A 230686-nucleotide genomic window follows, 5' to 3' on the forward strand; every position below is an offset into this window, starting at 1 on the left:
CATCACGGGCATCGCCTGGATCGGTGCTTCCTTTTATTTCGTCTGGCTCGACAACTCGATACGCCCGCCGGCGCCCGGTTCGGCGCTGGCGAAAAAAGGCGTGTCGGGCGAACTGTGGGCCGTGCATGGCGGCGGCTTTTACAATCCGCAAAAATACCTGGTGGCCCCAAGCGAACTGCCGAAGGAACTGCACTGGTTCAAGTGGGAAGCATATTCCACCTGGTTGTCCGGCTTTGCGCTACTGACGATTGCCTATTACTTCAATGCCCAGGCCATGATGATCGACAAGTCCGTGGCGGACATTTCCAGTGGCCAGGCCGTCGGCATCGGCATTGCCACCCTGGTCATCGGCTGGACCGTGTACGACCTGCTGTGCCGCTCCAGGCTGGCCCAGTACGAATTGTGGTTCGGCGTGACGGTATTCGCGCTGATCGTCGGCGCCGCCTATGTGCTGACGCATTTGCTCAGTGGGCGCGCTGCATATATCCACGTCGGTGCCATGATCGGCACCATCATGGTGGCCAATGTGCTGATGCTGATCATTCCTGGCCAGCGCAAGATGGTCGAGGCCATGGCCGCCGGCAAAGTGCCCGACCCCAGGCATGGCCTGAAAGCCAAGCAGCGCAGCGTGCATAACAATTATTTCACCTTGCCCGTGCTGTTCATCATGATCAGCAACCACTACGCGATGACCTACCGCAACGACCATGCCTGGCTGGTGCTGGCGCTGATCATGGCGGCCGGCGTCTTCATTCGCCACTTCTTCAACCTGCGCCACAAGGGCAGGGTAGAGTGGCGTTATCCGGCCATCGGCGTGGCTTTGCTGGTCGCCGTGGCCGTGGCCATTGCGCCCAAGGCGCCGGTGGCTGCAGCGCCAGTGGCAGACCCCGCCGCCGAATTCACGGCCGTGCAGGCCATCATCACGCAACGCTGCGCCACCTGCCACTCGGCGCACCCGACGCAGCCGGGCTTTGCGACGGCGCCATCGGGCATCATGCTTGACAACGAGGTACTGATACGCCAGCACGGCGCGCAAATCTACAAGCAGGCCATCGAGCTGAAGGCCATGCCGATCGGTAACCTGACAAACATGACGGAAGCGGAGCGCACCCAGGTGGGAGCATGGCTGCAACATACAATGCAAGGAGCAAAATGACAACGCGCGCGGAACACATCACAGCCTGGATCGACGCCCATTTCGACGAGGAAGTCGCTTTCCTGCAAAAGGTGGTGCAGCAGCCGACGGATACGCCGCCCGGTAACAACGCGCCGCACGCGGAGCTGGTGGCGCAACTGCTGCAGGCGTATGGCTGGCAGGCCGAAAAACACGCCGTGCCGACGGACCAGGTGGTAGCGTATGGCATGCAGAGCATCACCAATCTGATCGTGCGCCGCGCATATGGGCCGGGCGGGCCGACCGTGGCCTTGAATGCGCATGGCGATGTGGTGCCACCGGGCGACAACTGGACGTATCCGCCGTATGGCGGCCAGATCGACGGCGGCTACATGTATGGCCGCGCGACGGCCGTATCGAAAGGCGATTTCGCCACCTATGTCTTTGCCGCGCGCGCATTGGAGGCGCTGGGCATACCGCTAAAGGGCCAGCTGGAACTGCACTTCACGTATGACGAGGAATTCGGCGGCTTGCTGGGGCCGGGCTGGCTGCTGGAGCAAAACCTGACGAAGCCCGACTTCGTCATCGCGGCCGGTTTCACCTATGGCATCGTCACTGCGCACAACGCCTGCCTACAGCTGGAAATCACCGTGCACGGCAAGTCGGGCCACGGCTCCATGCCCGAAACTGGCCATGACGCGCTGCAGGCGGCCAGCAAGATCCTCAACGCCATCTACGGCCAGTTGCCGGAACTGAAAAAGATCAAGTCCAAGGTGGCCGGTATCGACTCGCCTACCATGCTGGTGGGACGCATCGACGGCGGTACGAATACCAATGTGGTGCCGGGCAAGGTGGTCATGAAAATGGACCGGCGCATGATTCCGGAAGAAGATCCAGTGGCGGTGGAGGCACAGGTGCGCGCGCTGATCGAAGACGCCGTGCGGGGCGAGCCGGGCATCCGCATCGAGATCCGCCGCCTGCTGCTGTCGCATGCGCTGCGGCCCTTGCCAGGTTCCGAAAAGCTGGTCGACAGCCTGCAAAAGAATGCGCAAGCCATCCTGGGCGAAACCATCCCCGCCGTCGGCACGCCGCTGTATGCGGATGCGCGCCTGTATGGCGAACGGGGCATCCCGGCAGTGCTGTATGGCGCAGGCCCACGCACGGTACCCGAATCGAATGCGAAGAAGGCTGACGAGCGCCTGGCGCTGGACGACTTGCGCCGTGCCAGCAAGATCGTCGCCCTGACCTTGCTCGATTTTCTGACGGAGAAATAGGCGCCGTGCTTTGCCTTACAATGGGGTGAACACTCACAGTGAAGAAGAGCCCCATTGAATACCCGTTTTCTCGAAGCGTTTGTCTGGGCCGCGCGGCTGGGCAGCTTCCGCACGGCGGCCGACAAGCTGCACATCACGCAAGCGGCCATTTCCAACCGCATCGCCTCGCTGGAGCAGGATTTCGGTACGCGCCTGTTCGACCGCGAGGCGCGTGAAATCCGCCTGACTTTCGCCGGACGCAACCTGCTGGTATATGCCGAACGCATGCTCGAACTGTGCCGCGACATGTATGCGGCCAATTCCTCGCCCGCGCAGATCACGGGGGAAGTGCGCATTGGCGTCATCGAAACCATCGTGCATACCTGGCTGATTCCATTTTTGCAGCGTGTGCAGGAACGCTATCCGGGTATCGAAATTCAATTGACGTCCGAATCGACGCGCCGCCTGCACGAGCAGCTGCAGCAGGGCGAACTCGATATCGCACTGCAGACGGACATGCTGACGGGCGACCATATCCGCAGCACGGGCAGTGGCGCCATCGCCATGGGCTGGGCGGGTAGAAAGGCCGACTGGCCCGATACGGGCGTGCCGTTCACGGTGGCGCAGCTTGCCGAGCACCCCATCATCACCATGAACCGCGGCTCGCAACCACATTCGGCGCTGAAAGCGCTGTGCCAGGACGAGGGCGTGCAGCTGGGCCGCGTGCACTGCGTCAGCTCGATTTCCGCCATCGTGAGGCTGGTCAAGGCGGGCTTCGGCATCGCCGTGCTGCCCCTGGCGCCTCTGCGCGAGGAAATCGAACAGGGCAACATCGCCCTGATTGCCTGCACCAGTACCTTGGCGCCGCAGCGCATCGTCATCAGCTATAGCGAAGATATCACCACGGAAGCGATTCAACTGGTGGCCATGCTGGCCTGCGAGGAGGCGGCCAGGTTCACGCTGGGCCTGGATGAAGCCTATGGGGCCGGGACGCGGACATGACAATAAAGTGCTTGTTGTCGCCTCAACCCACAAGAAAAACTTATCAGTCGCGTTCAGAATAACCCGTTTGCCAAGCAGTTGGGCGCCACCTATCCTAGGTTTGCCCCCACTCATAACGTAAACGGATCCATCATGACGACGTCCCCTATCACCTTGCCCGGCATCCTGTTTGTCTGGACCAGCGCCGACCCGGAACACGAACTCGATTTCAACCGCTGGTATGACCGCGAACACGTGGAAGAACGCGTGCGCATTCCCGGCTTTGTCAGCGGTACGCGCTACCAGAGCGTGCGTGGTCCCCGCAAATACCTGGGCTTGTACCGCACCGTTTCGCTCGATGCCTTCCAGACGCCTGATTATTTCAAGGCATTTGGCCAGCAGACGCCGTGGTCGGTGACTAATCTGCAGCGCATGGTTGACCCGATGCGCCGCGTCTGCGCCATCGAGGCGGAAACGGGCATGGGCACGGGCGCTTGGCTGGCCGTGCTGCGCCTGGGCGCGCAAGCCATCGGCCAGGATGCCGAGGCGGTGGTCGGCATGGCGGCGCTGGGTACGACATTGCTGCAGATCGACGGCGTTATTTCCACGCGCTTGCTGACGCCCGACGCGAACCTGTCCGGCCCCCTGCAGGCGGAACAGAAGGAAGGCCGCGTGCTCGATCCGATTTTCCTTATCGACGCATCATCGGAAGCTGCAGCAGTGGCGGCGGTAAACGAAGCCAGCGCGCTGGGCCTCGATGCGGCAGAAGCGGCCATTTTGCAACTGTCCTGGCAACTGCGCGAGGCCGACCTGCAAGCCGCGTAAAGCTCCTGTTGCCGGAACGCCCATAACACGAGACACGGACCATGGCGCAGGGCACAGTATCGTGCGCCGGGTCTGCAATAAAACTGACGAGAGAGGTAGGCAATGACCACATATACAAAGGCAAGCACTGCGCGCCCGGCTGCACAGGCGCCGGGTGAAAAATCCAAGACGGGCCGCCTGGCCACGGCTAGCATGGTCGGCACGACCCTGGAATGGTATGACTTCACCGTCTATAACACCATGGCCGCGCTGATTTTCAACCATCTGTTCTTTCCTTCATTCGATCCGTTGACGGGGACCATCCTGGCCTTTTCCACGTATGCGGTGGGCTATATCTCGCGTCCCATCGGCGGCGTGATCTTCGGCCACCTGGGCGACAAGCTGGGACGCCGCTGGGTGCTGGTGGTGACCCTGATGCTGATGGGCGTGACGACCGGCTTGATGGGCCTTCTGCCCACCTACGCGACGGCCGGCATCTGGAGTCCGATCCTGCTGGTGGCGCTGCGCTTCGTGCAGGGCATTGCGCTTGGCGGCGAATGGGCGGGCGCCGTGCTGATCTCCGTCGAACACGGGGCTGCGGACAAGCGTGGCCGCAACGCCTCGTGGACGCAGGTGGGGCCGTCGTTCGGTACCTTGCTGGCGACGGGCTGCATCGGCCTGATCACGTATCTGCTGCCGCACGAAGCGTTCATGGACTGGGGCTGGCGCATGCCGTTCATCGCCAGCCTGCTGCTGGTGGCCTTCGGCATGTGGATACGCAGCGGCATCGAGGAAACGCCATTGTTCAAGGAACTCGACCAGCACGATGCGAAGGCCGAAGCACCGATCGGTGACGTGCTGCGCATTTACTGGCGCCGTTTGCTGATCGCTGGCGGCGTACGTATCGGTTCGGACGTGCTGTATGCGCTGGTGGTGGTGTTTACCCTGACGTATGTGACGACGGTGCTGCATTTGTCATCGACCCTGGCCCTGACGGCCATCATGATCGGCACGGCCTGCAATGCGCTGGCAGTGCCCCTCTTTGGCGCGCTGTCGGACAAGGTCGGCCGCCGCCCAGTGTATGCGCTGGGCGCCGTGCTGGGCCTGGTGTGGGCGTTTGCCTTCTTTACCTTGCTCGATACGGCCAGCCCGGCTGCCATCGTCACGGCCGTCGTGGTGGGTTTGATCATTCACGCCATCATGTATGGTCCGCAAGCAGCCTTCGTCATCGAGCAGTTCCCCACCAAGGTGCGCTATGCGGGTTCCTCGCTGGCCTATACCCTGGCCGGCGTCATCGGTGGTGGCTTCGCGCCCCTCATCATCGCCAGCCTGTACCGCTCATATAACAGCACCATGGCCGTCTCGCTGTACGTGGCGGCGGCCTTGCTGATCACGGGCGCTGCCGTTTTCGCGGCAAGAGAAACGGGCCGCAGCCCATTGGAAGAGTAAGAGGAAATCATGACAACACTGAGTTTTCAACTGGCCGGGCATGGCCCCGTCACTTTCGACATCGACAACCTGATCATCGCCGGCTGGACCGGCCGCGACATGGCGATGGTCGAACACCATATCGCCGAACTGGAAGCCATCGGCGTGGCGCGCCCCAAGAAAGTGCCGACGTTCTACCGCGTGGCAGCAAAGCTGCTCTCAAGCGACGCGGCCATCGAAGTACCGGGCATGGATTCGTCCGGCGAGGCTGAATTCGTGCTGTTCTCCACCGAATACGGCTTGCTGGTGGGGATCGGTTCGGACCACACGGAGCGCAAGGTGGAAAGCTATGGCGTGACGGTATCGAAGCAGATGTGCGGCAAACCAGTGGGCGATACCCTGTGGCGCTACGCCGACGTGGCCGGCCACTGGGATCAATTGCAGATGCGCTCCTGGCGTGAGCGCGATGGCGTACCGGCCCTGTACCAGGATGGTCCGGTGACGCGCATGCTGTCGCCCGAGGACCTGATGCAGCGCTACACGGGGCAGGCCAGCCTGCCCGTGGGTAGTGCCATGTTTTGCGGTACGCAGCCCATCATCGGTGAAATGGGCCATGGCGACGCCTTCGAGCTGGAGCTGTATGATCCAGCCTTGCAGCGCCGCCTGCAGCACCGCTATGCCGTGCAAACCCTGCCCGTGGAAGGATAACGCAATGACCAAGACCATTCGTGAACTGGCGGCCGACCTGGCCGCTGGCCGCATCACCAGCGTGGAACTGACGCAGCGCATGCTGGCGCGCGCCGAGGCGCACCGCGCACAGGGCGGTTTCGCCTACATCAGCCTCGATGGCGAACAGGCGCTGATGGAGGCGCGTGCCAGCGACGCGGCGCGCGCCGCCGGCTGGGTTCCTTCGCCACTGGCGGGTATCCCCCTTTCCATCAAGGACTTGTTCGACGTCAAGGGGCAAGTCAGCAGCGCCGCCTCGCAGGCGCTGGCCGACGCGCCGCCAGCGCCTGCCGATGCCGCTGCCGTGGCGCGCCTGCGGGCGGCCGGCGCCGTCTTGCTGGGCCGTACCAACATGAGCGAATTTGCATTCTCAGGCCTGGGCCTCAATCCCCATTACGGCACGCCGCGCAACCCGCAGGACCGCGCGCGCGTGGCCGGCGGTTCTACTTCGGGTGGCGCCGTGACGGTTGCGCTGGACATGGCAGCCGGCGCGCTGGGCACGGATACGGGCGGCTCGATCCGCATCCCGTCCGCCTTTTGCGGCTTGACTGGCTTCAAGCCGACGGCGGCGAGCGTGTCGCTGGCAGGCACGGTGCCCCTGTCGCGCTCTCTCGATTCGGCTGGTCCCATCGCGCGCAGCGTCGATTGCTGCGCGATTATGTATGCGGCACTGTCTGGCCAGGATATTGCCGATAACGCACCGGCCTTGAAAGGCCTGCGCTTCGGCTTTACCACCGATTTCGTGGGCGCCAATGTCGAGCCGCAGGTACAGCAGGCTTTTGACCGCGCGCTGGATAAATTGCGCGCGGCCGGCGCGCGGGTAGAGCAGTTCGATTTCCCCGAGTTGCTGGAACTGCCGGGTATCAATGGCGGCGGCGGCCTGGTGGCGGCCGAAGCCTGGCATTGGCACCGGACGCTGCTCGATGAAAAGGGTGCGCAGTACGACCAGCGCGTGGCGGCGCGCATCCGCCGCGGCCAGCAGCAGGGCGCGGCTGACTACATCGACCTGCTCGATGCGCGCGCACGCCTGATCGCCATCGCAGAGCAACGCCTGGCGCCGTTTGACGCCTGGCTGATGCCCAGCGTGGCCATCGTGGCGCCGCAGATCGCGCCCCTGGAGGCCGATGACGCCACCTTCTTCGCCACCAATGGACTGGTGCTGCGCAACGCCAGCGTGATCAACTTCCTCGACGGCTGCGCGCTGTCGCTGCCTTGCCACTCCGGGGGGCAATTGCCGGTGGGGCTGGGCATCTGCGGCCTGGCGGGCAAGGATGAACGGGTGCTGCAAATTGGCCGCGCGGTGGAGGCGCTATTGGGCACACGTGAATAAATAGTGCTGCAGTGCAGGAAAATGCCGAGTATGTAATATGATGGCTGGCATTGACATGGGATAGTCGCGCTTCCTCGCGCCGCCAAACTTCACACTGTGCACCGATACGACCTGATTAGCTGTCATGACTGCGGCGTGCTATACCGCAAACGTCCGCTGCGTCCACGCGAAAAGGCGCGCTGCATCCGTTGCCGCTCGGTGCTGTATCGCGCCGCGCCAGGCCGGGCCGCGCCAGGCCACGCCGCCTCCGCAGGCCTGGACAAGGTGGTGGCGCTCACCTTGGGCGCCGCCTTTGTCTTCCTGATTGCCCAGTTTTTTCCCATCGTCGAACTCGATGTCAATGGCCTGACGTCCAGCGCCACCTTGCTCGGCTCCATCCGCGTGCTGTGGTCCGAGCAGATGCAGGTGGTGGCGACGATGGTCTTCCTGTTTACCATCCTCTTTCCCGCCGTCGAACTCGGTTCCTTGCTGTATGTGGCGCTGGGCTTGCGTGGAGGCGTCAAGGTGCCCGGCTTTAACCGCGTGCTGCGCGCCGTGCAGACGGCGCGCGAGTGGGGCATGACGGAAGTGCTGATGATCGGCATCCTGATCACCGTCGTCAAGATGACCAGCATGGCCACCGTGGTGCCGCAACCGGGGCTGTTCGCGTTTGGCGCATTGACCCTGTTGCTGGCCATCGTCGTCTCGTTCGACCCGAAGGCACTGTGGAACCTGGGCGACGATCTGACGCGGCAAGCGATGCCAGGCATCCGCTACAAGGCTTTTTCGCCAGGCGAGCGGGTGGTGCCCTGCCATGCCTGCGGCCTGGTGGCGCCCCCACTGATCAAGGGCAAACAGTTTGGCGGCGCGCTTGATGCGGCTATGGGAACGGCCCCCCCACTGATCAAGGGCAAACACCTGCTGTGCGTGCGTTGCGGCACGGCGCTGCACGTGCGTAAACCAAACAGCATCAACCGTACCTGGGCCTTGCTGATCGCCGCCATGATCCTCTACATTCCGGCTAACCTGCTGCCCGTCATGGTCACGTATTCGCTGTTTGGCGCGCAAAATGACACCATCATGAGCGGCGTGGTGCTGTTCTGGACCAGCGGTTCGAAGGGCCTGGCCATCATCATTTTCATTGCCAGCGTGGTCGTGCCGATGCTCAAGCTGGGCGTGCTGGCGCTGCTGGCCTGGACGGCGCAGCGGCGCTCACGCTGGCGGCCGCGCCAGCGCACCATCTTGTACCGCATGGTCGAATTCATCGGCCGCTGGTCCATGCTCGATATCTTTGTCGTCACCCTGACGGTAGCGCTGGTGCGCTTCAAGTCGCTGGCGGTGATCACGGCAGGTCCTGGCGCGCTGGCCTTTGGTGCCGTGGTGGTGCTGACGATGCTGGCGGCGATGCAGTTCGACCCGCGCCTGATCTGGGACCCCGTCGACGAGCAGGCACCCGGCGAGGAAGAACCCGTGGTGATGGCAAATACCGGAAACAATACAGTGATTGGAGAACAGCATGTCTGACAAGGAAGCCGGTGATCTTGCCGAAACGGGCGCACGGCAATGGCCCGAACCCGATGTGGAACAGGGTAGCCGCTGGCTGCCGTCGCTGGTGTGGCTCATTCCGCTGCTGGCCGCGCTGATCGGCGCCGGCCTGGCCGCCAAGTCCATCCTCGACCAGGGGCCCACGGTGACGGTCAGCTTCAATAGTGCCGAAGGGCTGGAGCCGGGCAAGACCAAGGTCAAGTACAAGGATGTCGACATCGGCCAGGTGCGCGCCATCACCCTCGATGACGACTTGAGTAAGGTGCTGGTGACGATAGACATGAGCAAGGAAGCGCGCCGCTTCGCCACCGTGGATTCGCGTTTCTGGGTGGTACGCCCGCAGATCGGCGCCAGCGGCGTGACGGGCCTGGGCACTTTGCTGTCGGGCGCGTATATCGGCGCCGACACGGGCAAGTCTGAAGCCAAAAAAGACAATTTTCTCGGCATGGAGACGCCGCCTGCGATTGCCGGCGACCAGAAGGGCAGGCTGTACACCCTGCATGCGGAAAGCCTCGGTTCTGTCGATGTGGGCTCGCCCCTGTTCTTCCACCGCCTGCGCGTGGGCAAGGTAGTCAGCTTCGCGCTGGACAAGGACGGCAATGGCATCACCATGTCGGTCTTCGTGAATGCGCCGTATGATCAATTCGTTGGCAAGAATGCGCGCTGGTGGCATGCCAGTGGCGTTGACGTGCGCCTCGATTCCAATGGCTTTAAATTGAATACGCAATCCCTGGCCGCCATGCTGGTGGGCGGCATCGCTTTTGAGGCGGAAAACGGCCGCAAGCCGGAGGACCCGGCACCTGCCGGTACCAGCTACCGCCTGGCAGCCGACGAGGCTAGGGCCATGCGCGAACCCGATGGTGAAGCCATTACCAGCGTATTTTATTTCGACCAGTCGCTGCGCGGCCTGCAGCCCGGCGCCACGGTGGACTTCCGCGGCATCGTGCTGGGCGAGGTGCGCTCGGTGGGTATCGAATTCGATCCGGTGAAAAAGAATTTCCGCATGCCCGTCACCGTCAATCTGTATCCGGCCCGCCTGGGCATGCGCTTCAAGACGGCCGTCGATGACGCGGAAGGCTCGGCCGGCCATCAACTGCTCGAACGCATGGTCAGCCGCGGCTTGCGCGCCCAGCTGCGTACGGGTAATCTTCTCACCAGCCAGTTGTATATCGCGTTGGACTTCTTCCCGAAAGCGCCGAAGGTGGTGCTGGAGCTGAACAAGTATCCGCTGGAGGTGCCGACTGTGCCCAATACCCTCGATGAACTGCAGACGCAGATCGCCAGCATTGCCCGCAAGCTGGACCAGGTGCCCTTTGCCGAGATCGGCAACAACCTGAACGCCACCATCAAGCAGGCCAATACCCTCTTCAAGCAGCTAGATGGCCAGGTGGTGCCGGAAATGCGCGATACGCTGACGGCAGCGAAACAGACTTTTGGCACGGCTGAACAAGTGCTGCAAAAGGATTCGCCGCTGCAGTCCGATGTGCGCCAGGCTTTGCAGCAGCTGACGCAAACCCTGCAATCGCTGAACGCCCTGTCGGACTACCTGGAACGCCACCCTGAGTCCCTGATCCGCGGCAAAAAAGGAGATGAAAAATGATGAAGCCTATTTTTGCGGCGCTGATGGCGGCCGTCTTGCTGGGCGCTTGCTCCACGCCCCAGCCCGAGCATTTCTATACCCTCAGCGGCGGCGCCGACGCGCTGCCGGCCAAGCCCGTTAAATACTATGTCGAGGTGCTGGCCGTCAGCGTGCCGCAGCAGGTGAGCCGCAGCCAGTTCGTGGTGACGGCGCCGTCGGGCCGCATCGAACTGCTGGAGCAGCAGCGCTGGGCGGGGCCGCTGGCTGGCGAGATCGGCCAGGCACTGTCCACCGCCGTGACGAACGACCTGGGCGCCATCGATGTATTCCGCACGCCGCACCCCGACGATCTGCCCGTGTACCGCATCAGCACCAATGTGCAGCGCTTCGAATCGGTGATGGGACAGTACGCGCTGATCGACGCCGTCTGGAGCGTGCGCCAGCTGGCCGGCAACAAGGTGGTCACATGCCGCACGGTGGCCAATGAAAAAACCGGCGCCGGCTACGACGAACTGGTAACGGGCCACCGCCGCGCCGTCGGCCGTATCGCCGCCGACATGGCCACTGTCGTGCGCGGCTTCGACGGCGGCAACGCCGCCTGCCCGGCTGTCTGAGCCGCTTTCAGCTACCCAGCTCCGGCGGCCGCTGGTAAAATGCCACCATGGGAATGAACACACTCACACGCCGCTGCGCCGCCTGGATCGCCTGTTTCGCGATCCTGCTGGCGGCGCTTGCGCCGTCGATTTCCCAGGCCATCGCCAATGCCAAGCAGGAATCGGGCTCCGGCTGGGCGGAAATCTGCTCGGTGGCCGGCATCCGTTTTGTCCAGGTTGTCCAGGTCGATGACGTCGCCAAGGAAGGCAGCAAGTCCGGCGGCAAGTCCATGCAGATGGAGCATTGCGCCTTCTGTTCCACGCATGCGGGTTCAGTGGGCTTGCCGCCCAGCCCCGTGCTGCCGCTGCCCGTCGCCAGCGGCACGGCTATCTTGCCCGCGCTGTACTACCAGTCTCCCGCACCGCTGTTCATCTGGTCCACCGCGCAGTCGCGCGCTCCGCCCGCTCTCGTCTAGGTTTTTGCACTCTCCTGCTTGCGCTGTCCGCCTTCTGGCATGACGCGTCGCATCCGTACACTTACTTAGCCGAGAATCACATGAACGAACAATTTCAAGCCCGGCACCTGGCGCCGTGCATCGCTGCGGCCATCACTTTGGCTTTCCCTTGCGCGCAGGCGCAGCAATCCGACCACGAAATCGACACCGTCGTCGTCTCCGGCTCGCGCGCGCAATCGTGGCTGTCCGAGACGCCACAGGCGATCGGCGTCGTCAATGCCAAGACACTGGAACGCGACAAACCCAAGACCATGGGCGATATCCTCAACCGCATCGCCGGCGTGTACTGGAATGACCTGGGCAACGAGCAGCACAGCATGAGCATCCGCCAGCCCATAGGCACGAATGCCGTCTATCAGTACCTGGAAGACGGCATTCCCATCCGCCCGCTGGGCGTGTTCAACCACAACGCGCTCAACGAGATGAATATGGCGGGCGCCAGCGCGGTGGAAGTAGTGAAGGGCGCTGCTTCCTCGCTGTACGGCAGCAATGCCGTGGGCGGCGCTGTCAATTTCCTCACGGCCAGCGCCAGTACGGCACCAATGGCCAAGGTGGGCCTGCGGCGCGACAACGTGGCAGGCTTCACCCGTTACGACACCACTGCCAGCGATACCTGGGGACCGCTGGGATTGCGTTTTTCCCATTACAGTTCGCGCCGTGCGCGCGACAACTGGCAAGAGTACAGCTATGGCGACAAGGATTCGTTCTCGCTGCGCGCCGACTATGCGCTCAATCCCACCTCGCAGCTGCGCGCCACCCTCGTGCACACGGATCTCGATGCGGCCATGACGGGCAGCCTGTTTGAAAACGATTATCGAAATGATCCTGGCAAGAGCCTGAACACCTTCACCTACCGCAAGGACAAGACCACGCGCATGAATGTGGCGTGGGAGGGGGCGACAACAGCCAACGGCACGAGCACCGTCACCGTCTTCACGCGCAAGAACGACCATGGGCAAATTCCTGCCTATTCCATCGGCAGTTGCGCGGGCATGCTGTGCAAGGGCGTCAGCAACAACAACCACGTCGATTCGCTGGGCCTGGACGTCAAGCACCAGCACAATTTCGCCTGGATGGATGCGCGCCTGATCGCCGGCGTGTATGTGGACAAGAGCGACAATCTCTTCGTCAGCGACAACCTGTCCATCGTGCGCGATGCCGCCACCGGCAGATATCTGCGCTACACCCTGGCCAATGCCAGTAACCCGCTGGGCGTGCGCGACTACCAGACGGATATTCTCAACACGGCCGTCTTCGCGCAGTGGGAACTCACGCCGCTGGCGGGCACGCGCGTGGTGATGGGCGGCCGTTCGGACGCCATTCGCTACGATTATCACAACAAGCTGGCGCCGGGCGGCAGCGTCAACTACGGCGCTCCGGACGAGTCGCGCAGCTTTTCACACGTCAGCCCGAAGCTGGGCGCTACGCATGCTTTAGGGCGCGCGGGGAGCGTGTACGCGAACGTGAGCCAGGGCTTCACACCGCCCGAAGTGAGCCAACTATATGGCAAGACGGGCATCGCCGACCTGCAGCCATCCGTGTACAACAATTATGAGCTGGGCTTGCGCTGGGCCTTTCTGCAGGGCCGTTTGAAGCTTGATACGGCCGTGTACCGGCTCGACGGGCGCGACACCATCGTCAGCTATACGGTTTCGCCGGGTAACAGCGAAAACCGCAATGCGGGCCGCACGCGCAGCCAGGGGCTGGAGTTTGGCCTGAACTACGATAGCGGGCCGTTCGATGCGCGCTTCGCCACGGCCATCGCGCGCCACCGCTACCTGCGCTACCAGGTCTCCTCCAGCCTCGACTACAGCGGGCGCGACATGCCGCAGGCGCCGCGCGATATCACCTCGTTCGAGATCGGCTACCGTCCCGTAGCTGGCGCGCGCGTGGCGTTTGAGGCGGTGCACCAGGGCCGTTACTGGATGAACAATGCCAACACGGTGGAATATGGCGGCCACGCCTTGCTCAATCTGCGCGCCAGCTATCAACTGGCGCGCGGTCTGGAAGCGTGGGCACAGGTGCGCAACCTGGCCGACAAACGCTATGCCGATTCGGCCAGCAGCAGCTATTCTGGCGTGGGCAGCTACGCGGCCAATACCCAGAACCAGTACACGCCCGGCGCGCCGCGCAGTGTGATGCTGGGCCTGTCCTATACCTGCAACGCACTGTGAGCGCGCCATGGACGATATGACTTTTCTCATCGCGCGCCGTAAAAGCCTGTACTGGCGTATCCACTTCTGGGCCGCGCTGATCGCTACGCCATTCGCCTTGCTGGCCACGCTGACGGGCATCCTGTACATATTCACGCCGCAGATCGAAACGGCGCTGTATGGCCACCTCGATCACGTGGCACCGCAGCGCGCCATGCTGCCGCTGGACGCCGCGGTAGCCGCCGCGGAAAAGGCGGCACCGCGTGGCTGGGCCGTGCAGAACGTGGTGCCGCCGTTCCAGGCGAACGACGCGGTGCAGGTGGCGTTTGCGCCGCCCGGCGGTGCGGCCGATAAACATGCTGGTCATGGCATGCCCGTTAAAGCAAGGCCGGTATTCGGCCTGCCTGCGCAAGCCATTGTCGTGTATGTGAATCCCTACGATGCGCGCGCGCTGGGCACCCTGGCCAGCGGCGAGCGTTTTGGCAACTGGGCCAAGAAACTGCATTCGCGCCTGCTGCAGAACGATGGCTGGCGCTGGATGATCGAGCTGGCGGCCAGCTGGCTGATGGTGATGCTGGTGACGGGCGTGATGTTGTGGTGGCCGCGTGGTGCCCAGTCGGGCTGGCCGAAGCGGGGCGTGCGGGGCCGCAATGGCTGGCGCCAGTGGCATGCCTTCCTGGGCGTGGCGCTGGGCTTGATCAGCATTGTCATTCTGGCCACGGGGCTGACCTGGAGCCAGCAGGCGGGCGGACGTATCCGCACGCTGCGCGACATCAGCGGCCAGGCGCCACCGCCCGTGCCGCGCGGCCTGCATTCAAGCGAGGATGCGAATGGCGGACCGCTCGATTGGCAAGGCGCGTGGCAGGTGGCGCGCCGCCACGCGCCCGCCATTGCCCTGCAGTTGACGGCGCCGGCCAGCCAGGACGATGTATGGCGCGCCACCATGGCCGACCGCAGCCGGCCCACCTTGCGCTTCGACCTGCAATTTGACGCCTACAGCGGCAAGCCCCTGTACTACGCGGGCTGGGAGGCGCAGACGGCGTTCGGCAAGGCGACGGCCATCGGTATTCCATTTCACCGCGGCGAATTCGGCTGGTGGAACCAGGCCTTGCTGCTGCTGTTCGGTGCCAGCGTGCTGTTCTCGCTGGTGTCGGGCTGGGTGATGTTTTTCAAGCGGCGTACAGCGGGAACCCTGGGTTTACCCAAGCTGCTGCCAGGCGCCTGGCGTTCGCCATCGCCGCTGGCCTGGCTGACGGCAGCATGCATGTGCGCGTTGATGCCGCTGCTGCTCATTTCCGGCTGCATGCTGATGTTGCTGGAACTGGCGTTGGGTGCGCATGGCCGGTGGCGGTCAATGGCGCGATGAAGGGCGTGGATGCGCAGCGTATTGCTGCGCTAGAATAAGGGGCGCGGCCAGGCTCGTTGCCACGGGCCGCCCCTTGAATGGCTGAACCATGTTATTTATTGATTTCCCCACCTTGTCCGCGCTGGCCGCCGCATCGGCCCGGATCGCGAAAAAATGCAGCTGCTGCACCGTGCCGCTGGCCGCCTGGCAGCGCTTGCCCACTACACTGGAACTGGACCGCTTCGAGGAGCTGGGCGCCTTGCGCGAAGACCCGTACGAGGAGCCGACGTTTGCCGAATACCATCCGCAGGGCACGCGCTACGACAGCGAGGATGCACCTATCGCGCCGCGCTACTACCCCGCGAACCTGAGTCAGGTGGCCCGCTGCCTGGACTGCGGCCGCCACTACCTGCGCTACAACGAGGCGGGCGGCTACTTCACGGAATTGCGCATCCGCGCGCTGCGTCCTGAAATGCTGGTCGATGTGCCGTGATGCGCTGAGGTTCCTTATCCGGCACGCAGGAAGTCCAGCAGCAACCCTGTAAACGCCAGCTCCGCTTCGATGTTCGACAGGTGCGATGCGTCGATGGTGGCAACGTCGGCATGGAAGATGGCTTGCTGCATCTGCATGGCATCGGCCACCGTGGTGACGGGATCGTCCTTGCCGGCGATGATCAGGGTGGGGGCGGCGATGACGTGGATGGTGCCGCGCAGGTCACTGATGGCCAGGGCGTCGCAGCATGCAGCGTAGCCCTCAGCGTTCTGGTCGCGCAGCCTGCCCAGCATGGCGGCGACGGTGGCGGGACGTGCGGCGATGAATTCCGGGGTGAACCAGCGTTCAGCGGCGCCCGCTGCGATGGCATCGAGCCCATCTTGGCGCACGGCTTGTGCGCGATTGCTCCATCCTTCCTGTGTACCTACTCTGCCCGCCGTATTGGCCAGCACCAGCTTGAGCAGGCGCTGCGGCGCATTGATGCCCAGCCATTGGCCCGTCACGCCGCCCATCGACAGGCCGCAGAAATGCGCTTGTGCGATCTGCAGATGGTCGAGAAGAGCCACTACATCCTGTCCCAATATCTGCATGCTGTAGGGGCCGGGTGGGCTGGCAGATGCGCCATGGCCGCGCGTGTCGTAGCGCAGCACGTGGAAGTGCGGTGCCAGCGCTTCGGCCTGCGCATCCCACATGGAGAGGTCGGTGCCGAGGGAGTTCGACAGCACCACGCAGGGCAGGTGCGGGTCGCCATCGCTACGGTAATGGCATTGGCTGCCGTTGATATCTGCTACAGGCATGTCGTTTCCTTATCCCTGGTCGCCGCCACCGACGGGCAGCACGCTGCCTGTGATGTACGACGCTTCATCCGAGGCGAGAAACAGGATCGCGCCCACTTGTTCGGCGATGCTGCCATAACGGTGCATGGCGCTGCTGGCGATGGTCTGGTCGACGATGCCCTGGTACCAGTGCTGTTCCTGTTCGCTCAGGGGCTTGGCGTTGCGGGGAATCGCGCGCGGCGGCGCTTCCGTGCCGCCGGTGGCGATAGCGTTGACGCGAATGCCGTGTTGCGCATGTTCCAGTGCCAGGCTCGCCGTCAGGGCATTCACGCCGCCCTTGGCTGCTGCATAGGGCACGCGGTAGATGCTGCGCGTGGCAATCGACGAGACGTTGACGATGGCGCCGCGGCCCTGTGCCAGCATGGCTGGCAGGACGGCGCGGCAGCACCACAGCGTGGGGAACAGTGAGCGGCGGATCTCTGCCTCGATCTGCTCTTCTTCATAAGCCTCGAATGGCTGTGCCCAGATGGTGCCGCCCACATTATTGACCAGTATGTCGACGCGGCCGAAGTCGGCCAGGGCGCAGTCGACCAGCTGGCGCGCGCCCGCAAAGCGCTCCAGGTCGACCTTGCAGACGCTGACCCGTGCACCCAGGGCGACGGCCTCGGCAGCCACCTGCTCGACCAGGTCGGCGCGGTCGGCCAGCACCAGTTGCGCACCCTCGGCCGCAGCGGCCAGGGCCACGCCGCGGCCGATGCCTTGCGCCGCGCCGGTGACCAGCATGACTTTGTCATGGAATCGTTGACGATTGTTCATTGTTTATGCTCCGCTGCTTGCCGAGAATTTCTCGTAGTAGAAGTTGGCGGGCGTGACGCCCGTTTCGCTGAGCCAGCCGCGCACGGCGTCGACCATGGCGACGGGGCCGCACAGGTAGACATCGACATCGCCGCCGTTCATCCAGGTCGGTTCCACGTGGGCTGTCGCATAGCCCTTGCGCGCATGCGCGCTGTCGGCGGCCGCCACGCAGGTGACGTAGGAAAACTGCGGGTGGGTGGCGGCAATGCGTTCGAGCTGCTCCAGTTCCACCAGGTCGTGCTCATTGGTGACGGCATATACCATGCGCACGGGCTGGGCGAAACCGTGCGCCGCCAGCGCACCCAGCATGGACAGGAAGGGCGCGATGCCCGTGCCGCCGGCCAGCAGCAGCAAGGGGCGCTGCACGGGACGCAGGTAAAAGCTGCCGAAGGGACCCGTGAAGCTGGCCGCTGCGCCCGGCTGGGCGGTGTCCGACAGGTAGCCGCTCATGCGTCCGCCGGGCACATTGCGCACGACGAACTGCGCCTGCGCCGCCCCTGGCGTGGAGCTGAACGAGTACGAGCGCGTCAGCGTGGTGCCGGGAATGGCTACGTTAACATACTGGCCCGGCAGGAAATCGAGCGCTGCGGGGTCGGCCAGGTCGATGGCGAAGGCGATCGTCGACGGCGACAGATGCCGCACTGCCGCCACCGTGCCGGCGCAGCTGGAGACGGCCGTCTTGCAGGCCGCCGAGGTGGCGGGTATCTTCACCACGCAATCGGATGTGGGGCGCATCTGGCAAGCCAGGATATGGCCTTGCGCCGCTTCCTCAGGCGTCAGCGCATCCTCGATATAGCCCGATTCCGGCATGTCGTAACTACCCGATTCGCAATGGCCGCGGCAGGTGCCGCAGGCGCCGTCGCGGCAATCGAGCGGGATATTGATTTTTTGACGATAAGCCGCATCGGACAGCTTTTCATTGTCGTTACATGAAATGAAGCGGGTAATCCCGTCTTCGAATTGCAGGGCGATGTTATGGCTCATCGTCGGTCTCCTTACTCAGTGAAGCTTGTTAAATGTGGTACACGTCGATGACCTGGTTGATATAGTCGTTCTTCAGGACGATATACTTGTTCAGGATCAGCGGCTGCGCACCGGAAAAATCGATGACGTAGCGCGACATGCCGAAGTAGCTGTAGTCGCGTTTGTAGCGGTGGCTCAGCGTATGCCAGTTGAAGCGCACCGTGCAGATAGCGCCATCCTGGCTTTCCAGTTCGATATTGGCGATATTGTGGCTGGTACGCGTGTCCGGCATGGTGGCGCTGGAACGCTCCGTCTTGATGCGGAAGACGCGGTCTTCCAGGCCCTGGCGGGTCGGATAGAAGATCAGCGAAATCTCGCGTTGCGGATCGGTCACCAGGGTGTCGTCGTCATCCCAGGCAGGCATCCAGAATTGCGCATCGGGGTGATAGCATTCCAGCCATTCATCCCATTGTTCGTCGTCCAGCAGGCGGCTTTCGCGATACAGGAAGCTGGCGATCGTGTGTGGTGCGATGGGCATCATGGCTGTTCTCCTTCTGCTGCGAGGGCTTTTTTCATGATGTCGAGCCAGTAGCGGTGCTGTACCGTGTACAGTCCTTCATCCTCGGTGCGCGCGCCGCTCAGCACGGGTTCCAGGCCGATTTCCTTGGCTGCTTCGTCAGGTCCGGTGATCCAGTGCGCTGCGCCGCGCGACATGTCGTTCCATGGCATGGCGATGCCGGCATAGCCTTGCTGGCAGGCGCGGAATTCTTCCAGGTCGTCCGGCGTGGCCATGCCGCTGACATTGAAGAAGTCTTCGTACTGGCGGATGCGTTGTGCGCGTGCCTCGTCCGATTCGCCTTTCGGCGCGATGCAGTAGATCGTCACTTCGGTCTTGTCGACGGAGATGGGGCGCAGCAAGCGGATTTGCGAACCGAACTGATCCATCAGATACACATTCGGATACAGGCACAGATTGCGTGAGCGGCTGATCATCCAGTCCGCCGTCGGCTTGCCGAACTGGCGCGCATAGTCCGCATGGCGCGAGAAATTGGGACGGTCTTCCGGATTGGCCCATTGCGTCCACAGCAGCACGTGGCCCTGCTTGAAGGCATAGAAACCACCGCCCTGGCGGCCCCAGTTGCCCGCGTCCATGGCGCGTATCTTGTCTTCGCGCTGCGCCAGTTGTTCCTTGCGGCGGTTGGTGGTGGCCGCATAGTTCCAGTGCACGGCCGAGACGTGATAGCCGTCCGCGCCATTTTCCGCCTGCAGTTTCCAGTTGCCTTCGTAGGTATAGGTGGAGGCGCCGCGCAGCACTTCCAGGCCGTCTGGCGACTGGTTGACGATCATGTCGATGATCTTGCCGGCTTCGCCGAGGAATTCCTCGAGCGGCACCACGTCGTCATTCAGGCTGCCGAACAGGAAGCCTTTGTAGTTGGCGAAGCGCGCGACTTTTTTCAGGTCGTGCGAGCCTTCCTTGTTGAAGCATTCCGGATTGCCCGCGTTATCAGGGTCCTTCACCTTCAGCAGCTTGCCGCTGTTATTGAAAGTCCAGCCGTGGAAGGAGCAGGTGTAGGTGGCCTTGTTGCCCCGCTTGTGACGGCACAGCTGCGCGCCGCGATGGCTGCAGGCGTTGATGAAGGCATTCAGTTCGCCCTGGCGATTGCGCGCGATGAAGACGGGCTGGCGGCCGATATGCGTGGTGTAGTAATCGTTATTGTTGGCGATCTGGCTTTCGTGCGCCAGGTAGATCCAGTTGCCTTCGAAGATATGCTTCATCTCGAGTTCGAACAGGGCTTCATCGGTGAAAACGCTGCGGTGCAAACGATGGTCGCCCGTGGCCTGGTCTTCGATCAGCAAGGCGTCGAGATCAGGCGCAGTCGCGCCGGTGGCGGGCCGGTATGGATGGATGGGTATCATGGCGTGATCTCTCAGGCTTAGGCTGCTGCGCGGTTGCGTTCGATTTGCGATGTCGGTGCGGCTGCGGTTTCCGGGTACAGGTGGAAGTCGAAGTCGATCGAGGCAAACGGCTGCTGCAAGTCTTTTGCGGTGATTGCTGCGGCGTCGCTGACCTGCGTCACGGCCGGCACCAGGCCTTCGCGGCTGGCAAAGGCGAAGTCGTCCCACAGGTATTCATCGCCGTCGATATTGATCTGCGTGGTCAGCTGGCGCTGGCCGTCGGCGCTGATGAAAAAGTGAATGTGGGCGGGGCGCTGGCCGTGGCGGCCCAGCAGGTCGAGCAGGCGCTGCGTGCTGCCGCCCGGAGGGCAGCCGTAGCCCTTGGGCATGATGCTGCGGAACTGATAGCGTCCCTGCGCGTCGGCGTAGATAGTGCGGCGCAGATTGAAGGACGACTGGCTCTGGTCGAAGAAGGAGTAGTTGCCCATCAGGTTGGCATGCCAGACTTCGACCTTGGCGCCCGGCAGCGGCTTGCCCTGCTGGTCGTAGACGGTGCCCTGCATGAACAGCACTTCGGCCTGCGCGCTTTCGCTGCCGTCGTCGAGGCGGGCAAAGCCCTGGCTTTCTGGCGCGCCGGCGACATACAGCGGACCTTCGATGGTGCGCGGCGTGCCGCCATTCAGGCCGGCCTTCGCTTCGGCTTCGTCGGCGCGGATGTCCATGAAGCGCTCCAGGCCCAGTCCCGGCGCCAGCAGGCCCAATTCATGCGAGGCACCCGCGTTGGCCAGGAAATCGAGGCCGGTCCAGAATTCGGCGGGCTGGATATCGAGGTCTTCCATGGCTTTGCACAGATCGGTCACGAGGCGCAGCACAATCGCCTGCACGCGTGGATTGGCAGGGCGGATGGCGGCGTCGACGATCCAGCTTTTTACCAGGGTATCAATGTCATTGTGTGTCATTTTTGTCTCCTCTGTTGAGAATGAAATTTACTCGTTAAAGATCGTTTGCGCGGACCGAAGACGGGTGCCGGCACAATGGCATCACTTCGATCTGCATGTACGGATACAAGGGCAGCGACATCAGCAGCGCATGCAGCTCCTCGTTGCCGGCAACGTCGAAGATGCTGACGTTGGCGTACTGTCCGGCGATACGCCACAGGTGGCGCCATTTGCCTTCTTCCTGCAGGCGCTGCGCTAATGCTTTTTCTTCTTTTTTCAGCACGTCGGCCTGTTCGGTCGGCATGCCTGGTGGTATTTTTACATCCATTCTGACGTGAAATAACATGGGTTTCTCCTTGTTTAACGGCGCGCCAGGCGGCGCAGTTTGTCGGTGTCGACCTGCACCCCGAGGCCGGGACCGGTGGGTACTTGCAGCATGAAGTCGCGGTATACCAGCGGTTCGCGCAGGATTTCCTCGGTCAGCAGCAAGGGGCCGAACAATTCCGTGTCCCACGACAGGTCGGCGAAGGTGGCGCACAGGTGGGCGCTGGCAGCCGTGCCGATGCTGCCTTCGAGCATGGTGCCGCCATACAGGCCGATGCCGGCCAGCTGCGCCACGGTGGCTACCTGCTGGGCGGGAATCAGGCCGCCGGACTGGGTGATCTTCACGGCGTAGACATCGGCGCTGTTGGCGCGCGCCAGCCTGAATGCATCGATGGGGCCGTGCAGCGCTTCATCGGCCATGATGGCGACGTCAAAGCGTGCGGCCAGGCGCCCCAGAGCGGCCGTGTTGTCGGCGCGCACGGGCTGTTCGATCAGGTCCACGCCGCCGTCTTGCAGCGCAGAGATGCCGCGCACCGCTTCGAGCTCGCTCCAGGCCTGGTTGACGTCGACCCGCACGCTGGCCGCATCACCCAGGGCGCGCTTGATGGCCAGCACATGCGAGACATCGTCGGCCACGCTGCGCGAACCGATTTTCAGCTTGAAGATGCGGTGGCGGCGCAGTTCCAGCATCTGCTGCGCTTCGGCGATGTCTTGCGCCGTGTCGCCGCTGGCCAGGGTCCAGGCGACAGGCAGCGCATCGCGCACCCGGCCGCCCAGCAGTTCGCTGAGGGGCACGCCCAGGCGTTGGCCTTGCGCATCGAGCAGTGCCGTCTCGATCGCGCACTTGGCGAAGCGGTTGCCCTGGATGGTCTTGCGTACTTTCGCCATGGCCTTGGCCACGGCACTGGCGTCCATGCCGACCAGCAGCGGCGCGATATGCGTCTCGATATTGGTCTTGATGCTCTCGGGGCTCTCTTCGCCATAGTTCAAGCCGCCGATGGTGGTGGCCTCGCCCCAGCCTTCGATGCCGTCGGCGCAACGCACGCGCACCAGCACCAGGGTCTGCGACTTCATGGTGGCCACCGACATCTTGTGCGCCCGGATCGTCGGTACGTCGGCGAGAATGGTTTCTATGCTGAGTATCATATTTAATTTGTATAATGTGGGCAGGTATATGTACGATATTCCCCAATTTACCCCACGTCCAACACTGTTTTGGTATGGCTTCAATACTTAGAAGGTATATATGGAACTACGTCACTTACGCTACTTCGTCGCTGTTGCTGAAGAGAAAAATTTCACGCGGGCGGCCGAGCGTCTGCATATCGCGCAGCCACCCCTGAGCCGCCAGATCCAGCAGCTGGAAGAGGAACTGGGGGTGCAGCTGATCGAAAAAGGTTCGCGGCCCCTGCGCCTGACCGAGGCGGGGCGCTTTTTTTATGCCCATGCGCAGGAGCTGCTGGCCAAGGCGGCCGACCTGAAGACCATGACCCAGCGCGTCGGCAAGATCGACCGCACCTTGTCGATCGGCTTCGTCGCGTCCACGCTGTACGGCCTGCTGCCCGAGATCGTGCGGCGCTTCCGCGAACGCTATCAGGCCGTGGAGATCAGTTTCCATGAGATGACGACCATGGAGCAGTTGACGGCCTTGAAGGAAGGGCGCATCGATGTGGGTTTCGGCCGGCTGAGAAAAGAAGATGCCGCGATTCGCCGCATCGTGCTGCGCGAGGAGCCGCTGATCGTGGCGCTGCCCATGGGCCACCGCCTGGCGGCGCAGGAGGGACCGTTGAAAATGAACGACCTGCTGCACGATCCGCTCATCGTGTACCCGAAGGCGCCCCGTCCCAGCTTTGCCGACCAGGTGCTGGCCATTTTCAGCGACCGCATGCTGGTGCCCGAACAGGTGATCGAGGTGCGCGAGCTGCAGATCGCCATCGGCCTGGTAGGCGCGGGCCAGGGCATCGCCATCGTGCCCAACAGCCTGCATGGCATGAAACGCAATGATGTCGTGTACCGCTCCATCGACGACCGGCAAGCCGTCTCGCCCATCATTTTCAGCGTGCGGCTGATGGACCGCTCGGAAGAGCTGGCCAATATGCTCAGCGTGATTTACGAAATTTACGATGCCAGCAAGCTGCCCCACGTGAAGGAAGTTCTGTAACCATCCCATGGGGCAGTCAAAGCGCGCTTAGAACGCGTGCTGCCGGCCGCGTTGGCGTTCGTCGTGTAGGCCACGCCCAGGTCGAGCGGGCCGTACAGCGTGACTTACTGGGCCTGTGCCCCCGTGCAGAGGCATCCCGCCGCGACGAGCGCCGCGCCGGCTGTGGTTTTTTTCATGCCTGCCTCCGTGTTGTGGTGTTGTGGGTGCTGTTTATTTGGCGGCTGCGGCGTTGTTTTTTGACACATTTGGCAGCCCCTGCACCGCCGGTGCGGCGTGCGCGGAGGCGGAGGCGGAGCGGCCATGGCGTATCAACGAGACGGCAATGACAGCAATCACGGCGGGAATGGCGATGGCCATGAAGTTTTGCTCCAGCGGCAGCGCCATGCCAACCAGGGTGCCAATGGCGATTGGTGCCAGGATGGCGCCGCTGCGGCCAACACCGGAAGCCCAGCCGATGCCGGTCGAGCGTATCGCCATCGGATAGAATTGGCCCGCATAGGCATAGGTGACGATTTGCGTGCCGATGGTTGACGCGCCGGCCAGGCCAACGAGCAGGAACAGGACTTCCGTCGATACCTTGAAACCCAGCAGGGTGATCGAGACGGCCGCCAGCGCGTACATCCCGATCAGCACGTATTTAATGTTGAAGCGGTCGGCCAGCCAGCCGCCACCCACCGCGCCGATGACCGCGCCGAAGTTCAGTACCAGCACGAATGTCAGCGCGGAACCCAGGCTGTAGCCGGCGCCGGCCATCAGCTTGGTGAGCCAGGAACTGAGCGCGTAGACCATGAACAGGCACATGAAAAAGGCGATCCAGAACATCGCCGTGCTGAAGCCCCGGCCATCCTGGAACAGCTTGCCGATGGGAGCGCCTTCTGCGCGGTCTTGCGAGGGCAGGGCGAAGCGGTCGCCCGCATCGGGGCGGTACGACGGTTCCATGCGCGCGACGATCTGCTTGAGTTCATCGAGGCGGTTTTCGCGGATCAGGAAGGGCATCGATTCAGGCATGCTTTTCAAGATGAAGGGTATCAGTACCACGGGCAGGCCGGCAGCGAGGAAGACGGATGACCAGCCATACGCTTCCAGCAAGCCCTTGCCCAGCAAAGCGGCAAGCATGCCGCCGACGGCGTAGCCGCTGAACATCAGGGTGACCATGGTGGCGCGGATTTTCTTTGGCGAGTATTCGGTCATCTGCGCCACCACGTTGGGCATCACGCCGCCGATGCCCAGGCCGGCCAGGAAGCGCATGGCGCTGAAGGTGTAGGGGTCGTGGGTGAAGCCCGCCGCCGCCGTGAAAATGCTGAACAGCGCGATGCAGATGGCGATCGCCTTGCGCCGCCCGATGCGGTCGGCGATGGTGCCCATGAAGATGGCGCCGAACATCATGCCAAACAGCGCGGAACTGATCATGAAGCCTGCGTTTTGCGCCGTCACGCCCATGTCCTTCATGATCGAAGGTAGGGCGATGCCGGCCACGGCAAGGTCGTAGCCGTCGCAGATGATGATGATGGCGCACCACAGCAGCACGCCGGCATGGAAGCGGTTGAAGCGTGCCCGGTCGGATAATTCGTGTACATCGATCTGTCGCATGATGATGGTCTCTTTCGTATTTTTATAGGTAGGCGTGATGCTGGGGTGCGACCCGGACGGCTGTCCGGGCATGGGAAAAAATAGTGTGGGGTATTCTCAGGTGGGCGGCGTGGCCTGCCGTCGTTTGCCATGCAGAACCCAGTAGGCAAGCATGCCGATGAGGATGCCCCAGAAGGCCGAACCCAGGCCCAGGAAACTCATGCCGGAAGCAGTCGCCAAAAAGGTGATGATGGCCGCCTCGCGGTGATCGTCGGCAGCTGCCACGCCGACGAGGTTGACGGTAATGGCGCCCAGCAGGGCCAGGCCGGCCAGCGTGGCTACCAATTCGCGCGGCAGGGCGGCGAACAGCATGACCAGCGAACCGCCGCACAATCCCGCGAGCAGGTAGAACAGGCCATTGGCCACGCCGGCGATGTAGCGGCGCGCCGGATCTTCATGCGCGTCGCGCCCCGTGCACATGGCGGCGGTGATGGCGGCGATGGCGATGGTGATGCCGCCGACGCAAGCCACGGCCAGCGAGGCGACGCTGCTTGCCGTAAGGATGGGGCGTACCTGGTTTGGGTAGCCGGCCCCCCTGAGGACGGCCATCCCGGGCAGGTATTGTCCCGTCAAGGTCGTCAGCACCAGTGGCAGCGCCAGGCTGAAGGTGCTGGCCCACGACCAGGCTGGCATGATGAGCTGCGGAGTCGCCAGTTCGAGTTTGACGCCCTCAAAATGTGTTTGTCCGCTGGCCCAGGCCAGCAGCGCGCCTGCGAGCAACAGCAGCACGATGCAATAACGTGGCAGCAGGCGCTTGAACACCAGGTAGGCGGCGATCATGCCGCAGCTCAGCACCGGCAGCGAGCCGATGGCCTTGAAGGCATTCAGGCCGAAGGGCAGCAGGATGCCCGCCATCATGCCGCTGGCCACGCCCTTGGGAATGGCCGCCATCAGCTTGTCGAATTGCCCGGACAGGCCGATGGCCAGCAGGATGGCCGCCGCCGTGATGTAGGCCCCCACTGCTTCCTGGATCGGCATGGCCGGGAACAGGGTGATGAGCAATGCGGTGCCGGGCGCCGACCAGGCCGTGATGACGGGGATGCGCAGTGTCCAGCTGAGGACGATGCCTGACAGTGCGGCGCCGATGGAGATACCCCATACCCACGACGCAAACATCGCGTTCGACATCTGTCCCGCTTGCGCCGCCTGGTAGAAAATCGCCAGCGGCCCCGCGTACGAGATGAGCACGGCGAGGAAGCCGGCGGCGACCGCCGAGAGCGACCAGTCGCGCAGGCGCAGGCCCGTGCTTGGCGCGATGGCCTGTTGCACCTGGCAAGGCGGCAGGCAGGACTGGCGCTGTTTAATGCTGTGCGGCAAGATATCACCTTTGCTGTTATCTGATATTTTGAGAGTAGATAACATCGCATGTGACGTCCAACACCGATTGGGTATCCAGTCGATACTTAAAAGGTATGCCTCTTGCTGTGTATGGGGAAAGAGTCGCAGACTGGCCGGGAGTGGCGTGGATGTTGCTGCCCTGCGCGTGCATGCTTGTGGCCGGACGACCACGTAAAAATGCACTTTCCAAGGCCGCCGGGAAATGAGCAGGCAGGGAGTCGGCAAGGAGCCGGCAACGAGCAGAGAATGGCCGGGGTGTGTGGATGCCAGGCACCGGCCTTTGCATCAAGGCTGCGCACGCTTATTTCTTTTGCTGTTGCGCCTTCTTGATGTCCGCTTCGCTGACTTTTTTCGCTGGCGCGTGCGTCGCCGGCGAGGTGGGTGCCTTGCGCGTGGCGGTGGCTTGTGCCATGACGGCGGCGCAGTCCGTATCGGGCGCCTTGTCGACGTTGATCAATGGCAAGAGTGCTGCGAGCGGCGTGACGATGGCGGCCAGGGCGACGGCGGCGCCTGCTTTCAGGGCCAGCGGTCCCTTGTAGGGGCCGACGTCCGGATCCTTGAACGTGCCTTTCGCATACAGCGGCGTGCGCAGCGAGATGATGCGGGCGCCCTTGGTGCGCGGGCGTACGTCCAGGTCGAGAGTCTCGTGCGCCAGGTTGACGTTGCCCGTCACATTCACGACGGCCGTGTCCGTGTCGAGCACGAAACGGCGCACATTGGCTTGGCCGTTCGTGACGGCGAAATCGCTGGCCAGGCAGTTCAGGTGCACCTGCTTGTCGCCGAAAACTTTCACGAAGACGGCGTTGGCCAGGTTCAGGCCGGCCAGTTCCAGCATGAACTGGCTGACGGAGCCTTCGCTGACGGTGGCCGCCAGTTCGCCATTCGCGCTGGCCAGCATGGCCGAGATGGAATTGCCGTGGCCCGTCAGCGCTGCATCGCCATATACTTCGCCGAAGCTGGCCTGCATCGATTGCAGCTTGGGAAACAGTTCGCGTATCTTCAAATGGCGCGCCGCCACCTTCGCTTGCGCGGCGATGGTTTTCTGGCGCCCGTCGAGTGTAATGTTCGAGGTGATGTCGCCACCGGCCATGCCGAAGTTGAGCGGCGTCAAGCTCAGCACCTTATCCTTCATGTGCACATTGGCGACGATGTCGGTCAGGGGAATATCGTGCGTGCGCACCAGTTTCTTGCCGGTAAATTTCACGTCTGCATCGAGTGCATCCCATTTGGCCGTATTGAACTGCTCCACGGGCAAGGCTTTATTGTCTGGCTGCACGGGTGCCTTGCCGCGCGCCTGTTTTTGCGCGTTGCTGTCGGCCCCGATAGTGGGGCCCAGGTCTTCCAGACGTAATTGCTGCGACGTCACTTCGCCGCGCAGCAGCGGACGCGGCTGGCGCGGCAAATATTGCAAGGTGCCGGCCAGGTCGCTCTTGCCCACGCTGCCCTTGAAGTTTTGATAGGTCCAGTTCCAGATGGCGCCGTCTTTCTTGCCCAGCAGCCGGCCCTTGGTGGCGTATTCCGGCGTTTCCGGCAGCAGCACGCCCGTCAGCGGGTACAGGTCGGCCATGCTGGCGCCGGCCAGGCTCAGCTGCAGATCGATGCCGGACAGTGAGCGCGGGTCCGTCAGGGTGCCGCTTATGCCGGCCTTGTTCTTGCCCAATACGGCATGGGCCTGCACGGGATACACCGTCTTGTCGCCGGTTAATGACAGCACGGCGCCCGCCTTGCCGCCGCCCGTCACGGGCGCCTTGCGGTAGCTGCCGCCCAGGGTGAATGCGATGCCGTATTTTTCCACCGGGGTGCTGCTTTGCGCGTCGCCCGGCGTGGCGTCGGGCACCGTCGAGCTGACCTTGGCGCGCACGTCCAGCGCGATGCCCTCGTCGAGGTAGCGGATGGCGCCGTCGCCGAAGGCCATGCGCTGGACTTCCACCTCCCATTGTGAGGGGCCATTGTCTTTGAAGGTCCAGCTATTGCTGCCATCGGCGCGCCGCTGCAGGGCGATGTTTGGTGTATCGAGTGCCAGGTCCGTCAGTACCAGGCGGTGCTGCAGCAGGGGCAGGGGATGGATGAGCACGTCGATGCGCTTTGCGCTGGCCAGTTGCGGACCGGCCGTGACCCAGTCGGGATTGCTCATGCGCACGTCCTGGGCGCTGATGAGTGGGCGCGGCACATAGCGGCGCCAGCCTGGCTCGGTTTTCAAGCCTTGCTTCCATTGCACCTGCAAGTCACCGGCGATGACGAAGGTGCGTCCCGTGCTTTCGGACACCGTGCGATTGATGTAGGGCCGCGCGCGGTTCCAGTCAAAGGTCAGCACAAGGATGACAAGCGTGACGAGGATGACGAGTACGGCGGCCAGGCTCCAGCCGAGGATTTTGAGCGGGGTTGCGCGTGTCATGGGAAGCCAATCTCGATGATTTTTTCTTCAATCTAGTCCGATTATCCATGCCGGTCGGTGCGCTGGGTTACGTAAGAACCTGACGCAAAAATTCAGGTGGCTGACATTGATTCCATAATTCAATTATTATTGAATTATGGAAAATGAACACACAGTGATGACGCAGGCGGCGCCGTTGACGAGCGCGGCCGCCATTGCCTCCCTGGCCGCGCTGGCGCAGGAATCGCGGCTGGCCGTGTTCCGCCTGCTGGTGCAGACGGGGCCGCAAGGCATGGCCGCCACGAAAATCGCCGAAGCGCTGGCCATTGCGCCATCGTCTCTGTCGTTTCACCTGAAGGAATTGGCACATGCCAATCTGGTGACGGCGAGCAAGGCGGGGCGCTCTATCATCTACGCCGCCAATTACGCGGGCATGAATGGGTTGCTGGCCTTTTTGACCGAGAACTGCTGCGCCGGTGCGCCTTGCTGTATTGGCAGCCTTGGCGAACCCACATTACCGAAGGAGAATATTGGATGAGCATCACGCATAGCACGCATATCACGATCTATCACAACACGGCGTGCGGCACCTCGCGCAATACCCTGGCCCTGATCCGCAACACGGGCGTGGAACCGGTCATCATCGATTACGTCGCGAATCCTTTCACGCGCGAGGAACTGGTGGACTTGATTTCCCGCGCGGGTATCTCCGTGCGCGCAGCCATGCGCGACAAGGGTGCCCTGTACGAAGAGCTGGGCCTGGCCAATGCCGAGCTGAGCGATGCGGTCCTGCTGGACGCCATGCAGGCCCATCCGATCCTGATCAACCGCCCCATCGTCGTCACGGAGCTGGGCGTGCGCTTGTGCCGGCCGTCTGAAAAGGTGCTGGACATCCTGCCGCAGCCGCAGCAAGGGGCGTTCAGCAAGGAAGACGGCCAGGCCGTGGTGGGCGCCGATGGCAAGCCGGTGCCCTGAGATGGAGGATTTGCCCAATATCAGTGCCGCGCACCTGGACCTGCCCAGCCTGGACAAGCTGGCGCCGCCGACGCTGTCGATGCACGCGCGGCGCATCTTGCTGCTATACGGTTCGCTGCGTGAACGTTCGTACAGCAAGCTGCTGACCCTGGAAGCGGAACGCATCCTGCGCCACTTTGGCGCCGAGACGCGCGTATTTGACCCGCACGGCCTGCCCATGGTTGACAGCGTCTCGCCCGAGCATCCGAAAGTGCAGGAGCTGCGCGACCTGTCGCTGTGGTCGGAAGGGCAGGTGTGGTGTAGTCCCGAGCGCCATGGCGCCGTCACGGGCGTATTCAAATCGCAGATCGACTGGCTGCCGCTGGAAACGGGCAGCGTGCGTCCTACGCAGGGGCGCACGCTTGCCGTGATGCAAGTGTCCGGTGGCTCGCAATCGTTCAACGCCGTCAATGGACTGCGCGTGCTGGGGCGCTGGATGCGGATGGTGACTATTCCGAATCAGTTTTCGGTAGCCAAGGCCTATCAGGAATTCGACGATGCTGGGCGCATGAAACCCTCGCCGTACTACGCGCGCCTGGTCGACGTCATGGAGGAGTTGTATAAATTCACCCTGCTGGTGCGCGACCGCCGCGATTACCTGGGCAGCCGCTACAGCGAGCGGCTGGAGGGTGCGTGAATTGGCGGGCGCCGCCATGGAGCATGAGGGCAAGTAATAACCCGTCAGTAATTAAGTAAAAAGTAGTTGCAGGCAGTAAAAAACGGCGCCATCGGCGCCGTTGTGCTATGCAAACCGCGATCAGTGATTGCGGTCCACGGCAAACGTACACAGTTGCAGCAAGGATTGCTTGTAGGCGCTGTCCGGCCAGCCGGAAATGGCATTGGCGGCGCGCTGGCCAGCGATTTCTGCCTGTTTGCGCGTGTAGTCGAGGGCGCCACTGCTGGTGATGGCGGCCAGGATGGCATCGAAATGCTGCTCGTCGCCCTGCTCGATGCAGCTGCGCACCAGGTCGCGCTGTTCCGGCGTACCGTTTTCCATCAGCCAGATCAGCGGCATGGTTGGTTTGCCTTCGCGCAAGTCGTCGCCAATATTCTTGCCGATTTCGGCGGCGTCGCCTGCGTAGTCGAGCACGTCGTCGATCAGCTGGAAGGCCGTACCCAGCGAACGGCCGTATTCGGCAGCCGCATCGATATCGTCTTCGCTGGCGCCGGCGATCAGGGCGCCCAGTTGCGCCGAGGCTTCAAACAGCTTGGCCGTTTTCGAGCGGATGACGTTCAGATAGCTTTCCTGCGATACATCCGGATCGTGCATATTGAGCAACTGCAGCACTTCGCCTTCGGCGATCACATTGGTGGCATCGGACAGGATTTGCATGACGCGCATATTATTCAGCGACACCATCAGCTGGAACGAGCGCGAGTGCAGGAAGTCGCCCACCAGCACCGAGGCGGCATTGCCGAACAGGGCATTGGCCGTCTGGCGTCCACGGCGCATCGACGACTCATCGACGACGTCATCGTGCAGCAAGGTGGCGGTGTGGATGAATTCAACTACCGCAGCGAGCTCATGGTGCGCCGTGCCGCGATACGCGTGGGCATTGGCCACCAGCAAGATCAGCACGGGGCGGATGCGTTTACCACCTGCGCTGATGATATATTCAGCGATCTGGTTGATCAGAATTACATCGGAGTGCAGTTTTTGGCGGATCACCGTGTTGACTGCGTCCATATCGGCGGCAATCGTTTGTACGATGGTGTTTTGGTTAACGTGTTTGTTAGCGTCAGACAAGGCGAACCTGCAATAGATTGTGGGTGCCGCGATTATACGACATGGCTTGCGTGCGCGTGACGTTTGCCTATGGCTGTAGAGCAATTGATTGCTCATTGGCGCGCGTTGTCCTGTCCGCCGTGCGCAAGCCTGACATTGTGTCCAGGTTGTCGACATACCACGATCATCGGGCTTTGTGAATAGTTTTTGACGCCATTTCGCAGGCCATGTATAATTGCAGGTTCCCCCTGTTGTGTACGGCTTGCTTTACGTGGCAGGGTGACAAATTCTTTCAACATTTGATGAGGTTTCAAATCATGTACGCGGTCATAAAAACCGGTGGCAAACAATACAAAGTTGTCGCTGGCGAAAAACTTAAAGTAGAACAGATACCGGCAGACATTGGTTCCGAAATCACCATCGATCAAGTTCTCGCAGTAGGCGCGGGCGACACCATTAAATTTGGTGCGCCATTGGTCGAAGGTGCAACGGTACTGGTTACGGTTGTGGCGCATGGTCGCCATGATAAGGTCAAAATTTTCAAGATGCGTCGTCGTAAGCATTACCAAAAGCATCAAGGCCATCGCCAGAATTTTACCGAAATCCAAATCGTTTCGATCAACGGCTAATCGCCGCTGTTTGAATTAATCAGCTATCAAGGAGTCTTAAATGGCACATAAAAAAGGCGGCGGCACAACGCGAAACGGCCGTGATTCAGAATCAAAGCGTCTGGGCGTTAAAGTCTACGGCGGCCAAGCTATCAATGCTGGCGGCATCATCATTCGTCAACGCGGCACCCCAGTGCGCGCCGGCGAAGGCGTAGGCATGGGCAAGGACCACACTCTGTTCGCGTTGATCGCAGGCAAAGTCAAGTTCGTGATCAAAGGTGCTGGCTCGAAGCAATTCGTGACCGTTGTACCAAACGAAGCAGTACCAGCGTAATTCATCGCGGAGCGCGTGTTCCGCTGTGATCGCATGATGTAAGGCGCAAGCCTTCAATCGAAAGGCTCTGCCCAAGGTAGAGCCTTTTTAGTTTTATGGCGGCAAAATTATGAAGTTTATCGACGAAGCAAAAATCGAAGTCATCGCGGGCGATGGCGGCAACGGCTGCGCATCTTTCTGCCGTGAAAAATTCCGGCCTTTCGGCGGCCCCGATGGCGGCGATGGCGGTAAGGGCGGGTCCATCTGGGCCGTGGCCGACCGCAATATCAACACGCTCGTCGATTTCCGTTTCTCCAAAATGCACAAGGCTCGCAATGGCGAGCCTGGCCGTGGCGCGGATTGCTATGGTAAGGGCGCTGATGATATTCACATGCGCATGCCTGTGGGCACCTTGATCATCGACAACGCGAGCGGCGAAATCCTGGCCGATTTGACCGAGCACGGCCAGATCGAATTGCTGGCCAAGGGCGGCGAAGGCGGCTGGGGTAATATCCACTTCAAGTCCTCGACCAACCGCGCACCACGCCAAAAAGGCGAGGGCAAGGAAGGCGAACGCCGCGAACTGCGCCTGGAACTGAAAGTGCTGGCTGATGTGGGCCTGCTGGGCATGCCGAACGCCGGCAAGTCGACTTTCATTTCGGCCGTATCGAACGCGCGTCCCAAAATTGCTGATTACCCATTTACCACCCTGCACCCGAATCTGGGTGTGGTGCGCGTGTCGCACGAGAAAAGCTTTGTGATCGCCGATATTCCCGGCTTGATCGAAGGCGCTTCCGAAGGCGCGGGCCTGGGCCATCAATTCCTGCGCCACTTGCAGCGCACGGGCCTGCTGTTGCACATCGTCGACCTGGCGCCGTTTGAAACCAATGTCGATCCTGTCAAGGAAGCCAAGGCGCTGGTCAAGGAATTGAAGAAATATGACGAGTCGCTGGTCGACAAGCCGCGCTGGCTGGTGTTGAACAAGCTCGACATGGTGCCGGAAGAAGACCGCAAGAAACTGGTCAAGGACTTCATCAAGCGTTTCGCCTGGAAAGGTCCCGTCTTCGAGATCTCCGCGCTGAACCATCAGGGTTGCCCGGAACTGGTGAATGCAATTTATCAACATCTGGAAGCGAAGAAACACAGCGAAAGCCGTGCCGAAGAAACGCAGATGACCGAAGAAGCACGCGGTATCTCGTCGATCGACCCGGATGATCCACGTTTCAAGATTCTCGATTAAGGCTTTATCCTGATGTCGGTACAGGCGGTCGCTGTCGCGCCATCGCGCAAGCAAGCGTGGCAGCACCGTGTATTGCATCTGATCGCGACTGCTTACGGGCTGAGCGCGGTCGCCTGTTTGCTGTTCGCCGACGAGATGGCGGCCGGCATGGGCATCTTTCTCAACGGCGTCAACGGCTACAGCCAGTTCTACGCCTCCCATGTCGGTGTCTGGGGTGCTACCGCGCTCCTGGCGCTGTTCGCAGCACGGCAGGGCGAACCGCCCGTCTTCAGCGATATCACTGCAATGTTGGTCCTGGCGCAGCCCGCCGGCCGTTTGTTTGCGGCCATCAGCTTCGGCTTGCCCCAGGGTTTTGTGTTGTTCATGTGCGTAATGGAGCTGCTGGCGGGGCTGGCCTTGCTGCTGCTGCGTCCTGCACGCTGACGTCTATCAAAAGTGAAGAGCGCCGCCCCATGGATTCCGTGATTCAAAAAGCAACCCGCATCATCATCAAAGTCGGCTCCTCGCTGGTCACCAACGATGGCCGTGGACTCGACCATGCCGCCATCGCGCGCTGGGCCGCGCAGATTTCCGGCTTGCGCGCGCTGGGCAAGGAAGTCGTGCTGGTCAGTTCCGGCGCCATCGCCGAAGGCATGCTGCGCCTCGGTTTCGAGCGGCGCCCCACCGATATCCACGAATTGCAGGCCTGCGCCGCCGTGGGCCAGATGGGCCTGGCGCAAATCTATGAAAGCAGCTTTCGCGCCCACCAGCTGGGCACGGCGCAAGTGCTGCTGACGCACGCCGACCTGGCCGACCGCGAACGCTACCTGAACGCCCGCTCTACCCTGACGACCCTGTTGCGCCTGGGCGTGGTGCCAATCATCAATGAAAATGATACCGTCGTCACCGATGAAATCAAGTTCGGCGACAACGATACCCTGGGGGCGCTGGTCGCCAACCTGATCGAGGCCGATGCGCTGGTCATCCTGACGGACCAGCACGGTTTGTTCTCGGCCGATCCGCGCAAGGATCCGGACGCATACCTGATTACGCAAGGCATCGCCGGCGATCCGGCCCTGGAAGCGATGGCCGGCGGCGCCGGCAGCAGCCTGGGCCGTGGTGGCATGCTGACAAAAATCCTGGCCGCCAAGCGCGCCGCCAAGTCCGGCGCCCACACGATCATCGCCTGGGGCCGCGACAGCGACGTACTCAGCCGTCTTGCCCAAGGCGAAGCGATCGGCACGGAGTTGCGCGCACAAATGGGGCAATTGACGGCGCGTAAGCAATGGATGGCCGATCATTTGCATACGGCAGGCGCCGTCGTGCTCGATGCGGGCGCCGTGCAAAAGCTGCGCCAGGAAGGTAAGTCGCTGCTGCCGATCGGCGTGACGGGCGTCGATGGCGAGTTCGGCCGTGGTGCCGTGATCACCTGCGTCGATGCAGACGGTGCGCCGGTAGCGCGCGGCCTGTCCAACTACACGAGCGGCGAAGCGCGCCGCATCATGCGCAAGCCTTCTGCCGAGATCGAAGCGATCCTCGGTTATATGGAAGGCCACGAGCTGATCCATCGCGACAATATGGTCTTGCTGTAAGCGTCAGCTTGCACAGTGTGACATGTCAAAACGGCCCTTGCGGGCCGTTTTTTGCTTTACACCACCGCCGGCATGGCCGACTTGCTCTTGAAATCGCACAAATCGGCGATCATGCAGTTCCAGCATTGTGGCTTGCGCGCCGTGCACGTGTAGCGGCCGTGCAGGATCAGCCAGTGGTGGGCGTCGAGCAGGAACTCTTTTGGCACGAACTTGAGCAACTTTTGCTCGACGATATCGACATTCTTGCCCGGCGCGAGGCCGGTGCGGTTCGACACGCGGAAGATATGCGTGTCGACGGCCATCGTCAGTTCGCCAAAGGCCGTGTTCATGACTACATTGGCCGTCTTGCGGCCCACGCCGGGCAAGGCTTCCAGCGAAGCGCGGTCGCGCGGCACTTCGCCGCCGTGCTGGTCGAGCAGGATCTGGCAGGTGGCGATGACGTTCCTGGCCTTGGTGCGGAACAGGCCGATGGTGCGGATGTAGCTGGTCAGCTCATCGACGCCCAGCGCCAGCAGCTTGGCGGGGGTGTTGGCCACCGGATACAGCAAGCGCGTGGCTTTGTTGACGGACACGTCCGTCGCCTGTGCCGACAGCAGGACGGCGATCAGCAGTTCGAACGGCGTCGTGTATTCGAGCTCTGTTTTTGGCGAAGGATTGGCGGCGCGAAAGCGCGTAAAGATTTCCAGGCGTTTGGCAGCGTTCATGCGTCTTTTTTCGGGGCATTGGGGGCGAGCGCTTCGGACTTGGCTTCGGCGCTGGCGGCGGCCTTGGCGCGCGCGCGCTCCATGGCGGCAGCGATGATGGCGCGCTTGCGTTCCTTTTCCGCCTGTTCGTCGGGCGTGGCCGGCACTTCCTGCGTCACTTCCTGCATCTTGGCGACGGCCTTGGCGGCCAGGCGCGCCTCGTTTTCTTCGGTTTCGCGGCGCAAGCGCTGCGTGCGCGCATCGTGGCGCGCGCGCGCAGCGTCGGCTTCGGCCTGGCTCCAGGCATTCCAGCCGGTGGCGTCGCCGCTGACGGGATACATCACGATGCAGTCGACGGGGCAGGGCGCCACGCACAGGTCGCAACCCGTGCACAGGTCGGTCACTACCGTATGCATCTGCTTGGCGGCACCGACGATGGCGTCCACGGGGCAAGCCTGGATGCACAGGGTACAGCCGATACACAGCGATTCGTCGATGTAGGCGACAGATCGGGGGCGTTCGAGGCCGTTGACGGGGTTGAGCGGAATGACTTTTTTACCCAGCAAGTTGGCCAGGCGCATGATGCCTTGCGCGCCACCTGGTGGGCACTGGTTGATGTCGGCGCTGCCTGCGGCAATCGCCTCGGCATAGGGGCGGCAGCCGCTGTAGCCGCATTTGGTGCATTGCGTTTGCGGCAGCAAGTCTTCGATCTGGTCGGCAAGTGAGGGAGGGGCAGGAAGCGGCACGGTCATCTTCAATACGCTAAAACGTCATTATCGGCCATCTGGGCCGCGCACAAGGAAAAACCTGTCTCCCACGAGGCGATAGCGTGCTGGGCGGCGGCTTGTTGCAGGCGCGCCGCAAGCGTATTTTATTTCTCGTGGGAACATCAAAGTGCAAATAAACAACTTTGAAAATTCACTATTTTGTGGGAGCATGATTTTTATCAAGTAAGTTATCAAGAAAGCCGATCGCCAGTCCTGCATGTGTCCGCCAAGTCAGGTGCGCCAGGCCATAGGAGCAAAGCATGCGTTTCCTCCGGGCAGTTGGTTTGCCCTTCTGTTTATTCGTACAGTCTGCCGTTGCGCACGGTCAGGCGAGTTCCCCCATTGTGGCGCCCGGCGCCTCTGTCTCGCGCATCGTCCGCTTCGCCGCAGAAGACTGGCCGCCCTTCATTTCCGCCAGTCAGCCTGCCGATGGCATGTCCGGCGCCATGGTCAGCGCCATCTTCGAGCGCCTCGGCTATGCCGTCAAATATGAATATTTCCCCTGGAAGCGCGCCATGCAGTTTGGCGTGGCGAGTCCCCGTTACGCCGGTTTCCTGGCCGTCTGGCGTACGCCTGAGCGCGAAAAGCTGTGCCACTTCTCTGTGCCTGTGGGTAACACACAAGGCGTGCTGGCGTACTTGAAGGAAGATGGGGCGCCTGGCGCCACCCTGGCCGAGCTGGGCAAGCTGCGCATCGGCACCGTGGCCGGTTACTCGAACGGCGAGCAGTTCGATGGCATGGTGGCGCGCGGCGAGCTGAAGACGGAAGAGGGATTGAACGATGCTACCAATGTCAAAAAATTATTGATCAAGCGCTACCGCGTGATCGTCATCGAACGCCATGTGCTCCAGCATTTGCTGATGGGGCGTGGCTTCAGCAAGGCCGAGCGCGAGCGCATCGCCGTTATCGATACGCTCTTCAGGGAGCGCCCCGTGCATGTCTGCTTCCAGCGCACGGCGGACGGCGCGGCGCAGCAGATGCGCTTCAACGAGGCGGCGCGCGACATGGATATTGCCAGGCTGGAGCGCGATTACTGGAAGCGCCTCGACCAGAGCCTGGGCACTGCCCTAGTCAGCCCCTGAAGCGTCGCGTGCGGCACAGCTGACACGTCGCCGCATGAAAAAAGGCACGCCAGCTTGAAGCTGGCGTGCCTTTTTTGTGGGAACGAGGCGTATCAGGCGTGTTTCTGGATGAATTCGCCGATTTTTGGGCAAATGACTTCGCGCCAGCGGCGGCCCGAGAATATGCCGTAGTGGCCGCATTTCGGCGCCACGAAGTCTTGCTGCATGTCGGCCGGTATGCCGGAACACAAGTCGTGCGCCGCCTGCGTCTGGCCGGCGCCGGAAATGTCATCCAGCTCGCCTTCCACCGTGAACAGCGCCACATTCGTGATGTCTTGCGGACGCACCAGCTGGCCGCCCACTTTCCAGGTACCCATCGGCAGGCTGAATTCCTGGAACACGGTCTTGATCGTGTCCAGGTAGTACTCGGCCGGCATATCCAGCACGGCGTTGTACTCGTTGTAGAACTGGCGATGGCCTTCCGCCGGCTCGTCGTCGCCCGTCACCAGGTGCATATAGAACTCGCGGTGGCTTTGCGCATGGCGACCCGGGTTCATGGCGATGAAACCGGCATGCTGCAGGAAGCCGGGATAGACCTTGCGGCCAAAGCCCGGGTAGTTCGGCGGCACCGCGTAGATCACGGTGTTTTCGAACCACGAGAATTTCTTTTCCGTCGCCAGGTTGTTGACCTGCGTGGGCGAGCGGCGCGGGTCGATCGGGCCGCCCATCATGGTCATGGTTTTCGGCATGTGCGGATCTTTTGCCGTCGCCATCAGCGAGATGGCGGCCAGGACGGGCACGGTCGGTTGACAGACGGAGATCACGTGCAGGTCCGGCGCCAGCAGGCGGATGAATTCCTGCACATAATAAATGTAATCGTCCAGGTGGAACGGGCCTTCCGTCAGCGGTACCATGCGCGCGTCCGTCCAGTCGGTGATGTAGACATCATGTTCGGCCAGCAAGCCGCGCACGGTATCGCGCAGCAGGGTCGAGTGGTGACCGGACAGGGGGGCAACCAACAAAACTTTGGGCTGTTGCAAGCCAGTGGCTTCTTTTTTGAAATGAATCAGGCGGCAAAACGGTTTTGTCACCACAACGTGTTCGAGAATGTCGACGCTCTCGCCATTGACGAGAACGGACTGGATATCGAATTGTGGCTTTTCGTAGTCTTTGCCAAGGCGGTACATCAGCTCGTAGCCGGCTGCGATGCGTTGCGAAAACGGGGTGTGGGCTAGTGGAGAAACCGGATTGGTAAATAACTTGGAGGACATGTCAGCCCATTGCATCACCGGAGTGAGGAAGGAGCGTTGCAGTTCGTGCAGTTGGTAAAGCATATAGAGTCCTTGTTCAATTCCAAGCGCCAATATCGGCTCAAATATCATAATCCAATTTTACGATGTTTGTTGAGGACAAAATGTGCTTTAACGCGCATAGCGCGACCATTTGCGTATGTATTTGACAACCCACCTGAATAATATGGACAGACTTGCAATCATGTTTTAAAAGTAAAAAAGCAGCGTTTCCGCTGCTTTTTTGCCTAGCATGCTGCCAGTCGCGTCGTTAGCGCACCAGCATGTCGAGCTTGTCCTTGACGTCCTTGTATTGCTCAGCTTCCGGCAATGCCGCCTTGGTCTTGGTGATCGAAGGCCAGTTGCGGGCAAGATCGACGTTGATCTTGATGAAGGCTTGCTGGTCGCCCGGCACGTCTTCTTCCGCGAAAATCGCGTTCACCGGGCACTCTGCCACGCACACTGCGCAGTCAATACATTCGTCCGGATCGATCGTCAGGAAGTTCGGGCCTTCCCGGAAACAATCTACCGGGCAGACATCGACGCAGTCGGTATAGCGACAGGCGATGCAGGATTCGGTGACAACGTGGGTCATAACAGTCCTATCAATATTGGGGAGGTGCTGTAGCGCCTGCAGGAACCGCAGCGGCGCATACTAAAGCAAAGCATTGTATTTTAAGGCAATTCGCTATTTCTCACAAATCCCGCTTATATACAATACATATAAGCAAATTCATTTTTTGATGGGGCGCAGCCGTACGGAGTGGGCAATTCAGCGACTATCCGGGACGTTGCCATGGAGAACGCGGCAAGAAAGCGACAGTCGCCTGTCGCCGCCGGATGCAAGGCAGACACGACAGTGTCTTGTCGTGTGGTGTTTTTGCTTTACTCAAATCAATATCTGCACGCTAAGCACGCAAAATCAGGCGCTGGCGCGTATTTGTGCCAGCAAGTGTTGCCAGCGGGCACTTTCAGTGCTGCCATCTTCGGCAAAGGTGAGCGTGCGGCGCGCGGTGGGTGCGTCGACCGTGATATGCCATTGGGCAATGTCGGCGCCCACTTGTTCGCCTGTGGTCAGGTCGTGCGTGAAAAAGCCGCTGCTGGCCAGTGCCGCTTCCAGGCTGGGACCAGCCGGATGGGCTTGCGTATCGATGTCATACTGTTCGCTCAGGCCGGCAAAGCCGCCGCTGCTGCGGGCTGAAATTTTCATCAGATGTTGCTCCCTGCTGTGGATGGTGGTGTGGGGGGGGGGGCGATGCGGCGTGCCAGGAGCTGTGGCTGTGGCTGTGGCTGGCTCAGGCGGCCGCTGGCGTCTATCGGGGGGCGTAACTGCGGCACCAGTGGGCCAGGGCTGCACGCTCCATTTCGAGCAAGTGATCCGATTCGCTGTATTCGGCATGGTTCATGGTACCGCAGCAGGCGCGCCGGTCTTGCACGGCGCCCTCTTCATCGACGACATCGGCGGCAAACGTCATCTGGCTATCTTCCGTCATGGCATTGCTCTTGAACACTTCGCGCACGGTGAAACTATTGCGGATGAAGTCCAGGTAGGCGTCATTGCCGTCGCTCTGGGCAATGCTCAGCATCTGGCTGGCCACGTCGGCATACGTGGCGGCTTGATCGGGCGATGCCAGCAGTGCGCGCAAGACCAGGCTGCGCAGGTAGTCGCCGCAGCGGTGCAGCACGGCCGCGTCGTCTTCCAGCTGGGGCTCGCGTTCGTGGGCGAAGATGTCGGCCAGGATGTCGTAGATGGCGCCCGTAAATACTTGCGAGATGGCATGCACTTCCGTGCCCGCTTCCGATAATTTGATGTCGTTGTCGGCATTGCGCAAGCCGTTCGGCCGCCCCAGCGCCAGGCCGAACTGTTCGGCCAGGTCGGCCAGGAAGGTCTTGTCGTGCAGGTCGGACTTGGTCTGGGTGATCACGGCTTCTACCTGGTCCAGCTGCGACAGGGCCAGGAAGATGGCCGTCAGGTCGCCGAACGATTCGTGCAAGCCGCCCGTTTGCGGCGGATTGTTGCTGAGCAGCCAATTCGGCTTCAAGCCATCGAGCACGGCGTGGCCTGTTTCATGCGAGACGATGTCGAGCGAACGGCAGGTGTAGACGCGCTCGGCAGCGCCGCTGGGGATGAAGTCGCCGAACTTGAGGGCCTTGTCGCTGCGGCTGTAATAGGCGTTCATGACATTGGGCAAGCCGTGCGGATACACGCGCAAGGGCGCCGTATTGCTGGCGCTATTCCACTGCCATGGCAGGGGCGGCGCCGTGTCGTTGCTGGCCAGCGCGCGCTGATACATGGTGAGCGTCATGCGCACGATGGCAAAAGTGTGGACGGCATCGAACTGGTCGGTATTGGGCGAGACGATGAAGTCGCCGAAGGCGTTCGGGCTGACCTGGGCGATGCCCGGTTCGCCAAACGTGATGCGCGCGTCGCGCGGGCCTTGCAGGGTCAGTCCCGGCAGGAAGGCCTTGCGCGTGCCCAGGTCGCTGACGGATGGGTCCTGCTTCCAGATCAGTACGCGCGAACCCACGGGCACGGCAGCCAGGCCACGTTCGCCGGCCCGGGCCAGGCGAGGCCGGCCCGGCTGCAAGGTCAGTTGCGCATTCTTGCGGTGCTGGCGATAGGGCGCCGACGGCGTGGGGACATAGCCGACGGGCAGGGACATGCATTTGGTCAGCACGGCTTCGACCGGCACGATGACTTTCTGGTCCATGGTAGTTCTCCAAAACACAGGCGACTGGAACTGGAATAGTCGGCCTGCCTGGCCAGTGACGGTTTGATGCAGCGCAAGCGGTGTGCGGGAAAGTGCACTTTTTTCGACGGCCCGGCGCCTGCCATGGCCGCGCTTGCTGCTGGGTGGGCTGGTATGATGCTGGCCGTGTTGCCCCCGTTTTTAATAAAAGGATAGTTTGATGGCGGATATAAATATAGTTCAGCAACATAAGCTGACAGCGGTAAAGGCGCGTGAAGCGGCGCAGCAAGTGGCCGACAAGCTGGTCCAGGAATATGACCTGGCCTGCGCCTGGGATGGCGATGTGCTGCGTTTCGAGCGCAGTGGCGTCGATGGTTCGCTGACCCTTGAAAAAGAGCAGGCGCAACTGCACATCAAGCTGGGATTCATGCTCAGCGCCTTTGCCTCCACGATTGAAGGCAAGATCGCGGAAAAGATGCGCAAGGTGTTTGCCGAGCAAGTTTGATTGCGCGCCGCCAGCTTGTCTGGCACCCCTTGTCTGGCACCCCGTCTGGTGCTAGGAATGGCGCCACGGCGGCGGGCGAGAGAGGCTGGAAAGCAGCCTCTCTCACTGCCATACCCCATGGTTTTGCGCTTCACCGTGCGCTAGCGAACATTGCTAGCACATTTCTATTTGGAAAGCTATTGGACTTTTGTGGCTTTTTGCGTTATAGTTGAGTCATATTTACAACAGCTACACCGCGTTTCACCTTCTGCTTCGCAGTACTCCCACTCGCTGAGTGGTGAATAATTCTTTGGGTTTTACACCCGCATCCAGTTAAAAGTACGTTGATCGTTTTTTCGGTCAAATACATTTGGTGCCATGTATTTGCATGGCGCTAGCGTTGTTAAAAGTCCTGAACCACAGCCTCTTTTAGCACGCACCCGGCACCCCGGCATCGGCTTTTGCCATCCGCTGGTCACACGCGTGTCACCCCCTTTTTCTGTCGCTCCCGTGCGCTTTGCGCCGTGGCATAGCCGACGGAACGGGGTTTGCTGATTCCCGCCGCAAGCTAGCAGCTTGCTGGGTTTCATTCCATTCGTCCAATCGAGGGAGAACCACATCGTGGCAAAACAAATCATTATCGACCATGTGTTCAAAGTGTTCGGCGACCAGCCAGAAGAAGCGCTTGAACTCGTCCGCCAAGGTGCCAGCAAGCAAGACATTCTGGCCAAGACCGACTGCACCATCGGCGTCTTCGACGCCACCTTTACCATTGAAGCGGGCGAGATCTTCGTCATCATGGGCCTGTCCGGTTCGGGCAAGTCGACCCTGGTGCGCATGCTGAACCGCCTGATCGAGCCGACCGCCGGGCGCATCCTGATCGACGGCAACGATATCAATACCTTGCCGGACGCCAAGTTGCGCGCCCTGCGCCGCAAGGACATCAGCATGGTGTTCCAGTCGTTCGCGCTGCTGCCGCAAATTACCGTGCTCGACAACACAGCATTCGGCATGGAACTGGCCGGCATGCCAAAAGCCGAGCGCCATGCGCTGGCCCAGCAAGCTTTGGCGCAAGTGGGCCTGGATGGCTACGGCGCCAGCTATCCTGACGAATTGTCGGGCGGCATGCAGCAGCGCGTGGGCCTGGCCCGTGCGCTGGCCTGCGATCCATCGATTTTGCTGATGGATGAAGCGTTTTCCGCGCTCGACCCGATTATCCGCACGGAAATGCAATCGGAACTGCTGCGTTTGCAGCAGATCAAGCGCCGCACCATCGTCTTCATTTCGCATGACCTCGACGAAGCCATGCGCATCGGCGACCGTGTTGCCATCATGAAAGACGGCCACGTGGTGCAAGTGGGCACGCCGGAGGAAATCCTGCGCAAGCCTGCCAATGATTATGTGCGCAACTTCGTGCGCGGCGTCGATGCGGCGGCCGTCTTCAAGGCCAGCGATATTGCCCGCAAGAGCCAGATCGTGGTGTCGGAGTCGCCTAGCCGCGGTTCGCGCGCCGCGCTGTCGATGCTCGAAGAGCAGGATCGGGCCTATGCGTATGTCGTCAATCCGCAGCGCAAGTTCCTCGGCGTCGTCTCGGCCGATTCGCTGCGCAGCGCTCTCGACGGCCATGTCGGCCCGCTGGGCCTGGCGCATGCCTATCTGCCCGAGGTGCAGACCATCAATGCAGATGAGCCCGTGGCTGGTCTGTTCGGCCAGGTGGCGCAAACGCCTTACGCCGTCCCGGTGGTGGCTAATGACGGCAGCTTCCGCGGCGCCATCAGCAAGACCACCTTGCTGAAGTTCCTCGACCGCGATACGCCAGCCATTGCCGAGCCACAACAACAGAAAGGACAAGCATGAATCCAAGTACCGTTTCCACAGTAGAACCTGTTGTTGAACAGGCCGCCCAGATCAATCCGTGGGCGCTGACGCCACCGACCGACGCCAGCACCGCCTGGCTCGATGCTGCTGCGCTTGCCGTGCAGCCGGAACACGCGTCCGGTTTTCATATGACGCAGCTTTTCGACGGCTCGCTGCCGCTGGAAAGCTGGATCAACCAGGGCCTGGGCTGGGTCGTCACGCATTTCCGTCCCTTCTTCCAGGCCGTGCGCGCACCGATCGACAGCGTGTTATCCGGCGTGGAAGGCGTGCTGATGGCGGCCCCGTCGCTGACGGTGATCGCCATCATCGGCTTGCTGGCATGGCAATTTACCAGCCGCACCCTGGCCATCGGCACCGTGCTGGCGCTGCTGCTCGTGTCTATGCTGGGCATCTGGCCGGAAGCCATGATCACCCTGTCGCTGGTATTGACGTCGCTGGCTTTCTGTCTGGCCATTGGCTTGCCGTTAGGCATTTTCCTGGCCAGCAGCGACCGCGCACAAAACATCCTGCGCCCCTTGCTCGACGCCATGCAGACCACGCCCGCCTTCGTCTACCTGGTGCCGGTGGTGATGCTGTTTGGTATCGGTAATGCGCCGGGCGTGATCGTGACGATCATCTTTGCCCTTCCACCGCTGGTACGCTTGACCAACCTGGGTATCCGCCAGGTGCGTCCGGACCTGATCGAAGCGGCCCGCGCGTATGGCGCCTCGCCATGGCAGTTGCTGACCCGCGTACAGTTTCCGCTGGCCATGCCTTCCATCATGGCAGGCATCAACCAGTCGCTGATGCTGTCGCTGTCGATGGTGGTGATTGCATCGATGATCGCCGTCGGTGGCCTGGGCCAGATGGTACTGCGCGGCATTGGCCGCCTGGACATGGGCCTGGCAACGGTGGGCGGCCTGGGCATCGTGCTGCTGGCCATCACCCTGGATCGCCTGACGCAAGCCATGGGCCAGCCGCGCCGCGGCGTGCGCCACTGGTATCAGACGGGGCCGGCTGGTTTCGTGCTGCGCATGGTGCGCGGCAATGCTGAGAAAAATCAAGCCCGTGGCAATGCCGAACAGCAAGCCACGCTGGCCAACGCACAATAATAACGATAAGAGAAAGGATTTACATGCATCAAACTGAGCATTTTAAAGCGACGCAAAAATCGCAACGCAAGTTCCAGTGGTTCTCGGTCCTGGCGCTTGCCGCCCTGGCGCTGACCACCAGCCTGGCCATGGCGCAAACGCCGGCCGCCGACGCGCTGCCCGGCAAGGGCATCAAGGTGCAGGCGCTGCAAAGCTCGATCGCCGAAGAAACCTTCCAGACCATGCTGGTCGACAAGGCCCTGGAAAAGCTGGGCTACGAGGTGCAGCCGATCAAGGAAGTGGAGTATCCGACCGCGCATATCGCCGTCGCGAACGGCGACGCCACCTTCATGGCCGTGCACTGGGACCCCATGCACAAGGATTTTTATAACAATGCGGGCGGCGACGCCAAGCTGCTGCGCACGGGCCAGTATGCCGGTCCGGCCGCGCAGGGTTATCTGATCGATAAGGCTACGGCGGAAAAGTACAACATCACGCATATCGACCAGTTGCGCGACCCGACCCTGGCCAAGCTGTTCGACCACGATGGCGATGGCAAGGCCGACTTGACCGGTTGCAACCCCGGCTGGGGCTGCGAAGCGCTGATCGAGAACCACATGGATGCGTATAAACTGCGCGACACGGTGACCCACGTGCAGGGCAGCTATGCGGCGCTGATCGCCGACACCCTGGGCCGCTACAAGCGCGGCGAACCGATCCTGTACTTCACCTGGACGCCGTACTGGGTCAGCGGTGTGCTGGTGCCAGGCAAGGATGTAGTGTGGCTGAAAGTGCCGTTCTCGGCCAATCCGGACAAGGTCAATACCCGATTGGACGATGGCAGCGATTATGGCTTTGCCGTCAACACGGCGCGCATCGTGGCCAATAAAGCGTGGGCGGAACAAAACCCGGCCGCAGCCAGGCTGTTTGAAGTGATGCAATTGCCGGTGGCCGACATCAATGCGCAGAACGAGCGCATGCGCAGCGGTGAAAGCACCCAGGCCGATATCGCCCGCCATACGGCCGGCTGGATCAAGTACCATCAGCAGACCTTTGACGGCTGGATCGCGCAAGCGCTGGCGGCAGCGAAGAAATAAGTCTTTATCGCTGTTTCAGCATAAAAAAGTGGCTACCAATTCGGTAGCCACTTTTTCGTTAACCAGCTGTTTTCGTGGTTTTCGGTGAGTTTCCAGGCCTTTTTTGCCTGTTTAAGCACTAAAACGGCGTATCGTGCGTTATCGCACCTTTTCCGCGCACTTACTCCTGCGACTTAATCCTTCGACTTAATCCTTCAAGTCTTCGATCAGGTCGATGTATTGCTGCTGCGCCTCTTCTTTCGAGGTGCCGGCCAGGGCCGCCCAGGCGTCAAACTTGGCGCGGTTGACGAAATCGGTCATGCCAGGACGCTCGCCCGTGGCGTCGCCGCTCGCGGCTTGCTTGAACAAGGCGTAGATTTTCAACAGGGTCATATTGTCCGGACGCTCGGACAGGGTCTTGGAATCGAGCTGCGCTTGTTCGAATTGCTCTTGTATACTCATGATGGCTCCTGTGTGCTGGGGGAATCGCTGTGGTGGGAAATGCGGCAGGCCTGGCGGAGTGGCCACCGTGCATGCTGCAGTACCTGACATCATAGTGAAAAAAGCGCGCCATGCATTAGAGGGCATACTCAAAAGATGCTTAAAAAAAGCGCCGCCGCTCAGCGTGAGGGGCGGCGCCTGGCGCGGTCATTCGAACGCTGCCTTGTCGGTTCTTATACGCCCAGCAGTTCGACGTCGAAGATCAGGGTGGCGTTCGGTGGAATCGCACCGCCGGCGCCGCGTGAGCCATAGCCCAGTGCTGCCGGGATGATCAGCTGGCGCTTGCCGCCCACTTTCATGCCTTGCACGCCTTCGTCCCAACCCTGGATGACGCGACCGGCGCCCAGTGGGAATTCGAATGGATCGTTGCGGTCCTTGCTGGAGTCAAATTTCGAACCGGCGCTGCCGTCGTCGTTTTGCAGCCAGCCCGTGTAATGCACGACAACATTGTTGCCGGCTTGCGCTTCAGCGCCTTCGCCAACAACCGTGTCGATGTATTGCAGGCCAGAAGCGGTGGTAGTGGTGGTCATGATAATCCTTGTGTAGGCGATGAAAGCTTCAGATTGTAGAGCAACGGGTTCCAAAGCGCCATTCCAGGCAAAGCGCCATGCCGGGCCCGGCAGCACGAAAAACCGGAAATTACCGTCCAATGTGGCCATTGGTCTCATTTAACAGGCATTTAGTTCAGAAAATACAGTGTTTCCACGTAAAATACATGTTTTGTATTTAACAGTGATTTCCGCCATGTTCCGCAGTCTACGCCGCCTTCTTGTTTCCTCGCTGTGCCTGGTTTCCGCAATGTCCACGGCGCAAGCCGAAGTGGTGGTGGTGCTCAATTCCCGTGATGCCACTGTGCAACTGCTGGACCAGAAAACCTATGCGCCGGTGTTCACCTTTGCCGTCGGCAAGGAACCCCATCATTTGATGGAGACGCCGGACGGCAAATCGCTGATCGTCGCCAGCTCGGTGGGCAATGAATTGATTTTTCTTGATCCTGTGACGGGCCAGATCCAGCGCCGCATCAGCAATATCCTCGACCCCTACCAGATCGGCTTCTCGCCCGACCAGAAGTGGTTCATTTCCAATTCGCTGCGCCTGGACCGCATCGACCTGTACCGCTACGATGGCAAGAACCTGACCCTGGCCAAGCGTATCGCGCTGCCAAAATTGCCCAGCCACATGGCGTTTACGGCCGACAGCAGCATGGCCTTCATTACCCAGCAGGGCAGCAACCAGGTCAGCGCCATCGACCTGGCCACGCAGACGGTGAAGTGGACCATGCCCGTCGGCCCCGCGCCGGCCGGCATCAGCATGACGCCCGATGGCAAGCACTTGCTGGTCGGCATCATGGGCAGCGATTACGTGGAAGTGATCGACTGGCGCACGCAGAAAACCGTCAAGCGCATCAAGGCTGGTGCGGGCACGCATAACTTCCGCGCGCTGGGCGACAACCGCATGACGTTTGTCTCGAACCGCGTCTCGAATACCATCAACATCATCGACCAGACGACCCTGGAAAACGTGGGCACCATCAATGTGCCAGGCGGCCCGGACTGCATGGAAATCACGCCCGATGGCAAGACCATGTGGGTGACCCTGCGCTGGATCAAGAAGGTGGCCGTGATCGACCTGAGCACGCGCAAGGTGATCAAGATGATACCCGTGGGCCGCTCGCCCCATGGCGTGTATTTCGCCTCGCACTCGCCGCGCATGTGATGAAGGGCCACTTGACCATGCGCCGCCTGACTCTCCGTGGCGGCATGCCCGCCATGCTGCTGTGCGCGGCTGCACAGCTGTTGCCTGCGCACGCGGCCGCGCCGGCCGTGCCTGCCGCCTGCAAGGGCACCATCTACATGACGTTTGACACGGGCAGCCAGTCGCAAGCCGCACTGATTGCCGACGTGCTCAACAAGCGCCATATCAAGGCCACGTTTTTCCTGGCCAACGAAAAGACCACGCGCGGCGACTATTCGCTCGATCCATCCTGGGCGCCATACTGGAAGGCCCGCGTCACCGAAGGCCATGCGTTCGGCACGCATACGTTTGACCACGTGTACTGGAAAAAGGATCTGGCCAACGGCTTGATCCAGGTCAAACCCCAGTTTGGCAAGGATGGCGGCAAGCTGGCCTCCTTCACGGACAAGCAGTTCTGTGAAGAGTTGCGCCGGGTCGACACGCGCTTCGAGGAATTGACCGGGCACAAGCTCGACCCGTTCTGGCGCGCGCCGGGCGGCTACACCTCGCCGCGCACCTTGGCCGCCGGCAGCGCCTGCGGCTACGAGCATGCGGGCTGGGCGCCGGGCGGCTACTCGGGCGATGAGCTGCCCAGCGACAAGTATCCGAATGCCATGCTGCTGAGGAAAGCCCTGGCGAACTTGCGCAGCGGCGATATTTTCATTTCGCACATGGGCATCTGGTCGCGCAAGGATCCCTGGGCGCCCGCCAACCTCGATGCCTTGATAGTCGGCTTGCAAGACAAGGGGTTTTGTTTTGCCACCCTGCGCGAGCATCCTGCCTACGCGGGCAAGAAGGGCCAGCCATGATGGACGCCGCCATCACCCCCGTCATCGACGCCATCGTCGATACCTTTGGCGAAGCGCAAGGCTGGCTGTTCCAGACGCTCGTCAATCCTCTCGTGTACCACCTGGGCTTCGGTGAATTCACCGAAGAGGCGTTCGAAGGCACGGAGTGGCTGCTGATCGGCCTGTGCGAGCTGGTGCTGCTGTTCCTCGTGCTGCGTCCGCTCGAAGCCGTGCTTCCCGCGCAAAAGATGAGCGACCCGCGCGCCCGCTGGAACGATTTTTTGTATACGGTGCTGCACCGCATCGGCCTGTTCCCGCTGCTGATCTTCTTCACGCTCGATCCGCTGATGGATGGTCTGGCTGGCGCGTTGCGTTTCGATAATATTCATCCATTGAACCTGGAGTCGCTGTTGCCCGGCATCAGTGCGCTCCTGAGTTTTATCATTTACTTTGTGATATTGGACTTGGTTGACTATTGCTATCACCGCGCTTCGCACCATGTTGGCTGGTGGTGGGGCTTGCACAGCCTGCATCACAGCCAGCAAAACATGAACTTGTGGAGCGACGACCGCAACCACCTGCTCGACGATTTCCTGCGCGATGTGGTCATGGCCCTGGTGGCGCTGGGCATCGGCGTGCCGCCCGGACAATATGTGCTGCTGGTATCGATTTCGCGCATTTTGCAAAGCTTGCAGCATGCGAATGTGAGAATACACTTCGGCCGCATCGGCGAGCGGCTGCTGGTGTCGCCCCGTTTCCACCGCACGCACCATGCCATCGGCGTGGGGCATGAGTCAAAAGGCAAGGGCAGCATGGGCGGTTGCAACTTCGGCGTGGTGCTGCCAATTTGGGATATGCTGCTGGGCACCGCGAATTTTTCGACGGAGTTTGCCCGCACGGGCGTGCGCGACCAGCTGGCCCGCATCGACAGCCAGGGCGTCGGCCGGCCGGGGCGCAACTATGGACGCGGCTTCTGGCAACAGCAATGGCTGGGCCTGCGCCGCATGGTGGAATTTGCAAGAATAAAACGAAAAGGACGCCGTTGATGCGTAATGTGTTGAACGCGTATGGCCGCGCCTTGCTGTCGCAATTGCATGGCAAGATGCTATTGCTGAGTGTGCTGCCGTTCTTGTTGTCCGTTGTCCTGTGGGGCGGCTTGCTGTATGTCGGCCTGCAGCCGCTGATCGACAGCCTGCATGCCATCTTCACGCAATACGACTTTTTCCGCACCAGCGGCCAGGTGCTGGCCACTTTCGGCCTGGGCGTGCTGAAAGCCGTCATCGTGCCATTGATCGCCATGTTCATGCTGTTGCCGCTGATGATACTGACGGCGCTGATCTTCATGGGCCTGTTTGCCATGCCGGCCATCGGCCGCCACATCGGCGGGCGGCACTTTGCGCAACTGGAAAAGAAACATGGCGGCAGCCTGTTGGGCAGCGTCGGCACCTCGCTGGCCACCTTTTTGCTGTTTATCGTGGCCTGGGTGGTCATGTTGCCCCTGTACGCGTTTCCGCCGGCTGCGCTGGCGGGGCAAGCCGTGCTGTGGGGCTGGCTGACGTACCGGGTCATGGCATATGACGCGATGGCCGACTACGCCAGCGTGGAAGAGCGCAAGGCCATCATGGGCGAACAGCGCTGGCCCCTGCTGGCCATCGGCATGGTCTCCGGCGCGGCCGGCGCCGTGCCGGGCTTGCTGTGGATGGGGGGCGTGATGTCGGTCGTCTTCTTCCCCTTCCTGGCGGCGTTCGCCATCTGGCTGTATGTGCTGATCTTTATCTTTACGGGCCTGTGGTTCCAGTATTACTGCCTGGAAGCGCTGGCGCGTTTGCGCGGTGTGCGCGGCATGACGGACGTGGCGCCGGCTGACGCCTGAGCTACATTCAACGAATCGAACGGGGAAGTATTATGGCTATCGGATTGATCATCATCGGCGACGAAATCCTGTCGGGCAAGCGCACGGACCAGCATTTCCCCAAAGTGGTGCAAATGCTCAAGCAGCGCGGCTTGCAGCTGAGCTGGGCGCAATATGTGGGCGACGAGCCTGCGCGCCTGGTGGCCTTGCTCAAACGCAGCTTTGCCAGCGGCGATATCGTCTTCAGCTTTGGCGGCATCGGCGCCACGCCGGACGACCATACGCGCCAGGCGGCGGCCGATGCGCTGGGGTTGCCGCTGGTGCTGCATCCGCAGGGCAAGCAAAATATCCAGCAGCGCATCACAGAAATGGGTGAAGAAGCCGGTGTGCCGGCGGACTTGAACTCGCCGGAAAACCTGCACCGCCTGAACATGGCGCAATTCGTGCAGGGCGCCGAGCTGATACCGAATCCGTACAACAAGATTGCCGGCTTTGCCGTGCGCGAGCATTACTTTGTGCCCGGTTTCCCCGTCATGTCCTGGCCCATGATCGAATGGGTGCTCGACACGCATTATGCGCACCTGTTCAACCAGGTGCCGCATGCGGAACATGCCTTGCTCGTGTATGAAACGGCGGAGTCCCTGCTGACGCCGCTGATGGTGCGCCTGGAGGCAGAGTTTCCGCTGATTAAGGTTTTCAGCCTGCCCAGCGTGGGCGATGCGCACACGCGCCAGCATATCGAACTGGGCGTCAAGGGCGAACCGGCGCAGGCGGCGGCTGCCTTTGCCGCGATGCGCGCCGAGCTCGACGCCATGCAGGCCGAATACACCACCATCTGATATGGTGCCAGCCCGGCGCCAGCGGCTTTCATGCTGGCGTCCGGTCCGCTTCGCTCCCATGTTTGCAAGCGGACAGTCCAAGACGTTGTTTTTTTGCGAAAATCTTCAATGAAGCAAGATTTTTGTGCGCGCTCGTCCGTCGTTCTTATGCCGATGTGGTGGAATGGTGAACAGGGGTCTGGCGTGCAAAACGCGGGGCCGCCTGCCTGTGCAGTAGAGCATATTTTTGATTCACCGGTCTGGACATCATGTTAAGCAAGCTTCGTTGTTACCGGCCCCGGCTGGCCTTGCCCCTGGCCATGGTCTCACCTTGCGCCGAATGCAGCCATTGCCGCACCAGCGTGTGGTGTCGCTACCGCATTTCCGCGCTGTCCAAACCCAACCTTACCCCAGCATCCCATGAATGACACAGGCGTCAACTTGGCCGCGCAAGAGCGGCCCGAAGCAGATCCAGTCCCGCCGGCGCCGCCGCCGGTGAGTCCGCCAAAGAAGCGCCGTTCGCGCATCTGGCCCATCTTTGCCATCATCGTGCTGGCGCTGATCGCCGGCGTGGCCTGGTTCGTCATGCGCGAAGTGCGCACCTCGGCCCTGCAGGCGGAATTTTTTACGCGCCTGGACCGCCAACTGACGTTCAAGGTCGAAGCCGGTCCGGCGCCGGCTAGCGCCATCCGCTACCCGCAGCATGGCCCGTATGACGAGCGCCTGGGTTACGCCAGCCTGCCGGACTTCATCACCAAGCTCAACGCACGCGACTACGCCGTCACGGCGCAGGCGCGCATGTCGCCGAAGATGGTGCAACTGGTCGACCGGGGCATCTTTGCCACCTATCACGAGAAAAGCCGCGCCGGCCTGACGATCCTCGATTGCCGCGCTGCGCCCCTGTTTGCCGCCAGCTATCCGGAACGCATGTTCGACGGTTTCGCCGCAGCGCCGCCAGCGCTGGTGCAAAGCCTGCTGTTCATCGAAAACCGCGAATTGCTCGATCCGGCCACGCCCGAGCGCAATCCGGCCGTGGAATGGGACCGCCTGAGCAAGGCCATCCTCGACAAGGCGTTGAACCTGTTTGGCGGCCACCGCGGCGGCGGCGGCAGCACCCTGGCCACGCAAATTGAAAAATACCGCCATTCGGAAGATGGCCGCACCAGTTCCATGCAGGACAAGCTGCTGCAAATGCTGTCGGCCAGCTTGCGCGCTTACCAGGATGGCGAAAACACCATGGAAGCGCGGCGCAAGACCGTCGTCAATTACTTGAATACCGTGCCGCTGTCGGCGAAAAGCGGTTTTGGCGAAGTCAACGGCATCGGCGATGGCATGTGGGTCTGGTATGGCCGTCCATTCGCCGAAGTGAAAACTTTGCTGAACGGCAATATGGACCAGCCGGGCAGCGCGCTGGCTTACAAGCAGGCGCTGAGCCTCCTGATCGCGCAGCGCCGTCCCTCGCATTACCTGGTGGCGGGCGGCGCCGACCTGGAAGAATTGACGAACAGCCATCTGCGCCTGCTGGCGCAGGCGGGCGTGATCTCGCCGCAGCTGCGCGATGCCGCCATCGCCGTAGCGCTGCGCCCGTCGACGGCCTCGGGCGTGCAGTCGGAAGCCTCGACGTCATTCGTCACGCGCAAGGCCTCGAATGCCGTGCGCAACCATCTGGCCAGCATGCTGGGCGATCCGCGCCTGTACAACCTCGACCGCCTGGACCTGAAAGTGGTCAGCACGCTCGATGCGCAGGCACAAAATGCCGTCACCAAGGTCTTGCGCGAGCTGCGCGATCCGGCCGTGGCGAAAGCGGCCGGCCTGACGGGCAAGGGCATGCTGGGCAATGGCGACCCTGCCAACGTGGTGTACAGCTTTACCTTGCTGCAAAAGGGCGAGCAGGCCAACTTGCTGCGCGTGCAGACGGATAATTACGACCAGCCGCTCGACATCAACGAAGGCGCCAAGCTGGACCTCGGTTCCACGGCCAAGCTGCGCACCCTGGTGACCTACCTGGACATCATCGACCAGTTGCAGCAGCGCTATAGCGGCATGAACGCGGCCGAGCTGGGCAAGATTGCCGTCGATCCGAAGGACATGCTGTCGCAATGGGCAATTGCCTATCTGAAACCATTGCCACTCGGCGAGGCGCGCAATCTGCCCGCCATGCTGGCCGCCGCCATGGAGCGCAAGTATTCGGGCAATCCGGGCGAAGGTTTCTTCACGGGCGGCGGCTTGCATCATTTCGGTAACTTCTCCAAGCTCGACGACAGCCGCATCATGACGCTGCAGCAGGCGCTGCGCCAGTCGACCAACCTGGTATTCGTGCGCCTGATGCGCGACGTGGCCCGCTACTACATGTTTTCGCGTCCCGATTCCTCGGCCTCCTTGCTGGCGGACGCCGATGATCCGCGCCGCGCGCAGTACCTGAGCCGTTTTGCCGACAAGGAAGGGCGCGAATTCCTGCACCGTTTCTATCAGAAGTACCGTGGCAAGAGCGTCGACGAGCAGGAAAAGATTCTGTTGGCGAGTATCCGCCCGACCCCCGTGCGCCTGGCGAACATTTTCCGTACCATCAATCCCAAGGGCACTGTTGCGGAATTCGGCGATTTCCTCAACGCCAACTTGACGTCGCAAAACGAAGTGCCGCCCGAGCGCGTGGCCAAGATGTACCAGCAGTACGCGATGGAAAACTGGTCGCTGGCCGACCGGGGCTATTTGGCCAATGTGCATCCGCTGGAACTGTGGATGGTGGCGTATTTGCGCCAGCACGAAGGTTCCACCCTGTCGCAGATGGTGGCAGCGAGCGAGAAGGAGCGCCAGGAAGTCTACAAATGGCTGTTCAATACGCACCGCAAGCATGCGCAGGACCGGCGCATCGCCAACTTGCTGGAAGTGGAAGGTTTCCTGGAAATCCACCGCCAGTGGAAGAAGATGGGTTACCCGTTCGATTCCCTGGTGCCGTCGTATGCCACCACCCTGGGGGCTTCGGCCGACCGGCCCGCCGCGCTGGCCGAGTTGATGGGCATCATCATCAACGATGGCGTGCGCAAGCCCAGCGTGCGCATCGATTCCATGCATTTTGCGGCCAATACGCCGTACGACACCATGGTCAAGCGGGGCGCCAAGGTTGAGGCAGAACAAGTCCTGTCGCCGGACGTGGCCAAGGCGGTCGCCAAGGCGATTCGCGAAGTGGTGTCGGACGGCACGGCCAAGCGGGCGAAGACGGCCTTTGTCGGCGCCGATGGCGTGCCCATTCCGATGGGCGGCAAGACGGGCACGGGCGACCAGCGCTTCGATGTGTATGGTGCCGGTGGCCGCCTGATCGAATCGCGCTATGTGAACCGCTCGGCCACCTTCGTGTTCAATATTGGCGAACGCTTCTATGGCAGCATGACGGCGTATGTGCGGGGGCCGGAATCGAAGAACTACGATTTCACCAGCGCCTTGCCGGTGCAATTGCTGGTCTCGCTGGCGCCCAGCCTGATGCCGCTGATCGAGCCGCCGGCGCCAGCCGATGGCGTGGCCAGGCAGTGCACGAATTAATCTGCGGTTTTAGCAAAACGCCGGCTTGCACGCCGGCGTTTTTTCTTGTTAGCCAGCAAACACGGCCGTCTTGTCCGCCAGGCGCGCATGGTAGCTGGCAATGGCGCGATATTCGGGGCGCGACAAGGCAGGCAAGGGCGCCATCAGCCAGCGCTTGACGGACAGGCCCAGCACGATATCGGCCACGGTGAATGCTTCGCCGCACACGAAGGCGCCCGTGCGCTGCAGTTGCAGCTCCAGCACGCCCATCATCTTGTTCCACCCAGCAATACCGGCCGCCAGCTGCGCCGCATCCTGGTGCGCGGGGCTGTGGCGCACCAGCGACATGAAGGCGTAGCGCCAGCTATTGTTCAAGTCGCCCATTTGCCAGTCCATCCATTTTTCCACTTCCGCGCGGGCGCGTGGATTGTTCGGCAGCAAGTCCTCGCGCCCCGCCTGGGCGCACAGGTAGCGGCAAATCGTGTTCGATTCCCACAGTACCAGGTCGCCATCGACCAGCACGGGCACCATGGCGTTCGGGTTCAAGGCCAGGAAGGCGGGGTCGTCCGTGGCGCGAAAGCCGCTGCCCCAGTCTTCGCGTTCATACGGCAAGTCCAGTTCATCGCAGGCCCACAAGACTTTGCGGACATTGATCGAGGCGGCTTTTCCAAGAATTTTCAGCATGCATGGCTCCAGGGGCGGGTGGTTTAAGCTGCACTGTAGCCGAATTGTCCACGCCGCGCCGGCGAAAGTGCCTTGCATAGTTGGGCTTTTCTTGGCATCGTAGCCACCCATGAAACCTATGCGCCACCACATGTCCAAAATCCTCGCGTTCAGCCGCTTTTCCGTGCGCGATTTCCTCGCCACGGCCGGCCCCACCCTGCTGCTGGTCGGCGCCTTTTGTGCGCTGGCGTACTGGCTGGTCGATCCGGCGCCGCCGCGCCAGGTGCGGCTGTCAACGGGGCAGGACAATAGCGCCTACGAAGAATTCGGCAAGAAGTACGCGGCCACGCTGGCCAAGCATGGCGTCAAGGTGGCCTTGCAGCCATCGCTGGGCTCGCAGGAAAACCTGCAGCGCCTGAATGGGGGTACGACCGATATTGCTTTCGTGCAAAGTGGCTCGACCGAACACGCGGACGCCGAACGGCATGGCTTGATTTCCCTGGGCAGCTTGTTTACGGAACCCGTCTGGCTCTTCATGCGCGAAGACAAGATGGTGACGGAATTGACGCAATTGAAGGGCATGAAGATCAACCTGGGGCCGGAAGGCACGGGCGTGCCCAGCCTGTTCCGGCAGTTGCTGTCCGTCAATGGCGTGGAAGCGAATGAACTGACGGTGAGCGATTTGCAAAACACGCCCGCCACGGTGGAACTGCTGGAAGGGCGCATCGATGGCCTGGTGTTCAGCTCGGCGCCGGAAGCGCCGCTGATCCAGATGCTGCTGCAAACGCCGGGCATCAAATTGTTTGATTTTTCGCAAGCCGAGGCTTATACGCGGCGCCTGCCTTTCCTCACGCATGTAGTCTTGCCGCGCGGTATCGTCGACCTGGGGCGCAACATCCCGGCGCAGGATTATCAGCTGATCGCGCCGACGGCCACCCTGGTGGCGCGCGAAGACTTGCATCCGGCCCTGATCGACCTGTTCGTGCAGGCTGCGGCCAGCATCCACGGCGGCACGGGCTGGTTCCAGCAGCAGGGGCAGTTTCCGTCCGCGCGCTACACGGAAATTCCCGTGGCGCCGGAAGCGCTGAAATTCTACAAGGATGGCGCGCCCGTGCTGCAGCGCTACATGAGTTTCTGGCTGGCCAATTTCTTTGACCGCATGTGGGTGCTGGTGGTGGCGCTGGGCGCGCTGATCCTGCCGCTGTCGCGCGTGGTGCCGCCCTTGTACGTGTGGCGCATCCGTTCGCGCGTGTACCGCTGGTACGGCCAGCTGCGCACCGTCGAGCAGGCGCTGGAAGACGTGCCGCAAGAGCAGCGCGCGCAAGTGTATGCGGAGCAATTGAAGCGCCTGGACCAGATCGAGGAAATGGTCAACCAGATCTCGATCCCCCTGTCGTTTGCGGACGGCCTGTATGGCTTGCGCAGCCACATCAATTTCGTGCGCAAGCGCATCTTGACCCTGATGGGCGAACACCCTGCGGCGCAGATGGGCGCGCAGGCCTGAGCGGCCAGGCTAGCCGTGTGGCGCGGTGCGGCCCCTCAGGCGCCCAGCCACGGCAAGCCCGCCTTGCACCAGCCGCCTACCTGCTTGCGGTGGCCGTCGGCATCCTTGTCGCCTTCGAAGCCTTCGAGGATGTCGAAGCAATGCGCGTAGCCGTGCTCGGTGGCCAGCTTGGCCGCATGGCGTGAACGCACGCCGGAGCGGCACAGGAACAGCAGCACCTGGTCCTTGCTTGCCAGGCTGTCCAGCTGCTGCATGAAATCAGGATTGGGCGCGCCGCCCGGATAAGTGGCCCACTGCACCGCACCATGCTGGGTATCGGCGAGGTCGGCCCGGCCGACCCAGTCGCGCTCGGCATTGGTGCGTACGTCGATCAGCTTGACTGCGCCATCAAGCTGCAGCAGTGCATACGCTTCCTGTGGCGTCACGGCGCCGGCATATGGCGTTCCCTCATTGGCGCGGCTGCGGGCGGTGTTCAGGATATCGGTGGCGGTGCTCATGGCGTCCTCGCGGAAAGTGGAAAGGTGTGGACGATTATAGTGCGCTGCTGGCGTCCTGCAAGCGCGAATGCAGGGCAGATTATGCATGCACCATAACAAGGCATTTTCTGGAAATTTCCCTTAAATGCACGATAATAGTGCGTTATTTGTTTTTTGCACTTGTATAGTGCATTCTTGATTGGGTGCAAACCGTGCGCGCAAATCGCGGGCACGAAAACTTTCACTGGGATGGACAGGCTTTTCCCCTTGCCACTGGGAGCCTTCTAAAGCTGGCATGGAATCTGCTATGATCCCTATGAGTTTTGGTGGCACGCAATGTTTGCTTCGCTTCATCAGCCCAGACGCACTAAGGTCGGCTCACCCCACATTCATTTAGGAGATACGCATGGCAATGACAGCCGCAGAAGTCTTGAAGATGGTAGAAGAGAACGAAGTCAAATTCGTTGATTTCCGCTTTGCCGATACCCGTGGTAAAGAGCAGCACGTGACGGTTCCCGTGTCGCACTTCGACATGGACAAATTTGAATCGGGCCATGCCTTTGATGGCTCCTCGATCGCTGGTTGGAAAGGTATTGAAGCCTCCGACATGATTTTGCTGCCGGATCCAAACACGGCCAATATCGACCCGTTCATGGAAGAAACGACCCTGTTCATGCAGTGCGACGTGATCGAACCGTCGGACGGCAAGGGCTACGACCGCGACCCGCGCTCGATCGCGAAACGCGCAGAAGCCTACCTGAAATCGTCGGGCATGGGCGACACCGCCTACTTCGGCCCAGAGCCAGAATTCTTCATCTTCGACAGCGTGCGCTGGAAGATCGACATGTCGGGCTGCTTCGTCAAGATCGGTTCGGACGAAGGTGCATGGTCGACCGGCAAGGACATCGAAGGCGGCAACAGCGGCCATCGTCCTACCGTCAAGGGCGGCTACTTCCCAGTGCCACCAGTGGACAGCTTCCAGGACATGCGTTCGGAAATGTGCCTGATTCTGGAATCGCTGGGCATCCCGGTTGAGGTACATCATCACGAAGTCGCTGGCGCAGGCCAGAATGAAATCGGCACCCGCTTCTCGACCCTGGTCGAGCGCGCCGACTGGACGCAAAACCTGAAATACGTGGTGTGGAACGTGGCGCACAGCTATGGCAAGACCGCTACCTTCATGCCAAAACCTATCGTTGGCGACAACGGTTCGGGCATGCACGTGCATCAATCCGTATGGAAAGATGGCAAAAACCTGTTCGCTGGCGACGGCTATGCCGGTTTGTCCGATTTCGCCCTGTACTACATCGGCGGCATCATCAAGCACGCCAAGGCACTGAACGCGATCACCAACCCGGGCACCAACTCGTACAAGCGTCTGGTACCAGGCTACGAAGCGCCAGTGAAACTGGCGTACTCGGCGAAAAACCGTTCCGCCTCGATCCGTATTCCGCACGTTGCCAATCCAAAAGGCCGCCGCGTGGAAGCGCGTTTCCCGGATCCACTGGCCAACCCGTACCTGTGCTTTGCTGCACTGCTGATGGCTGGCCTGGACGGCGTTGCCAACAAGATCCATCCGGGCGAAGCTGCCTCGAAAGATCTGTACCATCTGCCTCCAGAGGAAGATGCACTGATCCCTACCGTGTGCGCTTCGCTGGAAGAAGCACTCGACGCGCTGGACAAGGACCGCGAGTTCCTGACCCGTGGCGGCGTGTTCAGCGATTCGATGATCGATGCCTACCTGGAACTGAAAATGCAGGACGTACAGCGCATGCGCATGACCACGCATCCTGCCGAGTTCGACATGTACTACTCGCTGTAATGGCGCCATGCCGGCAACTTGCCGGTAGTAAATAAAAAACGCGGGTGAGGCGATGGTCTTGCCCGCGTTTTTTTATGCTGTACGCCAATGCGGCGCCAGTGCGCTGTTGTATAGTCGGCGCAGGATCGTTGCGGCAAGAGCCGGCAGGAGTTGAGATTGACCAAGCATTACAGAATGGCGCTGATGGCAGGATTGCTGGGCGCGGCAGCGCAGGCGCACGGGCAGCTGTATGTCTGCGCCGATGCACAGGGACACAAGACGTACACGGACAAGCGCGCCGGCAGCCATTGCCAGCTGCTCGACTTGCCCGGCGCCATGACGGAACCACCGCGCAAGACGGCGCCGCTGGCCGGTGCGCCCTTGCGTCCCGCCATGCAGGCGGCCACGGCGGCGCCTGCCGCAGGCGCGTTTCCCCGGGTCGATGGCGCCGAGCAGCGCGCGCGCGACCTGGACCGGCGCCAGATTTTGCAGGATGAATTACGCAGCGAAGAGCTGAAGCTGGCGGCGCAGCGCCTGGAATTGAATGCAGGCCAGCCTGAACGCCAGGGCAACGAACGCAACTACGCCAAGTACCAGGAACGCGTGGTGCAGTTGAAAGACAATATTAGCCGGACGCAGCAGAACGTCGAGGCCCTGAAACGCGAAATCGCGAATATTCGGTAATCATATGACCCCAGATAACCATTCCAGCCGTCCCGCCCACCTGGCCGGCCTTGATTTGCTGGCCTCGGCCGTGATCTTGCTCGACGGTGACGGGCGCATCAGCTATGCCAACGCGGCGGCGGAAAACCTGCTGGAAAGCTCGTTGAAAGCCTTGTCGCGGCAAAAGCTGACGGCCTTGTTCCTCAATCCCGAGGAATTGGCCGGCATCTGCGCGCAGGCGCTTGAACATAAATTTTCAGACTTGCGCCAGGACCTGAGCCTGGAACGGCCGGGGCGCGATCCGCTGCGCGTGCATAGCATCATCAGCGCCCTAGACGCGCCGCCCGACAGCGTGCTGATCGAGCTGCGCGAAAACGTGCAGCAATTAAAGCTCGACCGCGAGGAACGCATACTCGACCAGAGCCAGGTCAACAAGGAGCTGATCCGCAACCTGGCGCATGAAATCAAGAATCCGCTGGGCGGCATCCGTGGCGCGGCGCAGCTGCTGGAGCTGGAATTGCCGGCGCTGCACCTGAGCGAGCTGCGCGAATACACGCAAGTCATCATCAAGGAAGCGGACCGCCTGCAAACGCTGGTCGACCGCCTGCTGGCGCCGCACCGCCGGCCGCACATCGTCGGCGACGTGAATATCCACGAAGTGTGCGAACGCGTGCGCAGCCTGATCCTGGCCGAGTTTCCCAGCGGACTGACCATTTCGCGCGATTACGACGCCTCGATTCCTGAGTTTCGCGGCGACAAGGAGCAATTGATACAGACCGTCCTGAATATCGCGCACAACGCGGCGCAAGCCCTGGCCGAGCGCATCGAGGCGGGCGACGCCGAGCTGATTTTCAAGACGCGCGTGGCGCGCCAGGTGACTCTGGCCAAGGTGCGTTACAACCTGGCATTAGACTTGCATATCATTGACAATGGACCGGGCATCGCACCGCAGATCCGCGACCGAATTTTCTACCCGCTGGTGTCGGGCAGGGAAGGCGGCAGTGGTTTGGGGCTGACCTTGGCGCAAACCTTCGTGCAACAGCACCTGGGCGTGATCGAGTGCGAAAGCCGGCCTGGATACACCGATTTCAGGATCGTTTTACCCTTGCCATAAGCGAGGGAGTATCCCACCCATGAAATCCATTGCGGGACGCACACACAAATGAAGCCAATCTGGATAGTTGACGACGACGAATCAATCCGCTGGGTGCTGGAAAAAGCCCTGGCGCGGGAAAATCTCGCCACCAAGAGTTTTGCCAATGCGCGCGACGCCATCGCTGCGCTGGAGTTTGACACACCGCAAGTACTCGTGTCGGACATCCGCATGCCGGGCGCGTCCGGCCTGGAATTGTTGCAGACGGTTAAGTCACGCTTTCCCGGCTTGCCTGTCATCATCATCACGGCCTTTTCCGACCTCGATTCGGCCGTCGCGGCCTTCCAGGGCGGCGCCTTTGAATACCTGGCCAAGCCCTTCGATATCGACAAGGCCGTCGAGCTGATCCGCCGTGCGCTCGAAGAGAGCCTGCGCGAGACCAGCGTCGAGTCGGGCCCGTCCGAAACGCCGGAAATTCTCGGCCAGGCGCCGGCCATGCAGGAAGTCTTCCGCGCCATCGGCCGCCTGTCGCAATCGAACGTGACGGTGCTGATCACAGGCGAATCCGGTTCCGGCAAGGAACTGGTGGCGCGCGCGCTGCACAAGCACAGTCCGCGCGCGGCGCAGCCTTTCATCGCCTTGAATACGGCGGCCATTCCCAAGGATTTGCTCGAATCAGAATTGTTCGGCCACGAACGCGGTGCCTTTACGGGCGCGCAAACGACGCGCCGGGGCCGCTTCGAGCAAGCCGAGAACGGCACCCTGTTCCTCGATGAGATCGGCGACATGCCGTTCGACCTGCAGACGCGCTTGCTGCGCGTGTTGTCCGACGGCCATTTTTACCGGGTCGGCGGACACCAGCCCATCAAGGCGAACGTGCGCGTCATTACCGCCACGCACCAGAACCTGGAACAGCGCGTGCGCGACGGCCTGTTCCGTGAAGACTTGTATCACCGCTTGAACGTGATCCGCTTGCGCCTGCCCAGTTTACGGGAGCGGCGCGAGGATATCCCCATTCTGGTGCGCCACTTCCTGGTGCAAAGCGCGCGCCAGCTGGGCGTGGAAGCGAAACGCATGAGCGAGCCGACCATGCAGTTTCTCAGCAGCCTCGATTTGCCGGGCAATGTGCGCCAGCTGGAAAACCTGTGCAACTGGATCACCGTCATGGCGCCGGGCCAGACGGTGGAAATCAAGGATTTGCCGCTGGAATTGACGCAAGGGCAGGGCGATGGCGGGGCCATGGCCGTGCCCGATGTAGCGGCGCCGGTGGCCGTAGCCCATGCGCATGGCGGCCAGGTGTTCGAGGCGGCTGCGCCCGTCAATGGCGCGCCGCCGGGCTGGATCGGCTTGCTGGAACTGCAGGCGGCCGGCATGCTGGGTGCGGGGCAGCAGGAAGTCATGGCCGTGCTGGGGCGGCAATTCGAATCGGCCCTGATCAAGACGGCGCTCAAGCATACGCATGGACGCAAGAATGACGCGGCCGTGCGCCTGGGCATCGGCCGCAACACCATCACCCGCAAGATTTCCGAACTGGGCATCGACGGCGCCAAGGACGATTGATGCACTGCCGGACGGGGAGCCCGGACGGGGGCCTCTCCGTCCATTTCCCTCGCTGGCGTCTGTTGCACGCCACAATGCACAATGTAGGCGACCGATCAGGTAAGCTGGCGCTTGCCGGACTGTTTCGTCCGGTCTTAACTTTCATTGTGGAACTGTATGTTGATTAATTGCGTGGCCTACCAGGATGGTAAAAAACTGGCCGACTTGCCGGTCGAGGATATCAGCGATTACGTCGAGCGTCCCGATTGCTTCGTCTGGGTGGCCTTGCTCGACGCCACGCCTGCCGAGCTCAAGCAAATGCAGCACGAGTTTAGCCTGCACGAGCTGGCTGTCGAGGATGCACAGCGGGGACACCAGCGACCGAAGATCGAAGAATATGGCGACTCCCTGTTTGCCGTGGTGAAAACCGTGGAAATGGTCGAGAACGAACTGGTACTGGGCGAAGTCGATATCTTTGTCGGCGCCAATTACGTGCTCTCTTCGCGCAGCAACAGCTCGCAAGGCTTCCTGGGCGTGCGCGCGCGCGCCGAGCGCGAACCGCATCTGCTGCGCCAGGGCTCGGCCTTCGTGCTGTATGCATTGATGGACGCCGTCGTCGACCGTTATTTCCCCGTTCTCGACGCGCTGGAATCGGAGCTGGAACTGATCGAGGACCGCATCTTCGACCGCGGCACCGAGCGCGACAACATCGAACGCCTGTACCAGCTCAAGCGCAAGGTCATGGTCTTGCGCCATGTGGTGGCGCCCCTGATGGAAGCGGTGGGCAAGCTGCATGGCGGCCGGGTGCCGCCGCTGTGCCACGATACCCAGGAGTATTTCCGCGATGTCCACGATCACCTGGCCCGCATCAATGGCACGCTCGATACCATCCGCGATACGATCAGCACCGCCATCCAGGTCAACCTGTCGATGGTGGCCATCGATGAGAGCGAAGTGAACAAGCAGTTGGCGGCCTGGGCGGCAATCTTCGCCGTCTTCACGGCGTTTGCCGGCGTGTGGGGCATGAACTTCAAGTTCATGCCGGAACTGGACTGGCAATACGGCTATCCCGTTGCCGTGGGACTGATGAGTTGCGTCTGCGGTTATATGTATTACTTGTTCAAACGTTCTGGCTGGCTGTAAAATTTCCTGAAAATCTGTATTATTAAGCAATAGTCAGGGGTACAATCGCGGCAAGTCCGTTCGTTCGGGCCATGGCGAAAGGTTGCCGCGCCGGCAGGTTTGCTTGCGCTTCCAGTGCTGCGCAGGAGCATTCATGAGTATCCCCTTGTTTGATGTGAATTCGCAAGAACCCCTGTTCGATCCCGAGCAGCGGCGCACCTTGGCGGAAGCGGCCCTGCGCTCGATTACCACCTCGACGGCGCGCGCCCGTGGCGACGATTTCCTGCGCATCCTCGTCAAGGACCTGGCCATAGCACTCGACGTGCAGTATGTGATCGCCGGCCGGCTGATCCGCATGGACGACGGCAGCGAGGGCATTCGCACGCTGGCCCTGTGGGGCGGCGACGGCTATCGGCCGAATGTGGAATACAGCCTGCAGCACACGCCTTGCCAAAATGTCACCTGCCAGAGCATGTGCTTTCATGGCAGCGATATCCAGCGCCGTTTCCCACACGATACATTGCTGGTCGACATGCACGCGGAGAGCTATGTCGGCATGCCGCTGATCGATACGGATGGCAAGACGCTGGGCATCCTGTCGGCCATCGACACGCGTCCCATCGATGAAAACAAGCGCTTGCTGGCCTTGCTGCTGCTGTCGATCTTTTCGGCCCGCAGCGCGGCCGAGCTGCAGCACCAGGAGCGCACCTTGCAGCTGGAAGAAATCGTGCGCCAGCGCACCGAGTCGCTGTTGATGGTGCAGGCCAACCTGATCGAGCAAGAGCAGATGGCGGCCCTGGGTTCACTGGTGGCGGGTGTCTCGCATGAAGTCAATACGCCGATCGGCGTGGCGCTGACGGCAGCGTCGAGCATGGGCAGTTATGCCGACCAGCTGGTGCAGTTGCTGGGCGGCGCCAAGGTCAGCCGTGCCGAGCTGATCGATATTGCCGCAGTGCTGAAAGACGCGGCCGCCTTGATCGAACGCAACCTGGCGCGCGCCGCCGACCTGATCGGCAATTTCAAGCAGTTGGCGGTGGACCAGGTCAGCGAATACGTGGCCGACCTGGCGCTGCATGACTATGTGCACGGCCTGGTATCGGCGCACAGTCCGGAACTGCGCAAGGCCGCGCTGGGCGTGGAACTCGACATTGCGCCCGATTGCCATGTGCGCCTGGCGGCCGGCAAGCTGTCGCAAATCCTCTCGAACCTGTTGATGAACAGCGCCCGCCACGGCTATCCGCACGGTGGCCCGGGGCGCATCACCATCCGCGCACGCATCGAGGCGAATGCCGGGGCTGTGGATGCTGGCGCTGGCGCTGCCGCAGTGCCATGGCTGCTGCTGGAATTTTCCGACGACGGCATCGGCCTGGCGCCCGCCGTGCGCGAACACATGTTCGAACCGTTTTTCACCACCAAACGTGGCCAGGGCGGCTCCGGCCTGGGCATGCATATTGTGTATACCATCGTGCAGCAACTGGGTGGCCAGGTCAGCGCCGTCGATGGCACGCCCGGCTGCCACATTCATATCAGGCTGCCGCTGGCGTGACGCCTGCGGTGAAAATTCCGCACTGATATAGCGCAACAGCGCCAATTTTTTGGTGCATAAGCTACACCATCATTGTGCAAAACTGTATTACTGAATTGTAATTGTTGTTTTTGGTAACGTTGATCCAGTACATCGTTGACACTTTCCAATCCCGCGTGTTTTGATGAATCATTAAGGTTCAGTTAGCCAATGGCGACTGGATTTTTTACCGAGTAGTGGGATGGCGGCTATGCATTCTCCATTAAGTTCAGATAGCCATTTTCCAGTGGCCAGAATGCAGTTTTTATAACAATAAGAATTTAAATGGGCTGATAGCCGCAATTCACGGAGCGCCATCTCGACGTTCGATGGTGCCGAATTTACATGATGATCATGCAATAAAAAACTATCAAAGGGAGTTTGCAATGATGATGGAAACAGTCATATCTCGTTCTGTACGTTTGATGTTCACCGGTGGTGCGGTCATGGCAGGCCTTGCCATGCTGGCCCAGCCAGCCATGGCGCAGCAAGCCGATGCGCCAATCCAGCGCGTTGAAATTACTGGCTCGGCAATTAAACGTATCGATGGTGAAACATCCGTCCCGATTACCATTCTGAAAATGGATGATTTGAGGAAACAGGGCATTACCACTATCGAGCAAGTCATGTCGAACCTGAGCGCCTCGCAGGCATCGCAAGGTACCAGCCAGGTCGTCGGCCTGGGTACCGGTGGTGCGTCGTTCGCTGACTTGCGCGGTATCGGCGCCAACAAGACCCTGGTCTTGCTGAATGGCCGCCGCCTGGCCAACAATGCGCTCGACAGCTCCGCTCCCGACTTGAACATGATTCCGTTCGCCGCGCTCGAGCGCGTCGAGGTATTGCGCGATGGCGCATCGTCCCTATACGGCAGCGATGCGGTGGGTGGTGTGATCAACTTCATTACGCGCAAGGATTTCCAGGGCGGTATCGTCAGCGTAGGTGCCGATATGCCGGAGCAATCTGGCGGCTTCTCCAACAGCGCCAATATCGGCTTCGGCTATGGCGATCTGGAAAAGGACGGCTTCAACATCTTCGCCATGCTCGACCACCAGTCGCAGCGCGCCATCACGGGCACTCAGCGCCCTTACAACACGCGCTTTCCCGGCGGCCTGTCGCCAACCACCAGCCCGGCCAATTACTACCAGGACGGCAAGAGCGGTAATCCGTCTGCACCAAGTTGTGCCAGCGGCACTTTCCTGATACCGCTGGGCAGCGGCTGCCAGATGACGACGTCGAGCTTCGTCGATTACGTGCCGAAAAGCGAGCGTACGACGGGCCTGATCAAGGGTACGCTGAAAATCAACGCGAATCATGAACTGAGCCTGGAATATCTGGGCAGCGAAAGCAAGGTTTACAGCCACATTGCCCCCGTCCCATACGGTGGCCTGTATCAGAACCGTACCCGCCTCGACGGCTCGCTCAATCCATTCTTCCCAGGCAACGGCAATTTCACGCCGAATATTCCACTCAGCTCGACCTATACGGAAGACACGGCGCCGGCCGGCGCCAAGCCGGGCTTCGTGCATGTCAAATGGCGCGACTTGCCGAACGGTTCGCGTTCGGACGAGAACATCAACAAGCAGCAGCGCCTGGTGGCCGCCCTGACCGGCAATATTGCCGGCTGGGATTACAACGCCGCACTGACGTATAACGAAAACAAGGTCAAGGTCAACCTGAAGGGCTATAGCGACGGCAGTATCATCACCAACGGTGTGTTGAATGGCATCATCAATCCCTTTGGCGATCAGGATGCCGCCGGCATGGCTTTGATTCAGAGCGCCGCGCTCGATGGCAACGTACAGAACGCGAAGGGTTCGACCAAGGGTGCGGACTTCAATGCCAGCCGTGAATTGAGCGACTGGCTGGGCGCCGGACGTTCGGCCGCGCTGGCTATCGGTGGCCAGGCGACGCGTGAAAATTTCCTCAGCACGGCCAATTTCGATTACGCCAGCAAGGTTGTTGCCAGTACCGGCATCGACCCTGAGCTGCATAATGAAGGTTCGCGCAATACCCAGGCGCTGTATGCCGAATTGAACGTGCCTATCATCAAGACACTGGATGTGACAGCCGCCGTACGCTATGACCGTTATAGTGACTTCGGTAACACCACCAATCCGAAGGTGGCGTTCCGCTTCCAGCCTAGCAAGGAAGTCTTGCTGCGCGGTTCCTACTCGACGGGCTTCCGCGCGCCGTCGCTGTACGAAATCAACTCGGCCCAGACCTACACCAATACCAGCCAGCATGATGATCCCATCAACTGCCCGGGTGGCGCTGCGCAGCCAGGCAAGCCGGAAGCGGCGAACTGCAGTCAGCAATTCCAGGCTTTGTATGGCGGCAACAAGAATCTTCAGCCTGAAAAGTCGAAAAATGCCACTTTTGGCATCGTCATCGAACCGCTCAATAACCTGAGCGTGGGGATCGACCTGTGGGCCATCAAGCTCGATCATTCGATCGGCAGCCTGAGCGAAGATGATGTGTTTGCCGACCCTGCTACTTATGCCGCGGTATTTCATCGCACGGCATCGGGCAACCTGGCGACGGACGGCTCGCAATGTCCGAATCCGGCCACCTGCGGCTATGTCGACTTGCGTACCCAGAACCTGGGTGGCGTGAAGACCCGCGGTATCGACTTGAGCGTGAACTACCGCTTGCGCACGAATGACTTCGGTACGCTTGCCTTGGTGACCAACAGCACGTATGTCAACAAGTACGAGTACCAAAGTTCAGAAGGCGGTGAGTGGAAGCAAAACGTCGGCGTGTATTCGGGTACCGGTCCGGTCTTCCGCTGGCAGCATAATGTCACCTTGAACTGGAACAGCGGCATTTTCAGCGGTGGCATGTCTGGCCATTACAAGTCCGGCTATATCGACCAGGATCCGGAATTCAATGTGGCGTCGTACACGACCTTCGATGCTTTCGCCGGCGTCGCTGCGACCAAGAACGTGACCTTGACGGCTGGTGTGCGCAATCTGTTTGACCGCGCACCACCGCTGAGCTATCAAACGACGACGTTCCAGGCTGGCTATGATCCACGCTACGCCGATGCCATTGGCCGTACTGTCTATGTACGCGGCAGCTACAAGTTCTAACTAGTTGTAAGCTGAAAGTTGAAACGCCCGGGCATGCCCGGGCGTTTTTTTTCGTACATGGCGACAGATAGGGGCTTACTTGCCGCGCGCCGCCATCGACAGGGCCACAGCTTCAGCCACCTTGATGCCATCGACGGCCGCCGACAGGATGCCGCCCGCGTAGCCGGCGCCTTCGCCGGCGGGGAACAGGCCGCGCGTGTTCAGGCTTTGCAGGTCGTCGTCGCGGCGCTTGATGCGGATCGGCGACGACGTGCGCGTTTCCACGCCAGTCAGCACGGCGTCGGCCTTGTAGTAGCCCTTGATCTGCTTGTTAAACGCAGGAAATGCTTCGCGCATGGCCGTGATCGCATATTCGGGCAAGGAGGGCGCCAGGTCCGTCAGGTGCACGGCAGGCTTGTACGACGGCACCACGCTGCCGAACTCGGTGGAGGCGCGGCCCGCGACGAAGTCGCCCACCAATTGCCCAGGTGCATCGTAGTTGCTGCCGCCCAGGGCGAACGCACGTTCTTCCAGGTCGCGCTGCAGCGCAATGCCGGCCAGCGGGTCGCCCGGGTAGTCGGCCGGCGTGATGCCGACCACGATGGCGCTGTTGGCGTTGCGTTCATTGCGTGAGTACTGGCTCATGCCGTTCGTCACCAAACGGCCCGGTTCCGAGGCCGCCGCCACCACCGTGCCGCCCGGGCACATGCAGAAACTGTAGACGGAACGGCCATTGCTGGCGTGATGCACGAGCTTGTAGTCGGCCGCGCCGAGAATCGGATGCCCGGCGCTGGGGCCGAAGCGGCAGTTGTCGATCAACGATTGAGGGTGTTCCACGCGGAAACCGATCGAGAATGGCTTTGCCTCGATGTACACGCCCCGCTTGTGCAACATTTCAAAGGTATCGCGCGCGCTGTGGCCGATCGCCAGCACCACGTGGTTGCTGGCGATGGTTTCGCCATTGGCCAGCACCACGCCGCGCACCTGGCCGCCGTCGGCACCGGGTGCGATGTCGATATCGACGACTTTGCTGCTGAAGCGGTATTCGCCACCCAGCTGCTCGATATTGGCGCGCATTTCTTCCACCATCTTGACCAGGCGGAAGGTGCCGATGTGCGGCTTGCTCACATACATGATTTCTTCGGGAGCGCCAGCCTTGACGAATTCCGTCAGCACCTTGCGGCCGTAATGCTTGGGATCCTTGATCTGGCTGTACAGCTTGCCGTCCGAGAAAGTGCCGGCGCCGCCTTCGCCGAATTGCACGTTCGATTCCGGGTTCAGTTCGCGCTTGCGCCAGAAACCGAAGGTGTCGACGGTGCGTTCGCGCACCTGCTTGCCCCGTTCGAGAATGATGGGACGCAAGCCCATCTGCGCCAGGATCAGCGCCACGAACAGGCCGCATGGGCCTGTGCCGATGACGATGGGACGCGGCTCAGTGCTGTGGCCGGCCGGCCGTTCGCCACCGGCGACGAAGTTGTAGTCGGTGTCGGGTGCTGGCATCAAGTGGATATCGTGGCTCAGGCGGGCCAGGACCGCCGCTTCATTCTTGACTTCAACATGCAGCGAGTAAATCAACACCACGGCGCTGCGCTTGCGCGCGTCATAGCTGCGTTTGAAGACGCTAAAGCCGAGCAAATCGGCGGCGGCGATGCCCAGGCGCGCCAGGATGGCGGCGGGCAGGGCCGCTTTGTCGTGTTCGAGGGGGAGTTTTACTTCGTTGAGTCGCAACATGATGTGTATCTATAAAAATGGCTGGGCTCCGTATCTAGCGGAGAGTCTGTGAGGCGGCGCGCGCGGCGGCATCAAGGCGCTATTTTACCTGCTGCGAAGACTGTTGATGCAATGGTCGGGAGCCGGACGGCGCCGGCAATCGCATCGCTGTCGGGGACGCCAGGGGAGCGATGGCAGCGCACATATCGCGGGAATGCATAGATAGACACAGTCGCAATAAATACAGCACGGCGGCTCTGGGCGAAAGGCGAATGGAATTGAAGTAATGCTGGAAAAAATGAAGAAGCGGGCGCGAATTTATATTCGAAGTATATATCGATATATATCTTCCGAATATAAGCGGTGGTCTTGCGGTATTTTTAATTAAAAAATAACTCTGTATTGCGGGTTATTTGAATTTTAAAAATCGCGCACGTTTGTTTATGCGCCGTGAAAGTTGCGTTCTCAAGTGGATAGTAATGTAGTGTAAAAAGTGAGTTTTTGAAAGTATAAGTTCATTATGTTGCATTTTTACAACGATTAATTTTCCGTTAGCGCATGTCCTGCCGCACGCTCCGCCACCGTCTCAAGCCGCCTTGTGGCGTGCCGGCCGTGGGCAAAAGTAGCTGGTCAGATTGTGCCAAGTTGGTGCGCAATAGCTGCCGTAGCAGGAGGGTTGGAGGATTCAGGCAGATTTCTTTTGATGTCTGTGCCGTATCCGTGCGCCCTCGCCGTCCAGTCAGGCGCCGCACCAATAACTGCAGAGTAGAGCATCTGCAAAATGTGTCCGCACCAATCTGGTGCGCGCATGGTTGTTGTGAAGTGTAGCAATTTTTCTTATGAAGGGAAATTAAAACGGCCGCGTGGGAAAAAGTGTTGTTTCTTTGTTGAATCCGCTTTTGAGTATTGTTGACAGTGCTGCTTTGAAAATGGTTTGATGACGTAATGTCATAGTAACCTGGCTGGCTCGCTCATAAAGTGAGAAACGGTTTGACACAAGGCCGACAGTACGGATTCAGAAAGACATTAAACATAATTTTATGTTTACAAGAGCCTGACTAGATCAGTAGGTAGTATTTCAAATCGGAGAACTTATGCATCAACGCACCAAGATTGCCGTAGCAGTAGCGATGGCATTGAACTCGCTTACAGCATTTGCCCAAGAGCAAGCTGAAGCCCCGCAGCGCGTGGAAATTACCGGTTCCCGCATTCGCCAAGTAGACTTGGAAACCGCGCAACCTGTTCAAAAGATTACTGCTCAGCAGATTCAGGCTACTGGTCTGGTCACTGTCGGCGATATTCTGAATCAAATGACTTCGGCGGGTACGCCAGCCTTCAGCAAGGGCGCCGTCCTGACCTCGAACCGCGAACAAGGCGGTCAATACATCGACATGCGCAACCTGGGCGCCAACCGCCTGCTGGTGCTGGTCAATGGCAAGCGCTGGACGCAATCGGTTGACGGCTACACCGACATGTCGACCGTACCGTCGTCCATGATCGAACGCATTGACATCCTGAAAGATGGCGCATCGTCGATCTACGGCTCCGATGCAATCGCCGGCGTGGTCAACATCATTCTGAAAAAACGCCTTGAAGGCGCCGAGATCAGCGTCTACAAGGGCATCAACGAAAAAGGCGACGGCAAGACCGAAGACTATTCGCTGTCGTATGGCGCAAATGCCGAAAAAGCCTCGATGATGTTTGGCATTTCGCATAGCAAGACTGAGCCAGTATGGGCCAAGACGCGCGACATCACCTCGCAAAGCTACGGTACGGGCGACTTCTTCGGTCAGGGCTTTGGCGCCGCGCCATGGGGCCGCATCACGCCAGTTACTGCTGCCGGCACCAGCAATACCGTTGCTGCAAATGGCGGTTTCAATAAGATATTGAACCATACCGGCGGCTTTGATGGTAGTGGCGTTGGCGCGGACTCGCGCAACCCGGCGAACTATCATAATTTCGCCAACTCGAATGACGACAAATACAACTCGTCGCAGCAGATGATGTTCCAGTCGCCGACCAAGCTGACCTCGATCTTTACCAAGGGCACGATCGAACTGCCAGGCGACTTGCGTTTCACGACGACGGCCATGTACGCCGAGCGCAGCTCGACGCGCCAGGTCGCTGGCTATCCGATGAACAGCCTGTCGCAGCCTAATTTCCCTGTGTATATCGACAAGGATAGCTATTTCAACCCATACGGCAACCAAGTCGCCGGTGCTGGCAAAGGCCAGGACCTGTTCTTCGCCCGCCGCACGACCGAGCAGCCGCGTATCACCGAAAACAACAACCAGACCTTGCACATCGATGCAACGCTGGAAGGTGAATTCACGCTGCGTGGCCTGCCATGGAGCTGGAGCGCTGGCTACAACCACAATTCGCTCAAAGGCGAAAACTTGAGCACGGGTAACCTGAATCTGTTGAACCTGAAGAAAGCCCTGGGTCCATCGTTCCTGAATGGCGCTGGCCAAGTGCAGTGCGGTACCGCAGCGAGCCCGGTTCCATTCTCGCTGTGTACGCCTTTCAACATCCTGGGCGGCCCATCCGTGTCGAACCCGGAAGCCTGGAAATACGTTTCGGCTAATGGTCAAGGCACCTACGGCAGCACCGTCAACAGCATCACGGCGGACGTCTCCGGTGAACTGTTCACCTTGCCAGCTGGTGCGGTTGGCTTCGCTGGCGGTATCGAGAAGCGCGACGTGCGCGGCTACGACCGTCCGGGCCAATTCGATCAGGCCGGTTATTCGACCGATCTGGCTGCGAACACGACCAAAGGCCGCTACTCGGTAAAAGAAGTTTACCTGGAAGCGAACATCCCTCTGCTGAAAGGTCAGAGCTTTGCCAAGCTGCTGTCGCTGGATCTGGCTTCGCGCTACTCCGACTATGACAATTTTGGTTCGACGACCAACAGCAAAGCCAGCGTCATGTGGAAACCAGTTGACGACTTGCTGGTCCGTGGTACCTGGGCTGAAGGCTTCCGCGCACCTGCGCTGGGCGATACCTTCGGTGGCGGTGGTCAAAGCTTCGACTCCTACCTCGACCCATGCGACAGCCGTTGGGGTCTGGCCGCACGCAACCCAGCCGTTGCTCAACGTTGCACCGCCACCGGCGTACCGGCAGGCTACCGTCAGTTGGCACAATCCGGCGCTGCAGTACCAGCCGCTGGCGCACAATCGACCGTGCCTTTCCAAACCGGCGTGGGTAACGATACGCTGACGCCAGAAACGGCAAAAACCAAGACCTTGGGCTTCGTTTACAACCCATCGTTCGTGCCAGGCCTGTCGGCTAGCCTGGACTGGTTCAAGATCAACGTGAAAGACCAGATCTCTGGTTGGACCGCTGCTGAAGTCATCAGCAATTGCGTCGTTGAAGGTCTGCAGAAATACTGCGGCGATATTGTGCGTAACTCGACTGGCGCCATCACCGGCCTGTCGCGCGGCACGATCAACAAGGGTGAATTGTCGACGGAAGGTTTCGACATTGGCCTGGGCTACCGCCTGCCGCGTACGGCATACGGTAACTTCGCTATTCGTACTGAATCGACTGTCCTGCGTTCGTTCAAGCAAAAAGCTAGCGCTACTACCGACTGGCAAGAGTACGCAGGCGAGTTTACCTATGCCCGTCTGAAGTCGAACATCAGCCTGGATTGGATGATGGGGAACTGGAGCTCGACCCTGACCGCGCGTTACACCAGCGGCGTCAAGGATCTGTGCCTGGACTCCGAACTCCAATGCTCGAATCCTGATGATCAAGGCGTCAGCTATGACGGCGGCGGCTACAACAAGCGTGGTTCGACCACCTACATCGACCTGAACGTGGCGTACAAAACGCCTTGGAAAGGCCAGATCTCGGTCGGCGCGAACAACCTGTTTGACCGCGCTCCACGCCTGATGTATGCAGCAACGAGCCAAGGCGTTGGCGTTTCGTCCTCGTCGGCTGTTGATCCTAACGCGCCTATCGACCGTTTCGTCTACGTGCGTTATAACCAGTCCTTCTAATTCCACGCTCCGCAAGGAGCATGGGATGAACGTCTGAAAAAACCCGCCAGGTTCGCCTGGCGGGTTTTTTATGTGCGTAAGGTATCGACTTGCGGAAACTGGTGAAAGAGTGCGGCGCTGCAGGCGCGATCCTGCCGGTGGTGTGAAGGGGGATGCGGTGGCGCCGGCCTTGTCGCAACAGCTGGCGGCTGGCGTGTTCCTACATCCCGCCCCACAAGGCACCCAGCGTCGCCAGCGCCGTCAGGCCCGCCGTTTCGGTGCGCAGGATGCGCGGCCCCATCGACAGGCCGATGGCGCCGGCGGCCAGCGCGGCTTTTTCTTCCGTTTCCGAAAACCCGCCTTCCGGCCCCACCATCAGCGTGATCGCCTGCGGTGGCTGGTGACGGGCCCAGTCGGCCATTGATTGATCCGCCCGCGGCGTCAACAGGACGCGCTTATGCAGATCCTGCTGGCGACTCCAGTGACTGAAGTCCTGCAACGGCGCCAACTGCGCCAGGCGGTTGCGGCCACATTGTTCCGAGGCGGAGACGATGATGCCTTGCCAATGGGCCAGTTTCTTTTCCGCCCGTTCGGCCGACAAACGCACCACGCAGCGCTGCGCCGCCAGCGGCACGATGCCAGTCGCGCCCAGTTCGATGGCTTTTTCGATGATCCAGTCCATTTTCGACGCTTCCGGCAACGCTTGCGCCAGGGTCGCGCAATACGGCAGTTCCGCTTCGCGCGCCACCTGCGCCCTGATTTCAGCCGTCACGCTGCGCTTGGCGACCGACACCAGGCTGGCCTGCACTTCGCCGCCTTCGCCATTGAACAGGGTGATGAATTCGCCCGGCGCCAGGCGCACGACTAAGATATGGTGGGCGACGGCCTCCGGCAGGGAGATAGTGGTGCCGGCGACGAGCGGCTGGGGACAGTAAAAACGCGGCATGCAGATCCTAAATGGGGCTAATTGAGGTGGAAAGACATCAAAGTATAGCCAGTTGGCTGGCCAGTACGCCGCAATTCTAATTTGCGGCCCCCCAGTCTGGTAAAATAGTTGACTACATAAAGCAGCCGGCCTGGGTTCTTTCTTGTCCGTGCTGTTGCAAACGAATCCCAAACTCGCGACTGACCCACACCATCATGACAACTACGCTCCCGACTACCAAAATGGCCAATGCGATCCGCGCACTGGCAATGGACGCTGTACAAAAGGCCAATTCCGGCCATCCAGGCATGCCTATGGGCATGGCCGAGATCGCAGTTGCCCTGTGGAGTGGTCACTATCGCCATAATCCCGCCAATCCAAAATGGCAGAACCGCGACCGTTTCCTGTTGTCGAACGGCCATGGCTCGATGTTGCACTACGCGTTGCTGCACCTGACGGGCTACGACCTGTCGATGGACGACATCAAGGCCTTCCGCCAGATGCATTCGAAGACCCCCGGCCACCCGGAAGTCGATGTCACGCCAGGCATTGAAACGACCACCGGCCCCCTGGGCCAGGGTATCGCCAACGCCGTCGGCATGGCCCTGTCGGAGCAATTGCTGGCCGCTGAATTCAACAAGCCAGGTTACGACATCGTCAACCACTACACCTATGCTTTCGTCGGCGATGGTTGCCTGATGGAAGGTATTTCGCACGAAGTGTGCGCGCTGGCCGGCACCCTGGGCTTGAACAAGCTGATTGCCCTGTACGATGACAACGGCATTTCCATCGACGGTAAAGTGGAAGGCTGGTTCACCGACGACACCCCGGCGCGCTTCGAAGCGTATGGCTGGAACGTCATCCGCGCCGTCGACGGCCACGATGTTGCCGCCGTGGCTGCCGCCATCGCTAGCGCCAAGGCCGCCTCGAAACCAACCCTGATCTGCTGCAAGACCATCATTGGCAAGGGCTCGCCTAACCTGCAAGGCGGCGACAAGGTCCACGGCGCCGCGCTGGGCGACAAGGAAATCGCTGCCGTACGCGAATACATCGGCTGGGACGCCGCGCCATTCGACATGCCGGCTGACGTCTACGCGGCCTGGGATGCCAAGAAGCAAGGCGCCCTGCTGGAAGCGGACTGGAACGAGCGTTTTGGCGCCTACAGCCGCGAATTCCCGCAGCAAGCCGCCGAACTGAAGCGCCGCATGCAGGGCGAGCTGCCAGCCGCGTTTGAAACGGCATTGTCGGCCGCCATCGCTTCTTGCGTGGAAAAGAAGGAAAACATCGCCACCCGCAAGGCCAGCCAGAACGCCATCCAGGCACTGGCATCGTCACTGCCGGAATTTTTGGGCGGCTCGGCCGACCTGACCGGTTCGAACTTGACCAACTGGAAAGAGTGCGTGGCCGTGCGTTCGGGCCAGCCTGGCAACCACATCAACTATGGCGTGCGCGAATTCGGCATGAGCGCCATCATGAACGGCATCACCCTGCACGGCGGCTACATCCCGTTCGGCGCCACGTTCCTGACGTTCTCCGACTACAGCCGCAATGCGCTGCGCATGGCTGCCCTGATGAAACTGCGTTCGATCTTCGTGTTTACCCACGATTCGATCGGCCTGGGCGAAGACGGCCCGACGCACCAATCGGTCGAGCACGTCTCGTCGATGCGTTTGATCCCGAATCTGGACAACTGGCGTCCATGCGACACCGTCGAGTCGGCTGCTGCCTGGGGCGCTGCCGTGCGCCGCAAGGATGGCCCGTCGACCCTGATCTTCTCGCGCCAGAACCTGCCGTACCAGGAGCGTAGCAGCGAACAGATCGAGAACATCTACCGCGGCGGCTATGTGCTGAACGACGTGGCCGATGCCAAGGCGATCTTGATCGCCACCGGTTCCGAAGTGGAACTGGCCGTCGCTGCCGCCAGCGCGCTGGCTGCCGAAGGCATCAATGTGCGCGTGGTGTCGATGCCGTCGACCGACGTGTATGACCGCCAGGACGCCGCCTACAAGGCCAGCGTGCTGACGAAGGGCGTGCCGCGCGTGGCCATCGAAGCGGGCGTGACCAGCTACTGGTACAAATACGTGGGCCTGGAAGGCGCCGTGGTCGGTATCGACACGTTTGGCGAATCGGCGCCGGCCGGGGTGCTGTTCAAGCACTTCGGCTTTACGGTCGAGAACGTCGTAGCCAAGGTTAAAGCGGTTATCGCTGGCTAATATTGATTTTGAGCAGACCCCTGGCAAGCTAATGCCGGGGTGCTGTGCTGATACCTTTTTTTTAATCAGGAGCAGAGTATGACGATCAAAGTTGCAATCAATGGCTACGGCCGCATCGGGCGTAATGTGTTGCGTGCTTTCTACGAAGGCGGCAAGAAACAGGATATCCAGATCGTTGCCATCAACGACCTGGGCGATGCCAAATCGAACGCCCACCTGACCCGCTACGACACCGCGCACGGCAAGTTCCCGGGCACGGTTACCGTCGAAGGCGACAATATGATCGTGAACGGCGATCCGATCCGCGTGTTTGCACAGCGCAACCCGGCTGAAATTCCATGGGGCGAACTGGGCGTGGACGTGGTGCTGGAATGCACGGGCTTTTTCACCACCAAAGAGAAAGCTTCGGCTCACTTGAAGGGCGGCGCCAAGAAAGTCATCATCTCGGCACCAGGCGGCAAGGACGTCGATGCAACCGTCGTGTTCGGCGTGAACCATTCGGTACTGAAATCGACGGACACCGTCATTTCGAACGCTTCGTGCACCACCAACTGCCTGGCACCGCTGGTCAAGCCTTTGAACGACGCCATCGGCATCGAAACGGGCCTGATGACCACCGTGCACGCCTACACCAACGACCAGGTACTTTCCGACGTGATGCATGAAGACCTGCGCCGCGCCCGTTCGGCCACCATGAGCATGATCCCGACCAAGACCGGCGCTGCCGCTGCGGTGGGCCTGGTGCTGCCTGAGCTGAACGGCAAGCTGGACGGCTTCGCCATCCGCGTGCCGACCATCAACGTCTCGCTGGTCGACCTGACCTTCATCGCCAAGCGCGACACCACGGTGGAAGAAGTCAACGCGTTGATGAAGTCCGCTTCGGAAGGCGCCCTGGAAGGTATCCTGACGTACCAGACCGAGCCGCTGGTATCGATCGACTTCAACCACAACCCGGCGTCGTCGAATTTCGATTCGACCCTGACCAAAGTGTCGGGCCGCCTGGTGAAAGTATCGTCGTGGTACGACAACGAGTGGGGCTTCTCGAACCGCATGCTCGACACCACCGTCGCATTGATGTCGGCCAAGTAATTCCTGGCTACGCAAGAAAAACGTCCTCCGGGGCGTTTTTTTATTTATGGCTGTGCGACGCCTAACAAAACCGTAGCGAGCGGAAGTGAGTTGTGGCTAAGAAGCGCAGCTGTGCTTTAGCACAGTGAGCATCGCAGGCCGCAAATCGCGACGCGCAGTAGGTTTTGTTAGGTGTACTACAGGCGGCGCCGGTAGAATCGCCACAGCAGGCGCAAGTCGCGCAGCACGGGCACGCCGGACAGCAAGGTCAGCACGGCGGCGAGGATGATGGTGGCGGCGGGAAAGCCGATATGCTTGAACGCCAGTGCGCCGCTGACGCCGCCGATGAAGAAGCAGGCAATCAGCAGGCTGTGCGTTTTCAGCTTGCCGCGGTTGACCCTGACCACGCGGTCGGGCAAGGCGCGCCGGTTGTAATACGCCATCTTGCCCAGTTCGATGCCGATATCGGTCGACAGGCCCGTGACATGCGTGGTGCGGATGGCGGCGCCGGAAATCTTGGTGATGATGGCGTTCTGCAAGCCCATCACAAAGCACAGCAGCAAGATGGTGACGGGGCCCAGCACGCCCGGCATGGCGGCCAGGTAGTTGCCCGCCAGGCCAAACAGCAGCAATAAAGCCGCTTCCAGCAGCAGGCTGGCGGCAAACTGGCTGTGCAGCCGGCGCCGCTTGCCCCAGTTCACCATGATGGCGGTCACGGCCGCACCGCTGACGAAGGCCAGCCAGGCGCCCAGCGCGGCCAGCGCCAGCGTGATATTTCCCAGCGCCAAGTCGTCCGCCATGCCCGAGACGATGCCCGTCATGTGCGAGGTATAGCCGCCGATGGCGAGAAAACCGCCCGCATTCACGGCGCCAGCCACCAGCGCCAGCACGCAGCCCAGCTGCAGATTGGCTTGCGTATCGCGCGCCGCGCCACTCAGGCGGGACAGGTAGTGTAGCGGCATGCCTGGGCCGCCTCAGGCCGCAGCGCCGAAGATGGCTTGCCACAGCCGCGTCACATTGTCCGCATGCTCGCGCACCCGTTCCGGTTCGACGCGGGCCAGGTCTTGCCCCTGCAGGCGCAGCTGGTGCTGCAACTTGCGCAGCGCGCGGTAGGCGTCGGCTACCGAGGCGGCCAGCTGCGCGTCGATCAGATGCAATTCGCCGCACAGGCGCAAGAGGGCAATATTGCCGGCGTTGGCCGTCAGCTGGGGATACTGCGCCGCATGCTGCAGCACCAGGTATTGCACCATGAACTCGATGTCGATCATGCCGCCCGGATCCTGTTTCAAGTCAAAGTTGCCCGGGCGGGGCGGGTGGGCGTCCAGCATTTTCTTGCGCATGGCCAGCACTTCGCCCTTGAGCGGGCCATTTTCAGGCCGTTCCTTGCACAGTATCGTGTCGCGTATGCGTTCGAAGTGCTGGCCGATGGTGGTGTCTCCCGCGCAAAAGCGCGCGCGCGTCAGCGCCTGGTGTTCCCATACCCAGGCCGCGCTGCCCTGGTAGCGCTCGAATGCCTGCACGCTGGAGACCAGCATGCCCGAGGCGCCATCGGGGCGCAGGGCGATGTCGATGTCGAACAAGATGCCGGCCGACGTGTGCGAAGTCATCCAGGTAATGAAGCGCTGCGCCAGCTTGGCATACAGGCCGGGCGCTTCCTGGTCATCGTCGTCAAACAGGAAAATGACGTCCAGGTCGGAAACATAGCCCAGTTCCTTGCCGCCCAGCTTGCCATACGCGATGACGGCGAATTTCGGCACTTCGCGGTGGCGCGTGGGCAGCGTTTGCCAGACGGCTTGCACCGTGGCGGCGACGATGATGTCGGCCAGCTGCGACAGGTAATCGGCCAGCTTTTCCACGCTCAGGTCGCCCGCCAAGTCTTGCGCCAGGCACTGGAACAGCTGCGCATGGTGGGTTTCACGCAAGATATCCATCTGCCGCTCCGTGTCGCCGGGGGCGTCGTCGAGCTGGCGTTGCAAATCGAGTGCCAGCGCGGCCGGGTCCGGCACGCTGTGGCGGATGCGCTCATCGAGCAATTCGTCGAGCAAGATCGGGTGCTGCGTGAGGAAGGTGGCGGCCCAGCCGCTGGCGCACACCATGCGCACCACGCGCACCAAAGTATGTGGGTATTCTGTCAACAGCGACAGATAGGCCGAGCGGCGCGCAATCGCTTCCAGGAAATCGAGCAGCCGCCCCAGCGTGGCCAGCTGGCTGGCCTTGCCTGTGGTGATGGAACAGTCGGCGATCAGGGGCAGGGCGGAGTTGACGAGGGCCACCAGACGCGTGCGGCTTGCTTCGGGCAAGGATTGCAAACGCGGCGCTTGCCAGGTGGCCAGCAGGCGCCGCGCGCAGGCGGCCGGTTCGTCGAAGCCCAGCGCGGCAAAGCGCGCCTCGATGGCTTCCTGCTGGTCCGACGCGGCGCACTCGTTCGACGTTTGCGGATCGATGCCCGTGTCGGCCGGCGGTGTGCCGCTGCTCTTGTCGCTGAACATTTCGTCAAATTGACCGGCGACAAACACGCGCTGCGCTTCCAGCTGGGCCAGCAGGGTGGCTGTGTCGGGCATGCCCATCATTTGCGCCACGGTGAGGCGGTCGGCCTCGTTCGCGGGCAGGGTGTGGGTTTGCGCGTCGTCAAGGTATTGCAGCCGGTGTTCGAGGTTGCGCAGGAAAGTGTAGGAACCGAGCAGCTGTTCCACGATGGCCGGTTCCAGCAAGCCTTTTTCCGCCACCGTGCGCAAGGTGGCGCGCGTGGAGCGCTCGCGCAGCTCGGCGTCGCGCCCGCCGCGTATCAATTGAAACACTTGCGCCAGGAATTCGATTTCGCGGATGCCGCCACGGCCCAGCTTGACGTTGTTGCTGCGGTCCGGATGCAGCCGTTCCTGGCGGTTGACCTCGGCGCGGATCTGGCCGTGCATGGTGCGGATGGCATCGATGACGCCAAAATCGAGGTAGCGGCGGAAGACGAAGGGGCGCACGATGGCGTCGAGCGCGGCAATATCCTCGGCCTTGCCCGTCACGGCGCGCGCCTTGACCCAGGCGTAGCGCTCCCATTCGCGCCCTTGCACGATCAGGTATTGCTCGACCATGCCCAGGCTGGCGGCCAGTGGGCCCGAGTTGCCGTTCGGGCGCAGCGCCATATCCACACGGAAAGTAAAACCGTCTTGCGTGATTTCCGCCAGGGCGGCGATCAGTTTCTTGCCCATGCGAATGAAAAATTCGTGGTTGGACAGGCTGCGCTGGCCCGGTACGCTCACTTGCGTGTCGCCATCTTCCGGGTAAACAAAGATCAGGTCGATGTCCGACGAGACATTGAGCTCGCCGCCACCTTGCTTGCCCATCGCCAACACCATCAATTCCTGCTCCTGGCCCGACTCTTCGCCCACCGGCATGCCATGCTGGGCCACCATCTCGGCCATGATGGCATCGACATGCGTGCGGATGGCGAAATCGGCAAAACCCGTCATGGCCGTGACGACCTCGTTCAAGTCGGCCTGGCCGTCAAGGTCGCGCTCGATCAAGCCGCAGACCAACAGGTTGCGCAGGCGCCGCATGGCCCGCTCGGGGGGCAGCGGTGGCGTGGCCACGTTCGCCTGCTCGGCCAGCGCGGCGGCAAAGTCGAGCCCGTCGAGCGGTGCGCGCACCAACTGTGCCACTTGTGCAGCGCGTTCGGGGGCGGCACCCAGCCAGCGCTGGTAGAAACGGGAGGCGGAGATCAAAGGCATAGGGCTCATGGTATCGGTAGGTGCTTGGTGGATGCTGCGTGCATGGTTCTTGGTTTACTTGGCTGCGAACGGCGGGGGATGCGGTAAAATTGTGCCGCTGGCAAAGTTGCTGCCGGCAGTGCGCGGTCTCCCGGACGATGGTAAGGGAGGCTTTGTTCAGAAGCAAGCGCAAGGATGCAGGCGCGCGCCACGAATGCAGACGTTTTTTGCCATTATTTGACGCCAGGCCAGTTTATTAGCTTATTAATGCAAAAATCGCCAGAAGCAAGCGTGACAGAACATGTGCCGTTGGCCCTGCGCTGGCAGCGGCTGCGTGCCGCCTATCGTATGGCCAACCTGGCCACCCACCACGTGCTGGGTTTCGTCGTCAAAGTCGTGTTGCTGGCGTATTTCGCCTTCGCCGTGCTGTTTTTATTCCTGCGCTACGCCATCCTGCCCAATATTGATTACTATAAAGGTGATATCGAGCGGGCTGCCAGCCGCGCGCTGGGTAATCCCGTCAGTATCGCGCGTATTTATGCCTCCTGGCATGGCGTGCGGCCGAATCTGTTCCTCGGCGACGTCACTTTGCGCGACCAGGCGGGCCGCCAGGTGCTGAGCTTGCCGAGCGTGTCGGCCACCGTGTCGTGGTGGAGCGTGCTCGGTGCCGTGCGTTTCGAGACACTGGAAATCACGCGGCCCGACCTGGACGTGCGGCGCAGCAAGGATGGCCAGCTGTATGTGGCTGGCGTGCTGGTCGACAGCCGCCAGGGCGGCGATGGCAAGGGCGCCGACTGGCTGTTGTCGCAGTACGACATCGTCATTCGCGACGGCAAGGTGCGCTGGACGGACGAGCTGCGCGGCACGCCCGAGCTGGCGTTGGAACAGGTGAACTTGTTGCTGCGCAATCGCTGGCGCAGCCACCGCCTTGGCTTGCAGGCGACGCCGCCCGCCAGCTTGGCCGCGCCCATCGATGTGCGCGCTCACTTCACGCATCCGCCTTTCAGTACGCGCATCTCGGATGTGTCGATGTGGAAGGGCGAGCTGTACGCCGACCTGAAGAATGCCGACCTGGCCGCTTGGCGCCGCTATCTCGATTACCCGTTTGAACTGAGCCAGGGCAAAGGCGCCTTGCGCGCCTGGCTGAGCCTCGATCACGCGCGCCTGGCCGGCTTTACGGCCGATGTGGGCTTGACCGATGTGCAGGCCCAGCTGGGCGAGCGCATCGCCCCGCTCGACCTGCTGTCGGTGAGCGGACGCATTTCGGCCAAGGAAGACTTGTCGGCGCAGGTAGCGGACGGCAAGCCAACCTTTGGCGCCAACGGCCATCAGGTGGAGTTGACCAATTTCGCCTTGCTAACGCGCGATGGCCTCAGCCTGCCACCGACCACCCTCTCCGAGCGCTTCATTGCCGCCACCGGGCGCAAGCCGGCGCAGACGGAAATAACGGCCCAGTCCCTCGATTTGCAGACCCTGGCCGCGTTGGCAGACAAGTTGCCGCTGGGCCAGCAGCTGCGCCAGCGCCTGGACGCCCTGGCGCCACGGGGACGCCTGCAGGATTTTTCCGCGCAATGGCAGGGCGACATGGCCACGCCCGCCAGCTACCGCCTGCGCGGCAAGCTCATCGAACTGGGCTTGAACGCCCAGCCGGCCCGCCTGGCCGTGGCGAAGACGGCCAGCAGCCCCGCACAGGCAGCCGCCCCGGCCATTCCCGGCTTCGAGCATTTGAGCGGCACGATCGACGCCAGCGACAAGGGCGGCACGATCGCTATCGACGCGCAAGACATGGTGCTGCAATTGCCGTCCTATCTGAGCGAACCTGCCATGCCGTTCGAACAATTTTCCATGCAGGCGCGCTGGACGTTTGAAGCGGACAACATGCTGCAAGTGGCGCTCGACAAGCTTGACTTCAATCAACAAGGCTTGCGCGTCGCCCTGCACGGCTCGCACCGCATGCCGCTCGATGGCAAGAACCTGGGCCAGGTGGACTTGACGGGCACGCTCGACAATTTCCAGATCAATACCATCGGGCGCTACCTGCCGCTGCAAACGCCCGAGCACCTGCGCCACTGGCTGACCGGTGCGCTCGAAGGCGGCATGGCGCGCGGCATCAGCCTGCGCCTGCGCGGCGAACTCGCGCATTTCCCGTTCAAGGCCGACACGCCGGCGCAGCGGAGTGCCGCCCAGCGCAATGCCGCCCAGCGGAGTGCCGCCCAGCGGAGTGCCGCCCAGCGCAACCGCGGCGAATTCCGCATCGCCGGCAAGATCGAGAACGGCACCTTGAACTATGCACCGGGCGAATTTGCCGGCAGCGGCCCGTTAGCTGGCAAGGCGCCGCTGTGGCCGCAGGCGGAAAAGATCAAGGGCAGTTTTATTTTCGAGGGCGCGCGCATGGAAATTCGCGGCGACACGGCCACCACGGGCGGCGTGGCGTTGACGAATGTAAAAGCCGTGATTCCCGACCTGAGCGTGTTCGACACCTTGCTCGATATCGAAGGCAACGCGGCCGGTCCGATGCAGGAATTCCTCAAATACGTGACGGCCAGCCCCGTGCTGGGCTGGATCGAGCATTTCACGGATGAAACCACCGCCACCGGCAACGCCAAACTGGCGTTGAAGTTGCATCTGCCCATCGAACGCATGCTCGAATCGACGGTGCAGGGCAGCTTGCAGCTGGCGGGCAACGACGTGGTGCTGTTCCACGACATGCCGCCCGTGCTGGGCGCGCAGGGCAAGATCGAGTTCAACGAGAAGGGCGTCAACCTGAATGGCTTGAATGGCAACCTTCTGGGCGGACCGCTGGCCATCTCCGGCGGTACGCAGCCGGACAATTCCATCCAGGTGAAAATTGCCGGCAACATGACGATCGACGGCTTGCGCAAGACCTACCCTGCAGCCGTGCTGCAGCGCCTGGCGAAACACTTGAATGGCGGCGCCCGCTACAGCGGCCTGATCACGGCGCGCGAGCATCAGGTGGTGGTCAATGTAGAGTCGCCCTTGACGGGGCTGGGCCTGGATTTCCCCGCGCCCTTGAAAAAGGCGGCTGGCGACAGCCTGCCCATCAAATTCACCCTGACGGGCAATGCGGCCAACGCGGCCGGTTTGCGCACGGACGACATCCGCATCGCGCTCGGTTCCGGTATCGCTGCGCGCTACCAGCGCCAGAAGCAGGGCAAGGAGCCATGGCGTTTGATGCGCGGCGGCATCGGCGTGAACGTGCCGGCGCCCGAACCGGACAGTGGGATGATGCTCAACGTCAACATGAAGTCGCTCGACGTGGACAGCTGGATCGCCGTCGGCAGCGCCATCGCCGGCAGCAGCGCGGCCAGCGTGGCGGCCGACGCGGCCGATGGCGATGCGCCCGATATCGCGCAATACGTGGTGCCCGATATGATGGCGGCGCGCGCCGGCGAGCTGCTGCTGGGCGAGCGCAAGCTGGAAAACGTAGTGGTGGGCGCCACGCACCAGAAGGATGTGTGGCAAGCCAATATTGACGCAAAACAAGTGTCAGGCTATGTGACGTGGCTGGAAACGCCGTCCGGCCTGGGCAAGATGACGGCCCGGCTGTCGTCCCTGATCATTCCGGAATCGGCCGCCAACGACGTGAAAAATTTGCTGGAAGGCAAGAGCGGCGCCCAATCGATCCCCTCGCTCGATATCATCGCCGAGCAATTTGAATTGTTCAACAAGAAGATCGGCCGGCTGGAGTTGCAGGCTTATAACACCATGGCCGCTGGCGGGCGCGAGTGGCGCGTGGGCAAGCTGCAATTGTCCAATCCCGATGGCGCTCTGAGCGGCAATGGCAAATGGGTCATCAAGGATGGGCAAAGTACCACCAGTTTGCGTTTCGGCCTCGATATCGCCGACGCGGGCAAGTTGCTGGACCGTTTCGGCTTTGCCGATACGGTGCGCCGTGGCAAGGGACGCCTGAGCGGCGACATCGCCTGGAATGGCTTGCCGTATTCGCTCGACATTCCCACCCTGTCGGGGCAGATCGAGATGAATGTGGAGTCGGGCCAGTTCCTCAAGCAGGATCCGGGCGCGGCCAAGCTGCTGGGCGTGCTGAGCCTGCAAGCCTTGCCCCGCTTGCTGAAACTCGATTTCCACGACGTGTTTTCCGAGGGCCTGGCGTTCGATGGCATCACGGCCAATGCCAGCATCAAGCGCGGCGTGGTGAGCACCGATAACCTGAAAATGCACGGCGTGGCAGCGACCGTGCTGATGGATGGCACGGCCGATATTGCCAATGAAACGACGAATCTGCACGTGGTGGTGATCCCTGAATTCAACCTGGGCACGGGCCCGCTGGTGTACGCACTGGCCGTCAACCCGGTCATCGGCATTGGAAGCTTCCTGGCGCAATTGTTCCTGCGCGCGCCCGTGATGAAGGCCTTGACCTACCACATGCAGATCGCCGGCCCGTGGAAGTCGCCCGTGGTGACCAAGCTCGATGGTGGTAAATTGGAGCTTGTGGCCCCTGCGGCGGCGCAGGATGCCGTGGCGAAATAATCTGCCACGCAGTCAGTACTTACGTAAAACAGGTGAGTTATGCATAGAGTTGCAGCGATACAAATGATTTCCACCCCTTCCGTAGCGGAAAACCTGGCCACGGCGCGGCGCCTGGTGGCGCAGGCGGCCGCTGGCGGCGCCGAACTGGTGGTGTTGCCCGAATACTGGGCCATCATGGGCAAGCTGGAAACGGACAAGCTGGCCCACGCGGAACAGCCCGGTAGTGGCCCCATCCAGGACGGCATGGCGCAGATGGCGCGCCAGCACGGCATCTGGCTGATCGGCGGCACCTTGCCCCTGATCTCGGGCCAGGAAGGCAAGGTCTTGAACACGACGCTGGTGTACGACCCGCAGGGCGCACCAGCCGGGCGCTACGACAAGATCCATCTGTTCGGCTTTACGCGCGGCACCGAGTCCTACAATGAATCGCGCACCATCGTGCCGGGCGCACAGGTGCGCTCGATAGAGACGCCGTTCGGCCGGGTTGGCCTGTCCGTCTGCTATGACTTGCGCTTTCCGGAGCTGTACCGCGCCATGGGTGATTGCGCGCTGATCGTCGTGCCGGCCGCATTTACCCATACGACGGGCCGCGCCCACTGGGAAGTGCTGCTGCGCGCGCGCGCCATTGAAAACCAGTGCTATGTGCTGGCGTCGGCGCAGGGCGGCCTGCATCCGAACGGCCGCCGTACCTGGGGCCACAGCATGCTGATCGACCCGTGGGGCGAAGTCAAAGCCGTACTGCCCGAAGGCGAAGGCGTGGTGAGCGGCGCGCTCGACCCGCTGTTCCTGGCCGGCGTGCGCGAATCCCTGCCTGCCCTCGCGCATCGCACCATGTGAGAGTACCTGGCATAAGCTACTGCGCGTCGCGCTTTGCGGCCTGCGATGCTCACCGTGCTCTAGCACGGTTGCGCTTCTCAGCCACAAATCACTGCCGCTCGCTACGCTTCTGCCAGGCACTGCAGAAGAATTGAATTGTGAGAAAAGAGCCATGAATCCATTTGAACCTAATCTCTCCAGTCTGGCCGTGGCGCGCGAGATCCTGCTGACGCCGTTCGGCCTCGACGAAGACAAGCTGTTGAAAGCCCTGGGCACGATGTTTACCCACAAGGTCGATTATGCCGACCTGTATTTCCAGTCGACCAGGAGCGAAGGCTGGAGCCTGGAAGAGGGCATCGTCAAGACGGGCAGTTTTTCCATCGACCAGGGCGTGGGCGTGCGCGCCGTGTCCGGCGACAAGACGGCTTTTTCGTATTCCGACGAGATTTCCGAGCGGGCCCTGCTGGAAGCGGCAGCGGCCACGCGCACCATCGCGCGCGCTGGCGCCGGCAAGATCAAGATCGCGGGCCACACGCAACCGCAGGGGGGACGTTCGCTGTACCTGCCAAACGACCCGCTCGCTTCGCTCGATGCGACGGCCAAGGTGCAGCTGCTTGAACGCGTGGAAAAGATGGCGCGCGCGAAAGATCCCCGCGTGGTGCAGGTGATGGCGGGCCTGGCCGGCGAATACGACGTGGTGCTGGTGCTGCGCAGCGACGGCGTGCTGGCGGCCGATATCCGTCCGCTGGTGCGCGTCTCGCTCACCGTCATCGCCGAGCACAATGGGCGCCGCGAAACGGGTTCGGCCGGCGGCGGCGGGCGTTTCAGCTATGATTATTTCAGCGATGCCGTGCTGGAGCAATACGCCGCAGACGCCGTCAAATCGGCGCTGGTGAACCTGGAGGCGCGCCCCGCGCCGGCCGGCCCCATGACCATCGTGCTGGGGCCGGGCTGGCCCGGCATCTTGCTGCACGAAGCGATTGGCCATGGCCTGGAAGGCGATTTCAACCGCAAGGGTTCGTCCGCGTTTTCCGGGCGCATCGGCGAGCGCGTGGCCGCCAAGGGCGTCACCGTGGTCGATGACGGCACCTTGCAGGGCCGTCGCGGTTCCCTGAATATCGACGACGAGGGCAATCCCACGCAGTGCACGACCCTGATCGAGGACGGCATCTTGAAAGGCTATATCCAGGACACCATGAATGCGCGCCTGATGAAGATGGCCGTGACGGGCAACGCGCGCCGCGAATCGTTCGCCCACCTGCCCATGCCGCGCATGACCAATACGTATATGCTGGGCGGCGACAAAGACCCCGGTGAAATCCTTGCTTCCGTGAAAAATGGCTTGTACGCCGTCAACTTCGGCGGCGGCCAGGTCGACATTACCAACGGCAAGTTCGTCTTCTCGGCCAGCGAAGCGTACATGATAGAAAACGGCAAGCTCAGCTATCCGGTGAAGGGCGCCACCCTGATCGGCAATGGCCCGGACGTGCTTAACCGCGTCTCCATGATCGGCAACGACATGCAGCTCGACTCGGGCGTGGGCGTGTGCGGCAAGGAGGGGCAAAGCGTGCCCGTGGGCGTGGGGCAGCCAACCTTGCGCCTGGATGGCATCACGGTCGGCGGCACGGCCTGATTTTCTGCTGTCACTACTTGCCCCGGCGCACAAAGCCGGGGTAAGTAGCTTGTTTCTCCTCAGAACCTGTATTTCACATCCTCACTCAAAAACTGTCCTGCCGCGCCCGTGTGGCCTGGCTGGGATTCGATCTGGATCAGCAGTGTGTCGCTTGCCATCGCTAAAATGGACTTTGTGTGGCGTGTGCGCCACGACGGGCACAGCGGTGGCGTCTGGCCGATCCGCGTACGCCGTGCGCAACTTTTTATGCTTTTTTGCGCACTTTGCGGTGTAAAACGGCAGCGCCATGCGGCTTTGCCGACAATTATGCTTGCCAACCCTTGCAATTTGGGTTTATAGTCGATCATCACTTACGGAAGACTCGCATGTTCGCTCGCCACTTTTTTACCGCTTATTTTTATTTTAGCAATTCCAACCCAAAGGCGGTGGAGTAGCGGTCGGTTCACGTAGCAGCAAAAACGAGATCCCAGCAAATTCTAAAAAACCGCCACTGATGGCGGTTTTTTTTTACCCAGATGGTTTACCCCTGTTCAAATTTTGGAGAAAATGATGCCCCGCACCGATGATCTGCGTATTCGCGAAATGAAGGAATTGACCCCGCCGTCCCACCTGATCCGCGAATTTGCCTGCTCGGAGCAAGCCGAACAGACCGCTGCCGACGCCCGTATCGCCCTGCACCGCATCCTGCATGGCCAGGATGACCGCCTGATGGTGGTGATCGGGCCTTGCTCGATCCACGACACCAAGGCGGCCATGGAATATGCGCGCCTGCTGGTCAAGGAGCGCGCGCGCTTCGCCGGCGAACTGGAAATCGTCATGCGCGTGTACTTCGAAAAGCCGCGCACCACGGTGGGCTGGAAGGGCTTGATCAATGACCCGTACATGGACAACAGCTTCCGCATCAACGATGGCTTGCGCATGGCGCGCGAACTGTTGCGCGATATCAATGAGATGGGCTTGCCGGCCGGCACTGAGTTCCTCGACGTGATCAGCCCGCAATACATCGCCGACCTGATCAGCTGGGGCGCCATCGGCGCGCGCACCACGGAGTCGCAGGTGCACCGTGAACTGGCCTCGGGACTGTCCTGTCCGGTCGGCTTCAAGAATGGCACGGATGGCAATGTGAAAATCGCCGTGGAAGCCATCAAGGCCGCCTCGCAGCCGCACCATTTCCTGTCCGTCACGAAGGGCGGCCACTCGGCCATCGTCTCGACCAACGGCAACGAGGATTGCCACATCATCTTGCGCGGCGGCAAGACGCCAAACTATGACGCGGCCAGCGTGGACGACGCTTGCAAGGCCATCGCCGCACAGGGCCTGGCGGCGCGGCTGATGATCGACGCCTCGCATGCGAACAGCTCGAAGAAACCGGAAAACCAGATTCCCGTGTGCGCCGACATCGCCGCCCAAGTGGCGGCGGGCGATGGCCGCATCGTTGGCGTGATGGTGGAATCGCACCTGGTGGCAGGGCGCCAGGATTTGATCCCGGGCAAGGAATTGATCTATGGCCAGTCCGTCACGGACGGCTGCATCGACTGGAGCGCCAGCGTGGCCGTGCTGGAAAATCTGGCGGCAGCCGTGAAGCAGCGCCGTTTGCAGGGCGACAAGGAATAAAGTGGCTCGCAGCATGAAAAAAAGCCCGGAAAACTAAGCTTTCCGGGCTTTTTCAGTTGTTAGCTGGTATCAGTTGCGTATCAGCTTAGAACTTGTAGGTAGCACGCACGTAGAATGTACGGCCCAGCGGATCGGCGAAACGCGGATCGTAGCCGGACTGGAAGGTACCGAGCTGGTTACTGAACGGTGGATCTTCATTCAGCAGGTTTTTCACGCCCACGGTCAGTTCCGTGTTCTTGAAGCCCGAGTACGCGCCCGACAGCGACCAGACCGAGTAGGCTTTGACGCTTTGCTCGAATTGCGGGTCGACATAATTCTGGTCGCGGTAGCCGCTCATGTACTTGTTCGACAGCGTGGCGTTCCACTTGGCCAGATTCCATTGCAGGGAGGCATTATGTCTCCAGCGGAATACCGGTGCATTGTCGCCATACACGCCCACGTTTTGCACGAACTCGCCATCGCGTTCGTTCTGGTACTCATACTTCTGGACCCAGGTACCGTCGAAGTTGAACGTGAAGTTGCCGTACTGGCTACTTGGCAATTTCCAGTTCAGGCCCAGGTCGATGCCTGAGGTGTGCATTTCGCCCAGGTTGGCCAGGGTTGCCACCACGTATTCCAGCTTGGTGCCGCCGTTGGAATAGATGAAGTTGTCCTGGTACTTGCCGTAGTTGTCGAACAGGGTCTGTTCGGCGACAGTGCCGATCTTGTCGCGCAGCTTGATCTGGAAGTAATCGAGCGAGACGGTCAGCGATTTCGTCGGCTCGATGACGATACCGGCGCTCAAGGTTTTCGATTTTTCAGGGCCGATATCCGGATTGCCGCCAGAACGGATGTATTGCTGCGCGCCGCAGGCGACGTTGCTGTTAGCGCCAGGAATGGCTGTGCCGCCTGGGCACAGGCGCGGATCGTCATACTTGTTGGCGGTGAAGGTCTTGGTTTGCGGGCCATGCAGGTCATACAGCGTTGGCGCGCGGAAACCCGTGTTGTACGAGCTGCGCAGCAGCACCTGGCTGGTTGGCTGCCAGCGTACGCCGACTTTCGGGTTGAAGCTGCCGCCGACGTCGTTGTAATGGTCATAACGGGCTGCCAGCGACAGTTCCAGGTCTTTCACGACAGGAATGCTCAGTTCCGAGAAGATGGCGCTGATGTTGCGGCTACCCGATTGGTTTTGCGCTTCCGCATAGCCGGAGCTCGACGCTTGTCCCGCCAGGGCGGTGTCGATATTGTATTCCGCCTTTTCGTTGCGGAATTCCGTGCCGACGGCGAAACCGACGGCGCCTGCAGGCAGGTTGAACAGTTCACGGCTGATCTTGGCGTCGACCGCGGTGCTGGTCATCTTGGCGCTCAGGTATTCACCTTTCAGGACGGAGTCGTTCAGGTACGCTTGACCGGCGGCGCTCTGTTCGCCGAACGGGTTCAGCAGGCCGCTGCCGACACCATCGATGATGCGCTGGTCGTTCAGATAGCCGCCCGTGAAGGCGCTGGTGGCCTTGCTGACGGAGTAGCTCAGGCCTACATTGTAGTCCCAGGCGCCCAGGACGCCTTCGGACGCCAGTACCAGGCGGTCCGAGGTGCTGGTATCGAAGCCGGAACGCTGGCCCGATGCCACTGGACGCCAGCTGATGTCCAGATCTTCGCCCGACAGGCCAGGCACGGCAGGCACGCCGGCGCTGCCGCCTGGATAGTAAGGCGAGCTCGACGACATCAGGATGCCGATGTTCGACATTGGCGGCGGCGAGATGCGCGCTTCGTTGGTGCTGCGCGAATGCAGGTATTCGATGGTGGCCAGGTGATCCTGGTTCAGCTTGAAGCTGGCCTTGCCCAGGAAGGACTCTTGCTTGGTCTTCGGAATGGCCTGGATGAACGGCGTGACGTCCATGGCGCAGGTGCTCTTGCCCGAAGTGTTCTTGTATAGGTTCGCGCCCACGCAACCGGCGGCGAACGCCGGGTTGCCGGTCAGGTTATTGCCCGTGTCGTAGAAGTTGGCCGGGAAGGTGGTGCCGCTCAGGTTGTCCACGCCCTTGCTCGGGATGTAGCCGCTTTTCGAGAAGGAGCGGTCGGATGCGTTCAGCGCCGACTGGCGATGCACGTCGACCACGCCGAAGACATTGAAGCCATCTTTGTTCAGGTCGCCATAGCCGCCGGACAGGTTCAGGCGCGACTCGTCGCCGCCGCCCGATTTCTGTGGTTCGTAATGCTCGACGGTCACGGAACCGCCCTTGACCGAACGCTTGGTGATGAAGTTGATCACGCCGCCGATGGCATCGGTACCGTAGATGGCGGAGGCGCCGTCACGCAGCACTTCGACGCGTTCCAGGGCTGAAATCGGGATGATGTTCAGGTCGACAGACGAGCCGTTGAACGGGTGGCTGGCAATACGACGGCCGTTCAGCAAGACCAGGGTTTTGTCGCCGCCGATGCCGCGCAGGTCGGCAACGGATTGGCCGCCCGTACCGGAGCCGACGGATTGCGAGCTGCTTTGCGAGCTTTGATTCATGGAAATGGTGGACAGGACTTCCTGTGCCGTCGTCAAGCCTTGCTTGGCGAAATCGTCAGCCTTGATCGAGGTGATCGGCAATGCTGTTTCCGAAGCCAGGCGTTTGATGCTCGAACCCGTTACTTCCACACGCTGCATGGCACCATCTGTTGTTTCTTGAGCATATGCAGCATGCATGCCGAAGGCCAAACTGCCAGCAAACATGAGGCGCAGCGACCGCGATATTACACTTTCAATCATCATTCGTAATTCCTTGTTTTTGTGATAAAGGTAGCAATTATCTTGATATAAGTTGTTGCTTGCTAACAATTTATTTGTTTATTTTTAATTTTGCCAGTTTAAATTTGGTAAATTTTCCAGCCCGTCATCAAAACATTCACGATTCAGATTGTCAATTTCGAACGGAATTTTTGGACGAAATGCAACAAATTGCTAATATTTTTACATTACTTCAGTAATAAAATATCTCCAGCCCTTGTCAGGCGTACTCAGGCGGGTAAAATAAAACGGCGCACATCATCGCTGATGGCGCCGTCCTTGGCATGGCTGGCACACGCTTGCCAGCGCTGCCTGGTAGATCTCTTTCCCGCAAATCCCCGTTAAAACGTATAGCTGCCGCGCAAATAGTAGGCGCGCCCGATCGGGTCCGTGTAGCGTGGGTCATAGCCTTTCTGGAACAGCGTGCCCTGGTTCGAGAATGGCGGCTCTTTGTCGAGCAGGTTTTTCACGCCGGCCGTCAGCAGCAAGCCGTGCCAGGCATAGCTGCCCGACACGCTCAGCAGGCTGTACGAAGGCACCTCGTGCTTGTACTGCGCATCGACCTGGTTTTGGTCCGTATAGCCTGACTTGAACGATTGCGACACGGTGGCACCCCAGTTGCCCATGCGCCAGTTCAGCGCAGCCGTGTGTTTCCAGCGGAACACGGGGTTGTTATCCGCATAGCGGCCCACGTTGGCAATGAATTCGCCGCCGCGCTCGTTCTGGTAATCATACTTGTGGGTCCACGTGCCATCGACCGACACGCTGAAATCGCCATACGTGCTGCGTCCCAGGCGCGCGTTGAGGCTGACGTCGATACCGTCCGTCTTGACTTCGCCCAGGTTGTCGTTCAGGTCGAGAATGGCGAATGGCGAACCGTCGGGATTGCGCAGGAACAAGTCCTTGTATTTCTCATAATTGCCGTAGATCGATTGCTCGGGCAGCGAGGAAATCTTGTCCTTCAGGTGAATGTTCCAGTAATCGATGGCGAGCGTGATTTCCTTGACGGGTTCGAGCACCATGCCAAAGGCGAAGGTGGTGGATTTCTCCGGTTTCAGCTTCTCATTGCCGCCTTGCAACTTGAACTGCTGCAAGTCGCAATCGCGCAGGGGATTGGCGCCTGGCTGGGGCACGCCACCCGGGCACAGGATCGGGTCGTCATAAGAATCGTTGGTATCGTTCTTCGATGGCGGCGCATTCTTTTCAAATAGCGTCGGTGCGCGGAAACCCGTGCTGGCCGAACCGCGCAGCACCAGCGCGCTGCTGGCCTGGTAGCGCAGGGCCACCTTGGGATTGGTGGTGCTGCCCACATCGCTGTAATGGTCGAAGCGGGCCGCCAGTTGCACTTCCAGGTTCTTGATCAGGGGCAAGTTGACTTCGCCGAAGATGGCTTCGATATCGCGCGAACCGTCCTTCGATAGCGATCCTGACAGGCCGGAACTGCTGGCCTGGCTGGCGATGTCGCGGTTCACATTGAATTGCGCCTTTTCCCGCCGTAACTCGCCACCGAGAGCGATGGCCATCGGGCCGCCCGCCAGTTGCATCAGCTCGCGGCTGCCTTTGATGTCGAAGCCCGTGGTAGTGACCTTGGCGCTCTGCACTTCGCCGCGCAGGGCCGTGCTGTCCAGATAGGCTTTACCGGCCGCATCCTGCAAGCCGAAGGGATTCAGGATACCGTTCAGCACGCCTGCGGCGAACGAGGCATCCTGCACATAGCCCCCCGTGAATTTTTCCGCCGACTTGCTGATCGCATGGCTCAGTCCCGTTTTGTAATCCCAGCCCGCCAGTTCGCCTTCCAGCGCCACCACCAGGCGGTCGGCCTTGCCGTCCGAATCGATCTGCCGCTGGCCCGCTTCGACGGGACGCCAGTTGACGCTCAGCGGTTCACCGGACAAGCCTGGCTGGGCCGGCACGCCGCCCGCGTTGCCCGGATAGTATTTGCTGGTATTGGGCAAGATCAGCCCCGTTTGCGGCGGCGGCGCCGTGCGTGCCTTGACCTTGTTTTCCGAGTGCAAGTATTCCACGCTGGCCAGGTGGCCGCCACCGAGCTTGAAGGCGCCCTTGCCGAAGAAGGCCACTTGCTCCTGTGCCGGCAAGTTGTCGATCTGGCGCGTGTAATCCTGGCGGCAGGTGCCGTTCGCCGCGGCCACTGACAAGGGCGGGTTGCAGCCCGTGGCCGCGTAGGGATTGCCGGCCTGGCCATTGCCGCCATTGGCGGCAGCATCAAAATAATTGCCGGGGAACGTCGTGCCGCTGGTAACGGACAGGCCGCGCTCGGGAACGATGCCCGTCTGCGAGAAAGCGCGGTCTTGCGAGGTCAGCACATTTTGCTTGTGGTAATCGACGACGCCGAAGATATTGTAGCCATCGCTGTCGAGCTTGCCGAAGCCCGTCGACAGGTTGAGGCGGTGCTCGCCGCCGCCCTTGTGTTCGGGGGCTACCACCTCGGCGGTGATGTTGGTGACATTGATCGAGCGCTTGGTGATGAAGTTGATGACGCCGCCGATGGCATCCGTGCCGTAGATGGCCGAGGCGCCATCGCGCAGTACTTCGACACGTTCCAGGGCGGAAATGGGGATGATGTTCAGGTCGACGCTGGCGCCGTCATACGGATGGTTGGCGATGCGCCGGCCATTGAGTAGCACCAATGTCTTGTCGCCGCCCAGGCCGCGCAAGTCGGCGCTGGCCTGGCCGCCCGTGGGCAAGCCGCTGGTGTTGCCGCCGACGGCATTGCCGCTGCCCATGCTGGACGAGTTTGAGGGGATCTTGCTGAGCACTTCCTGCGCCGTGGTCAGGCCCTGCTTGGCGAAATCCTCGGCCTTGAAGATGGACAGGGGGGTGGCTGTTTCGGATACGAGGCGCTTGATGGAGGAACCCGTGACTTCGACACGTTGCATGCCGGGGGTATCGCCGCTGTCTTGCGCCAGTGCCGGCTGGCTGAGAAGGCCGGCGGCAAGCCCGCTGGCGCAGATCAAACGGATGGAGCGTGACAGGCGTATTTCTCTAATCATGTTCAAGACTCCTGATAAAGCGGTTGGCTAAAAGGTCAAGAACGGTCGCACTGGTAAGCGCGTCCGAGAATATTGAAAAATTGTTTATATCTTTTCAATTAAACGAATGTAATGATTGGTGAAACTCTTTGTCAACACTGCTTTGTGCTTTGTGTTTTTAAACAACGGCTCGCGCTCAATCAAGTTGATTTAAAACAAAGCACCTCCGTTTTGTGGTGTATTTCCCCACCGAAACTATTTCTTTTTGCTGCATAGCGCATGCCCCGGCATCGAATGCTGTGCTGCAGCGTAGATACGCTACGCCTATGCTCTTTTTTTATCGATGGAAATAGGGTGTGCTGCGTCGCAGCAAAATAGGGCGTGGCGCATTGCCGCAGCGGCAAGGATGGGATTTCTCTTTGTCCGTGAGGCGGAACTGCGTTATCGTTACGCGTTTTTCAGACAGTCGAAACGGCTGCTAACAAGGCATAGATCTTGCGAGGATGGACTGGTTTTGGTGGTGGAATCCTGTATCCCAGGGGCAAGCCAGTACAAGCGCACCAATACGGTGCGACAGATAATCGAAATGAAGGGTATTACATGAAGTCACCATGGATGCGGCGCGTGGCGCTGCTCGCCTGCCTGGCCACCTTGCCGCTGGCGGCCATTGCCGCGGATGCCACCCCTGCCCCTGCGGCTGCGCCGGTCAAAACCTTGCGCTATATCCTGCCGGCCGCCGAGACGGGCTTCGATCCGGCCACCGCGCGCGACCTGTATTCGAACCACATCACGCAGGCCGTCTTCGATACCCTGTACACCTATGATTACCTGGCACGCCCCGTGAAGGTGGTGCCCGCTTCAGCGGCCGCCATGCCGGAAGTCTCAAGCGACGGCAAGACTTATACCATCCGCCTGAAAAAAGGCATCCTCTTCACGCCGGACGCCGCCTTCGGCGGCAAGCGCCGCGAGCTGACGATGGCCGACTACGTGTATTCATGGAAACGCCTGTTCGACCCGCGCCTGGCATCGCCGCATAGCTGGCTGTTCGAAGGCAAGGTGGTGGGCCTGGACGACTTGGCGAAGGACGCGGCCAAGTCGAACAAGTTTGACTACAACAAGAAGGTGGCGGGCCTGGAAATGCTCGACCCGTACACCTTGCGCGTCACGCTGACCAAGACCGATTTCAATTTCCCCATGATCCTGGCCTATGTGCCGACGGCCGCCGTGGCGCGCGAAGTGGTGGAAAAATACGGCGACGTGAAGGGCGAGGTGGGCTCGAACCCCGTCGGCACCGGCTATTACACGCTGGGTGAATGGACGCGCGGCAACCGCATCGTGCTCAACCGCAACCCGCAGCATTTGCCCGAGACGTGGAATTTCCTGGCTGGCGACGATCCGGACGACCAGCGCATCGTGCGCCAGATGCAGGGCAAGCGCATCCCCGCCATCGACCGCATCGAAATTTCCGTGATGATCGAAGACCAGTCGCGCTGGCTGTCCTTCCAGAGCGGCGGCACGGACGTGTTCTGGCTCGATGGCCCGCTGGCGCCGAAAGCCTTGCTGAACGGCAAGCTGCGCCCGGAGCTGGTGGAGAAGGGCGTGCAACTGTCGCGCCTGCTGGACCCGGAAATCAGCTATTACTATTGGAATATGCAAGATCCCACCCTGGGTGGTTTCAGCAAGGAAAAAATCGCCCTGCGGCGTGCCATTGCCATGGCACACAATATCGATGAAGAAATCCGCATCATCTGGAATGGCCAGGCCAAGCGCCTCGACTATCCGATACCGCCGGGCGTGGTGGGCTACGATCCCCATTACAAGAGCCTGCTGCAATACGATCCCGTGCTGGCGAACAAGTTGCTGGATAAATTTGGCTACAAGAAGGGCGATGATGGCTGGCGCACTTTGCCCGATGGCAAGCCGCTGTTGATCCGCTACGCCTCGCGCAATGAAGCGAACGGCGTGCTGCAGGCGGAAATGTGGCGCAAGACCTACAACTCGCTGGGCATCCGCATGGAAAACGACCGCATGATCTTTTCCGACATCTTAAAAATGGAAAAACAGTGCAAGATGCAGACGCGCACGGCGCCCTGGCTGGCCGACTATCCGGACGGCGACAACTTCATGCAGCTGTTCTACGGTCCGAACACGCACCAGAACAACAACGGCTGCTACCAGGACCCGGAATACGACAAGTGGTATGCGGCCAGCCAGGCCATGCCGGCTGGCCCCGAGCGCAACGTGCTGTACCACCAGATGGCGCGCCGCCTGGAAGTCAATGCGGGCGCCCTGATCGGCTATGCGCGCTACCGCAACATGCTGGCGCAAAAGACGGTGCAAGGCTACAAGAAGCACCCGATCCTGTTCCAGGAATGGGCCTACATGGATATCGACAGCGACGGTACGCCCGTGGCCAAGCCCGTCACCAAATAAGCGCAGCTTATAACAACAAGGAATTATTATGTTTGCTTATATCCTGCGCCGTTTGTGGCAGATGCTGCCGACCATGCTGGGCGTGGTCTTGCTGGTCTTCATCCTGTTCAACTGGGTGGGCGGCGACCCCGCCTACATCTTGGCCGGCAAGATGTCGAGTGCGGAAAGCATTGCCAACATCCGCCGCCAGCTGGGCGTCGACCAGCCGTATTACGTGCAGCTGTGGATCTTTATCAAGCAGATCGTCACCTTTGACTTCGGCCAAAGCTGGGCCACGGGCGAATCCGTGTCGCACATCATCACGTCGCGCCTTGGGCCGTCCATGATGGTGCTGATCCCGCTGACAGTGCTGGAAACCTTCTTTGGCGTGGCGCTGGCGCTGGCCATCGCCTTCGTGCGCGGCTCGCTGACGGACCGCGCCGTCATGATCGCCTGCACGGTGGGCATGTCGATCAGTATTCTGGTCTACATCATCGTCTTCCAGTACGGCTTCGCCTACAAGCTGGGCCTGTTCCCCGTGCAGGGCTGGGGCGACAGTTTCTGGGAAAACCTGCTGCGCTACTCGACCCTGCCGATCCTGATCGGCCTGGCCGTCTCCATTGCACCCACCCTGCGCCTGTTCCGCACCTTCGTGCTCGACGAGGCGAACCAGGATTACGTGCGCACGGCGCGCGCCAAGGGCTTGAAGGAAGGGCGCATCATGTGGGTCCACGTGCTGCGCAATGCCGGCATTCCCATCATTACGTATGTGATGTCGAACTTGCCGGCACTGCTGATCGGCGCCTTCCTGCTGGAACGCTTCTTCGGTATCCCCGGCATCGGGCGTGAAGTGATCCTGGCCGTCGAGCGCAGCGACTTTCCGGTGATCAAGGCGATCACCGTGTATGTTGCCGCCGCCACCATGCTCTTCAACCTGCTCACCGACCTGCTGTACCAGGCGGTCGACCCTCGCGTACAACTGAAGTAGAAAGTGACGATGTTGAAACCTCATACTTCGCCCGGCCTGTGGGCCCTGGCGTGGCGCCGTTTGCGCGGCGACAAGATTGCAATGCTATCGCTGGCCGTGGTCGGCGCGTTTTTCCTGCTGGTGCTGGCGTCCGCCAGCGGCTTAGTTGGAGCGAACTGGGAAGATGAAGTGGCCGTCAGCTATGCGCCGCCCACCTTTGCCGGCGCCGATACGGACGCCGTGGGCGATGGCGCGATGCATGCCGGCGTGCCCGATGAACGCAGCACGCCCACTCCCGTCAACGTACTCGACCCGCTGGCCGACGATATCGCCGAATTGCGCGCGCAGATGGGCAGCAACCCGGCCGCCGGCGTCGACATGTACGGCGTGTCCGACCCGCTGGCCGACGACTTGACGGCCTTGCGCGCCGGCATGGGCAAGACGAAAAAATTGATCGCGCACAAGGCGGCGACCTTGCCGTTCGGCGCCGACAAGTGGGGCCACGATATCGTCCAGAAAACCATCAAGGGCGGTGAAACGTCGATCGTGGTGGGCCTGGTGGCCGCCTTGCTGGCCGTGGTGCTGGGCACGCTCTTTGGCGCCGTGTCCGGCTACTTTGGCGGCGCCGTCGATGACTTCTTCAACTGGTTCTACAGCATCTTCACGTCGATTCCGTCGATTTTGATGATTTTGACGGTGGCCGCCGTGCTGCAGCAAAAGGGCGTGCTGACCATCGTGCTGATCCTAGGGCTTACGGGCTGGACCGGGCCGTACCGCCTGATCCGCGCCGAATACATCAAGCACAAGGCGCGCGAATACGTGATGGCGGCCGATGCCATTGGCGCCTCGCACTGGCGCAAGATGTTTTCGCACATCTTTCCCAACGTCAGTCATGTTGCTTTGGTGCAAATGTCGATCCTGGTGGTGGGCTTCATCAAGGCCGAAGTGATCTTGAGTTTCCTCGGCTTTGGTGTGCCGGTGGGTACCGTCTCGTGGGGCAGCATGCTCAACGAGGCACAAAATGAACTGATCCTGGGCAAATGGTGGCAGTTGACGGCCGCCGCCACGGCGATGGCCGTGCTGGTGACGGCGTTCTCGCTGTTTACCGATGCCTTGCGCGATGCGCTCGACCCCAAAGTGAAATAGGAGTTGCTCATGGACCAGAATAACCTGTTGGAAGTGCGCGACCTGCGCGTCACCTTCCGCCTGGACAAGAAGACCACGTTCGAGGCCGTCAAGGGCATCTCGTTCAACGTGCCGCGCAACAGCACCGTCGCCCTGGTGGGCGAATCGGGCAGCGGCAAGTCCGTCAGTTCGCTGGCAGTGATGGGCTTGTTGCCGCCAGACAATACTATCATCGACCAGCAATCGCGTATCTACTTTGGCGGGCGCGACTTGCTGCAACTGTCGATTGCCGAGCGGCGCACCATGTGCGGCAAGGATATCTCGATGATCTTCCAGGAGCCGATGTCGTCGCTGAACCCCGTCTTCACGGTAGGCTTCCAGATCGCCGAAGTGTTGCGTCAGCACATGGGCATGAACCGCAAGCAGGCGCGGGCGCGGACCCTGGAATTGCTCGACGAAGTGGGTATTCCCGACCCCGCCAGCAAGATCGACGCCTACCCGAGCCAGATGTCGGGCGGCCAGCAGCAACGCGTGATGATCGCCATGGCGATTGCCTGCGAGCCAAAACTGTTGATTGCCGACGAACCGACGACGGCGCTGGACGTGACGATCCAGAAGCAGATCATGGACCTGATCGCGGCCTTGCAAAAGAAACACCAGATGTCCGTGCTCTTCATTACCCACGACCTGGGCCTGGTGGGCGAGATTGCCGACCAGGTGATCGTCATGCGTAACGGCGAAGTGCGTGAGACGGGCGAGGTGCGGCAAGTGTTCGAAGCGCCGCAGGACAGCTACACCAAAGCGCTGCTGCATTGCAGGCCTTCGCTGGACGAGCGCCCGTGGCGCTTGCCCGTGATCGCCGATTATATGGATGGCAAGGCTGGCCCCGGCGTGGAAATCAAGCAGCGCACGCGCGGTTACATTGCGGGCGACGAGCCGGTGCTGGTGGTGAAGAATCTCAGTAAAAGCTTTTATACGCGGGTAGGGCTGTTCGGCAAGCGCGAATTCCAGGCCGTCAAGGATGTGTCGTTCACTTTGCCGCGCGGAAAAACGCTGGGCGTGGTGGGCGAATCCGGTTCCGGCAAGACGACGGTGGGCTTGACCCTGCTGCGTTTGCACCAGGCAACGGGCGGCACGGCGATGTTCCACGGCAAGGATTTGATTGCCATGCCGAACAAGGAATACTTGCCGTATAAACGCCGCATCCAGATCATCTTCCAGAATCCGTATGCCTCGCTGAACCCGCGGTTTACGGTCGGGCAGATTCTGTTAGAGCCGATGCGCATCCACAACATCGGCGCCAATGACAAGGAACGCATCGCCAAGGCCTACTGGCTGCTCGACAAGGTGGGCTTGCCGGAACAGGCCTTCCACCGCTATCCGCACGAATTCTCGGGCGGCCAGCGCCAGCGCATCGCCATTGCCCGCTGCCTGACCATGCAGCCGGAAATTTTAGTCTGCGACGAATCCGTGTCGGCGCTGGATGTGTCGGTGCAGGCGCAAGTATTAAATCTGCTGCAAGACTTGCAGGATGAATTTGGATTGTCGTACATCTTTATCTCGCACGATTTGTCGGTGGTCAAATACATCGCCGACCAGGTGATGGTGATGCACAAGGGGCAAGTGGTGGAGCTGGCCGATTCGGACGAGCTGTACCGCAATCCCGTGCATCCGTACACGCGCACCCTGCTCAGTGCTATCCCGAAAGGCATACAAATATAAGGGGATTTTTACGGTAAGATAGCGGCCATGCCCAACCTCATTTACCTGCTCGAACATTATGGTGTCCTGATCGTCTTTGGCATCGTGCTGGTGGAGCAGCTTGGCCTGCCGATTCCCGCCTTCCCCATCCTGGTGGTGGCTGGCGCGCTGGCCGTCGATGGCGACATGAATGGGGCGCTGGTGCTGGCCGCCGCGCTGGGCGCCTGCCTGATCAGCGACTTCACGTGGTTCCGCGCGGGCCGCCACTTTGGCAAGCGCATCTTGCGCTTGCTGTGCCGCATCTCGCTGTCGCCCGATTACTGCGTCAGCCAGACGGAAGACAAGTTCAAGCGCTGGGGCCCGAAAGCGCTGATCGTCTCCAAATTCGTGCCGGGATTCAATACCGTGGCCGCACCCATGTCGGGCGCCCTGGGTACGCCGCCTGGGCTGTTCTTCCTGTATGCGGGCCTGGGCGCCTTGCTGTGGAGTGGCACGGGCATTCTTGTGGGCGTGATATTCCATGCCAGCGTGCAACAAGTGCTCGATTTGCTCAGCGCCATGGGCGGCACCGCCTTGCTGATGCTGGCCACCTTGCTGGGCCTGTTCCTGCTGTATAAATTCCTTGAGCGCCGACGCTTCCGCCAGGCCCTGCAGATCGAGCGCATCGGCATCGATGCATTACTCGAACTGATAGAGCAGGGCGAAGAGCCGTTGATGGTCGACGCGCGCAGCACCACGGCGCAGACGTTGGAGCCGGCCGTGCCCGGCGCCCTGTTCTTCAACGGCAAGGAGCCGGTGCCGGCCATGATTGCCATGGACAAGGACCGCCACATCATCGTGTATTGCAGCTGTCCCAATGACGTAACGGCCGCGCAAGTGGCCGTGCTGCTGCAGCAGCACGGCTTCCACCGCGCCAAGCCCCTGCATGGCGGCCTGGACGCATGGAACGCCGCTTACCGCTCCGACCAGCCGGCGCCTGCCAGCCTGCTCGGTGCAGGCTTGCCGTCCTGATTTCAGCCTTCCATGGGCGTTTGCGGCGGGCAAGAGTAGGTAGTAATAATACGAAAACACGCGTGATCGGCCGCCAGGGCAGGGCGGATTCCTTGCATCTTTCCCGTACACAGCTGCTTTGCGCAAACTTCGGCATACTCTCCTGTACGTGTTGTTCCTGCTGCTACGCAACATGCTTATATGGCGCTTGAAGAGTGTGAGTGCTCACTATAAAGCATTGTTTTTAGGCAATTTTTGCATTGCCTGTCGTATTTGGAGTGGAACTACCAATAAAGGCTTGTTTTGATGTACTTAAACTACAAACTTTGCTTGCCTCAGGGCGCATTCATCCTTTAAGCTTGGCGTCCCATGCGTCCCACTTCATCATTTAAAATCATGAGCGCTTCGTCTTCACCCGTACTGCCGACTTCTGCCTTCGCCGATGGGCCGCGCCTGCTGGCCGACGTGGGCGGCACCAATGCCCGTTTCGCCCTGGAAGTGGCCGCTGGCCACATCACCCTGGTGGAAGTGCTGCCCTGTGCCGACTACCCGAGCCTGTCAAGCGCGCTGCAAGCCTACCTGGCCCTGCCTCACGTGGCCGCGGCCGGCGGGCAGGCCGTGCGCCATGCCATGATCGCCATCGCCAACCCGGTGGATGGCGACTTCCTCAGCATGACAAACCACCACTGGTCATTCTCGATCAGCGCCATGCGCGCAGAGTGCGGTTTCACGACCCTGGACGTGGTCAATGACTTCACGGCTTTGGCGCGGGCCCTGCCGCTGCTGTCCGGCGAGCAAAAGCACCAGATCGGCGCTGGCACGGCGCGTCCCAACACGGCTATCGGCCTCATCGGCGCCGGCACGGGCCTGGGCGTATCGGGCCTGATTCCCTCGCACGGCGGCTGGATCGCCCTGCAAAGCGAAGGCGGCCACGTCAGCTTTGCGCCGTTCAATGAGACAGAAGTGAGCATCTTGCAGTTTGCCTGGCGCGAGTATGAGCACGTCTCGGCCGAGCGCCTGATTTCCGGCGACGGCCTGGAATTGATCTACCGCGCCCTGGCCGACCGCACCAAAGTGCCAGCCGAAGACTTGCCGGCGGCGGAAATCACGCGCCGCGCGCTGGCGGGCGAATCGGCCCTGTGCGACGAAGTCATCGAAGCATTTTGCTGCATGCTGGGCACGGTGGCGGGCAACGTCGCCGTCACGCTGGGCGCGCTGGGCGGTATTTATATAGGCGGCGGCATCGTGCCGCGTTTGGGCCAGCGCTTCGACCGCTCGGGCTTTCGCGCCCGCTTCGAGCGCAAGGGCCGGTTTGCCAATTATGTGTCGCAAGTGCCAACCTTCGTGATCACGGCGCAATATCCTGCCTTCCTGGGTGCCTCGGCAATTCTGTCGGAGAAACTCGCCTCCCTGTGACGCGAAAGTAGTCAGATGAGTCACGCCGGAGCCGGGTAAAACGCGTGTTTTGCCCGGTTTTGCGCTTTTCCGCTTTTTATCAGGTACAATTGGCAGCGTTGGATGAAACGACGACTGTTGCTCACTTGCCTGGCTGGCTTGCCGCCACAAGAGAAGCAGCTGCTCCGGATATCGTTTCATTGCTGGTTATTTAAGGCCAGCACCATGGATCGCAGGATTTTCACTGCATCCGCAAGTCCCGCTTTGCGCGCATCGGCCAAGGCGTCGGAAAAACAGCCTCAACTAGTAACCCAGCACGGCGTCATCATCGATGTCTGCCACCTGTTACGTTGAAATGAACGTTTTTTGATTTCTTTCTCTGCATACGAATTGCAACACACATCCGCACAGAATTGCTATGAATACAATTGAGGCTAAAAAAGTCCTCGAAACCGCGTTGCTGTGCGCTCGTGAATCGCTGTCGATCCACAGCCTGAAAAAGCTGTTCGTCGATGCAGACGAGAACGGCCGCGTGCGCGGCGTCGGCGTTGGTGCCGACACGATCAAGCAGTTGCTGGAAGAGTTGCGGCAGGAGTGGGAAGGGCGCGGCATCGAGATCGTCAGTCTGGCCTCGGGCTGGCGCTTTCAAAGCCGCCCGGAAATGAAGATGTATCTGGATCGCATGACGCCCGAGCGGCCGCCCAAGTATTCGCGGGCAACGCTGGAGACCCTGGCCATCATCGCTTACCGCCAGCCGGTGACGCGCGGTGATATCGAGGAGATTCGCGGCGTTGCCGTCAATTCGCAGACGATCAAGATGCTGGAAGACCGTGGCTGGGTCGATGCGATCGGCTACCGCGACGTGGTGGGACGGCCGGCCTTGCTGGCCACCACCAGGCAGTTTTTGGATGACCTGGGTTTGCATTCGCTGTCCCAGCTGCCGCCTTTGCAGCAAATCAGTGAAATGCCGGGCAATGGTCTCGAAGCCCTGGAGGCTGCCCTGCAAGAAAATTTTGATAAAGCAACGAACGAAGTTGTCCACCAGCTTGGTGCAGGTAGCAATACGGCTGTGACAGATGTGACAGCAAGCCTTGATGCCGGCCCCGATGCTTCGCCCACGGACGAAGCCTACACTCACGACCCTGCGCCAGAACTAACGGTTGACGCTGCGCCAGGTCAGCACAGCCAAGAAACGAAGAATGAATAATCCGAACACACCCGAGACAGTTACCGCCAGCGACGAAGTCATCGTTGCCAAGCCCAAGCGCCGCACCAAGGCTCAGATCGAAGCCGCTGCCGCTGCTGCATCGGCTCCTGCCGCTGCTGGCGACGCCGGCGCTGCCAAGCCGAAGCGCCGCACGAAAGCCGACGTGGCTGCCGATGCAGTCGCTGATGTTGCCGTTGCCGCCGCCACCGATACTGCGCCTGCCGTCAAGAAAACCCGCGCCAAGCCAGCCCTGAAGGCAGTGGCCGAAGCCGCTGAAGCGGCTGCCGAGGCGGTTGCCGAAGTTGCCAGCGCACCTGCGGCGCGTCCGCCGCGTGCCCGCGCCGCCGCCAAGGCCGCTGCCGCCGAGGCGGAAGCTGCTCCTGAAGCGGCTGCCGAGAAGCCAGCTGAAGCGCGTCCGACCCGCGGTCCGCGCCAGATGCGCGGCGTGCAAGCCGAACGCGCCCTGCGCCAGCCGCCGCGTGCCGAAGCACCGCAGGCGGCCGCTGCCGCACCTGCTGCGCCTGTTGCAGATGTTGCAACAGCTGCAGCGCCAGCCGCAGAGCCAGTCGCCGACGTGTTCGATGCCGAAGGCAACCTCGTTTCCGGCCCGCGCCTGCCGCGCGGTCCGCGCAACGACGTGGCCGGTGCCGGCAAGAATGCCGGCAAGAGCCGCAAAAAAGGCAAGGGCCGCCAGGCTGCACCGGGCAAGCTCAGCGATGCTGACAGCGTCTTCTCGTTTGTTACTTCCGACGCTTTCGACAGCGAAGAAGGCGGCACGGGCCGCGTGCAAAAAGTGGCCGTGCGCCGCGACCTGACGTCCGACGACGATGCGCCGAAGCTGCACAAGGTGCTGGCTGAAGCCGGTCTCGGTTCGCGCCGCGACATGGAAGACTTGATCATGTCGGGCCGCGTGTCCGTGAATGGCGAGCCGGCGCATATCGGCCAGCGCATCTTGCCAGCCGACCATGTCCGCATCAACGGCAAGCTGATCCAGCGCCGCGTCAGCAAGAAGCCGCCGCGCGTGCTGGTGTATCACAAGCCGGCCGGCGAAATCGTCAGCCATAATGACCCGGATGGCCGTCCATCTGTATTTGACCGCCTGCCGACCATGAAGGCCGGCAAGTGGCTGGCCGTTGGCCGCCTCGATTTCAATACCGAAGGCTTGCTGCTGTTTACCACCTCCGGTGACCTGGCCAACCGCCTGATGCATCCACGCTACGGCATCGACCGCGAGTACGCCGTGCGTACCCTGGGCGAGCTGGAAGAGGGCATGCGCCAGAAACTGCTGGCCGGCGTCGAGCTCGAAGATGGCCTGGCGCAATTTTCCAAGATCGCCGATGGCGGCGGCGAAGGCATCAACAAGTGGTACCGCGTGGTGATCGGCGAAGGCCGCAACCGCGAAGTGCGCCGCATGTTCGAAGCCATCGGCCTGACCGTGTCGCGCCTGATCCGTACCCGCTACGGCGCCATGACACTGCCGAGTGGCCTGAAGCGCGGCCGCTGGGAAGAAATGGATGAAAACACCGTGCGCGACTTGCTGACCGCCTACGGCATCGAAAAGAAAATGCCCGCTTCGGGCGATCCCCGTGCCGCCGGTGCCGCCAAGGGCCGCGAAGCACGCAAGGCCAGCCGCGATGACGAGCCGAATGGCAACCGCATCGATGTGAGCAACCGCAACGCCGATCCTTTCCCGGCCGCGCCGCGCCGTGGCCAGCCGCAAGGCCAGTTTGCCCGTCCGCAAGGCCAGGGCCGCCCAGGCGGCACCGGTCGTCCTGGCGAAGCACGTGGCCCGGGCCGTGGCCAGCCACAAGGTCCGTTCCAGGGCGGCCAACCGCGTTCGTCGGCATCGTTTGAAGGCCAGGGTCAAGGCCAGGGTCAAGGCCGCACGCCGCGCATGCCGGCTCAAGGCCAGGGCCAGGGACGTCCAGCCGGTGGTGAAGGCCGCGCTGCACCGCGCGCTCCGCGCCAGCCTGATCCGCTGCAAACGACATTCGGCTTCGCCAACACGGGTCCGCGCCGCAATGCGGGCGGTGCCGGTGGTCAGGCGCGCTCGGGTGGTCAGCCGCGTGGCGGCATGGATCGTGGCGGCATGGATCAGGGTATGCCGCGCCGTCGCAGCAATAAGGGTTAACAGGCATATTCTTCTCGCGCCCCGGATTATTCTGCCCCGGGTGCGCGCTCTTGTAACTGTTGTAAGCCGGGCTGCTCCTTGCGTGCGGCATTGCGGCGAAGTTAATAAGAGGTTATAATCTGCAGCCTAATAAAAGTTCTCCGCAGGGTTGTTCGGTGGGGAGTGCTTTCATCTGGTTGGGGAAACACAAGAAGATGGGCAGATGCCCATTTTTTTTTTGTTGAACCGTTTGTAATGGCTCCGCAAGGGGCCATATATGACTTGAATGCGTGTTTTTGCATCTCGTCGGCACTCAGTGCAGTGCCGCGATGCCAAAAACGGGCCTTATTTCTGGAGAATTTCTTGCAGCAGTTGGGATTAATTGAAAAGACAGTCACAGGTCTGGGCTATGAGCTCGTTGATGTCGAACGTGCCGAGCGCGGAATGCTGCGCGTCTTTATTGATTTCAGCGCCGCCGATGCCGCTGAAAAAGGTCCGATCACGGTCGAAGACTGTGCCACGGTCAGTCACCAGTTATCGCATGTGTTGACGGTAGAGAACGTTCCTTATGAACGTCTCGAGATTTCTTCCCCGGGTCTGGATCGTCCGGTGCGCAAGCTGGAAGACTTTGTCCGTTTCGCAGGCCATGAAATCATCGTCAAGCTGCACGTGGCGATGCCGGGTACGAACAACCGGAAATCGTTCCAGGGGCTGTTGCAAGAACCCGTGGGCGATAATTTGTCGTTGGAATTTGAAGGTAAGGATGGTCCGGCGATGTTGGAATTTACGCTCGCCGACGTGGATAAGGCACGCTTGGTGCCGCAGGTGGTTTTTAAGGGACGCAAAGCATGAGCCGCGAAGTTTTATTATTGGTTGACGCGCTGGCGCGCGAAAAAAACGTCGATAAAGATGTCGTCTTCGGCGCCCTCGAATTCGCGTTGGCGCAAGCCACGAAGAAACGGTATGAGGGTGAGGTAGACATCCGCGTTTCGATCGACCGCGAAACGGGCGAATTCGAATCGTTCCGCCGCTGGCACGTTGTGCCCGATGAAGCTGGCCTGCAATTGCCGGATCAGGAAATCTTGCATTTCGAAGCTAAAGAGCAGATTTCCGATATCGAAATCGATGACCACATCGAAGAGCCGATCGAATCCGTCGAATTCGGCCGCCGCTTCGCCCAGGATACCAAACAGGTTGTCCTGCAGCGCGTGCGTGACGCCGAGCGCGAACAGATTCTGGTCGACTTCCTGGAACGCGGCGATTCGCTCGTCACCGGCACCATCAAGCGCATGGAACGCGGCGACGCCATCGTCGAATCGGGCAAGATCGAAGCACGTCTGCCACGCGATCAGATGATCCCGAAAGAAAATCTGCGTATCGGCGACCGTGTGCGTGCCTTTATCTTGCGCATCGACCGCAATATGCGCGGCCCGCAAGTGATCCTGTCGCGCACCGCTCCAGACTTCATCATGAAGCTGTTTGAGCTGGAAGTGCCGGAAATTGAACAAGGCATGCTGGAAATCAAATCCGCAGCCCGCGATGCCGGCGTGCGCGCTAAGATCGCCGTCTACACGGCCGACAAGCGCATCGACCCGATCGGTACTTGCGTCGGCATGCGCGGTTCGCGCGTGCAGGCTGTCACCGGCGAGCTCGGCGGCGAACGTGTCGATATCGTGCTGTGGTCGGAAGATCCGGCGCAGTTCGTCATCGGCGCCCTGGCACCAGCGAACGTCTCGTCGATCATGGTTGACGAAGAGAAGCACGCAATGGATGTCGTGGTCGATGAAGAAAACCTGGCAATCGCGATTGGCCGCTCCGGTCAGAACGTGCGCCTGGCGTCGGAATTGACCGGCTGGAAGATCAACATCATGACGGCCGAAGAATCGGCTGACAAAGCTGTCCAGGAAACGGCTGCCGTGCGCATCCTGTTCATGGAAAAGCTCGATGTCGACCAGGAAGTGGCCGATATTCTGGTAGAAGAAGGTTTCGCCAGTCTGGAAGAAATCGCTTACGTGCCAATTTCCGAAATGCTGGAAATCGAATCGTTTGATGAAGATACCGTCAATGAACTCCGTACCCGTGCGCGTGATGCGCTCGTGACCGAAGCGATCGCTTCGGAAGAGGGTCTGGAAGGCATGGACGAGGCGTTGGTAGGTCTGGAAGGCATGGACCGCGTCACCGCCGGCAAGCTGGGTCTGGCTGGTATCAAGACCGTTGAAGCATTTGCAGCACTGGCATACGACGAATTTGGCGCAATCCTGGCCTTGTCTGCGGACCGTGCGCGTGAACTGATTACAAGTGAATTTAAAGATGTGACCGACGATGAGATGAAGTTGGTTGACTCGAAATACGACGATCGTGCCAAGGCGTTGCAAGCCAAGGCATGGAGTCTGGCCGAATCCGCAAAGGCTTAATTTGAGTATCTTTATCATCTCCGCGACACATAGAAAAGAGGACTGAATGGCGAGTAACAACGTAGCCCAATTTGCCACCGAACTGAAGATGCCTGCAGATTTGCTGCTGACGCAGCTGCGTTCTGCCGGCGTCGAAAAAAGTTCGACGTCAGATCCATTGTCGAAAGATGATAAGGACAAGCTTTTGGATCATCTGCGCCGCACACACGGCGCAGCGGCTGACACAGAAAAGAAGAAAATCACCGTGACCCGCAAGGAAACGACTGAAATCAAGCAAGCTGACGCAACCGGCAAATCGCGCACCATCCAAGTGGAAGTGCGCAAGAAACGCACCTTCGTCCAGCGTGACGAAGTTGCGCCTGTCGCAGCAGAACCGGTCGCGCCTGCCGCGCCGGTGATCGATCCCGCCGACGTGGCGCGGCGTGAAGAAGAAGCCCGTAAACAGGCTGAACTGATCGCCCGCCAGGAAGCCGATCTGCGCGAAAAGCAAGAACGTCTGGCCAAGCTCGACGCGGAAAAAGAAGCCCAGGCGAAAGCCACGCAACAGGCTGAACTGACCGCCAAGAAAGAAGCCGAAGCAGAAGCCAAGAAAGCCGCCGTCAAGGCCGCCACCGTGGTTGCTGCCGCTGCTGCCGGCACGCCGGCTGTCGCTGACGACGCCGCTGCGGAAGCGAAAAAAGCTGCTGCCGCTGAAGAAGCGAAGAAAAAAGCCGCCGCCGCTGCTGTTGCCGCCAAGGAAGCCGCGGAAAAAGCGGAAGCCACCGACCGTGCACGCAAGGCTGTTGCCGACGAAGTTGCCCAGATCAAGGCCATGATGAACGCGCCACGCCGCGCCATCAAAGCTCCTGAGCCTGTGCCTGTTCCGGTCAAGCCGAAGGCTCCGGAAGGCACCTTGCACAAGCCTGCTGACAAGAAACCTGGCGACAAGCCGGGCGACAAGAAGCCTGCTGTTGCAGACAAGAAATCGATCAAGTCGGCCAATGTGTCGTCCACCTGGTCCGATGACGCGAAAAAACGCGGCACCACCGGTGGTCCGAAGCCACGCGGCAATAGCGGCCCAGGCGGCCGTGACAGCTGGCGCGGTGGCGCGAAGGGCCGTCGCCCGACGCACCATGACGACCGTGAATCGAATTTCCAGGCGCCTACGGAAGCTGTCGTCAAAGACGTGCACGTACCGGAAACGATCACTGTTGCCGAATTGGCACACAAAATGTCCGTCAAGGCTTCCGAAGTCATCAAGCATTTGATGAAATTGGGCCAGATGTGCACGATCAACCAGGTGCTGGACCAGGAAACCGCCATGATTTTGGTGGAAGAAATGGGCCACAAGGCGTTTGCCGCCGAACTGGACGATCCGGAAGCGCTGCTGGCCGATGTGGGCGAACACGCGCACTTCGAAAGCAAGCCACGCGCACCGGTGGTCACCGTCATGGGTCACGTCGACCATGGTAAGACCTCGTTGCTCGATTACATTCGTCGCGCCAAAGTGGCGTCCGGCGAAGCGGGCGGGATTACGCAGCACATTGGCGCTTATCACGTTGATACGCCACGCGGCATGATCACCTTCCTTGACACCCCAGGCCACGAAGCGTTTACCGCGATGCGTGCCCGTGGCGCCAAGGCAACCGACATCGTTATTCTGGTGGTTGCCGCCGACGATGGCGTGATGCCGCAAACGAAAGAAGCGATTGCCCATGCGAAAGCAGCTGGCGTACCGCTGGTGGTGGCGATCAACAAGGTCGACAAACCGGGCGGCAACGTTGACCGCGTGACGCAGGAACTGGTCGCTGAACAAGTCTTGCCGGAAGAGTACGGTGGCGAATCGCCATTCGTGCCGGTCTCGGCGAAAACGGGTCAGGGCATCGACGAGCTGCTGGAACAAGTGCTGTTGCAAGCTGAAGTGCTGGAACTGACAGCACCGGTCGATGCACCTGCACGCGGCCTGGTAGTCGAGGCGCGTCTGGACAAGGGCCGCGGTCCTGTCGCGACGATCCTGGTGCAGTCCGGTACCCTGAAGCGCGGCGACGTGATTCTGGCTGGCTCCTCGTATGGCCGCGTGCGCGCCATGCTGGACGAAAACGGCAAGTCGATTACCGAAGCTGGTCCATCGATCCCGGTCGAAATCCAGGGTCTGACGGAAGTGCCGGTTGCCGGTGAAGAAGTCGTCGTCATGGCTGACGAGCGCAAGGCGCGTGAAATTGGTCTGTTCCGTCAAGGTAAGTTCCGCGACGTGAAACTGGCCAAGCAGCAAGCCGCGAAGCTGGAAAACATGTTCGACCAGATGGCCGAAGGCGAAGTGAAAAACTTGCCTGTCATCATCAAAACGGACGTGCAGGGTTCGCAGGAAGCCTTGGTTGGCTCGTTGCAGAAACTGTCGACCTCCGAAGTGCGCGTACAAGTTGTCCACGCGGCCGTCGGTGGTATCACGGAATCGGACGTCAATCTGGCAGTTGCTTCGAAAGCGGTCATCATCGGCTTCAACACCCGTGCCGATGCGCAAGCGCGCAAGCTGGCCGAGTCGAATGGCGTGGATATTCGTTACTACAACATCATCTACGATGCGATCGACGAGATCAAAGCGGCGTTGTCGGGCATGTTGCCGCCAGAGAAACGCGAAACTGTCATCGGCCAGGTCGAGATCCGCCAGGTTATCCTGGTCTCGAAAGTGGGCGCGATTGCCGGTTGCCTGGTCACCGATGGCGTGGTCAAGCGTGCTTCTTCGGTCCGCCTGTTGCGCAACAACATCGTGGTGTGGAGCGGCGAGATCGACTCCCTGAAACGCTTCAAGGACGATGCGAAAGAAGTTCGCGCCGGTCTGGAGTGCGGCCTGTCGCTGAAGAACTACAACGACATTCAGGTTGGCGACACGCTGGAAGTGTTCGAAGTCCAGGAAATCGCTCGTTCCCTGTAATCTCAGCAAGAACAATGGCGCGGACATAGTTGTCCGCGCAAACACGTGGGGCGCATTGGTCAACGGGCAACCGTTTGACCCATGCGCCCTGCGGCACTTAGGACAGCACAACTATCATGGCTAAACATAGCAAAACCATGCCAGCGCGCGGCTTGCGCGTGGCCGACCAGATCCAGCGCGATCTGGCTGAAATCGTCACCTACGAATTGAAAGATCCGCGCGTGGGCACGATGATCACCATTACCGAAGTGCAGATCACGCCCGATTACGCACACGCCAAGGTGTTTTTCACGATGTTGAAAGACAGCAAGGAAGCCATCAAGAACACCACCGAAGGCTTGTCGGCCGCGGCCGGCTTCATCCGTGGCTTGCTGGGCAAGCGCCTGCACATCCACACCTTGCCGATGTTGCATTTCGTGCATGATAGCTCGACCTCGCGCGGCATGGAAATGTCGCTGCTGATCGACAAGGCCAACGCCACGCGCGCGGCCGATGCCGAGCCGGACGTCAAGCCGAACGGCGTGCCGAACGGCGAGCCGGAAGACAAAGCGGACGAGCAATAAGCGTGGCCGGACCGAAGAAACCGCCCGGCATCAAGCGGGTGCGCGACCTGGTCGATGGCGTCTTGCTGTTAGATAAGCCCGTGGGCTGGTCCAGCAACGATGCCCTGATCAAGGCCAAGCGCGTCTTGAATGCCAAGAAAGCGGGCCATACGGGCACGCTGGACCCGTTCGCCACGGGTTTGCTGCCCTTGTGCTTTGGCGAGGCGACCAAGTTTTCCCAGGATTTGCTGGAAGCCGATAAAACCTACGAAACCCTGGTGCACCTGGGGCAGACGACGAATACGGGCGACACCGAGGGCGACGTGCTGGAAACGCGCGACGTCAACGTGACGCAAGAGCAGATTGAGGCCGTGCTGGCGCAGTTCCGCGGGCCGATCATGCAGACGCCGCCGATGTACTCGGCCTTGAAACGGGACGGCAAGCCCTTATATGAGTATGCCAGGGCTGGCATCACCCTGGAGCGCGAAGCGCGCCCGGTGACCATCCATCAGCTGGAGTTTCTCGGCTACGAAGCCCCGTTCCTGAAATTATCGGTGATGTGCAGCAAGGGCACGTATATCCGCGTGCTGGGCGAAGACATCGGCAATGCCCTCGGTTGCGGCGCGCATCTGAACGCCCTGCGCCGCACGCAAGTGGGCAGCTTGAGCCTGGCCGGCGTGGTTACGCTCGATGAGCTGACGGCGCATGCCGCACCGCTCAGCCTGCTGGCGCCCGTCGATGCCTTGCTGTCGAGTTTTCCAGCCGTCCAGTTGAGCGAAGAATTGGCCAAGCGTTTCCTGCATGGCCAGCGCATTGCGCTGGGCAAGGAAGACGTCGCTGTGCCCGGCGAGCCTGGCCGCGTGCGCGTGTACCACGACAGCAAGCTGCTGGGCACGGGCCAGTTGCAGGAATACAGCATCCTGGCGCCCGAGCGCTTGATCGCCACGGCGCATGAATGAGTAAGTCACGCGCAAGTCATCTTGACCGGCGACACTGTTAGCCCGGTGTCGCTTTTTTAAATAATCCGCCCCCGACTGCGGGAGCCGCCAGCATTTTTAGATAGCGTTGCAACGCAACATGCTATACTACGCGGTTCCGGAAATAGATTAGCATTCGGGTATCTCGTACACCTCCGTACGCATCCGCAGTTTCTTAGTAACTACTACGACCATGTCAAATACAAAACGCGCAATTCGTAATATCGCCATTATCGCCCACGTTGACCACGGTAAAACTACCCTGGTTGACCAACTGCTGCGCCAATCCGGCACCTTCCGTGAAAACCAAGCGGTCGACACCCGAGTCATGGACTCGAACGACCTGGAAAAGGAGCGCGGCATCACGATTCTGTCGAAGAACTGCGCTGTTGAGTACGAAGGCACCCACATCAATATCGTCGACACCCCAGGCCACGCCGACTTCGGCGGCGAAGTGGAACGTGTGCTGTCGATGGTTGACTCGGTATTGCTGCTGATCGATGCACAGGAAGGCCCGATGCCACAAACCCGTTTCGTCACGCGTAAAGCGCTGGCACTGGGTCTGAAGCCTATCGTCATCGTCAACAAGATCGACCGTCCAGGCGCGCGCCCGGACTGGGCCATCAACCAGACGTTCGAACTGTTCGACAAACTGGGCGCTACCGAAGAGCAACTGGACTTCCCTATCATTTACGCTTCGGGCCTGAACGGCTATGCCGGCCTGACCGAAGACGTGCGCGGCGGCGACATGAAACCGATGTTCGATGCCATCCTGCAACACGTGCCTGTCCGTGATGACAATCCGGAAGGCCCGCTGCAGATGCAAATCACCTCGCTCGACTACTCGTCGTACGTCGGCAAGATCGGCATTGGCCGCGTCAACCGCGGTACCGTCAAGGTCGGCCAAGACGTGCTGGTCATCAATGGCCCAGGCGCCACGCCTGTCAAAGGCCGCATCAACCAGGTGCTGAACTTCAAGGGCCTGGAGCGCGTGCTGGTGGACGAAGCTGTCGCCGGCGACATCTGCCTGATCAACGGTATCGACGAAATCGGCATTGGTTCGACGCTGTGTGCCCCGGATACCCCGGAAGCGCTGCCGATGCTGACCGTCGACGAGCCAACGTTGACCATGAACTTCATGGTCAACAACTCGCCACTGGCTGGCCGCGAAGGCAAGTTCGTGACCTCGCGTCAATTGCGTGACCGTCTGGACCGCGAACTGAAAGCCAACGTTGCTCTGCGCGTGGCGCCGACCGACGACGACACGATCTTTGAAGTATCGGGCCGCGGCGAATTGCACCTGACGATTCTGATCGAAAACATGCGTCGCGAAGGTTTCGAGCTGGCCGTATCGCGTCCGCGCGTGGTCTACAAGATGGTCGATGGCGTACGCCACGAGCCGTTTGAAAACCTGTCGGTCGACGTTGAAGAAGTCAACCAAGGCGGCGTCATGGAAGAACTGGGCCGTCGTCGTGGCGACCTGCAGAACATGGAATCGGATGGCAAGGGCCGGGTGCGTCTCGAGTATCTGATCCCGGCGCGTGGCCTGATCGGCTTCCAGGGCGAATTCATGACCCTGACCCGCGGCACCGGCCTGATGAGCCACGTATTCAACGAATACGCGCCAGTCGATAACACCCGTGGTGAAATGGCTGGCCGTCGTAACGGCGTGCTGATCTCGCAAGATGACGGCGCCGCTGTTGCCTACGCCCTGTGGAAACTGCAAGACCGCGGCCGCATGTTCGTGGTCCACAACGATCCAGTGTACGAAGGCATGATCATCGGCATTCACTCGCGTGACAACGACCTGGTCGTCAACCCGATCAAGGGCAAGCAGCTGACCAACGTGCGTTCGTCGGGTACCGATGAAGCCGTGCGCCTGGTACCACCAGTGCAAATGTCGCTGGAATACGCGGTGGAATTCATCGCCGACGACGAACTGGTAGAAATCACGCCGAAGTCGATCCGTCTGCGTAAGCGTTTCCTGAAAGAAAACGAACGCAAGCGCGCCGGCCGCGACGCGTAATTGTTGTAGTGGTGCGGCTGCGTGCCGCACCAACCAGACCCGCTGTGCTTGCATGACCTTGCGGTGATGCGACGCAGCGGGTTTGACGTTTTGGTTCCCCTTTTTTGTAGCGAGCGTATTGTGACTGTCCCAACCCTGCCTTCCCGCCGCCTGTCCGTTGCCCCGATGATGGACTGGAGCGACCGCCATTGCCGCAAGTTCCACCGCGAAATCACGCGCCATACCTGGCTCTACACCGAGATGGTGACCACCGGCGCGCTCATACACGGCGACGTCGAGCGGCATTTGCGCTTCAACGAGGAAGAGCACCCGGTGGCGCTGCAGCTGGGCGGCAGCGACCCGAAGGACCTGGCCGCCAGCGCCAAGCTGGGCCAGGACTGGGGCTATGACGAGATCAACCTGAACTGCGGCTGCCCGTCCGAGCGCGTGCAAAAGGGCGCGTTTGGCGCCTGCCTGATGGCCGAGCCGCAACTGGTGGCCGACTGCGTCAAAGCCATGCGCGACGTCGTCAGCATCGACGTTACCGTCAAGCACCGCATCGGCATCGACGATAGCGAGTCGTACGACTTCGTGCGCGATTTCGTCGGCACCGTGGCCGATGCCGGCTGCAGCACCTTTATCGTGCATGCGCGCAACGCCATCCTGAAAGGCTTGACGCCGAGGGAAAACCGCGAAGTGCCGCCCCTGAAATACGATTATGCCTATCGCTTGAAGCGTGATTTTCCGCAATTCGAGTTCATCATCAATGGCGGCATCAAGACTTTGGCCGAAATCGACCTGCACCTGCAGCACCTCGATGGCGTCATGCTGGGCCGCGAGGCGTATCACAACCCCTACGTGATGGCGCAGTTCGACCAGCGCTATTACGCCGACGATGCGCCCGTCAAGACGCGCGAGCAAGTGCTCGAGGCGATGATTCCCTATATCAGTGCGCAGCTGGAGAGGGAGGCAGGGCGGCTGAAACTGAACGGCATCACGCGCCACATGCTGGGCCTGATGCAAAATCTGCCCGGCGCGCGCGGCTTCCGCCAGACCCTGTCGGATTCGAAGAAACTCGCCTCGGGCGATCCGCGTTTGCTGCTCGAAGCGGCGGCGCGCCTGTTGCTGCCCGCCTGATGGCCGGCGGCGGCGCTTGCGCGCCGCGCCAGTGCCTGCTGGACGACGGTTTTGGGCGCGAACTGGACGATGTGCTGGGCGGCAAGCCGCACTGGCATCAACTGGTATCCTCCGGTCAGCGCAGTCTGGCCGGCCAATTGGGCGCCATCTGGAGCGTCTTTGTCATAGGCGTGGCCAGCCACGCCTAAGTCCTGCATTGCAGCTGGGATAGCTGATCCTGGTTGTCTAGATATGCGTCATGGCGTATTGGTATTATCCGCCACACCCCTCCCTCTGCCGTTCCCATAAAAATGATGTCATATGGCTATGCTATGTGTTGTAAATGCGCATTTTCAGCGCACGCCCGCACTGTCATGGGGCATTTCTGCTTGGCAAGAATCGGTCTTGTTGCCATTTCCCCGAAGAAAGTTAATCTGCAACTTATTCAGGCACTTATTGCTTGCTTTGAGGCAAAATTTACACCTATAATTGATTATAGGAAAATATTTCTCTTATGAATGTTTGATGTTGATCTCATATCAACGGTGTCAAAACTTCAGTGTGTTGAACAAATTTGCATTCGCAGTCACGGGTTTTTCAGTGTTGCTGCAGACCAGGAAGTACCTCAGGCTGCGTGCGGCCGGATAGCGCCAACTGACCGACAGGCAGAGGCGCACACCGGCGTCTCGCGGCCTTCGTCTTGTCGTGCCGGGCAAAATTCTTATCAATAGTTTTCATTTACGAAGAGCCGAAATGAATTTAGCAAAAATGAAGGTTGGTACTCGCCTGGGCCTGGGATTCGCCCTGGTATTGGTTCTGCTGGTGGCCGTCACCGTAGTCGGCATTGCGCGCATGGCGCAAATCCAGGAACGTCTCGATCACGTAATCAATGTCAACAATGTCGTCACCCGCCTGGTGATCGACATGCGTGGCAACGTCAGCGACCGCATCACCTCGCTGCGCATTTTGACCTTGATGACAGACGCCAGCGATATGGAGCCGGAGATGGCGCGTATCAAGGCGCAAACGACGACCTACCAGGACACGCAGAAAAAGCTCGAAGAGAAATTTGCCGCCGAGTCTATCCCTGAAGAAAAAGCCTTGCTGACCGCGATCAAGGAATATGAAGCCGCTGCCATGCCGGCCATCGCCAAGGCGTCCGCGCTGTGGATGGCCAACGATGCGGAAACCGCCACGCGCGTGATGATCAAGGAAATCCGCCCGGTACAGAAAAAATGGATGGAAGCGCTGGAACAGCTGGCCGTCCTGGAAGACAAGCTCAATGCGCAAATGCAATCGGATGCCCGTACGGCGTTCGACAGCGCGCGCCTGTTCATGATCATCCTCGGCGCACTGGCCGTGGCGATGGGCGTGGCGGCAGCACTGGTGATTACCCGTGGCCTGCTGAAGCAATTGGGCGGCGAACCTGACTATACGGCATCGATCGCCGGCAGCATCGCCAATGGCGACCTGTCGATCGGCATCCACACGCAGCCCTCGGACACCAGCAGCCTGCTGGCGGAAATGAAGGAAATGCGCAACAGCCTGGTGGGCATCGTTGGCCAGGTGCGCGTCGGGACGGAAGCTATCGGCACGGCCTCGCGCGAAATTGCCGACGGCAATCTCGATTTGTCGTCGCGTACGGAAATGCAGGCCAGCGCGCTGGAAAAAACCGCCTCGGCGATGGAAGAGCTGACTTCGACCGTGAAGCAGAACGCCGACAATGCGCGCGAAGCCAACAAGCTGGCCGCCACCGCTTCCGACGTGGCGATCAAGGGCGGCTCCGTGGTGTCGCAAGTGGTCGATACCATGAGCTCGATCAATGAATCGGCGAAGAAAATTGTCGACATCATCGGCGTGATCGATAGCATCGCCTTCCAGACGAATATCCTGGCGCTGAACGCGGCCGTGGAAGCGGCACGTGCCGGCGAACAGGGCCGCGGCTTTGCCGTGGTGGCGTCCGAAGTGCGCAACCTGGCCCAGCGTTCCGCCAGTGCGGCGAAAGAAATCAAGATCCTCATCGACGATTCGGCCGAGAAGACCGAACGCGGCACGCGCCTGGTGGGCCAGGCCGGCGTGACGATGGGCGAAGTGGTCGACAGTGTGCGCCGCGTAACGGACATCATGAGCGAGATCGCCAGTGCCAGCCAGGAGCAAAGCGCCGGTATCGAGCAAGTCAATATGTCGATCATCGAGATGGATGGCATGACGCAGCAAAATGCGGCCCTGGTGGAGCAGTCTGCTGCTGCGGCGCAAAGCCTGCAGGACCAGGCGGCGGAACTGTCGCACGTGGTCAGCATCTTCAAGCTGGTCGAAGGCGAAGAAAAGCCGGCAGCGTATGTGCCTGTCCCCGTGGCCGTCGCGCCCGTCGCCGTGCGCAAGCCGGCGCCAGCATTGCGCCCGGTCAAGTCGCTGGCACGCAAGGCCGTAGCCGCCGCGCCAGTGGCAGCTCCAGCGCCACGCAAGGCGGCAGCGGCCAGCAGCACCAGCAATGACGAGTGGGAAGAGTTTTAAGCGCTGCGGGCAGCACACAGGAATTGTAATTACCGTATCTGATAATAATGGGGAAGCACATGTTTGAGAATAAGCGTTTTTTGAGTGTTGCAGCAGCCTTGCTGGTGTCCGTCTCTTCGGCCGCATTTGCTGCCGAAGTGCCAGCGTCGTTCGATGCCAAGAACTGCAAGGCTGACTATCCGAAAGCCTCGCTGATGAACGAAGAGCAGGGCACCGTGACGATGTCCTTCCTGGTCAATGCCGATGGCAGCGTTGCCGATTCGAAAGTCGACAAGAGCAGCGGCTTCAAGAATCTGGACAAGGCCGCCATCAAGGCCTTGTCCGCATGCAAGTTCAAGCCAGGCACCAAGGATGGTGCTGCAGCGCAAACCTGGACCAAGGTCGATTACGCCTGGAAACTGGACTGATCCAGCTGCCACCGGGAGGCTGACTCCCTGATGTTGCCTTATCCGATACGGGTAGCGCTTGCAAAGGCGCTGCCCGTACTGTTATGTGCGCCAGGAAACGGCGCCATTGCGCCAGACTCTGTTACCCTCGGGGCATATCATCGCGGCTCCCGCCAGAAGAGGTTTATTATGCAACGCACCCTGATACTGTCTACGTTCGCCGCTTGCGCCCTGTTGCTGTCTGCCTGCGCTTCCCTGGGAACGCCACCGGGCTTGCAGGCGGGACAAACCGTGGCCATCGTCAATAGCCTGAGCTGGGACAATCCCCTGAACGGCAAACGCGATGGCGTGCGCACCAGCTGGCCTGTCAAGCACGGCACGATTGCCACTGAGGTTTTCCCGCTGGCACAATTGAAGCAGTGCGATGCCGCCGGCAAGGCGTGCGCCTGGGGCGTGATGCGCGCCAGGCGCAGCGCGCCCGCGCTGGCGTATGCCGATGGCGGCGTCAAACTGGCACTCAGCGTGGCCATCGACGTGGCGCGGCGCCAAGATGCGCGCCAGGGCGAGACGCAAACGGCCATGGCCATTCCGCAGGATGTGGCGGCCATCGTTGGCCAGCAGCAGGTGCAGCCCAGCTGGAAGTTGAAGTACGGCAAGGTCGAGCAAGTCGATCTCGATTACGGCGTGCGCTACCAGGTGTGCGTGCAGCGTTACGATGCGGCCGGCAAGGCGATCGACACTTGCGAGATTCCATTTATTTGAGGCAATACCCTGTGCGGGCTGCTTGTGGCGGCATTGCCACACTTCATGTTGCAGCGTGCGTAGGCGTGTAACAATCGGTAAAAGCGCAGCAAAGCACCGCGTTATTTCTTATAGTACTTAATTAGAGGTAGTACAAATGAGGAGAATTGCGATGAAAACCCTGTTGGCAGTAATTTCGCTGGCCGCCTTGGGTGGCTGCGTCGTGGCGCCCCCCGGTCCCGCGTACTACGGCTCGCGCACGCCACAGGCCGCGTATGACCCGTATCAATGGCGCACGGTGTCGTCCGAGCCGGTGCAGTCATCGCGGGTGGTGGGCCAGCCGCGCGTGGAATACACGAATGAGCCGGTGTATGAACAGCAACAGCCCGTCTACGTGCAGCAGCCCGTATACGTGCCAGCGCCCGTGTACGCGCCACAACCGTATTATTACAACCCGCCCGTGTCGATCGGGCTGGACTTCATGTTTGGCTTTGGGCGCTACGGTGGAAACCGTGGTGGCTGGGGCGGGCATGGCCGGCATCACGGCCGCCGCTAACGAGCAGGCAAGAGATAGGCAAGAGACAGGCAAGAGACAGGCAAGAGACAGGCAAGAGACAGGCAAGAGACAGGCAAGAGACAGGCAAGAGACAGGCAAGAGACAGGCAAGAACGCCTGCTTGCCGAATTTTATCTTAGTGGAAATACACCGCAGTCTGGTGCAATACGTCTGCCGAGCACAGGATATACACCGCCGCCGCTGCCAGACCTATTTGCAAGGCGCCAAAGCTGATCGGGAAGAGGCGGGACATGGCGTACTCCTCAATGGTTTGGGGCGTCTGGACGTGGTGGGTATGCTTTCATCATAAGATGAGTTGATGCATACCGGCATCAGATGACTGTCCGCCACGATGTAGGACAATACCTCGTCGCTGGCTTGCGCGCCCCGCTTCTGCCCATCAGCGATTTTTCCAGCGCACCACTGGCTCGTCCGGCGCCGTGTCGAGCACGTTCGAGACCGTCAGCCAGTGCGTCAGGCGTTCCGGATGCTTGATGTTGAAACCCATGCCGTCGATGATGCCGACCTGTTCCAGCATGCGCGCATCGATCTTCGCCTTCGACACCGTGGGCGCACCCATGACCATGCGGTCGTATGCCTTGCGCGCCTTGTGTTCCCACTTGTGCAGGTTGCTTTCATCGAAACGGTTCGCCTCGAAATACACGGTCAGGGTGCCATCGAGATTGCCGAAGCCGACAATGCCGGCGCCTTTGCGGATGGTCGTGGTGGAGTCGAGGTCAAATTGCGCGGTGGGCACGAAAATGCCGGCGCGGCCATCGACATCGGGACGGCCAACGGGGGTATCCTTGCCGTAGGAACTGGTTTCGGTGATGGTTTTTTCTTCAGCCATGGTGCGTGCTTGGTGGTGGTGTCAGGCGCGGAAGCAAGCCCGGCATCGCCAGCCATCCTGTTCAAAAAATGCGTACTGATGATCAGGGCGCGGTAGCGGCCCTGGCGGAGCGATGCCAGGCATTGCTGGATATAAGTAGCGCTATTGTAGCCCTAATCTAGTTCTTTTAGGCAACATTTCCTGAAATTGTAATGGCGTGCCGCGGCATGAAAAAGCCGCCCGGCTGTGCAGCGGGGCGGCGGTTTCGCGACGCCTGGCAAGAATCAGGCGGCGCTCTTGCGGCGCGCCATGAAGCCCAGCAAGCCCAGGCCCAGCAGCATCATGGCGTAGGTTTCCGGTTCCGGCACGGCGGCCATCACCGAGACGTTGTCCAGGTAGGAGCCGTAGGTGGGCGCGGAGGCCGGACCGATCGATTCGAAGCGCAGCAAGGTCGACGAACCGACCGCAGTCAGGTTCTGGCTGTACGTCTGCCAGATGCCGTCCGTCTGGCCGACCAGGCCCGTTGGTGTGAGCAGGGGGGAACCCCAGTAGACATTCATCAGGCTATTCGCGCCGCCTGGGGTGTCGGGACGGCCAGAGTAGGCGAACGACAAGGTGTAATTGGTGCCCGCCGTGGTGGCGATGGCTTGCGAGGTGTGCGACAGGCTCTCGGTATTGAGTTCCAGGTATTGCGTGCCGGCGGCGGTGGGATTGAAGCCGCTCAAGCCGCCTTGCGTGGTGCCGTCGTGCGCGGGGATCAGAATGCCAGGCGGCCTTGCAGGTAGACCATGCGCGGTGCGCCCACCATCTTGCCCAGGTTGGCGTCGGATGTGCGCGTGAAGTAGCGCTCGTCGGTCAGGTTGTTGATGCCGGCGACTAGTTCCAGGCCATTTTGCCCCGGCACTGTCCATTTTGCCTGCATATTCCAGGTGCGGTAGCCGGGAATGACGCCCACATCGCCCTTGGCGCTTTCCGCCACGGTGTTGGCATCGTCGGCGAACTGGCGGCTCTGGTGGCTGCTCGACAGGTCGAAGCCCCACGCGCCCAGTTGATAATGGGCGCCGACGGTATCGGTGTTGCGCGCGTAATAGGGTACGTCATTGCCCGCATTCACGCCGTCTTGCAAAGTGGCCTTGGTGTAAGTGTAGGTGGCGTAGGCATTCAATCCGGCCAGCGGGCCGGACTTGTCGAAGTGGTAGTCCACTGCCGATTCCAGGCCCCGGTGGTGCGTGGCGCCCACGTTGTAGAAGGTGACGTTGCTGCCGCTGCCGATGGACTGGATCTGGTTGTCGAACTTGATATTGAACAAGGTCGCCTCGGCCGACAGCTGGCCGCTCTTCCAGCGTGCGCCCAGCTCGGCCGTCTTCGCCAGTTCCGGTTGCAGTGGATTCTTGCCCGACTGCGAATTGAGCTGCGTGTTTTGCACGGCGCCAAACGAGCTGTTGTAGTTGGCAAACAGGGTCGTATTGTTGTTCAATAAATAGGCCACGTTCAGCGACGGCAGCGCCTTGTTGTTGAGCAAATCGATCGTTTCATCTGCCGGCAAGTGATTGATGCGCTCCGTCTTGATGTGTTCGTAGCGCACGCCCGGCGTGATGCGCCAGGCACCGACGGCGATCTTGTCGTCGATATACACGGCTTGCGCATCGGTGGCGTTGTCGGCAAAGCGCGTCGGCGCCTGCTGCACGCCGCTGGCGATGACGACGTTGTAGACGCTTTCATCGGCCCGCTCAGCCAGGTAGCGGTAGCCGACGGTGACGTCCTGCGAGACCTTGCCGGTGACGAAGCGCTGGGTGTAGCGGGGCTCGACGGCCATGGTTTCATAGTTGCGCGGCTGGTGGCCCATGCCCGTGCTGGTGGCGTTGACCAGCGTGCTCTGGCGCGAACTCTTGTAATAGTAGGCGCGCACTTCGACTTCCTGCGCGCCGGACATGGCGTTCAGGTAGCCGATGTCGAAGGCCTTGCGCTCGCCACTCCAGAAGTCGCCGCGGCGCGTATTCTGGAACGGATCGGCCTTGTATTGCGCCACGCTCAGGCCGCCTGGCGTGCGCGACGTCACGTCGTAATAGGACAGCTTGGCGTAGATTTCGGCGGTAGGGCTCAGGTCATAGCGAAATTTCAGGGCGAAGTCGTTGACTTTTTCATCGCTGGCGACGCGCCAGTCGCTGCCGTGGATGCCCGAGTACAGCACCGCCAGGCCCAGACCATTGTCGAGCTCGGTGCCGGCAAAGACGCTCGCCTGCGTGTTGTGGCCCACTTCGCTGTACGCGTTGTAGCGCACGCTGGCGTCGCCCGTGATGCCCGGCGTGGTGGGCACGCGGCGCGTCTTGAAGTTGATGATGCCGCCCACGTTTTGCGGGCCGAAGCGCACGGCGCCGCCGCCGCGCACGACGTCGACCGTCTCGACATTGGCCAGGCTGACGGGGGCGAACGACAGTTGCGGCTGGCCATAAGGGGCCACCGACATCGGAATGCCATCGAGCAAGACCGTGCTGCGCGGCGAATAGCGCCCGGCCAGGCCGCGCACGCCGATATTGAGCGACACGGCGCTGCCGGCGCTGCCCGAGTTATCGCTGATCTGCACGCCGGGAATGCGGCGCATCACGTCGCTGATGCTGGACGCGCCCGAGTTTTCGATGTCGTCCTTTTGTACCACGGTGCGGGCACCGGCAAAATTTTTCGTGCTGGCGGCCATGCTGGTGCCCAGCAAGTTGCTGCTGACCTGGATCGATTCGAGGATGGGGCCGGCGTTATCGGCAGTCTTCGCTTCCTGCGCCTGTGCTGCAGCGGGCGCGCCCAAGCAGGTGAGGGCGATGGCCAGCGCGCATGGGCGCAGCGAGAAGGGAATGGGGGAAAAAATGGCAGCCATGCATGAATCTCCGTAATGACAATGTTTGCGCGTTCGCTCAGGCGGCGTGACAACAGCGTGGCGTAGGCATTCGGCGCAAGGGGATAAGAATGATAATGATTCTCATTTTATCCGTCAATTGCGCAAACTGCCTAGGGCTGCCTTTATGGCGGGGAAATGGAGAAGTGTTGCTGGCGCGGTACAGCGGGCGCCAAAATTGCCGTTTGGCTACAGTGCTGGGGTGCGATGTCATTCGGCGTGCTTCTTGTATACTGGTGTTTTAGCAGCCGTCGGACGTGAACGTACAATGAGCCAGACAACTGAACACCAGGCGCCTCCAGCCAGCTCCACGGTGGAGCGCCGCCAGGGCGAGCAGCCAGCCGTTGCTGCGCGCAAACTCAATCTGCTGGTGGTCGACGACAACCAGGAAGTGGGCGAATCGCTGGCCATGCTGCTCGAAGTGCTGGGCCACCACGTGGTGGTGGTGCGCAACTGGCAGATGGCCGTCGAGCAAGTCAAGCTGTGCGTCCCCGACGCCGTCTACCTCGACATCGAAATGCCCGGCGTCAGCGGCATCGAAATCGGCCGCCGCCTGCATAACAACCCCGACACAGCCCACGCCGTGCTGATCGCCGTCACCGGCCACAGCCTGCCCATGTACATGGATGACGCGCTGGCCGCAGGCTTTCGCCACTTCCTCGTCAAGCCCGTGCGCCTGGACGACCTGGCGACGACGGTGGAGTCGGTGCTGGCGGGGTGATCTTTTTTTGCTATTTATTGACGGTCAATTCCCGGCGATCCGAACATGACAGGCACGCATGACAAGAATCTCCCCTGAGCAAGCTGTAACTGACCGTTATCACACCCTTGACAGGGCTGAATTCAGTTCGTATTCTGTCCATGCAGCCTACCCAAGGAGTCGCTATGTCCCTCGCAAAACACATCAGGCCCATCACTTACCTGAAATCCAGCGCAGCAGAAATTGTTAAGGAATTTGCTATTAATCCTGAGCCCATCATCATCACTCAGAATGGCGAAGCAAAAATGGTGGTAATGGACATTGCAGAATATGAGAAGCAGCAAGAGACTATGGCTTTACTCAAACTGCTTGCTCTTGGAAAAAAAGAATTCAAAGAAGGCAAATTTAGTGATGCCGAAGCCTTCCTTGATGAAATGGACGATTGATTGTGACAAGAAAAATCGTTGTCCTTGATAGTGCCAAAGAAGAATTCAAGGACATCAAGAAGTATGTCAAGACGAAATTTGGCGATGCATCTTGGTATAAAGCTAATGCTGAATACAAAGACTCCATTCAGGAAATCAAGAGAAATCCTCACATTGGCAGCTACATTGATGAATTAAAAGAAATTGGCATAACAAACGTCAAATACACCTTGGTTCATCAGACAAAAATTGTGTATGAGTTTGACGATGACCTGATTCTTATTCACATGTTCATCAACACAAAAAGAGATTTCAGAACCCACCTGTTCAAAAGACTCTTTAGTCAATAAATTCAAGAAGAAAGACATTTGCTGTGGCAACCTAAGTTCAGGCAGGCCAAGAGTAGGTGGGTTGCGTTTAAAAGATGGCGCCGGCCTTATCGTGCGTTGGAAATGCAAAAAAACGTCGGAAAATGCAAAAAAAAGGGTTACAAGCCGAAGCGTGTAACCCTTTGATTTTACTTCTTATTCTTTGGGGTGGCTGATGGGGCTCGAACCCACGACAACAGGAATCACAATCCTGGACTCTACCAACTGAGCTACAGCCACCACTGTCTTACTTACCTATTTAGCTGTTTTGCTGAACAGGTGCCGAATTATACAAAGAACTCGGCAAAGTGGCAAATCTAAATGCAGTCTTTTCTAAATTATCGAAAGATTGCCTGAAAACGGTGATTTTCATTCACACGGACAGGTGTTCGACGGGCGGTTGCAAGTCCAGCAGCCCGGCGAAGGCTTTCGCCAGCGCCTCGACACTGGCCGTCGTGTAACCCTGCAGTTGCGGTGCGTCGTTGTTGATGCGGCGCAAGCTTGCCGCATCGAGCAAGCGGGCCAGCTGGCGCGCTACCGCCTCGCCCGTGTCGATCAGGGGGATGGCTTCCTGCGTGTGGGCGCGTACCGTGCGCGCGATGGCGTCCTGCACGAACGGGTAGTGGGTGCAGCCCAGCACCAGGGTGTCGACGCCTTGCGCCAGCAAGGGCGCGATGTAGCGCTCGAGCATGGCGCTGGTGGCATCCATCGGGTCGCTGCCCAGCGCGCACTGCTCGATGCACTCGACCAGGCCGATGCAGGGCTGCAAGACGAAGGTGGCGCCGGTGGCGGCACTGACCTGTTTGCGCAAGGCCAGCAGCTTGTCGCCGCGCAAGGTGCGCTCGGTGGCCAGCACGCCGATCTTGCCGTTGCGGCTGATGCTTGCCGCCGGTTTCAAGCCCGGCTCGACGCCGACGATGGGTAATGCAGGATAGCGCGCGCGCAAGGCCTTGATGGCGGCAATGGTGGCCGTGTTGCAGGCGACCACCAGCGCCTTGGCGCCCTGTTCCAGTAAATACGCGGCAATTGCCAGCGAGCGGTCGATGACTTCCTGCTCCGTCTTGTCGCCATATGGCGCGTAAGCCGAATCGGCAAAGTAGATCAGGTCTTCCTGCGGCAGTTGCGCGCGGATATGGCGCAGCACCGACAGGCCGCCCACGCCGGAGTCAAACACGCCGATGGGGGCGTCGCTGCGGGCCGGGGTCAGACCCGCCGGGTCTGGCCCCAGTTTTACGCCATTGTTTAGGGTAACTGTCATATGGACCGATGGTGATGAAAAAACGCCGCGCTAGCCTGGGGCTGCGCGGCGCATGGTGCGCTACTTAAGCGACTATTACCGGGATCTTGCTGACGCTGCTATTGAGCTGCTCGATCTTCGCTTGCCATTCCTTCGGACCCGTGTTGTGCACCGAAGTGCCTTTCGAGTCCACGGCCACCGTGACGGGCATGTCGACGACGTCGAATTCGTAGATCGCTTCCATGCCCATGTCGGCAAAACCCAGCACCTTGGCGTGCTTGATGGCTTTCGACACCAGGTAGGCGGCGCCGCCGACAGCCATCAAATAGGCCGACTTGTGCTTCTGGATCGATTCGATGGCGACCGGGCCGCGCTCGGCCTTGCCGATCATGGCGATCAGGCCGGTTTGTTCCAGCATCATGTCGGTGAATTTGTCCATGCGCGTGGCGGTCGTCGGTCCGGCCGGGCCGACGGCTTCGTCGCGTACCGGATCGACGGGGCCGACGTAATAGATCACGCGGTTTTTGAAGTCGACCGGCAATTCTTCGCCACGGGCCAGCATGTCCTGGATGCGCTTGTGCGCGGCATCGCGGCCCGTCAGCATCTTGCCGTTCAGCAGCAAGGTCTGGCCCGGCGTCCACGAAGCGACCTCTTCGCGGGTCAAGGTATTGAGGTCAACGCGCCTGGATTTTTCCGTGTCCGGCGTCCAGTGCACTTCAGGCCAGGAGGACAGCGATGGCGGCGTCATGTAGGCTGGACCCGAGCCGTCGAGCACGAAGTGGCCGTGGCGCGTGGCGGCGCAGTTCGGGATCATGGCGACCGGTTTCGATGCCGCATGTGTCGGGTGCATCATGATCTTCACGTCGAGCACGGTCGTCAGGCCGCCCAGGCCCTGCGCGCCGATGCCCAGCGAGTTGATCTTGTCGCACAGCTCGATACGCAATTCTTCCAGCTTGTTTTGCGGGCCGCGTTGTTTCAGCTCAAACATGTCGATGTCTTCCATCAACACTTCTTTCGCCATCAACATGGCTTTCTCGGCCGTGCCGCCGATGCCGATGCCCAGCATGCCAGGCGGGCACCAGCCGGCGCCCATGGTCGGCACCGTCTTCATAACCCAGTCCACCAGCGAGTCGGACGGGTTCATCATGATCATCTTCGACTTGTTTTCCGAGCCGCCGCCCTTGGCAGCGACTTTCACGTCGACAGTATTGCCTTCGACCAGTTCCATGTGCACCACGGCTGGCGTGTTGTCCTTGGTGTTCTTGCGGTCGAAATGCGGGTCGGCCACGATGGAGGCGCGCAGCTTGTTGTCGTCGAAGTTGTACGCGCGGCGCACGCCTTCGTTGACGGCGTCGGTGACCGTGCCGCTAAAACCTTCGAAGCGCACGCCCATGCCAATTTTCAGGAAGACGTTGACGATACCCGTGTCCTGGCAGATAGGACGCTTGCCTTCCGCGCACATGCGCGAATTGGTCAGGATTTGCGCAATCGCATCTTTTGCCGCCGGGCTTTGTTCCGCAGCATAGGCGCGCGCCAAGTGCTCGATGTAATCAGCAGGGTGGTAGTAGCTAATGTACTGCAACGCTGCGGCGACGGATTCGATCAGGTCTTCTTGCTTTATGACAGTCATGGTGTTCTCGCGGTAGATAAGAAGGGTAAGGCTCTTTACTCGTTACTGCATCAGATTGGCAAAGCCCAGGGCTACGGTTGGCAGCCATGGGCTTCTTGTATTAGTGCGGCGGGCGGGCCTGGTTCTGCGTCACCGTCATGATGCGGTCGGTGTAGGCAATCGCCATGGCCGACAGGATGAAGACCATGTGTATCACCGTTTGTGCGATGATCACTTCCATCTTGTAGGAATTGGCGTTGATGAAGGTCTTCAGCAGGTGGATGGATGAAATGCCGATGATGGCCATCGCCAGCTTGGTCTTCAGCACGGACGCATTCACATGCGACAGCCATTCCGGCTGGTCCGGATGGTTGTCCAGGTGCATGCGCGAGACGAACGTTTCGTAGCCGCCGATGATGACCATGATCAACAGGTTCGAGATCATGACCACGTCGATCAGGCCCAGCACCACCAGCATGATGGTCGCTTCGTTCAGCTTGGTTGGCAGGGCGCCGCCCGGTACGGCAACCGCCGTCAGCACGTGCTGCAGCGCTGCATCGTTGCCGAAGACGGCGCCGATCAGGTCGGACAGTTCCACCCAGAAATGAAATACATATACGCATTGGGCGAGGATCAGGCCCAGGTACAGTGGCAACTGCAGCCAGCGCGACATGAAGATGAAGGCGGACAGGGGATGCAGCTTGCTGTGTTTGGGTTTTTGTGAGTGATCGATCATCTGGGGTTTCCTGGGGGAGTAAATACCAATTTTTGGCATGCCCGACATTTTACACTTGCTGATCCTTACTGCGCTTGGCCTTGAATTGGATTCTTGGACTGGATGAAACACAAGGTGACATCAATTATTCGTCGAGTTATCACTTTTTCCATCGAGAATGCAGGGCGGTGCCCCCTTGGCTCCCCTCGCCTGCGGCGATTATGGTTAGAATTAACGGAGGAAAAACGCTGCATGTAAGGCGTCCGTAAGACGCGAAGCCTATTGTGTTAGCAAACAATTACTACACTGGAGACCAGCATGACAGCTACAGAAAACCAAGGGCAGGGCACGGAGCAACAGGGACCAGGAGAGTCGCGCGTATTTGAACCGTCGGCAGCATTCGTCGCACAGGCAACGATTTCCGGCATGGCGGCTTATCACGCCATGGTGAAAGAAGCCGAAAGCGACTATGAAGGCTTCTGGGCCAGGCTGGCGCGCGAGAACCTGAGCTGGAAAAAGCCGTTCACCCGCACCCTGAACGAAGACAACGCCCCATTCTACAAATGGTTCGAAGACGGCCAGCTGAACGTGTCGTACAACTGCCTGGACCGCAACATTGAAAATGGCCTGGGCGACAAGACCGCCATCATCTTCGAAGCGGACGACGGCACCGTCACCAAGGCCACCTACAATGAATTGCATGCCCAGGTCTGCAAATTTGCCAATGGCTTGAAGGCCAAGGGCATTGCCAAGGGCGACCGCGTGATCATCTACATGTCGATGTCGGTCGAAGGCGTTGCCGCAATGCAAGCCTGCGCACGCATCGGCGCTACCCACTCCGTGGTATTTGGCGGCTTCTCTGCGAAGTCCTTGCAGGAACGCATCATCGACGCGGGCGCCGTGGCCGTCATCACGGGCGACGAGCAATTGCGTGGTGGCAAGAAATTGCCACTGAAAGCCATCGTCGACGAAGCGCTGGCGCTGGGTGGCTGCGATTGCGTGAAAAACGTCATCGTCTACCAACGCACGGGCAGCGACTTGCCGATGGTAGCTGGCCGCGACACGTGGCTGCACGACCTGGTCGCAGACCAGAGCGCGCAATGCGAGCCGGAATGGGTCGATGCCGAGCATCCATTGTTCATTCTCTACACATCCGGTTCCACCGGCACGCCGAAAGGCGTGCAGCATTCGAGCGGCGGCTACCTGCTGTGGGCCGCGCTGACGATGAAGTGGAGTTTCGACATCAAGCCGAACGACGTCTTCTGGTGCACGGCCGACATCGGCTGGGTGACAGGCCACAGCTACATCGCCTATGGCCCGATGGCCGTGGGCGCCACGCAAGTGGTGTTCGAAGGCATCCCGACCTACCCGAACGCGGGTCGTTTCTGGGAAACCATCAAGAAACATAACGTCAGCATCTTCTACACGGCGCCAACGGCCATCCGTTCGCTGATCAAGGCGGCCGACGTCGATCCGAAAGTGCACCCAAGCCACTACGACCTCTCCAGCCTGCGTTTGCTCGGTTCGGTCGGCGAGCCGATCAACCCGGAAGCGTGGATGTGGTACTACAAGAACATTGGCGGCGAGAAATGCCCGATCGTCGATACCTTCTGGCAAACGGAAACGGGCGGCCACATGATCACCCCATTGCCGGGCGCAACGCCAATGGTGCCCGGTTCCTGCACCCTGCCATTGCCGGGCATCATGGCCGCCATCGTCGACGAAGCGGGCCACGACGTGCCGAACGGCCAGGGTGGTATTTTGGTAGTGAAACGCCCATGGCCATCGATGATCCGCACGATCTGGAACAACCCCGAGCGTTTCAAATCCAGCTACTTCCCGGAAGAGCTGGGCGGCAAGATGTACCTGGCAGGCGACGGCGCCATCCGTAACAAGGACACCGGCTACTTCACCATCACAGGCCGCATCGATGACGTGCTGAACGTCTCGGGCCACCGCATGGGCACGATGGAAATCGAATCGGCGCTGGTGGCCAACCCGCTGGTGGCCGAAGCGGCCGTGGTGGGCCGCCCGGACGACACGACGGGCGAATCGATCTGCGCCTTCGTGGTGCTGAAGCAGGCACGTCCGACGGGCGAGGAAGCCAAGAAGCTGGCGCTGGAACTGCGCAACTGGGTCGGCAAGGAAATCGGCCCGATCGCCAAGCCAAAGGAAATCCGTTTCGGCGACAACCTGCCAAAAACCCGCTCCGGCAAAATCATGCGCCGCCTGCTGCGCGTGCTGGCCAAGGGCGAGACCATCACGCAGGACGTATCGACCCTGGAAAACCCGGCCATCCTGGAGCAGTTGAAAGAAACGTCTTAAAGAGCGGCCAGCCCCTCCGGAAGCGCAGTGCGCGCCACTGCGGCGCATCCTTCCGGCGGGCCTGGGCCAAACTTTTACTCCAGGGTAAATAACTTTGGCAGTCCGTAGAATCTTTGCTATAATCTGCGGCTTCGCGACAAGCGATATGCAGTACACAATGTGAGCAAGCAAGACGCACGCATTGCCTTCAGGAGAGATGGCTGAGCGGCTGAAGGCGCACGCCTGGAAAGCGTGTATAGGGTAATACTCTATCGGGGGTTCGAATCCCCCTCTCTCCGCCACAGACGAAAAAAGAAAAGCTACCCTCGGGTAGCTTTTTTTTCGTCTGTGGCGCAGAGAAGCACGCCCCCTGCGGGGCGTGCGCGGGGGATTCGAAGGGCCGGGCCTACCGGCCCGGCCCTCTCCGAATCTACCGACTGCTGCCGCTGCGCGGCAGCCTCGCGCGCCTCCGGCGCGCGTTCGTGGTTCTAATCAGGTTTGCAGCTGAGCATGATTCTACGGCGCCCAATGCATGAGTCCGTGTCTGAATGGCAGACTTGACCCCGGCGCGTTCGTCTGTACGCGGAGAGAAGCACGCCCCCTGCGGGGCTTGCGCGGGGGATTCGAAGGGTCGGGCCTACCGGCCCGGCCATCTCCGAATCTACTGACTGCTGCCGCTGCGCGGCAGCCTCGCGCGCCGCAGGCGCGCGCTCGTGGTTCTAATCAGGTTTTCGGCTGAGCTGGCTTCTACGGCGGCCAACGCATGAGTCCATGTCCGAATGGCAGGCGTGACCCTAGCACCACATAATATGACGTATACTGTTTATATATACAGTAAAATTATGGATGTAAGCTTTTGAATTCTACCCAATTGTCACTTTAAATGAGGTTCCAACACCGTTTTCGGTCTTTATGCGTTGACTAGTGCTTATTAGTCCATCTTGTTGTTAGAATGAAAGTAAGCTGCCTGTTTTAAGGTTGGCTGTACGACGGATGACTTCTATGTAGCACTATCAAAAAGCGTAAATTATGAAAGCTAATAATGCGATGAAACGCGACGACAGTGGCGGAGTGGGAGCGAAAAGTGGGTTTTTATTCCAAGATTATGTAGCGGCATACTACGTTTTTCAGATGTTGCAGAACAAAAAGATAACAGGTGTTCGTTGTGAGGTAACCGATGATATCGATCTTTTATATAGCAATAATGAAATCGAATATGTTCAAGTAAAGACAACGGAAGGAGATCGGAAATGGTCGATCGCGGAATTTTGCGAAGTTACGAAAGTCAAAAAGGAACGTAATAAACCAAAGCCGCCTCCTGCAAACGACTCAATCCTACATAAATCTTTAAGCTGCGATGCTGACAACTCCGTAAAAGCAACTTTTAAAATAGTGAGCAAACGTGATGTTTTAAACGCCTTAAATTACTTGCGGACTCCGATCACGGAACGCATAGACACATCACCAAAGCCCGAATTACTTAAGGCATTAAACGCAAAAATTGGTTCTTTTTTTTCTCCTGCAGGGAGAGACGTAGAATTCTGGTTAGATAATGCTAGCTGGGATGTGTTTTCATCGATCAATGAGTTAGAGTTAAGGATATATAGAGATATCCTAATTTCTGCTCATGATCATGGGATTTTATTAAATCCATCTCGTGATGCAAAAATAATACTCAACGATGTTCTTTGCACGCTTACGAAAAAAAGTGCATTATCGAGAAAAATAACATGTGCAGATAATAAAACTTATTTCAGAAAATATTTTCTAAGTTGGTTTTTCGAAGAAATAAAAATATTAGCGGCTACAAATAGCAGATTGAACACCAAGGTCTATGTTGAATTTAGCAAAACCGAACCTGTTCTTTTGAAATTCTCCGACCACGGATCTGATCAGAAGTTGGGAATAGGTTTGGGCCAAGGATACGAGTTTGGAAAATATAGATTCGACTATATTGCAGATTCAATAATTAATTGGATGCCAGAAATTTTGTTACGACCTAGCGAATTGGCAGATACGTCTCGGGAGAAATTTTTTACTAAGTCGGCCAATATCTCTAAACGTTTTTTAGAGCAAAGTTCCGATTTCTCTGAATTTCTGGGGCGAACTCTAATGCACTCCTCAGTGAGATATTATAGTAATAGCGAACCGATTCCGGTTGCGTTGTATATTGATAAAGATGGAAAAACATTCAAGGAATTCGAAAACGTGCACATTGTCCGAGCTGATAGTGGCGACGAACTTTGGATGGGATTTAGCAGTTTATCTGAAAACTTGAATTTGGCTGACTCAATGGAACAGGTATGTGGTCAACTTCATGAACTTATCACTGTTGACTTTCGACTGCAGAGGAAAAAGATACTTGAGGTAAAAGAAAACAATTATCTCTTAAAGCATGATATTGACGAACTGCTTGATGAGTCGTCTTCTCTAGATGATCACATCCATCGATTTAAATTTGTTATGTTCATTGGTTATAAATCTGCACATCTTTCAATTGAAGAAGAAGGTCAGGATTATAAAATAACACAGTTAATTGAAGCTCAAGAAAATTTCGAAAAGATGATAGAGAAAATATTAAATAAAGATAAATATTTTTCGAGAATTAATGTTTTGCTCTATCTTTATCCTAACCCCTGTATAAAAACATTGGTTAGCGTTGTGCGGAAAAAAATTAATGAGGTAATAGATGTTTAGCGAATTCCAAAACAGGGTGGCAAGCTTGGAAAAAGAAGACGCGGATCTATTCGGGTATCTTAAAAGCGCCAACGATCTTCTATCCAACCCTGCTGACGAATCTCTGGGCAGGGAATTAGTTATTCGAGCATTGGATAAAAAGAAAAAATTTTTAGGTTACGCTGGTTTATTGAAGAATTTAGTTCGTAAGGCTGGGCTTTATCCGTATTTGAACAGTGAATTTTCTAATTTAACGGTAGAGGACGAGTATTTGTTGAGTGTCTATCGCTCGACTCATTCTGAGAAATTCATATTTCATTCTATGCAGTTAAAAATATTTAATTTATTGATGGGTGGGCATAATGTCGTACTGAGCGCACCTACTAGCATGGGGAAAAGCGCAATTGCTGATTCTCTTTTGGCAAGCGGAAAGTATAGCCGCATTGTAATAGTTGTCCCGACCATTGCATTGATTGATGAAACAAGAAGACGTGTTGCGGAAAAATTCAGTAGTAGTTATGAAATTATTTATCACAGTTCGCAAGTTGCTCGATCTTTTCGTAAGACAATTTATATTCTTACGCAAGAAAGAGTAAACGAACGGAAAGATATTTTAGATATAGATCTTTTTATTATAGATGAATTTTACAAGCTTTCCTTTAAGCGTGGCTCGTATGATGAAAGGGCTATTTCTCTCAATATTGCACTTAGTAAGTTATTGGTTTCATCAAAGCAGTTTTTTATGATTGGCCCCAGTATTGATGACGTTACTGGGTTAAGTTCGCTAGGGAGAAACTATTTCTTTTTACCTTCGTCATTTAATACCGTAGCTTTAAATATTTTTAAGTATGATATTGATGCAAACTCAAAAGATTTGAAAAACAGTACTTTGGTGAAGATACTGCAGTCTAGGAATAACGCGAACCAAACCCTAATTTATTGTAAGTCGCCCAATGCAGCAGCCGAAATTGCCACATTACTTATTTCGGAAGGGTTTTCAGATAATTATGATAGCGAGTATGTGAATTGGATTAAGGAGAAATACAGTTCAAATTGGTCATATTCAAAAGCAATTAATGCTGGCATAGGAATTCATCACGGTGCGTTACCGAGAGCCATTCAGCAGTTTACTGTTGATTTATTTAATAGCGGCGTTCTGAAAATATTGATATGTACGTCAACTATCATTGAGGGTGTCAATACTACTGCTGAAAATGTAATAATTTATGATAATCGAAATGGCGTGGGTTCTATAGACCGGTTTACTCATAATAATATAAAAGGCCGAGCTGGTCGAATGAATGTTCATTTTGTTGGAAATGTTCATTGCTTAGAGAGGATTCCAGAAAAAAAAATTGAAAATCAGGTTGTTGAGATTCCCCTTGGGACGCAAGATGAAAATAGTCCGCTGAATTTTATAGCCGGTATTGAGGAGGTTCATATTCAGCCTGAATTGAAGGATTCCCTGGAGAAATATGTCGCTTCCGCACAAGTGCCTTTGTGGATATTAAAGAAACATGCGACGTTCTCGATTGAATCATTGCGTGCTGCGAATGATTATGTGAATTTTTTGAGTTTTTTCGAACTTAGGGCCGTTTGCTCTCCAAAAGTTAGCGCTGAGGGACTGGAAATAATTTGCGGTGCCTTGAAGGTTGCTGCCTCTGCAGCCCTGCGAAACTTGAATTTGCATGGTGAGAAATCGGATTTAAAATTAAAAATTAGCAAATACCTCTTTGCCGAAAGTCATCAGAGTTACCTAGACGAAGTGATTGACTGGGTTCTGAAAAATAACGAAAGTGAGTTTGAAAAGTCTGTTGGTATTGATAGAGAGTTGAAAATTATACGAAATATTTTCGGTTTTACGGTTCCCTCTGTTCTTTCGTTACTACAGGACCTAATAAATTATCGCAGTGAAATTGGGAATCTTAAGGTTATTGCAAACTTTGGATTTGTCACAAGTAAATTTGAATATAACCATTTGCCAAAAAATTTCTCCGCCTTGGAAGAAATGGGAATTCCAGTGCAAACTCTTCAGAAGCTCGTTCATGAAAAATTGTCTTCTGTCAATCTTAATGTTTTGATTCGTTATATTCGTTGGAATTTTAATGAAATTAAAAATATCGACAATCTCGATAGAGCGTTTATTGCCCGTGCATTAAAATATTAAAGAAGATGGTTGTTTATTTATTGAAATTGGCGTTGGTGATTGCATCTGACATAGTAAAAGAATCCACGCTGGTCAGAAGCGATCCTATGGTGATTGAGATGCTGACTTCGGTAATACGAGACGGAAGTATGACGGCGAGTGGCTGAAACGGTTATGGCTCCGAACTGTATGTCAGAGAGCTAGAAAATCCGATAATTTGATTGCGTTGAGTGATCGAATCCGCGGGCTAAAGCGGGCTACACTTAAGGGCACTTCGAAACACTGCAGTTTCGCCCAGGTCGACGCTGCAAGTCTTTGATTTATATAGATGAGATTTCCCGGAAATTAGGTTATGCGAGGTGACCTTAAGGAGTAATCCGGTTTGTTCTTGCTCAGTTATGTAGTTTAGTTTGTCAGCAGCCTATTCTCTGGGGTATGTTTGAGGGTATGCGATAAGCCGAAGCGGATGACCATCAGGTGGAATAAGCCTTCATTTCAATGATGGGAACCCCCCCTCTCTCAGCAGCTCGGACGCCGAGCCCGACATAAACATTGCAAACGCAAAAAAGCCCGCCAAAGCGGGCCTCCCCATCCTAAGACAGCAACAGAATCAGAACTGATTCATCGCATTGTTTTGATGCTTTCCACCTCTACCACATAATCACCCGCTTCTCCGGCGCCAAATACATCGCATCCCCCGCCTTGATCCCGAACGCCTCATAAAACCCCGGCTGGTTCATCACAGTCCCCTTGGCGCGGAACTCGCCCGGCGAATGCGGATCGCTCTTGATTTGCGCAATCGCCGCTTCCGGACGCAGTTTGGCGCGCCATTTCTGGGCGAAGCCGATGTACAGGCGCTGTTCGCCGGTCAGGCCGTCGAGCACAGGCGACGGTTTGCCTCCCAGCGAACGTTGGTAGGCCTTGTAGGTGAGCGACAGGCCGGAGTTGTCGCCGATGTTTTCACCCAGGGTCAGCTCGCCATTGATGAAGTAGCCTGGCACGGGGCTGTAGGCGCCATATTGCTTGACCAGTCCGGCGGCCAGGGCCTTGAAGGCGGTGCGGTCTTCTGCGGTCCACCAGTTGCGCAAGCGGCCCTTGGCGTCGTACTGGCTGCCCGAATCGTCGAACGCGTGGCTGATTTCATGGCCAAAGGTGATGCCCAGCAAGCCGTAGTTGACCGCATCTTCGGCTTTGACGTTGAAGAATGGCGGTTGCAGGATGGCGGCGGGAATCGTGATCGAGTTCAGCGCCGGGCTGTAGCTGGCGTTGACGGTTTGCGGCGTCATCGACCATTCGTCACGGTCGACCGGTTTGCCCAGCTTGGCCAGGTTTTGCTGGCGGCTCCAGACGCGCACGGCGCGCACGTTGGCGATCAGGTCGTTCGGCTGCGTCTTCATGGCGCTGTAATCGCGCCATTTGTCGGGGTAGGCGATCTTCGGCTTCAAGGCTGCCAGCTTGAGCTGGGCTTCCTTCTTGGTTTCCGATCCCATCCAGTCGAGCTGATCGATGCCATCTTTGAACGAGGCCACGAAGTTGTTGAACATGGCCATCACGCGCGGCTTGGTTTCGGGCGGCAGGTACATTGCCACATAGCGCTTGCCGACGGCATCGCTGATGGCGCCATCGGTAAAGCGCAGCGCCAGTTGCCACTGTGGTTCGCTTTGCGGCACGCCGCGCAGCACCGTGCCTTCGAAGGCGAAGCGTTCCTTGACGGTGGCGCTGTCCAGGTAGGAGGCATAGCTTTCGATGATGCGCCAGTTCAAGTAGCTCTTCCAGGATTCCAGCGGCACGGCGGCCACGGTTTCGGAGAAGCCTTTCATGAAGCTGGGCTGGCGCACCACGGCCGAGGTTTCCTTTTGCGTCATGCCGGCGGCGGCAAAGTAGGCTTTCCAGTCAAAGGCGGGCGCCAGCGCGGCGAATTGGTCGAAGCCGACGCGGTTATATGATTTGACGGGATCGCGCATCTGCACGCGCGTCCATTGCGCTGCGGCAAGGCGGCCTTCGATGTCGAGGATCTGGGTGGCATGCTTGGCGGCATCCTTGTCGCCGCTCATGGCCAGCATGGTCTCGATATGCAACAGGTACTTGGCGCGCACGGCCGTGAGCTTGGCGTCGTCGTCCTTCAGGTAATAGTCGCGGTCAGGCAAGCCCAGGCCGGACTGGCTGATGTTGATGGTGTATAGCTCGGGATTTTGCGCGTCGGGCGCGATGCCGGCCGAGAACGGCGTCTGGATGCCATTGCGTTGCAGGTAGGCAAACAGTGCCGGCAAGTCCTTCTTGTCCTTGATGGCGGCGACACGGGCCAGCTCGGCGTGCACGGGCTTGTAGCCGGCGGCATTGCGCGCCTTTTCGTTCATGAAGCTGGTGTACAGGTCGGCGATCTTGTGCGCTTCGCTGCCGGGCTTGCCGGGATTTTTCAGCGTGGCGTCGATCAGGCCGCGCAGCTGGCCTTGCGCCGTTTCGCGCAATTCAATATACGTGCCCCAGACCGATTTGTCGGCCGGGATCTCGGTAGTGCGGGTCCAGACGCCGTTGACGTAGCCGTAGAAATCTTCCTTCGGGCTCACCGCCGGGTCCAGGGTTTTCAGGTCGATGCCCGATACTGGCGCGGCGGTGGTCGTGCCTTGCTGGGCGTGCAATGTGGGGGCGGATAAGGCGAGTAAGGCGCAGCAGGCGGCGCTGATCAGTGAACGATGCACGAAGATTCCTTTAATTGTAATGTGGCTTCATGTTGGGAAGCATGCTGTCTACAGGCATGCGGCGAAAGATTATACCCGTAGAATAGTGCTGCATTGCAACAATGCCGAAGGCTGTTGCGTCATGCAGAACGCATTGCCAGGAACGCCTGCCGCGGCCCTTGTTTTGCCCCTTGTTTTGCCTCTTCTCCTGCCCTTTGTCCAAGCGCCGTAAAGCTGGCTGGACCTGTTTCGCCATGCCGCACCGGTAGGCTAAGCTGGCATGCTGCAGACGTCAAAAAGCCCGCCGAAGCGGGCTTTCCATATTGAACCAGATCAATACATCAGAACTGGTTCATGGTGTTGTCTTTGCCGGCTGCTTTCAGCGCCGCTTCGCCGCTGAAATAATCCTTGTGGTCATCGCCGATGTCGGAGCCGGACATGTTTTGATGTTTCACGCAGGCGATGCCCTGGCGGATTTCCTTGCGCTGCACGCCGGCCACGTAGCCGAGCATGCCCTGGTCGCCGAAGTATTCCTTGGCCAGGTTGTCGGTCGACAAGGCTGCCGTGTGGTAGGTCGGCAAGGTGATCAGGTGGTGGAAGATGCCGGCTTCGCGGGCCGAATCGGCCTGGAAGGTGCGGATCTTTTCGTCGGCGGCAATCGCCAGTTCCGTCTGGTCGTATTCCACGCTCATCAGCTGAGCCCGTTCGTAGGCCGACACGTCCTTGCCTTCCGCTTTCATTGCATCGAAGATCTGCTGGCGGAAGTTCAGGGTCCAGTTGAACGATGGGCTGTTGTTGTACACCAGCTTGGCGTTCGGGATGACCTTGCGGATCTCGTTAACCATGCCGCCGATTTGCGAAATATGCGGTTTTTCCGTCTCAATCCACAGCAGGTCGGCGCCGTTTTGCAGCGAGGTGATGCAGTCGAGCACGCAACGCTCTTCGCCGGAACCGGCGCGGAACTGGAACAGGTTGCTCGGCAGGCGTTTCGGACGCAGCAGCTTGCCTTCGCGCTTGATGATGACGTCGCCATTGCCCAGTGCGTCGGCCGACACTTCTTCGCAGTCGAGGAAGGAATTGTATTGGTCGCCCAGGTCGCCAGGTTCATTGGTCACGGCGATCTGCTTGGTCAGGCCGGCGCCCAGCGAATCGGTGCGGGCCACGATGATGCCGTCGTCCACGCCCAGTTCCAGGAAGGCGTAGCGGATGGCGCGGATCTTGGCCAGGAAGTCTTCGTGTGGCACCGTGACTTTACCGTCCTGGTGGCCGCATTGTTTCTCGTCGGATACCTGGTTTTCGATCTGGATGCAGCAGGCGCCCGCTTCGATGAACTGTTTTGCCAGCAGGTAAGTTGCTTCGGCATTGCCGAAACCGGCGTCGATGTCGGCGATGATGGGCACGACGTGGGTCACGTGGCCGTCGATCTTGGCCTGGATGGCTTGCTTGTCAGCACCTTCAGCGGCGTCCAGTTGGCGGAACAGGCCGCCCAGTTCGCGTGCATCCGCCTGGCGCAAAAAGGTGTACAGCTCTTTGATCAGCGCCGAGACGGCGGTTTTTTCATGCATCGACTGGTCTGGCAACGGGCCGAACTCGGAGCGCAGCGCGGCGACCATCCAGCCCGACAGGTAGAGGTAGCGGCGGTCGGTGCTGTTGAAGTGTTTCTTGATCGAGATCATCTTCTGTTGACCGATGAAACCATGCCAGCAGCCCAGCGACTGGGTGTACTTGGATGGGTCCGCATCGTAGGCAGCCATGTCGTTGCGCATGATCTTGGCCGTGTAGCGGGCGATGTCCAGGCCGGTCTTGAATTTGTTCTGGGCGCGCATGCGGGCGGCGGACTCGGGATTGATGGCGTTCCAGGCGCTGCCTTGTTGCTCTTTCAAACCGGCAACAGCCTTGATGTCGTCTTGATATTGGGACATGTGTATCTCCTAAAGAAAAACTAAGTTTGAGAAAATCGTCGAGTCTGCTGCCACGTCTTGTCGATGCGAACTGCATGACTAAATAGTAGGCCGATTGCCGACGATCTTCAAGTCTTATATAAGACATATAACTTAAATTTATTCCTTGTTTTTCAATGACTTAGTATTTAAATTTTGCTATGTGGAATGAATTTTCAAAAAGTGAGAGAGCGGAGGCGGTTGGCGCGGCACCTGAATTTCACGATGTGAAACGCTTTTTCAGAATTTGGTGCAGCGCGACAAATTGGGGCGAAAAAAAGCCACCCGAAGGTGGCTGGTGGGCGGAACGGATGCCATTACATGACGGGAAGGCGTGGAGGCAGACAATTTCAAGCGCGAAGGCGTTGCACTACAGGCGATCAGAGAGCGGCGTGCAAGGGCGGTATGAATGAAGAGGTGGCCAGGGACGCGAGAACTTGCCCGCTCGCAACGATCACCGCATATTCCCCGTTCAGGTTGGCCAGTGCCATCGCATGCACCTCATCCGCGCTTCTTGGCACGCCAGCGTAATCGACCTGAGCAAACGCAAAACACGCGTCGGCGACGACTTGCGTGTCAAAGCCCAGATTGCCCGCCGTGCGCGCGCTCGACTCCACGGAGTTGTTGGTACTGACGCCCACGATGACCAGCTTGCGGATGCCGCGCACGCGCAACCAGCGCTCCAGAGCGGTGTGGATGAAGGCATCCGGCACATTTTTCTCCACCACGTGCTCTGCGGGCAAAGGCGCCAGCGCAGTCTGAAATTCCACGCCAGGCTGGCCGGGCCAGAAGGGCGAGCCTGGCGTTCGGGAGATGTGACGCACATGCACGACGGTGGCGCCCGCTGTGCGCCACGCCTGCAGCAGGGTGGCGATCTGGCGTTCCGCAGCGGGATTGTTGCGGGGGCCGGCTGTGGGGCTGGCCATGCCTTGTTGCATGTCAATAATGATCAGTGCGGGAGTGTCGGCATGCATGCTGGTGGCCTCACTGGGTAGGATGGCAGGCGCGCTCGGCGCCTGCCTGGGAAAGCTTTGCTGGAATGATTGTCAGGGCGTGAAACCTAACGTCCCACCGTCTGCCGTTGGTCCTTGATGAACAAGGCCGTCAACATGCCGATCACGCATACGCCGATCACATAATAGGCGGGGCCCAGCACATTGTTCTTCAGCATCAAGGTCACCACTACCGGTGTCAGGCCGCCGAAAATGGCGTACGACAAGTTGTAGGAAAACGACAGTCCGGAGAAGCGCACCTGCGCCGGGAACGCTTGCACCAGCACGTAGGGCACGGCGCCGACGACGCCGACGAACAGGCCCGTCATGGCGTACAGCGGCAGCAGCAAGTCGGGACGGCTGCCGATGGTGGTGTAGAAGATGTACGTAGAAATCGCCAGCAACACGGAGCCGACGAAGATCACGCGCTTGCCGCCCAGGCGGTCGGCCAGCATGCCGGCGATGATGCAGCCGAAGGCCAGGCACAAGGTGGCCACGGTATTGGCGACCAGGGTGGTGCGCGGGGCGATGTGGTGGATCTTTTGCAGCAGGGCAGGGGTCATCAGGATGACGACGACGATGCCGGCCGACAACATCCACGTCAGCAGCATCGACACGGCAACGGCGCCGCGGTGGCTGCGCAGCACGGATTTCAGGGGCATTTCCGTGGACAGGACCTTGCGCTGCTGCATTTCCGCGAAGACGGGAGTTTCATGCAGCCAGCGGCGCAGATACATGGCGCCGAAGCCGAAGATGCCGCCCAGCAGGAATGGATAGCGCCAGGCGCCGCCCGTGACTTCTTCCGGCGTGTAGACGGTATTGAGCCCCGTCGCCACCAGGGAACCCAGCAAAATGCCCACCGTCAGGCCTGCCGTCAGCGTGCCGCAGGCAAAGCCCGTATGGCGGCTCGGCACGTGTTCCGAGACAAATACCCAAGCGCCCGGTACTTCGCCGCCCACGGCCGCGCCTTGCAAGATGCGCATCAGGAGCAGCAGCAGCGGCGCCGCCAGGCCGATGGTGGCATACGTGGGCAGCAGGCCGATCAGCAAGGTCGGCACGGCCATCAGCAGGATGGACAGGGTGAACATGCGCTTGCGGCCCAGCAAGTCGCCGAAGTGGGCCATGACGATGCCGCCCAGCGGGCGCACCACGTAGCCGGCGGCGAAGATGCCGAAGGTTTGCAGCAGGCGCAGCCATTCAGGCATTTCCGGTGGGAAGAACAGCTGGCCGATGGCATTGGCAAAGAAGACGAAGATGATGAAATCGTAGAATTCCAGCGCGCCGCCCAGGGCGGCCAGCGACAGTGTTTTGTAGTCTTGTTGGGTCAGAGGACGTGTTGCGGCGGTGTCGGAGGTGGCCATGTGTCTCGTTTTTTGTGTTGTATGGGAAATTGCCAGAGCTAGCATACGCATTTCCGCTCCTTGAGTAAATGCCGTGGCGGGGCACACGTGTGTGGACTGCCTCGGCGTGTGGGAAGAAAAAGCCTTCGGCGAGGACGACGCTTTCCTGAACGCTGCCGATGGCGCCATCGTTGACATGATCTATCTCAACGTCACGGTCAGCATCTTGCAGCCCAAGCGGCTGGCGTGTTGCTAACAATGCCACTTGCTTGCACGCCGCCCTTCATTGTTACAATCGCGCAGTTCGGGGCGCTTGCCATCGGCCGCGTGCCCGCCACTCTCATTCAGACAGGATTTTCATGCCATTCATCGTCAAGGCAGTCTCCATCGCTACACTGGCGCTTGGCTTGCTACCCACTGTTGCACAAGCGCAAGATGCGCGTGATCAATTCTTTGCGACCTTGAAAAGCCTGTGCGGCCAGCAATTCGAAGGCGTGCTGGTCTATCCCAAGGATCCCCAGCATGATTTCGCGCGCAAACGCCTGCATGCCGATTTTGCCGCCTGCAGCGAGACGCAAGTCAAGGTACCGTTCCAGGTGGGTGCGGACCGTTCGCGCACCTGGATCATCAGCCGTACGCCGGCCGGGTTGCACCTGCAGCACGACCATCGGCATGCGGACGGCACGCCCGACGCCGTCACCATGTATGGCGGCATGGCCAGCAGCAACGGCTCGGCCCTGAAGCAGTCGTTCCTGGCCGACGATTACACGGCCAGGCTGGTCGATGGCGCGGCCACGAATGTGTGGACCATCAGCGTCAGCGCCGATGGTTTGACCCTCACGTATCACCTGGAGCGGGACGCCCAGCCGCGCGCCACCGTGGTGTTCAAGCGCAGCAGCGCCGAATAAGCGCGCTGTCAGCCACGGCCAGCCGTGTTCAGTGCGTGCATTGGACATGCTGCAGTCCGCCATCGCGGCCATGTCAATGCGGCCCTGCCTGGGATATTGTCGATGCCCACCTGGACTTCCCCGCCGCAACTCGTCGCCCTTGCCGCCTTCTTTGCGCAGGCGCAAGCCCAGCCGGATACCATCGGCGATGCGGTATTCCTGGATCGGTGGCAAGAAGCGATCGATGGATAGGGCATGGCAGGGCGTAACGCGCTTGGGCGCGCCGCGTAACGCTCCCCATCGGCCGTCTCTCGCGTTACAATACGCGCACCAATAACGGAACCCTGGTTCCACTATCTAGAGACGCCGACGCCGCATGCCTTCCTTTCCGATGCCATTTCCGCAGATGATCGTTCCACCTGAGCCGACACAGGCGCGCAGCAAGCAAGCGTTCGAGCGCTTGCTGCTGGTGGGCGAGCAGTTGCTGGCGGAAAACCGTTTCGATGAAATCGGCGTGGCCGACCTGGCCAGGCTGGCGGAAACCTCGGTGGGCACGTTTTACCGCCTGCTGGGCGACAAGGACACCTTGAGCCGTTTGTTGCTGCAGCGCTTTTTTTCCGACATGGTGGAAAAGGTCGAGACCCTGACGGAATTGCGCCAGTGGGAAGGGCGCAGCCTGGAAGAATTCATCCGCGCCATGGTGGCCATGTTCGTTGCTGTCAATGGCGGGCGCAGCGGCGTGTTGCGGGCGCTGATCACGCGCGCTTCGCAAGATGCACAGTTCCGCGACAGGGTGCACCAGATCAATCATCTTATTTCGCAGCGCACGGTGGCCGTGCTGGCCAGCAAGTCGACCAGCATCGGCCATCCGAACCCCACGCAAGCGATGATGGTGGTGCCGCCCGTGCTGCTGGGGATACTCAACCAGCATACCTTGACGGGTTCGCTGTCGTTTTTGTCGGGCGCGGCGCTGGAAGATGAGCTTGTACGTGTTGCTTTAAATTACCTGACTTAAGATATTTACCGATTTATCTTGAAATCGGAATTCGGATTCCGTATTATGTTTTCCAACAGCAGGAAAACATATTCCTGCACCTGAACACAAAGCATGTTCAATAGCAAGGAGACAGAATGCGGCGTCACACGACATCCGATGTTACATTGCATTACCTCGACCTCGGCACGCAGGCCGGGCAGGGCGATCCTGCGCAGCGAGATCTCGCGCAGGGAGATCCCATCCTCCTGTTGCATGGCCTCGGTTCCTGCGCCAACGACTGGCGCCCGCAAATCGATGCGCTGGGCGGCTCGCACCGCCTGATCGTGCCCGACATGCGCGGCCATGGAGCGAGTCCCGCGCTCCCCGGCGACTGGCAGATCGGTGACTTCGCCAACGACCTCTTCAACTTGATGGACCAGCTCGACGTGCCGCGCGCGCACATCGTCGGCTTTTCCCTGGGCGGCATGGTGGGGCTGGAAATGGCCAACCGCGCCCCTGGCCGCGTGTCGAGCTTGTGCCTGATCAATTCGCAACCGTTTCAAGGCAGAAAGCCAGCGGCGCTGCTATTTACCTACTGGCTACGCCGCACGGTGATCGCCACCTTCGGCTTGAAATCCATGGGCAAGATCATCGGCAAGAAACTGTTCCCCGATCCGGCACAGCAGCGGCTGGTCGAGCGCTTCGCCACGCAGATGGCGGGCATGGACAAGCGCGCCTACCTGGCCGCGCTGGATGCCATTTTCCACTGGGATATCGATCTGCACTTCAAGGCCCTGGCCATGCCTGTCCTGATCATGGCGGCCGACCAGGATTACACGCCGGTCGAGAGCAAGCGGGCATTTGCCGCACAGTTTCAGCATTGCGAGTTCGAAGTCATTGCGAATTCGCGCCACGCCACGCCCCTGGACCAGGCGCAGCGTGTGAATACCTTGTTGCAGTCCTTCCTCACCATCAATTCAAAATAAACAGGCCACTGGCCGCACGGGCCGAAGGCCGGAAACAGTCGTTGCAGGGCAGGTGCTCGCTATACGCGCGCGGGTACCGTGACGTCTTGCGATCCTGGCATCCGGTCGTCTTCCCTGGTGGCAAGCAAGCCTGACATTGGAGACGCTATGAAACTTGCTATGAAATTATTGCCCGCCGCACTCGCCGTTGCCGGTGCCTTTGCCACCCAGGCCCATGCGCAGGAGGCCAGCCTGGCCACCAGTACCAGCGCTGCCAGCGCCCAGGAAGCCAGCGAGGCCAAGGAACGCATGGAAACCGTCACCGTTTCCGCCCGCCGCCGCGAAGAACGACTGCAGGACGTGCCGCTGGCCGTCACGGCGTTTTCCGCCAAGGCTTTGGAACGGGCAAATATCCAGAACCTGGCCGACTTGCAGGAACGCGTGCCGAACCTGACCGTGTACGCCGCGCGCGGCACGAACACCACCCTGACGGCGTTCATCCGCGGCGTCGGCCAGGCCGACCCCGTCTGGGGCGTCGATCCGGGCGTGGGGATTTATTTTGACGACGTCTACATGGCCCGCCCGCAAGGCGCCCTGCTCGACGTGTTCGATGTGCAGCGCATCGAAGTACTGCGCGGCCCGCAAGGCACCTTGTATGGCAAGAACACCATCGGCGGCGCCATCAAGTACATTTCGCGCCCGCTGGCCAAGGAAAACGGCGGCTCGGCGGAAGTGGGACTGGGCAACTACAACCAGCGCAACTTCAAGGCCGCCTTCAATGTGGCCAACGAGAGCGGCACCTGGCGCGCGCGCCTCGCTGCCGCCAAGCTGGACCGCGATGGTTTCGGCCGCAATACCTACAATGGCGAACAGGTCAGCGACCAGGACAGCACGGCGGCGCGCCTCTCCGTCGGTTACTTTCCGCAGGACATTGCTCTGACCGTCGTGCTAAGCCTGGACGCCACCGATGACAAATCGGGCGTACGTGGCTTCCAGCGCATGGGCGTGAGCGCTTTTGATCCACTCAAGCGGCCACCGAGCACGGATGCGTATGACATCCAGAGCGGCATGCCGGGCAACAACTTCACGCACAACCGGGGCGGTTCACTGGTGGCCAATTACACGCTGTCGGACGCCTGGTCGGTGAAAGTGATCGGCGCCAAGCGGCGCAGCAGGTCCGAACAAACCATCGACTTCGACGGCTTGCCGCAACCGATTGCCGACGTCTTTGGCGACTCGCGCGACGAGCAGAAAAGCCTGGAACTGCAAGCGTCGTACGGTGGCGACTATGGCGCCGGCGTGATCGGCCTGTACCGCTTCGAAGGCATGGCGGGCGGCGGCATCTACAACAATTTCCTGGGACGCCAGTTCCAGGCCGCCGTCAGCACGGTGGAGACGGACAGCACGGCGCTGTACACGGACTGGACCTGGCCGCTGGGCAAGGCGTGGAGCATCAATGCGGGCCTGCGCCACACGCGCGAAGAAAAGCGCGCCATCGTGCTCAACCGCGCCTTTGCCGACGCCGGCTTTACGCGCCCGATCCAGACGGCGGCCGACTTCGACAAATCCTTGTCGGTCAGCAATACCTCGCCGAAACTCTCCGTGCGCTATGAAGCGTCGAAGACGACGAATTTCTACAGCAATGTGTCGCGCGGCTTCAAGTCGGGCGGCTACAACGTGCGCGCCAACAACCTGGTGGTGCCCGATTCCGCGCGGCCCTACAAGGATGAAACACTCGACGCGCTGGAAGTGGGCATGAAGTACGCGGCGCCGGACGATACCTTCGACGTCAACGTGGCCCTGTTCTACAACCGCTACAAGGATATCCAGTTGTCGGTGTTCACCAGTTACGTGCAGCCGGGCGGCTTGCCAGGCTTCTACGGCGACTTCACGAATGCGGGCAAGGCCACCGTCAAAGGGGCCGAGTTTGAATTCTCGTGGCGGCCGAACCGCCAGTGGGAAGTCAACGGTTTCCTCGCCTTGCTCAATGCCAGCTATGACGAATTCATGAGCGGCGGCAAGAATATTGCGGATACGCAAAAGTTCAGCAACACGCCAGCCCGGCAAGTGGGCTTGAACCTGACGCGCACGGACCGCGACGTGTTCGGCGGCGCGCTGCGCAGCATGGTCGGCTATGGCTATCGCAGCAAGGTCTATCCGACCACGGACTTGAGCGAAGTGCTGGCGCAGGGCGGCTACAGCATCTGGACGGCCGGCATCGTCTGGGAAGCGCCAAAGAACTGGACCTTCAGCCTGCATGGCAGCAACCTGGGCAACAAACGCTACCGCACGGATGGCTACAACATTCCTGCGCTGTTCATCCTCGACGGTTTCTATGGTCCGCCGCGCCAGATCATCGCCAAGGCAGGCTACAAATTTTAAGGTGTTGTAGAAGGGCCGGCTTGATCTGCGTCAAGCCGGTTCGTTGTCGCTGTTTTCGTCGTCAATAACAATCATGGAGACTGGCATGGCATATCCGAATTTCCGTCCGAGTTTGCGTCAGTTGTTGCGTCACTATTTATCTGTACTCATCGCCGCCTGCGGCTTGCTGGCAGCGCTGCCGGCCGCCGCCGGGCAATGGGACTTCGGCCTGTATGCGAGCCTGTGGGGTTCGCGCGAATACCAGGTCTGGCTGCCGAGCAATTACAACGCCAACACGCCGCTGCCCGTGGTACTGATGCTGCATGGCTGTGGTTCCGAGCCCAACAGCATGGCTGCCGTCAGCCGCTACAACGCGCTAGCCGACAGTGAAAACTTCATCGTCGTCTATCCGCGCCAGAATGCCACTGCCAACCCCATGCGCTGCTGGAATTTCATGTTGCCGCTGAACCAGGAGCGGGGCACGGGCGAGCCGGCCATGCTGATGGGCATCCTGAACAAGGTCAAGAATAAATATGCGGTCGACGATAGCCGGGTGTATGTCACGGGCATCTCGGCCGGTGGCGCCATGGCATCGACCATGGCCGCCTGTTACTCCGATGTGTTCGCCGCCGTGATGGTGCATTCGGGCGGCATGTACAAGGGCGCCATCGGCATGGTGACAGCCGCCGACTCGCTGTTCAACGGCAGTTCCTTCGATCCGAAAGTGCGCGGCAAGGATGCCTGGCGCTGCTCGGGTTCGCCACGCCGCTTGATGCCGGCGATGGTATTCCACGGCACGTCCGACATCGTCGTCAACCCCGTCAATGGCGAACAGACCATCGAGCAATTCCTGCAGACCAGCGATTATGGCGACGATGGCCTCGACAATGACAGCGTGCGCTACCGTGCCGACAGCGTCGTGCGCCAGACGGTGCCGTACGGCCGCAGCTACTCCATCGACACCTATTTGCATAACGGCGCCGTCATCGCGCAAAAATACACGGTCGAAGGCATGAACCATGCCTGGAGTGGCGGCCCTCCGGGCTGGCCATTCAGCGATGAACTGGGGCCCGATGCTACCGTGATCAGCTGGAATTTCTTCAAGCATTACCAGCGCTGAGACGCTAGAAAATGGGGCGGGCAGGGACGGCGGCTTGACCGTGCCGCCCTTGCCCTGCAGAATGTCGACGCATCGCGCGGCGACATGGTGTCCCGCCGCATACTGACGAGGAAACCATGGCCGCTACCTTGCGCCGCATCATCCCACTGGCCATCGCCTGCCTGCTGGCCGCCTGTGCCCAGTTGCCCGCCACGCCTGAGGCGGGCATGAGCTTGCGCCTGATCGGCGAACAGCGCATCGCCTGGAAACAGGCTTACCAGGGCACGGCCATCGGCGGCCTGTCCGGCATCGATTACGATGCCAAAACCGATGGCTGGGTCATGACCAGCGACGACCGCTCGGCCATCAATCCGGCGCGCTTCTATACGGCAAAGCTGCGCTATGACGCGCAACACGTTGCCCCCGTGGAAATGACCGGCGTGCATTTCTACAAACAGGCGGACGGCAGCAGCTATCCCAATTTGCCAGCCTGGCGCGCGCAGGGCGGCGAAGTGCCCGACATCGAAAGCATCCGCCTCGACCCGCACGGTGGCAGCATCTGGTACACGAGCGAGGGCGACCGCAAGCTGGGCGCCCAGCCGTTCATCCGCCATGCGCGCGCCGATGGCAGCCTGATCGGCACCTTGCCGCTGCCGCCCATGTTTGCCATGCCGGCGCCGGGCGCAGTTGCGCAAGGAAAACCCTCGGGCGTGCGCGACAATCTGGGTTTCGAAGGATTGAGTTTTGCGGCCGATGGCCAGTCGCTGTGGGTGGCCATCGAGGCGCCGTTGCTGCAGGATGGCCCGGTGGCCGATTTCGTGTCCGGCGCGCATAACCGCATCACGCGCTTCGGCCGCGATGGCCAGGTGCTGGCGCAATATGTGTATCCGCTGGAAAAGGTGGCCTCCATCGCCGGCCCCACGCGCTTCGCTGAAAATGGCATCTCGGAAATTCTCGCCATCGACGAACACCGCTTGCTGGTGATCGAGCGTGCCGGCGTGCAAGACGCGCAAGGCGTGTTCCACGAATTCGTGCGCCTCTTCGAGATGGATGTGCGCGGCGCCACAGACGTCAAGGACGTGGCCGCGCTGGAAGGCGCCAGCTACACGGTCGCCAGCAAGCGCCTGGTGCTGGACATGAATACGCTGAACTTGCCGCGCCTGGACAATATCGAAGGCATCAGCTGGGGACCGACGTTGGCAAACGGCCATGCCAGCCTGGTGATGGTGTCGGACGACAATTTCCACGACAAGATACAGGTGACGCAGTTCCTCGTCTTCGAAGTCCTGCCCAAGTAGTTGCCGTGCCAGATTTACCGTGCCAGCAGGCGCTGCATGAAGACATTGAAAAAACGCGGCTGGTCCGACGCCAGGCACACCTGGGCGTTGGCTTTGCCCGCCACTTCGCGCGTAAAACCGTCGTCCGTGACGGCAATGCGCAGCGGCGTGGTGGGGCAGCTGGCCGGGTCGATCAAATACGTGACGGGCACCACGTCGAACAGCGACGGCATGTTGCTGGACCACGGTTGATACGTATCAATCCACTGGTGATACAGCAATGTGACGGCGTCCGTCAGCGGCGAACCGTGGCCGAAGATGGCGTTGCGCTCGACTTCATCGAGGCGTATCTGCGTCGAGTCGAGCGGCATCATGACGATGGGCACGCCTGAGGCGAACAGCGCCTGCGCACCCTTGATATCGGAGGCGATATTGTATTCCTTGTCGGCCGGGCGCACGGGCACGTACTGCGACTTGCGGTAGCCGGCGCGCACGGCGCCGCCCATCATCACCACCTGTTTGACCGTGCCGAACGTGGCCGCATCGCGCGCGATGACGGCACCGATATTCGTCAGTGGCCCCAATGCCAGGATAGTGATCTGGCCAGGCTGGCGTTTGATCTCGCGCAAGATAAAGTCGATGGCGTCTTGCGGCGCCTGCGCAGGCACGGCGCCACGCTGCGCATAGCGCGCCTGCGTGAAGGGCGTGGGGTTGGGCGTGGCGATGCCTTGCGCGACGGGAATGCCGGCGTGGCCCGTTTCGCGCAGCAGGCGTTCGAGCAGGCGGGTGCGCAGGGCCGTGTCGCCCCAGTCGGTGGTGATGCCGACGATTTCGATCTCGGGGCTTTGCAGCAGCAGCGCCAGGGCAAAGGCGTCGTCGATATCGTCGCCGATATCCATGTCGACGATGATCTTGTGCACGGGCGTGGCACTGGCGAAGCTGGCGGGCAGGGCGGTGAGCAGCAGGATGGACGACAGCGCGGCGCGGCGCAGCAGGGAACGGCAGAGTGACATGGCAGACCTGAAGTAAGTGAGAGGCGCGGCGATTTTAGCAGGCGCACGCGCCGCATCAGTACAATGCCGGCATCGGCCACTTGGGAAAGCCGTCATGTTGGCTTGCGCCTGCTGCAACGGACGGCGTTCGATGCCGCCTTGCTGGCCAAGCGGCAAATGTTGATGGAAGTATTGAATACCATGGCGGGTTCTTACTAAATATCAAGTTGCCGCCAACGTGCGCACCTCCTGACGCCGCGTCCTCCCGCTATTTCCGGGTAACTATATAATCTGCGCTTGGGCGATATCCGCTCTTGAACTGCGATTAAAGGAATGACATGCCAGGATGTTTCGTGCGCCCGGTGGCGCTGTTTGCGGTGGCGGCCGTGTGTCTCTCTGCCGGCGCCGCCGATGGGGGGGCGGTGGATGCGCAGCAGCGCGCGTCCTTGCTGGCATTTTATGCGCAGCAATACCCGGGCGAGGCGGCCGCCCGCACCGTGTTCGACAGCGTGCCGGTGGTGGGTGGCCGTGGCCGCGAGGTGGTGGGCAGCGTGGAAGCGCCGCCGTATCGCGGCCATGGCGCACTGTGCCGCACGCAGCGCACCAAGTTCGTGTTGCAGGGTTCCGGCAAACAGGCGCGCTGGCAGGAAGCGGGCATGGAGTATTTCGCCTGGCTCGACCGTGGCACTTGCCGCCCGGTGGCTGAACCCGTGCGCATGCTGCAGCGCATTCCCGATACGCAGCTGGAAGACGTATTGCTGTACCAGAAGCCGCTGTTGGCCCGGGCGCGGTTATTAATGGCGGGCAATACGGCATGCGCACCGCTGCGCGCGCTCAATTTTGCGCTGGCAGCCGTCGATGTGGGCGCTGCCACGCCCCGCACCGAGGAGCGCTATGCGCTGGTGTTCAAGAGCGACCGCGACAGCTATGCGCGCGTCTGGCTGCGCAAGAGCGGCGCCCAGTATGACGCCTGGAATGTGACTTGCCCGCCAGTGCTGTAAGCTGCGCCCCTCTGTTTTCGATATTTACTTTTTGACTGTTGCAACCATGAACCAAAATTCCACTTCCGCCCGCAGCTGGGGCACCATCGTCACGCATAGCGATGAGATGGCCATCATCTACCGGTATGCCGATGCCTTCCATGATGACTGGGACCTGTCGTCGCAGCCGGACCGCATCATCATCGCCTGGCGCTACGAGGACGAGACGGGCATGCCGGCTCCGGACGAGCGCGAGCATATGGAAGAGCTGGAAGCGGCGCTGGCGCCGATAGTCGAAGAGGCGGGCTTTGCCACCCTGGCGCTGGTCTCCACCGGCGAAAACTTGCGCGAGTGGATTTATTACACGCAGTCGGGCGAAGAGTTTTTCAATCGCCTGAATACGGCCCTGGCGCCGCGCCCGAAATTCCCGATTGAAATTCGCAGCGCAGCCGACCCCGCCTGGTCGACGTACGCCGGTTTCATGGCTGCCTTGCCAAAATAATTACGCCAGTGCGGCCACCACGATGCGCGTGGCGGCGGTGATGATGTCCTGGTTCGTGTCCGCGTTTTTTTGCTCGCGCGTGTAGTACACGGCGATCACCAGCGGCGCGCCAGTGGCCGGGAAGGCGACGCCGATGTCGTTGACGCTGCCATAGGCACCCGAACCGGTCTTGTCGGCCACGCTCCAGCCGGCTGGCACGCCGGCGCGGATGCGCTTGTCGCCCGTCGTGTTGCCGCGCATCCAGGTATCGAGCTGCTGGCGCTGCGGCGCTGGCAAACTATTTTCCAGTAATAATTGTTGCAAGCTGTGCGCCATCGACGCAGGGCTGGCCGTGTCACGCGCCTCGCCCGGGATCGCGCTATTGAGTTCCGTTTCCCAGCGTTCCAGCTGGAACAGCGTATTGCCGATGCTGCGCGCAAACGCCGTCACCGCTTGCGGTCCGCCCAATATTTTCATCAGGAAATTGGCTGCGCTATTGTCGCTGTATTGCAAGGTGGCGGCGCACAGCTCGGCCACGCTCATGCCGTCAGCCACATGTTTTTCCGTCAGCGGCGAATACGTCACCAGTTCTTTTTGCGTGTAGCGCACGCGCTGTTCCAGCAAGCCCGGTTCGCTGGCGCTGCGGGCCAGCACGGCGGCCGCCAGCATGGCCTTGAAGGTGCTGCACAGGGGGAAGCGCTCGTCGGCGCGGTGGCCGATGCGCGCACTGTTGTCGGTGCGCCAGGCGGCAACGCCGAGGCGCCCGCCTGCGGCCTGTTCCAGCGCCGCCAGTTGCGTTGCGGCGCTGCTGATGGAGACGGCAGGCGCGGCGAACAGCAAGGGCGACGGGCACAGCAGGGCGGCGCCGGTAGCGAGCAGGGTGCGGCGGCGGGAGGAATGCGGCATATCAGTCATGGTCGTTGTGCGTAGGGGCGGTGGAAAGGGCGGCCAGCAGTTCGCCGATGGCGTGCAGGTTGGCCGGCTTGGTCAAATGGTGGTCGAAACCGGCCGCGCTCGACTGGCTGCGGTCGTTTTCGGCGCCCCAGCCCGTCAATGCGACGAGCACGACTTTGGCGCCGGCAGGTGTCTGGCGCAGCGCGCGCGCCACCTCGTAGCCGCTCATGCCAGGCAGGCCGATATCGAGGAAGATGACATCAGGCAAGAATTGCGGCGCCATCGCCAGCGCGTGCGCGCCATCGTGCGCCACTTGCGTGGCATGGCCCATCATCTCGAGCACGGCTGCCAGGGTATCGGCCGCATCGACATTGTCATCGACCACCAGCACGCGGAAATGCCGGCTGTTGGTGGGAATGGCCGGCGTAGCCAGCGTGGCCGGGGCCGCTGGCGCCGCCGCCAGCAGCGGCAGGCGCACCGTGAAGGTACTGCCCAGGCCGACGCCAGGGCTGGCTGCCGTGGCGTTGCCACCATGCAACTCCGCCAGGCGCCGCACCAGCGACAGGCCAATGCCCAGTCCGCCCTGCGCGCGGCCCATGTTTTGCCCCACCTGGGTGAACATGTCGAAGACGCTGGCCAGCGATTCGGCGGGAATGCCCACGCCGCTGTCTTGCACTTCGATCAGCGCTTCCTTGCCATCGCGCACAGCGCGCAAGGTAATGTGGCCACCCGCTGGCGTGTACTTGGCAGCATTGTTGAGCAGATTGCCCAGCACTTGCGCCAAGCGCGTGGGGTCGGCGATGAGCGGCAGCGCCTGCTCATCGAGTTCCACCTGCAACTGGTGGCGGCTGGCCTCGATCAGCGGCATGCTCGTTTCCAGCGCCCCGGCGATGATGGTTTTCAAGTCCGCCCGCTCCAGCTTGAGCTCGATCTGCCCGCGCGTGATGCGGGCCACGTCCAGCAAATCATTGACCAGGTGCACCATTTGATTGACTTGCCGTTCCATCACGTCGCGCACGCGCGCCACGGTGGCGGGCTTGTCGGCGGCCAGGCGCATGATTTGCAGGCCATTGCGGATCGGCGCGAGCGGGTTGCGCAGTTCGTGCGCCAGGGTGGCCAGGAATTCCGTCTTGCGCCGGTCCATTTCGGACAGGTTGTCGGCCAGCTGGCGCAACTGGTTTTCTGATCGCTTGCGTTCGCTGATGTCGCTGAACAGCACCGTCAGCAGGCGGCTGCCCGGGCCGCCCAGGCGCGCGGCAAACACTTCGAACCAGCGTTCCATCGCCACCGCTTCGTTTTCATAGCGCACGGGCTCGCCACTTTTCAAGACCTGGTCGTACAGGTCGAACCAGTGCTGGTCGTGGTCGGGCACGATGCTGCGGATGGTCTTGCCGATGGCGTTGTCCAGCCCCGATTGCTTGACGAAGGCAGGGTTGCCTTCCAGATAGCGGAAATCGACGGGCTGGCCCTGCTCGTCGTACAGCATTTCGATGACGCAAAAAGCCTGGTCCATCAAGTCGATCAGGGCGCGGTAGCGCTCCTCGCTGCTGCGCAGCGCGTCTTCCACCTGTTTCTGGCGCGTGATGTCGAGGATGACGCCGGGAAATTGCAAGGGCGTGCCGTCTGCGGCGTATTCCACGCGGCCCCGCGCGATGACCGAGCGGTACTGGCCATCGCTGGCGCAGACGCGGTAGCTGGCTTCGAACGGACTGTGTTCGGCCATTGCCTGCGTGATGTGTGCGTGCACCCGGGCACGGTCATCGGGATGGATGATCTCCAGATAGCGCGCCAGTGGCGCCACCGCGCTGGCGTCGATGGAAAACAGGCGCGCCATGTTGCTGTCGGCCGTGACGCGGTCGGCGACGATGTCCCAGTTCCAGGTGGCCACTTCGCCAGCGGCCAGGGTCTGGCGCAAGCTGACTTCATGGTGCTTGCTGGCCGTCAGATCGAGCGAAATGCCCGACAGCGCGATGACCTTGCCGGCGCCATCGCTGACGCAGGCGCCGCGCATGTGCGCCCAGTGCAACGAGCCGTCGGCCCAGCGCACGCGGATCTCGATTTCAAAGTCGCCGGCGCTGGCAATCGCCGCGTGCACGACCGCTTGCCACTGCTGCAGGTCGCCGTCGAGCATGCGGCCCGTCAGTTGTGTGTAATCGATGTTGGCCGCTGGCGGGAAACCGAGATTGGCCATGAAGGCATCGGAGCACGTCATGCTGCCGCTGCCCAGGTCGATTTCCCAGGTGCCCATGCGGCCGCCCTGCATGGCCAGGCGCAGCCGCTGTTCCGTCTGGCGCTGCTGCGTCACGTCGCAATGCGAACCGAGCCATTCAAGGACGCTGCCGTCGGGCGCACGCACGGCCAGCATGCGCACGATGACGTTGCGGTAGGCGCCGCTGACGTGGCGCAGCCGGTACTGCGTCTCGACTACGCCAGTGAGCTGCGTCGGCATGACGTCGGGCACCTTGCGGTCATCCGGGTGCAGCGCATTGATCCAGCCCCGTCCCATGAGCTCGGTTTCGCTCTGGCCCGTGAAGGCGCGCCAGGAAGGCTGGTCGGCGTCAAACTGGCCAAAGGTTGTCGTGCTCCAGACGATGTCGCAATGCGCGCCCAGCAGCAGATGTGCCGCCTGGGCAGGGGAGGCAGGGGCGGCGTGGCTGTGCTGGCTGGGTTCTGGCATGGGTAGGCTACGTCATGGATAAAGTGGTGCAGTGCCCCGCCGCCGCTGCACCGCAATGTGGCAGCACGGCATGGTCATGTACGGCGATATTACAGTCAATTGCCAGTTCTGACATGTCTTTCAGGGCACGGATGGCGCATTGTCGCCGCTTTGCCAAAACGCTGGCGCCAGCGTCAGAAATGGGGGGAAACAGCGAGATATTGCCCGCAGTGTGGCTGAATAACCACTAGTGCGCCTTTTATGTTGGTGAATGAATATTTTACATAACAATATTCTTGCAGCGCATTAGCCGCGTGAATTAAATTGGCGCCTTACTGAAAAGTTGGTGTTCATCAGACATCCCAGAGATGCGGCCAGAACTGCTGTCAACTTGCATGACAGCCAGGGCAGAGCCAGTGACGCCGAGAGCGGGGAGACATCCGCTCGCGCTGCCGCACCATGATGGTGCGGCGAACGTCCAGCGCCGTAAAAAATTCCGGAGACAGGTTGCAAGAAAGACAGATTTCGCAATTCTTTTTTTAAAACTTCTGGGAAATAACATGATCAAGATGTCCAAGATGCACAAGCGTTTGTGCGCCAAAAGCGCTGCTATGCTGGCACTGTCCGCTGCCCTGCCTATCGGTTCGGCTTATGCAGATGAGGTCGCTGCTGACACGGCACCTGCCGCCAGCCAACTGGAAACCGTGACCGTCACGGCGCAGCGCCGCAAGGAAAATATCCGCGACGTGCCCGTCTCTGTTTCGCTGCTGCGCGACGAGAAGCTCGACGTGCTGGTATCGGGCGGACAAGATATCCGCATGCTGGCCGGCAAGGTGCCGAGCCTGAACGTGGAATCGTCGAACGGCCGCACCTTCCCCCGCTTCTACATCCGCGGCTACGGCAACACCGACTTCAACATCTTTGCATCGCAACCTGTTTCCCTGATTTACGATGACGTGGTGCAGGAAAACCCGATCCTGAAGGGTTATCCGATTTTTGACGTGGCTGGCGTGGAAGTACTGCGCGGCCCGCAAGGCACTTTGTTCGGCCGCAATACGCCGGCTGGCGTGGTGAAGTTCGAATCGGTCAAGCCGAATCTGGACAAGGTCGAAGGCTATTACAACGTTTCCACCGCCACGCATAACACCAGCAACTTTGACGGCGCCGTCAACGTGCCGCTGAGCAAGGAATGGGCGATGCGCGTCTCGACCCTGCGCCAGCACCGCGACGATTACGTCGACAACACCTTCACGGGCAAGAAAGACGCGCTGGACGGCTACAACGAACACGCCGAGCGCGTGCAGCTGCTGTACGCACCGAACACCACGTTCAACGCCCTGTTCAATGTGCACCAGCGCAACACCACCGGCAGCGCGCGCGTTTTCTACGCCAACATGATCAAGCAAGGCACGAACGACATCGTCGACGGCTTCGACCCGACCAAGTCGTTCACCAATGCGCCGAACTTCCAGCAGCTGCGCACCAACGGCGCCAGCGCCCGCCTGAGCTGGGACCTGGACGGCGTCAAGCTGTATTCGATCACCGGCTTCGAACACGTGGGCAGCTATGTCTCGCACGGCGACATCGATGGCGGTACGCCGACGGGTCCTGGCTTCCTTCCTTTCCAGGTTGAAACGGCCGGCGGTATCACCAGCGTGAAACAATACTCGCAGGAATTCCGCGCCGAATCGAAAAATGCCGGCCCGCTGAACTGGCAGGCAGGCGTGTATTACTTCAACGAAGACGCCAACGGTTTCTCCGACACCTATACTACCGACACGCACGTGCTGGCATCGCACCTGGCCAGCCGCCAGAAGAACACGGCCTGGGCCACCTTCGGTTCCGTCAACTACGCCGTCAACGATGACTTCATGCTGCGCGCCGGCTTGCGCTACACCAAGGACAAGAAGGATTTCAATACGGTCGAGGTCTACAACATTAAGCAAGCCGATCCGAGCAGCGCCGATGTCAGCAAGGCCAAGGTCAACTGGGACTTGAGCGGTACCTACAAGTACAATAAGGACGTGAACTTCTACGGCCGTATCGCCACCGGTTTCCGTGCGCCAAGTATCGCCCCGGCCAGCGACAAGGTGCCGGTCACCGTGGCCGATGCGGAAACCATCACCTCGTACGAAGCGGGTATCAAGGCCGACCTGTTCAACCGCCGCGCCCGCGTGGCGTTCAGCGTGTATGACTACCAGGTGAAGAACCAGCAGCTGACGGTCGTTGGCGGCACCTCGAACATCACGCGTTTGATCAATGCAGCCAAGACGAATGGCCGCGGCGCCGAGCTGGAATTGGAAGGTTTTGTTACGCCTAGCCTGAAGATGTCGCTGGGCGGCAGCTACAACTTTACGGAAATCAAGGACCCGAGCCTGTCGATCGCCAGCTGCGCCCCAACGCGCTGCAGCGTGACCGATCCGAAAAATTCTGCCGGCAACGCCATCATCGACGGCAACCCGCTGCCGCAAGCGCCAAAGTGGTCGGTGACCGCCACCGGCCGTTACTCGATCCCGATGGAAAGCGGCGAGTTCTTCGTCTTCACGGACTGGGCATACCGCAGCAAGATCAACTTCTTCTTGTATGAAGCGACCGAATTTACGGGCAAGCCGATGCTCGAAGGCGGCTTGCGCGTGGGCTACATCTGGGATGCCGGCAAGTATGAAGTGGCTGCTTTTGGCCGCAACATCACCGACACCAAGCGTATCACGGGCGCCATCGACTTCAACAACCGCACGGGCTTCATTAATGAGCCACGTCAATTTGGTGTGCAGTTCAAGGGCAACTTCTAATTGCCCGGTTCAGGCGCCGGCCCTTGCGGCCAGCGCCTGCATCAACCCGCCGACGGCTCGCGCTGCGGCGGGTTTTTTCATGCCCGTTCGGGGAGTTGCGCCAGCCGTTGCGCCCAGGCGGGAATGGCTTGCCGCCAGAAGGCCTGCGTGTTGTCCGCGCGCACGTCAAGGCCGAGAAAGCGTGCCGCTGGCAGCAGGGCCGACGCCAGCAGCTCGGCGGCTGGCGTCCCCGTATCGAAGGCGAGCGCACCCGTCTGCTTCGAGAGTTTTTCACCGATGTCATTATTGACGACCGGCACGTGCAGGAAGCCGGGATGCGGCAAGCCGAGCATATCTTGCAGATACAGTTGGCGCGGCGTGGAGTCGAGCAAATCGGCCCCGCGCACCACCCGCGTGACGCCCTGCGCGCCATCGTCGACCACCACGGCCAGCTGATACGCCCAGTAGCCATCGCCGCGCCGCACGATGAAGTCGCCCACGCCGCTGGCCAGGTCCTGCCGCTGTGGCCCATGCCAGCAATCGGCAAAAGCATACGCCGCATCTGCCCCTTGCGGCACGCGCAGCCGCAAGGCCCGCGCCGTCTTGCCCGGCGCCAAGCCGTGACGGCAAGTGCCCGGATACACGGCGGCACCGCCCTTGGGCACGTTCGCCCGCACCACCGAATCGTGGATCTCCTTGCGCGAACAGCCGCAGGCATACACCAGCCCGTCGTCCTGCAACTGTTTCAGCGCCGCCGCATACAGCGGCAACCGCCGGCTCTGCCAAGTCGCCTCGCCGTCCCAGTGCATGCCGCAGCGCTGCAGGCTGGCCAGGATCGCCATATCGGCGCCCTCGACATTGCGCTCATAGTCCAGATCCTCTATGCGCAGCAGCCACGTGCCCAGATGCACCTTCGCATCGAGATAGCTGGCCATGGCGGCAACAAGCGAGCCCATGTGCAGAGGACCGGAGGGGGAGGGGGCGAAGCGGCCGATGTAGGGGGCGGTGGTGATGGGCATGCGAATGAAAATTTTACTGGATCTGATGTACTGGTGCTGCGTTGCTGGATCGCGTGTCCTAAGGCAGTCAAGGGCAAGTATCGTTTAGGTTGAAGGTCAAGTCAAATAGTTAATAATTCTACTAATGCTATCTATGATAATTGGACTTGATAACTTTTCTCATTTTTTTTGAAATGGTATAGGTGACGGACCTTCCTAATGATGTTTTCCCACCGAGAATTTTTTCACCCGGTGCAAAATTCGGAACGAAGGTTACTTCAATCTCTTCGTCGTTATCTTTAATGTATATTTCAAAATCGGAAATATTTTTTTGTTCTTTTTTGAATTCATTGAAGGCTACAGTTAAGATCTCCATGTATTTTCCAGAAATGCTTTTTTCGAAATTATCTGTGTCAGGTATGTATTTTTTCATATTTATATTGAGTTCGGAAAAATCTCTCGGGATACTTTTCGGGCTAATTAATTGTGGAATGGCCGCAAGAAAGTAGACGATGAATTTATTCATATTTTATAGGTTATTCCAGTCTTTGAATCATATCCTTTGAATTCTCCACTTGGAGTACCTACATAGCCTCGATACTCTACTTTTCCTTGGCCACTTGATTTTGCTATATTTTTATCTGCCGGGGAAAAAACGTTGCTATTGAAATAATCATTTTCTTTTATTGTTGGTGTGCCATCTTTTTTTGAGTAATTTCCATGTGTATGCCAATAACCTCTTTCTTCGCAATTTTTCGCAACTCCCTTTCCATTCCAAGGATTTACTCCGTCTGTGTCCCCGCGCATTGCCTTGGTGAAATCATATTTTCCATTTCTTCCTTTATAAATTAATCCGCCATATTCTAGATTATCGCGAATTGACTTTGGATTGTAGCGAGTTAATGCTGCGCGAGCTGCGCTGTCAGCGCTGGAAAAACGCCCGCCGAGACAACAAGTGCCACATTTTTTTTGTAACCCAAGTGGATCAATCCACATTGTGGGATTTGGTGCATAGCTATATAAATTAATTCCGCCAGATAGCCCGGCAGGATCTTGTGTGAGATATCTCGATGCTTCAGGATCATAATAGCGATACCGATTGTAAAACAGCCCCGTTTCCCCATCCTCATACTGCCCTTGAAACCGCAACGGCTGCGCAATCTCTCCTTCAACGTGCAGCACGCTTCCCCAGGCCCTGTAGCGCCCGCTCCAGACCACATTCCCCTGCGCATCTGTCAGCTCACGCGGCGTACCCAGATGGTCGCAGTGGTAGTGGGCTATGCGGTCTTGCGGGGCGGCGCAGTCGGCCGCCGCTTGAATACCTTGCCATGCCGATACGTGCAGCGCTTCCCTGTTCGCCTGTTCTTGCGCTATGGCGGCCTGCTGTTCGGCGTCGTAGCGGGTGGCGGGCAGAGCCCATTGCGCGACGTACGGCATGGGCACTGCGCTTGCCTGCTGACAACCTTCCGAACGTATCCTGGCCAGCGGCACGAAGCTGTCCGGCTCATACAGATATGTGACCGTCTCTTCATGCCCAAGTTCCTGTGCCAGTGCATCACCGTCCCACACAAAAAAGGTGGTGCTGCTGGCGCAGTGGGCGGGCTGGTCTTTTGCGATGTCTTGCTGCTTGCCCCACCGCGCTTCATCCACACGCTTGGCGATGCGGCGGCTGAAGGCGTCGTAGAAGTAGTGGGCGCGGTGGCGCCACTGGCGCTCCATCCTGCAGGTTTGGCTGAGGCGGTTCTCGGCGTCGTAGTGCAGCGCCAGGTCGCTCCAGGTCGATTCCCTGCCCGGCGGATGGAAGCGCTTGCAGGTGGTGTTGCCTTGCTCGTCGTAGTCATACTCGGTATTGCCATAGCTTTTCAGCAGGTTGCCGGTGATGGCGGGCAGGGCGGTGGGAGCTGGGTCGACAAGGTTGCCGGCAGGATCGAATGCGAAGTGTTCGGCCAGGCCGGGTTGCACGGCGGACAGCAGTTGTCCGACCGGGTCATAGGTGTAGCGCAGCTTGCCGAGCGGCCCGCTAGCGGTGGCGCCTGTCTGCAAGATAGTGTTCAGGTTGCCTAGCGCATCGTATTCGAAGCGGCGTTCGCGTACTGGGGCGGGCGTGCCGGTGCCGCGCGCCAGGGTCAGCTGGGTGAGCCGCGATTGCGGGTCGTACTGGCGCGTGGCGAGCAAGCCGCTGCTGCCCAGTTGCCGCTGCTTTTCGCGATGCAGGCTGTCGCGCTCGACATCGACCACGGGCTTGCCATGCCACAGCACGCCGTGCCAGTGGCCGGAACCGTAGCGCAGGGTGTCGATGCGGCGTCCATTTGGCAAGACGGTCTGGATGCGGTTGCCCAGCTCGTCATAAGCGTGCGTCATGATAAAGCTGGCGTCCGGTGCGCGCCGGGCATTCGGCAATCTTGGCGTTTCGGGCAGGTTTTGCAGGAAGCAGGCGCTGCGCTCTTCTATCAGTTGGCCCAGTGCATCGTGGAAGAAACGCTGTTCGGCTTGCGGAGCGGACACTGCCGTCAGGCGGCCCAGCGCATCGTAGGCGTAGCGCACCACGCCGTCTGACGTGGTCTTGACGCGCAGCAAGCCGAGCGCGTCGCGCAGCAATTCCGTGCGCTGGCTGGCGCACTCGGTGGCGACCAGATTGCCGGCCCGGTCATAACTGTATTGCGTGAGCTTGCCATCGAAGCCCGTTTCCGACCTCAGCCAGCCTTCCGCGTGATACGCCAGCTGGTAGCTTTCACCCTTGGCGTTGATCAATTCCGTCAGTTGCAGTGCAGCATCGTAGCGGTAGCGCAAGGTCTGGCCGATGGCGTCCGTGCGTTCCACCGGCAAGCCCTGGCCGTTGTAGCGGTAGCGCGTTTGCTGGCCGGCGGCATCCACATGCTGCAACAGCTTGCCGTCGGCATCGTAGACGTACTGCTCGTGGGTTTTGTCGGGGGCGGTAAGACGGATCAGCCGGCCCAGTGCGTCGTAGTCGTAGCCGGTGGCATGGCCTTGCGCATCGCGGGTGGCCGCCAGCCGTCCCTGTGCGTCGTAGCTGTATTCGCTGGTGTGGCCGGAGCAATCCGTGTAGGCGGTCAGCCAGCCTTTGCGGTTGTACTGAAAATGTTTGCTGCCGCCCCTGGCGTCGGTCAATTCGGCCAGTTGGCCGCGCTGGTCGTAGCGGTAGCGCGTGACGCGGCCCAGCGCGTCGGTGATGCTGACGGGGCGCCCTGCCGCGTCGTAGGCGCGGTGCGCGGTGTTGCCCAAGGCATCCGTGAAGGCGACGGGCTGGTTGCGGCCATCATATTCGATGCTGCTGCGGTGCCCGGTGGCGTCGATGGTGCTGGTCAGGTTGCCGGACGCATCGTAGGCATAGCGCGTGGCCGCGCCGTTGGCGTCGATGTCGGCCAGCAGCATGCCGTCTCGGTCCCATTCGCGCCGGCCCAGCGAGGCGGCCTTGCCATCGATGACGCGGCGCACTTCGGTGGCCAGCCAGTTGGCGTCGAAGGTGTACTCGAGGACGCCGCCGTTTTCCGTGACGCGGCTGGTATCCATGTCCAGGTAGGCTATGCGTGTGTGCTCGCTGCCGTCGCGCGCACGGGTGGCGATGGCGCGCGCCTGGTAGCTGTTGGCCAGCGTGACTGGGTAGGTTGCCGCCAGTGCCTGCTCGCTCAACGCAGAGCCACCCCAGCGGGCGCGCAGGGCATCAAGGCTGACCCATTCCAGCTCGTAGGCAAAACCCGTGTAGCTGGTGCAAGACGTGAGCAAATGCTGGCGATAGGTGTAATTGCGCGTGTCGCCGAGCGCATTCGACTGGCTGACCAGGTTGCAGCGCGGCGCGAAGGGCGGCTGCGCTTCGCTGGTCTCGGCCGCATACTGGTAGCGCACATGGCAGATGCGGCTGCCGTCCGCCAGCACTTCGTCGACCCTGCCGATGCGGGTGGCATGTTGCACCTCGTCGCGCATGGCTTCGATCACGCTGCCATCATCGCTGCGCAGGCGCAGCAGCACGGCGCCAGGCTTGGCGTCGGGAAAACCTTCGATGCTGATGCCGCGTCCGTCGCGCCCTTCGCTACGCACCAGTGCAAAGCGCTGTGTGGCGAGCGGGGCGGATGGGGTCAGCATGGCGTTGACGCCATCGTAGCCGTGCGGCAGCCAGCCGCCTTGATCGCGTGCAAAGCGGTCGATGCTGCCGTCGCGCCACAGCAAGCTGAAGATGTCAGCGCTGTCGCGCGTGAGGACAAAGCCTTCCTTGCGGCTGTCGTGTTGTTGGCCAATTTCCAGAGTCGGCAGGCGCAAGGCGCGGCCGCTGTCGTCGTGGAGCACGACGCCGGCATCGCACAGCGACACGCTGGTGGTGTAAGGTGTGGCCCAACGCGCGCCCAGCATGCCCCAGTCTTCGCATTCGGCGCCGGAGCGGTAGGTGCGCGTCCAGGCGAGGGGGATGTTGCTTTCCAGTGCGAAATCGGTCTGCGCCAAAATTTCCTGGCCCGTGCCAAAATGCACGGGCTTGCGGCCCTTGACGGGTTTCCTGGCCGGGCCGCTATCCTTCGGACAGCAGTCGGATGGTGCCTCTGATTTCGGTTCCTTCTTGCCACGGCTCTTGCCGTCGTCGCCGCTGTTTTTTGGGGGAGGTTTGTCGCGTTTCGGCGGCTGCTTGTCCGGCTTTTTGCCGACCAGCTTTTCCTTGACCTTGTTGATGGTCGGTGCTGTTTTTTTGCCGAGAAATTTGCTTAGAATTTTCCCGCCAGGAACTTTGCTGAACACTGCCGCTTGCAACACTGTGCCGGCGATGTTCATGCTGATGTCTGCGGCGGTATTGAGAAAATCAGGAGTCTTGCCCGTCAATATATAGTCGGCCGCCTGATCGAGCGCCGTAGCCGACGCCTCCATGGCCGTACCACTGGCAACGGCAGCCGTACCCGCAACAGCACCTGCGGCCGCCGCCGTTTCCATCGCGGCGGCAACCGGGGCGCCCACTCCTGTAGTGGCGACGGCAACACCGGCCACGCCCAGCACCGCGCTGCCAGTCAGTACGCTGCCGCCCACCTCCTCCAGGTCTTGCGCCGCGCCATGCATCTTCCTGGAGCCATGATCCTTGTAGTCTTGCGCCAGCTCGTGCAGCAAGCTGCCTAGCCTGGACAAGGCTGGCTTCGCCATCTCCCCGCCCCGCTCATAAATCTTGCCCACCGTATTGCGCGAATTCATCCACACTTCGCGCCCGTTCTGCACCAGGCCGGCACCGTTGGCGCGGTGGATTGTGCTGGCCACCTTGGTGTCGACTTGCTTGCCGACGGTGCCGCTCTTGATGCCGCCCGCCTTGCCCGCCGCGTCGCCCTTGACGGTGGGGATGATGCTGCGCTGATGCAAAATGACGGCTTCGCTGTGCGATTTGACGTTGGGCGAGGCGTTCTGTGCATCTGCAAATTCGCCGATGATGCTGTAGGGCAGTGGCGGCGTGCTGGAGCCGACGGGCGTCTTGCAAATGTCGGGGCTGAGGCTGATGCAATAGAAGCGCGAGGATTGGGTGACGGTTTCATTCGTCATGGTGTTTCGTCCTGCTTGGCAGCTTTGCTCACTGCTTCCTGGGCCTGCTCCAGCAGTTCGATCCTGGCGATCTGCGCCGGCTCCATCAGGTGCAGCAGGCGCGACGCGACCCGGCCCGCGTCGGCCGGCACGATGGCGCGCCAGACCAGCTCCACGGTGGCCGCCTGCGGATCGATCAGCACGGTATCGATGGCCAGGCGCCAGACCAGCAACTGGTCGTTCTTGTCCGCCAGCAGCAAACACAGCACTTGTTGCGGCAAGGCGAAGCGCAGCACGGTATTGCCGCGCTGGTCGGCGCGGGCCGACGGATGGTCGTGGCGGCACAGGTTGGTCAGCGTGAATTGCTCCAGCCCCGCCAGGTACGGGCATTGCTGGTCGGGCGGCGTGCTGTTCCAGTAGGCAAAGTTGAAGTCTTCCGGCAGGGCAGGGACTTCGTCCGGGTCCCAATTTTCCTTTTCCACGATGCTGCCGGCCAGGGTGCGGCGCGGTAGCCAGCCACGGCCGATAGGCGCCAGGCCGGCCGGCGCCGGCAAGTCCTTGCCGCCCGCGCCTTGCCAGAACTGGGCGGCGGTGCACGGCTGCGCTGGATGCGTGATGCGCGGCGCCGGTAGCTCGCTGATCTGTTTCAACTCCAGGTACCAGTGCCGCGCAAAGCCGCGTCCCAGTGGATTGGCCTGGCAAGAGTCGTGCGCTGCCACGCTGCCGCCCGGGATTCTGACGGCGGGCGGCAATTCCCTGGCGGCGCAGTCATCGGCCTCGATGCGGCATTGCCCGCCATAGGCATAGGCGTAGTACAGCGGCAATTGCAGGAACGGTAGGGGGGCGGACAAGTGCCACGGGTTGGGCCGCAGCAAGCCCAGCGTGGCGATGCGGGCACAGCCTTGGGCCATGCGGGTCAGCGCGGCTTTCTTGCGGAAGGCGCGCTCGCCGCACACCTGCAAGGTCTTGTCGATCAGGGTTTTCTTTGCGGCCTGCACTGTCAGGTTGACGAGGAATTGCGGCATTGCCTGCCCGCGCGGCGCATGCGCCACGCCATTGACGATCACGTCGCAGCGCGGTTTGTAGGGCGCGAAGTCGCTTTCCTGCAAGGTGCCCGCCTGCGTATCGCCGCCCAGGTGCCGGTCCTCGCTGGCCAGGGGCGAGGGCCGCGCCATGGGAAGCAGGCTGGCCATGCCGTCGGCGCCGCAGGGGCCGAGGGTGTAGCCCATGCGCGCCACCACGACATGAAAGGCCTCGCCAAATTGATCAAGCATGTCAAACTGGCTGGCCGCGTGCGGCGTGCGGTTGTCAAAGAGCAGGTTGGGGATATTGAAATGGGCTGTGCCGGCGTCGTTCATCGTCAGCCCGGATTGTTGTCGATGTCGTCCCCATGGATTTGCACCTTGGCTTTACCGCGGATAATGATTTCATCGGCAACGAGTTCAATGCGGCCCGGCGTGATGGTGATGCTGGACGTGCCCACCGTCATCGTGTGCGAATCGGTGGCCACCAATGTACTGCCGGCGCCAACGATGACGCTTTTTGCCAAGCCCACCTGTTCCATCTGCGCCAGCACCACGGTGGTGTTCATGGCGCCGATGACGGTGGTTTGATAGGCGGCGCCGATAGTCAGCACCTTTGCCAGGCCGATGCTTTCTTCCTTGGCCAGGGTCACCCGTTCCGAGCGGTGGCCATCGATCTGCACCTGTTCGTTGCCGCCCACGTGTTCGCGGCGGTTGCCGCCGATATCGATATGCTCGTCGTGGTCCACGCGCTCCTTGCGGTTGTTATGCACGGTAATGTCTTCATCGTGGCCCACCGTTTCCGTGCGGTCATGCTTGACGTGCACGGTTTCGTCGTGGTCGATGGTTTTGCGGCGGTCGTTGCCGACCCAGTGCGACTCGTCATGCTCGACTTCGATGCGCTGGTCTTTCTGCGCATGCAGCCACAGTTCTTCCGCATCCTTGCGGTCTTCGAAGCGCAAGGCGTTGGCGTGTGCTGCGGAACCTTTTTTGGAGGAGCGGCTCAGCATGCCGCTCTGGGTCTTGTTGGCCGGTAAGTCCCACGGCGGCATGTTGCGCGCGTTGTAGACGCAGCCGATGATGATGGGCAGCGCCACGTTGCCGTCCAAAAATTGCACGGCCACCTCCATGCCCACCCTGGGCAGGCTGATGTGGCCGAAATTCGGCCCGGCCCAGTTCGATATCACGCGTATCCAGGGTGAACTCTTGTCGTCGAAGGTGCCCAGGCGGTCCCAGTGGAATTGCACCTTGACGCGGCCGTAGCCGTCCGTGTGGATTTCTTCGCCCGGTGGCCCGACCACGGTGGCCGTCTGCACGCCATGGATCTTCGGTTCGCGGCTGTGGAAGTTGCGCCCCGGGCGCCAGGGAATGGCCCGCGCGATGCAGGTAAACGTGTTGCTGTAGTGGGAACTGGCGTGGCTGCCTTGCTGGTAGTTATTGCTGGCGTAGTGGTGCACGGACAGTATCAGGTATTCGCTGGCGGCCTTGCCCGAAGTTGCGCTATCAAAATGCCCGTCCAAGGTGAACCAGCGTCCCGGCTGGGCCGTGCGGTCGTTGCCTTGCGCTTCGTACAGTTGGCCCACGGCGTCGCGCTCTTCCATGCGGCGCTGGGCCAGCAGCTCCCCATCATCGAGATCCTTGAAGCCATAGCTGCCCGTGTTTTCATATATTTCCAGCGCAGGCACGGCGCCTTGTTTATTCAGGGAGTCGCGGCTGGCGCGGGCGCTGCGCGGGTTCTTGAAATTGAAGCTGGCCACTGTCATCCGGGCGGACGCCATGCGCCGTACCGTGCTCCACTGGCGCACGCCATCGTCTTCCGCAGAGCCTGCCTGGTGCTGGAACGGCATGGCGCTCGAATCACCATCGATGGCCTTGCCGCTGCCACTGTCGTCGGACAGCCACAATGTGTGGCCGTCATGGCGGTGTTCATAGCGGTAGTGCCAGCCCAGTTGTTCCCAGTGGCGGTGCAGCAGGTTATGGTCGCTCTCGTTGTGCTGGCAGGTATAGGTGATGGCAGGATCGATGCCGCCGGCGGCCAGCTTGTAGTCGCGCATCAGGTAGTCGTCGAAAACCTTGTCCGTCAGCGCCGCCACCGTCAAGCCATGAAAGGCGACATTGTTTTGCCGCAGATGCAGGTGAGATAGCCACGGTTCCAGCACCATCTCATAAAACGCGAAGCCGCCATCGGTGCGGATGAAGCGAAATTCGAACACGTAGCCATTGAAGTAGCGCAAGGTGCCGTCTTCGCGCACCAGTGCTATCGTCACCATCTTGCCCATCACCTTGTCCAGGGCAATGCAGGCATCGTCGGACAGCACTTCCACCACGTAGGAAAAGTCGCGCGACAGGCTTTCGCTGGCGTCGAGGCTGTTGGCCAGCAACTGGATGTGGGCGGGGCCATCGCCGTGGGGAAAGTGCAGGCGCAGCAAGCGTTCGCCCTGCATGTCGCCTGCCAGCGCTGTTAATGCTGCCGTCGTCTCCGGGAACAGGCTCATTGCGTATCGCTTCACGGTTGGGATCGTTGGCCGACTGTAGCAATTGCAAACACAAGCGTTTTGCGCGGCCGCAAGGCTCAAGCATTGAGTGACGGCATCAGTTGCATGTCGTAATGCATGTCGTCGCGCGGGCGCGCCGTGGCGTCGCTGCCGAGGAAGCTGTTGCAGCCCAGCGCGCCGTGCGTGGTGGCGGACAGGGACAGGCCGTGCACATCGCTGGCGCGCAGCACCAGCACGATGTTGTAGATCAATAGCGGATGGCCGAACAGCATCAGCATCTGTTGCAGCGCCATGCTGGCAGGGGCACGCGGCAAAAAGCTGGCGTGCTGCTGCGCCGTCAGCGGACCGATGCGCAGGCGCACTGCCAGGTCGGGGCGGCGGCAGCGCTCACCGACGATGGCGCGCTGGCCCAGCACGGCATTGACGCCACCGAGCGCCGTCTGTTCGCGCGGTGCCAATGGCGCCATGGCGCCGCTCGCTTCGCTCACCTGGAACGGCACGCCAGAGTGATCGCCGAGGATGCGCGCCATGACGATGGACGAGACGTTGCGTGGCTGCAGCAAACCGCTGTACACGGCGATGGCCTCATCGCCGCCACCGCTGCCCGGGCGGCAGCCGGCCAGGGCCAGCAGGCTGGGCAGGAAGGCCTGGCGCAGGGGGCCGTGCTCGATCCGGTATTTATTCCACGCCTGGTAGAACAGGGCGATGGCGCGGCTGGAAAACAGGTCGAGAAAGGCGCGCGCACCGTTGTCGCGCTCACTGTTCGGGGCGGCGGCGATGCGCTCCGAGTAGTGGCTGGGCAGAACGCCGTGGCTGCCCAGGAGGCCCATGAAGGTGGGCGTGAAGTGAACCTGTTGGCTGTGTCCGGATAGCAGCGCTTGCAGCAGGGCATCGGCATCGCTGATGCCGTCCGTTGCCAGCGCTTCGATCTGGCTGGCGGGAAAGCTGAGCGAGACACTGTTGTCGAAGCGCACGATATTGGCCAGTGCGGCCTCTTCATCGATGCCGTGTTCGGCCAGCCACGCCAGCAGCAGGCGCAGCGCCTGGACGCACGCGAAGCGCTGCGGCGCATCGAACAGCTGCGCGATTACGCTGGCGTGGTGTCGGCGCTGCGCTCTGGGCATCGTATGAGTTCCTCGCCGCTGCGCCGTGACAGCAGCGTTAGTTGGCTAAAGCAGTTGAGTTGGCTGTTCATGGCGAAATAGCGTTGCAGCACCTGGGCGAAGAGATAGATGCTGCTGCCGACGAAGGCTTGCTCGTCGACACCTAAGCGGATGGCGATACCGGGCATCAGGGTGGGAAACGGCACGGTGGGCATCCAGGCGCGCGTGCTGCCGTGCTCAAGCGTGACGATGCCCTGGATCAGGCGCCGGTTGGTGGGTGAACGGGGCAGGTCGTACAGGCTCAGCATTTTCTGAAATTCGCCCAGGCCCGCTTGCGTCAGGCTTGAATAATTGAGCGACAGGTGCGAGATCAAGCGCCAGTGCGCGCCGTTGTCCGCGTCGAAACGGTGGCTGGGCGAGGGTTTACGCAGGAAGCGCACGGGGATGCCGTCGGGCACGTCTTCGGCCAGCAAGTCGCCGCCCGGCAAGCCGTAGTGCAGCTGCGTGGGCAAGTCGCGGTTGCTGCACAACAGCTGCGTCGAGACGGTGCCGCTGGCCGCGCTGCCAGGCGAGAATTGCGGGTCGATCAGGCTGAGCCGCGTTTCATGGCCGGGACTGAGCGCCGCCATGGCCTCGTCGCGGCGCGCCAGCCAATACTGGCCGCTGCTATCGGCTTGTTCGCCATGCAAGGAAGAGTACAGCGGCAGAAAGGTGCTCAGGCGCTCGCCGGCCTCGTCCTTGCGCACCAGGGTCACCGCCTCGATGCTGTGGATGTCGTAGGCAAATGCATGCGTGGCGTCGGCCACGAGGGCGTAGTCGGGCTCGGTGTGCGTGAGGCGGATTGGCACGCCGGACTTGGCGAACAGGTTGACCACGGGCGTGCAGCCGAGTAGCAGGTTGTCGCGGCTGACGGCGGACAACAGGCGCGCCTCGTGGCTGTCGCTGCGCACGCCCTTGAGCGGCAAGTGCAGGGTGAACTGGCGGCATTGCCGTGGCAGCAGGCAGGCCAGCATGGGCCAGGCGATATCGAGAAACTGGAATTTTTCCGGAAACGCGAAATACTCGGTGAGCAGGCGCAGCGCCGGGTGTGAGCGGGCCGAAAACGGCAGCAGCGCCTCGCCTTCCCCATAGCCGGCCGGCGCCAGGGGCTGGCCGTCGACGGCTTGCCAGGGGCCATAGTCGTCGAGCGCCACATACGCACCGGCGCCGCGCAGGAACAGGGCGTCGAGCAGGGCTGCGTGCACGGACGGTTCGCCATCGGCAAACAGGCGCAACTGGCGCAAGCCGGCTTGGTCCAGGTGGTAATTGTCGCTGCTGCTGGCAAAGCTGATGCTGAGCAGCGCGCTGGCGCCTTCTGGCAGGCGCAGGCCGGGCGGGGCATCGATGAGGGGAGAAAAATGCAGCCGAGCAATCGTCAGCGGGGCCAGGGTCACGTCATAAGTGCTGGTGAATTTGCAGGCCACGCCTTGTACTGGCGGCGAGCGCAGCACGCTACCGCGCGCAATATGCGTAACCTGGGCCAGCTGGACGCCGCCCGGTGCTTCGTCCGCGGCGATGCGCACGATGGAGCACGAGGGAAATGGCCGCAGATAGTGCGGATACAGGGTTTCCAGCAGGGACTCGGTGAATTGCGGGTAGCTGTCGTCGAGGCGCTTGGCGACACGCGCCGTGAGCAGGGCGACGGACTGGATCAGGCGCTCGATGTGCGGGTCTTCGCACGTCTCGCCGGCGATCAGCAGGCGCCCGGCCGCTTTCGGGTAGCGGCTGGAAAACTCCCGCGTGTATTGGCGAAACAGGCCCAGTTCGCGTTCGTAATACGGCAATAATTGTTCCACGGTCGCTCTCTCCGCCAGCTGGAAAGCTTCATGCTGGCATCAGGCGCGAGCGTGGGTGTTGATGCGTAACAATGATTCTTAGAAATGGTACTCGGCGCGTATCATCGGCGTCTTCGCCGTTTGCCCCACGTTGCCCGTGGTGGCGGCCGAGTTGCCGAACTTGTTCTTCCAGTACTGGTATTCCAGGCCCACGCGGAACGTGTTCTTGGCGCTGCCCAGCGCGGCGCCCACGTCGAACATCACTTGCATGTCGATATTTGTTTCCACGGCCGTGTTGTTGCCCACTTCATCCTTGCCCTTGGCATCGATCAGATTGAAGAAACCTTCGAACGAGAACAGCGGCGAGAGCGGAATGCCCCAGGCGCCCGTCAGCATGGCGTGCGTTTTATAAGTGTAGCGGCCCGTCACCAGCGAGATGGGCGGGAAGGCGCCGCTGGGGGCATTGCTTTCGCGCAGCAACAGCAAGCTGGTGTTGAAGAAGCCGGGCACGTCCCACATCAGGGTGGGGCCGGCCACCAGCATGCGCTTGCGCGAGTTGTAGCCGACGTCGTTCTTGGTGTTGACGTCGAAGCCCAGGGTGACGCCCACACCGCGCACGGGGCCGAACTTGATGTCGCTGCCGCGCACCTTGCCGATGTCGATGGTGTTGCGATACACCAGGTAAGCCTCTTGCGCGCCGGAAGTCTTGCCCAGCGCGCCAGGGTCCTTGCTGTCGGACATCAAAAAGTCCAGGTTGACGAAGTTGCTGCCGTATTTGTAGCCGCTGGCGTGCGTGATGGCAAAGATGTTTTTCTTGATGTCGTCTGGATTGTACGGTTCGCGGTAATCATTGCCGGCGCGCCAGCTCAGCGCAGTATCGCTCCAATCGGCAGCCTGGGCAGTTGCGCCCACGCCGAGGGTGGTGGTGAGGCAGAGCAACAGACACGGTAGGGTTTTTGGCAATTTCGGCTCCTGGTGGCAGTGTGGGAAAACGGGAAAAGGGAAGGCTGGGCGCTTGGCGCGCACGATGCGCCGTGACGCCGCAACAGGCGCGCCGTTGAATCCATGATGCGAGAATCGCCGCGCCGGACGATATGTATTATTTGCATACTTACTATCATTTTCTGCATATAATCATCGCACCTTCTCGCGCTTGCGGGGCAAGGCGGTTACTGTAAAGCTGATAATTTTTTTCAAAATTGTATACAGGTGTTGTTTTTTTGTGGAAATGAAAATGCACGCCGCCACGCCACGCCCCCAAGCGCTGCGGATGCCGATACGATAGAGACAGAAGCTTGATTTTTCCCACCGCGAGGCACGAAAAAAATAATGACGGCACGCCTGGAACTACTCGATATCAGCAAGCGCTACCCGGCCGTGGTGGCCAATGATGGCATCCATCTCACCGTCGCGCCCGGGCAAATCCATGCCGTGCTGGGAGAAAATGGCGCCGGCAAATCGACCCTGATGAAAATCATCTATGGCGCCGTGCAGCCCGATGGCGGACGCATCGTGTGGAATGGCCGCGAAGTGGAGATCGCCAACCCGTCGGCCGCGCGCGCGCTGGGCATCGCCATGGTCTTCCAGCACTTTTCCCTGTTCGATACGCTCACCGTGACGGAAAACATCGCCCTCGGCTTGCCGGCCGGCACCGACATGGCGGAGCTGGCGCAGCGCATCGAGGCGACGGCGCGCCAGTATGGCCTGGACCTGGAGCCGCAGCGCCATGTGCATACGCTGTCGGTCGGCGAATGCCAGCGCGTGGAAATCGTGCGCGCGCTGCTGGCCAAGCCGCAACTGTTGATCCTCGATGAGCCAACTTCGGTGCTGACGCCGGGCGCCGTGGAGAAACTGTTTGCCACCTTGCGCCAGCTGGCGGCCGAAGGCTGCAGCATCCTGTATATCAGTCACAAGCTCGACGAGATCCGCGCCCTGTGCCATACCTGCACGGTGGTGCGCGCAGGCAAGAATGCGGGCGTGTGCGACCCCAGCGAGGAATCGGCGGCCAGCCTGTCGCGCATGATGATTGGCGCCGAGCCGCCGGCCGTCACGCGCGTGGCGCGCACGCCCGGTGCGGCCATGCTCAGCGTCAGGCAGTTGCACTTGCCGAAGAGCCACCCTTTCGCCACGCAATTGACGGATATCAATTTTGAGGTGCGCGCGGGCGAGATCGTCGGCATCGCGGGCGTGTCCGGCAATGGCCAGCAGGAATTGCTCGCTGCCTTGTCGGGCGAGGATACGCGCGCTGCTGCCGCCAGCATCGTCTTGAACGGCACGCCGGCGGGCCGCTTGCCGCCCGGCCGGCGCCGCGCGCTGGGTTTTGGCTTCGTGCCGGAAGAGCGGCTGGGACGGGGCGCCGTGCCCGACATGTCGCTGGCCGACAACGTTTTACTCAGCTTGCAGACTCCCGCCACCATCCGCCACGGCTTCGTGCGCCAGAGTGTCATCGTGCAACGGGCCGCCGCCATCATTGCCCGCTTCCAGGTGAAGGCGGGCGGGCCGCAGGCGCTGGCGCGCAGCTTGTCGGGCGGCAACTTGCAGAAATACATCGTCGGGCGCGAAGTCATGCGCCAGCCCAGCGTGCTGGTGGTGGCGCAGCCGACCTGGGGCGTGGACGTGGGCGCCGCCGCGCAAATCCGCGCGGAATTGCTGGCGCTGCGCGACGCGGGCTGCGCCGTGCTGGTGGTGTCGGAGGAACTCGATGAATTGTTTGACATCAGCGACCGCTTGCTGGTGATGGCGAAAGGAAAGATTTCGCCATCGCTGGACGTGTTTGATGCCAGCGTTACGCTGGTGGGGCAATGGATGAGCGGGCTGTGGCCGCAGGAGGCTGTCCATGGCTAAGTTTGCCTTGCGCCTCGAAGCGCGCCCCGCGCCGTCGAGGCTGATGTCGTGGCTGTCGCCCGTGCTGGCCGTGCTGCTCACCGTGCTGTGCGGCGCGCTGCTGTTTATGGCGCTGGGACACGATCCGCTGGCCGGCCTGGCCGTCTTCTTTGTCGAACCATTGCGTGATGCGCATGGCTGGTCCGAGCTGGGCATTAAGGTGGCGCCGCTGCTCTTGATCGCCGTCGGCCTGGCCATCTGCTTTCGCGCCAATATCTACAATATCGGCGCCGAAGGGCAGCTGACGCTGGGCGCCATCTGCGGCGGCGCGGCGGCCCTGTACCTGGACGATGGCGTCGGCAGCGCGGCCATCATCGGCATCTCCTTGCTGGCCGGCATGGCGGGCGGCATGGCGTGGGCGGGACTGGTGGCCTGGCTGCGCGACCGCTACAACGCCAGCGAAATCCTCGTCTCGCTGATGCTGGTGTATATCGCGCAGTTGCTGCTCAGTTATCTCGTGTATGGCGTGCTGCGCGATCCGGAAGGCTTCAATTTTCCCCAGTCGAAACTGCTGTCGGACGGCTTGTTGTTGCCGATGATCATGACGGACACGCGCTTGCACCTGGGCATCGTGTTTGCCTTGCTGGCATCCCTGGGCGGCTGGTTGTATTTGTCGAAAAGCATTTCCGGCTTCCGTTTGCGCGTGGGCGGCATGGCGCCTGCTGCCGCCCGGTATGCGGGCTTTTCCTCGCGCAAGACCTTGTGGTCGTCCTTGCTGATCTGCGGCGCCCTGTCGGGCTTAGCTGGCGCGTGCGAAGTGCTGGGGCCGATGGGGCAGTTGACGCCCACGGTCTCGCCCGGCTACGGCTTTGCCGCCATCATCGTCGCTTTCGTCGGGCGGCTGCATCCAGTGGGCGTGATTTTTTCCAGCTTCGTCATGGCCCTGTTTTATATCGGCGGCGAACTGGCGCAATCGCGCTTGGGCTTGCCGAGCGCCATCACGGGCGTGTTCCAGGGCATCTTGCTGTTTGCCTTGCTCGCCTGCGATGTATTGATCCAATACAAACTGCGCTGGAGAAAACATGGATAACCTGGCCCTCACCATCGCGCCATTGATCGCCGCCAGCATCAATGCGGGCACGCCGCTGATGCTCGCCGCGCTGGGTTTACTGGTCAATGAAAAGGCTGGCGTGGTCAACCTGGGCGCCGAAGGCATGATGCTGGTCTCGGCCATCACGGGCTTTGCCGTGGCCGTCAACACGGGCAGCCCCACCCTGGGTTTTATTGCAGGGGCGGGTGCCAGCATGCTGCTGTCAGGTTTCTTTGCCTGGATGACGGTGTGGCTGGGCACGAACCAGTACGCGACCGGGCTGGCGCTGTCCCTGTTCGGCGCGGGCGCCTCGACCTACATCGGCATCGCCTATGTGGGCAACAGCTTGCATAACGGCAAGTTTGGCATTCCCTTGCTGGAAGATATTCCCGTGCTGGGGCCGGCCCTGTTCCGCCAGCACCCGATGGTGTATCTGTCCTTGCTGCTGTGCGTGGCCATCGCCTGGTTCCTGTACCGCACGCGGGCCGGCCTGGTGCTGCGCGCCGTCGGCGAGTCGCCCGCTTCCGCGCATGCGCTGGGCTACCCCGTGCGCCGCATCCGCCTGGCGGCCGTGCTGTTCGGCGGCGCCTGCTGTGGCCTGGCCGGCGCGTTTTTATCGCTGGTGTATACTCCGCTGTGGGTCGAGGGCATGGTGGCGGGACGCGGCTGGATCGCGCTGGCGCTGACCACCTTTGCCACCTGGCGCCCGGCGCGCGTGGTGGGCGGCGCGTATCTGTTTGGCGGCATCACCATCCTGACCTTCCACGCGCAGGCGCTGGGCGTGCCCATCGCTTCGCAGTTGCTGTCGATGCTGCCCTACCTGGCGGCCATCGTCGTGCTGGTTTTGATCTCCAGCAATGCCAACTACATCAAGCTGAACATGCCCGCGTCGCTGGGCAAGAATTTCAATCCGGGCAGTTAGCCCTTCCGTGCCCAGGCGCGCCGTCATTCCCCCGCGGCGCGCTGTCTGCTTTATTTTCGATGGGGGGCCATCACAAGGAAAACCATGTCCAAGAAACTGTTATGCGCCGCCGTCTGCAGTGCCGTCCTGATGCCCGCCATGGCCGCTGCGCCCGCTGCCGTGCCGGCTGTTACCCCATTGAACATCGGCTTCGTGTATATCAGCCCCATCGGTGACGCGGGCTGGACCACCCAGCATGACCAGGCCCGCAAGGAAATGGAAAAGGCGCTGGGCAACAAGATCACCACCAAGTATGTGGAAAACGTGCCGGAAAGCGCGGACGCGGAACGGGTGATCCGTGACCTGGCGCAAACGGGCAGCAAGCTGGTCATCACGACCTCGTTTGGCTACATGAATCCCACCTTGAAGGTGGCGAAGCAGTTTCCGAATGTGAAGTTCATCCACCTGACGGGCTACAAGACGGCGTCCAACGTGGCCAACACCAACGCGCGTTTCTACGAAGGCCGCTACCTGGCCGGCGTGCTGGCAGGCAAGATGAGCAAGACCCATGTGGCCGGCTATGTGGCGGCCTTTCCCATCCCGGAAGTGTTGCAGGGCGTCAACGCCTTCACGCGCGGCATGCGCAGCGTCGATCCGAAGGCGGAAGTCAAGGTGGTGTGGGTGAACAGCTGGTTCGATCCGGGCAAGGAACGCGACGCGGCCATTACCCTGATCGGCCAGGGCGCCGACGTGGTCACCCATCATACGGACTCGACGGCCGTGGTGCAGGCGGCCGAAGAGAAGGGCAAGTATGCGATTGCCTACCATTCCGACATGAAAAAGTACGGCCCGAAGGCGCAACTGGCCGCCGTCACCCACCATTGGGGCGAGTATTACACCAAGCAGGCGCAGGCCGTGCTGGACGGCACATGGAAGTCCAGCAGCACCTGGGGCGGCATCAAGGATGGCATGGTCAAGCTGGAAGGCATCAACGCGGCCGTGCCGGCGGATGTGAAACAGTTTGTATTGGCGCGCGAGAAAGACTTGGTGGCCGGCAAGCTCAATCCCTTCAGTGCACCGGTCAAGGATAACGACGGCAAAGTGCGCCTGGACAAGGGCGTGCTGGACGATGCGGCGCTGACGAAGATGGATTATTTTGTCGAAGGCGTGGCCGGAAAAGTTTCCGGAAAGTAATAGGTGTGGGTTTGAACTTGCTGTAATATTGCCGGAAACGGGAGCAGGGCCGGGACGCAATGCGCATGCCCGGTTCGTCCTCACAGCAGAGCCTGAACAAGCCCGTACCGGAGATAAACCCATGGAAAGATTGGCAGTATTCAAAATCATCGCGTTGCAGGCCAGCAAGGGCGAGCTGACCTTTCCCGCCAACGTCAAGGCTACCTTGAAGCTGCAGGACGCGCTGGACGACCCCGATTGCCATATCGAAGCGGCCGCCCGCATGGTCATGGCCGAGCCGCTCTTGTCGGCGCGCGTCGTGGCGCTGGCCAACTCGGCCGCCTACAACCGTTCCGGCAATGAAATCGCCAACGTGCGCGCGGCCGTCTCGCGCCTGGGCTTTGCCACCTTGAAGTCGATGGTGGCGTCCGTCATCGTGCGCCAACTGGGCAGCCAGATTACCGACCCGCAATTGCGCGCCAAGGCCGCCAAGCTGTGGGAGCACACGGCCCACGTGGCCGCGCTGAGCCAGGTCATCGCCAAGAAAGTCACGCATGTGGATGCGGAAACGGCCATGTTTGCCGCTATCGTGCATGAAGTGGGTGGATTCTATTTATTGTCGCGCGCCGAGGAATACCCGGGCTTGCTCGATGACAACACGGAAGACTGGATCGAATACGGCGAAAAGCTGATCGGCCGCGGCGTGCTGCGCCAGCTCGAAGTGCCGGACCTGGTGCTGCAGGCCGTGGAAGGCATGTGGCATGGTGGCAGCCCGTTTCCGCCGCGCACCTTGGGCGCGACCCTGGTGCTGGCGAACGACCTGGCGCCCGTCAGTTCGCCGTTGCACCCGCCGGAAAGCGCCGCGCGGCGCCAGGCGGCGGCGAAAATTGACTTCGGCATCGGCGGCAGCACCCTGCACACGATACTCGACGAGTCGGCCGAAGAGATCGAATCACTGGCAGCGGCCTTGCTGGTCTGAGTTTTTTCTGCCGCCTATCCCCGCCATTGCCGCGGGGATTTTTTTCGTCCGCATTTTGATGCATCTTTCCCCATGGCATACAATCGCCGCCTCGGCCATCCGCCGGACGCACCTCTCCTCTTATCCAAAGGATCTCATGCAGAAGCTGTTTTCTACCCTGGCCGCCACGGCGCTCGTTTCCAGCCTGGCGCTGGCTTTTCCTGTCCACGCCGCGAACGGCTTGCCGGTGGTGCAGGAAGCGCCCTTGCGCGCCCACCTGGCTTTCCTCTCGAATGACTTGCTGGAAGGCCGGGGCACGGGCCAGCGCGGCGCCGACCTGACGGTGGCTTACCTGGAAACGCAGGCGCAGATGGCTGGTTTGCAGCCGGTGCGCGGCAACAGCTTTCGCCAGAGCGTGCAGATCGCCGGCGTGAAGTCATTGCCCGCGGACAGCAGCCTGCAGGCGCTGGCGGGCGGCAAGGCCGTGCCGCTGGCGTTCGGCCAGGACTGGGTCTGGGCCACGGGCGACTCCGTTGCCGCCCACACCTTTGACGCACCGCTGGTATTCGTCGGCTATGGCATCACGGCGCCGGAAGAGCTCTGGAACGATTTCAAGGGTAGCGATGTCAAAGGGAAGATCGTCGTCATGATGGTCAACGACCCGCAGCCCACTGCTGCCGAGCCGAGCCGCTTTGCCGGCAAGGCGCTGACCTATTACGGCCGCTGGACGTATAAATTCGAGGAAGCCCAGCGCCAGGGCGCCGCCGGCGTGTTGCTGATCCATACAAAGCCGTCTGCATCGTATGCCTGGAGCGTGGTACAGAACAGCTGGAGTGGCAGCGAGCGTTTCCAGCTGGCCGGCCGCACGGCGGGCACGCCGCTGCAAGGCTGGATCACGGAAGAGGCGGCGCGCCGCCTCTTCACGGCGGGCGGGCAAGACCTGGACGCCTTGCGCGCGCAAGCGGAAAACAAGGACTTCAAGGCCGTCGCGCTGGACGCCAAGCTGAGCGGCGAAATGAAATCGACCGTGCGCAAGGTGGAGCAATTCAATATCGCCGGCATGGTGCCGGGCACCGACCCGGCACTCAAGGATGAGGCCGTCATCTACAGCGGCCACTGGGACCACCTGGGCATGCAAGGCAGGGATGACGAAAAAGCAGGAGACACGATCTACAACGGCGCCGTCGACAATGCCTCCGGCACGGCTGGTTTGCTGGCCATGGCGCAGGCAGCGGTGAAAAAACCGGCGAAGCGCACGCAGATCTTCCTGTGGGTTGCCGCCGAGGAACAAGGCCTGCTGGGCAGCGCCGCCTATGCGGCCGATCCGCTGTGGCCCCTGAACAAGACGGCTGCCGCGCTGAACCTGGACAGCCTGAACTTCGTCGGCGCCACGCACGACATCGGCGCGCAAGGCAGCGAGCGCACGGAACTCGGAGCCATCGCCGCCACCGTGGCGAAATCGATGGGCATGCACATCGCGGCGGCGCGCCCCGACCTGGCGGGCGGTTACTTCCGCAGCGACCATTTCAGCTTTGCCAAGGCGGGCGTGCCCGCGTTTTCCATCAATGGCGGACGCGAGTACATCTTGGACGTGGAAGCGTCGAAAGCCAAGGCCGCCGCGTATGGCCCCCGCTACCATCAAGTCACCGATGAGTACGATGCCAGCTGGGATTTGTCCGGCATGACGCAGCAGGCGCAGTTCACCCTGAACCTGGGTCAGGCGGTGGCGAATGGCGCGAAAATGCCAGCCTGGAAAGCGGGCGACGCCTTTGGCAAGGCGCGCGCGCAAGCGAAGTAAGGCTGTAATGCAAAAAACCGCTCAGTGCTAAAAGCTGAGCGGTTTTTTTTCAGGCCGCCTGTTCCATGCGCCGCTGCGTGTGGCGGTACTTGCTCCACACCAGCAGCATTACCAGCGGCATGGCGCCGCCCACGGCGCATAGGGCCAGCCAGCCGCCTGCCGCGTAGCTGGCGCTGGCCAGCGCCGAGCCTGCCGAGGCGCCGATGAAGCCGCCCGCGATGAACACCGTGGTGACCCTGGCCCGCGCATTCGGCGCCAGCTTGTAGATGACGGACTGGTGCGTCACTTGCAGCCCCATCACGCCCATGTCCAGCAGGACTATGCCGATCAGCAACAACAGCAGCGAATGGGCGCCAAAGCCGATCAATGCCCAGCCCGCGATCGAGGCCACGGCCAGCAGCCAGGTGGCCTGGCGCGCGTAGCCGCGGTCGGCCATGCGGCCCGCCGTGTTGGCGGCAAAGGCGCCCGTGGCGCCCGCCAGGCCGAACAAGCCGATCTGCATTTCCGAATAATGATAGGGCGCGCCGCTGAGCAGGAAGGTCAGCCCCGTCCAGAAGACGCTGAAGGTGCCCAGGCCCAGGCCCGAGAACAGGGCGCGCTGGCGCAGCAGCGGCTCCTGGCGGATGATGTCGGCCAAGGACGCCATCAGCTTGCCGTACTGCAGCTTTCCACGCGGTGCTTCGTCGGGCAGGATGCGGCGCAGCATGATGAGCAGGGCCGCCACGACGATGGCGGCCAGCACGTAGACCGTGCGCCAGCCGCCGCTGATCTGCGACACCGTGCCGGACACGGTGCGGGCCAGCAAGATTCCCAACAACAAGCCCATCATGACGGTGCCCACCATGCGGCCACGGCTGTGGTCGGGCGCATATGAGGCCACCATGGCGGTGACCACCATCAGCGCGCTGGCCGTGATGCCCATCAAGACGCTGGCGATGGCAAAGACGATAATATTCTGACTGCTGGCGGCCAGCAGCAGGGCGCCTATCTTGCCGATCAGCATCCACGTCAGCAGCTTGCGCCGGTTCAACACGTCACTCAGGGGCACTAAAAATACGATGCCCAGCACATAGCCGATCTGCGTAGCCGTGACCAGGTAGCCGGCCTGCGGCACGCCCACGCCAAACGAGGCGGCCAGCATGGACGTGAGCGGCTGCACATAGTACAGGCTGGCGACGAGCACCCCGGCCGAGAGGGCAAACAACAGGATGCGGGTGGCGCTCAGCAGGGTGCTGGCGTCGATGGAATGGGGTGCGGCGGGCGCGACTGGTTTCATGCGATACAACTTTCTTGGAATCATGCTTTTGGATCAGCATGATAGCGGGGCTGCGTATTTCCTGCCGGGCGTGGCCAAAATGGGCCGCGCCCGGCAGCGAGCTCAGGCGTCGCGCAGCACTGTGCGAAAGCCGATATGCGCGGCGCCCAGGTCCGCTTCCTGCGCTTCGCGGGCCGAGGCGCGGTAGCGCACGCAAAAGTCGGGCGAACACAGGAAGGAGCCGCCCTTGATCACCATCGGCTGGTTCGGTGGGCGTGGCGTGTTGCCGCGCGATGCCGCCACCACGGCCGCCGTGTCGCCATTGGCATGGGCCTGATGGGCGCCGCTGTAGGCGTCGCGCGTCCATTCCCAGGCGTTGCCAATCATGTCGTACAAGGCAAAGCCGTTGGCCTGGTAGCAGCCGACGGGCGCCAGCCCCGCGTGGTGATCTTGCTCCGTATTGGTTAATGGAAATGGTCCCTGCCAGTAGTTTGCGGTGGGGCGGCGCTGGCTGTCGACGGGGGCCTTGTCCAGTTCGGCATCGCTACGCCCCGCCTTGGCCGCGTATTCCCATTCCGCTTCTGTGGGCAGGTCGCGCCCCAGCCAGCGCGCGTAGGCCAGCGCGTCGGCTTGCGTGACCAGGGTCACGGGCGTGTTGCCCGGCGGCGCGCTCGACGCGGGGCCGGTGGGATGGCGCCAGTCGGCGCCCTTCACATAATTCCACCATGCATACGGGCGCTGGTGTAGCTCGTCCGCCGTGGGCTGGTGGAAGACGACGGCGCCGCCTTCTTTTTCGGCCTGCGTCACATAGCCGCTCGCTTGCACGAACGTGGCGAACTGGGCGTTGCTCACTTCCGTCTGGTCTATCCAAAAGCCGGCCACCGCCTGTGATGCCGTGGCCGGGCGTTCATCGGGATAACCACGCTGGCTGCCCAGGGTAAAGTTGCCCGGTGGTATCCAGGCCATGCCCGCCTGACGCAGGCGGCCCCAGCCTGCGGGCAAGCCCGTGCCGGCCGCGCACAGCGCTTCGCTGCCCAGCGTTGCCGGCACGGGATGGGCGGCGGCCTGGGCCGACGGCAGCCTGTCGCAGCCAGCCAGGTGCAGGCTGGCCAGCAGCAGCGCCGCCAGGGGAGCTATGTGCTGCCTCATGGGCGGGCCGCCGCCGCTTTTTTGTCCTCCTTGGCGTCCGTCGGGAACTTGATGCCATAGAAGCCAGCGGGACGCAGCGGTTCGACGCCGCCCACTTGCCGCATATAGGTTTTCCACTGTTCCACGAGCTGGGCCGTCAGTTCCTGGTGCTGGCCTGCCACGTCATAGTTTTCGCCGCGGTCCGTGTGCAGGTCGAACAGTTGCCAGGCGCCCGAGACGGGGCCTTGCGGCGGCTCCGCCCAGACGGCCTTCCAGCGGCCATCGGCGCTGAACAAGTAGGCGCGGCCGTACGATTCATCGCCGAACGGCGCCGTATGCACGGGCCCGGCGTGGCGTTCCTGCAGCAGCGGCAGCAGCGACTTGCCCGTGATCGGGTAGACATGGCGCGTGCCATACACGACCTTGCCCAAGTTGCGGTCGCGTCCTGTTGTCGCATCGATGTCGGCCGGCGCGGCTTGCGTTGGCGCGGCGATGCCGGCCAGGTCGAGGAAGGTGGCCGTGTTGTCGGTCACGAACGTGAAGTCGCGCAGGGTGGCGCCCGGCTGCTGCTGGCCCGGCAGGCGCACGATCAGCGGCGTCGAGACGCCCCCTTCGTGGAAGTTGCCCTTGACGTTGCGGAACGGCGCCGCGCTCACCTCGGCCCAGCGCAAGCCGTATTGCAGGCGCTGCGCGCTGGCCTTGCCATTGTCGCGACCCAGCTGGGCATAGGCCTCGGGCTGGGCGTTGGCTTCGTCGGTCACTTTCGGGTCATCGCCGCTATTGATGGGCCAGCCTTCGGCGCCATTGTCGGACTGGAACATGATGAAGGTATTGTCGTACTCGCCGATATCCTTCAGGTGCTGGATCAGCAGGCCGATGTTGTGGTCGAGGTTATCCACCATGCCGGCATAGATTTCCATGTAGCGCGCCTGGGCCTTTTTCTCCAGCGGCGTCAGGCTGCTCCAGCGCTTGTTGACGGTGCCGGGGCCATGGTCGACATAGCCTTGTTTCGCGCCATGGTTGGCGTTCACATAGCGCGCCTGCGGCGTGTCGTTGTTGGCGCTGGCCGGCGTGCGTGCCGTCAGGTCGGGCACGCCGTCGAACGGCGTGAAGTCGGCAGGAATGATGCCCAGCGTCTTCATGCGCGCGATGCGTGCCGCGCGCACCACGTCGTAGCCCTGGTCATAGCGGCCCTTGTACTTGCTCAGGTAGGGTTCCGGCACCTGCAGCGGCCAATGCGGTGCCGTGTAGGCGGCATAGGCAAAGAAGGGCTTGCCGTCGCCGCGCTGCGCATCGATATAGCTGATCAGTTTTTTGGTATAGAAATCGGTCGAATAGAACGCTTCCGGACTGCCGCCCGGCGTGCTCGGCTCGCCGGGGCGCACATAGCGGCCGTCTTCCGTGTAGTTGCGCGAATCGGCAGGCTCGTGGCCGAAGTGATTGCGCGCTGCGCCCGGCAGCAGCGCGTAGCTGCGCTCGAAGCCCCACTGGTCGGGCGTCTTGCCCTGGTCGGCCGGACCGCCGGGAATGCTCGAACCCAGATGCCATTTGCCTGCCATGTAGGTGTGGTAGCCGCCATCCTTGAGCAATTGCGCCACCGACAGGGCACTGTCGTTCAGATAGCCTTCATAGCCGGGCAGGCCGCGCCGCTCGTCGCGCGGCGCGCCCATCGTGCCTTCGCCTACCAGGTGGTGGTCGGTGCCGGAAATGAGCATCGAGCGCGTGATGGCGCAGACGGTGCCCGTGTGGTGGTTCGTTAGCAGGCGCCCGCCGCGCGCCAGCGCATCGAGGTTCGGTGTCTCGATTTCGCCGCCAAAGGCGCCGATGTCGGAGTAACCGAGATCATCGGCCATGATGTAGAGGATGTTCGGCCGCTTGGCCGCCGGCGCGGCCGGCGTGGCCGGCATAGCCAGGATGGTGGCAGTGGGCGTCACGTCCAGCGCACCGTAGGCGCTGAGGGTGGCGGCCAGGCCGCTCAAGGCGAGGATGGCGCCGAGCTTGCGGCCGTGGCGGCGGGGAAGGGGAGTCGTCATGGGAACTTTCATCATTGAGGTGTATCAAATGAGGTGGAATGGAGCACAGGGTCACAGGTCGATGCGGGCGTTCAGCGAGATGGTGCGTGGCGCGCCCGCCTGCAGCGCGTTGGAGCCCGTGGAATTCCAGTAGACGCGGTTGGCCAGGTTGCTGATTTCCAGGCGGTAGCTGACGGCGTTTTCGCCGAGGCGGCTGCGGTAGGCGCCGCCCAGGCTGGCCAGGGTGACGGCTGGCACGCTCCAGGCATTGGCGCTGTTGGCTGCCTGCGCGCCCACATAGCTTGCGTTGGCGTGCAGCGACAGGCCGGGGACGCTGCGCACTTTGGCGTTCACGCCCAGCGCGGCCTGGAAGCGCGGCGTGCTTTCGACGCGGTTGCCGACGATGGCAGGACTGGTGGCCTGATAGCTGGCATCGAGCCAGGTGGCGCCGGCAGTCGCTTCGATGTCCCGCGTGAGATCGGCACGGCCATTGAGTTCCAGGCCCTGGTAGCGCAGTTCACCGCCCTGTATATAGATGCCCTGGCTGTTGCTGCTGTAGTCGGCGTACGCGGCGCCGCGCTTGATGCGGAACAAGGCGGCGCTGGCACCCCATTTGGCGTGGTCGGCTTTCAGGCCGAATTCCACCTGCCGGCTTTTCAGGGGCGCCAGCACTTCATTGGCATTGGCATAGACATTCGATACGGTACCGCCGTCTTCCAGTGCTTCCACATAATTGCCGTACCAGGTCAGGTTGCTTGAGGGCTGGTACAGCAGGGCCACGGTGGGCGTGACGGGTTTCTTGTGATAGCTGGTCGTGCGCGCACCGCTGGCGGCGAAGTTGTTGTTCTTATAGTCCAGATAGCGCAGGCCGGCCAGCAGCGACCAGTGCGGCGCGAATTCGACCGTATCGCTGATGAACACCGATTTCTGCGTGTAGTCGGAAATGGTGTAGAAGGCATGGCGGTTGACGTTCGAGGTATCGACCAGCACGGGCGGTGCCTGGTACAGATTGCCCGTGGTCTTGCTGCTGAAAATGCTCAGCGACGGCGTCACGTTGAGCGTGCGGTCCAGCGTCTGATAATTAAAGCCTGCAGCGATCTTGTGCACGATGGCGCCGGTATGAATGCTGCCTTCGAGCATGCCTTGCAGCGAGTCATACGTCAGCGTGGGCGCGTAGAAGGGGTTCAGGCGGTTGCTGTAGTCGCCCGACTGGCTGGTTAGATACAGCGTTTCATACGCGCTGTCGATGCTTTTTTTCGTGTGGCCATAGCTGAAATTGGCTTGCCAGTCGGCATTGATCTTCCATGCCAGGGCTGTGCTGGCCAGCCACATGGTCGAGTCGTAATAGCTGCTGGCGTAGGCGCCCAGGTCGCGCTTGCCGCTGACGGGCTGGGGCAGGGCACTGCGCACGGGATACACGGCCAGCGACATGGTCGGCACGCCGCCTTGCAAGTCGCGCTCCTGGTACAGCAGCTGCGCGCTCAAGGTCAGGCCCGGCTGCACGCGCGCGTCGACGGCCAGCGCGCCGGCCTTGCGGCGCAGGTAGGCGCCGTTATACGTCTCGCCTTGCTCGTGCGACAGGTTGACGCGGTAGCCATAGCGGCCATCCTCGCCCGTTCGCCCGCCCGCATCGATATGCTGGCTGAACACGCCGCTGTCCGTATAGCCGATGTCGGCGCTGAACAGCGGCTGCTCGACGGGCTTTTTCGAGACATAGTTGATGATGCCGCCCGGCGCGCTGAAACCGTACAAAAAGCCGGTGGCGCCCTTCAGCAACTGCACCGATTCGAACATTTCCAGCGGCAATTCCACGCCGTACATCTGGAAGGGCTGGCCATCGATCTTGTAGCCATTCGTAAAATCGAGGGTCAGGCCGCGCACGCTGACGGCGTAGGCGCTTTGCGTATAAGTGCCGCCTTTCGACGCCACCGAGGCATCGTCTGCAAACAGGGTGCCCAGGCTCTTGATCTGGCGGTCCTCGATCTGCGCGCTGCCGACCAGGGCCGTGGAAAACGGCGTTTCCAGGTCCGAGCGCGCGCCCAGAGCACCCGCCGCCAGCCGTTCCGCCGGGGCGCGGTCGCCATTGACGGTGATGACGGCCACGGGGCCGGCCGCGGCGGCGGCGATAGCCGATTCGGTCGTCGCGTCTGCCGTATCGCTTGCCGCCTGCGCCTGCAGGCCTGTGCCCAGCATCAGGGTGGTGAGGAGGCTCAGTGTCCGGTAGCCTTGCGCTGCCTGTCGTTGCTTCATTGCGTCTGCTTTCGTGTAAAGGATGCGGTTCATGTCATGCGGACAGGCGTGTTGCGGCCTGGCCAGCTTGGCCACTGAAGGGTGGTGAGGGTGATGCTGCGTGGTGCCCTGTGCGGATAGCAGGGCGGGGGAATCAGTGTTCCGCCCGGGCATGCCAGAGCGGTCAAGCCGTGGTAACGGCTGTTTCAACGAGGAACATCATAGAGTTCGGCTTAACCTTATGGAACGACTGTTTTCGTATAAGGTAAGCTGGTAAATGTTGCAGGCAAAAAAATCCCGGCGAGCGTTGCCGACGGCCGGGAAAAGGGTATACGGGTATAAGGGGATATACCTGGGAGAGAAAACTGAACCTTACTGCGCGCGCGCCAGTTCCGCGTGGACTTGCGCCGTGATTTCATACGAGCGCAGGCGGTGCTGGTGCTCGAAGATTTGCGAAGTGATCATCAGCTCGTCGGCACCTGTCTCGGCGATGAAGGCCGCCATCTTCGCCTTGACTGTCGCGGGCGCGCCGATGGCCGTGCACGACAGGACGGAGTCGAGCATGGCGCGTTCCTGCGGCCCCAGCTGTTCCAGGTAGCCGGGCACGGGCGGCTGCAGGCGCGACGGACGGCCCGTGCGCAGGTTGACAAACGCCTGCTGCATCGACGTGGCGCGCAGGTGCGCCTCGGCATCCGTGTCGGCGGCAAACACATTGAAGCCCAGCATCACGTACGGTTTGGCCAGTTGCGCCGATGGCTTGAAATGCTCGCGGTAATACGCCACGGCTTGCAGCATCATTTGCGGCGCGAAATGCGAGGCAAATGCATATGGCAAGCCCAGGTGGGCCGCCAGTTGCGCGCCGAACAGGCTCGAACCCAATATCCACACGGGCACCTTGGCGCCCTTGCCGGGCACGGCCAGCACGCGCTGGCGCGGCTCGTCGGACATATAGTCGATCAATTCGAGCACGTCTTGCGGGAATTGCTCGGCGTCGGACTGCAAATCGCGGCGCAGCGCGCGCGCCGTGGTCTGGTCTGAACCGGGCGCGCGGCCCAGGCCCAGGTCGATGCGGCCCGGATGCAGCGCTTCCAGTGTGCCGAACTGTTCCGCAATGACCAGCGGCGAGTGATTCGGCAGCATCACGCCGCCGGCGCCCACGCGGATGGTCTTGGTGCCAGCCGCCACATGGGCGATCACCACCGCCGTGGCGGCGCTGGCGATGCCGGGCATGCCGTGGTGTTCGGCCAGCCAGTAACGGTTGTAGCCCCAGCGTTCGCCGTGCTGCGCCAGGTCCAGCGTGTTCTTGAACGACTGGCTGGCGTCGCTGCCTTCGGCGATGGGGGCCAGGTCGAGTATGGAAAATGGAATCATAGTAGCGATATCGGGACGTGGTGGGAAATCACAATGGACGATTTGTCTATCCCCTGATAGCAGCAGGGTCAGCCTTGGCGGGGAAGACGGCTTGGACACATCATAAGGCGAATCGGGAATTTGCGTACTGATCGGTAAAAAACTCATGTTGATTGGAAAGCCGGCAAGGCAATGCTAGAGTGTGTCTCCCTATTGCCTGCGTCGTATCATGTCCAAGAAACTTGTCCGCCTGACCCTGCTCAGCTTGCTGATCCCATTCGCTTTTTCCGTTCACGCCGCGCCCGTCAGCGTGCAGGCGCAGGAAACGGCCCGCTACGCGCTGGCCACCTATCCCGAACCGCTGATCGCCAGCCTGGCAAAAATGGTCAGCTACAACACGGTGGCCGACCCGGCCGTGCCGTTTGCCGACAATCCCCAGCATGCGGGTTTCAAGCACTACCTGGGGCAAGAGGCGCAGCGCCTGGGGTTTGACTTTCACGATCATGGCCACGTGCTGGTGATCGGCATGGGCACTGGCAGGGAGCGCGTGGGCGTGATCACGCATGGCGACGTGCAACCGGTCAATCCCGCCAAGTGGGCCCGCTCGCCGTTCGAGCTGGACCGCACCAGCGAACCGGGCAAGCTGCTGGGGCGCGGCACGGAAGATGACAAGGGCCCCATCGCCACGGCCCTGTACGCGATGAAAGCCATCCAGGATAAAAAGGTGCCACTCAGCAAGCGCATCGAGCTTTACGTCTACATGGCCGAGGAGTCGGACTGGGAGCCGTTGAAACAATTTCTCAAGACCCACACGCCGCCGCAGGTAAACATCACCATCGACGCGGAATACCCGGTGGTGACGGCCGAGAAGGGCTACGGTTCGATCAAGCTGGCCTTGCCGCCGCGCACGGCCATGCCGGTGGGGAGTGGCCCCGTGCTGGCGAATTTGACGGGCGGCTTTTTCGCCAGCCAGATCCCGGAAGACGCCAGTGCCGTCATCGAGCACGCGCCGGCAACGCTGGAAGCGGCCATCCGAGCCCGCGCGCAGCAGCATCAGCATAAGGGCATGCGCTACACGTTCACGCGTGACGGTGAGCGCTTGACGGTGACGGCGCTGGGGGTATCGGCCCATTCGTCAAAGCCGGAAGATGGCGTCAACGCCATCAGCATGCTGGCCGATGCCCTGGCCGTGCAGCCATGGCAGGGCACGCAGGCGGCCGACATGCAGTCGTTCCTGAATGAACTGGTGGGCACCGGCATCTACGGCGAGCGCTTTGGCCAGATCGCCTACCGCGACGGCTTCATGGGGCCGATGACGGTGGCGCCGACCGTGCTCAAGCAAAATGGCAGCGCACTGGAACTCAATATCAACCTGCGCCGCCCGCAAGGCAAGACGAGCGAACTCTTGCAGCAGCAAGTGGCGGCCGCAGTGGACGGCTGGAAGGCGCGGCGCCAGATACCGGCGGCGCTGCAGGTGCAGATTGGCGAACCGTGGCTGCAGACGGCGGCGCCGCAGATTCCCACCTTGCTGTCGGTCTTCGAACATTACACGGGCATGGCCGATCCGCAACCGGTGGCCATCGGCGGCGGCACCAATTCGCGCTTGTTCCCGAACGCCGTCAGCTTTGGCCCAGCCATGCCGCACAGCGTCTACACGGGACATTCCGAGCATGAATTCATTACGGAAAAGCAACTGTTGCTGAACTTGCAGATGTACACGGCCGTGTTGATCGAGCTGGCGCAATAGGCGGGCGCACGGCGCGTGCCCTCTCGGCATGGGCAAGCTCAGGCCTCGGGCAGGGGGGCACTCTTGCCCAGGGCGGCAGCGGCCATTTTTGGCCAGAGGAGCGTCAGCAGCAGCGCTACCACCGCCGCGGCCGCCATATCGACCAGCCAGTCGCGCACCGAGCCGTGGCGATACGATAGAAAGCTCTGGATGAATTCGTCCAGTGCGCCCATGGCCGCCACCATCAGCACCGACAGCAGGGCGCGGCGCGCCATGCTGCCGCCGATGCCGCTGAACAGGATCAGCGCCAGCACGCCATAGCCGAAGGAATGCAGCACCCCGCCCGAGGCATATTGGCCCACGTCGGCGCGCATGCCGGGGATGTCGCCGATCAGGATCACCAGCAGGTACAGGACCAGTGCCGTGCGCAAGCGCAGGCGTTCGTAACGGTCGGCAAAACAGAGTTGGAGCAGTGGTGCGGGCATGATGCGTGAGGGGAGATGGAAAGGGAGCAACAATATCATGCGCGTGCTGGACGGCCATGTTTTTGCGCAAGGGCATGCCTTGCAGGCAAAAAAAAGCCCGCGGGGGCGCGGGCCAAAAACCCAAATGAAATGGGTCAAGAGTTGAGCGTTGCTCAGTGCTAACCATGTCGCCCGCCTTGCCGGCGCGCGCCACAGTCCTGAAAGGGAGTGGTGTGCCATGGCGGCACACCTGTCTGTAGTCAGGCATATCGGTTGCCTGTACAGCAGATGAAGCAAGTATAGGGGGCGAAAATGACGGGGCCATGACACGCCGCACTATTTTTTTGCGGCAGGCATAGTGGCCGGGAATGTGTTCTTCATGGCAGGAATGGCCATGCTTTAGGGGCGGGCAGCAAAAAAAAAGCCCGCTGATGAAAGCGGGCTTAAAACTATTTTCTTGGAGGAGAATAGTGGAGACAGGTGCATTATGCTGCGTCGCACGATATATGTCTAATGGTCTTTTCAGATATCCATTATCGTTTTTTGATATAACTGCGCCATCTACCCTTATTCCTTCACGGCCACCGTGTAGTTCAGCGCCATGCGTCCGCCATCGACATAGATGGTCTGGCCCGTCATGTAGGTGGCGTCGTCGCTGGCGAGAAAGGCGGCGATGCCGGCCACTTCTTCCGGTTCGCCGCAGCGGCCCAGCGGCGTGCGCGAGAGGATGGTGTGGCGCGCTTGCGGGCTCGACAACACTGCCTGCTTGGCCAGTTCCGTCAGGATGGTGCCCGGGCCGATGCCGTTCACGCGCACGCCGTGGGGCGCCAGGTTCAGGGCCATGACCTTGGTCAGCTGGTTGATGGCGCCCTTCGACACCACGTACGGCACCTGGTTCGGGATCGCCAGCTTCGCATTGACGCTGGACATGTTGATGATGCAGCCGCTGTTGCGCTTGACCATCTCGCGCGCCACGGCCTGGCCGCACAGGAACATCGATTTCAGGTTGATGCGCATGACGCGGTCGAAATCGTCCTCGCATACATCGAGGAAATCGGCGGCATGCGTGACGCCCGCGTTGTTGACGAGAATGTCGATGTGGCCGAAGTGGGCCAGGGTTTCCTTCAGCATGGCGTCGACATCGGCCTTCTGGCTGACGTCGGCGCAGAAAAAACGCGCCTGGGGACCCAGTGCGGCGGCCGCCTGCGCGCCTTCTTCCTTGATGTCGACCAGCATCACCTGCGCCCCTTCGGCGATCAGGCGGGTGGCGCAGGCCAGGCCGATGCCTTGCGTGGCGCCCGTGACGATGGCGGTTTTATGGGCGAGTTTCATGATGGCTCCCGGGCAGGAATCAAAGGAGGATAGCGTCGTTCGGCAACTGGTTGCCGCGTGTTCCATCGGACGGAAAGTGACTTTGCAGCAAAGTATTTAGCTGCTGTAAGGCTTCCAGGGTGCTGTCGTGGTAATTGCCATCCTTGAAACCCCCGGTCATGGTGCGGCATACGCCTTGCCATTGCTCCGGCGTCACGCGCCGGCCCACGTTGCGGTCGGCCACGATATCGACCTGGTGCTCGGCCAGGTTGATGTAGATCAGCACGCCAACATTGTCTTCCGTATCCCACACGCCATACTGGGCGAACAGTTCACGCGCGCGCTCCCGGTTGCTCACGCCCTGGTACGCCATGCCAGGCGTCAGGGCCGCTTCGACGATCAGGCGCACTTCCGCCTGGTGCATCTTTTCGCCATCGGCGATGGCCGCCTCGATGCCTTTCAGGGTGCGTTCAGGAAACGCATGGCGCGCCGTCGCCGGCGTGCCGCGCAAATGCTTCAATGCCCGTCCGCAACGCTGTCCAAACGATAGTTGTTTCGTCATTACCAATCTCCCGAGGCGCCGCCGCCGTCAAAACCGCCGCCGCCGCCACCGAAACCACCGCCGCCGCCAAATCCGCCGCCGCCGCCGAAGCCGCCACCACCGCGGTTATTCAGCGCCTGGCTCAATATGCTGCCCAGCACCACGCCCGTGGCGCCGCTGGTCCAGTTGCTGCCGCGCTGCAGCCGCGTAGGCCCGCCGCGCGAGCGCAATACTGTCAGCACGATGAGAAAACCGAAGAACAGCAGCGGCAGCCAGAAGGTCAGGCCACCCGCTGCCACCGTCGCTGGCGCTTTTTGCTGCGCCGGGGCGGGGAATTGCTCCTGGTTCAGCAAGGTGGCAATCGCGCCCACGCCGGCCACCAGGCCGCCGTAGTAATCATTTTGCTTGAAATGCGGCGCAATCACGTCTTGCAGGACGCGTTTCGACTGGGCGTCCGTCAGCACGCCCTGCACGCCACGGCCCGCTTCGATGCGCAGCCGGCGCAAGGCCGGCGGATTGTCTTTCGCCACCATCAGCAGCACGCCGTCATCGACGCCCTTGCGGCCCAGCTTCCAGGCATCCGTCACGCGGATGCTGTATTGCTCGATCGCTTCGGGCGCCGTGCTCTTGACCAGCAGCACGGCGATCTGGCTGCCCGTCTTGGCTTCGTAGTCGGCCAGCACGCCTTCCAGCGCCGCCTTTTGCTTGGCGTCGAGCATGCCGGCGTCGTCCGTCACGCGCGCCGCCAGCGGCGGCACTGCCACCAGATCCTGCGCGCTGGCCGGGAGCATCGTCCACAGCAGCAGCGCCGTTGCCAGCGCCGCCAGAGATGACCAGGCTTTCATCTTATTTGCCGAAGTCGACGGTTGGCGCGGTCGAGATGGCTTTTTCATTCTCCACCGTGAATGATGGCTTGACCTTGTAGCCAAAGATCATGGCCGTGATGTTGTTCGGGAAACTGCGCGCATGGACGTTGTAATCTTGCACAGCAGTAATGTAACGCTGGCGCGCCACGGTGATGCGGTTTTCCGTGCCTTCCAGCTGCGACTGCAAGTCGCGGAAGCTGGTATCGGCCTTCAAATCCGGATATTTTTCGACCACTACCATCAAGCGCGACAGGGCCGACGACAATTGCCCCTGCACTTGCTGGAACTTGGCAAACGCGGCCGGATCGTTCAGCACTTCGGGCGTGATCTGGAAGCTGGTGGCGGCAGAGCGCGCCTTGGTCACCGCTTCGAGCGTTTCGCGCTCGTGCGTGGCATAGCCCTTGACGGTGTTTACCAGATTGGGGATCAGGTCGGCGCGGCGCTGGTACTGGTTGACCACTTCGCCCCAGGCGGCCTTGGTCGCCTCGTCCTTGGTCTGGAAGTCGTTGTAGCCGCAGCCCGTCAGGATGCCGGCCAGGACGCTGACGCTCAGCGCCAGGCGCAGCCATTTGGTGATTTGATTGGTAATTTGCATGATAGGTTCCGTGCGTAATGGGAGGTGAGGCAAATATACCTGAAACAGCCCGCGATGTCGGTTTAATAAGCGCGCCAAGCCGCTCTGGCGCCGGGGTTCACTGCAGTGGCAACCCTGCGCCGCGTTACAATACGGGGTTTGCAACTGAATATAGAGAAGGTGTGCCGTGAATTTCATCAATAAATTATCCGCCGCGTGGACGGCCAATAATTCCCTGCTGTGCGTGGGACTGGACCCCGACCTGGCGAAAATGCCGGCGGAACTGCGCGATGCGCCCGATGGAATCACCACCTTTTGCACGCGCATCATCGACGCCACGGCCGACGTGGCCTGCGCCTTCAAGCCGCAAATCGCCTATTTTGGCGCGCTAGGTGCGGAAAAGCAGCTGGAAGACATCTGCCGCTACGTGCGCGAGCAGTATCCGCACATCCCGCTGATCCTCGACGCGAAACGGGGCGATATCGGCGCCACGGCCACGCAATACGCGCGCGAAGCGTTCGAGCGCTACGGCGCTGACGCCGTCACCGTCAACCCCTACATGGGCGAGGATTCGCTCGACCCCTACCTGGCGTGGACCGATCGCGGCGTGATCATCCTGTGCCGCACCTCGAACCCGGGCGGCTCCGACCTGCAATTTCTCGACACGGACGGCGTGCCGCTGTACCAGCGCGTGGCGCGCCTGGTGGCTGAAAAGTGGAACAAGAATGGCCAGTGCGCGCTCGTCGTCGGCGCCACCTTCCCTGAAGAACTGGCGCAAGTGCGCGCCATCGTCGGCGACATGCCGCTGCTGGTGCCCGGCATCGGCGCCCAGGGTGGCGACATTGCCGCCACCGTCGGCGCAGGCCAGACGGCGAACGGCATGGGCATGATGATCAGCTCTTCGCGCGCCATCATCTACGCCAAGCCGCAGGACGGCGAAGATTTCGCCGCCGCCGCGCGCCGCGTGGCCATTGAAACGCGCGATGCGATCAATCAACACCGCGCGGCTTAAGGCTTAAGAGCGCCATCAACAATGCAAAATGCCGGGCTAGCCCGGCATTTTGCATTTAGTCACGCTGCGGCGCGACGATTTCCGCGTAATCGTACAACTCGCCCAAAATTTCTTCTCCCCGCTCATCGACCGATTCCGACAGCACGTCGATCTCCGTAAACAGCATTTCGATGGTGCGGGCGCCGCCGCCGCCGTCGAACAGGCGGGCGGCGCGGTGCTGTTCCCAGCGCAGGCTTTCCGCTTCGCTCAGGGTTTGCGGGAAATTACGGGCGCGGTAGCGGAACAGCAATTCCTGCAGGCGCTCGTCGGCAAACGAGGGGCGGGCGGCGGCCAGCTTGGCCGGCGTCTCGCGGCGCAAGGATTCGAGCAGGCGGCGGTCATCGTTGCTGACAAAGCCGTTGTACAGATCTTCATCCACGTCCACGGCGCCGGCAGTACTTGCGCCCGGGCGCTGGAACACTTCGGCCCAGATGGCGTCCATGTTCGGCGCCGTGGCGGCCAGCCGGGCGTTGGCGCGGGCGGCGTCTACATCGATACCCCATTGCGCCGCCATGGCGGGCGACAGGGTCTTCAAGTTGCTAACCAGCATGGGCGACTTGTTCAGATGCACGCTTTTCACGGGCAGGCGCGTCATGCCTTCGGGCATGGCATCCTTGCGCGTGAACAAGCGCGTGCGGATGGTGTCGGCGTCCAGGGCAAACAGTTCGCGCGGGTCGTACTCACAATCCCAGACGAGAATCTCGTTCTTGTTGCCCGGATGCGTGGCCAGCGGCCAGACGATGCCCAGGCAGCCCCGTTCGGCGGGGAACATGCCCGACACGTGCAGGAAAGGCTGGCGCTCGGCTGCTGCCAGGTGCATGCCCATTTCGCTGGCGACCTTGTCCTTCTTGTGCAGCGCCAGGCAGAATTCGAACAGTTTTGGCTGTTTTTGCTTGATCAGGCGCGCCAGGGCGATGGTGGCGCGCACGTCGGACAAGGCATCATGCGCCGCTTCGTGGGCCAGGCCATTGGCCTTGCTCAAGTGTTCCAGCTTGAAACTGGTCTGGCCATCGTCGCGCTTGGGCCAGGCGATGCCTTCCGGGCGCAGCGCGTGCGTCATGCGCACCACGTCGAGGATGTCCCAGCGGCCGCAATGGTTCTTCCATTCGCGCGCATACGGATCGATCAGGTTGCGCCAGAACAGGAAACGCGTGACTTCATCGTCGAAGCGGATGGTGTTGTAGCCCACGCCGATGGTGCCCGGCTCCGAGAACGCCGCCTCGATGGTGGCGGCGAACTGCTGCTCGGGCACGCCCAGTTGCAGGCATTGCTGCGGCGTGATGCCCGTGATCAGGCACGACTGCGGATCGGGCAGGAAATCATTGGCAGGCTGGCAATACAGCATGATGGGATCGCCGATCTCGTTGAGTTCGGCATCCGTGCGGATAGCGGCGAACTGGGCCGGACGGTCGCGGCGCGGCTGGATGCCAAAGGTTTCGTAGTCGTGCCAAAGAAAGGTCTGGGTAGTCATTGATGGTCGTTGCTTAATGTTGCTAATGGTTATCTGGGCCGCAAAAAAGGCGCCGCTTCAGTTTTCTGAAAACCTGCCGATACTACACGAGAGGGTGGTCATCGTTGCGGTACTCGCATGGTGGCATATATTGCCCGTTCAAGGAGGCTTATCGTGTCAATTCCCATCACCGCAGGCAGCAATTCCGCCGCTTCCCTGAGTTCCGTCAGTAGCAGTGCTGCCGGCAAGGAAGATAAAGTCCAGCAGAAGGACGCCAGCAGCACTGAAATGAGCGTCAATACCCGTGCACGGCTACAATTGAACGCGTCCATCATGCAGGCGTCGCTGAATGTGTCGATCGGCGCGCAGAACGATCCGCTGGCGCTGGTCTACAAATCGGCCATCACCAGCATCAATGAAGCGCTGCAGGGCCAATATGGCGACGATGCCATCGAGAACGCGGCTTCGCAAGACAACAGCGCCGAAGCGACGGCGAGCCGCATTGTAGCGCTGTCGACGGGGTTTTTTGAAGCCTACAAGAAACAGAATCCCGGCCAGGATGAGGATGCCGCCCTGGCGAAATTCATGGACACCATCAGTGGCGGCATGGAAAAAGGCTTCAAGGAAGCGCGCGACATCCTGGACGGCTTGAAAGTACTGGGCGGCGATATCGCCAGCAATATCGACAAGACGTATGCGCTGGTGCAAAAGGGCTATGCGGATTTTGTCGCCGCGCACGGCAGCAAGAAGGATGAGGCCGCCACGCCGGCCGACAGTAAGGCAGCCTGATTTATAGCGCTACTCTATTGCGCCCGCCTGCCTTGGCGCGGTATAAGGCCGCGTCGGCTGCGGCGATCAATGCATGGTCGTCCTGCTCCTGGGCCAGGCTGGCCACGCCGAAGGAGCCCGTGATGTGTGGCAGCGCGCTGCGCATGTCGGCGAAGATGATGGCTTGCTGCATGCGCACACACAGGCGTTCGGCCACGCGCAGGGCCACGTTTTCATTGGTGTCGGGCAAAATCACCATCAATTCCTCGCCGCCATAGCGCACGGCAAAATCCGTGGGCCGCAGGGCGGCGCCCAGCACTTGCGCGGCGATGCGCAGGGCCTGGTCGCCAGCCTGATGGCCATGGGTGTCGTTGAAACGCTTGAAATGGTCGAGGTCGATCATCACCAGCGACAGCGGCGCGCTGCTGCCGTGGGCCGTGACGATCATGTTGGGCAGCAAGTCGGTCAGCCAAGCGCGGTTGTACAGGCCCGTGAGGCTGTCGACCATCGACAACTGGCGGTAGAATTCGCCCAGTTTCTGGCGTCGGCGCAGCAAGGCGTTGGCGGCGCGGATGCGGAAGGACAATAGCCGCAGCAGGTTGCGCGCCAGGCCGTTCGATTGTTCGATCAATTCCCAGACGATGGCGGCGTCGATCACCAGTAAATCAGTTTCTTCGAGTGCGGAAATGGCGGCCAGGTTGCTCGCTTCGTCGAGTACCGATTGTTCACCCACGCTTTCGCCGGGCAAGATCTTGCTGATGGTGCCGTCATCCATGCCCGTGTGGGTGTCGGCGGCCACTGCCAGCGAGCCGCGCAGGACGATGTACAGGCTGGCGCCGCGCGTGTCGGTGATGGCTTCGCCCGCTTCGAGGCGCATGACGGGGCAGGGCGCCAGCATGGCGGTCGTCTGGCTATCCGCGCCATCGCGAAATAGCTGTAAATCGCCGATGTTGCAGCCTGAAGCGCCGAAGTTGCCGATCTGTTCCACAGTCATACTTTCAAAAAGCCCGTGCCGCGCATGCAGCGCGCCGGTCTCTTCATGATAGCGTAAAGCTGACTCGACCGTAACGGCAAAGCCTTGCTGGAAGTCACTTTCTGTGAGAAATACGACAATTATTTCATTGGCGTGTTATTCAGTTGAAATATTTTCTATTTTAATAATAAAGTTGTCGCGCAGGGAATGTGCTGCAGCAGGCGGCCCCGGATGTGCAAAGGCAGCCTTGAACGGCTGCCTTGGTCTCTGGTGACTGCTGTCGATGGAGAAATTATTCGGCGGCTTCTTCCGCTTGCGTCGTATCGAGCACGGCATTCTTGCCGGTGGCGTGGCGCTTGCTGTCTTGCAGGCGGCCCAGGGCGCTATCGATGGCGCGTTTTAACTTGTCGGTGGCGCCGGCAACGGCTTGGTGCACGGTGGCATTCTGTTCGGTGACAGCAATCGGTTGATAGCCGGCAACGCGTGCTTCCATGACGCAGCGGATATCGTCTGCGCCGCCTTTCGGGCCGTTCGTGTCGCTCAGGTGGACTTCGATGCGGGTCAGGTTGTCGCGGAAGCGATTCAGTGCGGCTTCCAGTACGGATTGCACATGTTCGTTCAGTCCGGCGGTGTTGGCGATGGTGCTGTCGGTATGAATATTGATTTGCATATGCTTACTCCTGTCAATTCAAAAAAAACCCATCACAGGCGTGCTACGGCCTGGCTCTTGCCTCATGCACATGACCTCTGTACATGACCTCACTTACGTAAGTCATATTACTCCTCTTTCAGGTATTTCAAGAGGGGGCGCACGATTAAGACGGGCTTAATCCTTCAACCAGGTCAAGTTTCTGCAATGCGCTTTTTTTAGCCTTCAACCATTGATCAGGCCCGCTGCGATATTGATCGACAGCCCCAGCACGACCAGGTTGAAAAAAAAGCTCAGCACGGATTGCCCCAGCACGATTTTGCGCATCACGCGCGTCTGCACGCTGACGTCCGAGGTTTGCACGGCCACGGCAATCGTGAAGGCGAAATAGAGAAAATCCCAGTAATCGGGATTTTGCTGGTCGTCGGGAAATTTCAAGGGGCGCCGCTGTTCGCTGGCCCGGTAATACAGGTGGGCGTAGTGAAAGCAGAACAGCGTGCCAACGAGGAACCAGGAGCCGACCAGGGTGAATATCGTCAGCGCATAGTGCAGGGCCCGCTCATCGGCGGCCATGCCTTTTATGGAGGATAGCTGCGAGCCGATGGTAGCGAGGCTCATCACGGACGCCACGGACAGGGCCAGCAAGACCATCGCCGCCCGCTCATCTTGCCGCGTGGCCATGGCTTTGACCTTGTGGTGGCTGGCGCGCATCATCATCCAAGCCATCGTTGCCAGGTAAAACCAGACGGCCACGTTCCACGCCGTCAGCAGCCGCGTCATTTGCTGCCAGGAGGAGGGCAGCAGCAGGCCGGCCGCCACGCCGATGGCGGTGGCCAGGCTCAGGTGCGGGCGGCTGCGGATGAAGCTGTGAAGCGGAATCCTGATGTTCATGGCGCTCAGTCGTCAGTGGCGATAGCGCATCTTAGCCCTTAAGCTGGCGTCGCGTTCGCCGATTTGGCCGCCGCTTCCTTCTCGTGGTGGGGAAAGCGGTCCATGCGCGACAGCACGGGGAACAGCACGGCCCACACGCCCGTCACGGCCAGGGTGGCGGCGCCGCCGAAGAGGACGGCGCGCACCAGGCCGAACCAGCCGGCCGTCAGGCCCGACTCGAATTCGCCCAGCTCGTTCGAGGCGCCGATGAAGACGGCATTGACGGCGCTGACCCGGCCGCGGATGTCGTCGGGCGTCTCGAACTGCACCAGCAGGTGGCGGATGTAGACGCTGACCATGTCGCCGGCACCCATCAGGAATAGCGCCACCAGTGCTAGCGGGAAATAGGTCGTGCTGCCCAGCACCAGCGTGCCCAGGCCAAACACGGCTACGCCACCGAACATCCAGGCGCCGACCCGGCGCGTGATGGGGAAGCAGGCCAGTGCGATCGAGCACAGGGCCGCCCCCGCGCCGGGCGCCGTGCGCAGCAAGCCCAGGCCGCTGGGGCCGATATGCAGCACATCGTGCGCCAGCGCCGGCAGCAGGGCCGTGGCGCCGCCGAACAGTACGGCGAACAGGTCCAGCGAGATGGCGCCCAGCACGATGGGCTTCGACCAGACGAAACGCAGGCCTTCGAGCAAGGTATGCCAGCTGACGGGCTCCCGCTTGACCACTTGCGGCGCCGGCGTGGTGGCGCGCATCAGCAGCACGGACAGCACCAGCAGGGCCGACGAAAGCAGATACACGACCTTGGGGCCGAAGATGTACAGCAAGCCGCCCAGGGTAGGCCCCAGGATGATGGCCACGTGCGAGCTCGACGAGCTGAGCGCGACGGCGCCGCTGAAGTGCGCGGTCGGCACCATGTTGACCAGTACGGCTTGCGTGGCCGGCATCATGAAGGCGCGCGCGCTGCCGAACAGCACCAGCACGGCAAATACGGGCCAGACGATGGCGAGTCCGCTGAGCGTAAAGGCCAGCAGGGCCAGCGCGCAGGCCAGCTGCGCCGCCAGGCACCAGGCGATGATGTTGCGGCGGTTGTAGCGGTCGGCGACGTGGCCGGCCGGCAAGATCAGCACGAGGAAGGGGGCGAACTGCGCCAGGCCGATCAAGCCCAGGTCGAACAGGCTGCCTGTCATCTGATACACCTGCCAGCCGATGGCCACGCTTTGCATCTGCACCGCCAGCGTGCCCAGCACCCGGGCGGAAAGGTAACAGGCGAAATTGCGGTGGCGCAAGATACTGAAGCCGTTGCCGGCGGAGGCGAGAGACATGATATTTCCAGGGAGCAGCGGGGTGGAGCAATGGCGGCAGCGGGCGCCGCCGCAGCAGTGCCCGCTGTCTGGAGGATAAAACTTACTTTGCCAGGTCGGCTTCGCTGGTGAAGGCGTCGGCGTAGAACTCGTCGTCGGGCAAGCGGCATTGCTGCACGAAGTCGCGCTTGGCCGAATCGACCATCACCGGCGCGCCGCAGGCATACACCTGATAAGCGGACAGGTCAGGCAGGTCGGCCATCACGGCCTGGTGCACGAAGCCCGTGCGGCCGGCCCAGGCGTCTTCCGGCAGCGCGTCCGACACGACGGGCACATAGGTCAATTGTGGCAAGTCGGCAGCCCACTGGCGGCACAGCGCGTCCATGTACAGGTCGTGCGGACGGCGCGCGCCCCAGTACAGGGTGATCGGGCGTGCCGACTTCGCGTGGAGCATCTGCTCGACGATGGCTTTCAAGGGGGCAAAGCCGGTGCCCGAGGCCAGCAGTACGACGGGCTTGTCGCTGTCTTCGCGCAGGAAGAAGGTGCCCAGCGGGCCTTCGAAGCGCAGGATGTCGCGCTCTTTCATGCTGCCAAACACCTGGTCGGTGAACAGGCCGCCCGGCATGTGGCGGATGTGCAGGGTGACGGGGCCGCCGTCGGCGGGCGCGCTGGCCATGCTGTAGCTGCGGCGCTTATTGTCGCGCAGCATGATTTCGATATACTGTCCGGCGCGGTACTGCAGGCGCTCGCTGGCTGGCAGTTGCAAGGTCAGCACGACGACGTCGGGGGCGACTTTTTCGATGCTGGTCACGCGCGATGGCATTTTCTTGATCGGGTAGTCGCTGCTGCCTGCCACTTCGCGCGCCTCGATGACGAGGTCGGCGTTCGCGGTGGCGCAGCAGAACAGGGAGAAGCCGGCCGCTTCTTCTTCCGGCGTCAGGGCGCGCTGCTGGTGCGCCTTGTGCTGTACGCTACCGGAAACAAGCTTGCCCTTGCAGGAGCCGCAGGCGCCATTTTTACAGCCATACGGCAAGCCAACGCCGGCGCGTATCGCCGCTGCCAGCACGGTTTCGTCCGCTTCGCAGCTGAATTGGTGGCCGCTGGGCTGAACAGTAACTTGAAAAGTCATACAATCCTTGAGATGAAAAATATGTTAATGCCATCATTGCGCAAGCGCACAGGCTTGCCGCGTCTGCTGATCCTCGGTTGCGGCGATGTCGGCATGCGGCTGCTGCCCTTGCTGCGCGCGCGCTTTCGCGTCTTTGCCGTCACCAGCCAGCCGGCGCGCTGCGCGCAATTGCGCGCGGCCGGCGCCGTGCCCATCGTGGCGAACCTCGACGAGCGTGCCAGCCTGCAACGCCTGGTTGGCCTGGCGCCCAGCATCGTGCACCTGGCGCCGCCCCTGTCGGCAGGCTTGCTAGACCGGCGCACGCGCAATCTGGCCGCCATTTTACCCGAGCATGCGCGCCTGGTGTATGTCAGCACCAGCGGCGTGTATGGCGATTGCGGCGGCGCCACCGTGGCTGAAACGCGGCCCGTGGCACCGGCGAATGCGCGTGCGAAGCGGCGCGTGGATGCCGAGCAGGTCTTGCGCGCCTGGGGCGTGCGCCGCGCTGGCAATGTGGCCATCCTGCGCGTGCCCGGCATTTATGCCGGCGACCGTTTGCCTTTGAGACGCTTGCGCGAAGGCACGCCAGCGCTGGCGGCTGGCGATGACGTGTACACCAACCATATCCATGCCGATGACCTGGCGCGCATCATTGAGCGGGCACTGTGGCGCGGCCGGCCGGGGCGCGTGTACCACGCCAGCGATGACAGCGAATTGAAAATGGCGGACTATTTCGATGCCGTGGCCGATAGCTTCGGCATGCCGCGTCCGCCGCGCCTGCCGCGTGAGGCCTTGCAAAAGGTGGTCACGCCGATGTTGCTGTCGTTCATGTCCGAGTCGCGCCGCATGGACAATACGCGCATCAAGCGCGAGCTGGGCGTGCGCCTGCGCTATCCGCGCGTGGCCGACGCCTTGCAAGCCTTGTCTGCCGACGGGGCTGGCATCGGGTAAAATGGCCGGTTATCGCCGCATTATTCACGGCACGGCATACCGCGCTCCGTGTCTGCGGCGCGCCATTCACTAAAGGACTACAGCATGACCACCCTCACTTACGAAGAATACCTGGACGAGGTCACCACCGTCCTGACCGAATTGTATGACCTTGACGACGAGGCCGCCATCAAGCTGGTCGTGGCGGCCCAGGACGCCGAATTCTTCGTGCCGCACGACGCGCATGAAGCAATGCGCACCGCCGAGCAAGCCAAGAAAGATGCGACGACCTTGTTCGAGCGCAAGCAGAACCGCCAGCAAACGCAGGAAAAGCAGCAGCAGCGGGTGCGCCAACAGAAAAAGTGATGGGTGGGCCCTTGGGCCGCCGCAGGCGTGGAAATGCGTGGGCCCCGGCGCAACACCGGGGCCTTGTCATTGATGTAGCGCAAACGCGTCGTGGCTTGCTGGCGATATGGTGAGCAATGTCGTCACGCGTTTCACTTATTGATGGCGGACTGGATAGCCAGGCATGGCGCGACGATGTGTCCGGCCGGCAGGAGCAAGCGATGTATCCCATCAGTCATCCCAGCAAGGAGCAGGTGCGCGCCTACATGCGCCGCCGCGAACAGGCGCTGCAGCCACCGCCGCCGCCCGATGAAATCCGCCGGCAGCTGGCCTGGTGCATGCTGGACGCCACAGCGGCCAGCATGGCCGCGCAAGGCTGGCATTTGTCGGCGGACATGGCCCGTCTGGGCACCCTCATGGCCATCGCCTGGCTGATGGGCAGCGGCGTTCCTCAACGTAAAAATTGATGACTTGCAGCAAAGTTTTTCAAATTGAGTTATCCTCTAGCACATTCCAAGTGCGTCAATTCTCTTCAATTATCACAATTTTGCTGTAAGTTACGCAAAAATCAACAATAGCGTGTATTATATTGTTTGTGGCCTAAACGCCGCATAAGTGATGGCGCTTTTTAGTGTGTTTACCCTGAATTATTGCAGACGAGACATTCGGTTTCTTTGTGCAGTAATACAACAAGTTCGGATTTTTGATCATGTCTCTCAAACAAATTACCTCTTTGCCTACCTACAACCCGAATCGCGTCCTCGATGCGATCATCGACAAGCTGCAACTGAAAAATGATGCCGCCTTGTCGCGAGCACTGGAAGTGGCTCCACCCGTCATCAGCAAGATTCGCCACAATACCTTGCCGATCGGTGCCACTATCCTGATACGCATGCATGAAATCAGCGATTTCAGCATTCGTGAACTGCGCGAGTTGATGGCTGCCTAAGAGCGCCTGACAGACGGTAAACTGAGAGGTGCCGTCTGCGTTAGTCAAGCTTGCCGCGTGCGGCAGCCAAAGCTGTTTTCCGGTTTTCTATGGCATTTGTGGCATCTGTGGCGTCTCCAGGCTCAGTGCCGGACGATCGCGATAGAAACGCCCCGTTTCCATGCCAGTCGAGGACGCCTCGACCAGCGCTGCGGCGAGTACGCCAGGCGCGCTGGAAAATGCGCCAGCTACGGCACCTGTCGCCCGGCCCGAATAGGCCGTCGCCTGCACCGCTGCACTGGAAAACACAGCTTGTACTGCCCTGCCTGAATACGCCGTCGGCTGCACGGCCCTGCCCGAATAGGCCGCTTGCACGGCGCGCCCCGAATACGCCGCCTGGACTGCCCGTCCCGAATACGCCGTTTCTGCGCGGATATACGCTTCCCCGAATGTTTGCTCGTACAACTGATTCATGCGTTCGCCGATACGCTGGTGCGCCGCTTCGTCGTCTTCGCCGCGCAGGCCGATGTATGGAAAATGGTGCAGGAAGTAGCCGAACACCTGCTCGCAATCGGCCGCATATTTCAGCGTGTCGAGAATATGGTAGTGCCAGAAGGTGTCGACATCCATCAGCGGCGCCGTTTCTTCCTGGGGAAACTGTTTCATCAGGATCAGGAAGCGGCGATACTCGAACTCCACCGCATTGGCCTTCTCCAGGCTCCATCCCTCGCCCGATTCCCGGTGCATCAGTTTGACCTTGATCGCGTCCAAATTCAAATCGGCAATTGCCTTGAAGCTGTCGTTCGTATCCATGAGTGTCCCTTGATAGCGTAAAAGAGTGGCGTGAGGAAAAACGGCGGAAAAATAGCTGGCTGGTGGGTGGACTCCTGGCAAGTGAGAGGGCGCCTGCGCAGCGGCTGGCAGGCCAATTGTGCTTGATCAATATTGCATTGAATTGCAAAATACGCAAGTTCGGCTCGCTTCGCGCCGGCACAGCCATCCGTCAGGCGCTGGCCCGGCCGTCTTCCTCGTAGGGGAAGATGGTTGCGTCGGCGCCCAAAGGCACGCTGACATGCACGCTCATGCCGGCGCCGGGGCTGCTTTCGATGAAGAGCGTGCCGCCCAGCAATTTGATGCGCTCTTCGATGCCCACCAGGCCAAACGAGCCCAGCTTGTTGCGCCCGTCGATGGCCGCTCCCACGCCGTTGTCGCTGATGCTCATCGACACCGTGTCGCTGCCCTTTTTCAGCGTCACCCATACGCGGCTGGCATTGGCATGTTGGGAAATATTGTTGAGCGACTCTTGCAAGATGCGGAACAGGGCCGTTGCGCACTGGTCGCTCATGTAAATGTCGTCATGGCTTTCGCTCACTTCGCAGGCGATGCCCGTGCGCAAGCGGAACTGCGCCACCTGCCATTCGACGGCCGCGTTGACGCCCAGGTCGAGCACGGTAGGGCGCAAGTCGTTGATGATCTGCCGCACGCTCTTGATGGTGGCGTCGATCTGCTCCAGCGTGGAGCGTGCGCGGGCGTTCAGGCGCGGGTGGCGGCGCTGCGTGCGCGAGGCCAGCATGTCGGCGTCGATGCGCAGCACCAGCAGGTTCTGGCCCAGGTCGTCGTGAATTTCGCGCGCGATGCGCTTGCGCTCTTCTTCCTTGATCTGGTCGGCGTGGGCCGCCAGGCGGCGCAATTTCTGGTGCGACAGTTGCAGGCGGATCTGGCTGGCACGCAATTCTTCCGTCATGCCCGTCGCCATCTGGATGGCCCGCCGGCGCGACGACGACAGGGTGTGGAACAGCATATATAACAGCATGGCGCTGCAGAAGCCGACCAGCAGGGCCAGCCACGGGAAAAAAGCGTCGAAGCGCGTATACAGGTCGCTCTTGCGCACGCTGAACAACGCTTGCCAGACGCGGCCATTGTGCTCGATCAACATCGTGCTGCGCAGATACTTGCCCGAGTTGCCTGGTTGCCACCATGGCGCGTGCAAGCCTGCTGCCGTGCTGTCGAAGATGGGGCGCGTGGTGTGCGGCAAGTCCAGCGGTTCGCGTGCCTGCGTGCCGATATCGAACAGGGTCAGGCGCACATTGCGTACCGGCATGTCGGCCAGCGCGCTGCGCGCCATCGTCGCCAGGTCGTAGCCGATGCCGACGTAGCCCTGGTGCGCCGCGCGCCGCTGCGCCACGGTGTCGGTCGGCATGCCGAGGCGGTACACGGGCAGGCGCATGGCCATGCCCGTCTGTTGCGGCCGGTCTTCGATCGGTACGGGAATGCCGGAATTGCTGATGCGGCCCGAATCGCGCGACTGCGCCAGCGCCTCGCCGGTCAGGGGCCGCGCGGCGATGTCATGGCCATATTTTTCAGCCGCGCTGGCGATCGGCTCCAGGTACACCAGCACGCAATATTGCGCGCGCGGCTCAGGCGGATGGATGGCAAAGGCGGGATAGCCATCGCGCCCAGGCGGGTAGTCGCGCTGCATGGCCGCTTCGAACGCCGGGCGCTGCGCTTCGCTCAATTGCTGGGCGTAATTGAGATTCATCACGCCGGGGAAGTTCTGCTGCAATGCCATGTTTTCCACGTAGCGGTGGAATTGCTCGCGGCTGACATGCTCGCTGGTGCGGAACAGGCTGGCCGCGCCGCGCAGCAGGTTGGCATACGACTGGACGCGCGATGCGATGTTTTGCCGGGCGCTGCGTGCCAGATCGTCGAACGTGGCGCTGGCCTCGCTCTCGATCGACAGCGAAGCGGCCACGTAGAACAGCAGGCCCAGCATCAGTGAGAGCATGCCGCCGAGCAGCCAGAGCGGCCTTTTTTCGGGAGATAAACGTTGCTCACCGGCAGTCGAAGACATCGCAATCCGCATCAGGAGGTGGAGTCGGGTGCCGCCTGTGGGGCGGTAACTTTGCTACTTGCCCAAAGGGTATGTCAATTGCAAATTGCTCAATAGCTGGCCAATATACAAAACTATAGCCAATGTAGTCAACCGGCAATTCTCCTTGCGAATCATATTGTTGAAACGAAAAAAAACCGCCGCAGCGGTTTTTCGTCTGTCAGCCAGCCCTTATTTGGCCGGCTGCCAGCTGTCTTTCAGGGTGACGATGCGGTTGAAGACGGGTTTGCCTGGCTGGCTGTCGACCCGGTCGGCCGCAAAATAGCCGTGGCGCTCGAACTGGAAGCGCTGTTCCGGCAAGGCCAGTTCCGCGCCCGGTTCCAGCCACGCTTGCACCACTTCCTTGGCCAGCGGGTTGAGGGCCAGTTTGAAGTCCTTGCCGCCCGCGTCCGGCTGCGGATCGGTAAACAGGCGGTCGTACAGGCGCACTTCGGCGGCAATCGCCGTCGCTGCGCTGACCCAGTGCATATTGCCCTTGACCTTGTAGTTGGCGCTGCCTTCCGTGCCCGACTTGCTGTCAGGGAAGTAGGTGCAATGCACGGCGGTGACCTTGCCGTTTTCATCCTTGTCAAAGCCCGTGCACTCGATCACATAGCCGTAGCGCAAGCGAACCTTGCTGCCCGCCTTGTCGTCGATGGGGGGATACAGGCGGAAATAACCCTTGTTCGGCACTTCCATGAAGTCGTCTTCCTCGATCCACAGCTCGCGCGAGATGGGGAAGGTGCGCAAGCCGCGCTCGGGGAAGTGCGGATGCACGGGCGCCGTGCATTCCACGCTTTCGCCTGCCGGGAAGTTGTCGATAATCAATTTCAAAGGACGCAGCACGGCCACCGAGCGGGGCGCCTTCGGGTCCAGGTCTTCGCGCAGGCAGCCTTCGAGCACGCTGTAGTCGATCCAGCCGTCCGACTTGGTCACGCCCGTGCGTTCGCACATCAGCTGAATCGCTTCCGGCGTGTAGCCGCGGCGGCGCATGCCCACCAGGGTCGGCATGCGCGGGTCGTCCCAGCCGTCGACGATCTGCTCTTCCACCAGTTGGCGCAGCTTGCGCTTGCTGGTGACGATGTAGGTCAGGTTCAGGCGCGAGAATTCATACTGGTGCGGCACCGGTTTGGCGAAGAAGCCGCCGGCCGACAGGGTTTCCAGCAGCCAGTCATAGAACGGGCGGTGATCCTGGAATTCCAGGGTGCAGATCGAATGCGTGATGTTTTCCAGCGCGTCCGAGATCGGGTGCGTGTAGTCGTACATCGGATAGATGCACCAGGCGTCGCCCGTGCGGTGGTGATGCGCGTGGCGGATGCGGTAGATGGCCGGGTCGCGCAAGTTCATGTTCGGCGAACGCATGGCATCGTCGCTCATCTTCGCGCGCAGGATGTGTTCGCCATCCTTGAACTGGCCCGCCTTCATGGCGCGGAACAGGGCCAGCGATTCGTCGCGCGGACGGTCGCGGAACGGCGAATTCTTGCCGGCCTGGCCGAAATTGCCGCGGTTGGCAGCCATCTCTTCGGCGCTCTGGCTGTCCACATAGGCAAAGCCGGCCGTGATCAGGTACTCGGCCATCGCATACAGCTGGTCGAAATAGTCGCTGGCGTAGTGCAAATTGTTTTGCGTGCCATCAAAGCCCTTGGCTTCCCAGTCAAAGCCCAGCCATTTCACGCTGTCCATGATCGTGTCGACGTATTCCTGCTCTTCCTTGGCCGGATTGGTGTCGTCGAAGCGCAGGTTGCACTGGCCGGCGTAATCGCGCGCCAGGCCGAAGTTGACGCAGATCGACTTGGCGTGGCCCACGTGCAGGTAGCCGTTCGGCTCCGGCGGGAAACGCGTGATCACCTGGGGCAGGCCGGGACGCACATGGGTGCCGGCAGCCAGGTCGGCTTCGATGATGTTACGCAAGAAATTGGGCGCCAACGCCGGAGCGGCGGCAGCGGTACTATGTTTATCGTTGCTCATTGATCAATGCGGAAGAGTGACAGTAAAAAGCATTTTACCGTACCGCAAGCGCTTTATAAGCACGTATTTGGTCGCATATCGAGCATGCGGGCGACGCGGGCGCCGTTCTATAGGATAATTCGCCTTTAATTAGTAAACAAAACGTGACCCAAACGTGACCCCGGAGCCTCATATGGAAAATTTATATAACGTCCTCGGTGTCGCGCCCAATGCCAGCGACGATGAAATCAAGAAGGTTTACCGCTCGCTGGCCATGCGCTTTCACCCCGACCGCAACCAGGCCCCCGGCGCCGAGGCGCGCTTCAAGAGCGTCACCAAGGCCTATGAAATCCTGGCCGACCCGGCCAAGCGCGCCGAATACGACCAAAGCGTGAACCACCGCATCATCATCGATACGGAAGCGGAAGCCTACGCCCTGTGGTGCGGCGTGTTCCGCCTGCATGGCACAGCCTTGCCAGCGGACTGAGCCTCCTGGCGGCTGCCAGCCAGCCTGAATAATTTAAAAAACAACAATGGTGCTTTTGCTTATATGTAAAAGCGCCGCGCATCACATTGGAAAGCACAACATGAGAAGAGTACACCCTGAATTCGCGTACCAGTCGCGCGAGCTGGAAGGCCAGATCGAAGGCATCCTGGGCGACCCGCCGAACCGCAAGAACTACAAGAGCATGGTCGACGCGCTGGTGGGCGAGTACGCCAGCGGCGGCGGCATCGAAGACGTGAACATGCTGGCCTTCGCGCTGGTTGACCACATCACCTTCAGCGACCCGCAAGGCTTGCTGGCCGAAAGCGAAGACTACGAGCTGGGCGACCCGGCACGCGTGTTCGCCATGGCCACCTGCGCCGCCCCGGAAGCGGCAAAGATGTATGCTGCCATCGAAGAGAGCTTCCCCGAGCTGGCGCGCCAGGCCATCATCACGGCCTTCCTGCACAAGAATCAGCGCCTGTGGGAAGACGATGATCAGTCGCTCGACCAGCTGGCCGCCAATGACGATGGCGACGACGATCGCGATGAAGACGAAGCCACCGACGATTTCGCCCAGATGTTTGACCAGGATGGAGATGACCATGGCAGATAACGACAAGCTAAATGCTGAACAAAAAAGCAATCTTCCCGCGCTGACCCGGCAAGTCACGGAATTGGTGCTGTCCGGTTCGCTGGGCCACGCCGAGCAGGCGTTTGCCGACGCGGCCGACCAGTACGGCGACCTTGCCGTGGTCGAAGTGCTCAACGCCATCCCGCCGCAAGTGACGGCGCTGCACCTGGCCGGCTTCGACGGCGGCAAGATGTCGCTGGCAACCTTGCTGGTGCCGCCGAAAGCCTGGGCCGACAGCCTGGCCTTCATCGCCGCCACCTGGAGCGACGACCAGATCGAGGATGATCCGGAGCGCATCGCCGAGTCGCTGTTCGCGCACATCCACGGCGTGGTGTTTTCCACCGACGACGCCGAGCGCCGCCGCGAGCTGCTGTTGGAGGCATCCGCCACCGACTGGGGCGCCACGGCGTTCGCCATCCTGTTCTCGATGGCGCCCAAGGAAATCCTCGAAGTGGCGGGCGAGATCGTCATCAAGGGACCGTACGTGACGGGCGTGACATCGTCCGACAACGACGTCGTGCCGCTGGCCATTGAGCTGGCGCAAGCCAATGAAGACGGCTGGGACCGCTCGCTGTTCGAGCTGTTCCCCGACTTCCGCCACAGCGCCGACCTGGCCGATGCCGAATACTCGGACGACCCGGACGCAGAACCCACCATGTTGCAGCGCAGTACCAAGGAATTGCTGTACCGCCTGCGCAAGCAAGTGCCGAGCACGCGCAGCGCGCCACGCGCCAGCACCCGCCGCAGCCTGGGCACGGGTATTTTCTCTTGATGAAAGCAGGGACGCACTGATGTTGCCAGCAATCGTAGTAGAGAATCTTCCGCGCCTGGTGCGCGCCATTAAATTGCTGCCCGGCGACCCGCGCGAGGACGCGGCTTTGAGCCTGGCCGATGAATTGACGGGCATCACCGCCATGGTGGCCGAGAAGTTCACCAATGAACGTACGGCCGACGGCATCCAGAAGGCCCTGTATTTGACGGTGGGCGGCGTCTCGCTGGGGCTGGAGCATGCGCTCTTGCATGAAGGCGACCAGGCCGCGCTCGATTTCCTCGTCGAACACGGCGCCGAACACGCGTTCCAGATAGGCTTTCGCCTGATCAAGGAGTTGTCGCAGCTGCCCGAAGACACCCTCGTCGGTGAATACGACCAGGACCCCGTCTATTTACAGCGCCGCTTGCGCGAGCTGTTCATCGATATTTGCCAGGCCGACCCGAACCAGAACTGGGCCGGCCATGAAAAATATGCGTTGCAGTTGCAGCAGCGCAAGGAAGTGCAAGCCGTAGTGCGCCTGGCCAGCTGGCTGCGCCGTCACCATGACAATGGTCCCGTCAGCGACACCGACTTGAATGCCGAGGGTGTCATTGCCGTGGCCATCATCTTCGCCATCGAAGGTGGCGGACGCATCATGGCGCGCACGGGTCAAAAGGAGTTTGAACGCTTTGTGCGTTCCGTGCGCAAGAACAAGCCCGATTTCGAGGAAGGCTGGGCCGCGCTGCTGGCCAAGGTGCCCGTGCAGCACCACCCGGTGTTGCTCGATCGCATCGAGTCGTACCGCCGCAGCTGCACCGTGGTGCACAAGATCCTCACGCGGGCCAGCATGAAGAGCCTGTTCGAAGACCTGGAAAACTATGCCGGTTCCGAGCTGGACGCCGATTACGCGTAGTGCCTGAGCGTCTGAGCGCCTGGGCCGGCACTCGCCGGCCTGCGCCTACGCTCCCCCTTCCTGCGCCGCCTCTTCGGCCAGCTTGACGAACGCCGCCACCAGCGGCGAGGTCTCTTCTTCCCGTTGTGCCAATAACAAGCTGGTGGTCGCCTGCGGGTCGGCGATCGGGCGGTAGCATACGCCATCCATGCGGATGCGCTCGAACGAGGCGGGCAGCACGGAAATGCCGCAGCCAGCCGCCACCAGGCCGATGATGGTCGACGCTTCTCCCGCTTCCTGCGCCACGTGCGGCACGAAGCCGGCTGCCTTGCACAGGCGGAAGATTTGCGGATAAATTCCCGTGCCCGCATCTTTCGGATACATGACAAAGCCTTCGCCGGCCATGTCGGCAATGCCGATGGCGTCTTTGGCCGCCAGCCGATGGGCGACGGGCAAGACGAGGAACAGCGGGTCCTGGCGCAGTTCGGTGAGCCGGATGTCGGCGGGGTAGGTCGTTTCGGGCGGCCGCACGAAACCCAGGTCCATGGTGCGGCCCGAGATCGCTTCCAGCTGATGCAGGGTCGCCATCTCGTGCAGGGTCAAGGTGACGTGCGGGAATTGCTGGCGGTAGCGGTTGATGACGGTGGCGAAATACGGTGTGAATGGCGTGGAAAACGTGAAACCGATGCGCAGCTCGCCCGCTTCGCCCCGCTGCGCCCGGCGCGCCGTGACGGCGGCCTGTTCGGCCAGGGCCAGGATGCGCCGCGCGTCGACCAGGAAGAGGCTGCCCGCCTGCGTCAGCCGCACGGAGCGCTTGTTGCGCTCGAATAACTGCGCCCCCAGTTCCCCTTCCAGTGCCTGAATTTGCTGGCTCAGCGGCGGCTGGCCGATGTGCAGGCGCTCGGCTGCACGCGTGAAGTGCAGCTCTTCGGCGACGGCGACAAAGTAACGCAGGTGGCGCAATTCCATATTCAGTAATATTTTTAAAGTATGAGTTGGGCCTTAAATATATATTGGACGATATGAGTTGGCAATCCTAAGATGAAGACTCGCTTCTTTCCCGAACACCGCCATGTCTGATTCATCGCTTGCTTTTGTCTCCGCTGCACCTTCCGCCATCCCGGCTTCCCCTGCCGCTCCTGCTGCCCGTTCGGCCATCGCCAAGGGCACGCCGGAATTCAAGCGCAGCAACCGCGCGCTGTTCTTTGGCGGCTTTTCCACCTTCAGCTTGCTGTACTGCATCCAGCCCCTGTTTCCCTTGCTGTCGCACCAGTTTCACCTGACGCCGGCGCAGAGCAGCTGGTCGCTGTCCGTCTCGAGCGGATTGCTGGCCATCTCGCTGGTGCTGCTGAGCGCCGTCTCCGACCGCATCGGGCGCAAGCCCTTGATGGTGGCGTCGATGTTTGGCGCCGCCATCTTGACCATCCTGTCCGCGTTTGCCCAGGATTACGCGCAACTGTTGATGATACGCGCCGCGCTGGGCGTCGCCCTGGGCGGCATGCCTGCCGTGGCCATGGCTTACCTGGGCGAGGAAATCGAAGGCCCGTCGCTGGGCTTGTCGATGGGCTTGTACATTGCCGGCAGCGCCTTTGGCGGCATGTCGGGGCGGCTGGTCGCCTCCATGCTCAGTGATTTCCTGTCGTGGCGCTGGGCCCTGGGCGTGCTGGGCGTGGCGGGCGTGCTGGCCGCTTTTGAATTCTGGCGCAGCCTGCCCGCGTCGAAAAACTTCGTGCCCAGTACGAAGGGCTGGAATGCGCTGCCGCACGCGATCCGCCAGCATTTTTCCGACCGCGGCTTGCCGTGGCTGTTTTGCCTGGCCTTCGTACTGATGGGTTGTTTCGTCAGCCTGTATAACTACATCGGCTACCGCCTGCTGGCCGCGCCGTTCAGCTTGCGCCAGAGCACGGTCGGCCTGCTGGCCTTCTTGTACCTGATCGGCATCTTCAGCGCCGTCTGGGCGGGCCGCCTGGTGGACCGCCTGGGACGCCGGGGCGTGCTGTGGATCATGCTGTCGGTGATGCTTTCGGGCATTTTATTGACCCTGTTCGATTCCTTGCCGCTGATCGTCATCGGCATGGCGCTGGCCACTTTTGGTTTCTTTGCCTCGCACTCGATCGCCAGCAGCTGGGTCAGCCGCCGCGCCCGCGCACCGCAGGCCCTGGCCTCGGCCTTCTATCTGCTGTTCTATTACCTGGGCTCGAGCCTGATCGGTTCCGCCTCGGGCATGATGTGGGGCTTCGATGGCTGGACGGGCGTCATCCTGATGCTGGGCGTGTGCCTGGGCGGCGGCGTGCTGATCGCCTTGCGCCTGCGCCACTTGCAGCCCCTGGGCGCGCGCGAAGCGTCGGCCTGAGCGTGGCTGGCTGCCCCCTACATCTGGCGGAACAGGTGCGCATACAGGGGGCTGACGCGCAATTGCGCCCCATGCTGGCGCAAGGTTAGCGACAGTTTGCCCGCCTCGTCGCGCACGGCGCTGGCAATCGCGCTGGCGTTGACGATGGTGCCCCGGTGGATTTGCCAGAATTGTTCCGGATCAAGCTGGGGCAAGAGTTCCTTCAGGCTGGTGCGTATCAGCGCTTCGCTGTCGCGGCAGACGACGTTGATGTATTTGTCGAGCGCTTCGAAATACACCACGTCGGCCAGGGCGATCATGCGCACGCTGTTGCCGACGGCTGCGCGTAGCATTTGCAGGCGCGGGGCGGGCGGCACCATCGCCTGCAGCTGGGCCAGCAAATGGGCCAGTTTGGCGTCGCTGGCCGGTGTGCTGGCGTTGGCGATGCTGTCGTCGCGCAAGCGCTGTTTCAGGCGTTCCACGGTCTTGCCCAGGCGCGCATCGTTGACGGGTTTTAGCACGTAATCGGCAGCCGCGTGCTCGAAGGCGGCCAGCGCGTATTCGTCGTAGGCGGTGACAAAGACGATGTGCGGGAAGGGGCTACTGTCCGGCCACTGTTCGGCCAGTTCTTCGGCCGCCTCCAAGCCCGTCTTGCCCGGCATCTTGATGTCGAGAAATAATATGTCAGGGCGCAAAGCCAGGCCTTGCTGTATGGCATCGACGCCATTGGGGCTGGTGGCAACGATGTCGAGTTCCGGCCACAAGCGCTGCAAGGCATGTGCGAGGGCGGCGGCGAGGATGGGTTCGTCTTCGGCGATCAGGGCGCGTGGGGTGTGCTTGCTCATGCGGGGTGGCTCGTGATGGTAGGTTGAAGGGGGAATGCCAGGCGGGCGGTTACGCCTGCCGGATGGTTGGCGCTGAGCGACAGGCTGGCGCAATCGCCATACATGCCCAGCAGGCGTTCGCCGATATTTGCCACGCCCAGTTGCGTGCCCTTGCTCTGGCCCGGATGATCGAGTCCCAGGCCATCGTCGCTGACGGTGAGTGTCAGCACGCCATCGTTCGCGCTGGCTTGCACGTGGACGTGGCCGCCTTCGATCTTCGGCTCCAGGCCGTGCTGGATGGCGTTTTCCACCAGCGGCTGCAGCAGCATGGGTGGCACCTTGATCTGGCGCAACGTCTCGGGCAAGTCCAGTGTGTAGGCGAGGCGCGCACCCATGCGGATGGACATCAGGCCCAGGTAGGCTTGCATCAGGGAAAATTCCTGTTCCAGCGTGGTGGCATCGGCGCGCGAGGAACTCAGGGTGGCACGCAAATACTGTATCAGCTGGTCCAGCAGCAATTGGGCGCGTTGCGGCTCAAAGCTGATCAGGCCCTGCAAATTGGCCAGGGTGTTGAACAGCATGTGCGGTTCGATCTGCGCCTGCAGCAATTGCAGCTGCGCCTGCATGGCTTGGCGCGCCACGGATTCGGCGCGGGCCTTTTCCTGGGCCGCCTGCGCCTCCAGGCGATTGATCTTCTCGCGGCTGGCAAAGAACAGGATGGCTGCGCCGGCCGCCGCCAGAGTGAAAACCGTCATGCCGATATTGCGTGGCGACATGGCGGTGGGCGCGGGGACGTCGATATTCGCCAACCAGCCGAATAGCACCGTGCCGGCCGCTTGTGCCACGGCGGCGCTGACGACGACGAGGACGGCGAAAGGCAGCAATTGGGGACGCCGCTGCTCGCCCCACCATGCCAGGCGGATGCCGTCGATCAGCAGGAAAACGATGCCACCTATGCACATGGACGCGAGCAGGTTGAGCCAGAAGCTTTGTCCGCCGCTCAGCACGAAGGTGATGAAGAGGGCGCACAGGACATTGAGCAAGAGCGCATAGCGCGCATCGGCCAGCAGGCGCCGGTAGGGAAAGCCGCTTTTGCATGGATTGATCTCGGTGGTGTTCATGCGGGACAGCTTTCAGGTTGGCGCTCGGGTTGGTGATGCGGCAATTATCGGCGGACCCGCATGCGGGCGCAACGGCTCTGCGACGAAACAGGGCGGACGTGGCGCCAATCGCGTCAACTTGACCTTTACATGGTTGCTGTTGCACGAGATAGTATGGCAAGACTGTCTTGATCGACAAGATAATCGCGAGAGAGGAAAACCATGTGGCCCTATCCACGCATTGTGGCGCACCGCGGCGGCGGCACCCTGGCGCCTGAAAACACCTTGGCCGCCCTGCGCTGCGGCCTGGCCTACGGCTACCGCGCCGTGGAGTTCGACGTCATGCTGGCGGGCGACGGCGTGCCCGTCGTCGTGCACGACCCGGAACTGGGGCGCACCGTGGCCGGCAGCGGCGCCATCAGCGACTACACGGCCGCGCAACTGGAAAAGATGGAGGCGGGCGCCTGGTTCGGCTCCCAGTTCGCGGGCGAGGGCGTGCCTACCTTCGAGGCCGTGGTCGACTATTGCAAGGCGCAGCGCATCTGGATGAATATCGAGATCAAACCAGCCCCGGGCTTCGATGTGCCGACGGGCGAGACGGTGGCCGTGGCCGCGCGCGCATACTTTGCACAAGAAATTGCTGCCGGGGAATTATTGCCGCTGCTGTCGTCCTTCAGCATTGCCGCCTTGCAGGCGGCGCGCCAGGCGGCGCCCGAACTTTCGCGCGGCTGGCTGGTCGAAACCATACCATCCGATTGGGCGCAACGGGCGAAGGAACTGGGCGTGGTGGCGATCCATTGCCACCACGAAGCATTGACGCCGGCGCTGGCGCAGGCCGTCAAGGGGGAGGGGTTGGGACTGTTTTGCTACACCGTCAACAGGCCCCAGCGGGCCAGCGAACTGCTGGCCTGGGGCGTCGACGGCTTTTGTACGGACCGAATCGATTTGATCAAGCCCGTTAATACTTAAAATGTTACCCGCATCCCTACAGTGACATTGCGCCCCGTCAATGGCGCCGCGTTCTTGATGAACGAGGTGTGGCTGTACGCCAGTTCATTCGTCAAATTGTTGGCCTTGATGTAGAACTGGGCCGGTGTCGTGCCGATGCGCGTGTCGTAGTTGGCGGCGAGGTTCAGCATGTTGTAGCCCGGTGTTTCCGTTTCAAACGCGGCCACCTTGTCCTGCTTGCCCACGCGGATGAACTCGGCCACGCCACTCCATGCTTGCCAGTTGGCATCGAATTTCACGCCGATGCGCTGGGCGGGGATGCGCGGAAGGTTATTGTTGTCACCCGCGCCAGCGTCGGCCAGCCTGGCCCGTACATAGTCGCCAAACACGCTGGCGCCGAACAGGGGGTTCAGTTGCTGGCGGATCTGTCCTTCGACGCCCGTAAACGTGGCGTCGCGCTGGGCGTACTGGATCAGCTGGAAGCCTTCGTGGCTGTCCAGCGTGCTGCCAAAGATGTAATTGTCCACCTTGTTGCGGTAGGCGCTGGCCGAGAACGTCGTGGCGCCCGCATATTTGCGCAAGGTCAAGTCGATATTGTTCGACGTTTCCTTGCCCAGGTTTTCATTGCCCAGTTCATACGTGGCCGTGGCCATGTGCACGCCGTGCGCGTACAGCTCTTCGGCGCTGGGCAGGCGGTGCGTGCGCGAGATGGTCGAGCCGAGCGAATACTGGGGCGCAAATTTCCATACGGCACCGAGCGACACGGATGTGCCCTTGGCGCTGCGCTCTTGCAAGGTGGCGCTGTCGACCGTGATGTCTTGCCATTCGTGGCGCAAGCCCGCCTCGAAGCGCCATTGGTCGAGCTTGTATTCCTCGACCAGGAAAGCGGCATGTTTCTTCGTCACCGTCGGTGCCACATAGGCTTCTTCGCCCAGCGCGGAAAAGTCGCGCTGCGACGTTTGCAGGCCTACCACGCCGCGCCAGCCGGCAATCGGGTAGTGTTCCATTTCCAGGCGCGCGTCGTGGCCCTTGTTCTTGAACGTGGTGGCAATTTGCGTGCCTTCGATCTCGTCATGCCTGTAATCGGTCAACGCGGCGCGCAGGCGCAGCCTGGCGAAGCCGGGCACGGGGTCGCGCAATTCGCCGCGCACGTCCCAGCGCTCGCTCTTCAGCTTGACATACGGCACGGCGCCATCGTCGTGGTCATGCTCATCTTCTTCAGCATGCTCGTGATCGTCGTGATCGTCGTGGCCGCCGCAGTGCAGCTGCGTGCCGTGCGGGTGGCAGCTTTCGAATTCATGGTTGTGGCCCGGCAAGCCATATTCGGCGTGCTGGCTGGTGAAGGCCAGGCCTAGGAAGCCCCGCTGGCCCACCCATGACACACCCACGCTGCCCGTATCCGTCTTGTTGTAGCTGCCGGCCACCGTCGAGCCGCCTTCCCAGCCGCTGCCGACCTTGTATTCTTTCGCGTCGCGCTTGACGCCTTCCGCGTGGAAGGCGATGTTGCCGGCGCCGCCCGTCACTTCAAAGGCGCCCGCCTTTTCGCGCGCGTTTGAAGTGGCGCGCACTTCCACGCTGCCTTCAAAGCCCTTGGCCGGCACGCGCGTGGGGATTTTCTTGTCGATCACATTGACCACGCCGCCGACGGCGCCGCCGCCATATGCCAGCGCGGAGGGGCCGCGCAGCACTTCAATCTGTTGCGCCAGCATCGGTTCGGCTGCGACGGCATGGTCGGGGCTGATGGTCGAGGCGTCCTGCACTTCGGCGCCGTCCGACAGGATTTTCACGCGTGGGCCATCCATACCGCGGATGATGGGGCGGCTGGCGCCGGCGCCGAAATGGCTGGAAGTGATGCCAGGCTGGCTTGCCAGGGTCTCGCCCAGGGTCGCTTCGCGGACACGCACCAGCTCTTCGCCTTCGAGCACGGCGACAGGCGTGCTCATGTCGTCGCTGCCCAGCGCCAGGGCGCTGGCGGACACGGTGACGGCTGGCAGGCTTGTCGTCCGCTGCGCCAGGGCGCTGGCGGGGGCGGCGAAGGCCAGCATGATGGCCAGCGCGAGGGGAGTCGGTTGTTGAGGACGGACGGACATGGGCAAGATTTCCTTTATCTGCGATCGGTGTTTGCGTAGGCTGGGCAGGCCATGGCCGGATGGGGTGGCTGCCTAAAAATGATAATGATAACCCATTATCATTAGATGGTGGCAGTTTTTCCAGGCGGTGGCAAAAGGCGGATGGTGTATTGTGTAGGCTATGGAACGCACAACACGTCAAAAAACCGCCATTCAAGCCGCCATCGAGTCGGCCCAGCGCCCGCTGTCGGCGCAGGAAATCCTCGAACAGGCCAGCTTGCAGGTGGCGCAGCTGGGCATTGCCACCGTTTACCGCAATCTGAAGTCGCTGGTGCAGGAAGAAAAGGTGCACGTTGTCACCTTGCCGGGTGAAAACCCGCGCTACGAGTCGAACGCGGCCGCCAATCACCACCACCACCATTTCCAGTGCACTACGTGCCAGCGCGTGTTTGACGTGCATGATTGCCCGGGCGACTTGAAACGCATGGCGCCGCAAGGCTTTGTCGTCGAGCGCCACGAACTGACCCTGTACGGCCGCTGTGCCGACTGCAATGCCTCAGCCGCCGCTGCCGCCCCTGCCGCTGCCGCCACGGCGCCGCACGCCTGTTCCAGCCAGCACGACGTAGCCTGAACGGGCAGGCTGTGCTGTGGGCATGGGCGCAACATTTCAGCGCGCATGCCCTTGCCAGGCCTGATTGCCCGTAGCTATATCACGTATAATCTTCCCTTTAAAGCTGCCGCCACTCTTTGCCAAAAAAACATGAAATCATCTGAAATCCGCGACAAGTTCCTCAAATTTTTCGAGTCCAAGGGCCATTCCATCGTCCGTTCCAGCTCCCTGGTGCCAGGCAATGATCCGACCTTGCTGTTGACGAACAGCGGCATGGTGCAATTCAAGGACGTGTTTACAGGCACGGACAGCCGCCCGTACACGCGTGCCACCTCCGTGCAGCGCTGCGTGCGCGCCGGCGGCAAGCACAACGACCTGGAAAACGTCGGCTACACGGCGCGCCACCATACTTTCTTTGAAATGCTGGGCAACTTCAGCTTCGGCGACTATTTCAAGCGCGATGCCATCCAGTACGCGTGGGAATTGCTGACCAAGGTATATGGCTTGCCGGCCGACAAACTGACGGTCACCGTGTATATCGAAGATGATGAAGCGTACGACATCTGGGCCAAGGAAATCGGCGTACCAACCGAGCGCATCATCCGCATCGGCGACAACAAGGGCGCGCGCTACGCTTCGGATAACTTCTGGCAGATGGCCGATACGGGCCCATGCGGTCCGTGCACGGAAATCTTCTACGACCATGGCGCCGACATTCCTGGCGGCCCGCCGGGTTCGCCGGACGAAGATGGCGACCGCTTCATTGAAATCTGGAACCTGGTGTTCATGCAGTTCAACCGCGACGAAGCGGGCGTCATGCACAAGCTGCCCAAGCCTTGCGTCGATACGGGCATGGGCATGGAACGCCTGGCCGCCGTGCTGCAGCACGTGCATTCGAACTACGAGATCGACCTGTTCCAGCATCTGATCCGCGCCGCCGCGCGCGAAACGGGCGCCACGGACCTGGAAAACAAGTCGCTGCGCGTGATCGCCGACCACATCCGCGCCGCCGCCTTCATGATCGTCGACGGCGTCATTCCTGGCAGCGAAGGGCGCGCGTATGTGTTGCGCCGCATCATCCGCCGCGCCTTGCGCCATGGCCACAAGCTGGGCCAGACCAAGCCATTCTTCTACAAGCTGGTGGCCGACCTGGCCATCGAGATGGGCGGCGCCTATCCTGAGCTGGAAGAAGCCAAGGGTAATGTCGCGAACATGCTCAAGGCCGAGGAAGAGCGTTTCGGCGAAACCCTGGAAACGGGCATGAAAGTGCTGGAAGCGCAGCTGGCCAAGGATGCCACCGGCATCGACGGCGCCACCGCCTTCACCCTGTACGAAACGTATGGCTTCCCGCCTGACCTGACGGCCGACATCTGCCGCGAACGCAATATCATTTTCGACCAGGCCGGCTACGACGCGGCGCTGAAGGAAAGCCAGGAACTGTCGCGCAAGGGCGGCAAGACGCACAAGGATAGCAAGGTCGAGTACGCGGGCGTGAAAAACAAGTTTGTCGGCTACGATCAACTGACTTTCAGCAGCAAGGTTGTCGCGCTGTATGCAGCCGGCACGCCGGTAGTCGAACTCAAGGCGGGCCAGGATGGCATCGTGGTGCTCGACACCACGCCGTTCTACGCCGAGTCGGGCGGCCAGGTGGGCGACCAGGGCGTGATTTCCGCAGGCAGCGGCACTTTTGCCGTCAGCGACACCCTGAAAATCCAGGCTGACGTCTTCGGCCACCATGGCGTGCTCGCATCGGGCGTGCTCAAAGTGGGCGACGCCGTCTCGGCCGAGGTCGATACGGCCAAGCGCGCACGCACCATCCGCAACCACTCGGCCACGCACTTGATGCACAAGGCCTTGCGCGAAGTACTGGGCGGCCACGTGGCGCAAAAGGGCTCGCTGGTCGACCCGGACAAGACCCGTTTCGACTTCAGCCACAATGCACCGATGACTGCCGAGCAAATCGCCGCCGTGGAAACCATTGTCAACAAAGAGATCCTGGAAAACCACGCCACGCAATCCCACCTGATGTCGTTTGACGATGCCGTCAAGCATGGCGCGATGGCATTGTTCGGCGAGAAATACGGCGACGAAGTGCGCGTGCTCGACATCGGCAGCTCGAAAGAGCTGTGCGGCGGCGTCCACGTGCAGCGCACGGGCGACATCGGCCTGTTCAAGATCATCGGCGAAAGCGGCGTGGCCGCCGGTATCCGCCGCGTCGAAGCGGTGACGGGCGAGGGCGCGCTGGCGCTGGTGCAAAGCATCAACCGCCGCCTGGTCGAAGCGGCGCATGCGCTGAAGGCGCCGCCGGAAGAGCTGACGGCCCGTATCGTCCAGGTGCAAGACCATGTGAAGGCGCTGGAGAAGGAATTGGCGGCCTTGAAGTCGAAACTGGCGTCCGGCCAGGGCGATGAGCTGGTCACGCAGGCGGTCGATGTGAACGGCATCAAGGTGCTCGCTGCCGTGCTCGACGGCGCCGACGTGGCGCGCCTGCGCGAAACCATGGACAAGCTGAAGGACAAGCTGAAAACGGCCGCCATCGTGCTGGCCAGCGTTGCCGACGGCAAGGTCAGCCTGATCGCCGGCGTCACTGCCGACGCCACTGCCAGGGTCAAGGCGGGCGAGCTGGTGAACTTCGTTGCACAGCAAGTGGGCGGAAAAGGCGGCGGACGCCCCGATATGGCGCAAGCTGGCGGCACCGATCCTAGCGGTCTGGCCCATGCCTTGGCCGGCGTACCGTCCTGGGTGGGCGAACGCGCGAAATAAGGCGTAAGCTAACAGGCATGCGGGGTTTTCGCCCCACAGCCTCTTGAAAGCGGCCCGCAGACAGTGTTTGCGGGCCGTTATTTCTTTTTGAATGCCGTTGTGACCTCACAACAGCCGATGAACTATTTTGGTGCAGCGCGTCAATACCCCTGATTTAGAGTAGTATGTCGAAAATCAGTACAACAAAAATGGTGGGATATTGATGATGAGCGACACACTACTTGATACCGAGATTATGGAATTTCACAAGGAACTCGACGCACGGGGCTTGAATTGCCCTATGCCGATCCTGAAGGCGAAGAAGGCTTTGTCAGAGCTGCAAAGCGGCGAAGTGCTGCGCATCATGGCAACCGATCCCGGTTCCGTGCGCGACTTCCAGGCCTTTGCCAAGCAAACGGGCAATGCCCTGCTGTCGCATGTGCAGACGGGCACCGAGTTCGTCTTCCTGATGCAGCGCAAATAATTCTGCCAGCCGGGGCCGCCGTGGCGCGGCCTGGTTTCCGTTGCCTCGCCGGCGCCTTTTGCTGCCCTGCAGCGCAATAAATAACTCCCTGAATTTGACTAAGCGTGGCAATTTAGATGATTTGCTCTAACAAAAAATCGCACGATCGTGCTTAAATTCGGTTCAGGACGCAAATTTCTCTTATAATCGAACGCACACTCAGCACTTGATCCGTCATTTTTATAATTTCCCAAAGGCATAGCTATGAAAGTCTTGGTACCCGTCAAACGCGTGGTCGACTATAACGTCAAAGTCCGCGTCAAGAGTGACGGCACTGGCGTCGATACCGCCAACGTCAAAATGTCGATGAACCCTTTCGATGAGATCGCGCTGGAAGAGGCGATGCGCCTGAAAGAAGCCGGCAAGGTCACCGAAGTGGTTGCGATTTCCTGCGGCGTGACGCAGTGCCAGGAAACCCTGCGCACCGCCATGGCCATCGGCGCCGACCGCGGTATCCTGGTGGAAACGACGACTGAACTGGAACCGCTGGCCGTGGCCAAGCTGGTCAAGGCCCTGGCCGAGAAAGAGCAGCCGCAATTGATCATCCTGGGCAAGCAAGCCATCGATGACGACAGCAACCAGACCGGCCAGATGCTGGCAGCCCTGCTGGGTTGGCCACAAGCCACCTTCGCCTCGAAAGTCGTGCTGGAAGACGGCAAAGTCACCGTCACGCGCGAAGTCGACGGCGGCCTGGAAACCCTGGCATTGACCTTGCCAGCGATCATCACCACCGATCTGCGCCTGAACGAGCCGCGCTATGTGACGTTGCCGAACATCATGAAGGCCAAGAAAAAGCCGCTCGAGACCGTCAAGCCGGAAGACTTGGGCGTCGATGTGGCGCCGCGCCTGAAAACCCTGAAAGTCGTCGAGCCAGCCAAGCGCTCGGCCGGCATCAAGGTGCCGGACGTCGCTACCCTGGTCGCCAAGCTGCGCACCGAAGCCAAAGTCATCTAAGCGCGGCCCCGCCGTTTATCCAGAACAATTACAGGACACATCATGGTCGCATTAGTTATTGCTGAACACGACAACGCTACCTTAAAGGGTAGCACCCACCACACCGTGACCGCCGCTGCCCAGTGCGGCGGCGACGTGCACGTGCTCGTCGCAGGTTCGAACGCTGCGGCCGCTGCGGCCGCTGCCGCGCAAATCGCCGGCGTGACGAAAGTCATCGTGGCCGACGCGCCTTACTTTGCCGACGGCCTGGCCGAAAACGTGGCCGAGCAAGTGCTGGCCATCGCCGGCAACTACAGCCACATCCTGGCCCCGGCCACCGCCTACGGCAAGAACATCCTGCCACGCGTTGCCGCCAAGCTTGATGTAGCGCAAATCTCGGAAATCACCAAGGTCGATTCGCCCGACACGTTCGAGCGCCCAATCTACGCCGGTAACGCCATTGCCACCGTGCAATCTGGCGACAAGGTCAAGGTCATCACCGTGCGCACCACCGGTTTCGATGCGGCTGCCGCCAGCGGCGGTTCGGCTGCCACAGAAACCATCGCAGCCGTGGCTGACAACGGCAAGTCGGCCTTCGTGGGCCGCGAACTGGCCAAGTCTGACCGTCCTGAACTGACCGCCGCGAAAATCATCGTGTCGGGCGGGCGTGGCATGGGTTCGGCAGAAAACTTCCATATTCTGGAGCCGCTGGCCGACAAGCTGGGCGCCGCCATGGGTGCTTCGCGCGCCGCCGTCGATGCTGGCTTCGTGCCGAACGACTGGCAAGTGGGCCAGACGGGCAAGATCGTTGCGCCATCGCTGTACATCGCCGTCGGTATCTCGGGCGCGATCCAGCATCTGGCCGGCATGAAAGATTCGAAGACCATCGTTGCCATCAATAAAGATCCGGAAGCGCCGATCTTTGCCGTGGCCGACTACGGCATCGTGGGCGATCTGTTCGAGATCGTGCCGCAACTGGTTAAAGAGTTGGGTTAAGTCGTACCCATCCCGGTTTTGTATATTACGAAGCCACGCCGGCCCGCCCCACACGGCGAGCCGCGCGTGGCTTTTTTCTTGGAGAAAATAAAATGAGCTATCAAGCCCCGCTGAAAGATATGTTGTTCGTCATGAACGAACTGGCCGGCCTGGCCGACATCCACACCCTGCCTGGCTGCGAAGACGCGACGCCGGATACTGCCGAAGCGGTGCTGGAAGAGAACGCCAAGTTCTGCGGTGGCGTGGTGGCCCCTCTGAACGGCCCCAGCGACAAGGAACCGAGTTTCTGGCACGATGGCCAGGTCACCACGTCGAAAGGCTTCAAGGAAGCGTTCAAGGCGTATGGCGAGGCGGGCTGGCAGGGCGTGCAGCATCCAACCGAGTTCGGCGGCCAGGGCTTGCCCAAGCTGCTGGCGACGCCCTGTATTGAAATGCTCAACTCGGCCAGCATCTCGTTCGCCCTGGTGGCCCTGCTGTCGGATGGCGCCATCGAAGCGCTGCTGACGGCCGGCAGCGATGAACAAAAGGCGATTTACCTGGAAAACCTGGTGTCGGGCAAGTGGACCGGCACCATGAATCTGACGGAGCCGCAGGCGGGCTCCGACCTCGCTGCCGTGCGCACGCGCGCCGTGCCGCAGGGCGACGGCACCTACAAAGTGTTTGGCACGAAGATTTTCATCACGTATGGCGAGCACGACATGGCGGAAAACATCGTCCACCTGGTGCTGGCCCGCACGCCGGACGCACCCGCAGGCGTCAAAGGCATTTCGCTGTTCATCGTGCCGAAATTGCTCGTCAATGCGGACGGCAGCCTGGGCGCGCGCAACGACGCCCATTGCGTCTCGATCGAACACAAGCTGGGCATCAAGGCCAGCCCCACGGCCGTGTTGCAGTTCGGCGACCATGGCGGCGCCATCGGCACCCTGGTGGGCGAGGAAAACCGTGGCCTGGAATACATGTTCATCATGATGAACGCGGCCCGCTTCGGCGTGGGCCTGCAGGGCATCGGCCTGGCCGAGCGCGCCTACCAGCAAGCGGTGGCGTTTGCCAAAGACCGCGTGCAGTCGCGCGACCTGGCAGGTTCCCCTGGCCCGGTCTCCATCATCCAGCACCCAGACGTGCGCCGCATGCTGATGTCGATGCGCTCGCAAACGGAGGCGGCGCGCGCGCTGGCCTACGTGGGCGCGGCCATCAGCGACGTGGCGCACCACCATCCGGACGCGGACGTGCGCGCGGAAAGCCTGGCGACCTATGAATACCTGGTGCCCGTCATCAAGGGCTGGTCGACGGAAATGGCGCAGGATGTTGCCCGCGACGGCGTGCAAGTGCATGGCGGCATGGGTTTCATTGAGGAAACAGGTGCCGCCCAGCATTACCGCGACGCCAAGATCCTGACCATCTACGAAGGCACGACGGCGATCCAGGCGAACGACCTGGTGGGGCGCAAGACGGTGCGCGACGGCGGCGCCGTGGCGAAAGCCATCATCGCCCAGGTGCGCGCCACGGAAGCCCAGTTGGGCGAGCTCTCCGGTGCTGATTTCCAGGCCATGCAGCGCCACCTGGCCGAAGGCAGCGCTGCCCTGGAGGCGGTGGTCGAGTACGTCGTGGCCAACATGAAGTCAGATATCAAGGCGGTGTTTGCCGGCAGCGTGCCGTACCTGAAGCTGGCCGGCATCGTACTGGGTGGCTGGCAAATGGCGCGCGCGGCCGTGGCGGCGCAGCAAAAGCTGGGTGAGGGCAGCGGCGACGCCTCGTTCTACAAGGCCAAGATCGCCACCGCGCGCTTCTTTGCCGATCACATCCTGTCGCAAGCGCCCGGCTTGCGCGCCACCATCATCGACGGCAGCGCTGGCGTGATGGCCTTGTCCGAAGAGCAGTTTTAATTTAAAAACCTTGCCGTTGATGGTCGATGGCCGGCTCGGCTGGAAGAAAAAAAGCGCTGGAGAGTGATCTCCAGCGCTTTTTTCATGCGCGGCGGGTGGCTGGCCGAGGCTTATCTGCGGGCAATGCCTGTGCCGGAATTGCGCACCAGGTCGCCTGCGGCGAGGCCAGGGTCCTGGTCAAAGGCGAAGTCGGCTTTGGCGCCCGTTTC

General features: G+C 61.0%; 185 protein-coding genes and 2 tRNA genes (2 of these 187 only partly in view). 112 read left to right on the forward strand and 75 right to left on the reverse strand.

The window, feature by feature from the left end:
* From ACQ4W6_RS05085 to ACQ4W6_RS05150, 14 genes are all read left to right on the forward strand, one after another.
* Nucleotides 1-1156, forward strand: partial view of a urate hydroxylase PuuD gene (locus ACQ4W6_RS05085; protein ID WP_436566098.1) — the 3' portion only. Its footprint begins 71 nt before the window's first position; the window shows 1156 of its 1227 coding nt (coding positions 72-1227); its start codon lies beyond the left edge, outside the window; its stop codon occupies nt 1154-1156.
* Nucleotides 1153-2388, forward strand: a complete 1236-nt coding sequence (locus ACQ4W6_RS05090; RefSeq protein WP_436566099.1) for a M20/M25/M40 family metallo-hydrolase — start codon at nt 1153-1155, stop codon at nt 2386-2388. Before ACQ4W6_RS05085 ends, ACQ4W6_RS05090 begins: the two co-directional genes overlap by 4 nt.
* Nucleotides 2389-2442: 54 nt before the next feature.
* Nucleotides 2443-3369, forward strand: coding sequence for a LysR family transcriptional regulator (locus ACQ4W6_RS05095; RefSeq protein ID WP_436566100.1), 927 nt, complete (start codon nt 2443-2445; stop codon nt 3367-3369).
* 132 nt (nt 3370-3501) lie between these two features.
* Nucleotides 3502-4173: a hypothetical protein gene (locus ACQ4W6_RS05100; protein WP_436566101.1), complete on the forward strand. Its 672-nt coding sequence runs from the start codon at nt 3502-3504 to the stop codon at nt 4171-4173.
* Between the two features lie 102 nt (nt 4174-4275).
* A complete protein-coding gene (locus ACQ4W6_RS05105; RefSeq protein ID WP_436566102.1) occupies nt 4276-5601 on the forward strand; it encodes an MFS transporter in 1326 nt (441 codons plus the stop codon).
* A 9-nt stretch (nt 5602-5610) separates the two neighbouring features.
* Nucleotides 5611-6288, forward strand: a complete 678-nt coding sequence (locus tag ACQ4W6_RS05110; RefSeq protein WP_436566103.1) for a DUF2848 domain-containing protein — start codon at nt 5611-5613, stop codon at nt 6286-6288.
* Nucleotides 6289-6292: 4 nt separating this feature from the next.
* Nucleotides 6293-7636, forward strand: coding sequence for an amidase (locus tag ACQ4W6_RS05115; protein WP_436566104.1), 1344 nt, complete (start codon nt 6293-6295; stop codon nt 7634-7636).
* Between the two features lie 96 nt (nt 7637-7732).
* Nucleotides 7733-9139 (forward strand): paraquat-inducible protein A, encoded by a 1407-nt coding sequence (locus ACQ4W6_RS05120; RefSeq protein WP_436566105.1) that lies wholly within the window; start codon nt 7733-7735, stop codon nt 9137-9139.
* A complete protein-coding gene (locus ACQ4W6_RS05125; RefSeq protein WP_436566106.1) occupies nt 9132-10760 on the forward strand; it encodes a PqiB family protein in 1629 nt (542 codons plus the stop codon). Before ACQ4W6_RS05120 ends, ACQ4W6_RS05125 begins: the two co-directional genes overlap by 8 nt.
* Nucleotides 10757-11353 carry a PqiC family protein gene (locus ACQ4W6_RS05130; RefSeq protein ID WP_436566107.1) on the forward strand — a complete coding sequence of 199 codons (597 nt, stop codon included), beginning with the start codon at nt 10757-10759 and terminating at the stop codon, nt 11351-11353. Before ACQ4W6_RS05125 ends, ACQ4W6_RS05130 begins: the two co-directional genes overlap by 4 nt.
* A gap of 53 nt (nt 11354-11406) precedes the next feature.
* Nucleotides 11407-11808 (forward strand): DUF2946 domain-containing protein, encoded by a 402-nt coding sequence (locus tag ACQ4W6_RS05135; protein ID WP_436566108.1) that lies wholly within the window; start codon nt 11407-11409, stop codon nt 11806-11808.
* 80 nt (nt 11809-11888) lie between these two features.
* Nucleotides 11889-14021, forward strand: coding sequence for a TonB-dependent receptor family protein (locus ACQ4W6_RS05140; protein ID WP_436566109.1), 2133 nt, complete (start codon nt 11889-11891; stop codon nt 14019-14021).
* 16 nt (nt 14022-14037) lie between these two features.
* Nucleotides 14038-15366: a PepSY-associated TM helix domain-containing protein gene (locus tag ACQ4W6_RS05145; RefSeq protein WP_436566110.1), complete on the forward strand. Its 1329-nt coding sequence runs from the start codon at nt 14038-14040 to the stop codon at nt 15364-15366.
* 88 nt (nt 15367-15454) lie between these two features.
* Nucleotides 15455-15838, forward strand: a complete 384-nt coding sequence (locus ACQ4W6_RS05150; protein WP_436566111.1) for a hypothetical protein — start codon at nt 15455-15457, stop codon at nt 15836-15838.
* A 14-nt stretch (nt 15839-15852) separates the two neighbouring features.
* On the opposite strand, the gene pcaD is transcribed toward ACQ4W6_RS05150, so the two are convergent.
* Genes pcaD through ACQ4W6_RS05190 form a run of 8 tightly spaced genes read right to left on the reverse strand, consistent with a single transcriptional unit; the run spans nt 15853 to nt 22736 of the window.
* On the reverse strand, nt 15853-16635 hold the full coding sequence (gene pcaD / locus ACQ4W6_RS05155) for a 3-oxoadipate enol-lactonase (protein ID WP_436566112.1): 783 nt from the start codon (nt 16633-16635) through the stop codon (nt 15853-15855).
* 9 nt (nt 16636-16644) lie between these two features.
* On the reverse strand, nt 16645-17430 hold the full coding sequence (locus ACQ4W6_RS05160; protein ID WP_436566113.1) for a 1,6-dihydroxycyclohexa-2,4-diene-1-carboxylate dehydrogenase: 786 nt from the start codon (nt 17428-17430) through the stop codon (nt 16645-16647).
* A 3-nt stretch (nt 17431-17433) separates the two neighbouring features.
* The gene (gene benC, locus ACQ4W6_RS05165) at nt 17434-18453 is read right to left on the reverse strand and encodes a benzoate 1,2-dioxygenase electron transfer component BenC (RefSeq protein WP_436566114.1); all 1020 of its coding nucleotides are present in this window, start codon (nt 18451-18453) and stop codon (nt 17434-17436) included.
* Between the two features lie 28 nt (nt 18454-18481).
* Nucleotides 18482-18973, reverse strand: a complete 492-nt coding sequence (gene benB, locus ACQ4W6_RS05170; RefSeq protein ID WP_436566115.1) for a benzoate 1,2-dioxygenase small subunit — start codon at nt 18971-18973, stop codon at nt 18482-18484.
* A complete protein-coding gene (gene benA / locus ACQ4W6_RS05175; protein ID WP_436566116.1) occupies nt 18970-20349 on the reverse strand; it encodes a benzoate 1,2-dioxygenase large subunit in 1380 nt (459 codons plus the stop codon). The genes benB and benA overlap by 4 nt, the downstream gene beginning before the upstream one ends.
* A gap of 17 nt (nt 20350-20366) precedes the next feature.
* Nucleotides 20367-21287, reverse strand: coding sequence for a catechol 1,2-dioxygenase (catA, locus tag ACQ4W6_RS05180; RefSeq protein WP_436566117.1), 921 nt, complete (start codon nt 21285-21287; stop codon nt 20367-20369).
* Nucleotides 21288-21321: 34 nt separating this feature from the next.
* Nucleotides 21322-21612, reverse strand: a complete 291-nt coding sequence (catC, locus tag ACQ4W6_RS05185; RefSeq protein ID WP_436566118.1) for a muconolactone Delta-isomerase — start codon at nt 21610-21612, stop codon at nt 21322-21324.
* 14 nt (nt 21613-21626) lie between these two features.
* Nucleotides 21627-22736, reverse strand: coding sequence for a muconate/chloromuconate family cycloisomerase (locus ACQ4W6_RS05190; protein WP_436566119.1), 1110 nt, complete (start codon nt 22734-22736; stop codon nt 21627-21629).
* A 100-nt stretch (nt 22737-22836) separates the two neighbouring features.
* On the opposite strand from ACQ4W6_RS05190, the gene ACQ4W6_RS05195 reads away from it, so the two are divergent.
* Entirely contained in the window at nt 22837-23751 is a 915-nt protein-coding gene (locus ACQ4W6_RS05195) for a LysR family transcriptional regulator (protein ID WP_436566120.1), read from the forward strand.
* Nucleotides 23752-23961: 210 nt separating this feature from the next.
* On the opposite strand, the gene ACQ4W6_RS05200 is transcribed toward ACQ4W6_RS05195, so the two are convergent.
* The 3 genes from ACQ4W6_RS05200 to ACQ4W6_RS05210 form a co-directional block, all read right to left on the reverse strand.
* Nucleotides 23962-25341, reverse strand: coding sequence for an MFS transporter (locus tag ACQ4W6_RS05200; RefSeq protein ID WP_436566121.1), 1380 nt, complete (start codon nt 25339-25341; stop codon nt 23962-23964).
* Between the two features lie 96 nt (nt 25342-25437).
* On the reverse strand, nt 25438-26649 hold the full coding sequence (locus ACQ4W6_RS05205) for a benzoate/H(+) symporter BenE family transporter (RefSeq protein WP_436566310.1): 1212 nt from the start codon (nt 26647-26649) through the stop codon (nt 25438-25440).
* Between the two features lie 370 nt (nt 26650-27019).
* Nucleotides 27020-29113, reverse strand: coding sequence for an AsmA family protein (locus tag ACQ4W6_RS05210; protein WP_436566122.1), 2094 nt, complete (start codon nt 29111-29113; stop codon nt 27020-27022).
* A 136-nt stretch (nt 29114-29249) separates the two neighbouring features.
* On the opposite strand from ACQ4W6_RS05210, the gene ACQ4W6_RS05215 reads away from it, so the two are divergent.
* The 3 genes from ACQ4W6_RS05215 to arsH are packed head-to-tail and all read left to right on the forward strand — an operon-like array spanning nt 29250 to nt 30743.
* On the forward strand, nt 29250-29630 hold the full coding sequence (locus tag ACQ4W6_RS05215) for an ArsR/SmtB family transcription factor (RefSeq protein ID WP_436566123.1): 381 nt from the start codon (nt 29250-29252) through the stop codon (nt 29628-29630).
* Entirely contained in the window at nt 29627-30067 is a 441-nt protein-coding gene (gene arsC / locus ACQ4W6_RS05220) for an arsenate reductase (glutaredoxin) (RefSeq protein WP_436566124.1), read from the forward strand. The genes ACQ4W6_RS05215 and arsC overlap by 4 nt, the downstream gene beginning before the upstream one ends.
* Before the next feature lies 1 nt (nt 30068).
* A complete protein-coding gene (gene arsH / locus ACQ4W6_RS05225; protein ID WP_436566125.1) occupies nt 30069-30743 on the forward strand; it encodes an arsenical resistance protein ArsH in 675 nt (224 codons plus the stop codon).
* Nucleotides 30744-30863: 120 nt separating this feature from the next.
* On the opposite strand, the gene ispB is transcribed toward arsH, so the two are convergent.
* Complete coding sequence (gene ispB, locus ACQ4W6_RS05230) at nt 30864-31949, reverse strand: octaprenyl diphosphate synthase (protein ID WP_436566126.1); 1086 nt, start codon at nt 31947-31949, stop codon at nt 30864-30866.
* A 200-nt stretch (nt 31950-32149) separates the two neighbouring features.
* On the opposite strand from ispB, the gene rplU reads away from it, so the two are divergent.
* The 5 genes from rplU to proB all read left to right on the forward strand — a co-directional run bounded on the left by rplU (nt 32150) and on the right by proB (nt 35564).
* Nucleotides 32150-32461, forward strand: a complete 312-nt coding sequence (rplU, locus tag ACQ4W6_RS05235) for a 50S ribosomal protein L21 (RefSeq protein WP_038500602.1) — start codon at nt 32150-32152, stop codon at nt 32459-32461.
* Between the two features lie 40 nt (nt 32462-32501).
* Nucleotides 32502-32774, forward strand: coding sequence for a 50S ribosomal protein L27 (gene rpmA, locus ACQ4W6_RS05240; protein WP_436566127.1), 273 nt, complete (start codon nt 32502-32504; stop codon nt 32772-32774).
* A gap of 109 nt (nt 32775-32883) precedes the next feature.
* The gene (obgE, locus tag ACQ4W6_RS05245) at nt 32884-33993 is read left to right on the forward strand and encodes a GTPase ObgE (protein WP_436566128.1); all 1110 of its coding nucleotides are present in this window, start codon (nt 32884-32886) and stop codon (nt 33991-33993) included.
* 12 nt (nt 33994-34005) lie between these two features.
* Nucleotides 34006-34416 (forward strand): hypothetical protein, encoded by a 411-nt coding sequence (locus tag ACQ4W6_RS05250; protein ID WP_436566129.1) that lies wholly within the window; start codon nt 34006-34008, stop codon nt 34414-34416.
* 29 nt (nt 34417-34445) lie between these two features.
* Nucleotides 34446-35564, forward strand: coding sequence for a glutamate 5-kinase (gene proB / locus ACQ4W6_RS05255; RefSeq protein ID WP_436566130.1), 1119 nt, complete (start codon nt 34446-34448; stop codon nt 35562-35564).
* Between the two features lie 56 nt (nt 35565-35620).
* On the opposite strand, the gene nth is transcribed toward proB, so the two are convergent.
* On the reverse strand, nt 35621-36268 hold the full coding sequence (gene nth, locus ACQ4W6_RS05260; RefSeq protein WP_436566131.1) for an endonuclease III: 648 nt from the start codon (nt 36266-36268) through the stop codon (nt 35621-35623).
* Entirely contained in the window at nt 36265-36999 is a 735-nt protein-coding gene (gene rsxB / locus ACQ4W6_RS05265) for an electron transport complex subunit RsxB (RefSeq protein ID WP_436566132.1), read from the reverse strand. Before rsxB ends, nth begins: the two co-directional genes overlap by 4 nt.
* Nucleotides 37000-37274: 275 nt before the next feature.
* Between rsxB and ACQ4W6_RS05270 the strand changes: the two genes are divergently transcribed.
* A complete protein-coding gene (locus ACQ4W6_RS05270; protein WP_436566133.1) occupies nt 37275-38096 on the forward strand; it encodes a substrate-binding periplasmic protein in 822 nt (273 codons plus the stop codon).
* A 92-nt stretch (nt 38097-38188) separates the two neighbouring features.
* Here the strand turns inward: ACQ4W6_RS05270 and ACQ4W6_RS05275 are convergent, their stop codons facing one another.
* From ACQ4W6_RS05275 to ACQ4W6_RS05290, 4 genes are all read right to left on the reverse strand, one after another.
* On the reverse strand, nt 38189-39409 hold the full coding sequence (locus tag ACQ4W6_RS05275) for a polyhydroxyalkanoate depolymerase (RefSeq protein ID WP_436566134.1): 1221 nt from the start codon (nt 39407-39409) through the stop codon (nt 38189-38191).
* Nucleotides 39410-39635: 226 nt separating this feature from the next.
* On the reverse strand, nt 39636-39959 hold the full coding sequence (fdxA, locus tag ACQ4W6_RS05280; protein ID WP_436566135.1) for a ferredoxin FdxA: 324 nt from the start codon (nt 39957-39959) through the stop codon (nt 39636-39638).
* A 327-nt stretch (nt 39960-40286) separates the two neighbouring features.
* Nucleotides 40287-40574 carry a protealysin inhibitor emfourin gene (locus ACQ4W6_RS05285; RefSeq protein ID WP_436566136.1) on the reverse strand — a complete coding sequence of 96 codons (288 nt, stop codon included), beginning with the start codon at nt 40572-40574 and terminating at the stop codon, nt 40287-40289.
* 103 nt (nt 40575-40677) lie between these two features.
* On the reverse strand, nt 40678-42075 hold the full coding sequence (locus tag ACQ4W6_RS05290) for a gluzincin family metallopeptidase (RefSeq protein WP_436566137.1): 1398 nt from the start codon (nt 42073-42075) through the stop codon (nt 40678-40680).
* Nucleotides 42076-42274: 199 nt separating this feature from the next.
* On the opposite strand from ACQ4W6_RS05290, the gene ACQ4W6_RS05295 reads away from it, so the two are divergent.
* From ACQ4W6_RS05295 to proX, 4 genes are all read left to right on the forward strand, one after another.
* Entirely contained in the window at nt 42275-42559 is a 285-nt protein-coding gene (locus ACQ4W6_RS05295) for a polyhydroxyalkanoic acid system family protein (protein ID WP_436566138.1), read from the forward strand.
* 600 nt (nt 42560-43159) lie between these two features.
* Nucleotides 43160-44395 (forward strand): glycine betaine/L-proline ABC transporter ATP-binding protein ProV, encoded by a 1236-nt coding sequence (gene proV, locus ACQ4W6_RS05300; protein WP_436566139.1) that lies wholly within the window; start codon nt 43160-43162, stop codon nt 44393-44395.
* Nucleotides 44392-45507, forward strand: a complete 1116-nt coding sequence (gene proW, locus ACQ4W6_RS05305; RefSeq protein ID WP_436566140.1) for a glycine betaine/L-proline ABC transporter permease ProW — start codon at nt 44392-44394, stop codon at nt 45505-45507. The genes proV and proW overlap by 4 nt, the downstream gene beginning before the upstream one ends.
* Nucleotides 45508-45530: 23 nt before the next feature.
* Complete coding sequence (gene proX / locus ACQ4W6_RS05310; RefSeq protein WP_436566141.1) at nt 45531-46583, forward strand: glycine betaine/L-proline ABC transporter substrate-binding protein ProX; 1053 nt, start codon at nt 45531-45533, stop codon at nt 46581-46583.
* Between the two features lie 186 nt (nt 46584-46769).
* Here the strand turns inward: proX and ACQ4W6_RS05315 are convergent, their stop codons facing one another.
* A complete protein-coding gene (locus tag ACQ4W6_RS05315; RefSeq protein ID WP_436566142.1) occupies nt 46770-47024 on the reverse strand; it encodes an acyl-CoA-binding protein in 255 nt (84 codons plus the stop codon).
* 212 nt (nt 47025-47236) lie between these two features.
* Nucleotides 47237-47593: an FKBP-type peptidyl-prolyl cis-trans isomerase gene (locus ACQ4W6_RS05320; RefSeq protein WP_436566143.1), complete on the reverse strand. Its 357-nt coding sequence runs from the start codon at nt 47591-47593 to the stop codon at nt 47237-47239.
* Nucleotides 47594-47807: 214 nt separating this feature from the next.
* On the opposite strand from ACQ4W6_RS05320, the gene ACQ4W6_RS05325 reads away from it, so the two are divergent.
* From ACQ4W6_RS05325 to ACQ4W6_RS05350, 6 genes are all read left to right on the forward strand, one after another.
* Nucleotides 47808-48779 (forward strand): YVTN family beta-propeller repeat protein, encoded by a 972-nt coding sequence (locus ACQ4W6_RS05325; RefSeq protein ID WP_436566144.1) that lies wholly within the window; start codon nt 47808-47810, stop codon nt 48777-48779.
* A 17-nt stretch (nt 48780-48796) separates the two neighbouring features.
* Nucleotides 48797-49606, forward strand: a complete 810-nt coding sequence (locus ACQ4W6_RS05330; RefSeq protein ID WP_436566311.1) for a polysaccharide deacetylase family protein — start codon at nt 48797-48799, stop codon at nt 49604-49606.
* Complete coding sequence (locus ACQ4W6_RS05335) at nt 49603-50631, forward strand: sterol desaturase family protein (RefSeq protein ID WP_436566145.1); 1029 nt, start codon at nt 49603-49605, stop codon at nt 50629-50631. The genes ACQ4W6_RS05330 and ACQ4W6_RS05335 overlap by 4 nt, the downstream gene beginning before the upstream one ends.
* Nucleotides 50631-51458: an EI24 domain-containing protein gene (locus ACQ4W6_RS05340; RefSeq protein ID WP_436566146.1), complete on the forward strand. Its 828-nt coding sequence runs from the start codon at nt 50631-50633 to the stop codon at nt 51456-51458. The genes ACQ4W6_RS05335 and ACQ4W6_RS05340 overlap by 1 nt, the downstream gene beginning before the upstream one ends.
* Nucleotides 51459-51490: 32 nt before the next feature.
* A complete protein-coding gene (locus tag ACQ4W6_RS05345) occupies nt 51491-52276 on the forward strand; it encodes a competence/damage-inducible protein A (RefSeq protein ID WP_436566147.1) in 786 nt (261 codons plus the stop codon).
* Nucleotides 52277-52675: 399 nt separating this feature from the next.
* Complete coding sequence (locus ACQ4W6_RS05350; RefSeq protein WP_436566148.1) at nt 52676-55792, forward strand: transglycosylase domain-containing protein; 3117 nt, start codon at nt 52676-52678, stop codon at nt 55790-55792.
* Nucleotides 55793-55840: 48 nt separating this feature from the next.
* Here the strand turns inward: ACQ4W6_RS05350 and ACQ4W6_RS05355 are convergent, their stop codons facing one another.
* A complete protein-coding gene (locus tag ACQ4W6_RS05355) occupies nt 55841-56455 on the reverse strand; it encodes a glutathione S-transferase family protein (protein WP_436566149.1) in 615 nt (204 codons plus the stop codon).
* Between the two features lie 130 nt (nt 56456-56585).
* Between ACQ4W6_RS05355 and ACQ4W6_RS05360 the strand changes: the two genes are divergently transcribed.
* On the forward strand, nt 56586-57938 hold the full coding sequence (locus tag ACQ4W6_RS05360) for a TAXI family TRAP transporter solute-binding subunit (protein ID WP_436566150.1): 1353 nt from the start codon (nt 56586-56588) through the stop codon (nt 57936-57938).
* A gap of 35 nt (nt 57939-57973) precedes the next feature.
* On the opposite strand, the gene ACQ4W6_RS05365 is transcribed toward ACQ4W6_RS05360, so the two are convergent.
* Entirely contained in the window at nt 57974-58435 is a 462-nt protein-coding gene (locus ACQ4W6_RS05365) for a rhodanese-like domain-containing protein (RefSeq protein ID WP_436566151.1), read from the reverse strand.
* A 385-nt stretch (nt 58436-58820) separates the two neighbouring features.
* Between ACQ4W6_RS05365 and glnA the strand changes: the two genes are divergently transcribed.
* The 7 genes from glnA (at nt 58821) to ACQ4W6_RS05400 (ending at nt 69285) form a co-directional block, all read left to right on the forward strand.
* Nucleotides 58821-60236, forward strand: coding sequence for a type I glutamate--ammonia ligase (gene glnA, locus ACQ4W6_RS05370; protein WP_436566152.1), 1416 nt, complete (start codon nt 58821-58823; stop codon nt 60234-60236).
* A gap of 156 nt (nt 60237-60392) precedes the next feature.
* The gene (locus ACQ4W6_RS05375; protein WP_436566153.1) at nt 60393-60899 is read left to right on the forward strand and encodes a DUF4124 domain-containing protein; all 507 of its coding nucleotides are present in this window, start codon (nt 60393-60395) and stop codon (nt 60897-60899) included.
* Nucleotides 60900-60903: 4 nt separating this feature from the next.
* Nucleotides 60904-61992 (forward strand): nitrogen regulation protein NR(II), encoded by a 1089-nt coding sequence (glnL, locus tag ACQ4W6_RS05380; RefSeq protein WP_436566154.1) that lies wholly within the window; start codon nt 60904-60906, stop codon nt 61990-61992.
* A 48-nt stretch (nt 61993-62040) separates the two neighbouring features.
* On the forward strand, nt 62041-63531 hold the full coding sequence (gene ntrC, locus ACQ4W6_RS05385; protein ID WP_436566155.1) for a nitrogen regulation protein NR(I): 1491 nt from the start codon (nt 62041-62043) through the stop codon (nt 63529-63531).
* A 156-nt stretch (nt 63532-63687) separates the two neighbouring features.
* On the forward strand, nt 63688-64653 hold the full coding sequence (gene corA / locus ACQ4W6_RS05390; protein WP_436566156.1) for a magnesium/cobalt transporter CorA: 966 nt from the start codon (nt 63688-63690) through the stop codon (nt 64651-64653).
* Nucleotides 64654-64786: 133 nt separating this feature from the next.
* A complete protein-coding gene (locus ACQ4W6_RS05395) occupies nt 64787-66178 on the forward strand; it encodes an ATP-binding protein (protein WP_436566157.1) in 1392 nt (463 codons plus the stop codon).
* A 464-nt stretch (nt 66179-66642) separates the two neighbouring features.
* Nucleotides 66643-69285 (forward strand): TonB-dependent receptor, encoded by a 2643-nt coding sequence (locus tag ACQ4W6_RS05400; protein ID WP_436566158.1) that lies wholly within the window; start codon nt 66643-66645, stop codon nt 69283-69285.
* 75 nt (nt 69286-69360) lie between these two features.
* On the opposite strand, the gene ACQ4W6_RS05405 is transcribed toward ACQ4W6_RS05400, so the two are convergent.
* On the reverse strand, nt 69361-70995 hold the full coding sequence (locus ACQ4W6_RS05405; RefSeq protein WP_436566159.1) for an NAD(P)/FAD-dependent oxidoreductase: 1635 nt from the start codon (nt 70993-70995) through the stop codon (nt 69361-69363).
* A gap of 1109 nt (nt 70996-72104) precedes the next feature.
* Between ACQ4W6_RS05405 and ACQ4W6_RS05410 the strand changes: the two genes are divergently transcribed.
* Complete coding sequence (locus ACQ4W6_RS05410; protein WP_436566312.1) at nt 72105-74972, forward strand: TonB-dependent receptor domain-containing protein; 2868 nt, start codon at nt 72105-72107, stop codon at nt 74970-74972.
* A gap of 199 nt (nt 74973-75171) precedes the next feature.
* Here the strand turns inward: ACQ4W6_RS05410 and ACQ4W6_RS05415 are convergent, their stop codons facing one another.
* Complete coding sequence (locus tag ACQ4W6_RS05415; RefSeq protein WP_436566160.1) at nt 75172-75897, reverse strand: 16S rRNA (uracil(1498)-N(3))-methyltransferase; 726 nt, start codon at nt 75895-75897, stop codon at nt 75172-75174.
* Nucleotides 75898-76091: 194 nt separating this feature from the next.
* Between ACQ4W6_RS05415 and tkt the strand changes: the two genes are divergently transcribed.
* Nucleotides 76092-78089 carry a transketolase gene (tkt, locus tag ACQ4W6_RS05420; RefSeq protein ID WP_436566161.1) on the forward strand — a complete coding sequence of 666 codons (1998 nt, stop codon included), beginning with the start codon at nt 76092-76094 and terminating at the stop codon, nt 78087-78089.
* A gap of 78 nt (nt 78090-78167) precedes the next feature.
* On the forward strand, nt 78168-79178 hold the full coding sequence (gene gap, locus ACQ4W6_RS05425) for a type I glyceraldehyde-3-phosphate dehydrogenase (RefSeq protein WP_436566162.1): 1011 nt from the start codon (nt 78168-78170) through the stop codon (nt 79176-79178).
* 176 nt (nt 79179-79354) lie between these two features.
* On the opposite strand, the gene ACQ4W6_RS05430 is transcribed toward gap, so the two are convergent.
* Nucleotides 79355-80119 (reverse strand): YoaK family protein, encoded by a 765-nt coding sequence (locus tag ACQ4W6_RS05430; protein WP_436566163.1) that lies wholly within the window; start codon nt 80117-80119, stop codon nt 79355-79357.
* A gap of 12 nt (nt 80120-80131) precedes the next feature.
* Complete coding sequence (glnE, locus tag ACQ4W6_RS05435) at nt 80132-82885, reverse strand: bifunctional [glutamate--ammonia ligase]-adenylyl-L-tyrosine phosphorylase/[glutamate--ammonia-ligase] adenylyltransferase (protein WP_436566164.1); 2754 nt, start codon at nt 82883-82885, stop codon at nt 80132-80134.
* A 261-nt stretch (nt 82886-83146) separates the two neighbouring features.
* Here glnE and ACQ4W6_RS05440 point away from each other — a divergent pair, with 261 nt between their 5' ends.
* From ACQ4W6_RS05440 to tldD, 3 genes are all read left to right on the forward strand, one after another.
* A complete protein-coding gene (locus ACQ4W6_RS05440; protein ID WP_436566165.1) occupies nt 83147-87364 on the forward strand; it encodes a YhdP family phospholipid transporter in 4218 nt (1405 codons plus the stop codon).
* A 39-nt stretch (nt 87365-87403) separates the two neighbouring features.
* Entirely contained in the window at nt 87404-88201 is a 798-nt protein-coding gene (locus ACQ4W6_RS05445; RefSeq protein WP_436566166.1) for a carbon-nitrogen hydrolase family protein, read from the forward strand.
* Between the two features lie 151 nt (nt 88202-88352).
* Nucleotides 88353-89813 (forward strand): metalloprotease TldD, encoded by a 1461-nt coding sequence (gene tldD, locus ACQ4W6_RS05450; RefSeq protein WP_436566167.1) that lies wholly within the window; start codon nt 88353-88355, stop codon nt 89811-89813.
* A 59-nt stretch (nt 89814-89872) separates the two neighbouring features.
* Here the strand turns inward: tldD and ACQ4W6_RS05455 are convergent, their stop codons facing one another.
* Nucleotides 89873-90160, reverse strand: a complete 288-nt coding sequence (locus tag ACQ4W6_RS05455; protein WP_436566168.1) for a hypothetical protein — start codon at nt 90158-90160, stop codon at nt 89873-89875.
* 202 nt (nt 90161-90362) lie between these two features.
* Here ACQ4W6_RS05455 and aroG point away from each other — a divergent pair, with 202 nt between their 5' ends.
* Entirely contained in the window at nt 90363-91427 is a 1065-nt protein-coding gene (aroG, locus tag ACQ4W6_RS05460) for a 3-deoxy-7-phosphoheptulonate synthase AroG (protein ID WP_436566313.1), read from the forward strand.
* Nucleotides 91428-91512: 85 nt separating this feature from the next.
* Here aroG and ACQ4W6_RS05465 read toward each other — a convergent pair whose 3' ends face one another.
* Together ACQ4W6_RS05465 and ACQ4W6_RS05470 are read right to left on the reverse strand one after the other, a co-directional pair.
* Nucleotides 91513-94062, reverse strand: a complete 2550-nt coding sequence (locus tag ACQ4W6_RS05465) for a TonB-dependent receptor (RefSeq protein WP_436566169.1) — start codon at nt 94060-94062, stop codon at nt 91513-91515.
* A 461-nt stretch (nt 94063-94523) separates the two neighbouring features.
* Nucleotides 94524-97193 carry a TonB-dependent receptor gene (locus tag ACQ4W6_RS05470; protein WP_436566170.1) on the reverse strand — a complete coding sequence of 890 codons (2670 nt, stop codon included), beginning with the start codon at nt 97191-97193 and terminating at the stop codon, nt 94524-94526.
* 579 nt (nt 97194-97772) lie between these two features.
* On the opposite strand from ACQ4W6_RS05470, the gene ACQ4W6_RS05475 reads away from it, so the two are divergent.
* From ACQ4W6_RS05475 to ACQ4W6_RS05570, 20 genes are all read left to right on the forward strand, one after another.
* On the forward strand, nt 97773-99605 hold the full coding sequence (locus ACQ4W6_RS05475) for an ABC transporter substrate-binding protein (protein ID WP_436566171.1): 1833 nt from the start codon (nt 97773-97775) through the stop codon (nt 99603-99605).
* Nucleotides 99606-99633: 28 nt separating this feature from the next.
* A complete protein-coding gene (locus ACQ4W6_RS05480; RefSeq protein WP_034782513.1) occupies nt 99634-100572 on the forward strand; it encodes an ABC transporter permease in 939 nt (312 codons plus the stop codon).
* Nucleotides 100573-100581: 9 nt separating this feature from the next.
* On the forward strand, nt 100582-101697 hold the full coding sequence (locus ACQ4W6_RS05485; RefSeq protein WP_436566172.1) for an ABC transporter permease: 1116 nt from the start codon (nt 100582-100584) through the stop codon (nt 101695-101697).
* Nucleotides 101698-101706: 9 nt separating this feature from the next.
* Complete coding sequence (locus tag ACQ4W6_RS05490) at nt 101707-103398, forward strand: ABC transporter ATP-binding protein (protein WP_436566173.1); 1692 nt, start codon at nt 101707-101709, stop codon at nt 103396-103398.
* A 27-nt stretch (nt 103399-103425) separates the two neighbouring features.
* Nucleotides 103426-104388, forward strand: a complete 963-nt coding sequence (locus tag ACQ4W6_RS05495) for a VTT domain-containing protein (RefSeq protein WP_436566174.1) — start codon at nt 103426-103428, stop codon at nt 104386-104388.
* 348 nt (nt 104389-104736) lie between these two features.
* Nucleotides 104737-105783, forward strand: coding sequence for a glucokinase (locus ACQ4W6_RS05500; RefSeq protein WP_436566175.1), 1047 nt, complete (start codon nt 104737-104739; stop codon nt 105781-105783).
* Nucleotides 105784-106180: 397 nt separating this feature from the next.
* Nucleotides 106181-106969 (forward strand): SMC-Scp complex subunit ScpB, encoded by a 789-nt coding sequence (scpB, locus tag ACQ4W6_RS05505; protein ID WP_436566176.1) that lies wholly within the window; start codon nt 106181-106183, stop codon nt 106967-106969.
* The gene (gene rluB / locus ACQ4W6_RS05510) at nt 106962-109100 is read left to right on the forward strand and encodes a 23S rRNA pseudouridine(2605) synthase RluB (RefSeq protein ID WP_436566177.1); all 2139 of its coding nucleotides are present in this window, start codon (nt 106962-106964) and stop codon (nt 109098-109100) included. Before scpB ends, rluB begins: the two co-directional genes overlap by 8 nt.
* A gap of 342 nt (nt 109101-109442) precedes the next feature.
* Nucleotides 109443-109931, forward strand: a complete 489-nt coding sequence (gene rimP, locus ACQ4W6_RS05515) for a ribosome maturation factor RimP (RefSeq protein ID WP_436566178.1) — start codon at nt 109443-109445, stop codon at nt 109929-109931.
* Nucleotides 109928-111493, forward strand: coding sequence for a transcription termination factor NusA (nusA, locus tag ACQ4W6_RS05520; protein WP_436566179.1), 1566 nt, complete (start codon nt 109928-109930; stop codon nt 111491-111493). Before rimP ends, nusA begins: the two co-directional genes overlap by 4 nt.
* A gap of 46 nt (nt 111494-111539) precedes the next feature.
* The gene (gene infB, locus ACQ4W6_RS05525; protein ID WP_436566180.1) at nt 111540-114404 is read left to right on the forward strand and encodes a translation initiation factor IF-2; all 2865 of its coding nucleotides are present in this window, start codon (nt 111540-111542) and stop codon (nt 114402-114404) included.
* A gap of 116 nt (nt 114405-114520) precedes the next feature.
* A complete protein-coding gene (rbfA, locus tag ACQ4W6_RS05530; protein ID WP_436566181.1) occupies nt 114521-114967 on the forward strand; it encodes a 30S ribosome-binding factor RbfA in 447 nt (148 codons plus the stop codon).
* Nucleotides 114968-114969: 2 nt separating this feature from the next.
* The gene (truB, locus tag ACQ4W6_RS05535; RefSeq protein WP_436566182.1) at nt 114970-115905 is read left to right on the forward strand and encodes a tRNA pseudouridine(55) synthase TruB; all 936 of its coding nucleotides are present in this window, start codon (nt 114970-114972) and stop codon (nt 115903-115905) included.
* Nucleotides 115906-116116: 211 nt separating this feature from the next.
* Entirely contained in the window at nt 116117-117949 is a 1833-nt protein-coding gene (gene typA / locus ACQ4W6_RS05540) for a translational GTPase TypA (protein ID WP_436566183.1), read from the forward strand.
* A 66-nt stretch (nt 117950-118015) separates the two neighbouring features.
* The gene (gene dusA / locus ACQ4W6_RS05545) at nt 118016-119065 is read left to right on the forward strand and encodes a tRNA dihydrouridine(20/20a) synthase DusA (protein WP_436566314.1); all 1050 of its coding nucleotides are present in this window, start codon (nt 118016-118018) and stop codon (nt 119063-119065) included.
* The gene (locus tag ACQ4W6_RS05550; RefSeq protein WP_436566184.1) at nt 119065-119253 is read left to right on the forward strand and encodes a hypothetical protein; all 189 of its coding nucleotides are present in this window, start codon (nt 119065-119067) and stop codon (nt 119251-119253) included. The genes dusA and ACQ4W6_RS05550 overlap by 1 nt, the downstream gene beginning before the upstream one ends.
* Nucleotides 119254-119797: 544 nt before the next feature.
* On the forward strand, nt 119798-121558 hold the full coding sequence (locus ACQ4W6_RS05555) for a methyl-accepting chemotaxis protein (RefSeq protein ID WP_436566185.1): 1761 nt from the start codon (nt 119798-119800) through the stop codon (nt 121556-121558).
* 59 nt (nt 121559-121617) lie between these two features.
* Nucleotides 121618-121965: an energy transducer TonB gene (locus tag ACQ4W6_RS05560; protein WP_436566186.1), complete on the forward strand. Its 348-nt coding sequence runs from the start codon at nt 121618-121620 to the stop codon at nt 121963-121965.
* Between the two features lie 168 nt (nt 121966-122133).
* Nucleotides 122134-122706, forward strand: a complete 573-nt coding sequence (locus ACQ4W6_RS05565; protein WP_436566187.1) for a hypothetical protein — start codon at nt 122134-122136, stop codon at nt 122704-122706.
* Between the two features lie 151 nt (nt 122707-122857).
* Nucleotides 122858-123241 carry a hypothetical protein gene (locus tag ACQ4W6_RS05570; RefSeq protein WP_436566188.1) on the forward strand — a complete coding sequence of 128 codons (384 nt, stop codon included), beginning with the start codon at nt 122858-122860 and terminating at the stop codon, nt 123239-123241.
* Between the two features lie 399 nt (nt 123242-123640).
* Here ACQ4W6_RS05570 and ACQ4W6_RS05575 read toward each other — a convergent pair whose 3' ends face one another.
* From ACQ4W6_RS05575 to ACQ4W6_RS05585, 3 genes are all read right to left on the reverse strand, one after another.
* Entirely contained in the window at nt 123641-124090 is a 450-nt protein-coding gene (locus tag ACQ4W6_RS05575) for a hypothetical protein (RefSeq protein ID WP_436566189.1), read from the reverse strand.
* Nucleotides 124091-124353: 263 nt separating this feature from the next.
* Nucleotides 124354-124629, reverse strand: coding sequence for an FxDxF family PEP-CTERM protein (locus ACQ4W6_RS05580; protein WP_436566315.1), 276 nt, complete (start codon nt 124627-124629; stop codon nt 124354-124356).
* A gap of 197 nt (nt 124630-124826) precedes the next feature.
* A complete protein-coding gene (locus tag ACQ4W6_RS05585) occupies nt 124827-126938 on the reverse strand; it encodes a TonB-dependent receptor family protein (RefSeq protein WP_436566190.1) in 2112 nt (703 codons plus the stop codon).
* A gap of 286 nt (nt 126939-127224) precedes the next feature.
* Here ACQ4W6_RS05585 and ACQ4W6_RS05590 point away from each other — a divergent pair, with 286 nt between their 5' ends.
* From ACQ4W6_RS05590 to ACQ4W6_RS05600, 3 genes are all read left to right on the forward strand, one after another.
* Nucleotides 127225-127677, forward strand: a complete 453-nt coding sequence (locus tag ACQ4W6_RS05590; RefSeq protein WP_436566191.1) for a response regulator — start codon at nt 127225-127227, stop codon at nt 127675-127677.
* 164 nt (nt 127678-127841) lie between these two features.
* Complete coding sequence (locus ACQ4W6_RS05595; protein ID WP_436566192.1) at nt 127842-128102, forward strand: type II toxin-antitoxin system Phd/YefM family antitoxin; 261 nt, start codon at nt 127842-127844, stop codon at nt 128100-128102.
* Nucleotides 128103-128104: 2 nt separating this feature from the next.
* Nucleotides 128105-128431, forward strand: coding sequence for a type II toxin-antitoxin system RelE/ParE family toxin (locus ACQ4W6_RS05600; RefSeq protein WP_436566193.1), 327 nt, complete (start codon nt 128105-128107; stop codon nt 128429-128431).
* A gap of 182 nt (nt 128432-128613) precedes the next feature.
* Here the strand turns inward: ACQ4W6_RS05600 and ACQ4W6_RS05605 are convergent.
* The 4 genes from ACQ4W6_RS05605 to ACQ4W6_RS05620 all read right to left on the reverse strand — a co-directional run bounded on the left by ACQ4W6_RS05605 (nt 128614) and on the right by ACQ4W6_RS05620 (nt 132031).
* A tRNA-His gene (locus tag ACQ4W6_RS05605) sits at nt 128614-128689 on the reverse strand.
* 133 nt (nt 128690-128822) lie between these two features.
* A complete protein-coding gene (gene murI / locus ACQ4W6_RS05610) occupies nt 128823-129707 on the reverse strand; it encodes a glutamate racemase (RefSeq protein WP_436566194.1) in 885 nt (294 codons plus the stop codon).
* 64 nt (nt 129708-129771) lie between these two features.
* Nucleotides 129772-131316, reverse strand: coding sequence for a fumarate hydratase (locus ACQ4W6_RS05615; protein ID WP_436566195.1), 1545 nt, complete (start codon nt 131314-131316; stop codon nt 129772-129774).
* A gap of 100 nt (nt 131317-131416) precedes the next feature.
* Nucleotides 131417-132031 carry a YqhA family protein gene (locus ACQ4W6_RS05620; RefSeq protein ID WP_436566196.1) on the reverse strand — a complete coding sequence of 205 codons (615 nt, stop codon included), beginning with the start codon at nt 132029-132031 and terminating at the stop codon, nt 131417-131419.
* A gap of 297 nt (nt 132032-132328) precedes the next feature.
* On the opposite strand from ACQ4W6_RS05620, the gene acs reads away from it, so the two are divergent.
* From acs to ACQ4W6_RS05640, 4 genes are all read left to right on the forward strand, one after another.
* On the forward strand, nt 132329-134335 hold the full coding sequence (acs, locus tag ACQ4W6_RS05625; protein WP_436566197.1) for an acetate--CoA ligase: 2007 nt from the start codon (nt 132329-132331) through the stop codon (nt 134333-134335).
* Between the two features lie 190 nt (nt 134336-134525).
* Nucleotides 134526-134616: transfer RNA gene (locus ACQ4W6_RS05630), tRNA-Ser, on the forward strand.
* 727 nt (nt 134617-135343) lie between these two features.
* On the forward strand, nt 135344-137011 hold the full coding sequence (locus tag ACQ4W6_RS05635) for a dsDNA nuclease domain-containing protein (RefSeq protein WP_436566198.1): 1668 nt from the start codon (nt 135344-135346) through the stop codon (nt 137009-137011).
* Nucleotides 137004-139157 (forward strand): DEAD/DEAH box helicase, encoded by a 2154-nt coding sequence (locus ACQ4W6_RS05640; RefSeq protein ID WP_436566199.1) that lies wholly within the window; start codon nt 137004-137006, stop codon nt 139155-139157. The genes ACQ4W6_RS05635 and ACQ4W6_RS05640 overlap by 8 nt, the downstream gene beginning before the upstream one ends.
* Nucleotides 139158-139786: 629 nt before the next feature.
* Here the strand turns inward: ACQ4W6_RS05640 and ACQ4W6_RS05645 are convergent.
* The 4 genes from ACQ4W6_RS05645 to ACQ4W6_RS05660 all read right to left on the reverse strand — a co-directional run bounded on the left by ACQ4W6_RS05645 (nt 139787) and on the right by ACQ4W6_RS05660 (nt 146107).
* Nucleotides 139787-141835, reverse strand: a complete 2049-nt coding sequence (locus ACQ4W6_RS05645; RefSeq protein ID WP_436566200.1) for a M13 family metallopeptidase — start codon at nt 141833-141835, stop codon at nt 139787-139789.
* Nucleotides 141836-142155: 320 nt separating this feature from the next.
* Nucleotides 142156-143736: an isocitrate lyase gene (locus tag ACQ4W6_RS05650; RefSeq protein WP_436566201.1), complete on the reverse strand. Its 1581-nt coding sequence runs from the start codon at nt 143734-143736 to the stop codon at nt 142156-142158.
* A gap of 398 nt (nt 143737-144134) precedes the next feature.
* Nucleotides 144135-144728 carry a cysteine hydrolase family protein gene (locus ACQ4W6_RS05655; RefSeq protein WP_436566202.1) on the reverse strand — a complete coding sequence of 198 codons (594 nt, stop codon included), beginning with the start codon at nt 144726-144728 and terminating at the stop codon, nt 144135-144137.
* An 86-nt stretch (nt 144729-144814) separates the two neighbouring features.
* Nucleotides 144815-146107: an MFS transporter gene (locus ACQ4W6_RS05660; RefSeq protein WP_436566203.1), complete on the reverse strand. Its 1293-nt coding sequence runs from the start codon at nt 146105-146107 to the stop codon at nt 144815-144817.
* A 91-nt stretch (nt 146108-146198) separates the two neighbouring features.
* Here ACQ4W6_RS05660 and ACQ4W6_RS05665 point away from each other — a divergent pair, with 91 nt between their 5' ends.
* The 8 genes from ACQ4W6_RS05665 to ACQ4W6_RS05700 all read left to right on the forward strand — a co-directional run bounded on the left by ACQ4W6_RS05665 (nt 146199) and on the right by ACQ4W6_RS05700 (nt 153672).
* On the forward strand, nt 146199-146342 hold the full coding sequence (locus ACQ4W6_RS05665) for a hypothetical protein (protein ID WP_436566204.1): 144 nt from the start codon (nt 146199-146201) through the stop codon (nt 146340-146342).
* 103 nt (nt 146343-146445) lie between these two features.
* Nucleotides 146446-146994, forward strand: coding sequence for a hypothetical protein (locus ACQ4W6_RS05670; RefSeq protein ID WP_436566205.1), 549 nt, complete (start codon nt 146446-146448; stop codon nt 146992-146994).
* Between the two features lie 102 nt (nt 146995-147096).
* On the forward strand, nt 147097-147225 hold the full coding sequence (locus tag ACQ4W6_RS05675; protein ID WP_436566206.1) for a hypothetical protein: 129 nt from the start codon (nt 147097-147099) through the stop codon (nt 147223-147225).
* Between the two features lie 154 nt (nt 147226-147379).
* Complete coding sequence (locus ACQ4W6_RS05680) at nt 147380-147988, forward strand: TetR/AcrR family transcriptional regulator (protein WP_436566207.1); 609 nt, start codon at nt 147380-147382, stop codon at nt 147986-147988.
* 116 nt (nt 147989-148104) lie between these two features.
* The gene (locus ACQ4W6_RS05685) at nt 148105-148935 is read left to right on the forward strand and encodes an alpha/beta fold hydrolase (protein WP_436566208.1); all 831 of its coding nucleotides are present in this window, start codon (nt 148105-148107) and stop codon (nt 148933-148935) included.
* 159 nt (nt 148936-149094) lie between these two features.
* Complete coding sequence (locus ACQ4W6_RS05690) at nt 149095-151296, forward strand: TonB-dependent receptor (RefSeq protein WP_436566209.1); 2202 nt, start codon at nt 149095-149097, stop codon at nt 151294-151296.
* Nucleotides 151297-151381: 85 nt separating this feature from the next.
* Nucleotides 151382-152395, forward strand: coding sequence for an extracellular catalytic domain type 1 short-chain-length polyhydroxyalkanoate depolymerase (locus tag ACQ4W6_RS05695; protein WP_436566210.1), 1014 nt, complete (start codon nt 151382-151384; stop codon nt 152393-152395).
* Between the two features lie 116 nt (nt 152396-152511).
* Complete coding sequence (locus tag ACQ4W6_RS05700; protein ID WP_436566211.1) at nt 152512-153672, forward strand: esterase-like activity of phytase family protein; 1161 nt, start codon at nt 152512-152514, stop codon at nt 153670-153672.
* A gap of 14 nt (nt 153673-153686) precedes the next feature.
* Here the strand turns inward: ACQ4W6_RS05700 and ACQ4W6_RS05705 are convergent, their stop codons facing one another.
* Complete coding sequence (locus ACQ4W6_RS05705) at nt 153687-154664, reverse strand: nucleoside hydrolase (RefSeq protein WP_436566212.1); 978 nt, start codon at nt 154662-154664, stop codon at nt 153687-153689.
* Between the two features lie 317 nt (nt 154665-154981).
* On the opposite strand from ACQ4W6_RS05705, the gene ACQ4W6_RS05710 reads away from it, so the two are divergent.
* Both ACQ4W6_RS05710 and ACQ4W6_RS05715 read left to right on the forward strand, forming a co-directional pair.
* Nucleotides 154982-155644, forward strand: coding sequence for a hypothetical protein (locus ACQ4W6_RS05710; protein WP_436566213.1), 663 nt, complete (start codon nt 154982-154984; stop codon nt 155642-155644).
* Nucleotides 155645-155690: 46 nt separating this feature from the next.
* Entirely contained in the window at nt 155691-156125 is a 435-nt protein-coding gene (locus ACQ4W6_RS05715) for a DUF695 domain-containing protein (RefSeq protein ID WP_436566214.1), read from the forward strand.
* On the opposite strand, the gene bla is transcribed toward ACQ4W6_RS05715, so the two are convergent.
* Both bla and ACQ4W6_RS05725 read right to left on the reverse strand, forming a co-directional pair.
* Nucleotides 156126-157010 carry a class A beta-lactamase gene (gene bla / locus ACQ4W6_RS05720; protein ID WP_436566215.1) on the reverse strand — a complete coding sequence of 295 codons (885 nt, stop codon included), beginning with the start codon at nt 157008-157010 and terminating at the stop codon, nt 156126-156128.
* A 1-nt stretch (nt 157011) separates the two neighbouring features.
* A complete protein-coding gene (locus tag ACQ4W6_RS05725; protein ID WP_436566216.1) occupies nt 157012-159675 on the reverse strand; it encodes a hybrid sensor histidine kinase/response regulator in 2664 nt (887 codons plus the stop codon).
* A gap of 539 nt (nt 159676-160214) precedes the next feature.
* On the opposite strand from ACQ4W6_RS05725, the gene ACQ4W6_RS05730 reads away from it, so the two are divergent.
* Nucleotides 160215-162446 (forward strand): TonB-dependent receptor, encoded by a 2232-nt coding sequence (locus ACQ4W6_RS05730; protein ID WP_436566217.1) that lies wholly within the window; start codon nt 160215-160217, stop codon nt 162444-162446.
* A gap of 77 nt (nt 162447-162523) precedes the next feature.
* On the opposite strand, the gene gluQRS is transcribed toward ACQ4W6_RS05730, so the two are convergent.
* The 8 genes from gluQRS to ACQ4W6_RS05770 form a co-directional block, all read right to left on the reverse strand.
* Nucleotides 162524-163444 (reverse strand): tRNA glutamyl-Q(34) synthetase GluQRS, encoded by a 921-nt coding sequence (gene gluQRS, locus ACQ4W6_RS05735; RefSeq protein ID WP_436566218.1) that lies wholly within the window; start codon nt 163442-163444, stop codon nt 162524-162526.
* Nucleotides 163445-163571: 127 nt separating this feature from the next.
* Nucleotides 163572-163949, reverse strand: a complete 378-nt coding sequence (locus ACQ4W6_RS05740; RefSeq protein WP_436566219.1) for a hypothetical protein — start codon at nt 163947-163949, stop codon at nt 163572-163574.
* Nucleotides 163946-168946 (reverse strand): RHS repeat-associated core domain-containing protein, encoded by a 5001-nt coding sequence (locus ACQ4W6_RS05745; RefSeq protein WP_436566220.1) that lies wholly within the window; start codon nt 168944-168946, stop codon nt 163946-163948. Before ACQ4W6_RS05745 ends, ACQ4W6_RS05740 begins: the two co-directional genes overlap by 4 nt.
* Entirely contained in the window at nt 168943-170283 is a 1341-nt protein-coding gene (locus ACQ4W6_RS05750; RefSeq protein WP_436566221.1) for a DUF2169 family type VI secretion system accessory protein, read from the reverse strand. The genes ACQ4W6_RS05745 and ACQ4W6_RS05750 overlap by 4 nt, the downstream gene beginning before the upstream one ends.
* A gap of 2 nt (nt 170284-170285) precedes the next feature.
* Complete coding sequence (locus ACQ4W6_RS05755) at nt 170286-172457, reverse strand: type VI secretion system Vgr family protein (protein WP_436566222.1); 2172 nt, start codon at nt 172455-172457, stop codon at nt 170286-170288.
* Nucleotides 172458-172519: 62 nt separating this feature from the next.
* Nucleotides 172520-173566: a type VI secretion system baseplate subunit TssG gene (tssG, locus tag ACQ4W6_RS05760; RefSeq protein WP_436566223.1), complete on the reverse strand. Its 1047-nt coding sequence runs from the start codon at nt 173564-173566 to the stop codon at nt 172520-172522.
* Nucleotides 173530-175380 (reverse strand): type VI secretion system baseplate subunit TssF, encoded by a 1851-nt coding sequence (tssF, locus tag ACQ4W6_RS05765; RefSeq protein ID WP_436566224.1) that lies wholly within the window; start codon nt 175378-175380, stop codon nt 173530-173532. Before tssF ends, tssG begins: the two co-directional genes overlap by 37 nt.
* A gap of 78 nt (nt 175381-175458) precedes the next feature.
* Nucleotides 175459-176271, reverse strand: coding sequence for an outer envelope protein (locus ACQ4W6_RS05770; protein WP_436566316.1), 813 nt, complete (start codon nt 176269-176271; stop codon nt 175459-175461).
* Between the two features lie 417 nt (nt 176272-176688).
* On the opposite strand from ACQ4W6_RS05770, the gene ACQ4W6_RS05775 reads away from it, so the two are divergent.
* The 6 genes from ACQ4W6_RS05775 (at nt 176689) to ACQ4W6_RS05800 (ending at nt 184102) form a co-directional block, all read left to right on the forward strand.
* Entirely contained in the window at nt 176689-178203 is a 1515-nt protein-coding gene (locus ACQ4W6_RS05775; RefSeq protein ID WP_436566225.1) for an ABC transporter ATP-binding protein, read from the forward strand.
* A complete protein-coding gene (locus tag ACQ4W6_RS05780) occupies nt 178196-179272 on the forward strand; it encodes an ABC transporter permease (protein WP_436566226.1) in 1077 nt (358 codons plus the stop codon). The genes ACQ4W6_RS05775 and ACQ4W6_RS05780 overlap by 8 nt, the downstream gene beginning before the upstream one ends.
* On the forward strand, nt 179265-180194 hold the full coding sequence (locus tag ACQ4W6_RS05785) for an ABC transporter permease (RefSeq protein WP_436566227.1): 930 nt from the start codon (nt 179265-179267) through the stop codon (nt 180192-180194). Before ACQ4W6_RS05780 ends, ACQ4W6_RS05785 begins: the two co-directional genes overlap by 8 nt.
* Nucleotides 180195-180278: 84 nt before the next feature.
* Nucleotides 180279-181367, forward strand: a complete 1089-nt coding sequence (locus tag ACQ4W6_RS05790) for a BMP family ABC transporter substrate-binding protein (protein ID WP_436566228.1) — start codon at nt 180279-180281, stop codon at nt 181365-181367.
* Nucleotides 181368-181488: 121 nt separating this feature from the next.
* Nucleotides 181489-182325: an HDOD domain-containing protein gene (locus tag ACQ4W6_RS05795; RefSeq protein ID WP_436566229.1), complete on the forward strand. Its 837-nt coding sequence runs from the start codon at nt 181489-181491 to the stop codon at nt 182323-182325.
* A 136-nt stretch (nt 182326-182461) separates the two neighbouring features.
* Entirely contained in the window at nt 182462-184102 is a 1641-nt protein-coding gene (locus ACQ4W6_RS05800) for a M28 family peptidase (protein ID WP_436566230.1), read from the forward strand.
* A gap of 49 nt (nt 184103-184151) precedes the next feature.
* Here ACQ4W6_RS05800 and ACQ4W6_RS05805 read toward each other — a convergent pair whose 3' ends face one another.
* The 5 genes from ACQ4W6_RS05805 to ACQ4W6_RS05825 all read right to left on the reverse strand — a co-directional run bounded on the left by ACQ4W6_RS05805 (nt 184152) and on the right by ACQ4W6_RS05825 (nt 192097).
* A complete protein-coding gene (locus tag ACQ4W6_RS05805) occupies nt 184152-185378 on the reverse strand; it encodes an MFS transporter (RefSeq protein WP_436566231.1) in 1227 nt (408 codons plus the stop codon).
* Between the two features lie 102 nt (nt 185379-185480).
* The gene (locus tag ACQ4W6_RS05810) at nt 185481-186506 is read right to left on the reverse strand and encodes a formylglycine-generating enzyme family protein (protein ID WP_436566232.1); all 1026 of its coding nucleotides are present in this window, start codon (nt 186504-186506) and stop codon (nt 185481-185483) included.
* Nucleotides 186503-188518, reverse strand: coding sequence for an arylsulfatase (locus ACQ4W6_RS05815; RefSeq protein ID WP_436566233.1), 2016 nt, complete (start codon nt 188516-188518; stop codon nt 186503-186505). The genes ACQ4W6_RS05810 and ACQ4W6_RS05815 overlap by 4 nt, the downstream gene beginning before the upstream one ends.
* Before the next feature lie 51 nt (nt 188519-188569).
* Nucleotides 188570-190747, reverse strand: a complete 2178-nt coding sequence (locus tag ACQ4W6_RS05820) for a TonB-dependent siderophore receptor (RefSeq protein ID WP_436566234.1) — start codon at nt 190745-190747, stop codon at nt 188570-188572.
* A gap of 351 nt (nt 190748-191098) precedes the next feature.
* Nucleotides 191099-192097, reverse strand: a complete 999-nt coding sequence (locus ACQ4W6_RS05825; RefSeq protein WP_436566235.1) for an LLM class flavin-dependent oxidoreductase — start codon at nt 192095-192097, stop codon at nt 191099-191101.
* Nucleotides 192098-192305: 208 nt separating this feature from the next.
* Here ACQ4W6_RS05825 and ACQ4W6_RS05830 point away from each other — a divergent pair, with 208 nt between their 5' ends.
* Nucleotides 192306-193823 (forward strand): dipeptidase, encoded by a 1518-nt coding sequence (locus ACQ4W6_RS05830; RefSeq protein WP_436566236.1) that lies wholly within the window; start codon nt 192306-192308, stop codon nt 193821-193823.
* Nucleotides 193824-193861: 38 nt separating this feature from the next.
* Here the strand turns inward: ACQ4W6_RS05830 and ACQ4W6_RS05835 are convergent, their stop codons facing one another.
* From ACQ4W6_RS05835 to ACQ4W6_RS05855, 5 genes are all read right to left on the reverse strand, one after another.
* The gene (locus tag ACQ4W6_RS05835) at nt 193862-194287 is read right to left on the reverse strand and encodes a VanZ family protein (RefSeq protein ID WP_436566237.1); all 426 of its coding nucleotides are present in this window, start codon (nt 194285-194287) and stop codon (nt 193862-193864) included.
* A 546-nt stretch (nt 194288-194833) separates the two neighbouring features.
* The gene (locus ACQ4W6_RS05840; protein WP_436566238.1) at nt 194834-195598 is read right to left on the reverse strand and encodes an SDR family NAD(P)-dependent oxidoreductase; all 765 of its coding nucleotides are present in this window, start codon (nt 195596-195598) and stop codon (nt 194834-194836) included.
* A 19-nt stretch (nt 195599-195617) separates the two neighbouring features.
* On the reverse strand, nt 195618-196139 hold the full coding sequence (locus tag ACQ4W6_RS05845; RefSeq protein WP_436566239.1) for a TPM domain-containing protein: 522 nt from the start codon (nt 196137-196139) through the stop codon (nt 195618-195620).
* Nucleotides 196139-196963: a TPM domain-containing protein gene (locus tag ACQ4W6_RS05850; RefSeq protein WP_436566240.1), complete on the reverse strand. Its 825-nt coding sequence runs from the start codon at nt 196961-196963 to the stop codon at nt 196139-196141. The genes ACQ4W6_RS05845 and ACQ4W6_RS05850 overlap by 1 nt, the downstream gene beginning before the upstream one ends.
* A 1-nt stretch (nt 196964) precedes the next feature.
* A complete protein-coding gene (locus ACQ4W6_RS05855; protein ID WP_436566241.1) occupies nt 196965-197579 on the reverse strand; it encodes a LemA family protein in 615 nt (204 codons plus the stop codon).
* Between the two features lie 166 nt (nt 197580-197745).
* On the opposite strand from ACQ4W6_RS05855, the gene pyrF reads away from it, so the two are divergent.
* The gene (pyrF, locus tag ACQ4W6_RS05860) at nt 197746-198570 is read left to right on the forward strand and encodes an orotidine-5'-phosphate decarboxylase (RefSeq protein ID WP_436566242.1); all 825 of its coding nucleotides are present in this window, start codon (nt 197746-197748) and stop codon (nt 198568-198570) included.
* A gap of 55 nt (nt 198571-198625) precedes the next feature.
* Here pyrF and sbcB read toward each other — a convergent pair whose 3' ends face one another.
* Nucleotides 198626-200080 carry an exodeoxyribonuclease I gene (gene sbcB / locus ACQ4W6_RS05865; RefSeq protein WP_436566243.1) on the reverse strand — a complete coding sequence of 485 codons (1455 nt, stop codon included), beginning with the start codon at nt 200078-200080 and terminating at the stop codon, nt 198626-198628.
* 153 nt (nt 200081-200233) lie between these two features.
* Between sbcB and ACQ4W6_RS05870 the strand changes: the two genes are divergently transcribed.
* Nucleotides 200234-200848 (forward strand): DUF5610 domain-containing protein, encoded by a 615-nt coding sequence (locus tag ACQ4W6_RS05870; RefSeq protein WP_436566244.1) that lies wholly within the window; start codon nt 200234-200236, stop codon nt 200846-200848.
* A gap of 1 nt (nt 200849) precedes the next feature.
* Here the strand turns inward: ACQ4W6_RS05870 and ACQ4W6_RS05875 are convergent, their stop codons facing one another.
* The 5 genes from ACQ4W6_RS05875 to ACQ4W6_RS05895 all read right to left on the reverse strand — a co-directional run bounded on the left by ACQ4W6_RS05875 (nt 200850) and on the right by ACQ4W6_RS05895 (nt 205758).
* Nucleotides 200850-201815: a diguanylate cyclase gene (locus ACQ4W6_RS05875; RefSeq protein WP_436566317.1), complete on the reverse strand. Its 966-nt coding sequence runs from the start codon at nt 201813-201815 to the stop codon at nt 200850-200852.
* Nucleotides 201816-202092: 277 nt separating this feature from the next.
* Nucleotides 202093-202470 carry an HPF/RaiA family ribosome-associated protein gene (locus tag ACQ4W6_RS05880; RefSeq protein WP_436566245.1) on the reverse strand — a complete coding sequence of 126 codons (378 nt, stop codon included), beginning with the start codon at nt 202468-202470 and terminating at the stop codon, nt 202093-202095.
* Between the two features lie 204 nt (nt 202471-202674).
* On the reverse strand, nt 202675-203340 hold the full coding sequence (locus ACQ4W6_RS05885; RefSeq protein ID WP_436566246.1) for a DUF1345 domain-containing protein: 666 nt from the start codon (nt 203338-203340) through the stop codon (nt 202675-202677).
* Nucleotides 203341-203378: 38 nt separating this feature from the next.
* Nucleotides 203379-204650, reverse strand: coding sequence for an MFS transporter (locus ACQ4W6_RS05890; RefSeq protein WP_436566247.1), 1272 nt, complete (start codon nt 204648-204650; stop codon nt 203379-203381).
* Nucleotides 204651-204732: 82 nt separating this feature from the next.
* Nucleotides 204733-205758 (reverse strand): CDP-6-deoxy-delta-3,4-glucoseen reductase, encoded by a 1026-nt coding sequence (locus ACQ4W6_RS05895; RefSeq protein WP_436566248.1) that lies wholly within the window; start codon nt 205756-205758, stop codon nt 204733-204735.
* A gap of 12 nt (nt 205759-205770) precedes the next feature.
* On the opposite strand from ACQ4W6_RS05895, the gene ACQ4W6_RS05900 reads away from it, so the two are divergent.
* From ACQ4W6_RS05900 to ACQ4W6_RS05915, 4 genes are all read left to right on the forward strand, one after another.
* Nucleotides 205771-206688 (forward strand): SDR family oxidoreductase, encoded by a 918-nt coding sequence (locus ACQ4W6_RS05900; RefSeq protein ID WP_436566249.1) that lies wholly within the window; start codon nt 205771-205773, stop codon nt 206686-206688.
* A gap of 84 nt (nt 206689-206772) precedes the next feature.
* Entirely contained in the window at nt 206773-207033 is a 261-nt protein-coding gene (locus ACQ4W6_RS05905) for a hypothetical protein (RefSeq protein ID WP_436566250.1), read from the forward strand.
* Between the two features lie 200 nt (nt 207034-207233).
* Nucleotides 207234-207479, forward strand: coding sequence for a hypothetical protein (locus ACQ4W6_RS05910; RefSeq protein ID WP_436566251.1), 246 nt, complete (start codon nt 207234-207236; stop codon nt 207477-207479).
* Between the two features lie 242 nt (nt 207480-207721).
* Nucleotides 207722-207961 (forward strand): hypothetical protein, encoded by a 240-nt coding sequence (locus ACQ4W6_RS05915; RefSeq protein WP_029496207.1) that lies wholly within the window; start codon nt 207722-207724, stop codon nt 207959-207961.
* Nucleotides 207962-208048: 87 nt separating this feature from the next.
* On the opposite strand, the gene ACQ4W6_RS05920 is transcribed toward ACQ4W6_RS05915, so the two are convergent.
* The 3 genes from ACQ4W6_RS05920 to ACQ4W6_RS05930 all read right to left on the reverse strand — a co-directional run bounded on the left by ACQ4W6_RS05920 (nt 208049) and on the right by ACQ4W6_RS05930 (nt 212777).
* A complete protein-coding gene (locus tag ACQ4W6_RS05920) occupies nt 208049-208753 on the reverse strand; it encodes a glycine-rich domain-containing protein (protein WP_436566252.1) in 705 nt (234 codons plus the stop codon).
* 190 nt (nt 208754-208943) lie between these two features.
* Nucleotides 208944-210725 (reverse strand): sensor histidine kinase, encoded by a 1782-nt coding sequence (locus ACQ4W6_RS05925; protein WP_436566253.1) that lies wholly within the window; start codon nt 210723-210725, stop codon nt 208944-208946.
* A 276-nt stretch (nt 210726-211001) separates the two neighbouring features.
* A complete protein-coding gene (locus ACQ4W6_RS05930; protein ID WP_436566254.1) occupies nt 211002-212777 on the reverse strand; it encodes a glutamine--tRNA ligase/YqeY domain fusion protein in 1776 nt (591 codons plus the stop codon).
* 172 nt (nt 212778-212949) lie between these two features.
* On the opposite strand from ACQ4W6_RS05930, the gene ACQ4W6_RS05935 reads away from it, so the two are divergent.
* From ACQ4W6_RS05935 to ACQ4W6_RS05950, 4 genes are all read left to right on the forward strand, one after another.
* On the forward strand, nt 212950-213243 hold the full coding sequence (locus tag ACQ4W6_RS05935) for a DnaJ domain-containing protein (RefSeq protein WP_436566255.1): 294 nt from the start codon (nt 212950-212952) through the stop codon (nt 213241-213243).
* 100 nt (nt 213244-213343) lie between these two features.
* Nucleotides 213344-213856 (forward strand): hypothetical protein, encoded by a 513-nt coding sequence (locus ACQ4W6_RS05940; RefSeq protein ID WP_436566256.1) that lies wholly within the window; start codon nt 213344-213346, stop codon nt 213854-213856.
* The gene (locus ACQ4W6_RS05945; protein WP_436566257.1) at nt 213846-214646 is read left to right on the forward strand and encodes a hypothetical protein; all 801 of its coding nucleotides are present in this window, start codon (nt 213846-213848) and stop codon (nt 214644-214646) included. The genes ACQ4W6_RS05940 and ACQ4W6_RS05945 overlap by 11 nt, the downstream gene beginning before the upstream one ends.
* Nucleotides 214647-214665: 19 nt before the next feature.
* Entirely contained in the window at nt 214666-215538 is an 873-nt protein-coding gene (locus tag ACQ4W6_RS05950; protein WP_436566258.1) for a hypothetical protein, read from the forward strand.
* Nucleotides 215539-215583: 45 nt separating this feature from the next.
* Here the strand turns inward: ACQ4W6_RS05950 and ACQ4W6_RS05955 are convergent, their stop codons facing one another.
* Nucleotides 215584-216486: a LysR family transcriptional regulator gene (locus tag ACQ4W6_RS05955; RefSeq protein ID WP_436566259.1), complete on the reverse strand. Its 903-nt coding sequence runs from the start codon at nt 216484-216486 to the stop codon at nt 215584-215586.
* 103 nt (nt 216487-216589) lie between these two features.
* Here ACQ4W6_RS05955 and ACQ4W6_RS05960 point away from each other — a divergent pair, with 103 nt between their 5' ends.
* A complete protein-coding gene (locus ACQ4W6_RS05960) occupies nt 216590-217870 on the forward strand; it encodes an MFS transporter (protein ID WP_436566260.1) in 1281 nt (426 codons plus the stop codon).
* A 17-nt stretch (nt 217871-217887) separates the two neighbouring features.
* Here the strand turns inward: ACQ4W6_RS05960 and ACQ4W6_RS05965 are convergent, their stop codons facing one another.
* Both ACQ4W6_RS05965 and ACQ4W6_RS05970 read right to left on the reverse strand, forming a co-directional pair.
* Complete coding sequence (locus ACQ4W6_RS05965; protein ID WP_436566261.1) at nt 217888-218694, reverse strand: LytR/AlgR family response regulator transcription factor; 807 nt, start codon at nt 218692-218694, stop codon at nt 217888-217890.
* The gene (locus ACQ4W6_RS05970; RefSeq protein WP_436566262.1) at nt 218691-219794 is read right to left on the reverse strand and encodes a sensor histidine kinase; all 1104 of its coding nucleotides are present in this window, start codon (nt 219792-219794) and stop codon (nt 218691-218693) included. The genes ACQ4W6_RS05965 and ACQ4W6_RS05970 overlap by 4 nt, the downstream gene beginning before the upstream one ends.
* A gap of 201 nt (nt 219795-219995) precedes the next feature.
* Between ACQ4W6_RS05970 and ugpQ the strand changes: the two genes are divergently transcribed.
* The gene (ugpQ, locus tag ACQ4W6_RS05975; RefSeq protein ID WP_436566263.1) at nt 219996-220742 is read left to right on the forward strand and encodes a glycerophosphodiester phosphodiesterase; all 747 of its coding nucleotides are present in this window, start codon (nt 219996-219998) and stop codon (nt 220740-220742) included.
* Here the strand turns inward: ugpQ and ACQ4W6_RS05980 are convergent.
* Nucleotides 220739-222811 (reverse strand): TonB-dependent receptor domain-containing protein, encoded by a 2073-nt coding sequence (locus ACQ4W6_RS05980; protein ID WP_436566264.1) that lies wholly within the window; start codon nt 222809-222811, stop codon nt 220739-220741. The genes ugpQ and ACQ4W6_RS05980 overlap by 4 nt on opposite strands.
* 160 nt (nt 222812-222971) lie before the next feature.
* Here ACQ4W6_RS05980 and ACQ4W6_RS05985 point away from each other — a divergent pair, with 160 nt between their 5' ends.
* The 6 genes from ACQ4W6_RS05985 (at nt 222972) to ACQ4W6_RS06010 (ending at nt 230477) form a co-directional block, all read left to right on the forward strand.
* Nucleotides 222972-223421, forward strand: a complete 450-nt coding sequence (locus ACQ4W6_RS05985; protein WP_436566265.1) for a Fur family transcriptional regulator — start codon at nt 222972-222974, stop codon at nt 223419-223421.
* A 129-nt stretch (nt 223422-223550) separates the two neighbouring features.
* On the forward strand, nt 223551-226163 hold the full coding sequence (gene alaS / locus ACQ4W6_RS05990) for an alanine--tRNA ligase (protein WP_436566266.1): 2613 nt from the start codon (nt 223551-223553) through the stop codon (nt 226161-226163).
* 205 nt (nt 226164-226368) lie between these two features.
* Complete coding sequence (locus ACQ4W6_RS05995; RefSeq protein WP_436566318.1) at nt 226369-226626, forward strand: sulfurtransferase TusA family protein; 258 nt, start codon at nt 226369-226371, stop codon at nt 226624-226626.
* A gap of 243 nt (nt 226627-226869) precedes the next feature.
* On the forward strand, nt 226870-227619 hold the full coding sequence (locus ACQ4W6_RS06000) for an electron transfer flavoprotein subunit beta/FixA family protein (RefSeq protein ID WP_099379460.1): 750 nt from the start codon (nt 226870-226872) through the stop codon (nt 227617-227619).
* A 42-nt stretch (nt 227620-227661) separates the two neighbouring features.
* Nucleotides 227662-228594: an electron transfer flavoprotein subunit alpha/FixB family protein gene (locus ACQ4W6_RS06005; RefSeq protein ID WP_436566267.1), complete on the forward strand. Its 933-nt coding sequence runs from the start codon at nt 227662-227664 to the stop codon at nt 228592-228594.
* Nucleotides 228595-228686: 92 nt separating this feature from the next.
* Entirely contained in the window at nt 228687-230477 is a 1791-nt protein-coding gene (locus ACQ4W6_RS06010) for an acyl-CoA dehydrogenase (protein ID WP_436566268.1), read from the forward strand.
* A gap of 110 nt (nt 230478-230587) precedes the next feature.
* Here ACQ4W6_RS06010 and ACQ4W6_RS06015 read toward each other — a convergent pair whose 3' ends face one another.
* Nucleotides 230588-230686: the final stretch of a glycine zipper 2TM domain-containing protein gene (locus tag ACQ4W6_RS06015; RefSeq protein WP_436566269.1), read on the reverse strand. 528 nt of this gene lie beyond the right edge of the window; the window shows 99 of its 627 coding nt (coding positions 529-627); its start codon lies off the right edge, out of view; it ends in the stop codon at nt 230588-230590.

It is taken from the genome of Janthinobacterium woesei, from assembly GCF_051380875.1.
GTDB lineage: Bacteria > Pseudomonadota > Gammaproteobacteria > Burkholderiales > Burkholderiaceae_D > Janthinobacterium.

What these genes read in the sequence shown, in the direction of transcription:
- ACQ4W6_RS05090 (WP_436566099.1), top strand. Translation starts at nt 1,153, where the DNA reads ATGACAACGCGCGCGGAACACATCACAGCCTGGATCGACGCCCATTTC.
- ACQ4W6_RS05100 (WP_436566101.1), top strand. Translation starts at nt 3,502, where the DNA reads ATGACGACGTCCCCTATCACCTTGCCCGGCATCCTGTTTGTCTGGACC.
- ACQ4W6_RS05105 (WP_436566102.1), top strand. Translation starts at nt 4,276, where the DNA reads ATGACCACATATACAAAGGCAAGCACTGCGCGCCCGGCTGCACAGGCG.
- ACQ4W6_RS05110 (WP_436566103.1), top strand. Translation starts at nt 5,611, where the DNA reads ATGACAACACTGAGTTTTCAACTGGCCGGGCATGGCCCCGTCACTTTC.
- ACQ4W6_RS05115 (WP_436566104.1), top strand. Translation starts at nt 6,293, where the DNA reads ATGACCAAGACCATTCGTGAACTGGCGGCCGACCTGGCCGCTGGCCGC.
- ACQ4W6_RS05125 (WP_436566106.1), top strand. Translation starts at nt 9,132, where the DNA reads ATGTCTGACAAGGAAGCCGGTGATCTTGCCGAAACGGGCGCACGGCAA.
- ACQ4W6_RS05130 (WP_436566107.1), top strand. Translation starts at nt 10,757, where the DNA reads ATGATGAAGCCTATTTTTGCGGCGCTGATGGCGGCCGTCTTGCTGGGC.
- ACQ4W6_RS05135 (WP_436566108.1), top strand. Translation starts at nt 11,407, where the DNA reads ATGAACACACTCACACGCCGCTGCGCCGCCTGGATCGCCTGTTTCGCG.
- ACQ4W6_RS05140 (WP_436566109.1), top strand. Translation starts at nt 11,889, where the DNA reads ATGAACGAACAATTTCAAGCCCGGCACCTGGCGCCGTGCATCGCTGCG.
- ACQ4W6_RS05145 (WP_436566110.1), top strand. Translation starts at nt 14,038, where the DNA reads ATGACTTTTCTCATCGCGCGCCGTAAAAGCCTGTACTGGCGTATCCAC.
- ACQ4W6_RS05150 (WP_436566111.1), top strand. Translation starts at nt 15,455, where the DNA reads ATGTTATTTATTGATTTCCCCACCTTGTCCGCGCTGGCCGCCGCATCG.
- pcaD (WP_436566112.1), bottom strand. Translation starts at nt 16,635, where the DNA reads ATGCCTGTAGCAGATATCAACGGCAGCCAATGCCATTACCGTAGCGAT.
- ACQ4W6_RS05160 (WP_436566113.1), bottom strand. Translation starts at nt 17,430, where the DNA reads ATGAACAATCGTCAACGATTCCATGACAAAGTCATGCTGGTCACCGGC.
- benC (WP_436566114.1), bottom strand. Translation starts at nt 18,453, where the DNA reads ATGAGCCATAACATCGCCCTGCAATTCGAAGACGGGATTACCCGCTTC.
- benB (WP_436566115.1), bottom strand. Translation starts at nt 18,973, where the DNA reads ATGATGCCCATCGCACCACACACGATCGCCAGCTTCCTGTATCGCGAA.
- benA (WP_436566116.1), bottom strand. Translation starts at nt 20,349, where the DNA reads ATGATACCCATCCATCCATACCGGCCCGCCACCGGCGCGACTGCGCCT.
- catA (WP_436566117.1), bottom strand. Translation starts at nt 21,287, where the DNA reads ATGACACACAATGACATTGATACCCTGGTAAAAAGCTGGATCGTCGAC.
- catC (WP_436566118.1), bottom strand. Translation starts at nt 21,612, where the DNA reads ATGTTATTTCACGTCAGAATGGATGTAAAAATACCACCAGGCATGCCG.
- ACQ4W6_RS05190 (WP_436566119.1), bottom strand. Translation starts at nt 22,736, where the DNA reads ATGATACTCAGCATAGAAACCATTCTCGCCGACGTACCGACGATCCGG.
- ACQ4W6_RS05195 (WP_436566120.1), top strand. Translation starts at nt 22,837, where the DNA reads ATGGAACTACGTCACTTACGCTACTTCGTCGCTGTTGCTGAAGAGAAA.
- ACQ4W6_RS05200 (WP_436566121.1), bottom strand. Translation starts at nt 25,341, where the DNA reads ATGCGACAGATCGATGTACACGAATTATCCGACCGGGCACGCTTCAAC.
- ACQ4W6_RS05210 (WP_436566122.1), bottom strand. Translation starts at nt 29,113, where the DNA reads ATGACACGCGCAACCCCGCTCAAAATCCTCGGCTGGAGCCTGGCCGCC.
- ACQ4W6_RS05215 (WP_436566123.1), top strand. Translation starts at nt 29,250, where the DNA reads ATGGAAAATGAACACACAGTGATGACGCAGGCGGCGCCGTTGACGAGC.
- arsC (WP_436566124.1), top strand. Translation starts at nt 29,627, where the DNA reads ATGAGCATCACGCATAGCACGCATATCACGATCTATCACAACACGGCG.
- arsH (WP_436566125.1), top strand. Translation starts at nt 30,069, where the DNA reads ATGGAGGATTTGCCCAATATCAGTGCCGCGCACCTGGACCTGCCCAGC.
- ispB (WP_436566126.1), bottom strand. Translation starts at nt 31,949, where the DNA reads ATGAGCAATCAATTGCTCTACAGCCATAGGCAAACGTCACGCGCACGC.
- rplU (WP_038500602.1), top strand. Translation starts at nt 32,150, where the DNA reads ATGTACGCGGTCATAAAAACCGGTGGCAAACAATACAAAGTTGTCGCT.
- rpmA (WP_436566127.1), top strand. Translation starts at nt 32,502, where the DNA reads ATGGCACATAAAAAAGGCGGCGGCACAACGCGAAACGGCCGTGATTCA.
- obgE (WP_436566128.1), top strand. Translation starts at nt 32,884, where the DNA reads ATGAAGTTTATCGACGAAGCAAAAATCGAAGTCATCGCGGGCGATGGC.
- ACQ4W6_RS05250 (WP_436566129.1), top strand. Translation starts at nt 34,006, where the DNA reads ATGTCGGTACAGGCGGTCGCTGTCGCGCCATCGCGCAAGCAAGCGTGG.
- proB (WP_436566130.1), top strand. Translation starts at nt 34,446, where the DNA reads ATGGATTCCGTGATTCAAAAAGCAACCCGCATCATCATCAAAGTCGGC.
- nth (WP_436566131.1), bottom strand. Translation starts at nt 36,268, where the DNA reads ATGAACGCTGCCAAACGCCTGGAAATCTTTACGCGCTTTCGCGCCGCC.
- rsxB (WP_436566132.1), bottom strand. Translation starts at nt 36,999, where the DNA reads ATGACCGTGCCGCTTCCTGCCCCTCCCTCACTTGCCGACCAGATCGAA.
- ACQ4W6_RS05270 (WP_436566133.1), top strand. Translation starts at nt 37,275, where the DNA reads ATGCGTTTCCTCCGGGCAGTTGGTTTGCCCTTCTGTTTATTCGTACAG.
- ACQ4W6_RS05275 (WP_436566134.1), bottom strand. Translation starts at nt 39,409, where the DNA reads ATGCTTTACCAACTGCACGAACTGCAACGCTCCTTCCTCACTCCGGTG.
- fdxA (WP_436566135.1), bottom strand. Translation starts at nt 39,959, where the DNA reads ATGACCCACGTTGTCACCGAATCCTGCATCGCCTGTCGCTATACCGAC.
- ACQ4W6_RS05285 (WP_436566136.1), bottom strand. Translation starts at nt 40,574, where the DNA reads ATGAAAATTTCAGCCCGCAGCAGCGGCGGCTTTGCCGGCCTGAGCGAA.
- ACQ4W6_RS05290 (WP_436566137.1), bottom strand. Translation starts at nt 42,075, where the DNA reads ATGGACCAGAAAGTCATCGTGCCGGTCGAAGCCGTGCTGACCAAATGC.
- ACQ4W6_RS05295 (WP_436566138.1), top strand. Translation starts at nt 42,275, where the DNA reads ATGGCGGATATAAATATAGTTCAGCAACATAAGCTGACAGCGGTAAAG.
- proW (WP_436566140.1), top strand. Translation starts at nt 44,392, where the DNA reads ATGAATCCAAGTACCGTTTCCACAGTAGAACCTGTTGTTGAACAGGCC.
- proX (WP_436566141.1), top strand. Translation starts at nt 45,531, where the DNA reads ATGCATCAAACTGAGCATTTTAAAGCGACGCAAAAATCGCAACGCAAG.
- ACQ4W6_RS05315 (WP_436566142.1), bottom strand. Translation starts at nt 47,024, where the DNA reads ATGAGTATACAAGAGCAATTCGAACAAGCGCAGCTCGATTCCAAGACC.
- ACQ4W6_RS05320 (WP_436566143.1), bottom strand. Translation starts at nt 47,593, where the DNA reads ATGACCACCACTACCACCGCTTCTGGCCTGCAATACATCGACACGGTT.
- ACQ4W6_RS05325 (WP_436566144.1), top strand. Translation starts at nt 47,808, where the DNA reads ATGTTCCGCAGTCTACGCCGCCTTCTTGTTTCCTCGCTGTGCCTGGTT.
- ACQ4W6_RS05330 (WP_436566311.1), top strand. Translation starts at nt 48,797, where the DNA reads ATGCGCCGCCTGACTCTCCGTGGCGGCATGCCCGCCATGCTGCTGTGC.
- ACQ4W6_RS05335 (WP_436566145.1), top strand. Translation starts at nt 49,603, where the DNA reads ATGATGGACGCCGCCATCACCCCCGTCATCGACGCCATCGTCGATACC.
- ACQ4W6_RS05340 (WP_436566146.1), top strand. Translation starts at nt 50,631, where the DNA reads ATGCGTAATGTGTTGAACGCGTATGGCCGCGCCTTGCTGTCGCAATTG.
- ACQ4W6_RS05345 (WP_436566147.1), top strand. Translation starts at nt 51,491, where the DNA reads ATGGCTATCGGATTGATCATCATCGGCGACGAAATCCTGTCGGGCAAG.
- ACQ4W6_RS05350 (WP_436566148.1), top strand. Translation starts at nt 52,676, where the DNA reads ATGAATGACACAGGCGTCAACTTGGCCGCGCAAGAGCGGCCCGAAGCA.
- ACQ4W6_RS05355 (WP_436566149.1), bottom strand. Translation starts at nt 56,455, where the DNA reads ATGCTGAAAATTCTTGGAAAAGCCGCCTCGATCAATGTCCGCAAAGTC.
- ACQ4W6_RS05360 (WP_436566150.1), top strand. Translation starts at nt 56,586, where the DNA reads ATGTCCAAAATCCTCGCGTTCAGCCGCTTTTCCGTGCGCGATTTCCTC.
- ACQ4W6_RS05365 (WP_436566151.1), bottom strand. Translation starts at nt 58,435, where the DNA reads ATGAGCACCGCCACCGATATCCTGAACACCGCCCGCAGCCGCGCCAAT.
- glnA (WP_436566152.1), top strand. Translation starts at nt 58,821, where the DNA reads ATGGCAATGACAGCCGCAGAAGTCTTGAAGATGGTAGAAGAGAACGAA.
- glnL (WP_436566154.1), top strand. Translation starts at nt 60,904, where the DNA reads ATGACCCCAGATAACCATTCCAGCCGTCCCGCCCACCTGGCCGGCCTT.
- ntrC (WP_436566155.1), top strand. Translation starts at nt 62,041, where the DNA reads ATGAAGCCAATCTGGATAGTTGACGACGACGAATCAATCCGCTGGGTG.
- corA (WP_436566156.1), top strand. Translation starts at nt 63,688, where the DNA reads ATGTTGATTAATTGCGTGGCCTACCAGGATGGTAAAAAACTGGCCGAC.
- ACQ4W6_RS05395 (WP_436566157.1), top strand. Translation starts at nt 64,787, where the DNA reads ATGAGTATCCCCTTGTTTGATGTGAATTCGCAAGAACCCCTGTTCGAT.
- ACQ4W6_RS05400 (WP_436566158.1), top strand. Translation starts at nt 66,643, where the DNA reads ATGGCAGGCCTTGCCATGCTGGCCCAGCCAGCCATGGCGCAGCAAGCC.
- ACQ4W6_RS05405 (WP_436566159.1), bottom strand. Translation starts at nt 70,995, where the DNA reads ATGTTGCGACTCAACGAAGTAAAACTCCCCCTCGAACACGACAAAGCG.
- ACQ4W6_RS05410 (WP_436566312.1), top strand. Translation starts at nt 72,105, where the DNA reads ATGGCATTGAACTCGCTTACAGCATTTGCCCAAGAGCAAGCTGAAGCC.
- ACQ4W6_RS05415 (WP_436566160.1), bottom strand. Translation starts at nt 75,897, where the DNA reads ATGCCGCGTTTTTACTGTCCCCAGCCGCTCGTCGCCGGCACCACTATC.
- tkt (WP_436566161.1), top strand. Translation starts at nt 76,092, where the DNA reads ATGACAACTACGCTCCCGACTACCAAAATGGCCAATGCGATCCGCGCA.
- gap (WP_436566162.1), top strand. Translation starts at nt 78,168, where the DNA reads ATGACGATCAAAGTTGCAATCAATGGCTACGGCCGCATCGGGCGTAAT.
- ACQ4W6_RS05430 (WP_436566163.1), bottom strand. Translation starts at nt 80,119, where the DNA reads ATGCCGCTACACTACCTGTCCCGCCTGAGTGGCGCGGCGCGCGATACG.
- glnE (WP_436566164.1), bottom strand. Translation starts at nt 82,885, where the DNA reads ATGAGCCCTATGCCTTTGATCTCCGCCTCCCGTTTCTACCAGCGCTGG.
- ACQ4W6_RS05445 (WP_436566166.1), top strand. Translation starts at nt 87,404, where the DNA reads ATGCATAGAGTTGCAGCGATACAAATGATTTCCACCCCTTCCGTAGCG.
- tldD (WP_436566167.1), top strand. Translation starts at nt 88,353, where the DNA reads ATGAATCCATTTGAACCTAATCTCTCCAGTCTGGCCGTGGCGCGCGAG.
- ACQ4W6_RS05455 (WP_436566168.1), bottom strand. Translation starts at nt 90,160, where the DNA reads ATGATCGACTATAAACCCAAATTGCAAGGGTTGGCAAGCATAATTGTC.
- aroG (WP_436566313.1), top strand. Translation starts at nt 90,363, where the DNA reads ATGCCCCGCACCGATGATCTGCGTATTCGCGAAATGAAGGAATTGACC.
- ACQ4W6_RS05465 (WP_436566169.1), bottom strand. Translation starts at nt 94,062, where the DNA reads ATGCAGCGTGTGGAAGTAACGGGTTCGAGCATCAAACGCCTGGCTTCG.
- ACQ4W6_RS05470 (WP_436566170.1), bottom strand. Translation starts at nt 97,193, where the DNA reads ATGATTAGAGAAATACGCCTGTCACGCTCCATCCGTTTGATCTGCGCC.
- ACQ4W6_RS05475 (WP_436566171.1), top strand. Translation starts at nt 97,773, where the DNA reads ATGAAGTCACCATGGATGCGGCGCGTGGCGCTGCTCGCCTGCCTGGCC.
- ACQ4W6_RS05480 (WP_034782513.1), top strand. Translation starts at nt 99,634, where the DNA reads ATGTTTGCTTATATCCTGCGCCGTTTGTGGCAGATGCTGCCGACCATG.
- ACQ4W6_RS05485 (WP_436566172.1), top strand. Translation starts at nt 100,582, where the DNA reads ATGTTGAAACCTCATACTTCGCCCGGCCTGTGGGCCCTGGCGTGGCGC.
- ACQ4W6_RS05490 (WP_436566173.1), top strand. Translation starts at nt 101,707, where the DNA reads ATGGACCAGAATAACCTGTTGGAAGTGCGCGACCTGCGCGTCACCTTC.
- ACQ4W6_RS05495 (WP_436566174.1), top strand. Translation starts at nt 103,426, where the DNA reads ATGCCCAACCTCATTTACCTGCTCGAACATTATGGTGTCCTGATCGTC.
- ACQ4W6_RS05500 (WP_436566175.1), top strand. Translation starts at nt 104,737, where the DNA reads ATGCGTCCCACTTCATCATTTAAAATCATGAGCGCTTCGTCTTCACCC.
- scpB (WP_436566176.1), top strand. Translation starts at nt 106,181, where the DNA reads ATGAATACAATTGAGGCTAAAAAAGTCCTCGAAACCGCGTTGCTGTGC.
- rluB (WP_436566177.1), top strand. Translation starts at nt 106,962, where the DNA reads ATGAATAATCCGAACACACCCGAGACAGTTACCGCCAGCGACGAAGTC.
- nusA (WP_436566179.1), top strand. Translation starts at nt 109,928, where the DNA reads ATGAGCCGCGAAGTTTTATTATTGGTTGACGCGCTGGCGCGCGAAAAA.
- infB (WP_436566180.1), top strand. Translation starts at nt 111,540, where the DNA reads ATGGCGAGTAACAACGTAGCCCAATTTGCCACCGAACTGAAGATGCCT.
- rbfA (WP_436566181.1), top strand. Translation starts at nt 114,521, where the DNA reads ATGGCTAAACATAGCAAAACCATGCCAGCGCGCGGCTTGCGCGTGGCC.
- typA (WP_436566183.1), top strand. Translation starts at nt 116,117, where the DNA reads ATGTCAAATACAAAACGCGCAATTCGTAATATCGCCATTATCGCCCAC.
- dusA (WP_436566314.1), top strand. Translation starts at nt 118,016, where the DNA reads ATGCGACGCAGCGGGTTTGACGTTTTGGTTCCCCTTTTTTGTAGCGAG.
- ACQ4W6_RS05550 (WP_436566184.1), top strand. Translation starts at nt 119,065, where the DNA reads ATGGCCGGCGGCGGCGCTTGCGCGCCGCGCCAGTGCCTGCTGGACGAC.
- ACQ4W6_RS05555 (WP_436566185.1), top strand. Translation starts at nt 119,798, where the DNA reads ATGAATTTAGCAAAAATGAAGGTTGGTACTCGCCTGGGCCTGGGATTC.
- ACQ4W6_RS05560 (WP_436566186.1), top strand. Translation starts at nt 121,618, where the DNA reads ATGTTTGAGAATAAGCGTTTTTTGAGTGTTGCAGCAGCCTTGCTGGTG.
- ACQ4W6_RS05565 (WP_436566187.1), top strand. Translation starts at nt 122,134, where the DNA reads ATGCAACGCACCCTGATACTGTCTACGTTCGCCGCTTGCGCCCTGTTG.
- ACQ4W6_RS05570 (WP_436566188.1), top strand. Translation starts at nt 122,858, where the DNA reads ATGAAAACCCTGTTGGCAGTAATTTCGCTGGCCGCCTTGGGTGGCTGC.
- ACQ4W6_RS05575 (WP_436566189.1), bottom strand. Translation starts at nt 124,090, where the DNA reads ATGGCTGAAGAAAAAACCATCACCGAAACCAGTTCCTACGGCAAGGAT.
- ACQ4W6_RS05580 (WP_436566315.1), bottom strand. Translation starts at nt 124,629, where the DNA reads ATGAATGTCTACTGGGGTTCCCCCCTGCTCACACCAACGGGCCTGGTC.
- ACQ4W6_RS05585 (WP_436566190.1), bottom strand. Translation starts at nt 126,938, where the DNA reads ATGGCTGCCATTTTTTCCCCCATTCCCTTCTCGCTGCGCCCATGCGCG.
- ACQ4W6_RS05590 (WP_436566191.1), top strand. Translation starts at nt 127,225, where the DNA reads ATGAGCCAGACAACTGAACACCAGGCGCCTCCAGCCAGCTCCACGGTG.
- ACQ4W6_RS05595 (WP_436566192.1), top strand. Translation starts at nt 127,842, where the DNA reads ATGTCCCTCGCAAAACACATCAGGCCCATCACTTACCTGAAATCCAGC.
- murI (WP_436566194.1), bottom strand. Translation starts at nt 129,707, where the DNA reads ATGACAGTTACCCTAAACAATGGCGTAAAACTGGGGCCAGACCCGGCG.
- ACQ4W6_RS05615 (WP_436566195.1), bottom strand. Translation starts at nt 131,316, where the DNA reads ATGACTGTCATAAAGCAAGAAGACCTGATCGAATCCGTCGCCGCAGCG.
- ACQ4W6_RS05620 (WP_436566196.1), bottom strand. Translation starts at nt 132,031, where the DNA reads ATGATCGATCACTCACAAAAACCCAAACACAGCAAGCTGCATCCCCTG.
- acs (WP_436566197.1), top strand. Translation starts at nt 132,329, where the DNA reads ATGACAGCTACAGAAAACCAAGGGCAGGGCACGGAGCAACAGGGACCA.
- ACQ4W6_RS05635 (WP_436566198.1), top strand. Translation starts at nt 135,344, where the DNA reads ATGAAAGCTAATAATGCGATGAAACGCGACGACAGTGGCGGAGTGGGA.
- ACQ4W6_RS05640 (WP_436566199.1), top strand. Translation starts at nt 137,004, where the DNA reads ATGTTTAGCGAATTCCAAAACAGGGTGGCAAGCTTGGAAAAAGAAGAC.
- ACQ4W6_RS05650 (WP_436566201.1), bottom strand. Translation starts at nt 143,736, where the DNA reads ATGTCCCAATATCAAGACGACATCAAGGCTGTTGCCGGTTTGAAAGAG.
- ACQ4W6_RS05655 (WP_436566202.1), bottom strand. Translation starts at nt 144,728, where the DNA reads ATGCATGCCGACACTCCCGCACTGATCATTATTGACATGCAACAAGGC.
- ACQ4W6_RS05660 (WP_436566203.1), bottom strand. Translation starts at nt 146,107, where the DNA reads ATGGCCACCTCCGACACCGCCGCAACACGTCCTCTGACCCAACAAGAC.
- ACQ4W6_RS05670 (WP_436566205.1), top strand. Translation starts at nt 146,446, where the DNA reads ATGCCATTCATCGTCAAGGCAGTCTCCATCGCTACACTGGCGCTTGGC.
- ACQ4W6_RS05675 (WP_436566206.1), top strand. Translation starts at nt 147,097, where the DNA reads ATGCCCACCTGGACTTCCCCGCCGCAACTCGTCGCCCTTGCCGCCTTC.
- ACQ4W6_RS05680 (WP_436566207.1), top strand. Translation starts at nt 147,380, where the DNA reads ATGATCGTTCCACCTGAGCCGACACAGGCGCGCAGCAAGCAAGCGTTC.
- ACQ4W6_RS05685 (WP_436566208.1), top strand. Translation starts at nt 148,105, where the DNA reads ATGCGGCGTCACACGACATCCGATGTTACATTGCATTACCTCGACCTC.
- ACQ4W6_RS05690 (WP_436566209.1), top strand. Translation starts at nt 149,095, where the DNA reads ATGAAATTATTGCCCGCCGCACTCGCCGTTGCCGGTGCCTTTGCCACC.
- ACQ4W6_RS05695 (WP_436566210.1), top strand. Translation starts at nt 151,382, where the DNA reads ATGGCATATCCGAATTTCCGTCCGAGTTTGCGTCAGTTGTTGCGTCAC.
- ACQ4W6_RS05700 (WP_436566211.1), top strand. Translation starts at nt 152,512, where the DNA reads ATGGCCGCTACCTTGCGCCGCATCATCCCACTGGCCATCGCCTGCCTG.
- ACQ4W6_RS05705 (WP_436566212.1), bottom strand. Translation starts at nt 154,664, where the DNA reads ATGTCACTCTGCCGTTCCCTGCTGCGCCGCGCCGCGCTGTCGTCCATC.
- ACQ4W6_RS05710 (WP_436566213.1), top strand. Translation starts at nt 154,982, where the DNA reads ATGCCAGGATGTTTCGTGCGCCCGGTGGCGCTGTTTGCGGTGGCGGCC.
- ACQ4W6_RS05715 (WP_436566214.1), top strand. Translation starts at nt 155,691, where the DNA reads ATGAACCAAAATTCCACTTCCGCCCGCAGCTGGGGCACCATCGTCACG.
- bla (WP_436566215.1), bottom strand. Translation starts at nt 157,010, where the DNA reads ATGCCGCATTCCTCCCGCCGCCGCACCCTGCTCGCTACCGGCGCCGCC.
- ACQ4W6_RS05725 (WP_436566216.1), bottom strand. Translation starts at nt 159,675, where the DNA reads ATGCCAGAACCCAGCCAGCACAGCCACGCCGCCCCTGCCTCCCCTGCC.
- ACQ4W6_RS05730 (WP_436566217.1), top strand. Translation starts at nt 160,215, where the DNA reads ATGATCAAGATGTCCAAGATGCACAAGCGTTTGTGCGCCAAAAGCGCT.
- gluQRS (WP_436566218.1), bottom strand. Translation starts at nt 163,444, where the DNA reads ATGCCCATCACCACCGCCCCCTACATCGGCCGCTTCGCCCCCTCCCCC.
- ACQ4W6_RS05740 (WP_436566219.1), bottom strand. Translation starts at nt 163,949, where the DNA reads ATGAATAAATTCATCGTCTACTTTCTTGCGGCCATTCCACAATTAATT.
- ACQ4W6_RS05745 (WP_436566220.1), bottom strand. Translation starts at nt 168,946, where the DNA reads ATGACGAATGAAACCGTCACCCAATCCTCGCGCTTCTATTGCATCAGC.
- ACQ4W6_RS05750 (WP_436566221.1), bottom strand. Translation starts at nt 170,283, where the DNA reads ATGAACGACGCCGGCACAGCCCATTTCAATATCCCCAACCTGCTCTTT.
- tssG (WP_436566223.1), bottom strand. Translation starts at nt 173,566, where the DNA reads ATGCCCAGAGCGCAGCGCCGACACCACGCCAGCGTAATCGCGCAGCTG.
- ACQ4W6_RS05775 (WP_436566225.1), top strand. Translation starts at nt 176,689, where the DNA reads ATGACGGCACGCCTGGAACTACTCGATATCAGCAAGCGCTACCCGGCC.
- ACQ4W6_RS05780 (WP_436566226.1), top strand. Translation starts at nt 178,196, where the DNA reads ATGGCTAAGTTTGCCTTGCGCCTCGAAGCGCGCCCCGCGCCGTCGAGG.
- ACQ4W6_RS05785 (WP_436566227.1), top strand. Translation starts at nt 179,265, where the DNA reads ATGGATAACCTGGCCCTCACCATCGCGCCATTGATCGCCGCCAGCATC.
- ACQ4W6_RS05790 (WP_436566228.1), top strand. Translation starts at nt 180,279, where the DNA reads ATGTCCAAGAAACTGTTATGCGCCGCCGTCTGCAGTGCCGTCCTGATG.
- ACQ4W6_RS05795 (WP_436566229.1), top strand. Translation starts at nt 181,489, where the DNA reads ATGGAAAGATTGGCAGTATTCAAAATCATCGCGTTGCAGGCCAGCAAG.
- ACQ4W6_RS05800 (WP_436566230.1), top strand. Translation starts at nt 182,462, where the DNA reads ATGCAGAAGCTGTTTTCTACCCTGGCCGCCACGGCGCTCGTTTCCAGC.
- ACQ4W6_RS05805 (WP_436566231.1), bottom strand. Translation starts at nt 185,378, where the DNA reads ATGAAACCAGTCGCGCCCGCCGCACCCCATTCCATCGACGCCAGCACC.
- ACQ4W6_RS05810 (WP_436566232.1), bottom strand. Translation starts at nt 186,506, where the DNA reads ATGAGGCAGCACATAGCTCCCCTGGCGGCGCTGCTGCTGGCCAGCCTG.
- ACQ4W6_RS05815 (WP_436566233.1), bottom strand. Translation starts at nt 188,518, where the DNA reads ATGACGACTCCCCTTCCCCGCCGCCACGGCCGCAAGCTCGGCGCCATC.
- ACQ4W6_RS05820 (WP_436566234.1), bottom strand. Translation starts at nt 190,747, where the DNA reads ATGAAGCAACGACAGGCAGCGCAAGGCTACCGGACACTGAGCCTCCTC.
- ACQ4W6_RS05825 (WP_436566235.1), bottom strand. Translation starts at nt 192,097, where the DNA reads ATGATTCCATTTTCCATACTCGACCTGGCCCCCATCGCCGAAGGCAGC.
- ACQ4W6_RS05830 (WP_436566236.1), top strand. Translation starts at nt 192,306, where the DNA reads ATGTCCAAGAAACTTGTCCGCCTGACCCTGCTCAGCTTGCTGATCCCA.
- ACQ4W6_RS05835 (WP_436566237.1), bottom strand. Translation starts at nt 194,287, where the DNA reads ATGCCCGCACCACTGCTCCAACTCTGTTTTGCCGACCGTTACGAACGC.
- ACQ4W6_RS05840 (WP_436566238.1), bottom strand. Translation starts at nt 195,598, where the DNA reads ATGAAACTCGCCCATAAAACCGCCATCGTCACGGGCGCCACGCAAGGC.
- ACQ4W6_RS05845 (WP_436566239.1), bottom strand. Translation starts at nt 196,139, where the DNA reads ATGACGAAACAACTATCGTTTGGACAGCGTTGCGGACGGGCATTGAAG.
- ACQ4W6_RS05850 (WP_436566240.1), bottom strand. Translation starts at nt 196,963, where the DNA reads ATGAAAGCCTGGTCATCTCTGGCGGCGCTGGCAACGGCGCTGCTGCTG.
- ACQ4W6_RS05855 (WP_436566241.1), bottom strand. Translation starts at nt 197,579, where the DNA reads ATGCAAATTACCAATCAAATCACCAAATGGCTGCGCCTGGCGCTGAGC.
- sbcB (WP_436566243.1), bottom strand. Translation starts at nt 200,080, where the DNA reads ATGACTACCCAGACCTTTCTTTGGCACGACTACGAAACCTTTGGCATC.
- ACQ4W6_RS05880 (WP_436566245.1), bottom strand. Translation starts at nt 202,470, where the DNA reads ATGCAAATCAATATTCATACCGACAGCACCATCGCCAACACCGCCGGA.
- ACQ4W6_RS05885 (WP_436566246.1), bottom strand. Translation starts at nt 203,340, where the DNA reads ATGAACATCAGGATTCCGCTTCACAGCTTCATCCGCAGCCGCCCGCAC.
- ACQ4W6_RS05890 (WP_436566247.1), bottom strand. Translation starts at nt 204,650, where the DNA reads ATGTCTCTCGCCTCCGCCGGCAACGGCTTCAGTATCTTGCGCCACCGC.
- ACQ4W6_RS05895 (WP_436566248.1), bottom strand. Translation starts at nt 205,758, where the DNA reads ATGACTTTTCAAGTTACTGTTCAGCCCAGCGGCCACCAATTCAGCTGC.
- ACQ4W6_RS05900 (WP_436566249.1), top strand. Translation starts at nt 205,771, where the DNA reads ATGAAAAATATGTTAATGCCATCATTGCGCAAGCGCACAGGCTTGCCG.
- ACQ4W6_RS05905 (WP_436566250.1), top strand. Translation starts at nt 206,773, where the DNA reads ATGACCACCCTCACTTACGAAGAATACCTGGACGAGGTCACCACCGTC.
- ACQ4W6_RS05910 (WP_436566251.1), top strand. Translation starts at nt 207,234, where the DNA reads ATGTATCCCATCAGTCATCCCAGCAAGGAGCAGGTGCGCGCCTACATG.
- ACQ4W6_RS05915 (WP_029496207.1), top strand. Translation starts at nt 207,722, where the DNA reads ATGTCTCTCAAACAAATTACCTCTTTGCCTACCTACAACCCGAATCGC.
- ACQ4W6_RS05920 (WP_436566252.1), bottom strand. Translation starts at nt 208,753, where the DNA reads ATGGATACGAACGACAGCTTCAAGGCAATTGCCGATTTGAATTTGGAC.
- ACQ4W6_RS05925 (WP_436566253.1), bottom strand. Translation starts at nt 210,725, where the DNA reads ATGCTCTCACTGATGCTGGGCCTGCTGTTCTACGTGGCCGCTTCGCTG.
- ACQ4W6_RS05930 (WP_436566254.1), bottom strand. Translation starts at nt 212,777, where the DNA reads ATGAGCAACGATAAACATAGTACCGCTGCCGCCGCTCCGGCGTTGGCG.
- ACQ4W6_RS05935 (WP_436566255.1), top strand. Translation starts at nt 212,950, where the DNA reads ATGGAAAATTTATATAACGTCCTCGGTGTCGCGCCCAATGCCAGCGAC.
- ACQ4W6_RS05940 (WP_436566256.1), top strand. Translation starts at nt 213,344, where the DNA reads ATGAGAAGAGTACACCCTGAATTCGCGTACCAGTCGCGCGAGCTGGAA.
- ACQ4W6_RS05945 (WP_436566257.1), top strand. Translation starts at nt 213,846, where the DNA reads ATGGCAGATAACGACAAGCTAAATGCTGAACAAAAAAGCAATCTTCCC.
- ACQ4W6_RS05950 (WP_436566258.1), top strand. Translation starts at nt 214,666, where the DNA reads ATGTTGCCAGCAATCGTAGTAGAGAATCTTCCGCGCCTGGTGCGCGCC.
- ACQ4W6_RS05955 (WP_436566259.1), bottom strand. Translation starts at nt 216,486, where the DNA reads ATGGAATTGCGCCACCTGCGTTACTTTGTCGCCGTCGCCGAAGAGCTG.
- ACQ4W6_RS05960 (WP_436566260.1), top strand. Translation starts at nt 216,590, where the DNA reads ATGTCTGATTCATCGCTTGCTTTTGTCTCCGCTGCACCTTCCGCCATC.
- ACQ4W6_RS05965 (WP_436566261.1), bottom strand. Translation starts at nt 218,694, where the DNA reads ATGAGCAAGCACACCCCACGCGCCCTGATCGCCGAAGACGAACCCATC.
- ACQ4W6_RS05970 (WP_436566262.1), bottom strand. Translation starts at nt 219,794, where the DNA reads ATGAACACCACCGAGATCAATCCATGCAAAAGCGGCTTTCCCTACCGG.
- ugpQ (WP_436566263.1), top strand. Translation starts at nt 219,996, where the DNA reads ATGTGGCCCTATCCACGCATTGTGGCGCACCGCGGCGGCGGCACCCTG.
- ACQ4W6_RS05980 (WP_436566264.1), bottom strand. Translation starts at nt 222,811, where the DNA reads ATGTCCGTCCGTCCTCAACAACCGACTCCCCTCGCGCTGGCCATCATG.
- ACQ4W6_RS05985 (WP_436566265.1), top strand. Translation starts at nt 222,972, where the DNA reads ATGGAACGCACAACACGTCAAAAAACCGCCATTCAAGCCGCCATCGAG.
- alaS (WP_436566266.1), top strand. Translation starts at nt 223,551, where the DNA reads ATGAAATCATCTGAAATCCGCGACAAGTTCCTCAAATTTTTCGAGTCC.
- ACQ4W6_RS05995 (WP_436566318.1), top strand. Translation starts at nt 226,369, where the DNA reads ATGAGCGACACACTACTTGATACCGAGATTATGGAATTTCACAAGGAA.
- ACQ4W6_RS06000 (WP_099379460.1), top strand. Translation starts at nt 226,870, where the DNA reads ATGAAAGTCTTGGTACCCGTCAAACGCGTGGTCGACTATAACGTCAAA.
- ACQ4W6_RS06005 (WP_436566267.1), top strand. Translation starts at nt 227,662, where the DNA reads ATGGTCGCATTAGTTATTGCTGAACACGACAACGCTACCTTAAAGGGT.
- ACQ4W6_RS06010 (WP_436566268.1), top strand. Translation starts at nt 228,687, where the DNA reads ATGAGCTATCAAGCCCCGCTGAAAGATATGTTGTTCGTCATGAACGAA.